This is a genomic window from Haloprofundus marisrubri (genome assembly GCF_001469955.1).
GTDB classification, from domain to species: Archaea; Halobacteriota; Halobacteria; order Halobacteriales; family Haloferacaceae; genus Haloprofundus; species Haloprofundus marisrubri.
On record NZ_LOPU01000030.1, the window covers coordinates 55,043 to 249,103 of the forward strand.

Genomic DNA, 194,061 nt, shown 5'->3' on the forward strand with positions numbered 1-194,061 from the left:
GGCTCGCCTCCTGGGCGTTTTCGACCGCACGCTGAACCGCATCCTCCAGCGTCTCTTCGACCTCCACGAGGTCGGTGTTCAGAATCTCCATGCCTTCCTCGGCGTTCGTGCCGGCGAGGCGGACGACGACCTTCTTCGGAATCTCGTCGAAGGATTCGAGCGCCTCGTTGATGCCTTTGGCCACCTCGTCGCCGCGGGTGATGCCGCCGAAGATGTTGAAGACGACGGCGTCGACGTTCTCGTCGGAGAACACCATGTCGAGCGCGTTCGTCACGCGTTCGGCTTTCGCGCCGCCGCCGATGTCGAGGAAGTTAGCGGGTTTGCCGCCGTAGTAGTCGACGAGGTCGAGCGTCGTCATGACGAGACCCGCGCCGTTGCCGATGATACCGACGTTACCGTCGAGGCGGACGTAGTCGAAGCCGTACTCACCGGCTTTCTGTTCGAGGTCGTCCTCGTACGTCTCGTCTTCCATCTCGGCGAGTTCCGGTTGTCGGAACAGCGCGTCGTCGTCGATGTTCATCACGGCGTCGGCGGCGACGACGTCGCCGTCGCTCGTAATCATCACCGGGTTGATTTCGATGTCGGAGGCGTCGCGTTCCTCGTAGAGGTCGTACAGCGTCGTCAGAATCGAGGAGACGCCGCGAGCGACCGACCGGTCGACGCCCGCATTGTAGACGGCTTTCCGGGCCTGATACGGGTGCAGACCGAACGCCGGGTCGATGTGTTCACGAGCGATGGCGTCGGGGTTCTCCTCGGCGACTTCCTCGATGTTGACGCCGCCCTCGGTGGAGACCATGGCCACGGGCTTGCCCTCGCCGCGGTCCATCGTGACACCGACGTACAGTTCGTTCGTGAAGTCGACGCCGGCCTCGACGAGCACCTGGTCGACCGTGTAGCCTTTCAGGTCCATCCCGAGGATGTCGTCGGCGTACTCTCGGGCCTCGTCGGCGTCTGAGGCGAGTTTGATGCCGCCGGCCTTGCCGCGGCCACCGACGTGCACCTGCGCCTTGATTGCGACCGGATAGCCGATCTCCTCGGCCGCCGACACTGCCTCGTCGACGCTCGCCGCGAGTTGAGAATCCGGAATCGGAATTCCGGCATCGGCGAAGATGTCCTTCGCCTGATACTCGTGAAGCTTCATGCGTACGTGTGAGGGTTCGACTGGCGCTTAAATCCCGTTCATTCGTGACACAGCGACGCGTGGTTGTTGTCAGTGTCGCGCGCTTTCCTCGGGTGAACGTTCCTCCACGGGTCGGGCGTCGAACGCTCTCGTTCCCCTTATCGAGTGTGTTGGGTCAACCTTCCGAAAGAAGACTCAATACGGATGAACGCGTATGGTATGTCGTCTCGTAGTGTCCGGTCACTCGCGCCCACGATACATCCACGCTACGGGGCGTCTCGGTTCGGCGAGACGCGGTGGTCCGGCGGTGTGGGACCACCGCGTCGGACTGAGTCTTTATTCGTTCTCGGTGAGAGCCACACCCATGTCAGTACTCGACCGTTTCGACCTCTCGGGACGGACCGCTATCGTCACCGGCGGCAACCGCGGTATCGGCCGCGAAATCGCCGACGCACTCGCGGAAGCGGGCGCGAACGTCGTCGTCGCCAATCGAAGTGAAGACTCCGGAGAGACTGCCGCCGAGGAACTCGCCGACGACTGGGATGTCGAGACGCTCGCCGTCCCCGTCGACGTGGCGGACGAAGCAGAAGTAGAGGCGATGGTCGACGCGACGGTCGACCGCTTCGGCGGCGTCGACGTGCTCGTCAACAACGCGGGCATCGTCGTCCACGAGGCCGCCGAGGAGATGACCGTCGACGAGTGGGACGCGGTGATGCAGGTCAACGTCCGCGGCGTCTTCCTCTGCTCGAAGTACGCCGGAATCGAGATGATGGAGTCAGGTGGGACGATTCTCAACGTCTCGTCGATGTCGGCGCGAATCGCCAACTACCCGCAGCGACAGGTCGCCTACAACGCCTCGAAGGGCGCAGTCGAATCGTTCAGTCGGCAACTGGCATCCGAGTGGGCCGAACACGACATCCGAGTCAACTGCCTCGCACCGGGCTACATTCGGACGGACAACACCGACCAAGCCGACGACGTGGACCCGAACATCGACGAGGTGTGGCGCTCGGAGATGCTGATGGACGAGATTCCCGGTCCCGAAGCGGTCGCACCCGCGGCGCTGTATCTCGCCAGCGACGCCTCGTCGTACGTGACGGGCGCGTCGCTCGTCGTCGACGGCGGCTACACGGTCAGATAGGTTAGATACGCTCAGGTAGCCGGACGCTACTTCTTTTCGTTCTCTTCGGCGTACAGCCGTACCAGACGGCACTCCGGGCAGACGTAGCCGTGAACCGACGGCGTCCGTTTGAGGCCGAGTTTGCCCAACAGCCCCTCGCGTGCGTGTTCGGTCCACAGTTTCAGGCGCTCCTGTTGCATCGTCGTCACGGGGTCCGCTCGCTCCATCGTCACGCCGCAGTCGGGACAGCGGTGCGTATCCGAGGACATACCGACCGTAGGAGTGCGCGGGCGAAAGGCGTTGGCGTCGCACGTATCGTCTCGGAGGCGTCGGCATCGAGACTCTCGGCTACACGTCGGCGTAAAATCGAACCAAGCCGCACTCCGGACAGAGCATCGCGTCGACGTATTTGCCTTTCAAATCGAGCGCACCGAGGATGCCGCCACCAGAGTCGATGCGGATGCCGTCACCACTGTAGCTGGTGTTGTGGTCGACGTTCTTCAACTGTACGTCGCAGTCGGGACAGCGGGGAGCCATGGCTCTGCGCACGTCGCCTCCTTTTATCGCTTTTGCGGACCACGAACGAACTATGCGCGCAGCCAGATTCCACGAACACGGTGGCCCCGAAGTACTGACCGTCGACGACGTCGATTCGCCGGAACCCGGCTATGGTGAAGTCGTCGTCGACGTTCGCGCCATCGGCGTCAACCCCGTAGACACCTACTTCCGCGAGGGTGCGTACCCCGTTCCCTCGCTGCCGTTCACGCCGGGGTCTGACCTCGCGGGCGTCGTCGACGCCGTCGGAGAGGGCGTCGACCGATTCGTACCCGGCGACCGCGTGTTCGGAACGGGACTCGGCAACGGAATGCACGGCACCTACGCCGAGGAAGTCGCCGCACCCGCGGAGTTTCTCGCAACCCTGCCGGAAGGGGCCTCCTTCGAAGACGGCGCGGCGCTGTCGCTCGTCGGTATGACCGCGTGGCAGGCACTCGTCGCGCACGCGAATCTGGAACCCGCCGAACTCGCTCTCGTCCACGGTGGCAACGGCGGCGTCGGCCACGTCGCCATCCAACTCGCGGAGACGATGGGTGCGCGGGTGCTGACGACGGCGAATCCGGAGTACCGCGACAGGCTGGAATCGCTCGGCGCGGAGACGGTGTTCGACTACGGTCGAAGCGACCTCACCGACGCCGTCCAGCAGGTGGGCGCGCCAGAGGTCATCGTCGACACGCGGATGGACGAGTACATGCAGTTCGACGCCGACGTCGCCGCGCAGGGCGCGCGCGTCGTCTGTCTCGGCAACTCGACGGAGCAGGCGGGACTGTCGGCCGTCGGCGCGGCCAAGAGCAAAGACGTGCGCTTCCAGTTCATGACGATGTACAACACGCCCGACAAGGCGGCGGTGTTGGCGCGTCTCGGTGATTTGCTCGCACGCGGTGAGGTCGTCCCGGAAGTCGAACGGACGTACAGTCTGGACGAGGCGGGCGAGGCCCAGCGCGCCGTGTTGGAGGACAGCTTCCTCGGAAAACTGGTCATCACGCCGTAGGTCCGAAGCGAACTTCCGGTCCTTGAGACCCCCGTAGAAAAGTCAGCCAAAAACACTTATAGAACAACCAACCGAAAACGCCGCATGGAGTTCACGGGTTACTGGCTCGTTTTCATGATGGTCATCTTTCTCGTCGGCTCCGTGTTCGCCAAAACTGCGAACCAACGGCGGACCCACTTTTTCGCCGGGGCGGCGTTGCTGGTGGCTCTGGTTCACAGTTTCGTCGCGGAGTTCGAGCCAATGGTGCTTCTCGTGCCGGTTTTCATGTTCGTCGCACTTTACTACGGATACAAAGCCGCGTTAGAGCGTGAGGCACCGAACTGGTACAGTTGGTATCAACGTCAGGACTGAACGACGACGTCGCTCGGTGGCAGCGAAACCCACAAAACAGATAACGAACCGACAGAACCGACCCCCATGCAACGCTGGGAGTACAAGACCCTCCGCATCGACAGCGGTTTCCCGATATTCTCGTCCGATACGAACCCCGAAGTCGAACTGAACGAACTCGGCGACGACGGCTGGGAACTCGTCGACACCATCATCGCCACCGGTTCCAGCGGCACAGAAACGAAGTCGCTCATCCTCAAGCGGCCGAAAGACAGTGCAGAGTAGTTTCGAGCCGACCACGCGTTCGAATCCGGTCGTCTCCGCATGAACCGTCGTCAGTTTCTAGGGTTCGGCGGTGCCGCCGCAGTCGCTTCGCTCTCGGGGTGTCTCGCCGACCCGGGGAGAGACGGTGGCGTTCTACAGGTGTATCCGACCCGAACGCCGCCGAACGCGACGGTGACGGAGGCATCGAGCGTCGAGAACCAGCCGATACGCCGAGGTTTGGACGAAGCAGACAGTACCGACAGCGTCGTCGACATGGACGTGGCAGCCGACGACTACGACGCCGTCGCCGAGGCGCTCTCGTCGCTGCCGTGGTACAGTCGCTCCGAGTACGACTCGTCGTATCTCTCCGGGGTCTACCTCCGCTACCGGGAGTCGACGTACGTCGCTGTTCTTCTGCCGTACTGCTCTGAGTCGCAACTGTGGGACACCAGCAGCGAACGTGGCGAGTACAGTTGGGGCGGTTGCACCACCGTCGACCCCTGACTCGGTCCGCACTGCGTGAACGCTGCGCCGCGATTTTATGCCCCTCGCGGCCGACCGTATCGTGTATGACAGTGAGCTTCGACTTCAGCGACAGAGTCGCCGTCGTCACCGGCGCGTCGGGTGCGCTCGGCAGTGCCATCGCGGAGGCGTTTCGAGATGCGGGTGCGACCGTCGCCGCCTGCGACGTGGTGGAACCGAGCAGCGACGACGCCCAACTCGACGCCGACGACGGCATCGAGTTCTACAAAGCCGACTTCACCGACGAGGCGGCCGTCTCCGAGACGATGGACCAAATCGCCGACGACCACGGCCGAATCGACTACCTCGCCAACATCGCCGGAACGTGGCGCGGCGGGTCGCCAATCGACGAGACAGAACTCGACACGTTCGACTTCCTCTTCGACGTGAATCTGAAGACGATGTTTCTCGCCTCCAAACACGCAATTCCCCACCTGAAGAACCAAGAGGGGTCAATCGTCTCCGTCTCCGCTCGGTCGTCGCTCGAAGGCGGCGAAGGCGACGGCATCTACCGAGCGTCGAAGGCGGGCGTCCGACTCCTGACCGAGACCATCGCCGAGGAGAACAAAGGGACGGTGCGAGCCAACGCCGTCATGCCGAGCGTCATCGACACACCGATGAACCGCGAGATGATGGAAGACGCCGACTTCGACAAATGGGTCAAGCCCGCCGAAATCGCACGAGTCGTCATGTTCCTCTGCTCTGATGGGGCCGAGGTGACGAGCGGTGCGGCCGTTCCTGTGTACGGCGAGGCCTGAGTCGAAAACTGGACGGATACGTTATTTTCTCCAGTATTGTACGAAACTAACCCAGTCCCGACTTCGATGTTCAGCTTTGGCCGACATTTGTCCATCTCGTACTCGCATCTCGCCCGGCTATCTCGTAAACCACTTCAATTCCGTTCCCAAATAGGGGACACATGAGTGAACGTGAAACATGGGCCACGAGGGCAGGATTCATCCTCGCGGCCGTCGGTAGCGCAGTGGGATTAGGAAACATCTGGCAGTTCCCGTTCAAAACAGCGGAGTTCGGTGGGGCGTCGTTCCTCATCGTCTACCTCATTGCTGCTGTAGCAATCGGACTGCCGGCGATTCTCGCGGAGTTCGTCATCGGTCGGCGCTCGAACCTCAACGCCATCAGCGCCTTCAAGAAGTTGGGGTATCCGGGATGGCGGTTCGTCGGCGTGTTAGGCCTCTTTACTGGGTTTTGGATTCTATCGTACTACAGCGTCGTCGGCGGGTGGGTGCTGCGGTACATCTACGGGAGTCTGACCGGTGCGTACTTCGCCGACTCCGCGGCGTACTTCGGTGAAGTGTCGATGGGACTGGGTGCGCTCGCACTGCACGCGGTGTTCATGACGCTCGTCGTCGGCATCGTCGCCGCCGGCATCGAAGACGGTATCGAGAAGGCGACCAAACTCATGGTTCCGAGTATCGTCGTCATCCTCATCGGACTCGCGGCGTGGGCGTTCACGCTCCCGAACGCGGGCGCGGGCTACGCGTACTTCCTCTCGCCGGACTGGAGCCAGTTCCAGCTTACCGTCGAGTTCACGCCGCTGCCGTCGTTCGGCGGTCCGCTCGCCGAAATCATTCCGTTCGCGGTCGGTCAGGCGTTCTTCTCGCTCTCGCTCGGGATGGGCGCGATGATTACGTACGCTTCCTACATCGACGGTGACGAGAGCCTCCTCGGTGACGGCGTCACCATCGTCACGCTCAACACGTTCGTCGGCGTGCTCGCTGGCCTCGTCGTGTTCCCACTGCTTTTCGCACAGAACGTCGACCCGGCGACGAGCGGTGCGGGCGCGGTGTTCGTCAGCATCGCCAGCGCCTTCGGCGACCTGCCCGCCGGGCAGATTCTCGGCGCGGTGTTCTTCATCGTCGTACTCATCGCGGCGCTATCGTCGGCTATCAGCCTGCTCGAAGTCGTCGTCTCCTACGTCATCGACAACTACGCGCTGAGTCGCCCGCAGGCGGCCGTCGCCCTCGGCACCCCTATCTTCCTGTTGGGTATCCCTTCGGCGATGAACACCGCGTGGCTGACGTGGTTCGACAACCTCGCGTACCAACTGCTGCTGCCGTTGTCGGTACTCAGCATCCTGCTGTTCGTCGGTTGGGTGTTCGCACGCAGCGCACTCGACGAGATCCGCCGCGGTGCGGCTATCGGGAAGGGAGCCAGTTCGGCGTGGCTGTGGGCGGTTCGCCTCGTCGTCCCCATCGGCGTCGTGCTCACGCTCCTGCTCGGTATCCAGACGCTGTTCGTCGGCGGCGCAATCGTCCCGCCGCTCTAAAAAAAACAACCAACAAACAGGTTACGAATCGTCACCGAATATGGCGATTCGGCGATAAATTTTCTCGGAATCGGCCGCAGTAGCGGCCATTAACCGTTATTGTACGTAGTTGAGAGTTCTTCGACTCGAAACGCACTTTAACCGTGTCGGGGCAATGCGAAGCAATGACACGAGACGGGCGGGCGGTACACACATGACACGAGAGACTTGGGGCACACGAGTCGGGTTCATCCTCGCCGCGGTCGGAAGCGCGGTCGGTCTGGGCAACATCTGGCGGTTCCCGTGGGTCGCCGCCGAACAGGGTGGGAGCGCCTTCCTCGCCGTCTATCTTCTCATCGTTCTCGCCATCGGCGTCCCCGGCCTGCTCGGCGAGTTCGTCATCGGCCGGCGCTCGAACCGAAACCCCGTCGGCGCGCTTCGCTCGCTGTCAGGGTCGAAAAACTGGGGTCGAATCGGTTTCTTCAGCGTTATCGCGTCCGTCGCACTGCTGTCGTTCTACAGCGTCGTCGGCGGGTGGATTCTCCGCTACTTCGTCGAGAGCGGCGCTGCTCTGCTCGGCGGCGGCGCGCCGTACTTCTCGAATCCCGGCGAGTACTTCGGCGCGGCCGCGTTCGGTCTCGACGCCGTGTTCTTCCACGTGCTGTTTCTCGCGCTCACCGCCGGTATCGTCCTCGCGGGCGTCCGCCGCGGTATCGAAGTCGGGACGACAGTGATGATGCCGGCAGTGTTCGTGCTGCTCGTCGCGCTGGCGGTGTGGGCGTCGACGCGCACCGGTGCCGCCGGCGGCTACGAGTTCTTCCTCCGCTTCGACGTGGCGACCGTCCGCGAGAACTTCTTCCAAGTACTCGGTCCCGCCGCTGGACAGGCGCTTTTCACCCTCTCTCTCGGTGCAGGGACGATGGTCACGTACGCCTCGTACCTCGGCGAAGACCGCTCGCTCCCCACGGACGCGACGACTATCGCCGTTCTCAACACGACCGTCGGTGTCCTCGCGGGCCTCGTCGTGTTCCCGCTTCTGTTCTCGCTCGGCATCGACCCCAGTTCGACGGGAACGGGTGAGGGTGCGCTGTTCGTCGGCCTCGCGGGTGCGTTCTCGCAACTGCCCGGCGGCATCGTCATCGCCACGGCGTTCTTCGGCGTCGTCACGCTGGCGGCGCTGTCGAGTTCCATCAGCATGCTCGAAATCCCCGTCTCGTATCTCGTCGACGAACACGGGATGGAGCGCCGTAGCGCCGTCGGCCTCCTGATGGTGCTCGTCACAGTGACCGGCACCGTCTGCGCGCTCCGACCCGGTATCTTCGGCTTCGTCGCCGGGACGCTCGTCGACATCCTGCTCACCGCCGGACTGGCGGTGTTCCTCGTCTTCGTCGGCTGGGTGATGGGCCGAGATGCCCTCGAAGAGTTCCGCGCCGGTAGCGGGCCGGTCGCCCGCGCGCTGGCGGACCCGTGGCGGGTCGCCGCCGGCGTCGTCATTCCGCTGTTCCTCGTGTTCACGCTCCTGACGACGTTCGGCGTCGACGCGCAGGTCGGCTTTTGGCCCACCGTCGCCATCGCGGCCGTCGTCGCCGCCGCCGTCATTCTCGGCGCGCGCGCCTCGCGGCGACTGCCGAAGGCGAACTAGTCGGGTCAGTCGTTCGGACACTCGGGCGCTCGGACGCTCGGGCGCTCCAGCACTGGAGTGCTCAGGCGCTGTTGATGAATCCGCCGTCGACGACGATGGATTCGGCGGTGACGTACGATGCGAGGTCGCTGGCGAGGAACGTCGTGATGCCGGCGACTTCTTTGGGTTGCCCGAACCGGCGGAGCGGAATCGTCTGTTTCAGTTGCTCGCCCTCTTCGGTGCCGACCATCGGCGAGTCCTTCGTCGTCATCGCCGTCTCGATGACGCCCGGATGGATGACGTTCACGCGAATATCGTCGGGTCCGAGTTCCGCCGCGAGTGCGTAAGTGAACAGTCGAACACCGCCTTTTGCCGCCGAGTACGGTGTGATACCACCGTAGCCGACGATACCGGCGACGCTCGACATGTTGACGATGCTGCCGCCTTCGCCGCGTTCGACCATCCGAAGCGCCGCCGCTTTCGACCCGTTGACGACGCCGTCCATGTTGATTCGCATGAGGTTTCGATACTCGTCCAAATCGAGGTCGACGAGTGGCGCTTGCGGACCGACGATACCCGCGTTGTTCACCATCACGTCGACGCCGCCGAACTCGTCCGCGGCCTCGACGGCGGCGACACAGTCGTCGTACTCTGAGACGTCGCACTCGACGAACGTCGCCTCGCCGCCGTACTCTGCGACGAGTTCGTGCGTCGGTGTCCCGCCCTCGCGTGGGTCTTCGCGGATGTCGGCGACGACGACCGACGCGCCGTGTTCGGCGAACTGTTCGGCGATTGCACGCCCGTTGCCGCTCGATGCACGGTAACTACTGCCGTCTTCCCGTTCAGGAGTGTCATTGCGGGAGAGTGAACGTCAAATGGTACCATAGCACTTGGTACATACGGGCTGATACGTCGCGTCGACGACAAGTACGACATCGAGGCGGTGTTCAGCGCCGAACCGGCCGCAAAGTAGGTCAAAATATCGACAGCTGTCGAACCATGTTTTGCCGTATTGCGGAAACCCTTTTGCACATCGAACGGACGTTCGTGACAATGCACGTTGGTGGTCCGGTATGACGATGGACGACCGTATCGACGAACTCCGCCAGAAACGCGACGAAGCGCGCAAGGGCGGCGGTGAACATCGAATCGAGTCCCAACACGACAAGGGGAAGATGACGGCGCGCGAGCGCATCGACTACTTCCTCGACGACGGGACGTTCCACGAGTTCGACCAGTTCCGCACCCACCGGACCCACAAGTTCGGGATGGAGGAGAAACAGCTGTACGGCGACGGCGTCGTCACGGGCTACGGCGAAGTCGACGGCCGTACCGTCTTCGTCTTCGCACACGACTTCACCGTCTTCGGCGGCTCGCTCGGCGAAGTGTTCGCCGAGAAAGTCTGCAAACTGATGGACCAAGCGATGGAAGTCGGCGCGCCCATCATCGGTCTCAACGACTCCGCGGGCGCGCGGATTCAGGAGGGTGTCACCTCGCTCGGCGGGTTCGCCGACATCTTCACGCGCAACCAGAAAGCCAGCGGCGTCGTCCCGCAGATTTCGTCCATTATGGGCCCCTGTGCGGGCGGCGCGGTGTACTCGCCCGCCATCACCGACTTCATCTTCATGGTGAAGGACACGAGTCACATGTTTATCACCGGCCCCGACGTCATCAAGACGGTCACCGGTGAGGAAGTGACGTTCGAGGAACTCGGCGGGGCCGTAACCCACTCGTCGACGTCCGGCGTCTCGCATTTCGCCGTGGACTCCGAGGAGGAGGCGCTCGACGAAATTGCCCGCCTGCTCTCGTATCTCCCGCAGAACAACGTCGAGGACCCGCCGCGCGTCGACCCGTGGGACGACCCCGAACGCGCCGACGAGGAACTGACGAACATCGTTCCCGACCAGCCTCGAAAGCCGTACGACATGCACGACGTCGTCGACCGCGTCTGCGACGAACAGTCGTTCTTCGAGGTCCACGAGGACTTTGCGAAGAACATCCTCGTCGGCTTCGCACGCCTCGACGGCCACTCGGTCGGCGTCGTCGCCAACCAACCCCGAGTGAACGCCGGGACGCTGGACATCCAAGCCTCCGAGAAAGGCGCGCGTTTCGTCCGCTTCTGCGACGCGTTCAACATCCCGATTCTGACGTTCGTCGACGTGCCGGGCTTCCTTCCCGGCACCGACCAAGAACACAACGGCATCATCCGCCACGGCGCGAAACTGCTGTACGCGTACTCCGAGGCGACGGTTCCGCTGCTCACCGTCATCACGCGCAAAGCCTACGGCGGCGCGTACGACGTGATGGCCTCGAAACATCTGGGCGCGGACGTCAACTACGCGTGGCCGACGGCCGAAATCGCCGTCATGGGGCCGCAGGGTGCAGTAAATATCCTCTACCGCGAGGAACTCGCCGAGGCCGACGACCCCGACGCCCGCCGCGACGAACTCATCGAGGAGTACCGCGAGGAGTTCGCCAACCCCTACACGGCGGCGGACCGCGGGTTCCTCGACGACGTCATCGAACCGACGGAGACGCGCGCGCGCCTCGTGGACGACTTGCACATGCTGAAGTCGAAACGCGAACAGACGCCGGACAAGAAACACGGGAACCTTCCGATATGAGCCTCGACGCCGACGCGACGGACGAGGACGCCGACGAGGCGTCGGCCGACGATGTCGACGGCACTGACGCTGGCGCGGATGGCAAGACGACGCGGGCGCGTCTCGATGATTCGACCGACCTCGTGATTCCCGCCGACGCCGACGCTGACGAGGCGGCGGCCATCGCGGCCGTCGTCGGCGCACACCTCCGCGACCAACAGGTGGCCGCGGCCGCGGCCGCCTCGGAGTCAGAGGAGACGTGGAACGGCGAGCGCTGGCGGTTCGCCGGGCGCGTCGCCGCGTTGCAGGGCCGGTCGGTTCGCGTCCCTGAGGGCGCACCCACGGACGCGTGGACTGCGGCCGGTCGGACCGACCGGTTCTGACCATCGGGTTCGGCTCCCTCTCGACGTCATACAACGGTAGACAAATTTCTGATATATACTCGTCTGATTATTCCTGTTCGGTGTCGTACAGCCGTCAGGTAGGTATACTGACCACTCTACGGAAGCGACAGTTCACCGAGCGCTTTTGGTCGTCGCCTCCGAGGTTCACACAGTATGGCAGACACAGACGTTCCGACCGAAGAGAAACCCTCCCGGAGCGACGGTGGTCGGCCAACGGCTTCGGCGGAGTCGGAGTCCTCACAGCCGACTGCGTTGACTCTCGGCGATTTGGTCGGAACGACCGAACAGGACCGAACTGGTCCGTCTTCGGCATGGCTGTTCCGTCACGGACTGTACATCGGGGCGATTCTCCTCATCGGCTTCGTCGTTCTCCCGGAACTGATGCTGTCGGTCGGGTCGGGATGGCCCGTCGGTATCGCGTGGGCGTTCGCCGAGTCGCTTCGCTACGGGGCAGTCATCCTCGCCGGCATGTACGCACTGAACGTCGCCGTCTCCGACGCCCTCGAACGATAACTGTCTCGCCGCCGGTTGCCTCTCTGCCCTTGTCTACCCGCTCGCTTCGCCTCTCGTAGAATCGTAGCCGACGAGGAGACTCGGGAGTACGACGCCAAATCCGAGTAGTACGGCGGTGTACGTCCACCCCGGCCAGTCGGTCAGCGACGTGAGCGCGAAATACGCCACCGTCGTCGGGACGACGCAGGCGAGGATAATCGCGTTCTCGCGGGAGACCATACCACGAACTCGGCCGACGACCGAAAGTAGCTGTCGCTCGCCCCCTAAAACGCCTCGGAAACGAAGAGCGGACGCCCGTTCAGACGACGGTCCAGTCGTCAAGGATGAGGCCGTCGACGCCGTTGGAAATCAACTGTTCGGCAGCTGTCGCGGTCGGAACGGTCCACGCGTTGACGGCGAATCCGGCGTCGTGTGCCGCCTCGATGTGACCGGGTTCGTCGAGACAGAGTCGGTACTCGGGGTGAAGAAACGAACAGCCGAGTTCCATCGCCGTCTCGACGTTTCGGTCCCACGATTCGGCGAACAGGAGTGCGGTGTCGAGGTCACCCACTGCGTCGAGTTCCGAGAGCGCCTCGGGCAGAAACGAGGAGACGAACACCTCGTTCGGAACGCGCTCGCAGTGGTCGACAATCTCCCCGGCCATCCCTCGATGTTTGAGTTCGACGTTCACCGCAGTGTCGTCGGGAACCGCAGTCAGGAGGTCCGAGAGGAGCGGAACCGTCACGTCGACGCTCGTGTGAGACTCGGCGCTGCGCTGTCGCTCGGGAGCGGCGGCGGTGTCGACGGTGTCCACGGGGTCGACGCCGCGGACGACGAGGTCACGCAGGTCGTCCCACGGCGTCTCGCGGACGCGACCTGACCCGTCTGTGAGGCGGCCGAGCGTCTCGTCGTGGAAGACGACGAGTTCGCCGCTCGCACACCGTTGGACGTCGATTTCGACGGCATCGACGTGCGGTGCGGCGCGTCGAACCGCCGCAACGGTGTTTTCGGGCGCGTGAGCGGGACACCCGCGGTGGCCGATGAGCTGCATAGCTTCCCGTTGGACCGAAGATACCTCAACTCGGCGGGTAGTGTCGTCAACCCATCCCTGTTCGAACGTTGACGATATCGAACCCGGACCGATAGAATGAGGTTCCACATACGAATAGGGAAAAGCAAGAAATGTTCAGTAAGGTTCTCGTCGCCAACCGTGGAGAAATCGCGGTGCGCGTGATGCGCGCCTGCAAAGAACTCGGCGTCCGGACCGTCGCCATCTACAGCGATGCCGACAAACACGGCGGACACGTCCGCTACGCCGACGAAGCGTACAACGTCGGCCCCGCGCGCGCCGCCGACTCCTATCTCGACCAAGAGGCTATCCTCGAAGCGGCCGAGAAAGCCGGCGCGGACGCGATTCACCCCGGCTACGGCTTCCTCGCGGAGAACGCGGAGTTCGCCCGCAACGTCGAAGAGAGCGAGTTCACGTGGGTCGGCCCGTCCGCGGACGCGATGGAGCGTCTCGGCGAGAAGACGAAAGCCCGCGCGCTGATGCAGGAAGCCGACGTCCCCGTCGTCCCCGGCACGACCGAACCCGTCGAGTCGCCGGACGAAGTGAAGGAAATCGCCGACGAGTACGGCTACCCGGTGGCCATCAAAGCCGAAGGTGGCGGCGGTGGCCGCGGCCTGAAAGTCGTCCAGAGCGAAGAAGAAGTCGAAGAACAGCTCGAAACTGCCCAGCGCGAGGGCGAGGCGTACTTCGACAACGCCTCCGTCTACGTCGAGAAGTATCTCGAAGCGCCGCGACACATCGAAGTCCAGATTCTCGCCGACCACCACGACAACGTCCGCCACCTCGGCGAGCGCGACTGCTCGCTGCAGCGCCGCCACCAGAAGGTTATCGAGGAGGCTCCCTCGCCGGCGCTGACCGACGACCTGCGAGAGCGCATCGGTGAGGCCGCCCGCCGCGGCGTCGCCGAGGCCAACTACACCAACGCCGGCACCGTGGAGTTCCTCGTCGAGGACGGCGAGTTCTTCTTCATGGAGGTCAACACCCGGATTCAGGTCGAACACACCGTTTCCGAGGAAGTGACGGGCCTCGACATCGTCAAGTGGCAACTGCGCGTCGCCGCCGGCGAGGAACTCGACTTCGAACAGGACGACGTCGAAATCGAGGGCCACGCCATCGAGTTCCGCATCAACGCCGAGAAATCCGCCCAAGAGTTCGCCCCCGCGACGGGCAAACTGAAGACGTACGACCCCGCCGGCGGCATCGGCGTCCGCATCGACGACGCGATGCGACAGGGCGACGAAATCGGCGGCGACTACGACTCGATGATTGCGAAACTCATCGTCGCCGCATCGGACAGAGAGGAGTGTCTCGTCCGCTCCGAGCGCGCGCTCGCCGAGTACGACATCGAGGGACTGGAGACCATCATCCCGTTCCACCGCCTGATGCTCACCGACGAGGCGTTCATCGACGGCGAGCACACGACGAAGTACCTCGACGAGGAACTCGACCGCGAGCGCATCGAACAGGCCGTCGAGAAGTGGGGGCCGACCGACGCCGGCGACGGCGACGACGACGAGGACGTCACCGAACGCGAGTTCACCGTCGAAGTCAACGGCAAGCGCTTCGAGGTGAACCTCGAAGAACGCGGTGCACCCGCCATCCCCGTCTCGGGCAACTCCAGTGGCAGTGGCAACAGCGCCCGTCGCCCGCCGAAGCCGAAAGACGACGGCGGCGACGACGAAGTCGTCATCGAAGGCGACGGCGAGACCGTCGCCGCCGAGATGCAGGGGACGATTCTCTCCGTCGACGTGGAGGAGGGCGACGAAGTCGCCTCGGGTGACGTGGTCTGCGTGCTCGAAGCGATGAAGATGGAAAACGACGTGACGACCCAGCGCGGCGGGACGGTCACGCAGGTGCTCGTCTCCGAAGGCGAGAGCGTCGACATGGGCGACGTGCTCATCGTCCTCGAATAGCGTCAGAATCGGTCAGCGAACTCTCTTCTCTCTCGTATTTTCGGTTGACTGGTCGACTGCTCGGGGAGGCGCTCGAAAAATCGGAGCGTCGCAGACGGGGTCCGACTCAGGGAGACGAACTACGTCTCAGACTCACGTCGTTTTCGGCGTCGACGTCGGGTCGTCGGCGTCGAGGCGAGATTCCTTCCGGTTGCGCAGCAGTCGCCGCGAACTCAGTATCACCGACTGAAGCAGCGCACCGGCCGCCGGTGCGGGGTCGTCCCACGCCGGGATGCTGTGTCTGTGGCGAGTGAGCGCGTTTCCGAACGACCCCAGCGAACTGATGGGGCGCTCCGAGAGGTTCTCGCCGAGCCATTTGAGGTCCTCGTAGAACAACCGCTGCATCCGCTCGCCGACCGGATACTCGCCGTCGTGCTGGGGCGTCTCGCCGCGCAGTTGCTGGTAGTGAAGCCACGGGAAGTCGACGCCGCAGGCGACGGCAAACGGCACCGACCCCCAGTACCGGCCGTTGACCTCGATGAGGTAGTACTCGCCGTCGTCGGTTTCCATGAACTCGACCATCGCCGGGCCGGTCCACTCCAGTGCCTCGATGACCTCCTCGGCGTACCGTTGCATCTTCTCGTCGCGCATCGACTCTAAGACGGCGGAGTTGCCACCTGACGAGGGGTACGTTCGAACGCGGCGCTCTTGGAACTGCGCGAGCACCTCTCCTTCGTCGGCGAGAACGACCGTCGCCGTCGTCTCGCCGGGGATGTACTCTTGGACGATGGGTTCGTGGCCTTTCAGGTGACTGTTGCGGCCGACGAGCACCTGGTACGTCGAGATGAGCGCCGCCTCCGTCTCGACGTAGTTCACGTCGTCGATGAGGTCCGTGTGCGCTTTTCCACCGTCGAGAACGGTTTTGCTGCGATACTTTACGACCGCCGGCAGCGACATCCCGCTGGCGAGGTCTACGACGTCGGTGTACTCTTTCTGCTGGCGAGTTTCGGGCGTCGGAACGTCGAGGTCGGCGGCGAGTTCGAAGAACGCCCCCTTGTCGTACACCTTGTCGAACGTCTCGGGGTCCTCGACGGCGACTTTCGTGCCGGTTGCCTCCAGTTCGGCTTTGTGGTGCGAACAGACGAGCGAACTCATGTCCGACACCGGCATCACGGCGAAGATGTCGTTGGCCGCGAGATACTCCCGAAGGTCGTCGACGAACCGTCGGTAGTCCGTCGATGGGTCCGGATACACGTATCTGTCGTCGGCGTACCGCGAGAACATGCCGAGGCCCGTCCGACTCGTGCCACCCACGGTCACGGGGACACCTTTCCGCCCCAAGGAACGAACGACGCGCAGCGCCGCCGGCCCGTCACCGTCCAACACCAGCACCCGCGGGGGGTCGGCCTCTCTCTCCGGTGCGGTCGGTTGTGACTCGGGGGGGTGCCGATTTGGCATGTGAAACAGAACGTCGTGCAAGGTGAAAAAGCCAGCATGAGCGATAGTTGACGTATAAATAAGGTTGTTGGCCGGATACAGTCGCTGGAACTGACTATATTTGAGTTTGAAAATCACACACCATTGTCAGCAATGCGAGACAGCCACAGCTGACGCGAGGGTCGCGGTCGAACACGTCGCAGTCCGAAAGGTGGCGGTCGGAGAAACCTCCATCTTGGGGAAAACGAGAACTGGCGTCGACGACTGACGGTCGACCGCCGCGTTCATGGCGACTGCCCACGGAGTCGCCGGCATGAGTGACACGCAGCGGGCGGTGCTCGCCGCCCTCTCGGAGGGTATCGTCTCCGGGCCGGTGCTCGCCGAGGAACTCGACATCTCCCGCGCGGCGGTGTGGAAGCAGATAGAAGCGCTGCGAGCGGACGGGTTCGTCGTCGAGAGTACGGATGCGGGGTACGAACTGGTCGACGTCCCGGAGTTCGGCGGCGCAGCGGTCTCGCTCGGACTCGACGCCCCCGTGACCGTCGAGTACCACGACGAACTCGGGAGTACGAACGACCGCGGCCGCGAACTCGCCGCCGAAGGCGCGGCGGACGTAGCGGTGCTGGCCGACGAGCAGGTCGGGAGTCGCGGTCGACTGAACCGCGAGTGGACAGCCCCGAGCGGGGGCGTCTGGCTCAGTCTCGTTCTTCGGCCCGAGCGACCGCCCGCCCACGTCCCGCTGTTCACGCTCGCGGCCGCGGTTGCGACGACCAAGGCGGCGCGGGAGGCAGGTGTGCCAGCCGAAATCAAGTGGCCGAACGACGTGCTGGTTCCGGTAGACGGTGACGAATCCAACGACGACACCCTCGGCCGCGGTGGTCGAAAGCTCGCCGGCATCCTCACCGAGATGGAAGGTGAAGCCGACCGTGTCTCGTGGCTGGTCGTCGGCATCGGCGTCAACGCCAACATCGACGCCGAGACGTTACCGGCAGGGGCGACGAGCATCCGCGAGGAGGCCGGCGACGTCGAACGTCGACTGTTCGTTCAGCGACTCGTCGAGGAGTTCTACGCGCTCCGCGACGACTCCGAGGCCGTGCTTCCGGCATGGCGCGAGTACAGCGCGACACTCGGCCGACGCGTCCGCGTCGAGACGCCCGGCGGCGTCGTCGAGGGTGAAGCCGTCGACGTCGTTCATCCGGGAGCGCTCGTCGTCGACACCGACGAGGGCGAGGTGACGGTCCACGCCGGCGACTGTGAGCATCTCCGCTCGGCGGAGTTCGACGGATAGCGAACTCGAATCGACCGATAGCCGAGTCGAATCGGTCGAGACCGATAGCGTCGCTCAGGCGGGTTGGCCGGGGGCTTCGTCGGCGACGTGGACGGTCAACACCGGCACGTTCGACCCGCGGACGACTTTCTCGGCGACGCTGCCGAGGAGCAGGCGGTCGATACCGCCGCGGCCGTGGGTGCCCATCACGATGAGGTCACAGCCTTCGCGTTCGGCGTAGCTGACGATTTCACGGCTCGGCGAACCGTCGACGACGGCGGCCTCGACGGAGACGCCTCGCTCGTCGGCAAGTCGGCGAACGTCCTCGAGGGCCGCTTCGGCGTCGCTGCGGAGCATCTCGTCGATGCCGTCCCACGAGGACTCCATGGGCAGGCCCGCGTAGCTCGCCGTGTTGACGACGTAGATGGCGTGAATCGTCGCGCCGTGTGCCTCCGCGAGGTCGAGGGCGTGACAGATAGCGCGTTCGACGCCCTCCGAGCCGTCGGTCGGAACGAGAATTCGGTCGTACATCCCCATGCGATATCGTACCAAGCTACTGTCGGAGGGTTAATAACTGTTCGCGCGACGAGCGTCGACGGCGAACGAGTAGAGAGAGTCGCCTTCTCAGAGAACGACGCGTTCGACGTCGGAGACGCCTGCGCGCCGGACGACGGCACGGACCGGGTCGCGCACGCCGGTGAGGTTGTCCGAGTCGCCGTCGAGAACGAGCAGTTTCGCGTCGCGGCCCTCCTCGACGAGTCCGCAGTTCAGGCCGGCGATGTCGGCCCCGTTGACCGTCGCCATGCGGAGCACTTCGGCGGCGGAGACGTCGGCGAGTTTGGCGGTGAACTCCATCTCGCGGAACATCGACGGACTGTTGAGCATCACGTTGTCGGTGCCGAGTGCCACCGTCGTCCGGTTGGCGAGTTCGCGGATGGGTGGGATACCAACCTTGGTGACGAGGTTCGAGCGCGGGCAGACCACGATGGGAACGTCCCGGTCGGCGACGCGTTCGAGGTGCAGCGGTTCGGGGTGGACCATGTGGACGAGAAAGTCCGGTTCGAGGTCCAGTGCGGGGTTGATGTCGTCGGGGTCGCGTTCGCCCGCGTGGATGCCGAACAGTTTTCCGGCCTCGCGGGTCGCGTTGCGGACGCTCCCGAACTCGCCGTCGCGGGCACCGCTGGCGCCGAAGCCGTCGGCAATCTCCATCGCATCGGCCGTCTCGCGGCCGAGAATGACCGGGTGCAGGTCGACGCTCGCCGCCGCGGCGCGAATCGCGTCGACGCCCTCGCGGCCGCCTTCGCGGAACTCGATGCAGGCGGCGGTCCCGCCCGACTGCATGTACTGCAGCGAGCGACGCATCGCCGCGATTTTTTCGGACTGACTTGTCTGTCGAAGGAGACGGTGTTTGAGGCCGTCCGGCGGCGCGACGAGTTCGTCGAGACTCAAGCCGCCGCCTGCTTCCTTGGCTATCGAGTCGCCGATGTGCGTGTGCGCGTTGACGAACGCGGGGACGATTATCGACGACGACTCCGTCGACGTCTCTTCGACCGCCTGTATCGTGCCGTCTTCGACGACGACTCGACCCTGTACGGGGTCGAACTCCCGGCCGACGAGGACGGTTCCCTCCAGTTCCATTATCTGAGGCGAGACGGTGCCACCGCTTGAAACCCTCGTTCCGACCCGGGGGCGTCGGCGGACGACTCGATTGCTCGTCCGGTACGCCGACGAACGCCGTACTCAGTCGAACTGGTCGAGCGTCGTCGCCTGTCCGGCGCGGACGTCGTTGACGAGTGCGCCGTCGATGTCGAGACCGAGTTCGTCGGCGGCGGCGCGGCCGACCGAATCCGCCACGTCTGCAGGCGCGTAGACGCCGAGACGCCACTGGTTCATCTGTGCGGTTCGAAGCGCGTTGACCAGCGGCGACTGCCGACCCAACTGTCGAATCTCGCCGTTGACGACGACGCGACTCGTCGACTCCCGCATCGACGGTTTCGCGGGCACGTCGACGACGACGTGTTCGGGTTCGACGCCGACGCTCGCGGCGACACGCTCTTCGACGTCTCGAATCTCGTCGTGGGGCGCATCCAGCACCGAGTCGGGTACGTCGGAGAGTTCCGCCCAGACGCCCCGTTTGTACAGGTCGCGGGCGTCGAGGCGGCGGGCGAACTCCGCGGTGTCGCCGATGTTTCGGAGTGCGACCAGCAGGTCGTGGTCGTCCATCCGTCGGAGTCGGCCGGCGGTGCAGTCGGTGTCGGCCAGCAGGTGTTCGGCCGCCCGGCGTAGCATCGCCTTCGAGATGCGCGCGACCGGGTGCTGGTAGACGGTTGGGTTCATCAGCGCACGTGCGACGAGCAGGCTCTCGGCCGTCTGGACGTTGCCCTCCGCGAGCACTAACTCGCCGTCGACGAACGTCAGTTCGCGGACGAGTCGCTCGTGGTCGATGGTGCCGTAGGGGACGCCGGTGTGGTGGGCGTCGCGGACGAGGTAGTCCATCCGGTCGACGTCCAGTTCTCCCGAGACGACCTGTCCGTACTTGCCCTCGCCGCGGACGAGTTCGGCGACGCGGGCGGGATCGAGGTCGTACTCGCGGAGTACGTCGCCGACGGTTCCCTCGGCGAGCAGTTCGTCAACGTCGTCGTGATATTTCCCGGTGTGACGGTGCGTCAACGCTTCGACGTTGTGGCTGAACGGGCCGTGACCCACGTCGTGGAGGAGGGCGGCGGCGCGGACGCGTTCGGCGTTGATACCTTCGACGCCGAGGTGGTCGAGCGCGCGGGAGGCGAGGTGGTAGACGCCGAGACTGTGCTCGAAGCGCGTGTGGTTCGCGGAGGGGTAGACGTACTGCACCGTCCCGAGTTGCTTGATGTGCCGGAGTCGTTGGACCTCCGGCGTGTCCAACAGCGCCGCGGCGACGCCGTCGACCTCGATGTGGTCGTGGACGCTGTCTTTGATAGTAATCATTGGTGCGCGCTTCGGCGTCACTACTTAAAAACCGTCGGAGGTTTCGCGGCGACGTCAGTCGCTGAGTTCGAGCACGTCGGCGGCGGCGTCTCTCACGTCGGCCGTCGACGCACCGGGGGCGTACACGCCGAGTCGCCACTGCGCGCGTTCGGTGTTTCTGAGCGCGCCGACGAGCTCGGAGGCTTCTTCGAGTCGTCGAATCGTCCCGTCGACGACGACGCGCGTCTCCGACTCCTTGAGTGTCGGTCGGCTGGGAACGTCGACGATGACTTCGCCGGCGTCGACGCCCGCCGCGTCAGCGATGTCGCGTTCGGCGGCGCGGACGTCCTCGTAGTCGAGGTCCGGAACCCACGCGGGAACCTCCCAGAGACTGGCCCAAGCGGCGCGTTTGTACAGGTCGCGGCGCTCGATTCGTCTGCCCAACTCGGGCACCGACTCGCAGAGCGCGACCAGCAGGTCGTGGTCGGCCATTCGCCGGAACTCCTCGATTTCGAGTGCCGTCTCGTCGAGCAGACGCTCGGAGGCGCGGTCCAACATCGCACCCGCGATGCGCGAGACGTGATGGCGATAGAGAACCCCGTTCATCAGACTTCGGGCGAGAAGCATGCTTTCGGCCGTCTGGACGTTTCCAGGGGCGAGAACGAGCCGTCCCTCGCGGAGGCGGAGCACGCGAACGAGGCGGCCGTGGTCGATGGTGCCGTAGGGGACGCCGGTGTGGTGGGCGTCGCGGACGAGGTAATCCATCCGGTCGACGTCGAGTTCGCCGGAGACGAGTTGGCCCAACTCGCCTTCGCCGCGGACCAGTCCGGCGACGCGTTCGAGGTCGAGACCCCGTTGTTCGAGTACGTCGCCGGCGACCGAGGAGGAAAGAAGGTCGCCGATTTCGTCGTGATGGTCGCCCGTCCGTCGCATGATGACCTCCTCGGTCTGGTGGCCGTAAGGGCCGTGGCCGATGTCGTGGAGAAGCGCCGCGGCGCGGACGTGGGCGGCCCGGTCGTCGTCGACGCCGAGGTGGTCGAGCGCGCGGGAGGCCAGATGGTAGACGCCGAGGCTGTGCTCGAAGCGCGTGTGGTTCGCGGAGGGGTAAACCAGTCGGACGGTGGAGAGCTGTTTGATGTGTCGGAGTCGTTGGAGTTCGGGCGTGTCGAGGAGGGCGCGGGCGACAGGGTCCACCGGGATGTAGTCGTGGACGCTGTCTTTGATGGCGTTCATGACCCCAGAGTTCGGAAGCGGGACACAAATAGCCGTCTCACTCGGCTGCCGAAGCGACTCTCCCGGTTGCCGAAACGACTCACTCGGTGTCGGGGGGTGGTCGCCGTGAAAGTCAGATACAAATCGCTGCTCTGTCAAGGTCGCACAAATGGTCACCTTTCTCGCCGGGGGAACGGGCACCCCCAAACTGCTCGACGGACTCGGAGGGTCGACTTTCGACCCTGCGGACGCGACTGTCGTCGGCAACACCGGCGACGACGTGGAACTCGGCGGCGTGCTCGTCTGCCCGGACCTCGACACCGTTCTGTTCGACGGGGGCGGCGTCCTCGACCGAAAGCGCTGGTGGGGTATCGACGGCGACACCGCCGAGACCCACGAGGAACTGCACCGTCTCGCCGACGCTGCCGGACTCGACGGCGGCCCGCGCTATCTCTCCGACGAAGCACAGGTCTCGGGACGTGAAATCGCCCGCTGGCGGCGTTTCTCAGGCGTCGCGGAGTTCATGGAACTCGGCGACAAGGACCGCGCGGTCCACGTGACGCGGACGAGTCTGCTGGACGAAGGCTACAGTCTCACCGAGGTCACCCGGATTCTGGCCGACGCGTTCGACCTCGACGTGACGCTGCTGCCGATGTCGGACGACCCCGTCGCCTCCATCGTCCACACCGAGGAGGGGTCGATGCACTTTCAGGAGTACTGGGTCGCGCGCCGCGCCGCTCTCGAAGTCCGCGACGTGGAGTTCCGCGGGGCCGACGAGGCCACCCCGACCGACGAAGTGCTCACGGCGCTCGACTCCCCAGTAGTCGTCGGACCCTCCAACCCGGTGACGAGCATCGGACCGATGCTCGCGGTTCCAGAGATTCAGGAGGCACTGGATTCGACGCCGGTCGTCGCTGTCTCGCCGTTCGTCGAAGACCGGGTGTTCTCCGGGCCGGCAGCGGAACTGATGCGCGGCGTCGGCTACGAGGCCAGCACCGCCGGCGTCGCCGACGCGTATCCCTTCGCCGACGCGTTCGTTCTGGACGAGGAGGACGGCACCGACCTCGACCGACCGGTCGTCCGAACCGACACGAGTCTTGATGGCTCCGACGACGCCGCACGCGTGATGAGTGCCGTCGAAGAGGCGCTGGAGGTCGTCTCGTGAGCGACTCCGAACAGAGTCCGAGCGCCGAGCGACCCCCACCGCGTCTCGTCGCGGCGAGTCTGAGCGGCGAATCCGACTCCGAGTGGGCGAAGGCGGCCGCACCCTACGTCGACGCCGCGATTCTCGGCGGTATCGCGCTCGACGACGGTTCACGGAAGGCGGCGCGCGAACTCGTCGCCCGGGGGCGCTCGGAGTTTCTGCCCGACGACCCGATAGCCTTCGTAGACGCCGAACTCGGGCGACTTGCCGACACGCCGCTCCGTGCTGGTGTCAACGTCCGCAGTACGACCGTCTCGCCAGTTCGAGCGGCGGCGACCGTCTGCGCCGACCACGACGCGATACTCGAACTCAACGCGCACTGCCGGCAGGACGAACTCCGTTCGGTGGGTTGCGGTGAGACGCTCTTGGCGGATACTGACCGTCTCCGCCGGTACGTCGCCGCCGCCGCTGCGACGGGTGCAACGGTCAGCGTAAAAGTTCGAACGGAAGTCGCTGATGTCGACCTCGTAGAGACGGCGCGGGCCGTCGTCGACGCGGGCGCGACGATGCTCCACATTGACGCGATGGACTCCGAGGCCGTCGTCGGCGACGTCGCCGCGGCGGTCGGTGACGACCTGTATCTCGTCGCCAACAACGGCGTCCGCGACGCCGACAGCGTCCGCGAGTATCTCGACTACGGCGCGGACGCGGTGAGCGTCGGCCGACCCAGCGACGACCCGCGAGTGTTGGAACGAGTCCGGACTGCCGTCGACGACTGCCTCGAAGTCGAAGCGGGAGAGGAGTCGGAGGTGATGGTATGACGCCCGCCGAAAACGCCCAACTCGCGCTGCTGTTGGAAGTTGCCGGCACGCCGAAACCGGGCAACGTCGACCGGAGGCGCGACTTGGACGACCTCCGGTTCGAGCATTTTCTCGCCGGGGCCGTTGGCTCCGGCGAGGGCCTTCGAATGGCCGCCGACGGGGTCTCGGTGGGCGCGGCGTTCGAGCGCGCCGTCGAAGGGATGAGCCAGCAGGAGGGTGGGAACACCCAGTTCGGCTGTCTACTGCTGCTCGTTCCGTTAGTGAAGGCAGCCGCCGAGAGCGACGGCGACCTGACGCCCGATGAGAGCGACGAGGGCCTGACGCCCGATGCGGTGACGCGAGTCGTCGAATCGACGACCGTCGCCGACGCTGCCGACTTCTACCGGTCGTTCGAACACGTCGACGTCGCGGTCGGCGAACCACCGACGGACGCGTCGGAACTGGACGTTCGCCGGGGTGCCGACGCGATTCCAGCGCTCGAATCCCGTGAACTGACGCTGTACGACGTGATGGAACTGAGCGCCGACCGCGACGGCAACGCCCGCGAGTGGACCAGCGGGTTCGGACGGACGTTCGCCGCCGCCGATGCGATATGTGACGACGACGGACCGGTTCCGGACCGCGCGGCGCGGGCGTTTCTCGACCTGCTCGCCGAGGAACCGGACACACTCGTCGCCACCCAGCACGGCGACGAAGTCGCCGCCGCGGTGTCGGAGTGGGCCGACGACGCCCGCGGCGACGAAGCGGCCGCAGAGCGACTCGCGGAGGCGCTCGTCGCCGAGGGCGTCAATCCGGGGACGACCGCCGACATCACGGCCGCGGCGCTGTTCGTCGCGCTCGAACGAGGGTTGCGCGTGTGAGTGACGGTGAGCGTGGCGACGGGAGCGACAGCGGGACCGACACCGAGTGGCCGGTCGAACTCCGCGGTGTCTCAGAGACAGTGGTGACGACGCTCGGCCCGAACGACCTGTGGAACGTCGCGGCGCTCGGGGTCCACGCGCCCGCTGATTCGGATTCACCTGCCACGGCAACGACGTGGGGAAACACCCGGACGCGACGAAATTTTCATCGACAGAGCGAGGGCGTCGTCCAGTTCGTCACCGACCCGCGGACGTTCGTTGACGCCGCGGTGACGATACGCGAGGAGAAAGAGCCGGTTCTCGACAGCGCCGACGCGTGGGTTCGAGTGGGGGCGACGTGCCTCGACAGCGAACCGCGAAACGGAACGACGGTCGAACACTGGGAACTGCACCCCGTCGAGGCGGAAGTCATCGAGACGGGCGTCCGAACCATCAACCGCGGGTTCTACGCTGTCGTCGACGCGACGGTTGCCGCGTCGCGGTTGGACGTGCCCGCCTACGACACCGAGACGCTCTTGGCTCGCCTCGACTACTTCGCAGAAACTGTCGAAAAGTGCGGCGGTGCGGCCGAACGGGAGGCGTTCGAGCGGTTGAGCGCCGAAACCGGGTGGCGCGAGCGACGCGACGGGTAACCGGCACCTCCGGGCGTGGGACGCACACACACGCCGGAGACGCGGAACGAATCGTTTTAGTGGGCTACGACGGAAGATTTCCGTATGGCTATCAAACCCAAGTACGTCAAGCAGATGGGAACGCTGCTGCTGGAGAAGTACCCGCAGGCGTTCAACACCGACTTCGAGACGAACAAGGAGAACGTCGAGAAACTGACCAACGTCGAGTCGAAAGGCGTCCGCAACCGCATCGCCGGCTACGTCACCCGCAAGAAGCAGTCGCAAGCGGCCGCCGCGTAAGCGCCCGTCTTTTGAGTTTAGATTCCGCGCGAGACGCTGAGCGATAGCTGTCTTCGGTGCGTCTATGGACAAATCAGTCGCTGGGTCTACTCGGTTATTGGTGTGAGAACGGTTCGACACCGAACGATACGAGAACCGCAGATGGCAGTGAATCGGCAAGCCTGCGGTGAGTCAGCAAACTTGCGGCGTATCAGCGAGTTCGTGCGCGTCGCATCGGTGTGAGTCGCCGACTCCGAATCAGATGGTGTACTCGGACTCTTTCAACTGCACGTAGCGGCCGTTGCGGAACTTGAACTTGCGTTTCTTGTACCCGCCCGCGAGGCGAGCGGCGTTGATACCGGTGCGTCTGCCCTGTTCGAGAATCTGCATGGCACCGTTACTACCCATCAGTTTCCGCGCCGTCTCGAACGCCCAGTCCCAGTCGTCGGGGCCGTAGTCGTGGACCATGTCGGCCATCGAAACGTTGCGGAGAATCTCGTCGTCTATCGCCTCTTTCCAGCGGTCGTTGTACGCCGAGAGGTCGCCGGCGGCGGCGAGTTCGCCCGCGATAGCGCCGGTACGGACGGCGACGTGGTCGCCGCCTTCGTGGAACGCCGAGGTCGCACCCATCGCGCCGCCGACGACGGCGATACCCGCGCCGACCGGCGAATCGATTGGTCGCGTCGAGGAGATGGAGTACGTCTCCGTGCCGCCGCGCTTGCCGCGGTCTTCGACCAGCGGGAACTCCGAGAGGTCGTACTCGTCGCCGTAGACGTGGTCGAGCAGGCGACGGACGTACTCTTTGCCCTGTGGAATGCGCTCGTCTTCCGGGCGGAGGAGCGCGTACTTCTCGCGATGTTTCACTTCCTCGATGTCCATCCCGATGGGCATCGTTAGACCGACGCGACAGACGTTGTCGTCGTTCGGGAACACCCACGGGTAGGCGGTGTGGCCGGGCATGTATCCCCACCAGAACGTGATAGCCGATTTGAGTTCCTCGAACAGTTCCTCGGGGAAGCGGCGGTACTCTTGGTAGGCGATGTGGTTCGAGCGTCGCGAGGAGAGGCGTTCGGACGCGTTCTCGCCCGCGGGAAGATACCGGTCGAGGACGCGGGTCGTCACGGTTCGCTGCGGGCCGTCGGCGAGAACGAGGAAGTCCGCACCGACGTTCTCGCCGTTCTTCAGTTCGACCACGTGTCGGGGGTCGTCGCCCGTCGCCGCGAGGTTCGTCTCGACGTTCTTTACCGACGCTTTCACGCGGTACTCCGCGCCCGCGTCTTCGGCACGCTGGCGCATCCAGTCGTCGAAGCGCGCGCGGTGGAACGTGTAACCGAACTCGTCGTACGAGGAGTCGATGCCCGTCTCTCGGAGGGTCAGCGACTCGTTCGGTCCGACGAACTCCGCGCGGTCGAGCGTCTGGAGGACGATTCCATCGGGCATCTCGTCGGGGTGGATACCCATGATATCCACCCAGTAGTCGAGAATGCCCGCGGCGTCCGTCGAGTCGGGACCGAGTCCCTCTCGGTCGGCCCGGGGGACGCCTTTCTCCATCACGACGGCCGTCGCTCCGGCGGAGGCGGCGGCGTGCGCCGCTGCCGTGCCGCCCGGACCGCCGCCGACGATGGCTACGTCTACGCGCTGCATACCACGTATCCGGCGGTACTCCGCCATTAAAGGTCCGGAACGTCCCGCACGCCGACTAGTCGCCCTCGGTGAGACGCACCGCTCGCAACGGGTCTTTACGGCGATTTCGCGCGGTATGGTAGTGTTGTGCCGTGGGGATGGACGTTGTCGTGGCTGGAGACGTTACGCCGTGGGCGTCGTCGACTCGTCACCGCAGGCATCGGGAGTCGCCATCGACCAGATACCGAGTCGTCCCTCGTGGTCGATTTTCACCAGAAGCCGATAACACGGCGCGTCGCCGAGGTCCGAAAGCGCGAACGTCTCCCAGTTCTCGGCGCCGTCGAGACGTGCGGAGATAACGTACGACCCGGGTGTCTCGCTCCACGACAAGTCCAGCGTCTCGCCGTCTGAGACGTTGTTCTCGACACCGTCGAGTTCGTGGGAGGTCCAGTGGACGAGTTCGCCGTCGCGTCGGACGATGAGGTCGATACTGTGTGCCTCGACGTGTGAGTTGCCGAGGTGGAGTTCGCTCAGTTGCGTCGACGCCTCGGACTCGCCGAGAACGCCGGCCCCGACGCACCCGCTGACGAGACCAGCGACACCGACCCCACACGCACCCAGAATCCGTCGCCGCGTCGTCTGCGACCGTGGCATACGAACCACCGAAACAGTCATCGGATAAATACATTCCGAGCGAATGATGAAAACCACTTGCGGCCGCCACCCGCGGGTTCGTCCCGTCGTTGTCGCACCCGAAGGAGGCCGTACCTGCCGATGGAGGTGTACTCATGGCGCTCCTCGGTAATCGGTAGCTATGACCGACCCGGACATCGTCGTGTTGCGACAGAAGATTCACGGCCTCTCTGCGGAAGCGTACGCCGAGACGCTCCGAGAGCACCTCCCCGAGTACGAGGTCGCACTGGCGAAAACGCCCGCCGAGGAACGAGAGTACCTCCGAACCGCGCGCGTCGCCACCGGCTTTTCGCTCAGTCCCGACGAACTGGACGCCGCGCCGAATCTCGAACTGTTCGCCTGCGTCTACGCCGGGACCGGGCATTTGGACCTCGACGCCTTCGAAGAACACGGCGTCGCCGTGACGAACGCGTCGGGAGTTCACGGTCCGAACATCGCCGAGTACACCCTCGGTGCGATTCTCTCGTTCGCCCGCGGGTTCGACACCGCGTGGCGACGCAAGGAGCGCACCGAATGGCGCTCGTACCAAGCCACCGAACTGCAGGGAAGCACGGTGACAGTCGTCGGCCTCGGAGCCATCGGCGAGGCCGTCGTCGACCGTTTGGAGCCGTTCGGCGTCGAGACGGCAGGAGTACGCTACTCGCCGGAGAAAGGCGGTCCGACCGACGAGGTGTACGGCTTCGACGAGATTCACGAGGCGCTCGCCGACAGCGACTACGTCGTCGTCGCCGCGCCGCTGACTGACACCACGGAGAAACTCGTCGACGCCGAGGCGTTCCGGACGCTGCCGCCGCACGCCGTACTCGTCAACGTCGGCCGCGGACCCATCGTCGACACCGACGCCCTCGTCTCGACGCTCCAGACGAACGGGCTTCGCGGGGCGGCACTGGACGTGACCGACCCCGAACCGCTCCCGCAGGAGCATCCGCTCTGGTCGTTCGACAACGTGCTCATCACGCCGCACAACGCGGGCCACACGCCGAAGTACTGGGAACGCCGTGCGGACATCGTGGCGCGAAACCTCGAACGCGCCGAGGAGACCGGCGAGTTCGAGAATCTGGAGAACCAAGCCTAGCGGATTCGACCGGCCGCCTGCGACCCAAAACAGAAACAGAAACCGTGCCGCCTGCTATTCGACTGCGTTCCGCAGCGTCCCGATACCCTCGTAGGTGATTTCGACCACGTCGCCCGGTTCGATGGTTCCGGGGTTCGCGGGACTGCCGAACGCGATGGCGTCGCCCGGTTGGAAGGTGAATCGCTTCGAGAGGTAGGAGACGATTTCGTAGGGGCCGAACAGCATCAGTTCGGTGTTCGCCTCTTGTCGTCTTTCGCCGCTCACGTCGGTGTGCATATCGAGGTTCCGCGGGTCCAACTCCGTCTCTATCCACGGGCCGAGCGGCCCGGAGCCGTCGAACGCCTTTCTCGCGGTTCGACCCTGCTGGTCGAGGGCGTCCACGTCGTTCATGATGGTGTAGCCGCGGACGTACTCGGGGACTTCCTCGGGCGAGATGTCGTGGCACTCCTCGTCGACGACGGCGACGAGTTCGCCCGCGTACGTGAGTTCCTCGGTGAACTCGGGGTACGGAATCGGTTGCTCGTGTGCGATTACGGAGGTCGACGGTTTGATGAAGAAGTCCGGTTCCTCGGGTCGCTCGTACTCCATCTGGTCGAGCGTCGCGGCGTAGTTTCGGCCGACGCAGTACAGCGCCGAGGGTTCGCACGGCGCGAGCAATGGGCCGTCTTCGCTGACGACGTACTCGCCGTCGTCAGTTAGGACAGTTCCGTCTCGGTACTCGCCCTCGCGCGGGCCGTCCGGGGTCTGGATGCGGGCGATTCGCATGGTTGTTCGTCTGGTTACGTCTCGAAAGGCGTACCGGAAACGGCGGAGACTGCGTTTCGGGGTGTTGCAGACGCGTCCGTATCGTCCGGTGGGTCCTGCAATCTCCGACTCTGGTCCACCCAACAACGTGTGGTGTCTGTTGGTATCCTTAGATTGCGACAGGAGTTGTGTGTTGCACACAGAGAACGGACTCAGCAAATCGTCCGTGTTCGTCTCACATCGCCGTTGGTGGGGTCACTCGTCACGAAGGTGTGTGGACGCCTCACGGTGACCTGCCCGTAACAGGAGGACGCCGAGAGCGACGAACCAGACGATCTGAGTGAGGCCGAAGATGCCACCGCCGATCTCACCGAGCGCGGGGATAGCCGACAGGATGCCTGCGGTCCCGACTAGGAGACCGAAGTAGTTCACCAGTCGGTGGAGTGCTCGCGTTCGTAACGCGGCGACGCTCACGAGCAACGTCCAGAGACCGCCGACGATTTCGTTACCGCCGCCCAGTCCGTCGATGACCGGGCTGACTGCCAGCCAGACTGTGGTCGCCTGCGCCGGGTCGGTACTGTAGAGGTCAACGACGACGCCCGTCGCGAGGTTGGCAATCATCCCGCTGGCGATGACAAGACCGGCCCAGATGAGCCCGAATGCGGTCGTCGCGCGCATCAGCATCGGTGCGTCGGTCTTGAGACGCTCATGGAGCGCCAACACGAGCGCCACCAAGACGGCACCGAAGACCACGTAGATGAGCAGATACATCGCGTACAGGCTGGTCTCGTTCGCGACGAACAGTTCGATCTGTTGGAGCGGTCCGGTGACGCTCGCGAAATCGAGAATCACGAGGAAGTACGCGATACCGGCCATGTAGATGGCCGCCTCGGTCAGTGCGGCGATGCCGCCGATCCGCAGATAGTTCCATCGCCCCGCCGTGGGCGACCGTTCGATACCCTCCACTGGTTGGCCCGTCGTTGCTGCCATATTCCTCGCCACAGTGACATTATCGGCAGAGAAGATAGCTGTGTCGAGTACGCCCCTCTCCACCGGTCAGACTGCCGACGCTCCGGAGGCGAATCAGATGCAACTGTCACCATACTTGACACACAGCGAGAGAACGCGTCAGCATCGAGAAGGCGCGACTGTGAAGCCGGCTACTTGACCGGATTGCGCCCGAGCAGCGTCGCAATCTTTGCGAGTACACTCAGGAGAGGTCGCTGAAGCCACCATGGGACTCCTGCGAAACGGACGTCCGCTCGGTAGTGAGAGAGGAGTGCTTTTGGTCGAGTTTTTACCGAGCGAGGGCGGCGTAGCCGCCCGAGCGCAGCGTAAAAGGTCGTGGTTTAGACCCAGCCTTCCTCGACCAACAACTCGCCGTTGAGTACGCTCGCGCCCGCCGCGCCGCGAATCGTGTTGTGTGCGAGGCAGTTGTATTTGATACCCGTGCTCGTCTCCTGAATGCCGCCGGCGGAGATAGCCATCCCATCGCCGTGCATCCGGTCGAGACGCGGTTGCGGCCGCGTCGGTTCCTCGAAGACGTGGATGAGCGGGTCCGGGGCGCTCGGGAGGTCGATACCGGGGAACTCGCGCATCGCGTCCGCGACGTCGTCGACGGAAGGGTCCTCCGCTAACTCTGCGAAGACGTTTTCGAGGTGGCCGTCGAGCGTCGGAATACGGTTACACGAGGCCGAAACGTCGGCGTCGTGCAGCGAGAGCTCCGCACCGTCGAACGAGCCGAGCAGTTTGCGGGACTCGCTCTCCATCTTCTCCTCTTCGCCGCCGATGTGCGGGATGGCGTTGTCGATAATCTCCATCGAGGTGACGCCGGAGTAGCCCGCGCCAGAAACGGCCTGTAGAGTAGAGACGTGGACGCGTTCGAGGCCGAACGCGTCGAGAGCGGCGAGCGTCGGCGTCATGGTGATAGTCGAGCAGTTGGGGTTCTTGATGAGCGCGCCGTCCCAGCCGCGTTCGTCGCGTTGAACCTCGATGAGGCCGAGGTGGTCGGCGTTGACCTCCGGGATGGTGAGCGGTACGTCGGGAGCCATTCGGTCGTTCGAGGAGTTAGAGGAGACGACGAAGCCGGCTTCGGCGAACGCCGGTTCGACGTCGGCGGCCGCAGAGGAGGGAAGCGAGGAGAAGACGAGGTCCAAGTCCTCGGGCACGTCGTCGACGGCGGTTCGTCGGACTTCCATTTCGGCGACATCGTCCGGGATGGGCGTGTCGACGCGCCATTTCGCGGCCTCTCGGTAGCTCTTGCCTGCGCTCTCGTCGCTCGCGGTGACCGCCGCGAGTTCGAACGTCGGGTGGTCGTCGAGAAGTTGGATGAATCGCTGTCCGACTGCGCCGGTGGCGCCGAGAATGCCAACGCGTACTGTCATTAGCGTGTGGGTGGGTGACACTCCCATAAGTGGGTTCGGATTCGGGCGCAATCTTGCGGAAATTCGTGAACATTGAGCGGTTTGACGGCTGTTTTGGCCGTTTGCCCACAAACCGTCGGCAGTGGCCCGCGTCGGCCGTGGGTCTCTCGCCGAAGCGGGTCGAAACCGGTATGAGGCCGGGTCGGGTAGTTCGACTGCGTGCCTTTAGTCCCCGCCCGAGTGTTCCCACTTCGGGAGCGATGACCGCGCGGCGAACCCGGGCACGTGACATCAGTGCAACCGTCGTCCGGCCCAAAGAGACGACTGCCTGGCACGAGGGTTTCCCGGCCGACGCGGCATGCCGCCACGGGATGAGGCCGGCCGTTAGTGTCCCGGGCAACATTCTACATTCACGAGAGACAACTCTGCGAGAGAGATACGGCCCGGAGCGTCAGTGTGAGGGACCACTCCGTCGAAATCCGCATCCGGCGGACAGCGTCACTACGCTTCAGTTAGGAACCGACGATACTACAGAAGCTCGTCTAATACACACCGAACCGGTCGGTCACAGCGTACAAACGCGGCGGAGACGAAACGTTTGTCCACAGTTTTCCCAATGGATTCACTGATGGTCAATTTATCCCGCCGCCCGTCGCTACAAATTCGCAAGCCTTATTCGTGGACGGCGATTGGGTTCAGAAGCAATGGCGAAAGGCGAAGTTGATTTCTTCAACGACACTGGCGGCTACGGTTTCATCTCGACTGACGACGCGGACGACGACGTGTTCTTCCACATGGAAGACGTTGGCGGCCCGGACCTCGAAGAGGGTCAGGAAGTCGAATTCGACATCGAGCAGGCCCCGAAAGGCCCGCGCGCGACGAACCTCACCCGTCTGTAAAACTGTTTAGTACGCCGCTTCTCGCGGCAAAACGACCCCACATTCTGTTATTTTTAATCCGTCAGTAGCGACGCGGCATCGCGTAGCAACACGACAGCAACCACCAAACGACGAGCGGTCGCTGCGTTCCGGACCAACGCCCTCCTACCTCACAGCCGACGGCCCGACTCGAATCGCTCGTCGACGAGATACACGTCGCCGTCTCGGCATTCGACTTCGATGGGGTCGAGCGACTGGCCGCGGCATGGCCCGCGCGTACAGAACCCGTCACCGCGGACGAACCGCGCGCCGTGTTCGTGACAGACGATGTGGTCGTCGGTTGTTCGCGCGCCGAACCCGGGGTCGAGGCGGACGTGTGGTTTGTGCGGACAGGAGTTCCGCCACGCGTACACGTCGTCGCCGCTGCGTTCGAGTATCCCCTCGGCGCCACGCTGGCCGTGTATCGCCTCGAATCGAAGCGTCCCTCGCTCGGGAACGTCGTCGACGGCGGCCAACAGGCGCGCGTCGTCGGTGTCGGGTTCGTCGTCCGGGTCATCTGTAGCAGTCGAGTTGTCGCTCTCGGGAGTGCTGGTGGCGTCGTCGGCGTCGCTCGCCAACCGGTCGTCGTCGACGCTGAATCTGAACGTCGCGTCGTCGACTTCGACTGACCCTTCGGTGTCGTAGATTCGAACCGTCTCCTCTCCGTCGTCCGTCTCGACTGTGACTCGGATAGCGTCGTCGTCCATCTATCGGTGCCCACGGGCGCGAGCAACGATAGCTTGTCGGCGGCACACCTCGGCGTCACCCTCGGCGCCGCGTCGTGACGAAACGTTCCGGCATGACCAGAGTCATTGCCGCACCGATTCTCTTCGACGGTATGTCAGCGGAACCCGTCTACGAGGTAGGAATCGTCGGCTGTGGGGTCATCGGCACCCGCCTCGCCGAGTCGTTTGCCGCCCACGAGCGGACGAACGTCTGGGGCGCGTGTGACCTCGTCGAGTCGAAAGTCGAGACGTTCGCAGACGAGTACGACTGCGCGTCGTTCACCGACCATCGAGCACTGGTCGAGAGCGACGCCGTCGACGTCGTCTACGTCGGCGTGCCGCCCGTGAACCACCTCGAAATCACGCGGTCGGCACTCGAAGCCGACACTCACGTCGTCTGTGAGAAACCCATCGCCGAAAACGCCGCCGAAGGCGAAAAGATGGTCGAACTCGCCACGTCGACGAATCGAACCACAGCTATCAACCTCCCGTTCCGCTACACACCGGGATTCGTCGAGATGCGAGAACGCGTCCAGAACGGCGATATCGGGACACCGAAGCGCATCTCACTCGACTTCAGGTTCCCGCAGTGGCCCCGCGAGTGGCAGGACGTTTCGTGGCTCGAAAGCAGAGAACAGGGCGGCCCACTCCGCGAAGTCGGGACCCACTTCCTGTTCGGCGTGCAGGAAATATTCGGCTCCATCGACCGACTCAGCGCCGACGTGACGTACACCGGCCCCGAAACGTACGAGGACTCTATCGTCGGCTACTTCGAGGCCGACGGCGTCCATGGGACGCTCGATTTGCTCTGCAATCACCAGCAGTCTGAGGAGAACTCGATTACGGTCGTCGGCTCAGAGTCGTCGCTCACGCTGACCGAGTGGTACAAACTCGTCGAGAACCGCGGTGAACCCGGCGACGAGGACGGGACGACGCTCAACGAGATGCGCGAACAGACGACGCTGACGCTCGTCGACGAGTTCGTCACCGCGCTCGACGGCGGCGACGGCGACCTTGTCTCGTTCGAGGAGGCCTATCGGGTCCAGCGAGCAGTCGACGCGGTGTTCGCGTCCGAAGGAACGATGCAGGACCTCAGCGCGGAGTAAACAGCCGCTACCGACACTGGAGGACGACGCCGTGACTGTCTGCGACGGTAGCCGCCGACGACGACGATGACGCAACAGCCATATCGACGCCTCACACTCGTGGAGGTGTGAACCGCGAACGCTTCGTCCGACTCTCGCTTCTAGCGTTCGGACTCATCCTCGTCAGCTTTGTCGTGATGGGGACGACCAGAATCTTTCTGCCGTACTCCGTCGCTCGAATGCTCGCAGCCCCCACGTTCTTCACCGCGTTCGCGCTCGTCGTCTACCTGTTCCTCCGAGCGACGCTCTCGTTTTTCGGTGTTGTCCCTATCGAGGAGTAGTGAGTCTCCGAGCGGAAAGCGGAGTTTGGCGTACAGGCGGCGTGGTTCCTCGCACGCGGGGGGTCGCCGCACACCCGCCTCGTTCCCCGCGCGGCAGTCGTCAGTTCACGGGAGAGGCTGGTCGCGTTCTCGCCGATAAACGTTCGTGAGAGGACTACCCTCACTATCGGAACGTCTTTTCCCGCCGCGGTCAAAGCGCGGCCATGGAAGTCAAGCGAATCGCGGACCTCGGCCCCGACGAACGCGACGCGCTGTTCGAGCGTGACGCCGGCGTCGACGCCGTCCGCAGCGACGTCCGTGACATCGTCGCCCGCGTACGCGAGGAAGGCGACGTGGCGCTCCGGGAGTTCTCCCGCGAGTTCGACGGCGTCGAAGTCGGCAACATCGACGTGACGGACCTCGCCGAACGAGCGTACGACGACATCGACGACGAGATGCGCGAGGCCATCGAGACGGCGGCTAAGAACGTCCGCGAGTTCCACGAGCGACAGGTTCCCGAGGACTGGCGCGACGATTTCTCGGGGAGAGAACTCGGCCGCCGGTTCCGCCCGCTCGAACGCGTCGGCGTCTACGTTCCCGGCGGCGCGGCCGCCTACCCGTCGAGCGCGCTGATGGGCATCATCCCGGCGAAAGTCGCGGGCGTCGAACACGTCGCCGTCGCCACGCCCCCGGCCGACGAAATCAACCCGGTGACGCTCGCGGCGATACACGCCGCCGGTGCGGACGTAGTGTACGCCGGCGGCGGCGCGCAAGCGATTTCGGCGCTCGCCTACGGTACCGAGACGGTCAACTCGGTTCAGAAAGTCGTCGGCCCCGGTAACAAGTGGGTGACTGCCGCGAAAGCCGAAGTCCGCGGCGACGTCGAAATCGACTTTCTCGCCGGCCCCAGCGAGGTGCTCGTCGTCGCCGACGAGACAGCAAGTCCACAATTCGTCGCCGCCGACCTCCTCGCACAGGCCGAACACGACGCGGAAGCGTCCGTCGTCGCCGTCACCGACGACGAAGCGACGGCGGAGGCAATCGTCGACGCGGTCGAATCCGGTATCGACGACCGAGAACGCAGCGACGTGATTCGGGAAGCGCTCGACAACGACGCGAGCGGTGTTCTGCTCGCGCGGTCGATGCCCGAAGCGGTGCTGTTCGCCGAGGAGTACGCCGCCGAACACCTCTCGATTCAGGCGCGCGACGACGAGGAACTCCTTGACCGCATCAGCAACGCCGGAAGCGTCTTCCTCGGGCCGTACACGCCCGTCGCCGCCGGTGACTACGCCTCGGGGACGAATCACGTGCTGCCGACGAACGGCGGTGCGAAACTCTATGGTGGCCTCTCGGTCGACACGTTCCTCCGGTCGACGACCGTCCAGCGACTCGACAGAGAGGGACTGGACGGCCTCTCGGAGACGATTACGACGCTCGCGGAAGCCGAGGGGTTGGAGGCGCACGCCGAGAGCGTCTGCGCCCGACTCGCTGACGAAAACGACGAGTGAAGCGACACACTCCCCGCAGCGCGAGAATTGTAAGGTTTGTAGAAATTGTAGAAATTGTAGAACGCGTGAAAACTATGGACAGTCGGCGAGTTCCAGATGCTCCGGGCGGTTTGGTCATCGGCCCCATCGTCTGATAGCCACCGAGACGACGACACGGAGCAGTTTTCGGTACGTGACAGGGTCGGATTTTGCGACAGTACGTTGCGCCTGTGCTACTTCGAGGTCGGAACTACACGGTTCTCTCCGATAGGCGATTATCTCCTCAGAACGCCTACAGGAGAACATGGACACGAAAGCGTCTCACCCCCAACCGTGGATGAAAGGTCCGCGTGACGGCGAACCGTACTGGTCGCTCGGAGGGCTCACGGTCCTCAGAGCGACCGACGAGAACACCGGCGGGTCCTTTTCGATGATAGAGGAGTGGATTCCCGCAGGGTCGTCGCCGCCGCGACATCTCCACCGCCACGACGACGAGATGTTTCACGTTCTCGACGGTGCCGTCACCTTCGAGGTCGGAGACGAGCAGTTCACCGCGACCGCCGGGTCGACGGTGTACGCTCCGCACGGGGTGGCACACACCTACTTCACCCACGAGGAGATTCACTGGCTGATGTTCGTCCACGAACCCGGTCTCGAACGACTGTGGGCCTCGGTCGGTCGTCCGGCGGAGTCGTGGGAGATTTCGGACGACTCCGAGGTGGACGAACAGATGGAACGCGTGTTCGAGCAACTCGACCGCTACGAAATCGAACTCGTCGGCGACCCGCTGACGCCGGAGGAGATTCGAACGTAGAATCGCCCCTGTGAAGCAGCGTCACAGTTAACACCCTCGGGACGATACGCTCAGCCATGAGTACCGAATCCGTCGACGGCGACGCAGAGACACCGGTGACGGTGACCGAGAGCGCGGCGTCGGAGGCGCTGTCGCTCCTCGAAGGAGAGGGTCTGGACACCGACGTGGCGGGCCTGCGACTGTTCGTCCAGCAAGGCGGCTGTGCGGGCCTGTCGTACGGAATGCGATTCGACGACGAACCCGAGTCCGACGACGCGGTGACCGAACACCACGGCCTGCGTATCTTCGTCGACCCGGCGAGTCGTCGCTACATCGGCGGCAGCGTCCTCGACTACGAGAGCGGTCTGCAGGCGGCCGGGTTCCACGTCGAGAACCCCAACGTCGTCTCCGAGTGCGGGTGTGGCGAAAGCTTCCGGACGTAACGCGGAGCAACGTAGTTAACTCCCGTCGCCTGTAGTCGAACGCATGGAACTCGAAGTCGCTACCACGCCCACGGACGACACCGTCTACGTCGACCGCAGCGAGGGCGCTCGCGGGTCGAAAGCGCCGTTTTTCACCACCTACGTCTCCGAGTCTCGCGACGTTCGTTGGGGCTATCTCTGTGGCAACTGCGAGACGTTCGACAACGCGATGGATACGATGGGTCGCATCGAGTGCAACGCCTGCGGCAACATCAAGAAACCCGACGAGTGGGACGCCGCCCACGAGTGAAGTCGCCGAACCGACAATGCGAGTCGTCACCGTAGACCGTTCTGTCAGTAATCAAGATTGTTTTCACTGACTGTGACAAGGTTTATCAAACAAGGGAGAGTAGCTTCGCTTACATGGCCCCTGTTACCATGCCACCAGTCGAGGCAGCCAAACGGATTTTCACCCGCCTCGGCTACACCGTATCCGGAGAGGGGACGGAGCTACGGGCCGAACATAAGTGGCGTACTGTGCACGTGACAGCCGTCGCGGACGACGACACGATGCGTCGTGTACTCGCCGACGGTGGACGCGACAACGGCACGCCGCTTCGTTGTTTCGTAACCTGGGACGAACACGCCGACTCGCTCTGCCAGCGACTCGAACGTACCGCCCGAACCTACGAGTGGGCGATTATCAGCGTCGCAGATGGCGAGACGAACGACTATCGCGTGATTCGAGAAGACGCTCAGGCCGTCGCCTGACGGGCGTCGGACCGTCGGGACGCACGGACTTTTTCCAGTTTCGCAGTTACTTTCGGGTTACTCAGCGACTCGTCTCACAGACGGATGATTGCGGACGGAGTCGTCGGTGTCTCCTGCTACGCGACTCCGAGTTCAGTCTCGGCGACCGGTTCGCCGTCGACTTCAGCGGCGAGATGAAGAAACTGTAGACGAGAGTCGGCGACGACGCCTGCAACGTGGAGTCTCTCGTCGGTTCTCGAACTCGGCTGCGATGGGCGCGTTAGCGACTCTCACGCCCGCACAGCTTATTTGTCCCGACGCGCAACCACCGGTATGTTCGTCGGGCACGCCCTCTTGGCGTTCGCTCTCGTCGCCGGAGCGGCCGCCGCCCGCGGCACCGACTCGACGCGCGCGTTCGCGCTGGGAGCGGTCGCCGCGGCGTTCGCCGCCGCCCCCGACGTCGACATGGCGTACGCGCTCGTCGGCGTCGTCGGTGCGCAGACCACCGACGCGCTGGCCGTCGCCTCGCAGTTCTGGCAGACCGGCAACCTCGTCCACCGAGCGATGACGCACTCGGTGGTCGTCGCGCCTGTCGTCGCCGTCGCGGCAGGACTGTGGGTTCGTGGCCGTCGCCTCGGCCGATGGCGAGAAATGGTCGCGGCGGCCGGACTGCTCGCGAGCGTCGTCGCCGTCTCCGGTGTCGTCTCCAGCGGTCTCGGAGCGACTATCATGCTCCTCTTTGCAATCGTGGTCGTCGCCGTCGCGGAGGCCACCGAGCGGTGGACCGACCTCGGTCCCACGGCCACGTTCTCGACGGCGCTCGTCGGCCTCGTCTCGCACCCCTTTGGCGACCTGTTTACGGGGTCGCCGCCGGTGATGTTCTACCCGTTCGAGTTCACAGTGTTTCCCGACCGCCTCGCGCTCAGCGGCGAATCGACGCTGAACCTGCTCGGCGCGTTCGGCCTCGAACTACTCACCATCTGGGTGGGCCTGCTCGTCGCGCTGTACCTCTCGGGGTACTCATTCCGTGACGCTATCGACGGCCGGGCGGCGCTCGGAGCGGCGTACGCGGTGAGCGTGCTTCTCATCCCCGCACCAACGCTCGAACTGTCGTACCCGTTCGTGTTCAGCATTCTCGCTGTCGGGATGGTCGGGGTGGCCCCTCGTGTCGAAATTCGCCGCCGCCGCGTCGAGTTGCCCGATAGAGTTGCTGCGCTCTGTACCGGTCTCGCCGCCGTCAGCGTCGCCGGGTTCGCGTACACGGTAGCGTATCTGGTCGCGTGAGCGCTCGCTTTCGGCCAGTCAGCGACGCTCGCTCGTAACCCGCCGACGTTCACAGTGGGAAACCTTTTGCTCGGAACAGAACGATAGGGAGGGTATGGACCGGTCGGGACTGAGCGATGTCGTCGAAAACGAGCGGACGAACGCCGCCATCGGGTGGTTCTTCGTCGCCGTCTTCGTCGCCGCCGGCGTCGGCGAATTGCTGACAGGCGAACTCGTGCAAGCGGGGTTCGTCCTCGCTACCGCCGGGTTGGCCGTCGTTCCGGCCGTCGCGTATCGAAACCCGCGTGCGATGCTTCCGTGGGAGGTGCTCGCGCTGGCGGTGCTTCCGGTGCTCGGCCAAGCGTTCGTCGGCGGACAGACTATCGACGGTGTGACGCTCAGCGGGCGCGTCGTCCGCTACTTCGCCGTCGCCGCCGTGGCACTCGTCGTCGCTGTCGAACTCGACGTGTTCACACCCGTCCGGATGAACTACTCCTTCGCCGTGTTGTTCGTCGCCGTCACGACGATGGCCGCCGCCGGCGTCTGGGCCGTCGTCCAGTGGCTCTCGGACCTCTATCTCGGCACCGAGTTCCTCCTCGGTCGGCCGGACGAAATCGCCCACACGGCGTTGATGTGGGACTTCGTCGCGGCGACGCTCGCGGGCGTCGGGGCCGGACTGCTGTTCGAGTTCTACTTCCGCCGGCGCGCACACGCCCGCGAACGACTCCCGGCGGCCGTCAGCGGCGGTGAGAGCCGATGAGAGTCCGCGAACAACTCGGTATCGGAGAACGCCGGCAGGCGCAAATCGCCCGCGCGATGCAGGTGTTTCTCATCGGGATGGTCGCCATCGGCGTCGAACGCGGCGACTGGGGCGTGGTCGTCAACGCCGGCGTCGCGCTCGGCGTGACGTATCTGCCGGCGCTTCTGGAGCGGGACTACCACATTCCGATGGACGCGGGGCTGACGCTGTGGGTGACGACGGCGGTCTTTCTCCACGCCATCGGCAGCGGCGGGCTTCCGGGCGTTGAGACCGGTCTCTACCGGCAGTTCTGGTGGTGGGACCACATGACGCACACGCTGTCGGCGTCCATCGTCGCGGCCGTCGGCTACACGGCCGCCCGCGCGTTCGACGTACACACCGACGCAGTCCAACTCCCGCCGCGATTCATGTTCGTGTTCATCCTCATGTTCACCGTCGCCTTCGGCGTCTTCTGGGAGGTACTGGAGTTCGCCATCGGCGAAGTCGCGGCGATGAGCGGCGGCGAACCGGTGCTGACCCAGTTCGGTCTCAGCGACACGCTCGTCGATATCATGTTCAACACGCTCGGCGGCGTCGTCGTCGCCGTCTGGGGGACCGCCCATCTCTCGGACGTCGTCGGCGCGGTTGCAGAACGGTTCGGGCGGGGACAGGTGGAGTCCGACTGAGCGGTCCACGCGGACGAAGCGAGGATTTGGCCGTCGATTCTCGTAACGTGTGACCGCCGTGTGCATTTTTACTGCCACGAACCGTACCCCTTCCTGCGATGGTATTCAAAAAAATCACGCTCATCGGACAGAGTGACGAGGGATTCGAGGCGGCCGTCGACGATGCCGTCGACCGCGCAGAGGAGACGCTGGAGAACGTCTACTGGGTCGAAGTCGACGAACTGATGGTCGAACTCGGCGAGGACGGCCGAACGTACCAGGCGGAGGCGACCGTCGCGTTCAAACTCGAATAGCCGAGTAAACCCGGAGGCTTCTTACCGCGGCCACCCCGACGCGGAGTGAATGCCGCGGTTGCTTCACTACTCCGATATCGAAAACGTCTACGACGACCCCGAGCGGGCGGGCCGTCTCGCAGGGCTGGTCTCCTCGCTCGGCGGACCGGACTCGCTGGTCGTCGGCAGCGGCGACAACACCTCCCCCGGCGTCCTCGCACTCGTCTCGAAGGGCAGGCAGGCGCTGGATTTCTTTCACGCCGTCGACAGCGACGTGGAGACGTTCGGCAACCACGACTTCGACTACGGTCCCGACGCGACTCGCCAGTTGGTCGCCGACGCTCCCCAGACGTGGGTAAGCGCGAACGTCCGCGACGAGAGCGGCGAGAGGTTCGGTCGCAACGAGGGAGTCACCCCGTGGACCGTCGAATCGGTCGCCGGCGACGATATCGGCTTCTTCGGCGTCACCGACCCGACGACGGACTCGCTGAACCCGATGGCCGCCGAACTCGGCTTCGACGACCCCTACGAGGCGGCCGAGCGTGCCGTCTCCGACCTCCGCGCCGAGGGTGTCGACTACGTTGTCGCCGTCTCGCATCTCGGCGCGGGCGACGACGAACTCGCCAAACGGGTCGACGTCGACGCGATTCTCGGCGGCCACGTCCACTCCAAGCGAGTCGAGTACGTCCACGACACGCTCCTGCTTCGACCCGGCGTCAACGGGTGGACCGTACTCGAACTGACGCTCGACGACGAGGGTGCGCGGGCCGAGCGTCACGAACTCGACGGGAACGACGGAGGCGATGGAGGTGACGGGAGTGACGAGGGCGACGCACCCAACGGGAGTGACGAGAGCGGCACACACGACGGAAGCGACACGGTGGTCGACGAGTCGCTGGTGGCGGCGCTCCGCAGTCGTCTCGCCGAGTCCGGCCTCGACAGCGTCGTCGGCGAGGCCCAGACCCCGATGCAGCGAACCGAAGACGTCGTCTTCGGCGGCGAGTGCGCCGTGGGCAACTTCGTCGCCGACGCGTACCGCTGGGCCGCCGACGCCGACGTGGGCCTCCAGAACAGCGGCGGTATCCGGAACGGCCCGGCGCTGTCGGGCGAGGTGACCGTCGCCGACCTGGTGAGCGTCGTCCCCTTCGCCGAACCCGTCGTCGTCGCGGAACTCACCGGCGAAGAACTGTTGACGGCGTTCCGGCAGGCCGCCGGCGGCGTCGTCGACTTCGGCGAACCGCACTGGTGGCACGGCCACGTCAGCGGCGCGACGGTCCGCTGGGACGACGAGAGACGGGAACTGCTCGCCGCACGGGTCGGCGGCGAACCGGTCGACACCGACCGACTGTATCGCGTGGCGACGGCAGAGTATCTGCTCCACAGCGACCACGAGTTCCCGGTCGTCTCCGAACGTCACCGCGCCGGCGAGTTCGGCATCCAACACGAGATTCTGGCCGAGTACGCCCGCGAGTTCGGCGTCGCCGCGAGCGTCGAGGGACGGATTCGGCGGCCGGCGGACGACTGAGCGGTCGGCCGTCGAGAGGCGTTGGCCGACGGCTTTCGCTCAGTTGCCGAGAAATTCAGGACAGACAATCTATCCGGTTCCGGATAGAAATATTCACACCCGCGAACGCTGACCATCCTACAATGACGTTGGTTGTCGTCCCGGTTCGGTACCCCCTGACCAGCCACTCCAAGGCGACGTTGCGCGAAGCGGTTCGCATCGCCGACGAACGAGACGCCGAGTTGACCGTCCTCCACGTGAACCTCTACCAGAACGGCGACAGCGTCACCCGCGCCGAACTCAAACGGGCCGCACAGGCCGAGTTCGGCCGCCTCCCGCGTGCGCGCTACGTTATCCGTCGCGGCTTCCTGGTCGAGGAGACCATTCTCGAAGAGGTCGCCGCCGAGGACGCCGACATCGTCGTCATCGGTTCGAAACAGGCGGGGCGCTGGCGGCGGATGCTCCGCAAATTTTTGGACGACCCGGACATCGAGGCGTACCTCCGCGAGAAACTCGAATGTACGGTCATCACCGTCCGCGCCGACGGCGAGACGAGTACGATAAACGGCTGAAGTCGAAGAGAACGGTCCCGGCGCGCCGGCGAGTTCGGTATCCAACGATTCAGATACCGAACGTCGCTCGCAGCATGTCGCGGGTACCGGGGCCGAGACCGACCGCCAGCGCCGCGATGAGAAGCAGCATGGCGTACTGCGGACTCTCCTCGAATATCTCCGGTTCGAAAATCCAGATGATGAACACCGCAGCGGCGAGTTTCACCAGCAGGAACGGCCACGCGTCGCCGGTCACCGCGAGTACGGACGCGGGCAGCACCGCGCCGGTGATGTCGACGATGCCCTGATTCACCGGGTGTTTCGGGACGAGGTTCGGCCCCGCGTTGAGCGCCGGCATCCAGTCGAGACCGACGACGTTGGCGACGCCGTCGAGGGCGTGGCCCCAGATGAGAAGCAGGCCGATGTAGACGGTGCCGGCGTTGAGTTCGGGTTTGTACGTCTCGACGAGCCACCACGTGATTGCCGTGGCAACGCAGGTCAGTACGAGCATCACCGTGATGACCTGCGGGTAGAACGTGACGTACTCCGTCGTCGCCGCGAGATAGCCGAGATACGCGAGCGTCACCGCGAGGACGACGCTGCCGACGACGGCCAGCGGCCGGTAGAACTCGTCGAACACGCCGTTGCGCGAGAGCGTAACCGTGACGACGACGGCGGCGAGCGTGATGAAGAAGACGGTGAAGTAGATGAACGGGCTGATGATGAGCGCGCTCCACGGGAACGGAATCGCGGGGTCGACGCCCGCGCGCATCGCTGCGATGCCCGCGTCTTCGACGACGCGGAGCGCCCCGCCGAACAGCATGAACGGGAACAGCGCGTAGAAGAACTTGCGACTCGTGCCGATGTTCAGACGGCGAAGGAGGAGGACGACACCGCCGAGCATGAGCAGGAGGGTAACGACGTAGCCAGCCTCCGAGACGAGCGTGTAGCCGGGGTAGGCGACGAAGCCCGTCGCGGCGTCGCAGGCGGCAGCGCTGTCGAGCAGTTGCGTCGTGCCGCCGGAGCGAACCGCACAGACCGCGCCTTCGCCGTCGGCGACGACCGGGCCCCAGAAGTAGTGCCAGAGGAAGCCGTCGTAGACGATGCGGGGAAAGAGGAGCGACCCACCAACGAGCGCGGTGAGGACCACGGCCATCGTTCCGAGCCACGTCCGTTCGGGGTCCGCCTCCACGCGTTCTGCGACCGTTGCCATATCACAACACCTGCAGGGGCAGATGTTGAGGGTTCCGGTCTCCGGCGTCGAAAGCGCAGTTCGCTGTCGGTCGGGGCCGATGCCGACGTGCGGACGTGGCCGTACGCACCGACCTCTCAGACGCTCAAAGCGGTAGTCCCGCCCGTTCGTACTCCGTCCCGAGGATGACCATCGTCTGCGACCGCGAGAAGCCATCCATCGCCGCGATGTGGTCGAACATCAGTTCGCGCAGGCCGTCGGTGTCGGGCGCAAACACCCGCAGCATCACGTCCCACTCGCCGGTCGTGAGATAGATTTCCTTGACCGCATCTATCGATTCGAGACGTTCCAGTGCTTCGGCCTCGTGGCCCTGTTCGACCCGGAGGCCGACCAGCGCCGACGTGCCGTAGCCCGCCGCCTTGGGGTCGACTTTGGCGTGGTAGCCCTCGATGACGCCGGCGTTCTCCATTCGGCCCACTCGGTCGTGGACCGTCGCACTCGACATATCGATTCGACGTGCGATTTCGCTGAACGGGGTGCGGGCGTCCTCCTGAAGAATGCGGAGAATCGCACGGTCCGTCTCGTCGAGTTCCATGCGCGCATCTTGCCGTCCGGAGACTTTTGCCTACCGAATGCCGCAAGCCGACAGGAATCGACCTTCGACAACTGGACCTTTCGGTCAGCCGTCCAGTTTTTCGATGCCGCGTGCCGCCGCCAGCACGTCGTCGTGGACCGCGCCGTTGGAGGCGACGAGACCCTTCGAGTCGTGTCGCCAGCGGTTGCCTTCTAAATCGGTGACGGTGCCGCCGGCGCGCCGAACCATGTAGACGCCGGCGACGGTGTCCCACGGGTTCGTCACGATGTTGGTGATGGTGCCCTCTAAGGAGCCGTCGGCGACCATCGCCAACACAGCCTGCGCACAGCCGAATCGGCGCATGTCGCCGAAGCGCTCGACGATTTCGCGGGTCGCCGCCGCGTACTCGTCGCGGTGGTCGAAGTCCCACCAGACGGTGGGGACGACCGTACTTTTCTCGGGGTCGGATTCGGCGCTGACGGTGACTTGGTGGCCGCTGCGATAGACGGCGTCGGCGTCGGCAACGTAGGTGTCGCCGAGTGCGGGAAGCGCGCTCGCGGCGGCGACGGGTTCGCCGTCGCGGACGGCGGCGACGGCCGTCGCCCAGATGCGGATGTTTCGGACGTAGTTGTTCGTCCCGTCGATGGGGTCGACGACCCACGCGTCGCCGTCGTCTGGGACGACTTTGAGCGCGTCCTCTTCCTCGCCGACGAGTTCGTCTTCGGGGAAGGCATCGGCGATGACGTCGGCGACGCGGGCCTGGGCGTCTTTGTCGGCCTGTGTGACCACGTCGGTTTTGCCGTCTTTCGTCTCTACGTCGATACCGCGTCGGAAGCGGTCGAACGCGACTGCCGCGCCCGCTTCGGCGGCGCGTCGAGCGACGGCCGCGCGGAGTGCCTCGTCTGCCATTGGTAGGTCGGCGGCCGACCACACCGAATAGGCGTCGGTTTCGGTCGCGTCTCGTCGGGGTCCGCGGTGTTCCGTCGGAGTCGATACTGTTTCGTCACGCTTCGGCGCTCGTTCGCTACTGTACTCTCCTTTCGCCCATTTTTTCGGCGTGGCCTGCGAAAGAACGACGATGACCGACCTCTCACCGGACGTACACGCGGTGTTGACGCAGTTGCTCGACGAGGCACGCGAACACGTCCGAGCAGGGGATTCGGAGACGGCCTACGAACTCGTCGAGACGGGTGAGACGGTGACGAAGAACAAGGTGCCGGCAGGGGAGTTGAAAGCGCGTCTGCTCCACGGGTGGGCGGAGTTGCCGTCGCTGGTCGAACACGACCCCGCGGTGGCGACGGAGTATCTCCAGTCGATGCAGCGGTTGCTCGACGAACAGTCGGGGTGATTGGGCGGCAGAACGCACAGCGCTTCGCGTCTCGGTGTATAAGAAAGCGAGAATCACAAATTGGACTCGGACGGGAGACGTTTTCAGCCGCCCTAACGGCCCATCCGACTTGCATCGGTTTCTCGAACGCCGTTTTCACGTCGTCCGTTACTTGACCTTCTTCTGGCCTCGTACGGCCAAATGCGGGCGGGGTCGGTTCTCCTGCGACGCGTTGACCTCGATTTCCTCTTACGGATTTCTTGGTGTTTACGTCTAACCACGTCCGGCGTTCGGATGTAGTCGTCCGGTGTGTCCTTGCGACCCTCGCATACTGTTGTATGCTACCGAACCACATGAATCTTTTCTCACGACCGTAGATACGTCGTCGACACGCCGACGAAACCGCACTGACCGGGTACGGACGTTCATGTACCGACCCCGCCTATCGACGCTCGATGGCCGATTATCCGCTGAAACAGCGGTTCGTTCTCGACACCTCGCTGTTTCTCTCCGACGAGATTCGGGAGGGCGACGAGACGATGGAGGACGCGCTCACACGACTGTTGGACACGCTGGCGCTGGCGAAACTTCGACTCAACATCTCCTGTTACATGCCGCCGTCGGTACACGACGAGTTGATGGTCGTCCTGCGAAACCGCGGCGTCGACGACGAGACGACGGCACAACTGAACACGTGGGTCATCCGCAAACATCCCTCGCGGTTCGAGGTGATGATTCCCGCCGAAGTCGTCTCGCGGTTCATGCACGAGATGAGTTCGCGCGTCGACGCCGGACTGCGCGTCGCCGAGGACGCCGTCCGAGACGCCGCCGAGGCAGGCGTCGCCGACGACGCTATCTCGAACCTCCGACAGGACTATCGGAAAACGCTCCGTCGCGGTGTCGTCGATTCGCAGGAGGATTTCGACCTACTGGTGCTCGCCCGCGAACTCGACGCCGGCGTCGTCACCGAAGATACGGGCATCGTCGACTGGGCGGAGGATTTCGGCCTGCGATATCTCCGCGGGCGCGACTTCCCGAACCTCCTCGACGCGTACCTCGACGCTAGCTTCGAGGCGTGAGACACCTCGAATCGCCGGTGTAGAGTAATTAACTCAGTTATGAAATAGAGTACTTTTATAGCCTTCGAGGTAGAACGCGTTCCCATGCGCCCAGAAACTGCCGCTCGACAACTCACGTACATCGCCGACACCCGCTACGACGAAGACAGTGCCAGCCACTGGGAAGAGTACGCGTACGCCGACGTGTTCGAGTACGTCTACGAGAACGGCGAGCGACAGCACATGACGGACCTAGTCGCCCGACTCGGCGACGAACTCCGCGACGGCTACCGGCCGACCTCCGAGGACGCACAGGTGTTCGCAGACAGCGTCATGACCGAGGGTGGACGGCCGCTGACCGACGGCGGAAAGAAGTAACTCGAAGGGATTGTTGGCGACGACGAGGCAGTAGCGTTCCCGCTTTTTCGGCTCTCGATGTTCCGCGTAGTGGCCTCGCCGTCGGTCAGGACTCGACGACAACGCGGCGGTGCAGTCGCTCGGAAACTGGTTCGATGAGAAGTTTTGCGAGGGAAGAACGCTCCGAGAGCGGTCTTCCCGCACTACGTCCGGTGGGACGGTAGTGCGAGGGGAGGGATTTGAACCCACGGACCTCTACAGGAGCGGATCTTGAGTCCGCCGCCGTTTCCGGGCTTGGCTACCCTCGCACGCAGTTTTCGGTGGAACCTCGGAATGCTAAAGCGTTCCGGAACGCCGAGATGTGGTCGCGTGGACGGCCGGGCGAGGTTAGCGTTTCTGCCGTGCGCTTTCGGGCGCTCCGCTGTGGAAGATGGTGGTGCCTCGTCAACCACGTGGAATGAGAACCGGAATCAATCTCCGGAATCGGTCTGTTCGTTGTAACTACCTACACTGACGACAGTTTCATAGCTACGCGTGATAACATACAACACATGGGTGAAGCAATCCACCGCGACGCGACCGTGGCGGGCGAGGCGATTCGGTACGCCCTCATAACGGACGCGTTCACCACCGAGGAGATTCTCTCCGTATCGAGTCCCTGCCCTCCGCGCGACGACGTGGTCCGAACCCTCCAAGAACTGGAACGACGTGGGTGGCTCGCACGCGACGAGGCCGACGACACGGTTTGGGTCGCCGGACCGCGAGCGCAGACGCTTCGCTGCGAGGAGATTCCGCTGTCTACCTCGCATCTCTGTGACCGCGGCGAAGCGTAGCCACTGACGGTCGACGCTGAACTGCGCTCGTCGCGGACTCCATCCTGATTTTCCACGAACCGACCGAGGGGCCGACCGTAGCCGAAACAGCTACTCGGCTGCGTAGAGCAACCACACGATATGACGACGGTCCCACGGGACGTACGCGAGCGAATCGAGGACGCACTCCGCGAACTCGAAGCCGACCACGACATCTCAATCGTGCTCGCCATCGCCCGCGGGAGCCACGCGTGGGGCCTCGACTCGCCCGAGAGTGACTACGACGTGGGCGTCGTCTACGCACCGCGTGACCTCCGAACGGGGTTTCACCTCACCGCGCCGCGCGACACCATCGAACGGTCGGTCGGGTCCGAAATCGAGATTTCGGGATGGAACGTCACGAAGTTCGCCGCACTCCTCTCGCAGTCGAACGACGGCGCTATCGACACGCTCCGGAGTCCGATTCGCTACCGCGAGCGGTTCGACGCCGACGCGCTCCGCGAGTACGTCGAATCGACGTTCGACCCGGTGAGCCTCTACTACTGCTATCGAGGTATCGCCAAGTCGAACTACCGGAAGTATCTCTCGTCGCACCTCGTCGACAACGAAAAACAGCTGTATCCAATCGTCGAGCGAACCGACGAGGCGTACGTCGTCGGCAGTCGCAAGAGCGACGGCGTGTTCTCGATTCCGCGTCACTTCGTCGACAGCGACGACCCGGCGCGGATACCAACCGAACACACAGACCACGTCGAACACGCCGAATCAGTGTCGACGAGCAAAGAAACGCAACCGTCACGCGAATTCGTCGAGCGCACCGTCCGGTCGACGAAGACCCGACAGACGGTGAAACGAAATCTCGCGGTGCTCATCGCGGTGATGAGCGCGCGGTATCTCCTCGCAACAGGAGAGAAGGGAGACCACGAACTCCCGTACGTCGATTTTCCGACGTTCCTCGCCGAGCAAGCACCGGCAGTGTTCGACGGCGAATGGCTCACGCTGGCCGAGGAGTTGGTCGAGCGAAAGCGTCGAGGAGACGATAGCGTCGTCGGGGACCGCATCGGCTACGAGCGGGCGACGCTTCCGGAGACAATCGACTACGAGGCGCACACGCGGCCCGGTCCCGAGAAGGCGGCGTTGGACGAGTTCGTCGACGAGATGCTGGCGGCCGCGACTGAGCCGTAGCGACTGCGGTCGGTATCGGTCGACGGCCGAACACGGCCACCGATGCAGTTACCCGTCTCGGCGCGGATTGCCCGACTATGGACGAGCACACCCGCGACCCGAGCGTGGCCCCGCCGCTCGGCGACCCGACCGGGTGGCGCGAGGACCGACAGTGGGAACACGCCACGCTCCGCCGCGCCGTCGAACACGGCGTCCGTCTGTTCAACGCCGGCGAGTTCCACGAGAGCCACGACTGCTTCGAAGACGAGTGGTACAACTACGGGAGCGGTACAACCGAGAGCGCCTTCCTGCACGGAATGGTGCAGGTCGCCGCAGGCACCTACAAACACTTCGACTTCGAGGACGACGCCGGGATGCGCTCGCTGTTTCGGACGGCGTTACAGTATCTCCGCGGCGTCCCCGACGACTTCTACGGCGTCGACCTCCCCGAAATCCGCGAGACGATGCAAACCGCGCTGGACGACCCCACGACCTTGGAGGGGTTCCGAATCAGCCTCGACGACCACCGACCGACCGCCTACGAAGCCGACTACGAATACGCCGAGCGACTGGACTGAGTCGCTCGGTTCGACGCCTCGACCGAGCGGATTCGGCTCGCTGTCGTTATCTCGGTGACAGCTCTTCGGCGATTTCTAAAGGGATATGACTGTCCGTCGCTTTGACCGTGTAAATGCAGGTGTACCAGTTAGGCGAGGGTACCCCAGAGGTCGCCGTCGTCGCCGGAATTCACGGCGACGAACCGTGCGGCCCCCGGGCAGTCGAACGACTCCTCGCTACGGAACCGACCGTCGAACGACCCGTCAAACTCGTCGTCGCCAACGAGGAAGCGCTCGAACGCGGCGTTCGCTACCTCGACGACGACCTGAATCGGGCGTTTCCGGGGTCGGCCGACGCCGAGAGCCACGAACGACGCCTCGCGTACGACCTCGTCAACGAACTCCGCGACTGTACCGTGCTGGCGCTACACTCCACGCAGTCGACGCCACGGCCGTTCGCCGTCGCCGATTCGGTCGACGCCGTCGCACGCGCGGTCTGTCCGCATCTTCCCGTCGAACTGCTCGTCGAAACCGCCGGATTCGCCGAGGGCCGACTCATCGACCACGCCCACACCATCGAAGTCGAGTGCGGTCTCCAAGGCAGCGACGAGGCCGCCGAGAACGCCTACGACCTGATTCGCGGGTTCCTCGCGGCGACGGGCGTGCTGCCTGCGCCGGAGAGTACCGACCGCCTCGACGCGGGACTGAGCGACGAAGTGTCCGTGTTCCGTCTCGCGGACAAGATACCGAAACCACCTGCCGACGAGTACGAGGTGTTCGCAACGAACTTCGAGTCCGTCTCGGCGGGTGACCGCTTCGCCGCCTACGACGGCGAGGACCTCGTCGCGGAAGTCGACTTCTACCCGGTGTTGCTCTCACCGTACGGCTACCCCGACCTGTTCGGCTACACCGCCGAGAGAGTCGGAACGCTCGACTGACTCGCCGGGCGAACGGTCCGGGGAGAGAGTTGAACGAATCTTCTGCTCGGTCGATTATAGAAATGTCGTTCAGCTAACTGTTATTCGGCTACGAACCGAAGGGAAACGCGAGAAGCGACAGTCCGGAGTCGTCCGGGTGGTCGGGTCGATTCGGCGGTTCGGAAGCCGGTTACAGAGAGCGACAGCACCGCCTAACGGTCTGCTGCTTACGACTTGCCGCCTACGACCCACCGAACACGAACGACGCCGAGGCTGTCGCTTCGGGAGCCCATCATGGCCATCACGTCCACACCACTCGTCGTCGCGTTCGTCGTCCTCGTCGTCCTCGCCACGTTCGGAGCCGTCGGTGAGCCTACGGTTTCGGTCGCCGCTTCGTTCGGAGTGCGGTCACCGGGCGGACCGACAGTTCTCGACGACTGTGCCGTTCTCACCGAACCGGGTGTGTACGTTCTCGGGAACGATATCGAGACGACACAGTACACGTGTCTGGAACTCCGGTCGAGTGATATCGTTCTCGACGGCGGCGGTCACACCGTCGGTCCGAGCGCGCACTCGCTCGCGTACGGCAAACACCTTGCGATGCCCACGCCGGCACAGTTCGGCGTCGGTGTCGCCGTCGGTTCGTCCGAACAACTCACAAACGTCACGGTCACAAACATTCGCCTCACGGGCCTCGACGTCGGCACACGTCTGCAGAACGTCGATGGCGCGACTATCAGTGACGTGAACGCCGTCGGCAACGCCCGCGGTATCGTCGTCGTCGCCGCCCACGATGTCGCGGTCCGGCAGTCGAGCGTCACCGGGAGCGAAACCGACGGTATCGTCGTCCGGGCGTCCTCGAACGTCTCGGTCGCGGAGACGACTGCGAACGAGAACGCGTTCGCCGGTGTCGTCGTCGCCGATAGCACCGACGTCACCGTCTCGGAGACGACGGTTCACTCGAACGGCGGCGACGGCGTGTTCGTCCGCGACGCGACGGGTGTCGTCGTTCGAGATTTGGCCGCCGTCGACAACGCCGTCGGCGTCCTGCTGTTCGACTCACCGGGGACGCTCGTCACAGAGAGCTACGTCGACCGGAGCGCGTTCGCAGGCGTCGGCGTCGTCCACTCGGATTCGGTGGTCGTCACCGACACGACGATTCGGAACACGACGGCGACGCTCGCACTGTTAGACGACCCCGCGGCGATTTGGCTCGTCGGGTCGAACGAGACGACGCTTCGAGAGGTCGTCGTCTCGGGGAATGAGAACTGGTCGCTGTACGCGAGAGACGGGTCGGAGAACGTCACCGCAGAGAGATTCGGAACCGAGGACGTGCAGTTCTCGTTCGTCGCCACTGACGTCGCCGTAGACATCCACGAGGAGAGTCGGGAGGGTTCAGAAAGTTCGACGAACGGCGAGGAATCGGACGGCGACGGAACGGAGACGAGAGACGACGACCAGACGGTCGACCCCGAGTCCTGCGACGTTCCATCCGACACCGGAGAACCGACCGTCTCGTCGGCGCTTTCGGTCGGGTTCGTCGGGGACGCGTCGGCGTTTCAACTCACGGAGAGCCGATGTGAGACGGGGGGCGAAGCGGTCGGTGATGAGGTGTCCGGAGGGTGAGTGCCACGTCGACGTACACAGCGGCTTCGTAGGCGCGTGCTACTCTTTCGGCTCCAACTCCACGAGCGTCAGCGACCGGTTGAGGTGACAGTAGTCGTGCGGCGGGTCGCCGACGATAGACTGGATGCGGTACTCCTCGTCGAAGGCTGCCCCGTCGGGTTCACAGAACTGGTGGCTCGGACACTCGGTGTGCGGGCACGGGCCCTGTAGACGGGCTTTGCTCCCGGCGTACGCACCCTTCGAGGGGACGTTCGCCGGGACGGCCGCCGGTTCGACTTCGACGGCGCGGACGCCCGCATCGTGGACGGCACACTCCAAGGTTTGAGTGTTCTCGCGGACGTCGACGACGCGGTAGCGTCTCCCCTCCGAGAGGTTCAGACACTGTTTTCGGTACGGACACCCCTCGCAGGCGGTTGACTCGCCGCCGTAGACGAACTCCCTGCCCGGTTCCGCTAGGCGGGTGCCGATGAGCGTGACGGTCGACATGAGCGGCCGTTTGACGGCCTCGGTGTTAAGCCTCGCGCACACGCTCGCTGACACACGTTTCGGGCGGCGTCAGTCAGTGTTGTCGCAGGCGGTGGCAGTCAGTGTCGTTGCAGGCGGCGTCAGTTACCGTCGTCGGTAGTGGTCTCGCTGCCGTCGTCGCGCCCGGTGAGTTCGTCGAGTTTCTCGAAGTACTCCTCGCGGGGCACTTGATACAGCGAACGGTAGTCGACCTCGCCGTCGTCGAACCGTCTCGCGGCGTCGACAGCGCCGTCGACGGCGGCCTCACGGGAGTCGTACGTGTTGGTCTCGCCTTCGATTTCGGGCTCCAACAACAGGGTCACGTGCCAGGTGTCGGTCTCGATTTGGGACGCGCCGGGGCGGCGTTTTCTGGACCCGTTGCTGACGAACACTGTGGGCATACAGGGCGCGGGAAACTGCTGGCTGTCGAAGACGTCCGGTCGGTACGCGAGAATCGCCCGGCCTTCGGGTTCGTCGTTCCAGACGGTCCATCCCTCGGGCAGTGCGTCGAAGCTCATACCCGGATTTGGACCGCCGGCCGGTTAAGCCGTCCCGTTCTCGCCGGTGGCCGTCGCCTCCGATGTTCGAATGCGACGGTGTCGACAGCACCGACAGCACCGACAGCGCCGACAGCGCCGACAGCGCCGACGGACTCACCTAGCGTCACGGGGCAGTTCGTGTGTTGTCACCGACAGCTCTGACTGCACTCTCGTCGCCCGAAATCACTCCTCGAAAGTGTGAGCGAGTACATAAATATCTCTCGTGATAGGTTTCGAGAACGACCCCCATCGCCGCTACGTCTGTCTATTTTACCGTTCCAATTCTGTGAACGAACTCGAATTTGGGAAAAGACTTATGTATGCTACTGACTCACACTCTAAATAGTCTCGGACAACTCCGAGGACAACGCAGCCAACCACCCTCCCCGCACCGCTCGCCGAACGAGAGCCGTTCTGTCGCTTGCAGTCGCCGATAACGTCGCCGTGTGCGAAGGTGGTGTGTCAACCAATGTCACGGACGAACGACCATCGGCAACGACTGCTCATCCCACGACGCCAGCAACGCGTCGAGGCATCGGCGAGTCGTCGACGAGGGTCGCCCGACGGGGCCGTCGTCCGGGGCAGACGCCCGTCCGCAGACTACACCAGACTCCGTCAGTGATACAATGAACGGTGAAATCGAAACCCTCGAAGACCTGAGCCAGCACTACCAGGACTCCGTGCCAGCGGACCTCCGTGAGGCGAACACGTTCGACTGGTATCTGCGCGAACTGCACGACGACCCGCGCATCGCCCGCAACGCCCACCAACGCGTTGCCGACATGTTCGACTACTACGGCACCGAGTACGACGAAGACGCCGGTGTCGTCGAGTACCTCATGGCCTCCGAAGACCCCCTCCACGAGGGCGAGAACATCTTCTACGGCCGTGAGGTCCACGAATCCATCCACGAGTTCGTCAACAAGGTGAAAAGCGGGGCCCGCGGACTCGGCCCGGAGAAGCGTATCAAACTCTTACTGGGGCCGGTTGGCTCCGGGAAGTCGCACTTCGACCTGATGGTCCGGCGCTACTTCGAGGACTACACGATGCGCGACGAGGGTCGAATGTACACCTTCCGGTGGACGAACCTCTGCGACGTCATCCGCGACCAAGACCCCGCAGACGACACCGTCCAGTCGCCGATGCACCAAGACCCGGTCGTGTTGCTTCCACAGGAGCAACGCGACAGAGTCATCGAACAACTGAACGAGAACCTCGACGCGCCGTACACCATCCGCAACGAGCAGTCGTTAGACCCCGCCAGCGAGTTCTACATGGACAAACTGCTGGCGGAGTACGACGACGACCTGCAGTCGGTGTTGGAGAACCACGTCGAGATTATCCGTCTCGTCGCCAGCGAGAACAAACGCCAGTGCATCGAGACGTTCGAGCCGAAAGACAAGAAGAATCAGGACGAGACGGAACTGACGGGCGACGTCAACTACTCGAAACTCGCCGTCTACGGCGAGTCCGACCCCCGCGCGTTCGACTACTCGGGGGCGTTCTGTAACGCCAACCGTGGCCTGTTCTCCGGCGAAGAGTTGCTCAAACTCCAGCGGGAGTTCCTCTACGACTTCCTGCACGCCAGTCAGGAACAGACCATCAAGCCGAAGAACAACCCTCGAATCGACATCGACCAGGTCATCGTCGGCCGAACGAACATGCCCGAGTACCGCGACAAGAAGGGCGACGAGAAGATGGAGGCGTTCAACGACCGGACGAAACGCATCGACTTCCCGTACGTCCTCGAGTACACCCAAGAGGCCGAAATCTACCGGAAGATGCTGCGGAACGCCGACGTGCCGCACATGCACATCGAACCGCACGCGATGGAGATGGCGGGCCTGTTCGGCGTGTTGACGCGCATCACCGAACCCGACGGCGAGCGCATCTCGCTGACGCAGAAAGCGAAAGCGTACAACGGCGAGATAGACGACGGCGACGACGTCGACGTGAAGAAACTCCGCGAGGAGGGCGAGTCGAAAGCCGACATCGCCGAAGGGATGGAAGGCGTCTCCGCACGGTTCATCGGCGACGAAATCGCCGAGGCCATCATGGACTCGACGCACCGCGGCCGCGACTACCTCAGTCCGCTCTCCATCTTCACGCACTTCGAGGAGAACTTGGAGAATCACGGCTCCATCCCCGAAGAGAACGTCGAACGCTACCTCCGCTACTTGGAGATGGTCCGCGACGAGTACAAAGAGCGCGCCATCGAGGACGTGCGCCACGCCCTCGCCTACGACCTCGACGAAATCCAGCGGCAAGGCGAGAAGTACATGGACCACGTGATGGCGTACATCGACGACGCCACCGTCCGCGACGAACTCACCGGCCGCGAGCAGGACCCTGACGAGAAGTTCCTCCGTTCGGTCGAAGAGAAACTGGAGATTCCGAACGACCGCAAAGACGACTTCCGTCAGGAAGTGTCGAACTGGGTCTCCCGGCGTGCCCGCGAGGGAACCTCGTTCAACCCGCAGGACAACGACCGACTCCGCCGTGCGCTGGAGCGCAAACTGTGGGAGGACAAGAAACACAACATCAACTTCTCCGCGTTGGTGTCGGCGAACGAACTCGACGACGACGAGCGCAACGCCTGGATAGACGCCCTCGAAGAACAGGGCTACTCCCGCGAAGGTGCCCGTGAAGTGCTCGAATTCGCCGGCGCGGAGGTGGCCAAAGCCGAACTTGAGACGTAAGCCCATGCGCGAAGATTACATCCGCGCCGCCGACGCCGAGTTGCGCGGCGCTTACGAGGAACCGATGAGCCTCGACGCGTACGTCGACGCCGCGTTCGAGTCACCCTCCATCGCCTCGCACGCCTCGAAATACCTGTTGGAGGCCATCGAGTCGATGGGAACGCGGACCGTCGTCGAAGAAGGCGAAGAGCGCCAGCGCTACCGCTTCTTCGACGACCCGCACAACGAGGGCGAACACGCCATTCTCGGTAATACCGAGGTGCTAAATGGGTTTGTCGCCGACCTCCGAACCATCGCCGCCGACCGCGGCAAGAGCGAGAAGATTCTCTGGTTCGACGGGCCGACGGCGACCGGCAAGTCGGAACTCAAACGGTGTCTCATCAACGGCCTTCGGGAGTACTCGAAGACTCCGGGCGGACGCCGCTACACCGTCGAGTGGAACATCTCGACGGCCTCCGACACCCGAGGACTGAGCTACGGCGGCGACGAGTCGACCGAAAACGAGGACAACTGGTACGAGAGTCCGGTGCAGGTCCACCCGCTGACGGTGTTCCCGCCGGACGTGCGCAAAGCGCTCCTCGTGGACCTCAACGCGTCGTCGGGCGACCACATCCCGACGGTCGTCGACGAGGAACTCGACCCGTTCTCGCGGGAGGCGTACTCGTATCTCGAAGAACAGTACCGCCGCAACGGCAAAACCGAGTTGTTCTCGGCGGTCGCGGACACGCGACACCTCCGGGTGAAAAACTACGTCGTCGACGTGGGCAAGGGGATTGGTGTACTGCACTCCGAAGACGACGGCAGCCCCAAGGAGCGACTCGTCGGCAGTTGGATGCCGGGGATGCTCCGCGAACTCGACTCGCGGGGCCGAAAGAACCCGCAGGCGTTCAGCTACGACGGCGTGCTCTCGCAGGGTAACGGTCTTCTTACCATCGTCGAGGACGCGACCCAACACTCCGACCTGCTGCAGAAACTGCTGAACGTCCCCGACGAGGGGCACGTGAAGTTGGACAAAGGAATCGGGATGGACCTCGACACGCAGTTGCTCATCATCTCCAATCCCGACTTAGGCGTCGAACTCGACAAGTTCGCCGACCGCAACGGCCGCGACCCGTTGAAGGCGCTCAAACGCCGCCTCGACAAACACGAGTTCCGCTATCTCACCAACTTGAGTCTGGAGACACAACTCGTCCACCGCGAACTCACGAACGAGACGGCGGTGTGGGAGGGCGCGGACTACGCCGAACTCGAAGCGCGCATCCGTCAACCGGTGTCGGTGTCGGTGCGCGACGAAGGCGGTGTCGTCGTCGAACGCGAACTCGCACCGCACGCCGTCGAGGCGGCGGCGCTGTACAGCGTCGTCACGCGTCTCGACGGCGAAGACCTGCCGTCGGGACTGACGCTCGTCGACAAGGCGTTGCTGTTCGACCGCGGTTACCTGCAGGAGGGCGACGAACGAGAGACTATCGACGACTTCGAGTTCGACCGCAACGGCGAGGAGGGCACGCACGGCATCCCCGTGACGTACACCCGCGACACCGTCGCCGACCTGCTGCAGACCGAAAGCGAGCGCGCACACGCCGACCTGCCCGTCGAACGCGTCGTCATGCCCGACGACGTACTCGACGCGATGGCCGACGGCCTGCGTTCTGCTCCAGTGTTTTCGCGCGGCGAGGCCGCCGAGTACGAGTCGCGACTCGCCGGCGTCAAGAGCTACATCTTCGACCAGCAGGAACGCGACGTGCTCGACGCCATCTTGGCCGAAAAGCACGTCGAACAGGAGACGGTCGCCGAGTACGTCGAACACGTCTACGCGTGGGCGGGCGACGAGGAGATAGAGACCGAACGCGGCCCCGTCGAAGCCGACGCGCTGCTGATGAAGCTGTTCGAGACCGAACATCTCGGCCGCTTCGACGACGCCGCGTACGCGGGGAACGAACCCTCGCCGCAGGTGGCACGGTTCCGCCGCGAGAAGGTCATCTCCGCGTTGAACCGCTACGCGTGGGAGAACCGCGACGAGGGCTTCGCGGTCCACAAAGTCGACTTCACCGAGATTCCGGTTATCCGCGCGGTGCTGGAACACCACGAGTGGAGCGACGTGAAACGGCTGTTCGAGGACTTCGACCCCCGCCAGTGGGAGGACCCACCGGCGAACACCGAGACGGCACGGCTGAAGGAAAAGACCATCGAGCGACTGACGAAGGCGGGTTACTCGCCGGCTAGCGCCGAGTTGACCAGCCGGAAAGTGATGCGAGAGGTGAGCTACAAATGGGACTGAGAGACGACCTCGAACGGTTCCGCGAAGTGGGCGAAGAACGAAGAGAGGACCTCGAAGAGTTCATCAGCTACGGTGACCTCGGCGGGTCGGGCGCGAACAACATCAACATCCCCATCAAAGTCGTGGACCTCCCGGAGTTCGCCTACGACCCCCGCGACAGAGGCGGCGTCGGTCAGGGTCAAGGCGGCACCCCCGACGTGGGCCAACCCGTCGGCCCGCCGCAACCCGGCGACGGAGACGAGGAGGGCGACCCCGGCGAAGAAGGGGCCGACCACGAGTACTACCAGATGGACCCCGAGGAGTTCGCCCAAGAACTCGACGAACAACTCGGACTGGACCTCGAACCCAAGGGCAAGGAAGTCATCGAAGAGATAGAGGGCGACTTCACCGACGTCACTCGCTCGGGCCCGAACAGCACGCTCGACTTCGAGCGCCTGTTCAAAGAGGGCCTGAAGCGCAAGCTCTCGATGGATTTCGACGAGGAGTACGTCAGAGAGGCGCTGCGAGTCGAGGGCAAAGACGCCCGAGACGTGTTCGAGTGGGCCAGAGAGAAAAACATCCTCGTCTCGTGGGCGTGGGTCGCAGACGCCTACGAAGACGTCCCCGAGTCCGAACGCGACAAGTGGTCGAGTTTCGAGGAGATGGACGAGAACGTCGAGCAGACGACCACGCTCCAGCGCATCCGCCGCGACGGTCTTCGGGAAGTGCCGTTCCGCCGCGAGGACGAGCGCTACCGCCACCCCGAGATAATCGAGAAGAAAGAGAAGAACGTCGTCGTGGTCAACATCCGCGACGTGTCGGGGTCGATGCGCGAGAAGAAGCGCGAACTCGTCGAGCGGACGTTTACCCCCTTAGACTGGTATCTGACGGGCAAGTACGACAACGCCGAGTTCGTCTACATCGCCCACGATGCCGAAGCGTGGCAGGTCGAACGCGAGGAGTTCTTCGGCATCCGCTCGGGCGGTGGCACCAAGATTTCTTCTGCATATGAACTCGCGGCGGCGATTCTCGAAGAGGAGTACCCGTGGCGCGAGTGGAACCGCTACGTGTTCGCCGCGGGCGACAGCGAGAACTCCTCGAACGACACGACCGAGAACGTCGTGCCGCTGATGGAAGAGATTCCGGCGAACCTGCACGCGTACGTCGAGACACAACCCGGCGGCAACGCCATCAACGCGACCCACGCCGAGGAGGTCGAACGGGCGCTCGGCGACACCGGCAACGTCGTCGTCGCGCGCGTCTCGCGCCCCGAGGACGTGGTAGACGCCATCTACGACATTCTGAGTACGGAGGACGACGACCAATGAGACCGAACAGACTGACAGCGAGAAAGGCCGCGAGCAAACTCGAAGAGCCGACGCGCGAAGCGGCGAAACTCGCGCGAAAGCTCGGCCTCGAACCGTACCCGGTGAACTACTGGGTCGTCAGCTACGACGAGATGAACGCGCTCATCGCTTACGGCGGGTTCCAAACCCGCTATCCGCACTGGCGCTGGGGGATGACGTACGACCGCCAGCAGAAACAAGACCAGTTCGGGATGGGCAAGGCGTTCGAAATCGTCAACAACGACAACCCGAGCCACGCGTTCCTGCAGGAGTCGAACACGCTGGCCGACCAGAAGGCGGTCATCACCCACGTCGAAGCCCACGCCGACTTCTTCGCCAACAACAGTTGGTTCGGACTGTTCGGCGGCGACCTCGACGCGGCGGCGATGCTCGAACGGCACTCCGAGGCCATCGCGGGCTACATGGAGGACCCCGAAATCGACCGCGCGGACATCGAGAAGTTCATCGACGCGGTGCTCTGCTTGGAAGACTGTATCGACCAGCACCGACCGTTCGCGGAGGCGACGGACCCCCGCGAGCGGACCGCACCCGAGGACCTCCGCGAGCGACTGGAGGGGATGAACATCTCCGACGAGGTTCGCAGACAGGTGTTCGACGAGGAGTGGTTGGACCGACTGGCAGAGGCCGAAGAGGCCGCCGCCGACCTCACCGACCCCCAGAAAGACGTCCTCGGCTACCTCCAGCAGCACGGGATGCAGTACGACGAAGAAGAAGGGAAAGCCAGCGAGTTGGAACCGTGGCAGCGCGACGTTCTCGACATGCTGCGGACGGAGGCGTACTACTTCGCCCCCCAGAAGATGACGAAGGTGATGAACGAGGGCTGGGCCGCCTACTGGGAGTCGTTGATGATGGGCGAGGAGCGCTTCGCCGGCGAGAACGAGTTCCTGCTGTACGCCGACCACCAAGCGAAGGTGCTCGGGTCGCCGGGGTTGAACCCGTACAAACTCGGCAAGGAACTCTGGGAGTACATCGAGAACACGACGAACCGCCGGGAAGTGGCCGACAGACTCCTGCGCGTCGAGGGCGTCTCGTGGCGCAACTTCCACGAAGTCGTCGACTTCGACGAGGTCCAAGAACTCCTGCAACCGCACCCGGCGCTCGATGGGATTCGCCCGGATACGCTGGACGAACTCGTCGCACTCGGCGACGACCCGCGCGTCGACGCCGACGCCCTCGACCGGGCGGTGTCGGAGTACGGCGACGAGGAACTCGATGCCGACGAACGAACTGTCGACGTCGACAAGTACCCGTGGAAGGTGTTGACCTACGAAGGCCTCGCCGAGCGACACTTCTCGCTCGTCAAGCCACAGAACAGAGGGTTCCTCGGGCGGATTCGGCGCTCGGAGCTCGAACAGCTCTCGCGGTACATGTTCGACGACGAGCAGTACGCGAGTGTAGCGGAAGCTATCGTGGACGTCGACTACACGACCGGGTGGGACCGGATGCGCGAGATTCGAGAGAGTCACAACGACGTGACGTTCCTCGACGCGTTCCTCACCCAGGAGTTCGTGACGAACAACCACTACTTCACCTACGAGTTCACCCGCGCCAGCGGCGACTTCCGGGTGACGAGCACCGACTACCAGGACGTCAAGAAGAAACTGCTGCTGCAGTTCACGAACTTCGGCAAGCCCACCGTCGCGGTGTACGACGGCAACTACGGCAACCGCAACGAACTGCTGTTGGGCCACCAGTACAACGGCATCATGCTCGACCTCGGGCAGGCCAAACAGGTTTTAGAGCGCGCGTACGACCTGTGGGGCCACCCGGTCAACCTAATGACCATCGTCAAGGAGTACGACGACCACGACGTGGAGGTGGCACGGCGGCGCAACCGCGAACCGACGCCCGTCGAGAACGGCATCCGCGTCCGATACGACGGCGAGACGTTCGAGCATCACGACCTCGAACCCGAACTCGAAGACAGAATCGCCGCCGGCGACATCGACTACGACACGAAGCCCGACGAGTGGCTCTCGTAGTCGGTGTCTCGGTGGTCTCACGGGCCGACGCGGCTGGTCGTGTTCTGCGCTACGGTATATTTCCCACCGAACAAGTACACAAAGAAATCCGATAGCTTCTTGTTATTTCAGGGGAGACGAATTGCTACCATGGGAGCAGCGCTCCGACAGCGACAGGGGGAGGGCGACCAAGCGGCGTCGCTCGCGGAGACAGATATCTACGACGTGCTGAAAAACGAACGCAGACAGCGCGTCGTCGAACGTCTCGCCGACTGCGCGGAGACGCAGTCGGTCAGAGCGCTCTCCGAACACATCGCGGCCATCGAGACGGACACCGAGACTCCCCCACGTAACGTCCGTCACAGCGTCTACGTCTCGCTCTGTCAGACGCACATCCCGAAACTCGACGACCTCGACATCGTCGACTACGACGCCGACGCGAAAGACGTCGCTCCCGGCCGCCACACCGCGACGGTCGCCGCGTATCTAACGGACACGCCGACCGACCGCGCCCGCCACGACGAGTACTATCTCGGGTTGGGCGTCGTCGGCTCGCTGCTCGTCGCCGCCGGCGTACTCGGTGCGCCCATACTCTCGACAGCGCCCGCCATCGTCGGACTGACGTTTCTGGCGTTGACGACGCTCGCGGCCGGCTTTTTCGTCGCCCGCGGCCGTCTCGGCGCGTTCGGTACACTGGGTAGCCTCTCGACACTTCGGCGGTGAAGCAGGCCCGTCTCTCAGTGTGGTCCAGCGACGCCGAACGCACAGTTTCATCACCTCTCGCGCCCGACGAACGACAACTGACGAAGCGCCGCTCCGCAGTATCCGGGGTCGACTCCCCTACCACACGATAACTCGCCGATGACACGAACGGAGACCGAGAACTCGCCGGCCGACGACCTCACCGAAGCCGACATCCACGACGTCCTTCGGAACGACCGGCGGCGCATGACGCTCGAACGACTCGCCGAAACCGGCGAGGAGACCGTTCGCTCGCTCTCCGAACACATCGGCGCGAGAGAGTCCGGCGAAGACCCGCCACCGCGCAACGTCAGACAGAGCGTCTACATCTCGTTGCACCAGACGCATCTGCCGAAACTCGACGACCTCGATATCGTCGACTACGACGACAGCGGCAAAACCGTCTCACTGGAAGGAAATGCCGATCAGGTACTCGCCTACATGCGGTTTTCCGGTACCAACGACGCCCAGACGCCGTCGTACGCGCTGGCTATCGGTGTCCTCGGTTTTCTGGTGGCCCTCGTCTGGATGCTCGTCCCCGGCGTCGCCGAAGCGGTCGCCGCCGTGGTGTGTGCGCTGCTCTTCGCGGTACTGACGGCGTACGAGGTGTGGGCGTACATGTCCTCGGACGACTGAACTGCGTCCGCGACACGTCTCCGTCGTCGCTGTCGGGTTCTCGCTCCGCTCCCGGCGAACACCCACTGTTCAGCCCGTAGAACCGACCCGCCGGCGAGTGAGCGTTGAAGTCGCTGGCGTCCTAACGACCCACATGACAGACGCGCGAGCGCTCGTCTGGTTCCGCCGGGACCTTCGAGTGCACGACAACGAGGCGCTGTCGAAAGCCGCCACCGCCGACTCGTTGCTGTCGGTGTACTGTGTCGACCCACGGGAGTACGGTCCCCGCGAGTACGGCGGCGCGGACTCGTTTCGCTTCGAGAAGACGGGTCCACATCGCACGCGGTTTCGACTCGACTCGCTCTCGGACCTTCGTGAGTCACTTCGAGAACGCGGCAGCGACTTGCTCGTCCGCCGTGGTCGACCCGAGACAGTGCTTCCGGACCTCGCCGAGACGCTCGGCGTCGACACCGTCTACTTTCACACGTGGCCGACGCCCGAGGAGATGACCGTCGAGGCGGCGGTCAAGTCGGCGCTTCGGGCGGCAGACGTCGACCTGCGGCGGTTCTGGGGTCACTCGCTGTACCACGTCAACGACCTACCGACGAGTTACCGCGAGATACCCGACACGTACACGCCGTTTCGCAAATCCGTCGAGTCCGACGCGTCGGTGCGGCCGACGTTCGAGACGCCGTCGTCGCTGCCGCCGTTGCCGGACGCCGTCAGTGAATCTGAGGCCGGAACGCTCCCGACGCCGTCGGAACTCGGTGTCGACGGCCCGCCGGACGACGAACGGGCCGTTCTCGACTTCGAGGGCGGCGAGACGGCGGGACTGCAGCGACTCGACGAGTACGTCTGGGAGCGCGACTGCCTGCGCGAGTACAAAGAGACGCGAAACGGGATGGTCGGCGCGGACTACTCCTCGAAGTTTTCGGCGTGGCTTAACGAGGGCTGTCTCTCCCCGCGACGGGTCCACGAGGAGGTAAAGCGCTACGAGGACGAACGCATCTCGAACGACTCGACGTACTGGCTACTGTTCGAACTGCTGTGGCGCGACTTCTTCCAGTTCCAACTGGCGAAACACGGCGGGCAGTTCTTCACACGGGAGGGTATCCGCGAACGCGACGACATCGAGTGGCGAGACGACGAGACGCAGTTCGAACGGTGGGCCGAAGGCGAGACGGGGATTCCGTTCGTCGACGCGAACATGCGGGAACTGAATCGGTCGGGGTACATGTCGAACCGCGGGCGACAGAACGCCGCGAGTTTCCTCGTGAACAATCTCCGACTGGACTGGCGTCGCGGGGCGGCGTACTTCGAGACGCAACTGGTCGACTACGACCCCTGTTCGAACTACGGCAACTGGGCGTACATCGCGGGCGTCGGCAACGACTCGCGGGACCGCTACTTCAACATCGTCAAGCAAGCGAAACAGTACGACGGCGACGCCGAGTACATCAAACGATGGCTGCCGGAACTGGAGTCGTTGCCACCGGCGAAGGCGCACGAACCGTGGACGCTCTCGGCGGACGAACAGCGGGAGTTCGGCGTCGAACTCGGTGTCGACTATCCGCAACCGATGGTGGAGTTGGAAGCGTCGTACGAGAAACTGCGGTGAGTAGGCGAACGCGAGTGCCGTTCAGCGCGTCCCGAGGAGTCGGCTCAGGATACCGTTTCGCTCGGAAGTCGGAGTGGAGGGTTCGACTCCGGCGGGTAACTCGGTCGCACCCAGTCGCGCCTGCCGCGTCTGGTAGGCGTGGACGCTCGCCGAGAGGAGGAGCGCAACGGCGATGCCCGCCGCGTACGTGAGGCCCGGTATCTGCACGAAAAACGGGAGACCGAGACCCGACGCTGCGAGCACGGCCAGTGAGACGCTCGCCAATCCGAGGTAGTACTGACTCCACGGCACGTCGTCGCGTTCGACGACTTCCAGATAGATGTCGAGGTCCGTCGCTCGGTCGGTCAGGGTTGCGACGCCTCGACCCTGCTCGTAGTCGATGATGTCGTAGGTGTCGAGTTTCGGCAGGTGCGTCTGGTGCAGCGAGGTGTAGACGCGCTTTCGCTGTTTGTACGTCAGTTCCTCGATTTCGCAGTCGTTCTCCCACGCGGCGACCTGTTCGGCCAACTCGCGGATGGTGGTCGGTTCACCGACTCGTTTGAGATGATGTAACACGTACCGCCGGCGGTGGTTCGAGAGTATCGAAAACGAGACGTCTCGCGACAGTCTCTCCTCGGTGTTCTGCCCGGATGCGTGCCCCATGTGTAGCTCTGTGTTAGCCATCGTACTCCCCCAACGGAAACTGTATTCGGGTTCGGTGTATTATTTGTTTGGTTGAATTTCTTGTATTTTGAACATTAGTACAAAACAGACGGTTCCGGAGAGAATCAGCGCCGTTGCTCGCCGTGAAGTGTTCGTGAGAAGTGCTCGGTAGGGGATTTGAACCCCTGTCCTCGGCTCGAAAGGCCAAGATGATTGGCCGGACTACACCAACCGAGCGACATACTCAACTGTCGCCCAGAGGAGTTTAAAGATTCCGTTACGCCGCGGGTGTGTGTGTTATTTCCCCTCGAACTCCGGTTCGCGGTCGCTGGAGAACGCCATCACACCCTCCATCAGGTCGTCGGTGGTGAACAGGATGCCGAACGCCTGTGCTTCGACCTCCAGACCGGCCTCGGTGTCCTCCCAGCCACGGTGCATCGCGCGCTTCGTGTAGCGCTGTGCGACTGGCGGCCCGCCAGCGAGCGACTGTGCGAGTTCCATCGCCTCGGCTTCGAGGTCACCGTTGTCGACGACGTCGTTGATGAAGCCGTAGTCGGCCATCGTTTCGGCGTCGTAGCGCTCGGCGGTGAAGATTATCTCCTTTGCGCGGCCGGTGCCGACGATGCGCTGGAGACGGACGGTGCCGCCCCATCCCGGCAGGAGGCCGAGGTTGTGTTCTGGTTGACCGAGTTCGGAGCGCTCGGTGGCGACGCGGAGGTCCGCACACGCGGCGAGTTCCATCCCGCCGCCGAGACAGAAGCCATCGATACCGACGACGACCGGCTTGTCGCAGTCTTCGAGTTTGCCGAACGTCTTCTGGCCTTTGCGCGAGAGTTCGACCGCCGGAATCGGGTCCGCACCGCCCGCGGCCATGCTCGTCACGTCCGCACCGGCGGAGAACGCGCGGTCACCAGCGCCGGTGAGAAGCAGCGCTCGGACCTCGTCGTCGTCGCTCAGCGCGTCGATGGCGTCGGAGAGGTCGTCCATCAGGTCGGCGCTGATGGTGTTGAGACGGTGCGGTCGGTCGAGAACGACGTGGGCGACGGCGCCCTCCATCTCGACGCGGACGTTGTCGAACTCCAAGGAACCCTCCTCGCCTTCGTCGCTGCCGTGGAAGCCGTCGTCCGATTCGGCGAGTTCGCGGAGCGTGTCGACGACTTCGTAGCGTTCTGCGCCCGTCTCCTCACGCAGTTCGTCGAGTGCCTCGACGAGCGTCGAAAGGCCGGCGTCGTCGGCCATCTTCGCGGGGCCGTCCGGGAAGCCGCCGCCGAGCATCACCGCGCGGTCGATGGCGTCGGCGTCGGCGACGTCGTTTTCGACGAGTGCGGCGACTTCGTTGGCCATCACGGCGAGCAGGCGGTGCTTCACGTCGTCTCGGGCCGCGTCCGTCGGGATGTCGACGCCGCCGTTGTCGTAGTCGTAGAAGCCTTTGCCCGTTTTCTTGCCGAGGTTCTCGTTTTCGACTTTCTCGGCGAGCAGTGGACACGGTTCGTAGGCGTCGCCGAGCACCTCGTGCATGTATTCGAGCACGTGGAATCCGACGTCGATACCGACCTGGTCTGCGAGTTCGAAGCTCCCCATCGGCAGGCCGATGTCGAACTTCGTCGTGCTGTCGACTTCCTCGACGGTTGCGGCGTCGTCGTGGACAATCCACGCCGCCTCGTTCATCAGGGGAACGAGAATGCGGTTGACGATGAAGCCCGGACTGTCCTTGCGGACGCGGACGGGCGTCTTGCCCATCGACTCGGCGAGGCCCTCGACGAGGTCCATCGTCTCGTCGGCGGTGTGTGCGCCGGAGATGACCTCGACCAGCGGCATTCTGACTGGGGGATTGAAGAAGTGCATCCCGCAGAACTGCTCGGGTCGCTCGGTCACTTCCGAGAGGTCCGTGATGGAGAGACTCGACGTGTTCGTCGCAAAGACGGTGTGGTCGGGGGCTTTCTCCTCTAATTCCCCGTACACCTCTTTCTTTATCTCCATCTTCTCGGGAACGGCCTCGACGACCACGTCGGCGTCGGCGACCGCTTCGCCGAGGTCGACGATAGGCGTGACGCGTTCGAGCGCCGCGTCGGCTTCCTCCTCGGTCATCTGGTCTTTCTCGGCCAGTTTGCCGAGACTCCATTCGATTTGGTCGTAGCCGTTCTGGACGAACTCCTCGTTGATGTCGCGCAGTACTACGTCGTAGCCGGCGAGCGCCGCGACCTCCGCGATGCCGTGGCCCATGTTCCCCGCACCGAGAACCGTGATACTGTTGACGTCATCCAGTTCCATGGCCGAATCCTCGGTTGCCGTCAGTTTCAACGTTTCCCTCGTGCGCGTGAACAACTCACTTTCGGTTTATTCGGATGGTTCGTGATGGACTCACGGCGCTCGTGACGGCCGTCTCCGCCGGGAGCGGAGGGTCTATGCGCGTGACGGCCGACAATCGGTCATGGCGGAGGAACACGACCACCTGCGCGAGACGGACCTCGCACCGCTGGTCGACGAGTACGGCGAACTGGAACTGACGCCCGCAGACGACCTCTTCGAGCGGTTCGTCGTCTCCATCGTCAATCAACTCATCTCGACGGAGGCCGCCCGGACGATTCGGGCGCGCCTGTTCGAACAGTTCGAGGTGACGCCCGACGCGATGCTCACCGCGGAGGCCGACGCGCTGCGGGAGGTCGGACTCTCGCCGCAGAAAGTCGAGTACGTCAAGAACGTCGCCGCGTGGTTCGAGGAGAACGACGTGACGCGCGAGCGATTCACGGAGATGAGCGACGCCGCAGTAACGCGCGAACTTACTGACATTCGCGGCGTCGGCGATTGGACCGCGAAGATGGTCCTGATGTTCGGCCTCGGGCGCGAGGACGTGTTCCCGGTCGAAGACTTGGCCGTCCGGCGAGGGATGGAAGACCTCTTCGGCGAGTTGACGCGCGCGGAGATGCGCACGCTCGCGGAGGCGTGGAGTCCCTACCGGTCGATTGCGACGCTGTACGTCTGGCAGCACTACGTCGACGGAAACTCGAACGTCGACGATATCGTCGCCTGAGTCCGCGGCGCTTCGGTCGGTGAGGCGGCGAGAAAACAGAGTATCAGGATACGCGAGCGGAGATGAGAGGTGAGAAAAGCGAAAAACGACGAGTGAGAGACCGTCCGACGGCGGGTTGCTGAGTCCGCCGGATTACTCCAACTTACTCCAGATACTCCTCTTCGCGTTCGTCGTCGTCTTTCGCGTCGACGTCGGCGCGGCGGCGAACGTCGACACGGTAGTGTTCGAGGATGTCGCGGCCCAGAAGCAGTGGGTAGTCCATGTGGCTGCGGTCCTCGACGCTCGCGGTCACCGTGTGCTGGTTACCGCCGATACCGATGACGAGGTCGACGACCGGGCGGGCCTTCCCGCGCTTCATGCTGCCGGATTTGACGCGCGTCATGCTCTTGATGGGGCCGGCCCCGATTTCGGCGGCCAGCGAGGTGTCGATGCTCGTTCGAGTCGCGCCCGTGTCGGATTTGGCGAGCGTCTGCGTCGACCCGCTGGTGCCGCTGACGACGACGTCTTCGATGTAGCCAATCATCGGTACCTCCTCGTTCTCCGGCGGTTCGATGCGCGGCATGCACGAGGGTCGGGAGTCGTCGAGCGTCGCCGACAGTTCGTTCACGCGGTCGTCCTCGACGTCGCCGCCGGCGCGTTCGATAGCCAGTTGCGCGATGTGCGGTGCGGGACTCTTGCCGGTCGCTTTGTACAGTCCTTTGAACCCGGCCGTCGGGTTCACTTCGAGAACGTACCAGCCGTCGTTACCCTCGACGAGGTCGACGCCCGCGTAGTCGAGGCCGATGACTTCCGCCGCGTAGAGGGCGGTTTCGGCGGCCTCCTCGGGCATCGTCTCGGTGGCGTTCTGGACGTCGCCGCCGAGGGCGACGTTCGTTCGCCAGTCGCCTTCCGGCGCGTAGCGGTGCATCGCGCCGACGATTTCCTCGCCGACGACGTAGACGCGCAGGTCGCGGTGTCGGTCGCTGTCGCGTTCGATGAGTTCCTGCAGGAACGCCTGACGGTTGCCGACTTTCGGGTTGACCGGTTCGGTGAGGTCGACTTTCCACGTCCCGCCGCCGTGAGTGCCGATAGCGGTTTTGTAGACGCCGACGTCGCCGAACTTCTGTCGGCCCTGATTCAGGCGGTCGTTCGAGAGCGCGAGCAGTGCGTCGGGAACCTGGATGTTCCAGTCGGCCAGCGTCGCCGCCGTGGCGAACTTGTGGATGGCCGTCAGCACCGCACCGGGTTCGTTCAGCATCGGCCGGACGCGGTTGAACGTCGTCGCCAAGCCGAGACCCTCGGCGGGTTCCTCGGTGTTCGACAGCAAAAGTCTGTTCGCGATGACGTCGACGCCCGGTTCGATGGACACTTCGCTGTCTTCGATGTTCATCGCGGTGTTCTCGCGGCGGAGCCACACCGGTTCGTGACCGAGTTCCTCGACGGCGTTCAAGATTGCCTTGGTCTCTTTGCTGTTGTGCAGCGAGAGAACCCCGACACGCACCGTCTCGTCGTCTGAAAGAGCCATGTGGACAGACGTACCGAACGCAGTTTCAAAGATATGCCGGTCTAGACGCCGTTGGCGTCGTCAGCGTAACAATTCCGATGCGGTGGCGTCACGTCTGCGCTACAGTACGTTATATACGACTCGGCGTCGGATTAGATGCGATTCTGTCGTCGGTGTTTATAGTCGCCCACCTCCGAGGGGTGTTCATGAGCGACGACTCGGCCTTCACCTACAACGGGGGGAGGGTCGACCCGGGCGAGACGCAGAATCTGCGGTATAGTGTGAGCGAGACGTATCTGGGCGACCCGGTTCGGATTCCCGTAACCATCATCAACGGCGAACGCGACGGACCCACCGTCTTTCTCTCGGCGGCGGCACACGGCGACGAACTGAACGGCATCGAAGTCGTTCGGACCGTCGCCCACGGGTGGGACCACACCGACCTCTGCGGGACGCTCGTCTGCATGCCCGTGTTGAACGTGCCGGGCTTTCTCGCCCAGCAGCGCTATCTCCCGATTCTCGACCGCGACCTGAACCGTTCGTTTCCGGGCTCCGAGAGTTCGACGAGCGCCAAGCGGATGGCCGACCAAATCTTCAGAAACTTCATCGAACCGTGCGACATCGGTCTCGACTTCCACACGTCGACGCGCGGACGGACGAACATGCTCCACGTCCGCGGGAATCTCGAAGACGACGGCGTTCGACGCGTCGCGTACGCGTTCGGGTCGAACGTCATCCTCGACGGCGAAGGGCCGGACGGGTCGCTTCGCGGCGAGGCGACGCGCGCGGGCGTGCCGACTATCACGTTGGAGATGGGCGAAGCCCACCGGTTCCAGCGTGACCTCATCGACGAAGCGCTCGCGGGCGTCGAGAGCGTCTTCGCGGAGTACGGCGTCCGCGAGACGAGCGCTGTCCGGTGGCCGGGCTGGCGGACCGTCATCACCGGTGACCGTGAGAAAACGTGGATTCGCGCCGACGCCGGCGGCATCGTCGATATGCACTACTCTCGGGGAGCGCTCGTCCACGAGGGCGACCGAATCTGTACCATCACGAACCCGTTCCTCGACGACAACATCGCCGTCGAAGCGCCCTTCACTGGCCTTCTCGTCGGCATCTTGGAGAACCCCGTCGTCTACCCGGGCAACCCCATCTGTCACCTCGTCGAACTGAGTACGTCAACGCGGCGGGTGCTCGAACGCGAGCAGTCGCCGGTAGCGGACGCCGAGACGTAATCCGTCGGTGAGAGAGCGAGTCGACACCGCGAAGTCGGCGTCTCACTCCCGTTTCATCGCCGTCTCCGGCGTCGGCCGGAGACGTTCTTGTGTTCGGGAACGAAAGCGGCAAAACAGGCGAGCGCTCCCGGTTCCACGCGCGGACACACGTAACTTCTATAGCACCCCGGTTCCCAGACTCACGGGAGTATGAGTCAATCGTACAATCGAGGCCTCGTGGAGGACTTCGGCCGTTGGCGGGAGTTCTCGGCTGGCATGTGGGCCTGGATTTTCCACAAGTTCACCGGATGGGTGCTGGTGGGCTACCTGTTCACCCACATCGCCGTCCTCTCGACGGCGCTGACCACTCCACAGGCGTACACCGATACCATCCAGATGCTGGAGATGCAGCCTATCGTGCGCATTCTCGAAGTGGGACTGCTCGCGGTGGCGGTGTTCCACATTCTCAACGGGCTTCGGCTACTGCTCGTGGACCTCGGCGTCGGACTGGAGGCACAGGACAAGAGTTTCTACGCGTCGCTGGTGCTGACGGGCGCAATCGTCGTCGCAAGCATCCCGACGTTCGTCGCGGGGGCGTTCTGAGATGGCGGAACGCTACTCCTCGTTCGAGCGTGGCGGCCGGCGGTGGCTGTGGCAGCGCATCACGGCGGCGTTCCTCGTCGTCGTGCTCGCGTTCCACTTCTTCCTGCTGCACTTCGTCAACCACGCCGACGAAGTGACGTTCGCGGCGAGTCAGGCACGGATGGAGACGCTGACGTACTTCTCGTTGATGATTCTGTTCCTCGTCACCGCGACGTTCCACGGCGTCAACGGGGTCTACAACGCGCTGGTCAACCAGGGGCTGGAAGGCACGAAACTGAGCGTCGTCAAGTGGACGCTCGTCGTCGCCAGCGCGGTTCTCATCATCCAAGGCGTTCGGACCGCTCTCGCGTGGTCCGGAGGTATCCCACTCTAACATGAGCACGCAAGTACCCGAAACCCAAGAGACCGAAGAATCGGAGGCGGAGACCGAGACGGAGTCGGTCCCTGTCGCACAACAGCGACGCCAACAGCGCAAAGCCGACCGCCGCGAACGCGTCGAAGAACGCGAACGCGAGCGAACCGAGGAGGAAGCCGCGAGCGACGAGAACCGCTACCACCTCAAGGTGTTCCGTTACGACCCCGAAGTCGAGGGGAAACAGGAACCGCGGTTCGACGAGTTCCACGTCCCGTATCACAAGGGGATGACCGTCCTCGACGCGCTCATGTACGCGCGGGACCACTTCGACTCCTCGCTGACGTTCCGACACTCGTGTCGACAGGCCATCTGTGGCTCCGACGCGATGTTCGTCAACGGCCGGCAGCGACTCTGCTGTAAGACGCAGCTATCGGACCTCGAAGAACCCGTACGCGTCGAACCCCTGCCGCATCAGGAAGTCGTCAAAGACCTGGTCGTCGACATGGAACATTTCTACGACCAGATGGAAGCGGTCGAACCGTTCTTCCAGACGAACGACCTGCCCGACGGCGAACTCGACGAGCAGCGACAGACGCGTGAGAACCGCGAGAAAGTGAAGATGTCGACGCGCTGCATCTGGTGTGGCGCGTGTATGTCGTCGTGTAACATCGCGGCGGGCGACAACGAGTATCTCGGCCCGGCGGCCATCAACAAAGCGTACCGCTTTGCGATGGACGAACGCGAAGGCTCGGACATGAAGGAGCACCGACTGCGCATTCTCGAACAGGAACACGGTGTCTGGCGCTGTCAGACGCAGTTCTCCTGTACCGAAGTGTGCCCGAAAGACATCCCGTTGACGGCCCATATCCAGGAACTCAAGCGAGAAGCCGTCAAGAACAACCTAAAGTTCTGGTAGTGAACCTCAAGTTCACCCAGTCCTAACAACGCTCAGAAACCAGATATGTACGAACACGACGTAATCGTGGTCGGCGCCGGCGGCGCCGGCCTGCGCGCCGCTATCGCGGCGCAGGAAGAGGGGGCGGACGTGGCTATCGTCTCGAAACTCCACCCCGTACGCAGTCACACCGGCGCGGCAGAAGGCGGCATCAACGCCGCGCTCCGCGAGGGCGACTCGTGGGAAGACCACGCGTACGACACGATGAAAGGGTCGGACTACCTCGGCGACGCCCCGGCCATCGAAACGCTCTGTCAGGACAGTCCGAAAGAGACCATCCAACTCGAACACTGGGGGATGGCCTTCTCCCGCGACGACGACGGCCGCGTCAGTCAGCGACCGTTCGGCGGCCTCTCGTTCCCGCGGACGACGTACGCGGGTGCGGAGACGGGTCACCAGTTGCTCCACACGATGTACGAGCAACTCGTCAAGCGTGGCATCAAGGTGTACGACGAGTGGTACGTACTCAACCTCGCCGTCTCCGACGAAGAAGTCCCAGAGGAACGTAGCTGTCACGGCATCGTCGCCTACGACATCCAGTCGGGCGAGGTGTCGGGCTTCCGCGCCCGCAACGGCGTCATCCTCGCAACGGGTGGCCCCGGACAGGTGTTCGACCACACCACCAACGCCGTCGCCAACACCGGCGACGGCGTGGCGATGGCCTACCGCGCGGGCGTCCCGATGGAGGACATGGAGTTCATCCAGTTCCACCCGACGACGCTGCCGTCGACGGGTGTGCTCATCACCGAGGGTGTCCGTGGCGAAGGCGGCATCCTCTACAACGAGAACGGCGAGCGCCTCATGTTCGAGTACGGCTACGCGAACAACGCCGGCGAACTCGCCTCCCGTGACGTGGTGTCGCGCGCGGAGTTGACCGAAATCAACGCCGGTCGCGGTATCGAAGACGAGTACGTCCACCTCGACATGCGCCACCTCGGCGAGGAGCGCATCATCGACCGCCTCGAAAACATCGTCCACCTCTCGGAGGACTTCGAGGGCGTCGACCCGCTCGAAGAGCCGATGCCGGTCAAACCCGGCCAGCACTACGCGATGGGCGGCGTCGAAACCGACGAGAACGGCGAGACGTGCATCACGGGCCTCTACGCCGCCGGCGAGTGTGCCTGCGCCTCCGTCCACGGCTCGAACCGTCTCGGCGGCAACGCGCTGCCGGAACTCATCGTCTTCGGGCGGCGCGCCGGCGCGCACGCCGCGGGCAAAGACCTCGGCACGGCCGAAATCACGACCGGCAAGCGCGGCGAGTGGGAAGCGGGCGAAGTCGACACCCCCGTCGCCCCCGGCGCGGTTCGCTCCCCGGACGACAGCGCCGTCGCCGACGGCGGCGAGCGCGCTGCCGACGGCGGAACGATGGCCGCGACGGGCGACGAAGTCGTCACCCGCGCCGTCGACGCCGAGAACCGCCGCATCGACCACCTGATGACCAAAGAAGACGGCGTCCAGCACGCCGAGATTCGTTCCGAGGTCCAGAAGTCGATGACGCGGCACGTCAACGTCTTCCGCGAGAAGGAAGGCCTGAAGCAGGCGCTGGTCGACCTCAGAGAGGCCCGCGAGCGCTACACCGACGTGTACGTCAACGACCCCTCGCGGACGTACAACACCGACCTCATCCAGACCATCGAGACGCGGAACATCCTCGACCTCGCGGAGGCCATCACGCTCGGCGCACTCGCGCGCGACGAGTTCCGTGGCGCACACTGGCGCAAAGAGCACCAAGAGCGCGACGACGAGAACTGGCTGAAGCACACGATGCTGTCGTGGAACGAGGGGTCGCCGGAACTGTGGTACAAGCCGGTCATCCTCGAAGGCGAAAACAAGACGTACGAACCGAAGATTCGGAGTTACTGAACGCTGCAGTTCCGTTTTTGACCCCGAACCGACCAACGGCTATTAGTTCTCTCCGGCAGTAGATGTGACCGGAAGGGTGGCTCAGTGGTAGAGCGACCGCCGTTCGGGTGCGCACGCATCCACGGTGGATTACTTAAGGCTTCGCGTGGTTCGACTCCCGCCCCTTCCACTCTCCGGATTCGTTCTCGACGGTCCGCGTTTCACTCTCGGACTCGGTTATCGACGACGAACGATGATGCACGTTTGCGGCAAGTCACGACGACAGTCGAAACCATACCACCTGAAAGGAACGCCTACCGACGCCACGAACGGTTACTCGAATCCAGATTAATCCTTCTAGACGGTCCGAAACCCCGATTTTCACCGTTTTCGAGTGTGTTTCGACGACTGTCGTAGAGGGATTTTATTATTGTCGAAGTCATGGAGTTGACCAAGATGATGTCGCAGTCGAGTCAACGAACGACCGTTCCCGATACACTCCGCTCACCGCGCGCGAAACTCGTCTACCTGTACCTCTCGACGCACGGAGACGCCAGCGTCGCCGAATTGCAGGAGAGCCTCGCCATGACGAAGCTCACGCTCTACAGCATCCTTCGGACGTTGCAGGGGGAGGGCCTCGTCGGCCGCGACGCCAGTTCCGACCGATACGCGCTCGCGTAGCGACTTACCACTCAGCGGTTTCTCGGAGCGCGGGCTTTTCTCACAGTCGCTCCATCTCTCACCATATCGTCACACCGGGGACAGACTCGCGGGTTCTCCACCTCGTCGGGGGTGAAAACGCGGGCGTACGCTCGGGTGACGAACGCCCCACAGTTCGTACATTCAGGCATATCGATACGTTTCGAGAGTAGTCATATATAAAATTTACCGGATTTAGAGCAACGCCAGTACGACGCCCAGGAAAATGAGTGCGAACAGGAGTATTACGACGCCGAGGAAGAACCGGTCTACACCGTCCATTGTACACGAGTTGACACGGATTGAACATAAACGTTCGCTGCCCGATGAACGTTTACAGGTCCCGGCCGAACCCGCGGACCGACGCTTCCACCGAGAGTAGAGCCGCCAGTATCAACAGACAGACGGCGGACACCAGTGCGAGCACGGAGACGTCGACGACGGAGACACCGAGACCCGCCTGTGCGAAGGGGTTCTCGCCGCCGACAGCGACGTAGCGTTCGACGGCCGAGACGCCGCCGAACCCGAGAAGCACGAACGCGTGCGTCATCGTCGTTGCGAACCCACCGGTGAAGAATCCGAGCAGCGAACAGACTGCTTCGGCGTTGAGCAACTCCCGTGCTTGTGTCTCGTTCATCGTCCGGCCGAGACGGAGTCGCCACAGGCCGACACCGGCGTGGCCGAGACCAGTCAGCGCGACGAGTGAGACGGCAACGAGACCGACGAAGGCGACTTTCGGCGTCGAGAAGCCGACACTGCCGGGGAGATACGCCCGCCGAAGCGCTCCCGGGAGGACTGCGAGCGCCGGATACAGCGCCGCCAGCGAGAACAGCAGGTAGCTCTGCCACGTGAGTTTCTGCGTCAGAGACTGCTGAAAGAGGCTGTGTCGCTCCGCTTGCAGTCGCTCGTAGGCGGACTCGCCCAAGAGCGCGTCGGCAATCGGATCCTCGACGGACACGGTGGTGGGTCTCCGCTCCCGGTATTTCAATCTAACGGCGGGAACTCCTCTCCTTCGGTCGATATCGTGTTTCAAACGGACGACAATTTTGCGTGTGTCGTGCGTACGTCTGACATAGTTATATATCCCCACACCCCACAGTTGTCATTGCGCAGTACAGTGCTGCACACCAATATGTCGTGGGCACACCGCGACACCTGACACACCTTCTCACCGCTCTCGTCCAGCGAGCGACGGTTCGAGACGCCAGCGCTACCTACGCGTTCTCCGACCATCGGAACAGTCGAAGCGTGTCGTTGCCCAGTCGTTCCGACGTCACTTCGGTGAGTCCGCGAGCGGCGAACGTCCGATTCCACGCGCGGTAGTACAGCGGAACCGCGTCGTCGACGTAGTTCACTTCGGGCGTCTCCGTCTCACCTCGTTGTGAGTTCGCGGACTCTTCGCTGGGGCCTTCGATTTCGACGGTCAGCAGGCGGTCGGCCGTGATGCGGGCGAGTTCGTCGAACACCCACTCGTTGTCCGGGTGGATGTGCTGGAGCGTCTCCATCGAGTAGACGACGTCGAAGGCGTCGTCGTCGAACTCTTGGACGGCGTTCTCGATGGTGTCGATGTAGAACGTGCCCGCCGCGGCGAGTTCAGGGTACGCCTGCCGCATCACGGTCATCGCCTCCTCGTTGACGTCGATGCCGTGGAGGTCCTCGTAGCCGTGGTCGTGCAGATGTACGAGGTGGCGACCCGAACTACAGCCGAGTTCCAGAATCGAGAGGTCCGACTCTGCTTCGGTGGTTCGCTCGATACACCGACGAATCGCCTCGCTGGTCTCGTCGGGCCCGTAGTGCGCGTAGTAGTCCGGCGAGAACTCGCCGGACCGCTCGGCCCACCGCTGACGGAGTTCGTCGGGGGTCATACCGGACGAAGAGCGGCCGTGGGGTTAAGCGTCCGGTTCGACGGCCGTCGCATGGAGAGAAGCGAGACACTATCGGAGTGAGTGCGAAAAATGTGGAGTCGGTCGAAAGTCGCTGCAGTGTGACTTCGGCGTTTACAGTCGAGTGACGTTCGTCGCGCGCGGGCCCTTCGGGGCCTGCTCGATGTCGAACTCCACTTCCTGTCCCTCTTCGAGGTCCGGACCGCCGACGTCTTCCATGTGGAAGAACACGTCTTCGTCCGCGTCTTCAGTCTCGATAAAGCCGTAGCCGCCGGTGTCGTTGAAAAAGTCAACCGTACCTTTCGCCATTGCATCTGAGATAACTCGCTACCCACTCATAACCCTTTTGAGCGATTGGCGAGCACGGCTCAGTGTTTCGGGGTGGTCGGAGACACTGTGGCGGGTCGAACACCGAAAGAACTGGCTTCGGCTCTGTTATCCACTGAGAACGCCGAGAGCGTGGAACAACCAGTCGAATAGCTGGAGAGAGACGACGAACATGAGTAGCATACTCGAAATCGAGACGACCACGGTGACGAGTCGGTGAGTTGGGTCTGAAAGGTCGCCGAATACGTGCCGCTTGAATGCGATTCCTACGATGCCACCAGTGGAGATGGTGAGTAGCGGGACGCTCCCGTATGCGATTATCAAGGGCCACGGGACGGGTGGGAACCCAGTGAGAATCCGAACGATGAGGGCCACACCTACGACGACGGCGATGAGAACGGCCCACCGTTTCACGAAATCGCTCAACGGACGGTCCGAGGGGTCGGTCATCAGACGAGTAACTCTTTGGAATTGTGTTAAGTGTGAGTAGAGATATCTCAGGTGCACGAGTGTACGACGCTGACGCCTTCCGAGTGTCTGGTGACTTTGAGACCGATGAGCGGAAGGTCGTCACAGTTCGCGGTGACGTACGAGATAATCTCTTTTTTGTCCCTGTGAACGGTCACGACGATAGCGAAACCGCGTGGCGGGTCTTCGATAGAACTGTTGACGGTTTCGTTGGCACCGAGAGTGAAGTTGCCATGTAATCGGGCAGACTCGGGCACTTCCACCTTCGTGAAAGTTCGATTGTCACCTGGACTGGAAGGACCTACACCTTCTCCAATGGGGTAGGTTCCTTGTCTACCGTCGCTAAGACGAAGTGTAATATTGGCAGGTAGATCCACCACATACACTTTGAAGAAGGTCTTATCATCCACAAGATTCTCCGCGACAAACTCTACTGGCACCTCTTGGTCTGCTGGTGCGTCGATGACCGAGTCGAGACATCCTGCACTGAGAACCAACAAGACGACGACGACCACCCCAACTTTCCTCATGGTGATAACAGACAGACAAGTTACTTGAAGATATCTAGCTGAATCAGATTGTCAATTCCTCGGAGGCCGAGTTTCTTATGTGCTCGACGAACACCCTCGTCGACCTCCATTCCCCGACCGCGGAAGTGTGCCATAGTGCGGCGAACGGGTTGTACGGCGACCACTCCAGGTGCCCGAATACGTCGATTCTCGCATCAGAGCGCTCAAACAGCATAATGTGCAGTCGCTTCGGGGCGGCGAACATCAGCGCGAATCGCCGAGCAACAGGGTTGTACTAGAGGTTATACACAAGCATACGTTCCACTAGCACCTTCTGGATCGTACTCCACCCTGAGCTGAGCCAACGCTAAGTCATCACAATTGGCCGTGACATAGGAGGCAATTTCTTCTTCGTTCTGATAGATAACAACTACAATTGCAAAGTTTCGCGGGAGTGAAGAAATTGAGGTTTCGTTTGAGTCACCCGGCTTCAACGAATCTCTTCCATGAAGACGGGCCGACTCTGGTAATTCAACAGTCTCATACACACGCCCATCTCCCGGGTCGTGGATACTGAGACCTTGACCGATAGAGGTGGTAACGCGTGAATCATTATCTCGACGAATAGAATACTCTGCTGGGAGTTCGACGACAGAGACCTCCATCACCTTCGTGTCGTCCATCGAATTGTTGAGTATCAGCGTCACCGGCCGCTCTTGGTGGGTGGGCCGGTCGATTGGTAGTGTAGTACAGCCTGCGGTTAGAATGAGTAGTCCTATTAGGAGAACAAAGATTCGTTTCATTCTGAAAGCTAACACGGGTTCACATAAGTACCTAATTAGACCGACATTTGTGGTTCGGCGCTGCGGAGGCTGAGGTATTGGACCCGCTGGTACGCAGGTAGGCTAAGGAAGTAACGTCAAACTGGAACCCGGACACAAATTAACAAGCCAGAAGCGGGATTTGAACCACGGTCGTTCCGCTCACTGCGCTCGCTTCACTCACTGATTCAAATTCCACCGTCTCGCGCACACGTCCTCGCTGTGCTCGGACGAGAAGAGCCAGGAGTGGGATTTGAACCCACGAAGTCTCGATTACAAGTCGAGTGCATGCACCGCCCATGCTCTCCTGGCGCGCCGACAGTTATCGGTCCGTCGGGTCGGTATTATCGTTTTCGACACGCTTCTCTAACTCGACGCGGTGGAGGCGGTAGCCTCTGCGCTCGTACAGTCTGCGAGCGGCGTCGTTGTCGGCCATCGCTTCGAGTCGGACCACGCCCGCGCCGGCGTCGGCGAGCGCACCCTCTGCGGCGTCGAGCAACGCCGTTCCGACGCCAGTGTTGCGATACTCCGGTTCGACGTAGACGTTCTGAATCGTGCCGCGGGGAACGTCCTGCTCGTAGCCGTCGGCCTCCGGTTCGAACATGACGAAGCCGACGATATCGGGGTCACGAGCGACTAACAGCCCGCCGGTGACGATGTGGCGCGTGATAGCGTCGTAAATTTGGCTGCGGTTCTCCTCGGCGTGGAGGTGTGAGCCGAACTCGCGCTGGCCGTCGGCGAGCGCCACCCACAACTCCGCGATACGCCCTGCCTCGGCCATCTCCGGCGGTTCTATCTGGATGTTCACGTGGGTTCGTCTCTGAGTCGACACGCTGACGTGACGCTGTTCGATTCGATGCTGTAATTTTCACCTTCGAGTACCATAGAGTTTTCTGCAATCGGCATCAGTGAGGGCGGTCCCGCGTCGGAATGAAGAAACACTTATAAGTGTTTCACGTCCGCACACATCATGGTGATAGTTAACAATGGGTATCGCTGAAACCTACTCCCGGAGTCGTCAGTTCGTCGACAGACGGCCGCTGACGCACTCACTCGCCGCTGCGGCTGGCGTCGGTCTCGTGCTGTATCTTCTGTGGGTACTCGTCTCGCAGTTGGTGACCGGACAGCTACAGATTCACGAACTCGGCGAACTGATGTGGGACGGACTGATGCGCGGCCTCGTCATCGGGCTGGCGGGCGTCGGTCTGTCGATGACGTACAGTATTCTGAACTTCGCCAACTTCTCGCACGGCGACTACATCTCCGCCGGCGCGTTCTCCGGGTGGGCGACGACGTACCTCATCGCGGGTCTCGGCCGGGCCGACATCGGGTCGCTGTTGCTCGTCGGTGCCGGCGGGTCGGTGTTCGGCGGCGCACTCGGCATCGGTATCTCGACGACGCCGCTGGCGGTGGTTCTCGGCGTCGTCGTCGCCGGCATCGGTGCGGTGGCACTGTCGCTGTTCGTCGACAGAACCGTGTTCAAACCGCTTCGCGGCGAGGACGGCATCACGCTGCTCATCGCCAGCATCGGCGTCGCGTTCGCGCTTCGGTACTTGATGCAGTTCGTCTTCGGGTCCGACGTCCGGGGAACCACGTCGCAACCGCCGGCGTACTCCTTCTACGTCGTCGACGGCTGGGTTCGCGTCAACTATCACGACATGACGCTGTTCGTCGTCGCCATCGGCCTGATGGTCGGCGTTCACCTGCTGTTGCAGCGGAGCAAACTCGGCAAAGCGATGCGGGCGATGTCGGACAACGGCGACCTCGCTCGAATCACCGGCATCCCGACCGAAGGCGTCGTTCGCTGGACGTGGATTATCGGCGGCGCGCTCACCGGTATCTCGGGGTACATCTTCGTACTCTGGAAAGGGACGCTCGCGTTCGACGACGGCTGGCTGCTCCTGTTGCTTATCTTCGCAGCGGTCATCCTCGGCGGCATCGGCTCCGTCTACGGCGCAATCGCCGGCGGCATCGTCATCGGCCTCACCGCGTCGATGGCGGTCATCTGGATTCCGTCGGCGTTCGCCCGCGCCGCCGCGTTCGCCGTGATGATTCTCATCCTCTTGGTGCGTCCGCAGGGTATCTTCGCCGGGAGGGCCACAGCATGAGCGCCAACAACGGAGGTGACGCCGGTCCGGCGAATAGCGGCCGCGTCAACGACGTAATAACCCGACTCCGCGAGGGCGACGCGGGATTGATTCTGCTCGTCCTCGGCGGCATCTACCTCGCGTACATCATCAGCGGCGTCATCCTCGGCTACCAACTCCGCGGCCAACTCAACTCGATAGCCGCGCTGACGTTCTATATCGGCGTCTTCGCGCTGTTGGCGCTGGCATTGAACCTCCACTGGGGGTACACGGGACTGTTCAATATCGGCGTCGTCGGCTTCATGGCCGTCGGCGTCTACGTGATGGCGCTCGTCTCGAAACCCGTCTACACGCCGGGTGGAGCGGCACAGGTCGGCGGCCTCGGACTCCCGTTGTGGGTCGGTGTGCTCGCCGGGATGCTCGCGGCGGCGCTGTTTGGCTTCATCGTCGCGTTACCGGCGTTACGATTGCGGGCGGACTATCTCGCCATCGTCACCATTGCGATGTCCGAAATCGTCCGCTTCTCGTTTCTCTCCAGCGAGTTCCAGCAGTTCACGCTGTTCGGCAATCAGGTCGGCTTCGGCGGCGGGTCGGGGCTCATCCTCGACTACACGCAACCGCTCGAAGCGTTCTTCCGGACGTTCGGCCTCTGGGACGCCTATCTGGGCTTCGTCACCGCGTTCGGGTCGTTCGGGCCGCTGAACCTCAACAATCCGAAACCCATCGTCGACAGCCTCATCTACGGCGGCGTGTTGCTGCTGTTCATCGGCGCGTACTACTGGCTGCTGAAGCGGACCGGCGAGTCGCCGTTCGGCCGCGTGCTGAAAGCGATTCGGGAGGACGAAGACGTGGCGAACGCTCTCGGCAAGAACACCAACCGGTTCAAAATCAAGTCGTTCATGCTCGGCTGTGCGCTCATGGGTCTGGCGGGCATCCTCTGGTTGGCCGTTCAGGGTGCGGTGACGCCGAACTTCTTCCGCCCGCGCATCACGTTCTTCGTCTGGATTGCGCTCATCATCGGCGGTGCGGGGTCGAACACCGGTAGCGTTCTCGGCGGCGCAATCTTCGCGGGCGTGCTGTATCAGGGGCCGCTCTACCTGAAAAACGTCTTGGAGGCGGTGCTGCCGCAGACGAACGCGCCGAACGGGTTCGGGCCGGCGGTCGCACCCATCTTCCAGTCGCTCGACCCGCTGCCGTTCGTCTGGTACACCCTCGACAGTATTCGGCAGCTTCAGTTGGTCATCATGGGTCTCGTACTCATCTGGCTGATGCACAACCGCCCCGAAGGCCTGTTGGGTCACCGCAAGGAGATTGCGGCCAGCATCGACCTCTCGCGGCCGACGCGACAGTCGTCGACTGCAGCGGCCGACGGGGGGTTCGTGAACGGAGTGAGCGAAACGAACGACAGTTCGGCGAACAGCGGAGGTCAGAGAGATGAGTGAATCCGAAGAGACGACCGGAGTCGACGACGCATCGCAGTCGGTCGACGGAGGCCGAACGGAAACGAGAGGAGAAACCGACGGGGTCGACGAGAGGGACGAAACCGGCGCGGAGCCGACGACAACCGACGCGCAGTCGCCGTCGACGCTCGACACCGACGCGACGGGGAGCGAGACGGGTGAGTACCCGCTTCGCGTCGAGAACCTTCGCAAGACGTTCGGCGGCATCGTCGCCGTCGACGACGCGAGTTTCGAGGTCGAACGAGGCACGCTCACGGGACTCATCGGTCCCAATGGAGCAGGTAAGTCGACGACGTTCAACCTCATCACGGGGATGCACACGCCCGACGAGGGCCGTGTGCTGTTCAACGGCGAGGACATCACGGGCCTACCCCCACACCGTGTCGCCGACAAGGGACTCGTCAGGACGTTCCAAATCGCCCGAGAGCTCTCGGAGATGACCGTCTTGGAGAACATGATGCTCGCGCCGAAACACCAGCGTGGTGAGGCGCTGTGGCGCTCGGTGACGCCAGGCGTCCGAGACGACGTCGTTCGGCAGGAAGAGGAACTGCTCGAACGGGCGTGGGAGATGCTCGATTTCTTCGAGATAGACCACCTCGCCGAGGAGTACGCCGGCAATCTCTCGGGCGGCCAGCGCAAACTGCTGGAGATGGCGCGCGCGCTCCTGACCGACCCGGACATGCTGCTGTTGGACGAACCGTTCGCGGGCGTCAACCCGTCGCTGGAACACCGACTACTCGAACACGTCCACGAACTGCGCGAACAGGGCTACACGTTCCTGTTGGTCGAACACGACATGGACCTCATCATGCAGAACTGCGAACACGTTATCGTCATGCACCAAGGCAAGGTGCTCACCGAAGGAACGCCGAGCGACATCAAACAGAACGAACAGGTCGTCGAAGCGTACCTCGGAGGCAACGTATGACGCTGCTTCGAGTGCGCGACCTCGACGCCGGATACGGCGACTTACAGATTCTCACCGACGTCGACTTGAACGTCGAAGACGAGGAGTACGTCACCATCGTGGGGCCAAATGGTGCAGGAAAGTCGACGGTGATGAAGTCCGTCTTCGGACTCACGACGCACATGGGCGGCACCGTTAGCTTCGACGACACCGACATCACGGGAGCCAATCCGGAGGACATCATCCGCCTCGGCCTCGGCTACGTGCCGCAGAACGACAACGTGTTCGGGACGCTCAGTGTGCAGGAGAACCTCGAAATGGGGGCGTACATCCTCGACGAAGTACCGAAAGATTCGCTCGACGCCGTCTACGAGCGGTTTCCCATTCTCGAAGAGCGCCGCGACCAGAAGGCGGGGACGATGAGCGGCGGTCAACAACAGATGCTGGCGATGGGTCGCGCGCTGATGCTCGACCCTGACCTGTTGCTCTTAGACGAACCGAGCGCCGGCCTCGCGCCCGACTTGGTCGACGAGATGTTCGACAAAATCGACGAGATAAACGAGGCGGGGACGGCCATCCTGATGGTCGAACAGAATGCGAAAGAAGCGCTGCGGCGCTGTGACCGCGGGTACGTCCTCGTCAACGGCCAGAACCGCTACATGGACACCGGACGCGCGTTGCTCGACGACCAAGAGGTCAGACAGGACTTCCTCGGCGGGTAGTCGCCTCTCTCGGCTGTTTTAGCTGTCTTGGCTTTCTCGACTCCCTTGTCTCTCGTCGCGCGTGCGGGCACGGCGACGACACTCCGAAACGACTTCCTTCGAGGCGTGAGCCTCACTACCCGATGCGAGAGAATCACCGTTCGATGCCCGAGCAACAGCAAGTCGCCGCGTTTCTCGACCAGTACGATATGCACGCCGACCCCGCCTACCAACTGCTGGACCTCACATCCGAAGTCGGCGAACTCGCCGCCGACGCGACGAAGTCCTCGCAGTGGGGTGCGTCACCCGAGGACCTCGACGTCGAGAGCGACGAACTCGGAGACGCGCTGTTTTCGCTTCTGACCGTCGCCGAGTCGCTCGACATCGACGCCGGCGACGCGCTACGCGAGTCGCTCGAAAAGTATCAGCAACGTATCGTCGACACTGGCAGCGCGTCGTCCGAATAAAAGCCGAGTTGGTGGGTGGTCGTCTAGCCGGATACCGGCTCAGTTGCCGCCCGACAGCGCCGTCTCGATGACCGAGGAGTACGACGCCTCGCCGATGTTGAACGACACCTGATTCGTCACCGTGCCGTCGAACTCGCTTTCGAACACCTCGGTGAAACGGTTCGACAGTTGCTGGCCGTAGTCGTTGTTGACGTACAGCGTTGCGACCGACCCGGCGTCGAGACGCTCGGAAGCGACCTGTGCCATTACGCGGCCCTGCAGGAAGTCCGACGGCGCGGTCCGGAAGATGAAGTCGTCGTCTTCGAGGTTCGACACCGACAGTGCCGTACTCGAGGGCGAACAGCCGACGACTTCGTTCGGAATGAACGCCTGCTGGGAGACGGGGACGTTGACGCCCGACGACGCCGACCCGCACACCGCGGGAACACCCGCGCTGACGAGCGAGTTCGCCGCCGAGACACCCGCGTCCGGCGAGGTCTGTGTGTCTTCGATTTGGGCGTTGACCGTGAGGTCCAAGTCCGAATCGTTGACCTGCATCGCCGGAATCTGCGCCGCCTGAATCATCGGCTGACCGACCGACGCGAGGTCACCCGTCTCCGGTAGGAGGATACCGACCGAGATTTCGCGGCCGAGGCCGCCGGAGGCACTGTCGGCCGAGGGTCCGGCCCCATCGGGGTTGTCACCCTCGAACGACTGTGTCTCGATAGCAGGGGTGTTCTGCGAACCCTGTCCTTCGAACTCCCAGATGGCGTACGCCGCGGAGGCGGGGTCGCCCTGTTCGTTGAAGTTCGTCGAACTCGACGCACCCTGGTAGTTGATGTCGTCGCCGTTGGCCGCCGCTTCGACGGCGGCGATGAAGTCCTGTGGGCCGAACTCCTCGCCGCCGGGGTTGGCGATGCGACGGAGCTGGTCACGAATCGCCGGGCCACTGTTCTCGCCGGCAGCAGCGTTGGCGAGGATGAGAAGCGCCACCGAGTCGTACGACTGCGAGGTGAACACGCTCGGTGCGGCGTTGTACTCGTCTTGGAACAACTGGGTGAACGCGTCCTGATTCGGACCGCCCGCCGCCGGCGCGGTGCCCGTGACGTTCGCCATGTCGTTGCCGACCTGACCGGGCATCGTCCCATCGCGCAACCCGTCGGGAACGAGAATCGACTCGCTTCCGTCGCTCGCGCTGTAGTAGTCGCGGAACAGTTGAATCCCACTCTCGGGGTAGCCGATGACGACGAGCGAATCCGGCCCGTCGCCGCCACCACCGCCACCGCCGCCGGTGCTGCCGTTGCCGCTTCCGTTGCCGCCGCCATTGCCACCGTTTCCGCCGTCGTCGCCGGGGCCCTGTACACAGCCGGCCAGACCGACCGCACCGGTCACACCGACCGCTTTCAGAAAGTTACGCCGTTGGATACCACGTGTCATGTTACCGCATGGGAAGGGGTAGTTTATAAAGTTACGCCTTCTGTGCTGACATGTGACGGGCAGTATCACACCGCAGTCTGGTGGTTCTTCGCGGGGACGAGCGTACTATCCGCGCGATTCACACTTCTCGGCAGTCCGAACAGACCAGTTGCCCGTTGACGTTCGAGAGCGTCCGGGCGAGCGACCCACAGATTTCGCAGATGCTCTGTGAGGAGTACGTCTCGGGGTCGATACCGCCGTTGGTCTCCGCGTTCGGGGGGCCGCCGCCGGGGTCACCGAACTCGGTGCTGTCGGCGGGCGTGCGCTCTTGGCCGTCCGCGCGCATCTCGTCTTGGGTCAGCGTCGCCGCCATCAGGACGTCGCGTTCGGTGAGTAGGCCCACGAGTTCGCCGTCGTCGACGACGAGTGCCCACGGCGTCGCTTCAGAGCGCATGTGGTCTTCGGCGACGACGAGTGCCATTTCGGACTCGACGATGGGTTCGGGGTCGGTCATCACCGCCGAGACGAGCGTCTCGTCGTCGTCGTCCAACACGACACCAAGCGCCGTCCGCGAGGAGACGACGCCGACGGGTTCGTTCCCCCTGAGGACGACGATGCAGTCGGCGTCCTCCTCGAACATCAACTCCGCGGCGGCGCGGACCGTGTCGGATTCGCTCACGCCGACGAACTCTCGTTCCATGGCATCGCGTACCGTGACATCCGTATTCATACTAGAGCGTAAGCCGGAATCGGGCTAAAAGCTACCTCCAGTAGAGTTAATCCGCTAGACGTGCTATCTCTCTGCTTCGTGGATTCGGGTGGCACGGCCCGCCTTCGCATCGAACGGCCGAAACAGTAGGTTCAAATCGCTCGGCGCATGCCTACCGAGTAATGACTATCCCCTCGTTCGTCATCGGCATCGCGGGCGGTACGGGGGCGGGAAAAACCACCGTCTCTCGACTCATAACCGAGAGCGTCGGCGAGTCGGTGACGCGTATCCCGCTCGACAACTACTACGAAGACCTCAGCCACCTCGACTTCGAGGAACGAACCGAGGTCAACTACGACCATCCCTCGGCGTTCGAGTGGGAACTGCTCCGCGAGCAACTGCGACTGCTCACCGAGGGCCAGTCCGTCGAGATGCCGCAGTACGACTTCGAAGAACACAACCGAAAGGACGAACGCATGACCGTCGAACCGACGGACGTCATCATCCTCGAAGGGATTCTGTCGCTGTACGACGAGGCGGTAAACGAGATGATGGACCTCCGTCTGTACGTCGAGACGGACGCCGACGTGCGGATTCTCCGCCGTATCGACCGCGACGTCGTCGAACGCGGCCGGAATTTGGAGGGCGTCATGGACCAGTATCTCTCGACGGTCAAGCCGATGCACGAGCAGTTCATCGAACCCTCGAAGAAACACGCCGACCTCATCATCCCCGAAGGTGCCAACAGCGTCGCTGTCAACCTGTTAGAGGAGAAAGTACGCGCGGAAGTCACCGGCGACGTCGCACGCGATTGGGAGCGAGAGACGTTCGACCGCGAGGTGTCGGATGCGGTGACGCTGAGCGAGTCCGAACCCTGAGTTTCGGGGTCAGGAACGACTGCGGGTGAAGTTCTCTGCGCCCTCGTAGAACCAGAGGTCGTTGGCGCGCATCGCGCGACCGACCGCTTTGTGGAAGTCGACGAAGTCGGAGAACTCCTCTTGGTCGACGTGTTCGAAGATGTCTCGGAGCGCAACGACGCGTTCGTAGTCGAGACGAATCGGGTCGTCGCCGTACTCGGAGACGAACTCGTCGCGGTTCAGCGGGAAATCCTCCTCTTCGTCGATTTTCTTGGCGATGACGGCGTGGCCGTACTTGCGACGTCCTTCGCTGCCCTGTTCGCCGTCGGGGTCGTGTGGCCAGTCCATACCCGGCAGTTGGTCGGTGGTCGCAAAACCGTTACCCTTCTCAGCCCACCGTCACCCCGTATGCGGATACGCGTCGAGTTCGACGAACGCCGTCGACCCGCAGGCGGCACACTCCGTCGGCGACTCGTACTGGTGTTCGCCGCTCTCGCTTCCCATGACGGTCCCGGCGTAGATGATGTGACAGTTCTCGCAGACGAACTCGTGTGGTCGTTCGGGTACGTGTGACATACGGTCTCGTCGTCGCCGAGAGAGTTGTAAGTTAGTTATGGTGTTCGTGAGTGTTCGCCCGAGAGAGCGAACGCAGTGGCGAGCGAAGACACCGCTCGTCGTTTGCTCGCATCAGAATGCGGTGGGACTGGGATTCGAACCCAGGAGGCCGAAGGCCACCTGCTTTCAAGGCAGGCGCAATAGTCCACTCTGCCATCCCACCAGCGTCCGTACTACCCGTGGCCGCCTCTAAGTCCTGTCGGTCCTCAACCGCGCACGACGCGCGGTTCGCCGTCCTCGACGACGACGCGGAGACCCATCTCCGCGACGAACTCGGCAGTGTGTTTCGGGACGATGCGGCCCGCTTCGCGGCGAGCGTGTAGTATCGGCAACACGGTGAGAAGGTCCTCGCCCGTCTCGACGGTCGGTTGCATCGGGAGAAAGTCGACGTCGAGTCCGGCGTCGTGACCGTGTGCTGCGAGCGTCTCGATTTCGGGGTGCGTGAACGCCTCGGAGAAATCAATCGTGTCGGTGAACGCCGTGTAGTAACTGCGCCCACCGGTCGACGGGCCGAGCACGACGGGCGTCGTACGGAGTTTCATCGCCGCCGAGTCGACGAGCGTTCGCGTCAACAGCGGTGCGTTCCCCCGCACGACGGCGACCGAGCGCACGTCTTCTGTGTCCAGTAGATGCGAGACGGTGTTGCCCGCGCGGGCGTCGAACGTCGACCCGACCTGTTTCTCGACGCGGACGTCCGAGAGGTCACCGAGCGTGTCGGCGGCGAGTGCGCGAACCGCCGCGGCCGACGGTTCGTCGGTGACGAACTCGTCGGGGAGTAGGTCGTCCGGGCGGTAGTTGACGAGTAGGTCGCCACCGGAGCGAGTGGCGGCGAGGAAGGCGTCTTTCAGCATCGCGGCGTAGAACTCCGCGGCCTCGGCCTCGGAGAGCGGGCTGGTCTCGGCGAGTTCCGGAAGCACGAGGCCGGGTCGTGGCGGGTCGGCCAGAACGGCGACGACGGTCATAGTCGGTTCTCGTCGCGGCGTCGTCTTGAACCCGCTGGTGTTCACTCGACGCTGCGTTGCCGTCGCTCACCGAAATCGAACCGAGAGAAGGGGTCCGTGGCTGCGCGCGCCCGTCGCAGCGCGGACCGTTATCGCTGTTGCGGAAGCTCGTACACGTTGACTTCGCCGGTACTGAAGACGACGACTTCGTACTCGTCGTAGGTGAATCCGACGTAACGCATCGGCGTCGCCTCGGGTGTCGCGTTACTCGACAGCACCGCTTCGGCGAAGCCGAGGTCGATGACGTTTCCAATCGGGGGCTGGAGTTGGAGTGGCTCGGTGTCTTTCGCCCGTGCGAGCGCCTTCGCAACGGCGAACGTCAGCGTGTCGGGGTCGTCCGGGTCGTACGTCGCGTTCGCAACTTCGGTCCGGCGTGCGGTGACGAACTCGTTCACCGACGCATCTGACTCCGCGAATTCGGAATCTGCAGTGCGTTCGGTGTTAGACGTCCGACTCGGCTCGTTTGGAGAGTCTCCCTTGGAGTTGCCCGGTCTATCCATGTCCGTCAGTTGGACCGGCATACCGAGTTAAAGAGTTTATGGATTATTTCCCGACAGCTTAGGTAACAATTTTACTAGTGAACGTCTTTTGCTGAACTGACAGGGTACGTTCGTTGATACTGACTAAATAGTATCAAAATAGATGAATGACTGGAAATACTCTTTGTTTAGACTCCCGATGCGTTTCGTATGGATATCCTCAAACAGTTCGCACGAGTCGTTGTCCCGGCCGTCGTGGTTTTGGGCCTCGGTGCGGCGCTCACGCTTCTCGCAACGGGCCTCTCGGCAGCGACTGTCGTCACGGTGGGTCTCGTCGCGGTTTTGGTCACGGTGATGGCTCGATTCGCAATCCGCCGTGCGAGGAGAACGGAGACGCCCTACTGGTAGCTTCCGCGTGATACACACCCACCGCGTCGGGACCTGCTGACCGTGGCGGGATCCACTGACCGTGGCGACAGTCAGCGACTGCGTCGACCCTTGGTCTGACGGTAGTCGCGGCCGAAGACGCTCTCAGTAATGTGTTCGACGAACGCCTCGGTCTGCTCGTCGGTCTGTCTGTCGAGTTTGACCATCGGCACGAGTTCGAAGCCCCGGCCCCGAATCGTCGTCGCGTGTTCGGCTTCGACGTCGAAACTCTCGACACGACGGGTGGTGTAGTCGAACGCCAGCGCTTCGAGCGCTCGTTGGCCGATTGGGACGATGATTTGGGGGTTTATCATCCGTATCTCGGCGTTGAGATACGGTTCGCAGGTTTCGATTTCCTCGTCAGTCGGGTCGCGTTCGGGGTGGCGACAGCGCGTGAGGTTCGTCACGAAGACGTTCTGGAGGTCGGGTTCGGTCTCTTCGGGCGACGACCGCGAGAAGCCGAGTTCGCCGAGAATATACTGGAGTCGCTCGCCCGCCGCGTCGCCGACGAACGGAATCCCGGCCTCGTCGGCCCCGGCGCTGGGCATCTCGCCGACGAAGAGGAACTCCGCGCCCACGTCGCCGTAGCCGTGGACGACGCTCTCGCGCGTGTCGCAGAGCGCCGGACAGTTCGTGCAGTTTTCGTCCATGCTGAAGGGGTTCTCCAGCGTATGCTGATGGGCGTCCACGGCGGGGGGTTGGTGAGGACGAGATAAAACGGTGCGGGAGTACGGAGAAGTCGTGACGACTACCGCCGCAACCCGCCCTGTTCTTTGATGTTCATGATGTGGCGGACGTTCAGATAGATTTCCTCGGGCGAGGTGTCGCCCGCGTCGTCGTAGAGGTCGCTCACGCGGTAGAGAATCGCCGACAACTGCCGACTCTCGGAACTGTCGCCGTAGACGTCCTCGGCAATCTCTCGAAGCACCCTGACGCGTTCTTCGTCGCCCGAGAACTCGGCTTCGGAGTTCGGAGCCATCTGCCAATCCGGTTCCTCCTCGTCCGTCTCCTCGTCGCCTGTTTCGCTCTGTGCGTCGGGGTCGACTGCTTCCTCGGTCATTTCTGCGAGCGGAGTTTCATCCGGTTGACGACGCCGACGTTGTTGGCGACGTTCTCGGTCAGCACACGGAAGGCGTCGGCCGTCCCGTTGTCCTCCTCCAACACGATGGGTTCGCCGCCGTCGCCGCCGGTTCTGACGGCCGGGTCGAGCGGAACGCCGCCGAGATACGGGAGGTCGGTTTCGTCTGCTAACGCTTTCCCGCCGCCGGAACCGAAAATGTCGTGGCTGTTACCGCAGTCGGGGCAGACGAAACTCGACATGTTCTCGACGACGCCGAGGACGTTCGTGTCGTGGGTGCCGAACATCCGCAGTCCCTTCCGGGCGTCGTCGAGTGCGACTTCCTGCGGAGTCGTGACGATGACCGCGCCGGTGAGTGGCAGCGTCTGGAGAATGGTCAGTTGCGTGTCGCCCGTTCCCGGCGGCAGGTCGAGCACGAGATAATCGAGTTCGCCCCATTCCACGTCTTCGACCAACTGTGTCAGAATCTTGTGGACCATCGGGCCGCGCCAGATGACGGGGTCGTCCTCGCCGACGAGAAACGCCATCGACATCAGCTTCATGCCGTACTTCTCGGGCGGGACGATGGTCTCTTCGGCAGTTGCCTGCGGGTGGTCGTCGGCGGCGACCATCCGCGGGACGTTGGGGCCGTACACGTCGGCGTCGAACAGGCCGACGCGCGCGCCCAGTTGCGACAGTCCGGCCGCAAGGTTGACCGCGACGGTCGATTTGCCGACGCCGCCTTTCCCGGAGGCGACGGCGATGACGTTCTTGACGCCCGGAAGAACCTGCTCGCTCTGTGAGAGCGACGAGGGCAGTTTGGCGGTGAGGTCGACTTCGAGACCGGCCTCCGAGAGCACTTCGCGGACGCGGGTCGCAATCTCCGTCTCGTTCGGCGCGTACGGCGCACCGAGTGCGAGCGAGACGCGGGCGACGCCGTCGTCGACGTCGACGGCGTTGACCAGACTGAGCGAGACGATATCCTCGCCGAGGTCGGGGTCTTCGACCTCCCGAAGGAGGTCTCGTACGTCGGCTTCGTTCATGCGCTCATCATGGGGTCGTCGGTCGAATAAGGGTTGTTACTCCGGAACGGTTCTGTCGACTCACCGCGTCGCAGTCGGCGTCGTCGTCGCCGTCGAGTCACGCTCTGCAGGCGAGTCGAGGTAACCGTTGTCGCGGAACCACGCCACCTCGTCGCGCAGTGTCTCGTCGAACGGGCGGAACGTCACGTCCAACTCACGAATCGCCTTCTGAGAGCTGAGTTCGACCTGCTCGTGAACGGTCCGGACCGCTGCACAGGTGATGAGCGGGTCGCGTCCGGTGACTCTTGCAGCGAGTTCGCTGGCGTAGCCGACCGCGAGACCCACGCGGTACGGCAGCACGCGTTTCGGGGCGCGAACGCCCGTCACCCGCTCTAACACCTCGGCGAACTCGCTGAGGTCGTAGTACCGCCCGCCGACGATGTAGCGCTCGCCGGACTCACCACGCTCTGCGGACCGAACCGTCGCCGACGCGACGTCGCGTACGTCGACGAACGAGAACCCGCCTTCGGGGAGCGTCGGAAGGTTTCCTTCGACGAAATCGACGACGACCTGTCCCATCGCCGTCGGCGCGGCGTCGCCGGGTCCCATCATCACGCCCGGAAGCACCATCACGACCGGGAGGTCGTGTGTGACGAGGAACCGTTCGATGGCTCGCTCCGCGAGTATCTTGCTGCGGAAGTAGTAGCTCTCGGTGTCGGTCGTCTCGCGGCGGGCGGACTCGTCGCTCGGCGACCCGTCCGCTTTCGGTCCGATAGTGCCGCTGGAACTGATGTAGACGACTCTGTCGACGCCCGCGTCGTCGGCGGCGGTCAGGAGGTCGACTGTCGCATCGACGTTGACCGCGCGGAGCTGTTCGGTGTGGTTCCGCTCGCCGACGCCGAAATACTCCCGGAAGTACGCCGCCGTGTGGAACACCGCGTCCTGTCCGCGGAGTTCGTCGGCGAAGCCGTCGACGTCGAGCATGTCCCCGACGACGATTCGGGCGTCGGTCTCTCCCAAAACTCGCTCGGCTTTCTCGTGCGAGCGCACGAGTGCGGTCACGTCGTGGCCGTCGCGTTCGAGTTCTCGAACGAGTGCGCTACCCAGTAACCCGGTGGACCCGGTGACGAATGCTTTCATCTGGACTCACATCCGAGGAGGGTACGCGCGGAGAGGAGATAGCCTCTCTCCGGGTGTCGACCACACTCTCACCGTCGACCACGTTCTCGCCGCCGGTCATCACCTCCGTCGTCCCTCGATGCGCTGACTGCCGACGAACCGACCATCGGCAACCAACCGGAGCTACCGGTTGAGACGAGCGTAACCGAATAGAGTTACGAACGGCGGGGTCAGTCCCACTCATTTAAGCACGTCCACACGAACTCTCACGATATATGTTGACGGACGACTTCGGCAGGGACGTCACCGGGGTCCGAATCTCGCTTACGGACCGGTGCAACTTCGACTGCGTCTACTGTCACAACGAAGGACTCGGCGATACGCGGGGGCCGATGGACCCGCAGGACGACGAGATGAGCGCCGACGACGTCGTTCGCTTCCTCGAAGTCGTCGAGGAGTTCGGCGTCCGGAAGGTGAAGTTCACCGGCGGCGAACCGATGCTCCGAGGGGACCTCGAAGAGATTCTCGAACGCACGCCCGACTCGATGGAGATGTCGCTGACGACGAACGGAACGTTCCTCCCCGGGCGCGCGGAGGACCTGAAAGCGGCGGGACTCGAACGCGTGAACGTCTCACAGGACGCGCTCGAACCACAGGCGTTCGCCGAGATTACGAAATCCGGCGCGTACGACCGCGTGATGGAAGGCGTGCAGGCGGCGTTGGACGCCGGTCTCGACCCGGTGAAACTGAACATGGTCGTCTTCGAGCACACCGCCGGCTACGTCGAAGGGATGGTCGACCACGTCGCCGAGAACGACGGTCTCCAGTTGCAACTCATCGAGTACATGCCCGAACTGACGGGCAAACCCGAGTGGAGCATCGATATCCAGCGCGTCCACGACTGGCTCGCCGACATCTCCGACCGCGTCGAACACCGCGAGATGCACGACCGGAAACGGTACTGGGTCGGCGGGGGGATGGTCGAAATCGTCGACCCCGTCGGCAACGAGAACTTCTGTGCGAACTGCCACCGCGTGCGCGTCACCCACGAAGGCTACCTGAAGGGCTGTCTGAACCGCAACGACGACCTACGTCCGATGGGCGACATGTCCAAAGACGAGATTCGAGAGACGTTCCGTGAAGTCGTCGAAAATCGCGTTCCGTACTACGGCGAGTATCTCGTCCGCGACGACCAAGACGAGTGGGTGCTCAACGAGAAGTACCTGCCAGCCTGAGAGAGTCGCTGGTTTTTACTCCCTCTCGCTGTGTCAGCGACAGCCAGCCGTTAATTTCCCAGTCTGTCGCGTAATTTCACTCTTATCGAACAGTCACTTCGACAGAAACGGCTAAGTTCTGTGTGTAGGATAGTACAACATCGTGAACCTCCCCACTGCATCGAAGGCGACAGCCGTCGCCGTAGCCCTCCTGATAAGCGCCGTCGCGGGACCGCTCGCGGCCGCGCCCGTCGCCGCCGACGGGACGTTCGTCTCCATCACCGTCGACACCTCGACGAACAGCCCCGTCCCCGAAAGCGAGTTCAGCGTCACGCCGACGCTTCGAAATGCCAACGACAGCGACGAAGCGTACGTCGTCGACAGCGTCGAGGTGCGAAAGACCACCGACCGCACGAGCAAGAAGTACGCCGAGCGCACCTCGCTGGGTCGTCTCGACCCCGGTGACACGCTGCGCCCGAACCTGAACATCACCCTGAACGAGACGGGCGCACAGACCGTCTACGTCCACGCGGAACTCCGCGGGTTCGACGGCGACACCCGCCGAATCGTCCACCCGCTCGACGTCACCGTCCAGCAGCCACATCCGCAGTTGGAAGTGAGCGTCGAGGAGGCCGTCGTCGGGGCCGAACGAGGGATGAACGTCACCGTCGCCAACGGTCTCAACGACAGCGTCCGGCAGGTCAGACTCTCGCTTGCGAGCGAGAACGTCGAGTTCCGTGAAGCCGACCGCGTCGCCGCGACGCTCGGCGCAGGCGAGACGCGAACGTTCTCCTTCGCCGCCACCGCAGAGGCCGGCGAGAAGCTTCCGATGCGCGCGGTGCTCACCTACACCGACCCCGACGGCGAACGCCGCCGCAGCATCGAGACGTTCGAGGCGGACTTCCGCCCGCCGGAGAACCCCGGTACCATCGACCTCACCGGTGTGAGCGTCGAATCCGATGGGTCGAACGACCGCGTCTCCATCTCGGGCAGCGCGGCCAACCTCGGTGGCGAACGCGTCGACAGCGTCGTCGTCAGCGTCGTCGGCGAGGAGAACGTCGCGCCCGCACAGCCACAACCCGAATACTTCGTCGGAACCGTCGAGTCGAGCGACTTCGTCTCCTTCGACCTCGACGCCCGCCTGACGAACAACCGGACCGAGATTCCGATACGGGTTCGCTACACCGTCGACGGCGTGACCCAAGAGACGGTGACGACGGTGAACTACGAACCGGAGACGACGAACGACGCCAACCGTCCGAACCAGAGCGGGTCGTCGCTCCCACTCGTCGGCGGCCTCGTCGTCGTGTTCGTCGTCGTCGGTGGTCTCGTTCTCTGGCGACGGGGGTAGTTCTCCGTGAGTTCGAATTCACCGACGGACGCGACAGATACGACGGATGCCGTGAAAACCGCGAGCGCGTCGAGCAAAGCGGCTGGTGCGGACGCCCGCGTCATCGACGGCACGAACGTGGTCAAAGAGTACCAGACGGGCGCGGAGACGGTTCGCGCGCTGAAGGGTCTCGACTTCCACATCGACCGCGGGGAGTTCGTCTCCATCGTCGGCCCCAGCGGGAGCGGGAAATCCACACTCCTGAACATTCTCGGTCTGCTCGACATCCCAACGTCGGGCACCGTGTTGGTCGACGGCAACGACGTGTCGGCGCTCTCGGAGACGGCCGCGACCCGACTCAGAAAGCGAGTTATCGGCTTCGTCTTCCAGAGCTTCTACCTCATCCCGACGCTCACCGCACGGGAGAACGTCGAAGTTCCACGCCTCTTGGACCGCAAACCAAAGGAGACGACGGCGCGCGCGACGGACCTCCTCGAACGGGTGGGCCTCGGCGACCGACTCGACCACTATCCGAACGAACTATCGGGCGGGCAGAAACAGCGCGTCGCCATCGCCCGGTCGCTCATCAACGACCCACAAATCGTGCTCGCCGACGAACCCACTGGCAACCTCGACAGAGAGACCGGCGACCAGATTCTCGACGAGTTCGACCGCATCACCGACGAGGGCGTCGCCGTCGTCACCGTCACCCACGACGACTACGTCAGCGAGTTCGCCGACCGGACTGTCGAACTGGTCGACGGGAGACTCTCCGATGTTTGACGCGCTGTGGCGACGGTTCCCTATCGTCCTCATGGCACGGCGGAACCTGACGCGGGCGCGGACCCGCTCGGCGCTCGCTATCGCCGCTATCGTCATCGGCGTCGTCGCCATCGCCACCTTGGGCATCGCGGGCGTCGCGTTCAAAGACGCCCAGTTCGAGACGCTCGGCTCTATCGGCAGCGACCTGCAGGTGTTTGCGGGCGAAGACAACGACGAGGGCTACCTCACCGACGCCGACATCCGCGAAATCGAACGGGCGACCAGCGGTGCGGACCTCGTCCCGTTGAAACAGCGAAACGCCGACCTCGCTGTCGGCCGGTCCGACGGGGGTGTAACCGTCTACGGCGTCGAAAATCCGAGGGAGTTGTACACCGTCCGCGACGGCTCGATTCCGGGTAACTGGCGACGCGGCGCACTCGTCGGCGCGACGCTGGCGGACCGTTACGGCCTCGAACCGGGGAACAAACTCGAACTCGACGGCGAGACCTATCGGGTTGCGGCCGTCCTCGAAGACGAGGGCCAAGCCGCAGTCGCGAGTCCGAACGAGGCGGTCGTCCTCCCGGCGACGGCGTTCGAGTCGGAGGGCTACGCACAGGTCGTCGTCCGGTCGGACAACGTCGACCAAGCCAACGAGTCGGCGATGGCGATTCGAGACGCGTTCAACGGCCGCGAACAGCAGATATCGGTGTTCGAGCGCGGCGAGGTCTCCGAGCAAATCGACCAAGCGTTCGCGCAGGTCAACCTGTTTCTGGTCGGCTTGGGCGCGATTTCGCTCGTCGTCGCCGGCGTGAGCATCGCCAACGTGATGCTGATGAGCGCTATCGAGCGCCGCGAGGAGATAGGCGTGCTTCGCGCCGTCGGCTACGAACGAAGCGACGTGCTCCGCATCATGCTCACCGAGGCGACGCTGCTCGGCGTCGTCGGGGCGTTCGTCGGCGTACTCGTCAGCCTCGGGTTGGGTCTGGTTATCAACAACGCGCTGCTGGGTGACCCGCTCGCGTTCACGACGGAAGGACTTCGATACGCCCTCTTGGGCTTCGTTTTCGGCGTCGCTGCGAGCGCACTCGGTGGACTGTACCCGGCGTGGAAGGCGTCGAGACAGCGGCCGGTCGAGGCGCTTCGCGGATAGCCCTCACGCGCCGTTCTCGGAATCGACACCCTCTCTACGACTGGAACCAACTCGCCCCGACGACCACGGACACTGCTTATTCTCTCTGCGGCCGTACGTCTCCCGTGAATCTCACAGTCTTCGGTGCGACCGGCAGAACCGGTCGCCCGCTGGTCGAACGAGCGCTCGACTCGGGACACCACGTGACCGCGTTCGTCCGCGACGTGGAGACATTCGACCTCGAACACGAGAATCTGCAGGTCGTCGAAGGCGACGTGACCGACGCCGAAGCCGTCTCGGAAGGTGTCGACGGTGCTGACGCCGTTTTCAGCGCTCTCGGACACACGAGTTCGTCCGGCGACGACGTGCTGACTGTCGGTGGACGGAACATCCTCGCGGCGATGGACGAACACGGCGTGGACCGCTTCGTGACGCTCGCGGGTGCAGCTGTCAGAACGAAGTCGGACCCCCCGTCGCTCGGCGCGCGAGCGATGGGGTCGGTGATGGGTCTCGTCGCCGGCGGCCTGCTCTCGGATGCACGTCAACACGTTCTCGACGTCCGCGACAGCGACCGACGCTGGACCGTTGTTCGCCCGCCACGTCTCACCGAGGGCGCCTACACTGGCGAGTACGACGTTGGATATCTGAAACTCGGGCCGCGGAACTCGGTGTCGCGTGCCGACGTAGCCGCGTTCATGCTTCGATGCGTTGAGAACGACGAATGGGTCGGCGAGATGCCGATGGTGAGTGGGTAGGTTACGTTTCGATGAGCGTCTGCAACGATTCTTCGGGGACTGCACCCTGAGCGGTTCGCTCCTGATACACGAACGAAGGAATCCCGGTCACGTCTTCGCGTTCGGACTCCGAGAGCGCGTCGGTGAGTTCGTGGTCGTACTCACCGTCGGAGAGCACCGACCGAACCGACGCCGGGTCGAGGCCGGCGGCGCCTGCGATATCGACGAGCGTCTCGTCGTCGCCGATATCCTCGCCGTCGCGCCACAGCGCCGAAAAGAGCCAGCCGTGGATGGTCTCGAATCGGTCCGGATGCTCCGTTTGCACGTAGAGGGAGAGTTTCTGTGCGTTTCGTGAGTCGACGCTGCGGTACGTCGGCGAGGAGAGGTTCATCTCCACGCCGTAGCGCCCGGCCAACTCCTCGACGGCGGACCACGGCGCCCCGAGCGACTCTTCGACTTCTATCTTCTGGTTCAAGATGCCGTCGGCGTCGCGATACGGTTCACGGAGGTCGAACGGTCGCCACTCGACGTCCACTTGCGGCAGTCCACGACTCTCACGGGAAGATTGGTAGTTAGAAAGAACTTCGGTGCCGAGATAACTGAACGGACAGACGTAATCGGCGTAGACGACGAGCGTCTCGGAGCGTCGCTCGTCGGGAGGACCTACACTGCTCTCGCTACCCTCTATGTCTCGCATACGAACACTGAGGCGGTACCGCCGTAAGTAGGCACGCCCCAAACAGCACCGAAACACCGGGAATCGAGGCGAACACTGGCCCTCGACGAACAGTCATCAGCTATCGAAGGAGTGAATCGCAGAGAGATATCACGCGCAGAACAACACACCACGCTTCGAGTGACCGAACGGTGAACGCGGTTGTTCTTCGACAACCGCCTCGTGAGCCGGCCCCGTAGAACGATGTGTCTCCGTCCAGTTCCATCGCTATGGGTGACCGAAACGACCCGAATAACACCGTTCTCGTCACCGGTGCGACCGGAACGGTTGGGACAACACTTACGGAGTTGCTCGCAGAGTACGGCCGCTCGGTCCGTATCGCCACGCGGACACCGGCGTCGGCGGCGGCGGACGAACCCGAATCAGTTCGGTTCGACTTCGAGAAACCCGAGACGTGGGGACGAGCGTTCGAGGGCGTCGACAGGCTGTTCTTGCTGCTGCCACCCGGCGGCGACGTCGCACGCGCGAGAGACGCCGTGGACGCGGCGATTCGTGTCGGCGTCGACCACGTCGTGTTTCTGTCGGTGCTCGGCGCGAACCGGAACCCGTTGTTGCCACACCGTCGCATCGAACGCCACCTCGAACAGAGCGACGCATCGTACACCTTCCTCCGCGCGAGTTTCTTCATGCAGAACCTCGCGGAGGTTCACGCCGTCGACGTACGCGAACACGACGAACTGTTCGTTCCGGCGGGCGAAGGTCGAACGAGTTTCGTCGACGCCCGCGACGTCGCCGCCGTCGCTGCCGCCGCCCTCACCGAACCCGGTCACGAAAATCAGAGATACGACCTCACGGGGAGGGAGGCGCTGACCTACGACGAGGCGGCGCAGGTGTTTTCGGAAACACTCGGCCGCAGAATCACCTATCCGAACCCGTCGCCGTTTCGGTTCGCACGGCGGACGTACGGCCGGGACGAACCGCTCGGGTTCGTCGTCGTGATGCTCGGTATCTACACCGTCGCCCGACTCGGGTTCTCGGGCCGTGTGACCGACGACGTCGAACGGGTGTTGGGCCGGTCGCCCACCTCGTTGGCCGAGTTCGTCGACGACTACCGCGAGGTGTGGGACTCCTCGGTCTCGTCGGCATCGTCGCCGGAGTCCGCGCCGGGCACGGGTTTGGGCGCGGAGACGGATGTAGGTGCGAATACGGATTCGGACTCGGATTCGGATACGGATACAAACACTCGCTAACGGCACGTGACACGGGGGTTACCGGGGGTTGATGCTCGTCGCACGCGAAGTGTTGGCATGGCAGACCGCTGTCCGTACCTCGACTACCGCCGGGAGGCGGGCGAGCAGACGTTCGATACGGCGCGACCGTACTGTACCGCTGCCGACGAGTTCGTCCAACCGATGCGCGCAGACATCTGCGCCGGCCGGTACGGACTCGACCACGCGACGGACTGTGAAATCTATCTCGCGCACGCGGACGACCGCGAGGGCGAGACCGGAGCGGAGTGAGCGAGAACGCATGAGCTACGACGACTACCTCGACGCCAAACCCGTCATCGTCACCGCGGCGCTCACTGGCGGCGTCCAAGGGAAAGAAGCACACCCGGACCTGCCGGAGACGCCCGACGAAATCGCCGCGGCGGCGGCCGCCTGCGAGAACGCGGGCGCAAGTATCCTCCACCTCCACGCCCGCCGCGACAGCGGCGAACGCGCCTTCTCGACCGAACGATTTCAGGAAGTCACTGAGAAAGTTCGGGAGGCCACAGAGAACGTCGTGATACAGCACTCGACCGGCGGGACGGGCGCACCGGACGCGTTGCGTGCAGAGCCTCTGAGGACTGACCCTGCCCCGGAGATGGCGTCGCTCGACATGGGGCCGCTGAACCGCTACGACCGCCTCACGAGCGAGAACACGCGCGCAACGGTGCGGATGCTCCACGAGGAGATGCGCGAGCGGGGAATCAAACCCGAGTTGGAGGTGTTCAACGACGGCCACCTCAACGAGTCGCTGGCTATCGTCGACGAACTCGACTCGCCGCCGTACTTCAACCTCATCTTCGGGTCAGGAACACTATCCGTGCCGCATCCGCGAAGCCTCCAGACGATGGTATCGCACCTTCCTGAGGGTGCTGAGTTCAACGTACTCGGCTTTGGCCGCCACCAGTTGCCGCTGACGACGATGAGCATCGTACTCGGTGGACACGTCCGCGTCGGCTTGGAGGACAACATCTACTACCGCAAGGGTGAGTTGGCCGAGAGCAACGCGCAGTTCGTCGAGCGAGCGGTCCGCATCGCCGACGAACTCAATAGACCAGTCGCGACGCCCGCGCAGGCGCGCGAGATTTTGGGACTTTGAGGACTCTGAAGTGACTGTCGAGCGGTTGGGGAGTCCCCACTAACTCACGCCGACAGATTCCGAGGCGTCGCTCACTGTTTTCTCCTCGAAACGAGGCGCGATAGCCCGGCACCCGAACTTCAGCACGAGACGGACTGTCAGAGCGTCTCACACGATATCCGGCTTTCGTGACGTTTAAGTACTGTCCACGGATTACTCCAATTGCAGTCACTGTAGGGGCGCGACGTCCCGAGTCCGAAACGGGCGAAGATACGACATGTTGCGGTAGCCAAGCGGCCCAAGGCGCTGGGTTGCTAACTCAGTGGCGTCATGCCTCCGGGGTTCGAATCCCCGCCGCAACGCTCACCCACTTTCCACCATGAGTGCAGAAGAACCACAGGACGGCTCGACCGAAGAGGAGGAGGACAACCTCCGATACTTCGTCCGCATCGGGCAGACGGACCTCGACGGGACGAAGACGGTCGAGCGGAGCCTGACAGACATGAACGGTATCGGCAAGCGCACCGCGCGCATCGTCGCCGAGAACGCGGGGGTCGACCGAACCGCGACGTTCGGTCGCCTCGAAGAGGAGGACATCGACGCCGTCGTTTCGGCCGTCGAGAACCTCGCAGACGAGGTTCCCCCGTGGCTCACCAACCGGCAGAACGATTTCTACACCGGTGAGACGACGCATCAAATCGGCAACGACCTACAGCAGAAACGCCGCCACGACATCAACCGGATGCAGATGATAAACTCCTACAAGGGTATCCGGCACCAGCGCGGTCAGAAGGTCCGCGGCCAGCGGACGAAGTCCACCGGCCGCACCGAGGGTACCATCGGCGTCAACGTCGAAGCCATCCGCGAGGAAGCGGAAGCAGAAGAAGGCGGTGACGACGAATGAGTACCGGCAAGAACACCAAGTCCTACGAGACGCCGAACCACCCGTATCAGGGTGAACGCATCGCCCGCGAGGGCGACCTGCTCGGCCGCTACGGACTGAAGACGAAAGAAGAACTGTGGCGCGCGCAGTCCGAACTGCGCTCGTTCCGCCGTGAGGCCCGACGCCTCCTCGGCGACGCACAGGGTGACATCGACGAGGCAGGCGAGGCAGGCGCGGACTTCCTGAACCGCCTCCGCCGACTCGGCATCCTGAACGACTCCGACGACATCAGCGAGATTCTCTCGCTGGACGTCACGGACCTGCTCGAACGTCGTCTCCAGACGGTCGCCTACCGCAAAGGCCTCGGCAACACGCCGAAGCAGGCGCGACAGTTCATCACCCACGGTCACGTGACCGTCGAGGGCGCACGGACCACCGTCCCCTCGAAGAAAGTCGAAGTCGACGAAGAGTCCACCGTGAGCTTCGAGGAGAACTCGCCGCTCGCGGACGAACTGCATCCTGAGCGCGCAGAGGGTCAAGAATGAGCGAAACCAGTGAAGAGACGTGGGGCATCGCCCACGTGTACGCATCGTTCAACAACACGCTCATCACCATCACCGACCAGACCGGTGCCGAGACCATCGCTAAATCCAGTGGTGGGACCGTGGTGAAGCAGAACCGTGACGAAGCGTCGCCGTACGCAGCCATGCAGATGGCCGAAGTCGTCGCCGAGGAAGTCAAGGCGGCAGGCATCGACGGCGTCCACGTCCGTGTTCGCGGCCCCGGCGGGAACCTCAACAAATCCCCCGGCCCCGGCGCACAGGCGACCATCCGAGCGCTCGCACGTGCCGGCCTCGAAATCGGCCGTATCGAAGACGTGACGCCGATTCCGCACGACGGCACTCGCGCGCCCAAAAACCGTAGGTTCTGAAAACAATGTCAGACGAGTTCGAGGTCGAGTTCATCGAACGCGAAGAACGGTCGGCGCGGTTCGTCGTCCGTGGGCTGACGCCCGCGATAGCCAACGGCATCCGCCGTGCGATGATCACCGACGTGCCGACGCTGTCTATCGACACCGTCCGGTTCGTCGAGAACTCGTCGGTGATGTTCGACGAGATGATCGGCCTACGACTGGGCCTCGTGCCGCTGACGACGCCCCTCGACGACTTCGAGGTCGGCGACGACGTGACGCTTGCGCTCGACGTCGAAGGACCGGCGACGGCGTACTCCGGCGACATCGAGACCAGCGACGAACTGGTCCAGCCCGCCGACGAGAACATCCCCATCATCGAACTGAAAGAGGGCCAGCGCCTCGAGTTCGAGGCAGACGCGGTTCTCGAAACCGGCAAATCCCACGCCAAACATCAAGGCGGCGTGGCAGTCGGCTACCGACACCTGCAGAAGGTCGAGGTCGTCGGCGACGCCGGTGAGTTCGACGAGGAAGAACCGAACATCCTCCGGGGCGTCGTCGAGACGGAGGAGGGCGAACTCGTCGCCACCGACGAGTTCGGCAACGACCTCACGAACCGCTACCCCGGCAAGGAAGTCGAGGTAACGGACGTCCCCGGCGCGTTCGTCTTCCACGTGGAGACGGACGGCTCGTTCACCGCCGACGAACTGCTGCTGCGCGCCATCGACTCCATCGACGCACGCGCGGCGGAACTCGAAGACGCAGTCGCAGTTTAAGCAATTAGTACAGATGACCCCCTCAACCATGCACCGACGTTCGCTTCGGCCGCTTCGACGACGCCACTGCTCCGGTGGCGTCCCGGAGGCCCGACGAGCGACGGTGCTGTCGGCCGACGCGGCGACGACGCGAGCGTCGTCGGCGTGCCGGACCGAAAGTGGTTTGAAGGGGCGGAGAGAACAGCAAATCGCGTGCAGGGATAGCCAAGTTTGGCCAACGGCGCAGCGTTCAGGGCGCTGTCTCATAGGAGTCCGCAGGTTCAAATCCTGCTCCCTGCACTCCCCTTCTCAGGAGGTTACTTCATCATGAGTAGCAAGACGAATCCGAGACTCACGAGTCTCATCGCCGAGCTAAAGGCGGTTTCACGAGACGCAGACGCCGCAGTATGGCGTGACGTCGCAGACCGCCTCGAAAAGCCACGGCGCACCCACGCGGAGGTCAACCTCGGCCGCATCGAGCGGTACGCGCAGGAAGACGAAACCGTAGTCGTCCCCGGCAAGGTGCTGGGGAGTGGTGTGCTGCAGAAAAACGTCACTGTCGCAGCCGTCGATTTCTCGGGCACTGCCCGCAAGAAAATCGAACAGGTTGGTGACGTGCTGACGCTCGAACAGGTCGCAGAACAGAACCCCGAAGGGTCCAACGTCCGGGTGATTCGATGAGCTACGCTGAATTCGAAGCCGACGTTATCGTGGACGCACGCGACTGCATCATGGGTCGCGTCGCCAGCGAAGTGGCCCAACGCGCGCTCGACGGCGAGCGCGTCGCGGTCATCAACGCCGAACGCGCGGTCATCACCGGCCGCGACGAGGACGTGATGGGCGTCTACCGGAAGCGCACGGAGGTCGGCTCCGACCGCGGTCCGTACTACCCGAAGCGCCCCGACCGCATCTTCAAGCGCGCCATCCGCGGCATGGTCCCGTACAAGACCCCGCACGGCCGCGAGGCGTTCGAGAACGTCCGCGTCTACGTCGACAACCCGTACGACGAAGACGGCGAAGTGCTCGACGGCACGTCGCTGGACCGACTCTCGAACATCAAGTTCATCTCCCTCGGAGAAATCTCCGAAAAACTGGGTGCTAACGTCACATGGTAACTAACACGAGCGGTAAGAAGAAGACGGCCGTCGCCCGCGCCACCGTGCGTGAGGGCGAGGGTCGCGTACGTATCAACTCCCGACCCGTCGAACTGGTCGACCCGGAGATTGCACGCCTGAAGATGATGGAGCCGTTCCGCATCGCCGGCGACGAACTCCGCGACGACGTCGACATCGACGTGCGCGTCAGCGGCGGCGGTTTCAGCGGGCAGGCAGACGCCACCCGCACCGCCATCGCCCGTGGGCTGGTGCAGTACTTCAACGACGCCGAACTCCGCGACGCGTACATGGAGTTCGACCGGTCGCTGCTGGTCAACGACGTTCGCCAGTCCGAGTCCAAGAAGTGGGGCGGGCCCGGCGCTCGCGCTCGCTACCAGAAGTCCTACCGCTGAGGTGACCCAACCATGATGATACCCGTCCGGTGTTTCACGTGCGGCAACGTCGTCGCCGAACACTGGGAAGAGTTCAAAGCACGCGCCCGCGAGGGTGACGAAGACCCCGCCGAAGTTCTCGACGAACTCGGCGTCGAGCGGGCGTGCTGCCGACGGATGATGGTTTCGCACAAAGACCTCGTCGACGTGGTGGCTCCGTACCAATGATACAACAGTACAATCGGTACGAGAAGGCGCGCATCCTCGGCGCACGAGCGCTGCAGATAAGCTACGGTGCGCCGGTACTCGTCGAATCGAAGCAGACCGAACCGATACTCATCGCCGCAGAGGAGTACGACGCCGGTGTGCTCCCGTTCACCGTCCGCCGGGGGGAGACGTAGATGACGCTCGTCACCGACGTCCGACTCCGCCGCATTCTCGACTCGCGGGGCAACCCGACCGTCGAAGCCGACGTACTCACGGAGTCCGGCGGCTTCGGCCGCGCGGCCGCTCCGAGCGGCGCGTCGACCGGTGAGTTCGAGGCCATCGAACTGCCGCCGAGCGAGTCCATCGCGGCGACGCGCGAACGCGCGCTCCCGCGACTCATCGGCGAAGTCCACGCAGGCAACCAACGCGAAGTCGACAACGCACTTCGCGCCGCCGACGGTACCGAGAACTTCTCGGAAATCGGCGCCAACAGCGCCGTCGCCATCTCGATGGCGGCCGCGAAAGCCGGTGCCGACGTGCTCGGCGCCCCGCTGTACCAGCATCTCGGCGGCGCGTTCCGCGGTGGGGATTTCCCCACGCCGCTCGGGAACGTCGTCGGCGGCGGCGAACACGCCGCGAAGGCGACGCACATTCAGGAGTTCCTCTCCGCGCCTGTCGGCGCACCGAGCATCGACGAGGCTGTCTTCGCCAACGCTGCGGTTCACGCGCGTGTCGCCGAGATTCTCGACGACCGTGACATCGCCGCCGCAAAAGGCGACGAAGGTGCGTGGGCACCTGCCGTCGACGACAGCGAGGCGTTCGAAATCGTCGACGAAGCCGTCTCCGACGTCGAAGACGACCTCGGCTTCGAGATTCGCGCCGGCCTCGACGTGGCCGCCGCGGAGCTGTACGACGAGGACGACGACGTCTACCGCTACGGCGACAAGGAACGCTCGACCGACGAGCAGATAGACTACATCGCCGACCTCGTCGACGAGTACGACCTCGTTTACGTCGAGGACCCCCTCGACGAGAACGACTACGACGGGTTCGCCGAGCTCACCGACCGAGTCGGCGACCGGACGCTCATCTGCGGTGACGACCTGTTCGTCACCAACGTCGAGCGGCTACAGACGGGTATCGACGAAGGCGCGGCCAACAGCATCCTCATCAAACCCAACCAGATTGGGACGCTGTCGGACGCCTTCGACGCCATCGAACTGGCGACCCAGCACGGTTACGACTCCGTTATCTCCCATCGCTCGGGTGAGACGGAGGACACCACCATCGCACACCTCGCCGTGGCGACGGCCGCCCCGTTCATCAAGACGGGTGCGGTCGGCGGCGAGCGAACTGCCAAACTCAACGAACTCATCCGCATCGCGGACGACGCAGTATGACCGAAAACGACAACGAAGCACTCGAAACCGCCGAGGAGGAGATCGACTCGGAACCGACCGGCGAAGCCGGTGCGGAGCCAGAAGTCGACCCCGAAATCGAGGCGGACGACGACCTGCCCGCCGAGGACGCCGACGAGGCGACCGAGGCCGAAGAAACCGACGACAGTCCGATGTTCGACGAGGACGTCATGCCCGACGACGAGGCAGACCTCCTCATCCCCGTGGAGGACTACCTCCAGGCTGGTGTCCACATCGGGACCCAGCAGAAGACCAAAGACATGGAGCGGTTCATCCACCGCGTCCGTGACGACGGTCTGTACGTCCTCGACGTGAGCCAGACGGACAAACGTATTCGCACGGCCGCGGACTTCCTCGGCAACTACGACCCCGAGCAGGTGCTCGTCACCTCCTCGCGTCAGTACGGTCGGTTCCCAGCCGAGAAGTTCGCCGACGCCATCGGTGCACGCGCCCGCACGGGTCGCTTCATCCCCGGCACGCTCACCAACCCGGACTACCGCGGCTACATCGAACCGGACGTCGTCGTCGTCACCGACCCTATCGGTGACGCGCAGGCCGTCAAGGAGGCCATCACGGTCGGCATCCCGGTCATTGCGATGTGTGACTCGAACAACCAGCTGTCGAACGTCGACCTCGTCATCCCGACGAACAACAAAGGTCGCCGCGCGCTGTCGGTCGTCTACTGGCTGCTCGCCAACGAGACGCTCGACCGCCGTGGCACCGACACCGTCTACGCCCTCGAAGACTTCGAGGAAGGCATCTAACGGCCCGCTTTCGCCGAAACGACTTCACTTCATTTTCCGACGCGTTACACCGAAAGCGGCGGCACTCTGACAGCGAGAGCGTCCGGACCCACACGTCCACGCGGCGAACTCGCAATCGACTCGCCGACTGATGGAAACTCAGTCGACGACGCCGACGGTTCCGTCGAGACGCGGCGCGTCGAACCACGCCACCTGCGAGTCGCCCCAGTTCTCGAGGTCGGCCAGCGCGTACGTCGCCATCGTCTCCTCGATATCTTCGGCACCGAGCAGATACGCACAGGGTCCCGGACCGAGTTCGGCCAGTCGGCTCGAAAGCGACGACGTTTCGCTACTCGGTTCCGCGAAGTAGACGGGCTGACCGGGGACGCGTGCGAGACTCCACCCATCGGGGCCACCGTCGACCGACTCCGCGGACGGAAATCGGTAGAGACGCCGGAACGACTCGCTCGCCTCGTCGGTGTCGTGGACGGCCAAGACGACGGCCGCGACGCCGGTCAGCGGCCCGTCGGCGACGCTCGGCGTCGGCGCCACTCGTCTGGACTTCGGTGTTCGGTCGGCGATAGCGAAGGGCAGCAGTTGTCGCGTCTGCTCGTCACCGGTGAACAGCATGTCCCACTCGACGAGTTTCCCGTCGTCGCGCTCACGGCTCGCGGTTTTCGGACCGTCGACCGACGCGCCAGCGTCGACGAGCCGTTTGGCTTCCGTTTTCGGGTTCTCCACCTCGATACACCACGCCGTCGGCCCGGCGTCGGCGGCGATATACTCGGGCCAGAAACCCGCTTTTTCAGCACTGGTTCCGGGCGTCGTCGAGATGAGTTCGAGATACGAGTCGTCGTCGAAACCGAGCACCGACATGTGGGTCGTGCCGGTGCCGTGGACGCCGCCGTACTCCGGTGTGAGACCGACCGAATCGAACGTCTCGACGAGCGAGTCGAGGTCGGTGCCGGCGAACGGGACGTGGTCGAGCGTCAGTGACATACCACCGTCTGCGCGGCGGACTCGCAAATACGTTCCCGCGTGAGCAGGTCGACGGTGTGAGCGATGTCACTTACGGTCGCCTGCCAACGGTTGCTCGGGAGAGAACGGCGAGTACGCGGTGGTTACCGGCGCGGTAGCGGCCGTATACTCATACTCCGCAGTTCGTATTGAACGAACGACATGCGACGGCAACTCCTCGCTTGTGGACTTGCTCTCCTCTTGGTGCTGGCTGGCTGTACCGGTCAGTCGCCGACACTCGGAGACGACCCAACGACGACAGACGCAACCGCCGACCCGGCGACGACCGAAAACGCTCTCGCACTCGACGAAGTCGACTACCCCGCTGGCTTCGCCGCCGATGGAGTGACGAACGCGACGCTCGCGTTCGAGACCCACCGTGCGGCAGTGCAAGCCGACACGTCCCGCGAGACGTTCGTCTCGTCGACAGACAGCGAAAACACGTCGATGAGCGTCGAGAGTACGACAATCTCGAACGATAGCGCCACGCACACCACGATGGACGTGCAGGTCGACGACGGGGCCAGCGAAACGGACGTAGACAGCACGTTCGTCACAAGCGGGAATCAGAGCATCGAGACGTGGGAGCGCGGCCGGACGTTCGCCTACCGAACGAGCGCCGACGGCGAACAGTCGTTCGGCGTGACGCAGGGCGAGACGTTCGAGACGAATCTGGTGAAACTCACGACGACGCTCGTGAGTGACGTCCGCCTCGACACGTATCTCGACGCTGGGACGTACGAAGCGACTGAAGCGTACCGTGAAGGCGACCGGACGTACGTCGTCTACGAGGCGACCGAACTGAGTGAGACGGGAGCAGCGGCCGCTGCGAACGCCTCGGCGCTGAACGCGAGCGTCGACTCGTACGACGGCCGACTCGTCGTCGACGACCGAGGCGTCGTCCACGAGATGCGCGTCACCGTCACGCGAACCGTCGGTGAAACACAGTCCGAAGCGCGTATCCGGTACGAAGCGCAGGTCGGCGATGACGCCCCGTCGACGACGGCTCCGACGTGGCTCGACGAGGTGCCGGACGTACACGCCACCGTCGACGACGACGGCCAGTACGTCGCTATCGACCACGCCGGCGGCGACTCACTGCCCGCCGGCACGACGGTGACCGCGTTCGGGTCGGGGTTCTACGCCACGTCGTTGACTGAGTCGTTCGACCCCGACGAGACACTGTATCTCTGGGTCGGAAGCGAAGACGGCGAACCGACGATGCAGGCGACGCTCGACGCGCCGCCCGAAGACGTCGCCAAACCGATAGTGGCCCCGGACGGAAACGTCTCCATCCGCGCGAACGGCGGCAGCGTTTCCGTCGAACTGCTTCCAACGCCTGCCGGGGACAGCGGCGCTGACGCTGCGAGTGGTGATGCCGACGGAAGCGACGGCGACGGTGACGGTGGCGACGGTGACGACGCCTGACCCGATTCGCATATCCTTAAGCGGACCCTCTCTCTCTGTTCGCGCATGACTGTTTCGAGCGCCCCGGGCAAGGTGTATCTCTTCGGGGAGCACGCCGTCGTCTACGGCGAACCCGCCGTGCCCTGCGCCGTCGAGCGCCGGGCGACCGTCAGCGTCGAACCGCGCGAGGACGACCACATCCGGGTCGAGGCGCGGGATTTGAGCCTCGACGGCTTCACCGTCGAGTACGCCGGGTCGACCGGTGACCATCCGGACGTGAACGTTCCGACGCCGCTCGTCGAAGCCGCGATAGGGTACATCGACGCCGCCGTCGAGCAGGCACTGGACGCCGCCGGCGAAAGCGACGTCGGGTTCGACATCACCGTCGAGAGCGACATCCCCCTCGGGGCCGGACTCGGCTCCTCCGCGGCCGTCGTCGTCGCCGGCATCGACGCGGCGACGCGGGCGCTCGGCGTCGAACTCGACGCCGAGGAGATAGCCGACCGAGCCTATCGTGCGGAGTACGCCGTACAGGACGGCCAAGCCTCGCGTGCGGACACGTTCTGTTCGACGATGGGCGGGGCGGTCCGCGTCGAAGGCGACGACTGCCGGACGCTCGATACGCCGAACCTCCCGTTCGTCGTCGGCTTCGACGGCGGCGCAGGCGACACCGGCGCACTCGTCGCCGGCGTCCGCGACCTTCGTGAGCGCTACGGGTTCGCAGCCGACACCGTCGACACCATCGGCGACATCGTCCGCGAAGGGGAAGAACTCCTCTCGGAGGCCGACCCAGAGAGCGACCCCGACGAGTCGTTGCTCGTCGAACTCGGCAACCTGATGAACTTCAACCACGGGCTGTTGGAGGCGCTCGGGGTCTCCTCGCGGTCGCTCGACAACATGGTGTGGGCGGCCCGAACCGCCGGCGCACACGGCGCGAAACTGACCGGCGCGGGCGGTGGCGGTTGTATCGTCGCGCTCGACCCCACACCCGAAACACAGACGGGCCTCCGTTTCACGCCCGGTTGTGAGGACGTGTTCCGCGCGGAGTTGGCCACCGAAGGCGTCCGCGCCGAAGCCGAACACGACGATGCATCCACCGGGGAGACGGCCGAATGACGGTCGTTCTGAAACTCGGTGGGAGCGTCGTCACCGACAAAGACACGCCCGAGACCGTCGACGACGACGCGATCGACGCCGCCGTCGACGCCATTTCCGAATCGGGTGTCGAGAATCTCGTCGTCGTCCACGGCGGGGGAAGTTTCGGCCACCACCACGCCGCCAACTACGGGGTCAGCACGACCGAAGGAACCGACGACGCGGCGGGTGCACTCGCCATCCACGCGGCGATGAAGCGACTGAACGACGCCGTCGTCTCCAGACTTCAGTCACGCGACGTGCCGGCGCTGCCGGTCCATCCGTTGTCGGTCGCGGCGCGGCGAGACGCCGAAGGCGACGAGGTCGGCGAAACTGACGGGGCAGGCGCGTCGCTCTCGCTCCCGCTGGAGTCGACGAAGACGCTGCTCGGCGAGGGGTTCGTTCCGGTTCTCCACGGCGACGTCGTCGCGCACGCGGGCCGCGGCGTCACCGTCGTCTCCGGCGACGAACTCGTCGTCAGACTCGCCGCCGACCTTGACGCCGACCGGGTCGGCCTCTGTTCGACAGTGCCGGGCGTCTACGACGAAAACGAGACCGTCGTCGACGAGATTCGCTCGTTCGCGGACGTCGAATCGGCGCTCGGCGAGAGCGAATCGACGGACGTCACTGGAGGCATGGCCGCCAAAGTCCGAGCGCTGTTGGCGATGGACGCCCCGGCGCACGTGTTCGGCCCCGACGGTATCGGACCATTCTTAGCAGGAGCGTCGCCGGGGACGAAAATCGACGGTCGGTGAGCAAGGAACCAACCAGCCACGACACTGGCTGCGGCGCTACAGGCGGGTACAGGTGGAAAAAGCAGGGTTTCGAGCGAACGTCCCTACACGTCTTCGTTCAGGCTTCGAGTCCGAGTTTCACCAACTCCTCGTCGGTGTGTTCCTCGCGGAGTTCGTCTTCGTCGTGTTCGTCGAGCAACTCGCGGCGCTCGCTCTCTGTGAGTTCGTCGATGGTTGTGTAGTGGTGGCACATAGCACGAGGGGATTGGTCGCTGACGGGTAAGTGGGTTTCGTGCATCGGGCGGCGTGACACTCGTCGTCGAAAATCAGTCCGAGCGCGAATCGACCGGTTCGCCACGCTCTCGGTGTCGGGCAAGCGCCGCCACGATGCTGTCGGATTTCACCAGCAGGAACGCGACGAAAACACCGAAAAAGCCCACGACCGTCGTCTCGGCGAGCGACTCTTGGAGGACGAAGAAGCCGAACAGCGCCGCGAACGGTGGAATCGCGTACTCCAGCAACCCGGCTTGAATCGGGCCGATGCGGTCGAGCAGGCGGAAGTACGCGAAGAAACCCGCCGCACCGGGAATCAGCGCGAGGTAGACGAGCCATCCGAGCGCGTCGGTCGACGCCGAGGAGAGCGCGGCCGGAGTCAGCGACTCGCCCGGGAGCGCCAGCGTCGCAAGCGCGAGCAGTAGTGCGCCGACGAGAAGCGTCCACGCCTGCAACGAGACAGGCGAGAGCGTCGCGTCGTCCTCGCGGGTGAGGACGGCTCCGAGCACCCACGCGAGCGCGGAGGCGAGCACCAGTCCCGCGCCGACGCTCGCCGACAGGTCGGTGGGGTCTAACTGCGCCATGAGGACGACGCTCAGAAAGCCGACGAGGATGCCGACCGCACCCGTCACCGAGAGGCTGTCGTCGTGGTTCGAGAGGCGGGTGAAGATGGGGGTTGCGACCGGAACCAGTCCGAGCAGCGTCGCCGCGAGAGCCGCGGAGACGTACTGCTGGCCGGCGAACAGCAGCGCGTGGTGCAGGCCGATGTTGAACGCGCCACCGGCGAGAATTGGCAGCCAGTCGCCACGGCCGCTCGGTATCCAGCGTTTCCGGGCGGCGAAGACGACGGCGAACAGCGCGAGCGCCGCCAACGAGAAGCGGAGTGCGGCGAGCGTCACCGGCGGGAACGAGTCGAGCGCCGCCTTCGTGGCGACGAACGCCGTCCCCCAGACGGCCGCGATTCCGACGAACAACGCGGCGTCGCTTCGACTCACTGCCTGAGCTATCGTGGGCCGCTACTCAGGGGTTTCGAATCGAAGTCCGTCGCGGGCGAGTCGCACCTCGCCGTCGAAGTGGGCTTCGACGCTGTCGAGCATCTCGCGGTGTTTGCCTTCGGTGTGCGGGTAGAGGTGCGTCAGGTAGAGTCGGTCGACGTCGCATCCCGAGAGCGCCTCACCGAGTTGCGTCGGCGTCGGGTGGTTCGACACGTCGATTTCGTCGGGAAACGAGCAGTCGTGTGCGAGAACGGCGGAGCCGTCGGCGAAGTTGGCGAGGCCCTCGAACGCCTCCGAGTCGCCGGAGAAGGTGAACGCGTCGCCGAAGCGGTAGGCGAGACACGGCATGGAGTGACGCGTCTCGTAGGCTTCGACGGCGTAGCCGGCGACCTCGAACGGTTCGTTCGCGGTCACCTCACGGACACTCAGTTCGACTCTGTCCTGTAGATAGTCGTGAATCGACAGCAGGTCGTCGAGAAGCGATTTCGTCCCGGTGGGACCGACGACTTCGAGGTGGTCCTCTCCGGCCAGCCAGCGCGCCTTCAGCAGCGCGAGGAGGTCCGAGACGTGGTCGAGGTGGTGGTGGGTGAGAAGGACGCTGGCGACGCCCTCGTAGCCCACGTCGGTCTGGCTGAGGCGGTGGAGGACACCCGAACCGCAGTCGACAAGTAGTGGGCGTCTGTCGTCGTTTTCGTCGGTTTCACTGTCTTGGTCGTGTCCGTCGCCCCCGCTGCTCGGTTCGAGTAGGAGGCCGGTCTGGACGCGGTCGGGCAGCGGCATCGCGCTGCCGGTTCCGAGAAACGTGACGTGCATACAGGGAGAATCGGCGGGCGACGGGTTGGTAGTTTTGGTGACTGTAGTCGGGTCGTCGTCGGTAGTCGTTCGGCGCGTCGGTAGTTGTTGGTCACCACCGAACGGTGGGTCGACCCAAAATCCGACCGACGGCAGTATCGTCCAGCACAACCGACTTACCCGCTCGGTACGCAGAGAAATCAATGAGTGGCCGGGAGTTGCTGGCGGCGTCGGACGTCGATTTCGACCCGGAGACGGCGACCATCGAAGACGAGTCCGTTCTCGACTTGCTGGAACCGTCGGTTCGAGAGTGGTGGGTCGACGAGTTCGGCGCGTACGTCCCCGGCAACGGCGGCTTCTTCACCCCGCCACAGCGCGAGGCGGTGCCGTTCATCCACGAGCGAAAGAACGCGCTCATCTGCGCGCCGACGGGGTCGGGCAAGACGCTCGCCTCTTTCACCGCCATCATCAACGAACTGTTCCGCCGCGACAGGGAACTGACCGACGGGTTGGAGAACTCGGTGTACTGTCTGTACGTCTCGCCGCTGAAGTCGCTCGCCAACGACATCCACCGGAATCTGGCACTCCCGCTCGACGGCATCTCCGAGCGAATGGCCGACCGGGGCGTCGACACCGAGATTCGCCACGCCATCCGCCACGGCGACACCGAGTCGTCCGAGCGACAGAAGATGTTGGAGGAGACGCCACACATCCTCAACACCACGCCGGAGACGCTGGCGATTCTTCTGAACTCGCCGAAGTTCAAGCAGAAATTAGAGACTGTGGAGTACGTCGTCGTCGACGAGATTCACAGTCTCGCCGAGAACAAACGGGGAACCCATCTGTCCGTCTCCCTCGAACGCTTGGAGACGATGACCGAGTCGTCGCCGACGCGAATCGGCTGTTCGGCCACCGTCGAACCGCTGTCGACGATGGCGGAGTATCTCGTCGGCGAGGAAGACGGCGAGACCCGCGAGTACGAACTCGTCGACACGCGGTTCGTCCGCGAGTTCGACATCCGACTGGAGTGTCCGACCGACGACCTCATCGACACGCCGCGACAGGTGGTCCAAGAGCGTTTCTACGACCGCCTGCACGAACTCGTCGCCTCGCACACGAACACGCTCGTCTTCACGAACACCCGGTCGGGTGCCGAGCGGGTGTTACAGAACCTCCGGGAAACCTTCCCCGAGACGTTCGACGAGTCGAACTCCGGGTGTCACCACGGGTCGCTCTCGAAGGAGCGCCGCCACGAGATAGAGCGGCAGTTGAAAGCCGGCGAGTTGGACGTGGTGACGACGTCGACCAGCCTCGAACTCGGCATCGACATGCCGCACATCGACCTCGTCGTGCAGGTCGGGTCGCCGAAATCCGTCGCCTCGCTTCTGCAGCGAATCGGCCGCGCGGGACACAGACTCGGCGAGACAGTACAGGGCCGTGTGGTCGCCTTGGACCGCGACGAACTCGTCGAATGTGCGGTGATGCTCAAAAAAGCAGAGGAGGGATTCGTCGACCGTGTGTTCGTTCCCGAGAACGCCTACGACGTGGCGAGTCAGCAGGTGTACGGGATGGCGATAAACGGCGTCAAACGCGAAACGGACGTGAAAGCGACGCTCCGCCGAGCCTACCCCTATCGGGACTTCTCCGACGAGGAGTGGGAACGGCTGCTGGCGTATCTCACCGCCGACTACGAGGGCTTAGAGGAGAAGAACGTCTACGCGAAGATTTGGCGCGACACCAACGACGCTCCCGACGGCGAGTACCACTACGACGAGTTCGACGTGGGCGAACCGCTCGTCGGCAAGCGCGGGCGGTTGGCGCGCGTCATCTACATGACCAACATCGGCACCATCCCCGACTCCTTTACCTGCGACGTGTACGTCCGCGGAAGCAACGAATGGGTCGGCAATCTCGACGAGAACTACCTCGACACGCTCGAAAAGGGTGACGTGTTCGTTCTCGGCGGGTCGAACTTCGAGTTCAGCTACCGTCGCGGGTCGAAAGTGTACGTCGACCCCACGTCGTCGCGGCCGACGGTCCCCTCGTGGTTCTCCGAACGCCTCCCGCTGTCGTACGACCTCGGCCGCGAGATTCTCGACTTTCAGGGCGAACTGCTCGACCGACTGGCGAGCGGCGGTCGACCCGGCGTTCGGACGTGGCTCCGCGAGTTCCCGATGGACGAAAACAGCGTTCGCGCCGTCGCGCGGATGTTCGACGAACAGGTCCGCTACGCCGGGTCGGAGACGGTCAGCACGGAGTCACAACTGGCCGTCGAGGAAGTGTTGGACCGAGACGAGTACCGCCGCAACTTCTACGTCCACTCCAACTATGGTCGCAAGTTCAACGACGGCCTCTCGCGGTTGGTCGCCGCTCGCTGCGCTCGGCGCTCGAACACGAACGTCAAAGTCGCCGTCGCCGACAACGGGTTCACTATCTCGATGCCGCTGAACAGGAAGGTCGACGTCGCGGACGTGCTTCGGTCGTTAGAACCCGGAAACGTCCGCGAGGAACTTCGCCGTGCGCTCACCGGAACCGACCTCCTCAAGCGATACTTCCGCATCAACGCGACGCGGTCGTTGATGATTCTGAAGCGATACAAGGGCTACGAGAAGACCGCCGCCCAACAGCAGGTGTCCTCGGAGATGCTCTTGTCGTTCGCCCGCGACCTCGACGAGTTCGCGGTGATGGAGGAGACGTATCGGGAGATAATCGAGGACAAACTCAACGTCGCAGGGATAGTCGAGGTGCTAGGTGGGGTGCAGGAAGGCGACGTGACGGTCACCCACCGCGAACTGTACTCGCCGTCGCCGCGGGCGTTCGGTCTGGCGACGCTGATGGCGAGCGACGTGGTGCTGGCCGACGACGAGTCGGCGGTGCTCAAGGAGTTCCACGCCCGCGTTCTCGACGAACTCGGTGAGGACGACGCGGCCGACGCGCTCTGGTCTGACGTGACGAGTACGGACGACTGAGACCGGTTCGCCGGAAAGAAAAGTAAAGTATCAGAGACGACGCACCGACGCGCCGTCGTTAGACGTCGTACTGCGGAATCGCCGCGTAGCGGTCGTACAGCAGGCCGAGCACGTAGCCGTACGCCCAGTGGGCGACGAGCGTGATGACGAGATACCCCGCCAGCGCCGTCCCGGTCTGTTGGGTGTAGAAGGCGATGATGAAACCCGTCCAGACGATGGTGGCGTACGTGACGCCGCGGCGGGCGAGCGTCGACCCCGGCAGGAACACCGCCAGCGAGACGAAAAGCAGCGGCAGCGACGTCATCCCACCGGCGATGAAGATGAACGACCCGATGGCGAAGCTATCGCCGAGCATGACGATTTCCGCCAACCCCGCGAACGCCGACGGACTGAGCACGCCGAGTAGAATCCCGACGACCAGTATCGGCGTCATCGCTATCATCCCGCCTAACCCGGCCCCGGCGGCGACGGTGACCATGTCGAGGCTCAGCCCAGCCTCTTGGTCGGACGTCTCCTGGGTTACGCCGGTGTCTGACATCGTCGGATTGTTCGGACCGTTCGACATAGGTCGGTAGTAGGATGCGCGAAGCAAAAGCGTTCTCGCGGTTTCAAACGAAACTGAGTGTCAGTTTCGGCGATAGCCGTCGGCTCACCGCGCCCAGTCGAGCATCCGGGTGTAGAACGCATCCGACTCCAGTGCCGTCGCGTCGCCGACGAGAACGAGCGATTTTTTCGCCCGTGTCAGCGCGACGTTCACACGCCGATAATCCTCGAACAGCGGGCCGTCCAACTCGCCGGTAGCGACGAAGGAGACGACGATGACCTCCTTGCTCGACCCCTGAAACCGGTCGACAGTGTCGACGGTCACGTCGAGGCGTCTCGTGAGTTCGGCGACCTGTGCGCGAAACGGCGCGATGACGCCGATGTCCTCGGAAGCGACGCCCGCCGCCTCGAAGGAGGCGACTACCTCCGCGACTCGGTCGGCTTCGATGGGGTTGGCGTTGCCCTCCCGTCGGCCACCGGGGTCGACGAAAGAGACGCCGCCGCGGAGTTCTTTCGGTAACTTCGACTCGTCGACGCCCGACAGGTGGGAGAGTCGCTGGGCGGCCACCTCGCCCGTCGCCGGGCGGAGTTGGCCGTCGTAGAACTCAGTAGAGGAGAACGCTTGAATCCGCTGGGCCATCCGGTACTGGCGGTCCAGCATCACCGACGCTTCGGGGTAAGCGTCGATGAGGCGCTCGAACAGGGATTTCTGGAGGTCGTTTTCGGCCCGAACGACGGGAGGTAGCTGCTCGTGGTCGCCGACGAGAACGAACCGCTCGGCGAGGTTCAGTGCCGCCAGCGTTCCGGGTTCGGTCAGTTGCGACGCCTCGTCGACGAGGGCGACGTCGAACGCCTGTTCGCGGAGGATACGCGAGCCACAGGAGGCCGTCGTCGCGGCGACGACACTCGCACCAGTGAGTTCCGCCGCGCGGTCGTTCGGGTCGCCGTCGCGGACGAGACGGAGGTCCTGCATGTCGTCGCGGACGCCGTTTTCGGTTCCTACTCTCGCAATATCTTCGAACCCTTGGTCGCGCAGCGCTTCGAGCGCGTTGTCGACGGCGCGGTTCGTAAACGCCGTGAGGAGGACCGTGTCGCCTTGTTCGACCAGCGCACGAATCGTCCGCGCGATGGTGTACGTTTTTCCAGTGCCGGGTGGTCCGTGAACGAGCGCACAGTCTTCGGCGTTGACTGCCAGATTGACCGCCGCGTTCTGTGCCTCGTTGTTGTCGATATAGGTCGTGTTCTCGTCTCGGAACTCTGGCTCTCGGCGGCCGAACAGCACGTCTTTTCGCTCTTCGTCGCCCTTCAGTAGCGCGTCGTGCAACGCGGTGAGCATCCGGTCGACGGAGAGGTCCGAGGGGTAGACGTCGAGTCGGCAGAGGTCGACCGGTTCGTCGGTGGTGACGACGACTTCCTCGCCCAACGTCTGGATGCGACAGAGTTCGGCGTGGCCCGACACCGGGTTGCCATCCGATGCGAGCGCAACGTCGCCCTCGCGGAGTTTCGAGACGGCGTCGTCGGTTTTCTTCGCGCGGAGTTCCCAGCGCCCGCCCGGGAGTTCGTCTCGACTCAGCGGTTCGAGGCCGATAACCGCTCTGTCGTCGTCGGCCCGCTCTTCGGCCGTTTGTTCCCACAGTTTTCGGTACTCGGTGTGCGTTTCGCGGCGTTCTGCTTCGATTGCAGCGTAAAAACGCTCGAAGTACGCTAGTTCGTCGTCGGGGAGCGCGTTGCCGATTTGGCCGGCTTTCGAGCGCTGATTCAGGCGGCCGGAGACGACCATGCAAGTGTCCTGTTCAAAACAGTACTGACATTTCGCGTCGGCTTCGAACCCCGTCGGCACGTCGCCGTGGTACTCCATCGCCGCGATTTCGTTGCGGGTGCGGACGACGAAATCGAGGAGGCCCTTGCCGATGGAGAAGTCCTTGGCGGGCGAGAGGTCGCCCGTCTCCTCCGAGCGGTCGAGTGCCGTGTTCTTCGTGTAGAGGAGCGTCCCGGTATCGACGGGGACGCCGCGTTCTTCGAGCAGGAGCGCATAACACGCCGCCTGAATCTTGTCTTGGAATCGGGGGTCCCGCCGGAGGTTCTTGCCCGTTTTGAGTTCGACGGGCGACCCGCGACGAAGCGCGTCGGCGCGACCTTTCACGCCGAAGGTGGGGCTGATGAGCGTGTATTCGGAGCGCCACTCGTCTTCGTCGGTGAGCGTTCCCTGTGCCAACCAGCCTTCGATGGCGGCGGCGTTTCGTCGGACTTCGTCTTCGACTTCCGTGCGCTCGCGACCGAGCAACCCGAGTTGGAGGCCCGCTTCACCGACTCGGTCCGAGATAGCCTCGTCGAGGTCACAGCCGCGAAGCAGGTCGCCGAACACCTCGTGGACGATAGTCCCCTTGACGACGGGGTAGTTGAGCGGAATCCCCGAGAGTTTGTTCAGGTAGTACATTCGCGGGCACTGCACCCACGAGCGGATGTCGGTCACGTTGACGAGGAAACCGGGTTCGAGGACGACGTAGGAGTCCGACCCGGTCGTGTAGCTCACTTCGCCCTGAAACTCGTTGGGTTCGGCCTCCGTCAGCAGGAGTTCCATCCCCTCGTCGGCGTGGTCGGCGGTGTGGGTCCACTTGCCCCACAGCGTCACCGTCACCGACTCGTCGCCCTCCAGCAACTGCTCGGCGTTCTCGCCGGTCGGTCGAACCGAGATATCGGCGACGTTGCGTTCGCCGTACTTCGTCTCGACCGTTCGGGGACCGTCGACGGCGACGATTTGACCGCGTACGTTCACTACGAGGCTCTGTGCCCCGAGTCTGAAAAACACTGTCGGTCAGAGAGAACGACGAAGATGGCGGCACGTCGGCGGGCCGACGCAAACCGGAGTAGCGAAGGAGACGGCGTCCCGAGTACGTGTATGAGTGACGGCTATGAGTGATGTACCGCGCACCGACGAGGAAGCGGCGTCGGCAGAAACGCCGGAGACGACCGAGAAGACCGAATCGACGGCCGCCGAAGCAACGGACGAGAACAACAGCGATTCGACGTTCGGTCGCACGTGGCGACTGCTCCTGCTGGCGATGCTCGGATTCGTCTTTGCGACGACGGTGTTGCAGTTTCAGGTCGAAGGGGTGAGCGCGCTCCCCGAAATCTTCGTGAGCCTCTACGTCGTCACCGTCGTCGGGTACGGCGTCGTCACCGACTCGATGGACACCCGTCGGTTCCGCATCGCACTGTACGCCGGAGCCGTCGCGTGGGGCGGAGTCCGACTGGCCAACGGCGACACCAGTCTCGTCACCTACGCGCTTCTCGGCTTCGGGGCGTTCCTTCTGACGCGGGAACTGACGTTCACCGACACCTGAGCGCACCGAACTGTCCGACCGACAGACTCATTCGGACTGCACGCCAACGCGGCCCATGCGTGTCAGAGCGTGGCAAGACATCCTCGACGAGGTGACCGGCGACAGCACCGACGCCGACGACTGGCGAGCGGTCGCCGGCCATCGCCGCGAGGGCGTCGGCGAGGACCTCGTGCTCGGCCACCCGACCCGCGGCGTCTACTTTCTGAAGACGTACGCGAAGAACCCCTACGAACTCCGCGGCGTCGGCACACAGGTCGCTCGCCGCGTCGACGACGGTCTCGAACCGTTGTTGCCCAATCGTGAACACACCGGCCGCTTCGCGGTCCAGAACCCACCCGGAGACGAGAAACAGGCGAAGACGATGGCAAAGCGCGTCCAAGAGGCGGTTCGAGTCCACGGCGAGACGCCGACGACTCCGGACGACTTCTTCACCGACCTGATGGAGGCGCTCGACAGTCCTGCCTTCGGCCCCATGGAGTTCGACCCCGAACAGCGACCCGACTCCCTCGACGGTCTCGCCGACGAGTTCGAGGAAGCCGAACGCCTGCTCGACGCCGAACTCGACGACCTCGTCGACGAAGACGAAGTCGGTCGCGGCTTCCAGTGAGCGGTGACCGGGGGCGGTAAACAGCGTTAAGGCGACGCCGTGCACTCTCCCGGACATGAACGTCTGCGACGCGGCATCCACAACCGGCGGTTTCGGGGGCGAACGCGACTGATGGTCGGTCCCAGTCTCTCCGACGACGAGCGAGATGCCGCCTCGCTCCGTCTGAAGCTGTTTTTCGTCGTCCTCGTCGGCGCGTCCGGCGGTCTCATCTCCTTACAGGTCGACCCGACGCCCGTCGAACTCGCGCTCTCGGTTCTGGGTGGACTGCTCCTCGGGTGGGTGTTGCTCGTGTTTCTCGTCCGGTCGTTCAGAGAAGACCCGCGGAGATAATCTCTCAATGCATCGTCAAAATCTGAACGACATGCGGACCAGTCAGATGAACAGCTACCGAAGATTTAGACAGACAATCTGTGATGACACGAAATCGGTGGTACCAACGCAATTCCACCGTCAGTTATCAATATTCGTGTGAATTTTATCTCTATATGGACCCGGTTGAAAGAGCTAAAGCACTTGCCGGAGGTATTGGATTACTCACGGCTGGCCTCATGCTCTTTCCTTGTGTTGTGAGGCTTGGAGAGACTGATTTCGATATGCAAGCGTGTGCCCTCCCTGTTATTCCACAACTCGCAGTTCCCAACATCCGTTTGGTGCTGGTTCTGGCTTTGCTTTTCAGCGCGGTTGCTGTGGTGTCTTGGATAGACGACGGGAAGTTCTGAATGCCACTTGTACTGCAACACTTTCTTTGGAAGAGTTAGCACCTCCAGTTGGAGTCGTCCAACTGTGACGTGCAGTCTGGCGTTTTAGTGACGATTACCCTGTGACCTCGAACGACGCGCCGTCGTCGCCGACGAACACCCGGTACTCTCCTGTTTCGACGACGTGACCCTCACCGGGTTTGTAGAAGCCGAACTCCTCGGTCGGAATCGACACCGTCACTGATTCGGATTCGCCGGGGGCGACCGACACCTGTTCGAAGCCGACCAGCCAGCGCTCGGGGCGGACCCGCGAACTCACCGCTTGGTGACCGTACACCTGCACGGTCTCGGTACCCGGCCTATCGCCGGTGTTCGAGACGGTTACCGTCACGTCGACCCGCTCGTTTTCGTTCACACTGACCTCGTCGCCGTCGACGGTGAGGTCGTCGTACTCGAACGTCGTGTAACTCAGTCCGTGGCCGAACTCGTACAGCGGCGCGTACGACGACGGGTGTTCGTCGTCGCCGATTGGTCGCGGATGGGCGAGGTGGTCGTGGTGCTGGGGGAGGTCGCCCGCCGACCGCGGAACCGAGATGGGGAGTCGTCCCCGCGGGTCGTTCTCGCCGAACAGCGTTTCGGCGACGGCGCGGCCACCTTCGGTGCCGGGGTAGTACGCCATCAAGAGAGCCGACGCGTTGCGGTCCAGCCAATTGACGGCGAGTGGCCGGCCGGTGACGAGGACGCCGACGATGGGTGTCCCCGTTTCGTGGATGCGGCGGGCGAGTTCGCGCTGGGCCTCTGACAACCTGAGTTCCGAGCGCGTGGGCCACTCACCGGTCTCGACGCCCGCCTGTTCGGCCGGGCCGAACTCGTGGAGATACCAGCCTTCGCCGAGTGCCAGTACGGCTACGTCAGCTTCTGCGGCTTTCTCGACGGCGGCGTTCACGTCGAGCGTCTCGTTGAGCGTCGCACCCTGTTCGTAGCTGATGGTCGCGTCGGTGTCGTCGCCGTCGGCGTGAGTCCGAAGCGCCTCCAGAATCGTCTCACCGGCGGCATCGTCGGCGTCGAGGACACTCCACCCGCCGAGTTGGTGGACAATGTCGTCGGCGTTCGGCCCGCCCACAAAGATATTCTCGTCGCCCGACAGCGGGAGGACACCGTCGTTTTTGAGCAAGGTCATGCTGGCACGAGCGGCCTCACGAGCAACCTCGCGGTGGTCGTCGGTGCCGACCGACTCGCTCGCCGCGTCGGCATCGACGTAGGGGTCTTCGAAGAGACCGAGTTCGAACTTTCGTTCGAGCACGCGGCGGACGCTCACGTCGAGCGTCTCCTCGTCGAGTTCGCCGCTTTCGACCACGTCAACGAGATGCTCGGCGTGTTCGACGCTGCCGACGGAGGCCACGTCGAGGCCGGCGACGTGCGCCTGTCGGACGGCGTCGCGCTGGTCTCTTGCTGTTTTGTGGTCGTCTGCGAGTTGCCGGACGCCGTTCCAGTCGGAGACGACGTGGCCGTCGAAACCCAACTCCTCGCGGAGCAGGTCGACGAGAACGCGTCGAGAGCTATGAGATGGCTCGCCGTTGACCGAGTTGTAACTCGGCATCACGGAGTCGACGTCCGCCGCGAGCGCATCCTCGAACGGCCGGACGAACGTGTTTCGGAGTTTGTACTCGGAGACGTCGACGGGCGAGGCGTCCTCGCCGCGTTCGGGTTCGCTGTAGGCGGGGAAATGTTTCGCCGTGGCGAGAACGGGGTCGTCCCCCTTCTGATAGCCGCGGATTTTCGCCGCGGCCATCGCCGCACAGAGCAGCGGACTCTCGCCGAACGTCTCGAAGGTGCGACCCCATCGGGGTTCGCGCGCCACGTCGCAGGTCGGCGAGTAGTTCTGCTGTGCGCCGGTCCGCCGCATCTCTCTCGCCGTGATTTCCGCGCCGTCTTCGATTAGCTGGGAGTCCCACGTCGCCGCCGCGCCGAGGCCGTTCGGGAAGACGGTCGTCTCCGCGACGTAGGCGTGGCCGTGGACGGCGTCGGCGTTCAACAGCAGCGGAATTCCGAGTCGTGTCTCCTCGCGGGCGACGCGCTGGAGGTCGTTGGCGATGGTGGCGACGTCTTCGGGCTTCGTCGCCAGCGGCGCAGCCCAGCCGAACGGCGTCGCACTCCCCAAGTAGTGGTCGCGGACCGCGTCGGCGACGTTCTCGAACGTCTGTTCGGCGCGGAGGTGACCGCCCCACGTCCCCACGAGTTGGCCGGTTTTCTCCTCGACGGTCATCCGGTCGAGGAGGTCCGAGACACGTTCGGCGGTAGCGAGGTCCGGTCGGCGATACGGCGGCGTCTCGTCGTCACTCATGGATGACAGTACTGGAGAGAGTGTGAAGAACGTTCAGGCGACGGTGATTCGAGACCGACCCCTGAGATGGCGAACGGTCGCTACGCGTCGACGCGTGCCAGCCACAGACCGGGGTCGTCGAGTTCATCTTCCGTCGGGAGGTTGTCCGGTTGCTCCCAGACTTTGCTCGCGGCGGCGACGCCGCGGACCTCGGCGACGGACTCGAAGAAGCGCGCGCCACGTTCGTACTGGCGGCGTTTGAGGCCCAGTCCGAGAAGACGGCGAGCGAGTTGCGCGAGCGGTCCGCCGCCGCGACGACGCGCGTCGAGTTTTCGGCGGAGGTCCTCGTAGTCGTCGTCGAACGCGCGGTCCATCAGCAGTTCCGCGTAGCCTTCGACGGCCGTCATCGCCGTGTCGAGTTCGCGGAACGCGTCGCGGTCGATGCTGCCCTCGGTGAGCGCGTCGACGCCGCGTTCCATCCGTGATTCGAGGTGACCCGAGAGCCACGGAGCCGCGCCGAACTCGGCGGCGTGCGAGACTTCGTGAAACGCAATCCAGCGGCGGAAGCGCGGGTAGTCGACGTTCAACTGGTCGGCGACTCGCCGGATGTTGGGGTGGACGAAGTAGAGGCCGTGGTCGTCGTCGCCCTCGGCCAAGAGCAGCGGGTCGTACTGCCCGAGGACGTTGCTGCCGAGAAACGAGAGCATGAACGCCATCGTCCCGGTGTTGACGGTGCGGGCGACGCCGGGAAAGATGCCGTCGGCGCGGTCTTCGAGCGGCCGCATCACGCGCTCGAAGGTGCGGATGTTGGCGTCTATCCAGTGGTGGCGGTTCTGGACTTCGATGGCGTCGGGAAGTTCGAACTCGACGTCGCCGACGGTTCGGAGACGGGTGCGAGCGTCGCGCACGTCGGCGGCGTACCCCGCCCGTTCTTCGGGTGAAAGGTCGAGGCTACCGGGGTCGGTGGCGGCCTTGGCCGCGTCGCCGACGGCGTCCCAGTCGATGACGCCGGTTCCGGACGCGCCCGCGACCGCACGGACGCTACGGTAGAGATTCATACAGCTACTCTGTGGGCACGGCAGAAAACGCTTCGTGTGAGGCGGGTGGGTGGTGCTGCCGCGATTGGGACCCTCGCGGCGGTGACTCCCGCGTTACGCCTCGTCGCTGAGTTCGTCCAGTTCTTCGAGTTCGTCGAACCCGGCGTCGCCGCCCATCAGGCTCTTTGCGACGGCTGCGATGACGACGACCAACACGAGCGCGAGCAGGAGTTTGCCGCCGTTGCCGCCGTTGCCGCCGTCGCTGTCGCTTTCCTCCTCGTCTGTCTCGGCGTCGTACTCGTCGTCGATGCTCTCGACGTCCTCGTCTCGGGCTTTGCGCTCGCGGTTCTCCACGTCGGCGGACGTCTCTATCTGGTCGACGCCGGTGTCGTCGCTGTCGTCCTCGCTGCTGGCGTCGCTTTCGCTCTCACTGGCAGTGGTCCCGCCGTCGCTCGTCGCGCGTTTCGAACCGCGTTTGCCGAGCAGTTTCGAGACTTTCCCCTTCGTCTCGACTGCCTTGGGTTGGTCGTCGGTGTCGCCGTCGGCGTCTTCTTTCTCGCCGGCGAACATCGGGGCGGTGTTCGTCGGGCTGAAACTGAAGCCGTCGTGCAGGTGAACCTCGAACAGTGTGAAGTCTGCCATGACTGTGGATAGTCCGACGAGGACGAACTTAGACGTTGTGGCGGCGTGTGCACGCTATGCGACCTGTACGTCCGGAACGTCGTCAGCGAAGCGAGCGCAGACATCGTCGCATTCATGCTCGACGTGTGTGATCGACGACCATGGACGCCTCCCAGCGAGAGTTTCTCGACGACCTGCTGACGACCCCGAGCCCCTCCGGCTACGAGACGCGCGGCCAGCGCGTCTGGGTCGACTACGTGCGCGAGTTCGCCGACGACGTTCGGACCGACGCCTACGGCAACGCCGTGGCAGTCCACGACGGCTCCGGCGACGGCCCCGAACTCGCCTTCGCGGGCCACGCCGACGAAATCGGCTACATCGTCCGCCGCATCGACGACGACGGCTTCGTCCGCATCGGCAGTATCGGCGGCGCGGACCGGACCGTCTCGAAGGGCCAGCACGTGACGATTCACGCCGACGAACCCGTTGCGGGCGTCGTCGGCCAGACGGCGATTCACCTGCGCGAGGACGACGACGAGTTCGAGAATATCGAAGAGCAACACGTCGACGTCGGCGCGGCGAGCAGAGACGAGGCGGAGTCGCTCGTCGAAGTCGGCGACCCGGTCACCGTCTCCTCCACACTCGAAGACCTCTACGGTACGCGCGTCGCCGCCCGCGGGATGGACAACCGCGTCGGCACGTGGTGTGCCGCCGAAGGGCTTCGACTCGCAGTCGAGGCAGACGTCGATGCCACTGTCTACGCCGTCAGCACCGTCCAAGAGGAGGTCGGTCTACGTGGTGCGCGGATGGTTGGTTTCGACCTCGCGCCGGACGCCGTCGTCGCCGTCGACGTGGGCCACGCCACCGACTCGCCGGACGTGAAGAGCGAGCACAGAAACGGCGTTTCGCTCGGCGGCGGCCCGGTCGTCTCCCGCGGCAGTACGAACCACCCGGTTCTCGTCGACTTCGCACGACGGACGGCCGAGGAGGCCGACATCGAAGTGCAGTTGGAGGCAACGGGGAGTGCGACCGGCACCGACGCCGACGCGTTCTTCACCCAACGCGGCGGGGTGCCGTCGCTGAACGTCAGCGTCCCGAACCGCTACATGCACACGCCGGTCGAAGTCGTCGACACCGACGACTTGGAGGATATCGCGGCGCTGTTCGGCGCGATGGCCGAACGCGTGGGCGACGTGGAGTCGTTCAGCGTCGACATCTGAAGCGGATGGTTCGTTTCTCACAGAAAACTTATTACACAAATCGATAATTGGCAGACGTTACGCACCTCGGTGCTGACAGTCGGCCCTCCACACGTCGGCACCTTCTTCGGGGACGGTTCGGTGAGTCGGGCGTCTCCTCAGAGGAAATGATTTTACAGAATCCACTAATGTAAACTCGTTTAATATTTGTATTCTCGCCAGTCTACTCCCGAGAGAATGACCGAGACGAAGGACACAGATGAGTGGGGTGAGGCTTGGGCACTTATATATACTCTTGGGCTACCCACTGCCCTCCTCATGCTATATCGGACTTTCTTCACGGATAGGGGCGGTCAATCACTGGTTGAAGCCATCGGAACACTATCGTTAGAGGGAACAATCTGGCTTGGGTTGGTGATACTTGGAACACAGATTTATCGTATCCTCCTCACGCCACTTGTAGTAGGTATAATACCAGTCAATTCCGAGGAACAGGCAAGAGGGTTTGTTACAGGAGTTATCCTTTATCTTGTTGGAATATTCATGCTAAGTGATATTGAATGGCAACTGTTCGTGCTAACACTAAGTTTCACCATTGCCTTTTTAGTTCAGATAAGGAATGAGTCTGGGATTTCAAAAATCCTACCAATCACATACGCGGTTTTCTTTGGGATTATCACGCTCGCCGTGCCGATTGTTACCCTTCTCTGAAGGGTGTTACAGAATCTCAGTGCTGAGCATCAAAGACAATCGTTAAAAGTCGTCGCAGAAATACTCCGAACATGGCTGGAACTATCGAAGTGCTCGTCCCCGGCGGGCAGGCCAACCCCGGACCGCCGCTCGGCCCGGAACTCGGCCCGACGCCGGTGGACGTGCAGGCCGTCGTACAGGAAATCAACGAACAGACCGACGCGTTCGACGGCATGGAAGTCCCCGTCACCGTCGAGTACGAGGACGACGGCTCGTTCGAAATCTCCGTCGGTGTGCCGCCGACGACGGCGCTCATCAAAGACGAGGCAGGCTTCGACTCCGGCAGCGGTACGCCGCAGTCCGAGTTCGTCGCCGACCTCTCCGTCGAGCAGGTCAAGAAGATTGCCGAGCAGAAGAGCACGGACCTTCTGGCCTACGACGTGAAGAACGCCGCCAAGGAAGTCGGCGGCACCTGCGTCACCCTCGGTGTCACCATCGAAGGCGAGAACGCCCGCACGTTCAAGCAGCGCGTCGACTCCGGCGAGTACGACGACGTGCTCGCTGAAGAACAGACCGCGTAGACGGCGTAGTTCCACTTCACGCCCTTTTCACGGAGCTAAAGAAACAGCAACAGCGTCGCGTAGCCCGCCGCACCGACGGCGAACGCGGCGAAGTCGCTTTGCTGCTGGTCGGGAAGTTCCTCTTTGACGACGTTGAGCACGACGGCCCCCGCGAGAAACGCAAACAGCAGCGCGAGGTCCACCTCGGAGATGGCGAGTAGTTCGCCGAGCGTCCACCCGCCGACCACCGCGGCCGCGAGGACCCACCGACCGTAGCGGTGGTACGGCCGTTCGTGGAGGCGACGAAAGCCGGCGTCGGTGACGAGGAAGTGAAACCCCATCGCCAGAAAATAAAACAGCAGATTCCACAGACCGGTGTCGATTCGGTGAACCAGCAGGTAGCCGATGACGACGTTGTAGAGGGTGAACGAGGCCAGATGTACCTTGAACACCCAGTCACCGTCGTCGCTTTTGTCGTCTTCCTCGCCTTCGTCGACCTCCTCGTCTGTTGTTTCGCCGTCGGTGTCGCTGGAGTCCTGTTGTCGGCGCTCTCCGAGGCGTTCGAGACCGTAGAACGTGGCGAACCCGCCGAGTGCGACCAGATAGGCGTGATGTTCGAGAAACGGGAGCAGCGCGAGACGCGACCCACTGAGCGTCTCCTGTTCGGCGCTCAGTTCGGGAAGAATGTGGATGAAGACGTACGCGAGCGACGCGCCGCCAGCGAGCGAAATCCAGACGCGCCGCGGAACGACCAGCGTCGCTCTGAGTCGCTCGGCTTCGAGGTGGACTGCGGCGAGCGCGACGGCGAGTACGAGCGTCCACGGCGACGAGAACATCGAGCCAAAGAGAGGGGTTCGAGCCGAAAAGGCGCGATGCTTGTTTTTCGAAGTGACGCGCAGGATGGCGCTACGCGGACCCACCCGTCGCCAGTCCGGCGAGCGCCTGCGCAATCTGGTCGAGCGTCTCCGCCTGTCCGGTGATGCCGTGACGGGTTGCGAGGTAGTTCGGCCGGTTGTAGCCGACGTGGACCGCGCCGACGGCGTCCTCCCAGACGAGCAGTTTCTGCGGGAGGTCGATACCGACGGTTTGGGCCTCCTGCATGAGTCCCGTTCCGACCGCCGGGTTCCCGAAGACGAGAAGCGTCGTCGGCCGGAGGTCGAGCCCTTCGTCGGCGGCGCTCTGGGCGTGGTCGACGGTTGTCACGAGCGTGAACGGCCCCTCGTCGATGGCGGCCGTCAGCCGTTCGACGGTCGCCTCGAACTCGTCGTCGCTCTCGACGGTTTCGAGGCCGGGGACGACGCGTTCACCTCGGAGGACGGCGGTGAGGCTGTGGTCGCCACTCTCGAACGTCCCGGTGTCGGAATCGAGGAGAACGCCGTCCGACAGCGAGAGCGCGAATCCGGCGTCTGAGAGTTCGTAGACGACGAGCGACAGCGTTTGGACGCAGTCGTCGCCAACCGAGAACGTCACCGACACCGTGCCGTCGGACTCGATGCGGATTGGGTCGCTGTCGACGCAGTCGGCGACCCGCGAGTCGAGCGACGGGCCGTCGCCGTCGGCGAGAACCGGACGGTTCGTCGTCCCGACGACGTACTTGACGACTCGGCGCTGGATGCCAATCGTTCCGGACGCGCCTTCCGACTGCGGCGGCGGCCCGGCGACGAGGGCGGCGACGTACCGACTCGTCGACGACGCCTCTCCGCTACCGCCGTTGACCGTCTGCGCACTGGTCGTCGTTCCGGTCGCCGCGAGGCCGGCTATCGCTGCGCCCCCACCGAGCAGTCGAAGGTAGTTTCGACGGTCGGTTCCAGAGTCGGCGGTCTGTCCGGCGTGGTCGGCGTCAGCGGCTCTGTGGGGGTGCTCGTTCGTCGACGTGTCGTCACTCGTCATCGTACTGAATTGCACGGAAAACACGAACATAAGTTCTGGCCGCAGAGTCTCCGAAACACCGGCATTCGTTACTTTCCGTAGTACAGTGTGTTCTGACTGATAGTAACGTGGAAAACATCGACGGAACGTCGACTCGTCGTGGCCCCGTTCGGGCCGCACAGACGGCTCTAAACCGCCGCTATCGACTGCGAACGCCTCACATGCGTCGGCTTTCGCTTCGACGCTTTTAAGTCCGCCATGACCCACCTTCCGATGAGACAGGCAGACGCCTGTTTCACTGACCCGTAGGAGCAATTCCTGCGTACTACGGAGGTGAATAATGGCAGACGACTCTATCGTACAAGCGGTCTCTCGCGCGCTCGACGAGGCACCGGCTCGCAACTTCAGCGAGACGGTCGACCTTGCCGTGAACCTGCGCGACTTAGACCTCAACGACCCATCGAATCGTGTCGACGAGAGTATCGTCCTTCCGTCCGGAACCGGCCAGGATACCCAGATTGTGGTGTTCGCCACGGGAGAGACGGCACTCCGCGCCGAGGACGTCGCAGACGACGTCCTCGACGGAAACGACCTCGAAGAGCTCGGTGACGACTCCGACGCCGCCAAGGACTTGGCGGACGAGACGGACTTCTTCGTCGCCGAAGCCAACATGATGCAGGACATCGGTCGCTACCTCGGTACCGTACTCGGTCCCCGAGGGAAGATGCCGACGCCGCTGCAGCCCGACGACGACGTTGTCGAGGTCGTCAACCGAATGAAGAACACGGTCCAGCTTCGAAGCCGTGACCGACGCACGTTCCACACGCGCGTCGGCGCAGACTCCATGTCCGCCGACGAAATCGCGGACAACATCGACGTTATCGTGCGTCGTCTCGAAGCCGACCTCGAAAAAGGCCCGCTGAACATCGACAGCATCTACGTGAAGACCACTATGGGCCCATCCGTGGAGGTGGCCGGATGAGCGAGAGCGAATCCGTCCGCAAAACGGAGACCATCCCACAGTGGAAGCAAGACGAAGTCGACGAACTCGTCGACTTCGTCGAGAACTTCGCGTCCGTCGGTGTCGTCGGCGTCACCGGCATTCCCAGCCGCCAGCTACAGAACATGCGGCGGGAACTGCACGGTAGCGCCACCGTGCGGATGAGCCGCAACACGCTGCTCGTCCGCGCGCTCGAAGAAGTCGACAGCGGCTACGAGGACCTCGTCGACCACATCGACGGACAGGTCGCGCTCGTCGGCACGAACGACAACCCGTTCGGGCTGTACAAACAGCTCGAAGCGTCGAAGACGCCCGCACCCATCAACGCGGGCGAAATCGCGCCCAACGACATCGTCATCCCCGAGGGTGACACCGGTGTCGACCCGGGTCCGTTCGTCGGCGAACTCCAGCAGGTGGGCGCGCAAGCGCGCATCATGGACGGCTCCATCAAGGTGACCGAGGACTCCACCGTCCTCGAAGCCGGTGAAGAGGTCAGCGTCGACCTCGCAAACGTCCTGAGCGAACTCGGCATCGAGCCGAAGGAAGTGGGTCTGGACCTGCGTGCCGTCTACTCCGAGGGCACGCTGTTCGACCCCGAGGACCTCGACATCGACGTCGACGAGTACCGCGCGGACATTCAGTCCGCCGTCTCGGCGGCGACGAACCTCTCGGTCAACGCCGTCTTCCCGACGACGCAGACCGCGCCGACGCTCATCGCCAAGGCGACGGGCGAGGCGAAGGCGCTCGGTCTCGCCGCCGCCATCGAGGACCCGGAGTTCATGCCGGACCTCGTTGCGAAAGCGGACGCACAGCTCCGCGCGCTCGCGGCGCAAATCGACGACGAAGAGGCGCTCCCGGAGGAGCTTCGTGGCGTGCAAGCGCCCGCAGCACCCGCCGAGGAGTCCGAGGAATCGACTGACGAAGAAGACGCAGACGCCGAACAGGCGGCCGAGGAAGACGCTGACGCTGACGACGACGATGACGACGAAGACAGCGGCGACGCGCTCGGCGCGATGTTCGGATAATCAACACTAACGGAGAACACAACAATGGAATACGTTTACGCAGCTCTCATCCTGAACGAAACGGGCGAAGAAATCAACGAGGACAACGTCACCGCGGTGCTCGAAGCCGCTGGCGTCGACGTCGAGGAATCCCGCGTCAAGGCGCTCGTCGCCGCGCTGGAGGACGTCGACATCGAAGAGGCCATCGAGACGGCCGCCGCGGCACCCGCCGCAGCGCCCGCCGGTGGCTCCGCCGACAGCGAAGAACTCGACACCGTCGACGAGGACGAGGCCGACGAAGCAGAGGCCGAAGCCGAAGACGACGACGAGGAAGACGACGGCGACTCCGGCGAAGGTCTCGGCAACCTGTTCGGCTAATCCGGGCACGTCAGCCGACTCCGCCGCCTCGTTTCGACGACTACATCCCGCGTTTTTTTGCGAACTCGCCCGGCGAGCGGTGGCGCTGTCTGGTGTCAGTCCCGACGCTGCGGGCACACCGATTGGTCGACGCGACCGTTTAAACGCGAAGACGCACCCAACTCGTCGAGATGGACTCGCTCGCGTTCGAACTCCCGCTTTCGGTTCGCCCGACGTTCGCGCTCGCGCCGACGACGGAGTTGCTGCTTTTCGTCGCCTGCGGCGTCTCTCTCGGAACCATCAGTGGACTCGTGCCGGGCGTCCACGCGAACAACTTCGCACTCTTGCTCGCCGCAGTCGGCCCGACGTTGCCCGGGTCGCAGACCGCCGTCGGAGCGGCGATACTCGCCGCGGGCGTCGTCCACACCTTTCTCGACGTAGTGCCGGCGCTCGCACTGGGTGTTCCCGACGCGGCGATGGCGGCGACGGCGCTTCCGGGCCATCGACTCGTCGTCGCCGGGCGGGGTCGGGAAGCACTCAGGCTGTCGGCGCTCGGGAGTCTGTTGGCCGTCGCGCTCGCGGTGCCGCTCGCGCTGCCGGTGACGTGGCTGATGACCGACGCGTATCCGCTTCTACGACAGTATCTCCCACTCGTCCTCGTAGCTGTCGTACTCCTGTTGCTTGCCACCGAGGGGACGCGGCGTGCTGCGTTGGCAGGGGCGTTCTGTTTCGCGCTGGCGACGCTGCTCGGCGTATCGACGCTCGATTTGGACCCCGACGCACCGCTGGCACTCGGTGGGATGCTCGCACCGCTGTTCTCGGGGTTGTTCGGCGCGCCGGTGCTGTTGGACGCGTTCGACGGGGCGGGTGTCCCGCCGCAGGACGACGCGACGCTCGCGCTCTCCGGTCGGGAAATCGGGTGGACTGCCGGGGCCGGCTCTGTCGCTGGCGCGTTCGTCGGCTACTTACCGGGCGTCTCCGCAGCCGTGGCGTCGGTGCTCTCGCTCCCGCTGGTTCCGGATATCGACGGCGAAGGCGCACGCGAGTTCCTCGTCGCATCGAGCGGCGCCAACACGTCGAACACCGTCTTCGCTCTGTTCGCACTCGTCACACTCGGGACGCCGCGGACCGGCGTGATGGTGGCGCTCGAAAACGGTGGTGGCGGTGCTGGTTCCGGCGCGTTGCCCGCGTTGTTGACGACGACAGTCGTCGCCGCGCTCGCCGGGTTCGTCCTCGTCGTTGTCGTCGGCGACAGCTATCTGCGGGTCGTCGGGCGAGCGAACTACGCCGTCGTCTCCACGGCGATACTCGTTCTTCTGGTCGTGCTCTCGTGGCTGTTCGCCGGCGTCGTCGGTGTCGGGGTGTTTCTCGTCGCGTCGGTCGTCGGCCTCGTTCCGGTTCGGTTGCGGACGCGGCGCGTTCATCTGATGGGCGTACTCGTCGGCCCGTTGATTCTGGGAGTCTGAGTCGCATACACACGGCCGCTTGCGGCGTCTCGTCCGCGGCGAGACGGGAGTGAAAGACAACGATTAAAAGTCGTCGCCGGGTTTGTCTGAGTATGAGCCAATCGGAACAGCGACAGGAGCGCCAGTGTGTCTCCTGTGGCATCAACATCGCTGGGATGAGCGCGGCGTCGTTCAAGTGCCCGGACTGCGGACTGACCATCTACCGATGCGCGAAGTGCCGCAAACAGAGCAACCTCTACGAGTGTCCGGACTGCGGATTCATGGGGCCGTAAACAATGGGGAAAGTCGCAGCCAAGATGAAGGTCATGCCGCAGAGCCCCGAAATCGACCTCGACGAACTGCAGGAACGTCTCGAAGAGTCGCTCCCCGAGGGCGGTAAAATCAACGGCTTCGAGCGCGACGAAGTCGCTTTCGGTCTCGTCGCCCTTCTGCCGACGGTCATCGTCCCCGACGACGCCGGTGGCACGGAAGCCATCGAGGAAGCGTTCACCAACGTCGACGGCGTCGAGAGCGTCGCCGTCGAGAACGTCGGTCGCATCTAACGCACCTTCTCAACGGGGTCCTCGCGCCGCTTCGCAGCACTCGACCCCCGCAAAAAATCTGTCTTCACGAACGAAGTGAGTGAAGTCTGCGGAAGTCTCCGACTTCCGTGACGCGACAAACGCGAAGCGTTTGTCAGTGGCTCGTCAGAGCTGAACTCTGACGGTGCATCAAAAAGGCCGCTCGCTCGACCTGACGGCCTCGATCGCGGCACGACCGCTTGTCTGTCGACCGCTACCACAACCAGCGACCGCACCGCGACGAACGTTTATCAGCGAAGACGAGACCAGACGGCCCATGCGTTGACGAATCGTCGCGGAGCCGGTCCAGGCGGGTGTACGGTGCGCCGCTTCGCGAGTCGTGAGAACCGTTGTGCCGTCTGTTCGCCAACTGATGTTCGTCTCTCGTCGAGCCGAAAGGTGGTCGTAAGCCGAGGTCGTTCGGCATCGATACGCGACCGAAGCGACCGCTGAGCGATTACGCCGTTCGGACCGTGTTGCGTTCGCCGTACTCCTTCAACGCGACTCCGGCGAGAACTCCCGCACCCGCTCCGAGACCGATGCCGAAAATCAGCGCTTGTCCCGAGAACGCCGGGAACAACGCTGCCAGCGCGAGTCCCAACAGCGACCCGAGCAGCAGTCCAACGACGAAACCGAAGCCGAACATCTCGGCTTTGACGCTCGAATCCCACGTGGCGTGGCGGTTCTCCAGTTCCACCTGTGCCGATTCCGACGGTAACTCGGCGTCCGAGGTCAGCGAGTCCGTGAGTGATGTGGCTTCTTGTACCATGTGAGTCGGTACGTCACCAGTGGTATAAGATATCACGGCACACGCAAACGCTCGAGAGATACTGAATACTGCGAACGTCGTCGTCGACGTCCGCGTGCCGGTTCGACGAGATTACTCCAGAGCTGCGTCGAACGCCTGCTGGAGGTCAGCCTTCTGGTCGTCGACGTGTTCGATGCCGACGCTGACGCGGATGAGGCTGTCGGTGAGACCGGCAGCGACGCGTTCCTCGCGTGGAATCGCGGCGTGTGTCATCGGCGCTGGCTGTTCGATGAGGCTCTCGACGCCACCGAGACTCTCGGCGAGTGTGAACACCTCAGTGTTCGAGACGACGGCGCTCGCCTCTTCTAGCGTCCCGTCGAACTCGAAGCTGAGCATTCCGCCGAAGTCGTCCATCTGCGCGGCGGCAACGTCGTGTTGCGGATGCGAGTCGAGTCCGGGGTAGTACACCCGGTCGACGGCCTCGTGGTCGTCGAGCCACTGTGCGAGTTCACGGGCGTTGTCGCAGTGGCGGTCCATCCGGACGGGAAGCGTCTTCGTCCCGCGGAGGACGAGGAAGCAGTCGAACGGACTCGGCGTCGCGCCGACGCTGTTCTGGTAGAACCCGAACTGTTCGTCGAGGTCCTCGTCGTCAGTGACGAGCGCACCGCCGACCACGTCGGAGTGGCCGCCAAGATACTTCGTCAGCGAGTGGCTGACGATATCCGCGCCGTGTTCGAGCGGGCGCTGGAGGTACGGCGTCGCGAAGGTGTTGTCGACCGCACAGAGCGCGTCGTTGTCGTGCGCGATGTCGGCGAGCGCCGCGATATCGTTGACGCGCATGAGCGGATTCGTCGGCGTCTCCACCCACAGCAAGGCAGTTTCCGGGCGCATCGCGTCGGCGACGGCGTCGTGGTCGGTGGTGTCGACGAAGTCGAACTCGATATCGTACTTCTCGTACACCTGCGTGAAGATGCGGTGCGTCCCGCCGTAGACGTCGTCGCCGGTGACGACGTGGTCACCGGATTCGAGCAGATTCAGGACGGTGTTTATCGAACCCATCCCAGAAGAGAAGCATCGGCCGTACGACCCGCCTTCGAGGCTGGCGAGGTTCTCTTCGAGCGCGGTCCGCGTCGGGTTACCCGTGCGGGAGTACTCGTAGCCGCGGTGGTCGCCCGGCGCGTCCTGTTCGTACGTGGAGTTCGCGTAGATGGGCGTCATCAACGCTCCCGTCTCCTCTTCGGGTTCCTGTCCGGCGTGGATTGCGCGCGTTTCGATTCGTGGGTCCGAACTGTCGTCCATACGGTGTTGTGACTGTAGGGGCGTGTTACTCTTACTCTTCCGCGGCGCGGGAACGTGTCTTTTATAATCCGACCGTGAGTAACCCACTCCACGACCATGCCGAGTTCGAACGGTCCACTCAAGGGCAGCACGAGAGGCAAACTAACCAACCACCCGCGAGAGCGCGGTACCTCCCCGCCACAGCGCGCGATTCAGGAGTTCGAGGAGGGACAGAAAGTCCACCTCAACATCGACCCGAGCGTCCGTAAAGGTCGCTTCCACCCGCGCTTCAACGGCCACACCGGCGAGGTCCTCGGTAAACAGGGCCGCGCGTTCAAGGTCGAAATCAACGACGGCGGGAAGGCGAAGACGGTCATCACCCGTCCGGCGCATCTCCGCGCGCAGAAGTAGATGACGATATTCAAAGAGAAGCTCGACGAGGAGTACCTCACCATCTCCGAGGTAAAGCCGCTGCTCCAGGATGTCGAAGCGGAACGGGCGGCCGACGAGGAGCGTGAGCTCCGCTACGAGTTGGCGCGCTCCATCGAGCACGTCAATCGTTTTGCGGTCCTCGACCCCGAGGAGTCGCGTGAACTCGTCGACGAGCTACTCGAACTGGAGAAAGTCGACGAACAGACCGCGTTCAAAATCGCCGACCTTCTCCCGCAGGACCGCAACGAACTCCGCGCTCTCTACGCGCAGCAACGGTACGCGCTCTCCGGTGACGAACTCGACGCGATTCTCGACGTCGTCGCCAAGTACGCGTAACCCGGCCTATTTTTAAATAGCCCGTCGCCGTACACGTTCGTTATGTCTGGTTCCGAACGCGGTGACGACGAGGCCGAGAGTCAACCGCAGTACGCCGTCGTCCTCGACTACCTCCCGTACGGGCGGTCGGACGACGACCGCCCGCGGTACCAGAAACAACCGATAGCGTACGCCCTCGGCGAGGAACGGTTCCGACTCGTCGAACTCACCTTCGACGACGAGGCCGACGTCGGCATCGGCGACCGAGTCGCCATCGAACCCAACTCGGCGCGCGAACACATCCAACGTATCCGCGACGTCGAGTACGACGACCTCTCGAACAGTGCGGTCAACGAACTGGAGTACGTCGTCGCCGACATCATCGACGCCGACGAGGAGCGCTTCGTCTCGTTTTACAGCGACGCCCAACCCATCACGATTCGGCTCCACCAGTTGGACCTCCTGCCCGGCATCGGCAAGACGCTTCGAAACAACATCCTCGAACAGCGCAAACGACAGCCGTTCGAGAGCTTCGAGGACCTCCACGACCGCGTCTCGGGACTTCACCGACCGAAAGAGGTGCTCGCCGAGCGTATCATCGAGGAACTCCGCGACGACGACCTGAAGTACAAAGCGTTCGTCCGCCGTGACTGAGGGGCGGGTTCGCGCGCGATTTCGACGATGCGACTGGTTTCGGATGCCGACATCGAACTGAACCGGGAACGGGAAGTTTACCCACGTCCGGCGTGAAATCCGCGCTATGACTGGGTCGGACGGAGAGTCTCACAGTTCACAGCGACGCAACCCGGACGCCCTGATTCGACGAGCGGGCGTCCGCGGCGACCCCGACCACGACCAACACTTTCTGGTCGACGACCGCGTGCTCGACCGTATTCCCGACTATCTTCCCGAGGGGACCGACACGGGCCACATTCTCGAGGTTGGCGGCGGACCCGGCGCGCTGACCGACCGACTGTTGGCCGTCGCCGACCGCGTCACCGTCGTCGAACGCGACCCGACGTTCGCGGCGTTTCTCGAACGCGAATTCCACGAGGAAGTCGAAGCGGGCAAGTTGACCGTGGTCGAAGGCGATGCGCTCGACGTCGAGTTGCCGGAGTTCACTGCCTGCGTGGCGAACCTTCCCTACGGCGTGTCGAGCGAGATTACGTTTCGGCTGTTGCCGAAAAAACGGCCGATGGTGCTGATGTTCCAAAAGGAGTTCGCCGACCGGATGGTCGCCGACCCCGAGACCGCCGAGTACGGTCGTCTCTCGGTGAGCACCCAACACTACGCCGACGCGGAGTTGGTCGAACCCGTGCCGCCGACAGCGTTTTCACCCGCACCGGCCGTCGACAGCGCTATCGTCCGACTGACGCCGCGTGACCCCGATTACGATGTCGACGACGAGGCGTTCTTTCTCGACTTCGTGAAGGCCATCTTCACCCAGCGTCGCAAGACCGTCAGAAACGGTATCCGGAACACGGCGCACATCTCGGGGCTGGCCGACCCCGACGCCGTCGTCGACGCCGCTCCCGAAGAACTGCTGCGAAAGCGCGCCGGGAAGGTGACGCCGAAGGAGTTCGCCGAACTCGCGGCACTCGCCGCCGACTACAGAGGGGGTGGCGATGGATAGCGCCACGCTCCTGCAGACGGACGGGTGGCAGGGGTTGATTCCGTGGCTGGCGAACGCCGAACCGTACCCGGAAGCGCAGATACTCATCACCCTCGTCATCACCGTTGCGCTGTTGGCGTTCAGACGCCGAGCACACGAGTGGGCGGACAGTCAGGGGTGGAACGTCTCCGAACTAGTCGTCTCCGGCGTCGTCGCACTCGTCTCGACTATCGGTGTCGTCGTCCTCATCGGGACGTGGGGGCTGACGAATCAGTTGACCGGGGCGTACAAAAATCTCAATCTCAGTACCCAACTGCCGAAACTCGCGCTCGCGTTCATCCTCATCGGCGCGGCGTACGCGCTCACGGGATTCGTTGGCCGACTCATCCAGCGACTTGCCGGAACCAGCGACATCACCGAACACCAGCGTGAGATACTGTTTCGGCTGACGCAGGTCGGTATCTACTCGCTCGTCGGTCTGGTCGTCATCGGCCTCCTCACCAACGATATCGGCAACCTGCTCGTCGGTGCTGGCTTTCTCGGTATCGTCGTCGGTATGGCGGCGCGGCAGACGCTCGGGTCCGTCCTCGCCGGGTTCGTGTTGATGTTCTCGCGGCCCTTCGAAATCGGTGACTGGGTCGAAATCGGCGAGAGCGAGGGCATCGTCACCGACATCTCCATCGTCACGACTCGCCTCCAGACGTTCGACGGCGAGTACGTGATGATACCGAACGACGACGTGAGCGCGAAACCTATCGTCAACCGGACCCGGAAGGGTCGCCTCCGCGTCGAAGTCGACGTGGGTGTCGACTACGACGTCGATGCCGAATACGCCGCCGACGTCGCGTTGGACGCGCTCGACGAACTCGACGAGATACTGTCGGTACCCTCTCCACAGGTCGTCCTCAAGGAGTTCGGCGACTCCGGAATCATCCTCGGCGTCCGCGTCTGGATAGACAACCCCAGCGCACGCCGGAAGTGGCGCGCTCGGACGGCGGTCATCTCGACGGTGAAATCCGCCTACGAAGCGGAGGATATCAACATCCCGTTCCCGGTGCGCGAACTCATGAGTCGGGGGTCGTCCGGCGGCTTCGAACTCGCGGGCGAGTCGCGGTCGGTGCAGGCGAACGCCAGCACCGACGGCGGCGAGAGTGGCCGAAACGGGAGCGGTCGAGGTGGGAGCGAATGAGCGACGAAAAAAACCGAAAAGAGACGACGACCCGTGACTCGCTGGCCGAGCGCCGCGGGGTCGAAACGCACGTCTACCAACCGGCGGAGGATTCGGGCCTCTTGGCGAAGGCAGCGGTCGAGCATGCCCACGGACGGACGCTCGAAGTCGGCACCGGGTCGGGGTGGGTCGCCGCGAAAGTCGCCGCCGAAACCGACGCGGACGTGGTCGCCTCCGACCTGAATCCGCACGCCTGTGAGCAAGCGAAAGCGCGAGCGGACGAGTTGCAGGCAGAAAGAAAAGACGGCTTCGACGTGGTCCGCGCGGACCTCTTTTCACCTTTCGTCGACGGCGCGTTCGATACGGTACTTTTCAATCCGCCCTACCTCCCGACGGACCCCGACAACGAGTGGAGCGACTGGATGGAAGTCGCGCTCTCCGGCGGTGAGTCGGGCCGGGAACTCATCGACCCGTTCGTCGACGACGTGGGACGAGTGCTCGCCGACGGCGGGCAAGCGTTACTCCTCGTGAGCAGTCTTTCGGGCTACGACGAGGTGGTCGAACGGGCCGAAGACCAAGGATTTGACGTCGACGTCGTCGCCGAGGAGTCGTACCCGTTCGAGACGCTGTCGATTCTACGACTTCGCCTCTGAGATAACTCACAAACATTTTCTCCATTAGCAAATATTAAGCCTCGGCATTTCTTAGCCACGGGTGATGACCGAACTCGTAGCCACGACGCCGGGGCTGTATCCGCTGCCCGACTGGGCGAAACAGCGGCTCTCGGAGTTGAAAGGCCACCAGAAAGGCGACCTCGTCAGCGGCGACGAGGGACCCGAAATCGTCGACGCGTACGACCAAGCGCGCGAAGAAGTCGTCGCCGACCAGCAGGGCGCGGGCCTCGACCGAATCGTCGAAGGACAGCTCCGCTGGGACGACAACCTCGCGCACCCGCTGACCGTCCACGACAACGTCGAGACGGGAGGAATCGTCCGCTACTACGACAACAACAACTTCTACCGCGACCCCGAAGTCGTCGGCGAACTCGATTTCTCCGGCGACGTCGCTGCGGAGTTGGAGACGGCGAGTGACCTGCTCGCCGCCGGCGACTCGCTGCAAGCCGTCCTGCCGGGACCGTACTCGTTGGCCGACCTCGCATCGGACGAGCACTACAGCGACGAAGCGGAGTTCCTCGATGCAGTGGGTGAGTTCCTCGCCGGTGAAGTCGAGGCGTTCCCCGAACACGAGACGCTGTTCCTGCTCGAACCGTCGCTCGTCGAGAACGCGCCGGACGACGACCTCGACGCGCGAGCGAGCGAGGCTATCGACGCCGTCGCCGACGCCACCGACGCAAACGTGGTCGTCCACAGCTACTGGGGTGCGCTGGAGGAGAAAGTGTACGCCCACCTGATGGACGCCGACGTGGACGCCATCGGCTTCGACGTGGTGGCGGGCGACCGCTCGCAGACGCTGTACAACATCAATGAATATGGGACGAAAGACAGCGTGGCGCTCGGCCTCGTCGACGGGCAGAACACGCTCGTCGAATCGCCCGAGACGATTCGGGACCGCATCGAGTGGGTCCAAGAGCAGATTCCCGCACAGGAGTTCGACACGGTCTACGCGACGAGCAACACCGAGTTGTTCTACCTGCCGGTGAACAAGTATCAGGAGAAGCTCGCTGCCTTGGCCGAGGGTGTCGCCCTCGCTCGCGGCGAGGAGACGGAGGTGCAAGCATGAGCCGAAACGCCGACAACAGAGCGCAGTTCGTCCCCGAGAATCACGAGAACGACCACTTCCTCCTGACGACGGTCGTGGGAAGCTATCCGAAACCGAAGTGGCTCAACCGCGCGAAAGACCTGTCAGAGGATGAAGACGCGCGCTTCGACGCCGACAACCTCGAAGAGGCGTACGACGACGCCTCGGAGGTCATCACCCACGAACACGAACGCACCGGCCTCGACACCGTCGTCGACGGCGAGATGCGCCGAAACGAGATGGTCGAGTTCTTCGCGCACCGTATCGACGGCTACGAGTTCAACGGTCCCGTGAAGGTGTGGGGTCACAACTACTTCGACAAACCGAGTGTCGCCGACGAAGTCGAGTACGACGAACCGTGGCTGGTCGACGAGTTCGAGTTCACCCGCGACGTCGCGTCTCGCCCCGTCAAGGTACCCATCACGGGGCCGTACACGCTGGCGAACTGGTCGTTCAACGAGGCGTACGACAGCGAGGAAGAACTCGCCTACGACCTCGCAGACCTCGTGAATCTCGAAATCGAGAAACTCGTCGAAGCAGGCGCTCGCTACGTCCAAATCGACGAACCCGCGCTGGCGACGACGCCCGACGACCACGCCATCGTCGGCGAGTGTCTCGAACGCATCGCCGACGGCATCCCCGAGGAGGTCCGCATCGGCCTGCACGTCTGCTACGGCGACTACTCGCGTATCTACCCCGAACTCAACGAGTTCCCCATCGACGAGTTCGACGTCGAACTCTGCAACGGCGGCTACGAGCAGATAGACGTGTTCACCGAACCCGACTTCGAACCGGACCTCGCACTCGGCGTCGTCGACGCCCACACCGCCGAAGTAGAACCAGTCGAGGAGATAAAAGAGAACATCAAACAGGGGCTGAAAGTCGTCCCGCCGGAGAAACTCACCATCTCGCCCGATTGTGGACTGAAACTCCTCCCACGAGAAATCGCGTACGGAAAGATGGAGAACATGGTGACGGCCGCCCGCGAAGTCGAGAAAGAACTCGACGCGGGCGAAATCGACCTCGACGCGCCGGTTCCGACGGCCGACTGAGCGGTTGACTGAAAAATCGACTGAGCGAACGAGACGATTCAGGCGTCAACCATCACGTCGGTCGCTTTCACGATAGCGTCGACGGAGTCGCCCTCTGAAAGGTCCAACCGTTCTGCGGAGTTCGCGGTGATAACCGCCGTCACCGTCTCTCCGTCGCGCAGTTCCACTTGGACTTCCGCTGTGTTCTCGCCGATTTCGAGAGACTCGACCGTGCCCGAGAGTCGGTTGCGTGCGCTGAGTGTCATGCAAAGAGGGTGCCACGAGCAATGGCAAAAACGTTCGTCAGCGTCGGTCGAGGTCGGCCCTCACTCGGGTTTCGTCGCCAGCAGCGAGAACGTCAATGGCACGTCGGGGGCGTCGTCGCCGCTCTCGAATCGCCACCAGCCGTCGTCACCTTCGACCATCGACGGACACTGCTGGTAACAGGCTTTCTCGAACTCGTGGAGGAACTCAATCCGGAGCCCAACGTCAGAGAGTGCGGTGACGACCTCGCCGAGTCCGTGTGTCCACTCCTCGACGGATTCGACTGCCGTCTCGATGTCACCGTCGGCGTACGACCCGTCGTCGACGGGGACCGACAGCGCGCCGTCGCTGTGATACGGCCACGCGAGCGTCCCGACGTAGTCGGCTGGGTCGCCGTCGATATCAGTCGGTTCGCCGGCCTCGGTCCGAACGACGGTGCCGAACATCGCACCGAACGGGTGTATCTCGGCGATGTAGAAGCGACCGCCCGGTTTCAGATGCCGGTCGATAACGTCGGCCCAGCCGTCGAGGTCCGGCAGCCACGCGAGGACCCCGTAGGAAGTAAAGACGGTGTCGAATCGCTCACCCAAATCGAGGTCGTACACGTCGCTCTCGACGAATTGGGCGTCGAGTTCGTCGATACCGACCTCGTCGCGGAGTTCGCGGGCGGTTTCGATTGCCGTCTCCGAGAAGTCGACGCCGGTCACTTCCGCGCCTTCGCGCGCCCACGAGAGCGTGTCGAGACCGAAGTGACACTGGAGGTGAAGCAGACGCTCGCCGACAACGCCGCCGAGTTCCCCGCGTTCGAGGTCGAAAAGCGTCGATTGGCCGTCGAGGAACCCCTGTACGTCGTAAAAATCGGTGGTTGGATGATGTGCTGCCAACTCGTCCCAGTAGTCGCGGTTGGCGGTGAGCGAATCGTCCATGCGGAGTCGGCGGCCGGTCGTCCGAAGAGCGTGTCGGTCCCTCGTCGGCGAAGCTACCGATTCACTCTCGTTGTCGCTGCTGTTGCTGCTGTCGTTGCTGTTGTCTCTGCCGAGCGACGACCCACCGGACGCCTTCGCGGACGACGGCCCGAGCGTCGAACGTCGGCGACGCCGGATGCCAGTCGACGACCCACCGACCGTCGGTCGCTCGATGGACTGGCACTTCGGTTCCGAGCAGTTCCGAGAGGTCGTCCGCCGGAACGTCGTAGCGTCGAAGGACGGTTTCGAGTTGCGAGCGTCCGTCGAGTCGTTCCGGGAGTGGGAACCACTCGCTGACGAGCGGGCGCTCGGGCGTCGGGATGGCGACGTCGACCCGGACGCCGTCGGTGGGGGGTCTGGCGTACGCCGCGGGACTGCGTCCGGGTCGGCGGCGCTCCGGTTCGACGGCCCGAACGACGCCGCTGTCGACGTGGCGTTCGAGCGCGAGCGATTCGAGGTGACGCTCCACGTCGCCGAGACTCCGGTCGTCGGGGACGACCGTCGCCGTTCTCGCGGTGAGCGCACTTGCAACCCGCGCCAACAGCAGTGCGCCTGTCAGCATGACGAACGCGTAGCCGACGAGGACGACGGTGAGCAGTATCACGAAGAGGACGAACAGTTGGGAGATGTCGACCATGGATAACCTTCCGGCGGTAGCGTGGTGCTGCCGCTGTTCAGGCTGAGAGAAGATGGCCGTGCGCATATCGCTTTGCGCGCGGCGATTGAACTCTCTCGGCGTCGGGAGACTCAGAGAGTCCGACGAGAGGCGAGTCGACTCGGAGAACAGCAGTCGCTCGACGGGAGAGAAAACGAGAGAAAACGCGGAGATTAGTGGTCTTCGTCTTCGTAGAGCCACTGTTCGTCGACGCGCTCGTAGTCGAGCAGTTCGTCGTCGTCGAAGAACAGGCTGATTTCGCGCTCGTTTGCGCCTTCGTCCTCGTGGTCCGAGCCGTGGATGACGTTGCGGCCGAGGTCGAGGCCGAAGTCACCGCGGATGGTGCCCGGTGCGGAGTCGGCGGGGTCGGTCTCGCCCATCATGCGGCGGACCTGTCGGGTCGCGTCCGCGCCCTCCCAGACCATCGCAAAGACGGGTCCGGAGGTGATGAAGTCGACGAGACCGTCGAAGAACGGCTTGCCCTCGTGCTCGCCGTAGTGTTCGTGGGCGAGGTCCTCGTCGATCTGCATGAACTTCCCACCGACGAGTTTGAGGCCGCGTTCCTCGAATCGGGAGACGATGTCCCCGATGAGGCCGCGCTGGACGCCGTCGGGCTTGACCATCACGAACGTGCGCTCGTCGTGGTGGCTCATTCGTCGGAGCCTCGCGTGGGTGCGCCGCCGGCTTCGGTCCACTCTAGGTCGCGCGATTCACGGCCGAGGTCGGCGTTCTTCTCGCACTTCGAAGAGCAGTAGTGGATGACGGTGCCGTCGGTGCGGACGAACATCGTGCCCGTGCCGGGTTCGATGTCGGCGCCGCAGTAGTCGCAGTCTCGGTTCTGTGGCATTGGCTTACTGACCTCCGATGGAGTCCGCGTCGCGCTGGGTCTCGCGGAGTTGGAGCACGTCGCCCTCTCGGACGGGACCCAACACGTTACGCGTGATGATGCGGCCCTGGTTCGAGCCTTCGCGGATGCGGCATTTGACCTGCATGGCCTCGCCGTGCATCCCGGTCTTGCCAACGATCTCGATAACCTCGGCGGAGGTCGAGTCGTTGGTACTCTCTTCTGCGCTCATGGTGGCTTACTGCAGGTCCTCGACCTTCGAGGCGATGTCTTCGACATCGTCTTCGGCCTCGCCGGCGTCGACGATGGCGGCAGCGGCGCTGCCGACTTCGAGACCGGCCGCGTGGCCGATGTCGTCCTGCGTCTCGACGAAGATGTACGCGATGCCCTTCTCATCTGCGAGTTCGGGCAGGTGCATGACGATCTCCTCGGGGGAGACGTCTTCGGCGACGTAGACGAGGTCGGCGTTGCCGCGCTCGATGGCTTTGGTTGTCTCGTTGGTACCTTTCTTGACCGTTCCGGTGTCTCGGGCAACCTCGAGCGCTTCGAGAGCGCGCTCTGCGAGGTCGGCCGGGACTTCATAATCGACGTAAACTGGCATTGGTTGTTCACCTCCCTGTTCGTAGGCTCGCGCCCCACACCAGATGGTCGGTCCCTGATGGCGTGGAGCTTCATCAACCTCGAACAGGTTGTACACATCTGTAACGTAGCACCCCATAAAAGCGCTTTCAAAGCGTACAGGGCGTGGTACGCCTGCGCATGGCGATTTTCAGCATCGAGAGAGCAAAGCAGTTGACACGAGTTCGGAGGTGGGGGTTCGGTTCGTTTAGGAGTCCGGATTCGTCGACTCGGTGATTCCGCAGTAGAGCCACCGAGGAACTGCCCCGAGAACTGAATACTCAGTAATACGAACCAAAACACGATGAGTCAGTCCGAGCAGCGCGAGGGAGGAGTTCTCAGCGGCCTCCTCGAACGGAAGGCGCTCAAATACTGGATAGCGACCTGTGGACTGTATGCGCTCGTCAATCTTTTCGACCCACTACTCGAACATCTACCGACCGATTACACCGATGTCGGCGTCGGGTCGTTCGAGGGGTTCTTTCTCACCGGTGTGTTGCTCGTCGTCTGCTGGTTTCTCTCGAAACGAAAGCGTGAGATTCTGGTCGGTCTGTGGCTCGCCGGTCACGGTGTCTGGTGGTTGATACCCAACAGTCCTCCCAGCGATGTCGGAGTCAAAACGATAGTTGCGACGGCGTACCCCGTCGGGATGGCGTGTATTCCGCTCGTTCTCGGCGTTGCACTCTTGACCGGTTCGCATCGAGGGCACGACCGGATATGGTTCGGAGCCATCGCCGCTTCGTTCGGCCTCGCAGTGCTTGGACTACTCGGCGTCATGTTGTTCGCCACATTCTGACTCACCGCCCACCGCCCAGACGAAATCACCATTACCCGCAAGCGACCAGTACGGACGATGGACGTGGCCGCCCTCGCCGACCGCCTCCGCACCGAGGCCGAGCGTGCGAACGAACGTCGACTGCTCGTACTCGCCGGCGACCGAGACGCCGGCATCGACGCCGCTTACACCGCTCTCGACGCGGCCGAAGTCGCCGACGACGACGTGACCATCGTCAGCTCCCGCGAGGGATTCAGATTCGAGCGCCACGCGCCGAACCACGCGGGAAATCTCCTCGGTCGAACTCGGGGGGCAGTGGTCTTCGACGCCCACGAGAAGTTCTCACCGAACGCACTGGGCCAAGTCGTCGGTGCCGTCGACGGCGGTGGTCTCTTGGTTCTTCTCACCCCGCCGCTGTCGGCGTGGCCAGAGCGCCGTGAGTGGTTCGACGACCACCTCGCCGTGCCGCCGTTCGACCTCGACGACGTGGGGACGCGATTCCGAGGACGACTCGTCGAGACGCTCCGCGAGCATCCGGGCGTTGCAATCGTCGATGTCGATTCGGAGACAATCGACCGCGACGGTCTCACCGACCCGTGGCCTGCGCGGCCGCACGACCCGCCGAAGGCTCCCGAAAACGCCGCGTTCTCCGAGGTCGTCTACGACGCCTGTCTCACCGCCGACCAAGCCGACGCCGTCGGCGCACTGGAAGCGCTCCGCAACCCCGGTCACGCCGTCGTCGTCGAAGCCGACAGGGGGAGAGGGAAATCCAGCGCCGCGGGCATCGCCGCCGGTGCGCTCGCCGCTGAGGGAAAGCACGTACTCGTCACCGCACCGGCGTTTCGGAGCGCCCGTGAAGTGTTCGTCCGCGCTGCCGCCGTGGTCGATTCGATGGGCTATCGGGCCGACAACGGGGAAGACGAGCGCCGAATCGAGACGACGGCCGGAGGACGAGTACAGTTCGCTTCACCCGTCGCCGCCGTCGACGAACTCGGAGCGGGAGGAGAGGTAGACGACCACGGCGGCGACGACGGAGACGACGGCGACCGCGACCGCGACAGCCCCGACGTGGTACTCGTCGACGAAGCAGCAGCGCTCCCGGTTCGTCTGCTCTCGGAGTTTCTCTCCGCGCCCGCCGTCGGCTTCTTCACGACCGTTCGCGGCTACGAGGGCGCAGGCCGCGGTTTCTCGGTTCGGTTCCGCGACCGACTCGGCGAGAGCGAGTTCGAGGTGACGGACGTGACGCTTTCGGAGCCGATTCGGTATGCACCGGGTGACCCGCTCGAAATCTGGGCGTTTCGGGCGCTGTTGCTCGATGCCCGCCCGCCGGTCGACCAACTCGTCGCGGACGCGACCCTCGACTCTGTCGAGTACCGTGCGTTCACCCCGGAAGACCTGCTGGCCGACGAACATCTGCTTCGAGAAGTGTTCGGCCTGCTCGTGCTCGCACACTACCGAACTGAGCCGAACGACCTCGCGCGGTTGCTCGACGCGCCGAACCTCTCCGTTCGAGTGTTGCTCCACGACGGCCGCGTCGTCTCCGTCGCGCTTCTGGCCCGCGAGGGTGGCCTTCCGGAGTCGACGCGCCGGAAGATGTACGACGGCCAGCGCGTCGCGGGTAACATGATTCCCGACGTGCTGACGAGTCAGCTCAGAGACGAAGAGGCAGCAGAACCGGTCGGCTATCGAGTGCTCCGCATCGCAACGCACCACGCGGTTCGGTCGCGGGGTCTCGGTTCTCGACTGCTTTCGGCGACGAAAGAGGAGTTCCGCGGCGAAGTAGATTGGCTCGGGGTCGGCTACGGGGCGACGCCGGAACTGCTCTCGTTTTGGCGCGAGAACGGCTACCGGACGGTCCACCTCTCGACGACGCGCAACGACACGAGCGGCGAGTACTCGGCGGTCATGCTGAACCCGCTCTCGGATTCGGGACGAGAACTCGCCGAACGACACTCCCGATGGTTCCGAGAGAGAGCGATTGGGGTGCTCTCGGACCCGCTTCGGGATGCAGACCCGGACGTGGTTCGGGCGACACTCGCAGCGACCGACGCTCCGGTCAACCCGTCGCTCTCGGACCACGAGTGGCGCGTCGTCGTCGGAGCCTCGTACGGACCCGGTCTCTACGTCGCGGCCCCCGGAGCGTTTCGGCGGCTTGCACTGGCCTACTTCGTCGGCGGCGACGGTGATGACGGCGACAGCGCCCAAAGCGACGACAGCACCGACGGGAGCGAGACGCAACTCTCCGTTCGCGAGGAGCGACTCCTCGTCCGGAAGGTGCTACAGGCCCAGTTGTGGGAGAACGTTGCAGCGGAACTCGACTACGTTTCGACGGGGCAGTGTATGCGGGCGCTCGGAACGGCGTTTCGGCCCCTCGTCGACCACTACGGCGGCGACAACGACACCGTCGTCGAGGAGCGAGCGCGGTTCTCCGACGAGTTCTGAGCGGTACGCCGAAGAGGGCCGCCGGCGTACGGACCGTATGGTCGAACCTCTCGGATGGCTGGCGCTCGCGCTGTTGGTCCTCGGCGTCGTCGGCAGCGTCGCACCGTTGCTGCCGGGCGCGCTCACGTCGCTCGCCGGCGTCTACCTCTACTGGTGGTCGACGGACTTCGGCGAACCCGGACTTCTCGCAGTTCTTGGACTCACGGCCGTCGGACTCACGGCAGTCGTCCTCGACTACTTCGCCGGACCCATCGCCGCCAAGTACGGCGGCGCGTCGACGCGGACGACGCTCGTCGCGGCCGCTGTCGGGTTTCTGGCGTTTTTCGTCGCCGGGCCGCCGGGCATCATCCTCGGCGTCGCCGGGACGGTGTTCGCACTGGAGTTCTACCGCAATCAGGACGCGAACGCGAGTTTCAAGACGGCGCTGTTTGCGACTATCGGCGTACTGGCGTCTGCGGCCGTACAGGTCGTATTGACGTCGCTGATGCTCGTCGCGTTCGTTCTCGTGGTGTTTCTGTAAGCCGTCATCGCCCAGACCGTCGTCTCGACAGGACGAACGTTCAAATACGAAGACGAAACCAACGGCCCGTGTGAGCTAACCCTCGCTCCGGGTCGTCTCGCGGGTGTGCGACACAGCGTCCCGGTGTTGTCGAAAGAGAAGCCGGTCGTGTCGCCTGTTCGCTCTCTTTCCCCTCAGTCGTGGCTGAAGTACGTCACCGCTTCGTCGTCGTCCTGTGAGTCCACGCGGACGAAGCCGACGCGTTCGAACTGCACCGCGTCGTCGACGGTGGCGTCGCCGAAGTCGGGTTCGGCACGACCCGCCACGTCGCCCTCGGTCGTTCGCATGGTCACAGAGACGTTCTCCTCGGCCGGTGCCCAGTGAATCACGTCGACGCCTTCGTTGCGGACGACGTCGATGTCGTCGCCGACGTACTCCAGGGCGTCGTCCTCGTAACGGACACAGCCGTAGCCTTTCAGCCAGACTCGCTCGCCGCTCTGGGGAACGTCCGAAGGTTCGACGAGCACTGCGTCACCAGCAGGGATGGTTCGGTTTCCGCGCTCTTCGTGGTCGGGGTGAATCGGCGGGTGGCCCGCGTCGGGTCCACCCGAGAGCGGGAGTTCAACGCCGTCGCGGACGAGGAAGTAGCGCGGGGCATCGTCGTCGATTAACTCTCGGTTGTTCGCGTAGACGGTGCTCATCGCCAAGTCGACGTTGCTGGTGGAGGTGCCGAGACCGACCATCGACTCGACGATGGCCTCGCCGCGGATACCGCGCCGACGGAGGCTCTTGATAGTCGGCGCGCGCGGGTCGTCCCAGCCGTCGAGTTCGCCCTCGGCGATGAGTTGCTTGATAGTCGACGTGGACATCTTCACGCCGTACTCGTCTATCTGGACGTGGCCCCAGTGGACGACTTCGGGGTACTCCCAGTCGAAGTAGTCGTAGACGAACTGCTGGCGTTTCGCCGAGTCCTGCAGGTCGATGCCGCGGATGATGTGCGTGACGCCTGTGAGGTGGTCGTCGATGCCCGACTGGAAGTCGAGCATCGGCCAGAGGCGGTACTTCTCGGCCTCCTCGCGCGGGTGTGGCGTGTCGATAACGCGGAACGCGACGAAATCGCGGAGCGCCGGGTTCTTGTGTTCGATGTCGGTTTTGACGCGGAGCACCATCTCACCCGACGAGTACTCGCCGTCGACGAGCGCCTCGAACTCCGTCATCGTCGTCTCGGGGTCTTTGTCTCGGTGTGGACACGGCTCGCCCGAGTTCTTCAGTTCCGAGAACGCCTCACCCGTACACGAACAGGTGTACGCGCCACCGTTCTCGATGAGTTCGCGGGCGTGGTCGTAGTAGATGTCGAGACGGTCCGACGCTCGAAGTACGTCGTCCGGTTCGAAGCCGAGATAGTCGATGTCGTCTAAGATGGCGTCGTAGGCGTCCAAATCGGGGCGCTTGGTCTCGGGGTCGGTGTCGTCGAAGCGGACGATGAACGACCCGTCGTACATCTCCTTGTACGTCCCGATGACCGCGGGCATCCGCGCGTGGCCGATGTGCCACGGCCCGTTGGGGTTCGGCGCGGCGCGCATCCGAACTTCGTCGTAGTTGTCCACATTTGGGAGGTCCGAGAGTACCTGCTCGTCCTCTTCGTCTTCGCTGTCGAGTTCGTCGAGCAGGTCGGGGGCGAGTTCGCCGAGTCGCTCGCGTCGCTCGCCGTGGTCCATCGCGTTCACGTCGGCGACGACGCCGCCGACGACACCCGGAATCTCGCCACCGTGCGGGCGGAACTCAGGGTTCTCGCCCATGAGCGGCCCCATCACCGCGCCCACGTCGGCGTCGCTCTCGTACTTCACCGCGTTGAACAGCGCGTGCTTTTCGGCTTCCGTCTGCACGCGAGTTCGAAGGTCCTCGTCCATTACCCGCGGGTTTCGTCCGCCCGGTAAAAACAGCCGTGGATTGCGCGCACCACAGTCGACAGACATTGGATAGATGACGAGACAGTCATCTCCAGCAACAAACCTATAAGCTCCCCGTGGAGATGCTCCGCTGTGAACGCTCGGGCGTGGCTCACTCTCGACGGGACGCCGGTCACCGAGCGACGCTTCTACTGGGTCTGGTTCGCTGCAGCGACCGGGTACGGCGTCGGCGACGTCGTCACTACTGTCGCCATCGTCGCCTTCGCCTCCGGCGTCGTCGAAGGCAATCCCGTGATGGCGTCGGCGGTGGAGACGTTCGGCCTTGCCGGGTTGGTCGGGCTCAAACTCGCCGTGTTCGGTCTCTGTCTCGCTATCAGTCAGTACGCAGCACGACTGGGTGAGCCACTGTTTCCGTACGTACTCCCCGGTCTGTTGTCACTCGTCGGCGTGGGACTGACGGGGTACAACATCTGGTTGCTGTCGCTGTTCGGGTAGTCAAAAGAAAGAAGAAAAGTGGCGTCTCAGTAACCGCGCGTGATGAGGTAGTCGGCGATATCTTCGAGGAGGCCGCGTGCCTCGTTGTCCGGCAGCACTTCGAGCCGTTCTTTGCTCTCTCTGACGAGTTCTTCGGCCATCTCGCGGGCGTACTTGATGCTGCCGACGTGTTCGAGTTCCGAAACGGCCGCGTCGATGTCGGACTCGGTCACGTCGTCGAGCGACGCCGTATCGACGAGACCCGCGATGTCTACGTCGTGTTGGCGTGCGTGGAGCGTGATGAGCGTCTCTTTCTCCTCGACGAGGTCCGACCCTCGCTGTTTGCCCAGTTCCTCGGAGGGGACCGTGAGGTCCAACACGTCGTCCTGTATCTGGAACGCACAGCCGGCGTCGATGCCGTACTGGTAGAGCGCGTCGACGACGTCGTCGTCCGCACCCATCAGCACCGCGGGCGTCGCCGCGGCGGCACCGTACAGCACGGCCGTCTTGAACTCTATCATCTCCAGATACTCCTCCGGGAGGATGTCGCTACGGTGCTCGAAGGAGACGTCGAGGGCCTGTCCCTCACAGATTCGGGTACAGGTCGTTGCGAGCAGTCTGGTCGCTTCGAGGCCTCGTTCGGGCTTTGCGCCCGTGTTCGTCATGAGTTCGAACGCTTTCGAGTAGAGCGTATCCCCGGCCAGGATAGCCGTCTCGGTGTCGTACGCCTCGTGGACGGCGGGTACGCCGCGCCGAAGGTCGTCGTCGTCCATAATGTCGTCGTGGATAAGCGTGAACGACTGGATGACTTCGAGACCGACGGCGGCGGACATCAGGTCGACACTACCTTCGTCGAGTGCCGGGAACGCGCGGTACTCCGTCGATAGTGGTTCTACGTCCGCGAGGGCTTCGGCGGCGAGCAGCGCGACGGCGGGCCGAAGGCGCTTGCCACCTGCTTCCAACAGGTAGCGAGTGGCTTCGTAGAGGCGCTGTGGTTCGGCCATGGGCACCTCCTCGTCGATGGCCTCGTTGACGAGTTCGCGTCGCTCGCCGACGGCGGCCAGTACCCGCTCTTCTGTCGCGTTCGATGACATCACTGGACCAGCTGAATCATGTTCCCGTTGCTCGTCACGTGCACGTCTCGGCCGAGTGTGTACCCTTCCGAGTCACAGAGGCTGACGTACGGTGCGAGCCCTTTGAGGTTCTGGTGGGCCGGGATGACGTGCTGGGGTTGGAGCGCGTCGAGCATCGCGTAGTGGCCTTCCTCACGGAGGTGGCCGGAGACGTGGATGTCGTCGTAGATGCGCGCACCCTGCATCTTCAGGAGTTTCTCGGACTGGTAGCGCTGACCTTCGTTGGTCGGTTCCGGGATGACGCGCGCCGAGAAGATGACCTTGTCACCGTTGTCGATTTCGTACGGCGTCTCGCCGCGGCCCATTCGAGTGAGCATCGCGCGGGGTTCGCCTTGGTGGCCCGTGACGATTGGCAGGAAGTTCTCCTTGCCCTCCTTCATGATGCGCTTGAACGTGCGGTCGACCGACTTGCGATGACCGTACATACCGAGGTCGTCCGGGAAGTCGACGAAGTTCAGGCGTTCCGCAGTCCCGGAGTACTTTTCCATCGAGCGGCCCAGAAGAACCGGCTGACGGCCGATGTCCTTGGCGAACTCGACGAGACTCGTGACACGAGCGATGTGGCTGGAGAACGTCGTGGCGACGATGCCGCCGTCGTAGTCCTCGACGGAGGTCATCACGTCTTTGAGGTGGCGGCGAGCGACGGACTCGGACGGGGTTCGACCCTTCCGGCCGGCGTTCGTACAGTCCTCGATGTAGGCGAGGACGCCGTTGCCCTCGCGGCCGATTTCGCGGAAGCGCTTCATGTCGATGGGGTCGCCGATGACCGGCGTGTGGTCCATCCGCTTGTCGAGGCCGTAGACGATTGCGCCCTCGGGCGTGTGGATGACCGGGTTGATGGCGTCGATGATGGAGTGAGTAACGTTGACGAACTCCAGTTCGACCTGCCCCGAGTCGCCGATGGACATCGTCTCACCGGCGCTCATCTTCACGAGGTCGTTGTTGACGTTGAACTTGTTCTCGCCTTGGACCTGCTGTTTCACCAGTTCGATGGTGAACGGACTGGCGACGATGGGCGCGTCGTAGCGGTGTGCCAGTTTCGAGATTGCGCCGATGTGGTCGAGGTGGCCGTGCGTCGGCACGATGGCCTGCACGTCACCTTCGAGGTCGCTCATGACGCGGTCGTCCGGGATGGCCCCCATGTCGATGAGGTCCAGGCTGTGCATCTTCTCGGTCTCGACGTTGTCGTGGATGAGAACCTGCGAGAGGTTCAGACCCATGTCGAAGACGACGACGTCGCTACCGGCGCGGACGGCAGTCATCTGCCGACCGACTTCTTCGTAGCCGCCGATGGTTGCGATTTCGATTTCCATGGTTTATCAGAGCATTGAAATGCCACGTCGTGTGGCTGCGGTTGCTCACGCAAATCCGAGGGCGTCAGGGGGCCACCGGCCCCGGCGTCTTGCAGCGCGTCGGTCGCTGGTCCCCGCGTGTGGACGCCTCGTCGGTCGAGTCGCGCACGGCACCGCCGCGCGCCGCGTCCACACTTACCCGCGGGCTGTTGGTAGTGAGGCCTACACACCGGGGTATTAAAAACTACGTGGGTTAGCCGGCCGGTTCCCAATCCGGGCGAACGGCGCTGAATCGGCCCGCAGACACGGCGTGTGTGGCGTTTACTCATGTGACGACGACACTCGTCTCGGCCACAACGACAACGCCTTTATCGCCCCCCTCGCAACGATGGTGACGCAATGAACCGTCGAACACGAGAGTATCTGCGAGGCCGCTTCGGCGACTACTACCGGAGCGCGGACCTCACGCTGCCGCCCGCGGCCGACCGACGCGAGTGGGGTCACATCCCCTGGACCGCCGGCGGGACGACGATGGTCCGCCACCAGTCGCTGCTCGACGTCGGCGACCTCGGCGGCTTTCTCGCCCGCGAGTCCCCCCGCCACGTCTACTTCTCGGCGGCGCGCTACGCCGACCCCGGTGCCAACGAGATGGACGACAAGGGCTGGCAGGGTGCGGACCTCGTGTTCGACCTCGACGCCGACCACCTCCCGGGCGTCGACCCCGACGCCGCGAGTTACGCCGAGATGCTCGCGGAGTGTAAAGACGCTCTTCTGCGCTTGCTGACGTTTCTCGAAGACGACTTCTCCTTTTCGGAGATGGAAATCGTCTTCTCGGGTGGGCGCGGCTACCACGTCCACGTCCGCGACGAGTCGGTGCGAGAACTCGACAGCGAGGCGCGCCGCGAAATCGTCGACTACGTCCGCGCCATCGACCTCGACGCCGACGGCCTCGTCACGACGCGCAGCGAACGCGGGACGACCCGGCGCGTCCTTCGGACAGAAGGCGGGTGGGGCAAGCGAACCCACGAAGCGTTGCTCTCGTTCGTCGAGGAACTCGAAGCGATGGACGACGAGGACGCCCAAGAACGACTACAGGAGTTCGACGGCATCGGCGAGGGCCGCGCGAAGACGATTCTGGGCGCACTCCAGCGGAACCCCGACGCGATTCGACAGGGGAACGTCGAGGCCGGTGGTCCGGGTCTGCGACTGCTCGTCGACACCGTCGCGCAGGGAGTCGTCGCCGAGCAAACGGCCCCAATCGACGAACCGGTGACGACGGACGTTCGCCGTCTCATCCGTCTGCCGGGAAGCATTCACGGCGGGTCGTCGCTGGTCGTGACGCGCCTCGAACGCGACGATGTCGACGACTTCGAACCGCTCCGGGATGCGGTTCCCGAACGCTTCACCGGACGCGACATCACAGTCGAACTGGACGAACCGGCGGCCGTCGAACTGGGCGGGGAAACGACTAAGCTATCAGCGGGAGAGAATGCAGTAGAAGAGAGCGTCGGCGTGTTTCTGATGACGCGCGGGGCGGCGGAGAAAGCCAGAGAATGACCTCCAGAGAATGAAATTAGACGAACTCAGAACGGTCCAGTCGAAAGAGCGCCGAAAGGACAGCCTCCAGCAGCTCCGCGACAGCTTCTACGCCGACGTCGCCGACTACATCGCCGACCTGAAAGCCGAACGGAAACGCGTCGCCGACGCGGCCAACGACCCTTTCTCCTCTCCCGAGGTCGGCCGCCTTACGGACGAGATAGAGACGGCCGAGGAAGTCGTCGAAGCGGTGTACGAACGCCGCGTCGGCAAGGTCGTCAAACTCGCCAGTTTCGCCGCCGCCGACATGCCCGTCGACGAAGACGGCTTCACGAACGAGGAGCGAGCGCTGTTCGAGGACCTCGTCGCCCGAATCGACCGCAACAAGTCGACCGTTCTCGACATCCTCTCGGGCAGACGCGCCCCCGAGCGGAGTGACGAGAAATCGGGAACCGCCGACGCCGGTCCGGCCGCCACCGACCCCAGTCCCGTCGCCGACGCGACGCCGGACGTGGTTTCGGAGGCCCGCGAGTCGCCGTCGAACTCCGTGGAACCATCGAAGCAAGCCGGAAGCGGGCCGACAGACCCCTCGTCGGGGACGAACGACGGCGTTCTCGCCGACGCGATGGGCGGCGAGTCGGCCGACGAGGCGGCTGGCGCTTCGGACTCCGGCGCATCGCCATCGCCGACGGCAGATACGGAGTCACAGCCGATTCCGCCGGATACCCCGGACCCCGATGCGGGGAGCGACTCGCCGTCGGACGAACCGGCGAGTACCAGCGCAGACGGCGACGCGAGCGCGGACACAGGTACGACCGTGGACGTCGAACGCACGACGGTCCGCATCACCCAAGACGTCGGCTCTATCTTCGGCGTCGACGAACGCGAGTACGAACTGGCCGCCGAGGACGTGGTGACGCTGCCGACGACGAACGCCGAACCGCTGTTGGCCCGCGATGCCGCCGAACGGTTGGAGTAAGCGACTCGAAGCCACTCGAAGCCACAAACGGTTTTTACACACGCTGCGAGATGCGACCATGCTCTCAGTCGGCGACGACGCCCCCGACTTCGAACTGCCCGACCAGCACGGCGAGACGGTCTCGCTCTCGGACTTCTCGGGTGACCGGGTCGTGCTCTACTTCTACCCGCGGGCGGACACCCCCGGATGCACCACCGAAGCCTGCGGCTTTCGGGACAGTATCGACGCGTTCGAGAAGCGGGATGTCCACGTTCTCGGCGTCAGCGACGACCCGGTGAGCGACCTCAAATCGTTCGCCGACGAGTACGACCTCCCGTTCAGACTGCTCTCCGACGAATCGGGTGAGGTCGCCGCCGCCTACGACTCCTACGGCGAGAAGAACATGTTCGGCAACACCTTCGACGGCGTCTTCCGCAACACGTACGTCGTCGGTCCGGACGGCACTATCGAACGCGCCTACGAGGGCGTCTCGCCGGAAGGTCACGCCGAAGCGATTCTCGACGATATCGACGCGTAGCGGTCCCGATTCCGGATCACGCGCGTTTTCGACGCTCAGCGAAACGCCCCGATAATGGCTCGAGCGCCCGCTCTGACGTTCGAGAACTCCGCGGCCAACGTCTCGTACTTCACGAGCGCAAAGCCGAGGAAAACGAGCAGGAAGCCGCCGACGGTCATCGCCGTAATCTCCTCTTCCAACAGCGACCAGCCCAGAAGCGTCGCCACCACGGGGACGACGTAGGCGACGAGGTTCGCCTGAAACGGCCCCTGTCGGTCGAGAATATCGAAGTAGATAGAGTACGCCAGCGCGCTGGCGAACACGCCGAGAAACAGCAAGGCGAGACCTGTCTGTGCGGAGAACGAAACCGAGGGAATCCCTTCGGCGGCGAGACTGCTCGCGTGGATGACGACGGCACCGAACGCCATCGACCACCCGGTGACCGCGACACTCGGCAGTCGGGCATCGGCGCGGCGGACGAGAACGCTACCGAGCGAGACGGCGACGGCGGCGCAGAAGACGATAGCGACGCCGATTGCGTCGTTCGAAAGGTCGCCGGTGAGCAGCGCCCGGTCGGGACCGGCGACGACGACGACGCCGACGAGGCCCAGAAGCACGCCGACGTAGCCGCGGACGTCGAGGCCGACACTACCGACGAGAAGCGCCGCGAACGCCGTCGTCAGAATCGGGTTGAGGCTGTAGACGATGGAGGCGATACTCCCCGTCGTCTGCGTCTGCCCGACGAACAGCAAGGTGTTGTTGGCGGCGACGATGAGCAACCCGCTGGCGACGATAGCGCCGACGTCGCCGCGCGTTCGTGGGAGCGGGTCGTCGAGACGGAGTGCGACGTACCCGAGTAGCAGCACTGCGGCGACGTCGAACCGAAGCGCCGCGAACAACACGGGCGGGAGGTCCTCCAGTCCGACCTCGATGGCGACGAACGACCCGCCCCACAGCGACGATAGGAGAAAGAACAGCCCAACGTCTCGATATCTGGACACACCGACCCGTCAGCGACCGAGGGAAAAGAGGCTGTCCGTCCGGGCGGGGGTCGCCGGTTTCGAGCGCTCTTCGAAGAGAAACTGTTTAATGCGGAGACCGGTTCCGTTCGGGTCGGACCCGTCGTCGCTCGCCGCGTCGTGACCCCGGGTCGGTCTGCCCGCGTGGGCAAACCAGTTCGGGGCGTATCGCCGACTCACCCCGGCGCGGAGCAGTGTCAACGAGCGCGACCCCACGAAATCGAGAGTGGCATCACTCTCGGGACACACCTCGTTTCCGGTGAAATGAACTATCGTTATGTTTTCGATTCATACAGTGGCGGGGCGGTGACGCAGTCGAAGAAGAGACCGGTGAGTCGGGTCCCGTAGTCGACGAACGTCGACTACTGGAACGTCCGGCTCATCTCGTCGCCGTCGCGTTCGATATCGGCGGTGCCGAAGCGCTGTTCGATTTCGGCGTAGCGCTGGCGCGTCTCGTCGGTGACGCTCGGACCGACCTGGTCGAGCGCGTCCTCGAAGTGTTCCATCGTGATGCGGACGTTGCCGACGGAGTCGTCGACTTCCTCCGGTTTGACCGAGCGAATGAACTCGCGGCTGGCGGCCATCGCCGCTTCGCGGGCGAGCGCTTCGAGGTCGGCACCGACGTAGCCGTCGGTGCGGCGCGCGATTCTGTCGAGGTCCACGTCGTCGGCCAGCGGTTTGTGCTGGGTGTGGACCTCCAGAATCGCCCGACGAGCCTCCTCGTCGGGAACAGGCACGTGAACGTGGCGGTCCAGACGACCCGGGCGCAGCAGCGCCGAATCGATGAGGTCCGGCCGGTTCGTCGTGGCGATGACGACCACGTCTTCGAGCGCTTCGAGGCCGTCCAACTCGGTGAGGAGTTGCGAGACGACGCGCTCGGAGACACCCGAGTCGCCGCTGTTGCGGCCGCGTTCGGTGGCGATGGCGTCGATTTCGTCGAAGAACACCACGGTAGGGGCGTTCTCTCTGGCCTTACTGAACACTTCGCGGACGCCTTTCTCGGACTCGCCGACGAACTTGTTCAGTAGTTCCGGCCCCTTCACCGAGATGAAGTTCGACTCGGACTCGTTGGCGACGGCCTTTGCGAGGAGCGTCTTCCCCGTGCCCGGCGGACCGTAGAGCAGGACGCCTTTCGCGGCGGCCATATCCATCTCCCGGAACACCTCGGGGTATTCGAGCGGCCACTGGATGGTTTCGCGGAGGCGCTCTTTGGTGTCTTCGAGGCCGCCGACGTCCTCCCACGTCACGTCGGGGACTTCGACGAACACCTCGCGGAGCGCCGAGGGTTCGATACCCTTCAGCGCCTCGCGGAAGTCGTTCTCGGTCACCTGCAGCGACTGGAGGACGTCCGCGTCTATCTCCTCGGCGTCGAGGTCCAACTCGGGACGGATGCGCCGCAGTGCGGTCATCGCCGACTCCTTGGCCAGCGATTCGAGGTCTGCGCCGACGAAGCCGTGGGTGTTGTCGGCGTACACGTCGAGTTCGACGTTGTCGGCCAGCGGCATGTTCCGCGTGTGGACCTGCAGAATCTCCTTGCGGCCGTCGCGGTCCGGAACGCCGATTTCGATTTCGCGGTCGAAGCGCCCGCCGCGGCGAAGCGCCGGGTCGATGGCGTCGACGCGGTTGGTCGCGCCGATGACGACGACCTGTCCGCGCTCTTCGAGACCGTCCATCAGCGAGAGCAGTTGCGCCACCACGCGGCGCTCCACGTCGCCACCCGCCTCCTCGCGTTTGGCGGCGATGGAGTCGAGTTCGTCCATGAATATGATGGCCGGCGCGTCTTCGGTGGCCTCCTCGAACACGTCGCGAAGTTGCTCTTCACTTTCGCCGTAGTACTTCGACATAATCTCCGGGCCGGAGATAGTGTGGAACTCGGCGTCGATTTCGTTGGCGACGGCCTTGGCGATGAGCGTCTTACCGGTGCCCGGTGGACCGTGCAGCAGCACGCCCTTCGGCGGTTCGATGCCGAGACGCTTGAACAGTTCCGGGTGTCGCATCGGCAGTTCGATCATCTCTCGAACCTGTTCGAGTTCGCCTTCGAGTCCGCCGATGTCCTCGTACGTCACGTCGGGGCCGGAGCCGGAGCCGCCGGCCGCGCCCTCACGAATCTGTTCGGCGGGCTTCTCGCTAATCTCGACGGTGGTCGAGTCGTTGATGACGACCGTTCCCGACGGCTGTGTCGACGCGATTTTCAGCGGGACGGCCTGGCTCTGATTCGACATGAAGCCGAATCCCAAGGGGAGGCGAACCGTCTGACCTTTCGTGACGGGTTGGCCGCCGAGTTCGCGGCGGATGAGCGCGTCGATGTTCCCGCGGATGCCGAGTCGCTGTGGGAGCGCGACAGTGACCCGTTTGGCGGGTTTCACGTCGGCTTTCTCGACGGTCACGCGGTCGTCGATGCCGACGTTCGCCTGCTGGCGGAGTCGGCCGTCGATTCGGATGACGCCCGAACCGCGGTCTTCGGGGTAGCCGGGCCAGACGCGGGCGATGGCCGCGCTCTCGCGGCCCTCGATGCGGATGAAGTCGCCGCCTTCGAGGCCCATATCCTCGGCGACCTGCTTGTCGATTGCCGCGAGGCCGCGACCGGCGTCTTTCTGTTTCAGGGGTTTGACTGTGAGCTTCATTTTGCGACCGTGATAGTCAGTACACCGTTGTTCGTCTCAACTGTTGCGTCCGCGCCGGGTAACTCGAACTCGAATTCGGTTTCGGACATCTGGTCGCCGTGGTCGACGACCACGATGGCCGTCGTCCCCACGACATCTACGTCCACGGCGTCGTCGGCGACGCCGAGTTCTGCAGCGATGACCCAACTGTCGTCGTACTCGTAGCGGCGGATGAACCGCTCACCGCCGGCTGATTGTTGAACACTCATTGGGTGATCCCTAACCCCAAGTTAGGTATCTGAGTATTTAAATCTTTCATCGACGAATCGCCGTACGTCGGTTGGTTCGTCCGGATAGGATGGATTTGTGGTTCACACGAGAGTTCGGTCGGTGAGTCACTCCGAGCGAAACGGTCGCATCCGACCGCTCACCGCACGGATGCGTTTATCACGAGTGCCACGAAAGCACATCACATGAAGAGATGCTCACACCACGGACGCGAGACGGCGTACCGCGTCTCCGGCGACGCCGACGGGTCCGACAGTGCAGGGTTGTTGTGCATTCACGGCAGCGGCGGGTCACACGGCGTCTGGAAATCACAGTTCCGAATGAAAGACGAACGCCCCGTCGCAGCACTCGACCTGAGCGGTCACGGCGAGAGCGACGACGCCGACGCCGACGCCGGATACGAAGCGCTGTCGGTGTACAGCGCCGACGTCGTCGCCGTCGCCGAGGAGACCGACTGTCGCGTACTCGTCGGCAACTCGCTGGGCGGCGCGGTGGCAATGCTCACGCAACTCGAACGCGAAACAGAGGTAGACGCACTCGTACTCACCGGCACGGGCGCGAAACTGACCGTCCTCGACGACCTGCTCGTGTGGCTCGAAGAGGATTTCGACCGTGCGGTCGAGTTCCTCCACGACGACGACCGCCTGTTTCACGACCCCGACGAGCGCTATCTCGAACTCTCGCAGGAAGCGATGCGCGAGGCCGGGTCGGAAGTCACTCACCGCGACTTCCTGAGTTGCCACCGCTTCGACGTCCGGGACCGCCTCTCCGAAATCGACGTGCCGACGCTCGCCGTCGTCGGCGAGCACGACCAACTGACGCCGGCGTGGTACCACGAGTTCCTCGCCGAAGAGATAGCGGACGCCGAGATGGTGACCATCGACGACGCTGCACACTTGACGATGTTGGAGCAACCTGAAGCGTTCAACGACGCGGTGTCGGCGTTCTTAGAGGAGCGAGGACTGTAGGGACGCGAGTCATCGACTTCCGTCCCACTCTGCGCCGAGTGCTCCAAATACGACGATGATGAGTCCGGCGACTGCGACGAACACGTTGAAGAAGAGTCCAGTCACGAAAATTAGCGTCCCGAATACGACATGGACGACTAGCTGTCCGCGGTCGGTGTCTCTCAACTACTGTACCCGTTCAGAGACGGGCAAGAGGATGAGTGTGCCAAGGACGAATAGACCGGCTCCGTAGAGCGAAAATTGACCCGGCGACGTGACCCACTTGTAAACGACAACCGTAGTACCGACCACGATGTGAAGCACACCCCACGCCAGGTGGTAGAAAGACTGGCGATTCATTCGGCTGTCGAGTCAGCTCGACTCAATCATCGATAAGTATGGACATACGACAGTATCTCGATACAACAACGATACGACGACCCGGAGAGACCACAGTACGCCGCGGTAGCCGAACTGACCCGACGTACCGCGAGCGACCGTAGGGAGCGAGCGGCCTTTTTGGTCCAGATTTTTGCGCCGAGCGGGTCGCGCAGAGCGCGACCCCGAGGCGGAAAAAGGTGGGTTAGTACAGCGAATCGAGGTCTTCTTCGACGTGGCTGTGTTCCTCGGCCGGGAACTCGCCGTTTTCGACCGCCTCGCGGTACGACGAAATCGCCGACTCCATCTCGCTGCGCACGTCGCCGAACTGGGTGGCAAACGGCGGCGTGTAGTCGCTCATCCCGAGCACGTCGTCGACGACGAGCACTTGGCCGTCGCAGTCCGACCCCGCGCCGATGCCGATGGTCGGAATCTCCAGTTCCTCGGTGACGCGGGCGGCGAGGTTCGCGGGAACGTGTTCGAGAACGAGCGAGAACGCGCCGGCGTCCTCGTGGGCGTGGGCGAGTTCGAGAATCTCCTCGGCGGCGTCGGGAGTGGTTCCCTGCCGGGCGTAGCCGACCGATTTCACCTGCTGTGGGGTGAGACCGAGATGTGCCATCACGGGAATACCCAACTGCGCGAGTCGTTCGGTGAGTTCGACGGTGTGCGGACCGCTCTCCAGTTTCACCGCGTCGGCGTCGGCTTCTTTGAGCATCCGACCGCAGTTTTCGATGCTCTCGGCGTCGTCGACGCCGAAGGAGAGAAACGGCATGTCGGCGACGACCAGCGCGTCGTCGGTCGCACGCGCGACCGCGCCCGTTCGACTCGCTATCTCGTCGACGGTGACGGGGAGCGTCGAGTCGTAGCCGAGCGCCGTGTTGCCCACGCTGTCGCCGATTAGCAGGATGTCGATACCGGCCTCGTCGGCGACGGCGGCCGTCGGCGCGTCGTACGCCGTGAGCATCGTAATCGTCTCCTCGCCCGCCATCGCGCGGATGTCCCGAACGGTTGGCATACCCGCCGTTGGCGCCCCCGAGGCTAAATACGTACGCCTATCGGCGGAGCTGTCAGTGAAAGCAGAAAAACGAGACCACGAAAGCGTGCGACGAACCGGCACACATTAAGGCGCTCGCGCGAACCTCCGGTCGTGCAACCCGTCGAGCGCTCGAACCCCGAAGGCGTCGACTTCGGGTGGGTGATGCAGGTGACGTTCGTCACGACGATTCTCGTCGGCGCGCCCATCGTCGCCGCGTTGTCGACGACGGTGACGCTGCCGACGTGGGAGTCGCGCGTCTCCTTCGCCGTCCGCGTCGGCGCGATTATCTGGATTCTCGTCGCCCTCGGCGCGTACACCTACGCCCGGCGGACCGACGCGGGCGATGGTGGCTCAGGAAAAGACGACTCCGAAGACGAGGTGTCGGGGGAAACCGTCGGGGCCGCCGAAGCGGCCGAAGCCGCCGAGATGGGTGAAGAGACAGAGACGGCCGAGACGGCCGAGCAACCGAACGACCAAGCAACCGATTGACAAAGCGCCGAGTGACCGGCCGACTCAGACGCCCGAGGGGCCGCCGTCGACGTAGCGGAACGCGACGCCCGCACGGTCGGCCGTCTTTTCGTCTCGCGCCGAGTCGCCGACGAACAGCGCACCTTCGGGGTCGACACCGAGTTCTCGAAGCACCGTCAGCAACGGTTCGGGGTCCGGCTTTCTCGTCGCCACCGAGTCGCGGCCGACGACGCTGTCGACGTAACCGGTGAGTTCGTGGACATCGAGCGCGATTCGACAGGCGTCCTCGCAGTTGAGCGAGCAGACGCCGACGGGGGCGGCGTGGTCGGCGACGCCGTCGGCGAGTGTGAGTCGCGTCGAACTACGCGCGCCCTCGCGTTCGTGGTCGGCGATGACCGCCTCGATTTCCGGGCGCATCCCCTCTTGGTCGGCCAAATCGAGCATCGCCCAGAGGTCCATCCCCGCGGCGTCGACGCCGGCGTCGGCAAAGCGTGCTTCCGCGTCGCTCGCCGCTTGGTTCCAGTCGACGAGCAGGTCGACGAGCGTCCCGTCGAGGTCGTAGACGACGGCGTCGTACGTCTCGAAGGCTATCGTATCGTCCGCCAGCAGTCGGCTCAGGGTGTCTGCGGTCACTGTCTTTGGGTGTGGTCGCTATCGAAAAGACGACTTCGGTCGTCGAAATGCGGACTCTCGATGTACCGACTCGCAGCATCGGGTCGTGCTGTCGGTACTGTTAACTTATCATACAAGAACTATGAGGTGATGGCTCCGTTTCGTTCCCTCCTCACCGACCTGACCGACGAGCGGTTCCGAGTCGCCATCGGACTCGGTGTCGCATCGATTCCGTTCACGATTTGGGCGAACTGGTACGCCGTTTCGAACGGAGTTCTTCGCGGTAGTGACGTTAGCTTCCTGTTCGTCGCGTGCGTGATTTCGGGGTATTTCTACCGGTCACGAGAGGTGAACAGTGCCCGTGCAGGTGAGATTGCCGGACTCTCGGGAGGAGTCCCGGTTCTCATTTGGCAGAGCGCAACGTTCATCATCGCTCTCAGTAGCTACCCGCCGTTCGTAGACGCCATCGGGAACGCTACGTTGGTGACCGCGCTCTCGGTTGCGGTCGGTCTTGTCACGGTTCCCATTCTGGCCGCGGTACTGCTTCTGGTCGGGTGGGTCGGCGGCCGCGTTGGTCAGTGGCTCAACGGCCAAGTCGGGTCGGTCCGGTCGGTCGAATCGAACGGCTGAGTTGGCGTTCGTCACTCATCGCGCCTCTGTTACCGACGCCACTCCGCTCGAAGTAGTCCATACAAATCTAATCTACAAGACGCTTGTTCGATAGTCTTCGAACGGATTCGTCGGGTTCCGCAAGTTCTCACTTCTTAGCCGTCGAGAACGCCGCGAGCGATAATCTCCTTCTGAATCTCGCTCGTTCCCTCGTAGATGGTCGTAATCTTCGAGTCGCGGTAGAGACGCTCCACGTCGAACTCGGTGACGTAGCCGTAGCCGCCGTGAATCTGGACCGCCTCGTTGGAGACGTCGACGGCCGCCTCGCTGGCGTGGTATTTCGCCATCGCCGCCGAGACGCGGTTGTCCTCGCCGGCGTCTTCCTGTCTCGCCGCCTCGCGGACCATCAGGCGGGATGCGTGGACCTGCGTCGCCATGTCGGCGAACTTGTGGCGGATGGACTGGATGGAGGAGATGGGTTTGTCGAACTGCTCGCGTTCGTGGGCGTACTCGCGGGCCTCGTCGAGCGCCGACTGCGCGAGTCCCACTGCTTGAGACGCGATTCCGACGCGGCCGCCGGTGAGGATGGTGAACGCCGCCGAGAGTCCTTTGCCTTCCTCGGTGAGGCGGTTCTCCGCGGGGATGCGCACGTCGTCGAATTTGAGACCCGTCGTGTCGCTGGCGCGGAGGCCGAGTTTCTTCTCTTTCTGTCCGACTTCGATGCCGGCGTCTTTGGGCACCAGAAACTGCGTCACCGACGAGGGGTCGTCGGGGTCGGTCTTGGCGAAGAGGATGCAGACTTCGCCGCGCTGACCGTTCGTAATCCACTGCTTGTCGCCGTTGACGACGTACTCGTCGCCGTCTCGAATCGCGGTGGTCTCCATCTGTGCGGGGTTCGACCCCGCCTGCGGTTCCGAGAGCGCGAACATCCCTACAGGGCGACCGTGCGCCATATCGGGAAGCCAGCGCTCTTTCTGCTCGTCGGTGCCGAAGGCGGCGATGCACTCGGTGGCGAGACAGTGCACCGACAGCGCCGTCGCCACGGCGAGTTGACCGTAGGCGACCTCCTCGTTGACGATGCTGTAGGTCGTCCGGTCGGCGTCGAACCCGCCGTACTCTTCGGGGACGGTGAGGCCGGTCAGGTCCAACTCGGCCAGTCCGTCCCACACCTCCTCGGGGAACGTCTCGGTCTCGTCGGCCGACCGCGCAGTGGGTCGAATCTCCTCGACGGCGAACTCCCGAACGACGTCGCGGATGGCTCGCTGCTCGCCCGTGAGCGACGAGTCCGCCTGGGTGGTTGCCATACGCGAGGGTTCGGTTCCGGATGGAAAAAGATGACTGACTCGCGGTTCGACCCCGTCAGAGACTACCCGTCGGACTGAGCGCCACGTCGCCATATCGCCGTGCCACGTGTCGCTGAGACATCACGCCTCGTCCGACGACGTGACGCCCGACTCACCCGCGCCGTTTTTCGCTTCCGTCTCGGTTTCACGGACCTCCCCGTGGAGATGACACGCTGCGGCGTGTCCGAGGTCCGTCGGTCTGAGCGACGGGTTCTCTCGGATACAGACCGTCGGAAACGCGTCTTCGAGTATTTCGGAGGCGTGGTCGGCGTCGCCCGAGGAGACGGCGTCGACAGCGGTCGACAGCGCAGACGAGCGCTCGTCGTCGTCCAGGGTCGGGAGGTCGTAGGCCGCCCGAATTGCTGTCGTCGCCGACGGTGGTGGCGATGGCGACGACGCGTCGCTCGCAGCGTCGGCATCAGCCGAGGCGTCGATGCCACCTGAGGTATCGGTATCAACCGAGACGTCGACCTCGACGGCCGAAACGAGCGCCTCCGGGTCGACCTGCCCGGCGTCGACCGCCGCACGAAAGGCGACGATTCGTTGCCACTCTCTCTGCTGGAGGTCCGCATCGGGTGGTTGGATAACGGCTGGACACCGTGGGTGAAAGCGGCACCCGTCGGGGAACTCGGCGGGGTCCGGAACGTCGCCGTGCAGGTCGAACGGTCGTGGTTCCGCCCGCGGGTCCGGCGTCGGCACCGCGGCGACGAGCGCCCTCGTGTACGGATGTTGCGGGCGCTCGAACACCGATTCGACCGGTCCCCGTTCGACGATTTCGCCCGCGTACATCACGGCGACGCGGTCACAGAGTTCGCGGACGACGCCCATATCGTGCGAGATGACGAGCAACGAGAGTTCGAACGTCGAGACGAGTCGGCGAAGGAGGGCGATGATTTCGGCTTGCACGCTCACGTCGAGCGCCGACACGGGTTCGTCGGCGACGACGAGGTCCGGGTCGAGAACGAGCGCCCGCGCCAACGCCGCCCGCTGTTTCTGCCCGCCGGAGAGTTCGTGCGGGTACCGGTCGGCCATCGACGCCTGCAGGCCGGTCCGTTCGAGCGTGTCCTCGACGACCGCCCGACGGGTCGACGCGTCGGTCATTCCGTGAATTTCGAGCGGTTCCGCGACCGACTCGCCGATTGTGAGACGCGGGTCGAAACTCGACGTCGGGTTCTGCAACACCAACTGTGCGCGACGGCGGAACCGTCGACGCCGTTGGCGGTCGAACTCACCCACCTCGTCGCCGTCGAACGCGACGGTTCCGCCGGTCGGTTCGTCGAGATGCAAAAGCGACCGCGCGGCCGTCGACTTCCCGCATCCGGACTCACCGATGAGACCGAGCGTCTCGCCGCGTCGCAACTCGAAGTCGACGCCGTCGACGGCGCGGACGCGACCGACCTCCCGTCGGAGCAGGCCCTCCGTGATGGGGTAGTGCTTCTCCAAGCCGCGAACGGTGAGCAACGGGACGTGATCGTTCTCGTTCCCGCCGGTCCGGTTCTCACGGGTCTGGTTCTCACCGGCCTCTCTCCCGATTCGCTCGTCCCGTCGTGTGTCGTCGTTCATCGTCTCTCCCTCCGGCCGTCACTCGCCTCGTCGCTCGTCTCTCCGTCTGCCACCGATTTCGTTCCGTTGCTGGTTTCGCCGTTCTCTCTCGCACTCTCGCGGACGACAGACGCGTCGTGGTCGTCGTCGTAGAACACGCAGGACGCCGACTGTGTCCGTCCCCTCGCATCGTACAGCGGCGGTTGCTCACCGGACTTGCACTCCGCTCTGGCGTGCGGACAGCGCGGGTGGAACCGACAGCCTGCGGGCGGGTCGCGGAGGTCCGGAAGCGACCCGCCGATGGGTTCTAGCGGGCCGCCGCGACCGGGGAGACATCGCAACAGCGCCTGCGTGTACGGATGGGCCGGTCGCTCGAAGATGTTCTCGACCGGGCCTCGCTCCATCACTTTCCCGGCGTACATGACGACGACGCGGTCGGCGATTTCGGCGACGACGCCGAGGTCGTGGGTGACGAACAGCAAGCCCATGTCGCGTTCGGCCTGCAACTCCGCGAGCAGTCGGAGGATACGAGTCTCGATGGTCACGTCGAGCGCCGTCGTCGGTTCGTCGGCGACGAGCAGGTCGGGGTCCGACGCCAGCGCGATTGCGATGACGACGCGCTGGCGCATCCCCCCGGAGAACTCGTGGGGGTAGTCGTCGAGTCGGGCCGCCGCGTTCGGGATGCCGACCCGGTCGAGTAGCGAGCGTGCCCGGGCGCGGGCGGCCTCGTCGGAGATTTCTCGGTGATACTGAACGGCTTCGGCGACCTGCTCGCCGACGGAGTACACCGGGTCGAGCGCGTTCTGCGGGTTCTGAAAGACGTGCGCGATTCGGTCGCCGCGGATGCGACGGAGCGCCGACGGCGACAGTTCCGTGAGGTCTGACCCCTCGAACTCGACGCTACCGTCGGCTATCTCACCCGACTCGGGAACCAATCGGGTGAGCGACTCGCAGGTGACGGTTTTGCCGCTGCCGGACTCGCCGACGAGACAGACCGTCTCGCCGCGTCCGACCTCGAAGCTCACGTCGTCGACGGCGACGAGCGGGCCGTCGGGCGTCGAGAACTCGGTCCGGAGGTTCGAAACCGAGAGCAGCGGGTCGTCGCTCACGTGCCCTCACCCCCTCTCGGGTCGAGCACGTCGCGCAACGCGTCGCCGACGACGTTGAACGCGACGACGGTCAGAAACAGCACGACGACGGGTGGCGCGACGACCCACCAGTACTGCGGGAACCCGCGGAGACCGAGTGCGATGAGGTTGCCCCACGTCCGCGCGCCACCGGGGACGAAGCCGAGATACGACAGCGTCGCCTCGACGACGAGCAGCGTGGGAATCTGCAGCGTCACGGCCGTCAACACGGTGTTCGAGACGTTCGGGACGAGGTGACGCGTCACGACGCGGAGGTGGCCGCTCCCGACGCTGCGCGCGGCGAGGACGTACTCTTCTTCGGTCCGCTGGAGCGCCTCGCTGCGGACGAGACGCGCCACGCCGCCCCAGTTGAACAGGCCGAAGACGAGGATGAACAGGAACAGCGACCCGCCGTAGAAGTACTGCGCGACGAGGAAGACGAAGAACGCCGGTATCACCTGCTGGATATCGACGTAGCGCATCAGCAGTTCGTCGACCCACCCGCCGAAGTACGCCGCGAGCGTTCCGACGGCCGTCGCGAGCGGCACTAACAGCATCGACGTGATGAGCGCGATTTGAAGTGCGATGTTCGTCCCGTCGACGAGCCACAACAGCACGTCGTCGCCGCTGGCGGTCGTTCCGAGCGGATGCAGCGTCGTTCCGTAGCACTGCCCGTCGGTGACGCTGCCGGCACAGAAGGGGAGTTCGTACTGGTCGACGCCGACGCCGACCGGTGGTTGGGAGATTGGGACGTACGCCCGCGGGTCGGGGTTGACGCCGAGGTTGAGCCAGTCGGCCAGCGTCGGCCCCGCGAGGCCGACGAACACGAAGAAGGCGAGATAGCCGAACGCGACGACGGCGAGTCGACTTCGCGTGAGTCGACGCCAGTACAGTCGCGTGAGTCGTGGATTGCTCACGAGCGGTGCGACTACGAAGAAGCCGGCGAACACCAGCGAGAGCGCGAACAGCCACTCGATGTCGGTCGCGTCCCACGGAAAGACGTAGGGGACCCACGTCGGCAGCGAGGCGATGTTGATGTGGTAGACGTACGTGACGAGCAGTGCGGCGAGGGCGACGAGCAAAGCAACTGTCTTCCCACGGAGCGCGAACCGACTGCGCTCGTGGTCATCCCAGTCGACGCGTTCGAACTCGGGGCGGTCGGTGTCCGTGCCCGTGCCCGTATCCGTGCTCATCGGCTCATCGGCCCCTCGTCGATGGTCTGATATCTCCGCCCGACGCCGAAGTTGTGGAGGTGCCGGTGCCACCGGCACGCTTCGGCCGTCTCCGGGCGCCGAGTCTCATTCACACCTGAGGAGGCTGTCAGATGCACAAAAGTGTACGGATAGCTGAAACGTGGCTCTCACTCATGCCAACGCTTATTCAGGTTCGCTGAGCCAGCTACTGAACGTATGACGACCGGCCGGTACCTGCTCAGACGCACGGCGTGGACGCTGTTCGTCGCCTATCTGATTCTCTCGGCGACCTTTTTCGTCTTCGCGTTCACGCCCGACCCGAACCAGCAGGGGCCGCAGTTCGGGATGTCCCGCGAGGAAGCCGAGGAGTTCAAATCGCAGTACGCCGCGGCGCACAACTACGACGAACCGCTCGCCGACCGGTACGTGGAGTGGATGACCGCGTACGCGACGCTGGAGTTCGGCTACTCGTACGTCCGCGACCGGCCGGTGTCGGCGGTGCTCGGCGAGTCGATTCCCGTCACGCTCGCGTATCTCGTTCCGGCGCTCCTCTTCTCGCTCGTCGGCGGCGTTCTCCTCGGACTGCTCGCGGCGATGTTCCGGGGTGGGCCGCTCGATTGGGTCGTCTCCGGGGGAGCGTACGTCGGGATGGGGGTCCCGGCGTTCGTCGCGGCCGTGCTGGTGACGCTTCTCGCCGGTGAGTACGCCGGAGTCGCGTCGATAATTCAGTGGTCCGCCGAGCGTTCCGCGTTGAGCGCGGCGAACCTCCCTGCGCTCGTCGTGCCGGCCGTCGTCGTCGCGCTCAACCTCTCGGCGGTGATGGTTCGGTACGCGCGTGCGGAGTCGCTCGAATATCTGCCCGCGGAGTTCGTCAAGACGCTCCGAGCCAACGGTGCGCGGACCCGCGACGTCGCCCGTCACGTGCTGAAGAACGCTTCGGTGCCGCTGTTCTCGGTGGCGGTGAGCGAACTGCTCACGGTGTTGTTCGTCAGCGTCATCGTCGTCGAAGTCGTCTTCGGGATTCCCGGTTTCGGCCGTCTCGCGTTCGTCGCCATCGAAGAGCGCGACATCGGCGTCATCCTCGCCACGACGTTCGTCCCGGTGGCCGTCGGTCTCGGCGGCAACCTGTTGCAGGACATCGTCTACGCGGTTCTCGACCCGCGTATCGAGACGGAGTGAGGCGCGCGTTCGAGCGGCCGAGAAACTACGACTCCCGAAGCGCTTCGACGACTTCGTCGGGTGCGGCCGACAGTCCACCGCCCTGTGCGAACGTCGGACTGCCGCCCCCGCCGCCGCCGAACTCGTCGGTGATTTCGCTCACTGTTTCGCCCGCATTCACGTCGCCGTCGGTGGCGACGACGACGAACGTCGACCCCTGCTCGCCCGCGACGGCGATGGCGTCGGTTCCGTCGCCGACGCGCGACTGCAGTTCGTCGCCCACCTCGTTCGGGCCGACGCCGGAGACGACGCCGACGCGCCACGTCGCGCCGTTGCGTTCGACCGTCGGCAAGGAGTCGAGGTCGGCGGCGAGCATCGCCGTCTTCGCCTCGCGCAACTCGCCGGCCAGTTCCTCTTTGTCACTTTGGAGTTTGGCGACGAACTCAGGGAGTTCTGTCACGCTCGTGCCGACTTCGCGGGCGGTGTCGAGGGCGGCGCGTTTGACGGCCGCGCGACGTTCGACGGCCTGGGGACCGACGGCGAACTCGACTCGGGTCAGACCCTCGCCGGGGTTCGACCGACCGAGGAGTTCGACCGGGCCGATTTCGCGCGTGTTCGAGACGTGCGTGCCGCCGCAGGCGGCGACGTCCCACGGTTCGTCGGTTCGCTCGTTGTTTCCGCCACTGTCGTCGCTCGCGCCGCCGTTTTCGCGCGTCGCCGTGCCGACGGTGACGACGCGAATCGAGTCGGCGTCGGCCATCACGCCCTCCTCGGTTTTGGTGTTGAACGCGATGTTCGGGTCGTCGAGCGCGTCCTCCAAGGACCGCTGCTCCCACGTCACCGGCCGCGACTCCCAGACGACGCGGTTGACTCGGCGTTCGAGTTCGACGAGCGTCTGGTCGTCGATGTCGGTCGTCGTGGTGAAGTCGACGCGCACCTTCTCGGGGCTGATGTCGAATCCGCCGTAGCCGAGTTCCGAGAGCAGGCCGCGGCCCGCGCCGTAGAGGACGTGACTCGCGGTGTGCGCTCGCATGCAGTAGGTTCGAAACTCGTCGTCGATTCGACCCCTGACGGTGTCACCGACGCCGAAAGCGGGGGGTTCGTCGAGTAGGTGGGCGGCCTCGTCACCTCGGCTCTGTACGTCGACGACGCGGACACCGTCGAGCGTACCTCGGTCGGCCGGTTGGCCGCCGCTCTCGGCGTAGAAGTACGTCTCCGAGAGCGTCACCTCGCGGCCGTCGACGGCGTCGACAGTCGTCTCGAACGTCCGAACGTCTGGGTGAGCGGATGCGAACGTGGCAGGCATAGCCGTGCTAAGACGACACGCGGACAAAAAGCTACAGTTAGGGGCTACTCGTCGACTAAGTCGATGCCGAGTCTGTCCTCCAGTTTTCGGACGACCGACCCGCCGACGCCCGCCTGCGTCGCCCGCCCGTCCTCGACGGCAACGAGGTCACGCTCGTTCACCTCCAGTTCGGCCGCGAGGTCACCCGTCGTCAGACCGGCGTCCTCGCGGGCCTCGGTGACTCGGCCGCCGTAGTCGCCGACGAGATACGGGAGACGGTCACGCTCGTAGTTGGTTCCCTCCTCCTCCCAGTGTTTCGAGTCGCCCTTGCCGGCGTCGTACATCTTCGCTGCCCGCTGGGCGGCGCGTTTCTTTCGGCTTGGTTCGCTCTGGTCGCGGCCGCCCGACTGCTCGCGGCGTTTGCGCTCTTTGTTCCGGTTCTCGCCGTGGCTGGCGCAGTCCGGACACACCATCAACGTCGCGCCGGCGACGTTCTCCTCTCGGAGTCTCGAACTCTCGGTCCCGCAGAGTTCGCAACTGCCGCCGTCGCCGCCGCCACCGCCGCTTCCGGTGGAGTACTTGGGCATACCCGCCATACTTGCTCTGCCGATTTAAACCCGTGCCTGATGCTGATTCGGCAGTCGGAGTCGGTCAGGTTCAATCGAATCAGAGTTGGTCGGGAGCAGTCGAAGTCAGCGATGCCGAGCGTGGTCGAAATCAGTTCTCTCGAAATCAATCAAGTAGAGTGTGGTCGAAATCGATGAAGTCGGTTCGATTTTGGCCGGGGGTCGCTCAGTCGGCCGTCTGGGTGACGGGGTCGCTCGGCGTCTGTGATTCGGCGTCGACGGACTCGGTGGCGTCCTCGACCGGCGCGTTCTCGACCAGCACGTTCTCGGCGGTGGCTGGCTCCGCGACCGGTTTCTCGGCCGGCGTGGACTCCTCGGACCCCGACGACGGAATCAGTCCGGGGACGCCTCCCTGACGGGTGACGGTTCGAATCACCGTCTTCGGGTACTTGACCGCGGCTTTCGCGCTCTCGGCGGCGAGGTCCCACGCGATTCGGTGTGCCATCCCTCGGCGGGTGTGCGACCAGCGGCCGGGATGTGCCAGCACGTAGATGTGCGGGTGACCACCGGCTTCGAGCATCTCGGCGACGCCGTCCGTCGAGTGGAGCGTTCCCCAGCCGTCAACTTCGACGTTCCAGTCCCGACCAGTGTCGGAGATGTATCGTAGGTCGTCGGTGCTGTTTCGGCCGGTGTCGATGGAGTACGCTCCCTCGCCCATGAGACCGTACGATTCGAGCGACGGGCCGTCTTCCCACATCGACGCGTTGTGCTGTGGCGAGAGCGGACTCCCGTGTGCGCAGACGGTGTCGACGGGGACGAACGCGCGGAACGCTTCGAGGTTCTCCGCGAAGCGCTCGTGGGCAGCGTCCACGTCGCCGCGGGTCTTCGAGAGGTCCTCGTAGTGGTAACCGACTTCGTGACCCATGTCGACGAGTCGTCTCGCCTCCGGACCGTCGAAGGTGTACGTCCGGAAGTAGTGCGTCGCCGAGATACCGCGGACCGCTTCGGCGTTCGCCATCGCATACGACAGTTCCGCTCGTCGGTCCACGTCGTGGCGCATGATGACGAACCGCTCGGGTAACTCGTTCTCGTCGGTCAGGAGGTAGTCGCGGACGGTCAGGAACTCGTAGCCGCCGGCCAGTGCGGCGTCGAGGAGTCGTTCGTACTGCCGTATCGAAAAGTCGACGTACTGCACGGTCAGACCCCCATCGCTCGGCGCTCGGCCGAGATATCACGTTCGGTACTTGCCAATTCAGTCATACACGGAGACGTACTCTTCGCCGATACATTGTTATTAACTAACATCCACGTTCGTGAGCGAGACCGACCGACGACCGAAAACGCCGAGAGGAACTGAGAGACGGGTAGATAGCCGATAACCTAGCTAATTCGCTCGGATTCGTGACTGTCTCGGCGTGTGGACCGTTCCCAAACAATCCTGCAAATTTTGCTGTCAGTGGCAGCCTACCGGACCGAAGGAACAGCCCTCAGGCGCGAACAGCGAGATGACTGTGTGTGGTTGGAACTGTGAGAACAGCGTTGCCGCTCTTCGGGTGTAGTTTCCGAAAGGATTGTGCGTGGGTGCTTGTCCCTTTGAGGGGTTAGCACCTGCATCGTACTCGGCGGCTACGCCGCCTCGTTTTCGGCGGAACTTTGTTCCGCCCTTGCGATGCGTGGGACCGGATTTGAACCGGCGGACCTCTACAGGACAGCGCCCTCAACGCTGCGCCGTTGGCCTGGCTTGGCTACCCACGCTCGCGGGTGTCTTACTGCACTCCTTCGTTTCGCACGGTTCGTTAAAAGCCCTTCCTTTCGACGGCGGCGTGTCGGGTGTTCGCAGTGTGGCGGTTTTCACGCCGATACGTCGTCGGGTGCGACGGGCCGACGCTTCGTCGGCGCTCCCGAAACGAGCCACAGACTGAGCGCGACGGACGATAAACAGAGCAACGGTTTTGATGCCCGAACACACAGTTCGAGCATGGAACTCCGTGTCAGAGACCACGTCCCGGCGACGACGGCTATCCTGACGCTCGTGTCGCTCGGACTGGTCTTCGGCGCGGCACTCGGAGCGATACCCGACGTGCTGCTCCCGACGGCCCCGCAACCGCTGTACGACGCTATTCCGCACGTCAACGCCGTCATCAGCACCGTCGCCATCGGGACGATTATCGCCGGTGTTCGCGCCATCCGCCGCGGCGACGTCGATAGACATCGAACGCTGATGCTCACCACCGTCGTGCTGTTTGCGACGTTTCTCGTCCTCTACCTCTACAAGGTCATCTCGCAAGGAACCCAGGAGTTTCCCGGCCCCGCCGTGGTCGACCAGTGGGTGTACCTACCGACGCTTGCGATTCACATCCTCCTCGCCATCGTCTGTATCCCGCTTCTGTACTACGTCCTGCTCCTCGCGCTGACCCGGCCAGTCTCACAGATTTACGGAACGAGACACAAGCAAATCGGGCGTGTCGCAGCGGCGTTGTGGCTCATCTCGTTCGTGTTGGGCAACGTGGTGTATCTGCTCCTGTACGTCGTCTACTGAGCGAGACGTCGAACCTCAGTCGTCGGCGGGCGCTTCCGCGCCGATAGCGGGCCGCGTCACGTCGCGGTCGGTCGTCTCGCCGTCGATATCGTACGGATACTCGCCGGTGACACAGCCGAGACAGAGGTCCGCCTGTGATTTCTGGAGACAGTCGGCGATGGAGTCGATAGAGAGGTAGCCGAGACTATCCGCGCCGATTTCGTCTCTGACCTCGGCGACGGAGCGGTCGGCGGCGATGAGTTCCTCGCGCGTGTGCATGTCGATGCCCATGTAGCAGGGTGCGACGATAGGCGGCGCACCGATACGCATGTGGACTTCCTCGGCCCCGGCGTCGCGCAGCAGTTGGACCAGTTGCGTGGAGGTGGTGCCGCGGACGATGCTGTCGTCGATGAGCGTCACCGTCTTCCCCTCCACGGTACTTCGAATCGGGTTGAGTTTCAGCCGAACCGCGCGTTCGCGTTCGTCCTGTGTCGGCATGATGAACGTTCGCCCGACGTAGCGGTTCTTCATCAGCCCCTCGGCGAACTCCACGCCGTCGTCGTCTTCTGCCCGTTGTTCGCCGTCAGCGGTCGTCTCGCCGGCCGCCTCGGCGTACCCCGTCGCAAACGCACGACCCGAGTCGGGAACCGGCATCACGACGTCCGTCTCGACGCCGCTTTCCTCCCAGAGCGCCCGGCCGAGGTTCCGTCTGACCTCGTAGACGAGCGTTCCGTCGATGACCGAGTCGGGCCGCGAGAAGTAGACGTGTTCGAAGAAACAGTGCGCGGCGTTCTCCTTATCGACGAGTTGATACGAGTCGAAGCCGCTGCCGTCGTTTTCGAGGACGACGAGTTCGCCCGGTCGCACGTCGCGGACGAGTTCGCCGTCGAGGGTGTCGATGGCCGCCGATTCGGAGGCGATAACGTAGCCGTCGTCGAGTTTGCCGATACAGAGCGGGCGATTGCCTTCGGGGTCTCGGACCCCGAGGACGGTGTCGTCGTGGCTGATGGTGAGCGCGTACGACCCGTGGATGCGCTCCATCGTCCGCTTGACCGCGCGAACGAGGTCGGCTTCGAGGAGGTTCCGCGCGAGGTCGTGGGCGATGACTTCGGTGTCGCCGTTGGAGGTGAACGCGTGGCCGAGGTCTTCGAGTTCCGAGCGAATCTCGTCGGCGTTGACGAGGTTGCCGTTGTGGGCGAGGCCCAGCGACCCGGATTTGAACGAGACGGCGAACGGCTGTGCACAGCAACTGTTGACGCCACCGGCCGTGGGGTAGCGAACGTGGCCGATGCCCGCAGTGCCGCGCAGCGTCGACAGCGAGTCCTCGTCGAACACGTCGCCGACGAGTCCCATCTCGACGTGGCTGTGTTGCTGAAAGCCGTCGTGGGTGACGATACCCGCCGACTCCTGACCGCGGTGCTGGAGTGCGTACAGCGAGTAGTACAGCGGCCGTGCGGCCTCGCGTTCGCCGAGGGAGACGCCGACGACGCCGCACTTTTCGTTGAGCCCGTCACCGACTCGACGGATGTCCCGCCCCTGTTGCATAGGAGGAAGTCAGATGTCCACGCGTAAAAACACCCGTGGTTGTGCTGTATTTCGACTGCTATTCAATACAGATATACACAATCGTGGATATTGCGGGGGACTCAGCCGTTTCGGCGACAGCTCTTCACGACCTTCGGTACGGCGTCTTTCGATTAGCGGCGTCGCTGACGGGTGTCGTCAGCGGAGCGTTCGTCGGAGACACCGCCGGAGCGGTCGGCAGTATCGATAGCCGTCGCTTCGGGGTGTAGCTGAGAGAGAAAGAACGTCGCAGGAAGCGGGGGATTACTCGCCCGCTTTCGACTGCCACGCGTAGTCACGACGTTTCGCCGACTTGCCGAAGCCGCACGACGAGCAAACCTTCTTCTTCACGTGGTAGGATTTCTCGCCGCAGCGACGACATTTGACGTGCGTCGTCTTGTTCTTCTTGCCCTGACTCGGGGTTCCTGCTCCCGTCATGTTGTTATCGTGACCACGTTATCGCCGCGTATAATCGTTGTGTCTTCGACTTCCTCCACGTCGAGGCTGCCGGAGACGTCGTCGTCGAGACTCTCTTCGAGTACGACGTTCATGTGCTGGTCGTAGCCCGCGAGCGTGCCGAAGTACGAGGTGCCGTCCTTCAGCTGCACGGTGACCGACTCGTTCAGAGATGCCTCGAGTACGTCGAGGGGTCGTCCGCTCATACCCTGTACGCCACCGGTTCGACTATTAAAAATACCGGATACAGCGCCGAAATCGTGGTATGGTGGGGCGAACACACGCTCTCGTATGGGGGTTCGGCGACCGATTAGCCGTCTGTCGACCGACTGCTCTCCGCTGAACCGAACAACTGGTCGAAGACGACGGCCTGCGCGCGCCGGAGATGGTTGTGGAACGTCTGTTTGGTGATGCCCATCTCTTCGGCTACCTCCGCCCCCGTCGCGCGACGAGGTGCTTCGAAGTACCCGTGTCTGTGTGCCAGTGTGAGTGCAGTGAGTTGTCTGTCGGTCAGTTTGTCGGTGACCACTGCATGAGACAGTCGGGAAGACGGTACCAGTCGGTCGGCAGCGAGTTCCATATCCGGATACAGCGACTGCACTTCCTCGGCGACTGCCTCCGTCTCGACTGTCGCCGGGAGTTCGCCGACGGTCACGAGCGCGCCATCGCGCAGTGTGATTCGCTTGGTTCGACCGCCGAACTCGTCGAAAATCGCCGAAATCGAGTCACTTTCCGTATGCGTCTCGACGTATATCGACCCGTCCGACCGTCGCAAGAGGGACGTCTCGATGACCGTCGGGAACTGTTCGAGAATCCGTTGATACGTCCGTGGGTCCATCCCAACGACGGTCGAATACTGCAGGAGCGTTCCGTCCGGAAGTTGCTCGGGCGCGTCGATACTGAAACTGACGTCCTCCGGTGAGTCGACGGCGGCGAGAAACGGCTGTGCTAACGCCTCCGACCGAAACACCAGTTCTCTCGTCTCCGTGGCGAGGACGTCACCGAGTGCGGCCCCGTCGGTATCCGCCAGCGAGAAGGGCCGAACAGCGGTTTCCTCATCAACCTGCGACTCGTCGAAGCGGACCATCTCTATCGGGGTTCAGCCGCTGTTTGGTTTAGATGTTACGCCCACCCACCCTCTGTGAGAGGTCCTCGGCCAAGATAACGTGGCTGGCGCGTTATGTGTAGACGAGAGACAGACTGGTAAGTCTAGATGGATATACCGTTATACAACGTAGTAAGGGCCGGAGGAAGCATACATTGGATTCATGGCCCGAAACGAAGCTCACACTCGATAAGTCCCTGGTCGTCCTGTCGAACAAGTGGCGGCGGCGACTGCTGCTCAAGGTCCTCAAAGACAACCCGCGGGACGAACGCGAGTTCGCAAGCGACGCGGCGAACTCCTCGGAGACGCAGGAACTCGACGCGTTACGAACGCAACTGCGGCACGTCCACCTTCCACTGCTCGAAGAGGAGGGACTGATAAACTGGAATCGAGACGACGGAACCATCACTCGGGGCGAGAATTTCGAGGAGATACGCCCGTTGTTGGAACTGATGCGGGAACACAGCGACGAACTGCCGAACGGGTGGCTTTGACCCGACTGTCGCACGCTTTTTTACCGGCGGACGAACTCCGAGAGTTTCTCGCGCAGACCGCCGTCCTCACCGAGTCGGAGGTAGTACGCGTTGCCGCCGTCCTCGTAGTAGTTGTCGATACGGCGGGTTATCTCGAAGCCGATGTGTTCGTAGAAGTCGAGTGCCTCGACGTTCGTCGTCCGCGCGTGGCAGGTGACCGTTCGGTGTTCGTCGGCGACGGTGGCGACGAGACGCTCGCCGTAGCCCTCGCCGCGAACCTCGGGAGCGACGGCCAAGAAGAGGATGTAGCCGTCGCGCCGCGTCGAGACGAAGCCGACGAGTCGTTCGTCCTCGTAGAACAGATGCGTCTTCGAGCGTCGATACGCGTCCATGAAGAAGCCGCGCCGCTGCTTCAGCACCCCTTCCTTCTTGCGGATACGCTCTTTCAGCGCCCAGGCGTCCTCGCCGTACTGGGACTGGCCCGGGTTGTCGACGCGCTGTTCGACGTTGACGCTCACTACCACACCGTAGTATAGAGGTAGTTATAAGTCCACCGTCCCGACCGACCTTCGTTATAAAGTGACAGTGATTCGAGGGTGTCATTTACCTGCAGAAGTAATTTATGTAGCACAGCGGTATTGGAAGCGGTATGGACGAGTCACGGCCGCGTGTCGACCAGCGCGTTCGCCGGACGGTACGTGAGCGCCTGCGAGACGCCGTTATCTCGGGCGTCGCCGTCGTTATCCCCCTCGTCATCACGTTCGTCGTGTTCATGGTGGCGCTCAACGCCATCTCGGAGTACCTCGACGTGCTCTCGGATTATCTGGTGCAGTTACCGTGGGCGGCGAGCGTCCCGACGGCCAGACACGTCGACCGGGAGTTGGCTATCGAACTGCTCACGCCCGCCGTGCTCGTCGCTATCGTCCTCCTCGTCGGGTTCGTCGTCGAAGGGTCGAAGTACGGTGAACGCGCCGTCGACTACTTCGACGCCGTCTTGGGGGCCGTCCCCGGGGTCGGCGCAGTGTACGAAAGTTTCAGACAGATGAGCGACGTCGTCCTCGAAAGCGACGTCCAGAACTTCCGTGAGGTAAAACTCGTCGAGTTCCCCGCCGACGGCGCGTACACGCTCGGATTCGTCACGACGGAGACGCCGCCGTCGCTCACCGACGCCATCGACCACGACGAGATGCTGACGATGTTTCTCCCGTTGGCCCCGAATCCGGTGATGGGCGGCCACCTCGTCCACCTGCCGACCTCGAAGGTTCACGACGTGGAGATGACCGTCGAGGAAGGCGTCCGCGCTATCGTGACCAGCGGCGTCGCCATCGGACCGGCCTCCGAAACCGACGTCGGCCTCTCGGAGAGTCAGTTGCGGAGTCTGTCGGCGATAGAAGCCAGCGCCGAACCGGAGTCGTCGAACTCGTCGCAGTCGTCGAACTCGTCGAACTCGTCGCAGTCGTCGAACGACAACGTTGAGGGAGACGGCGACGCCGGCGGGAACAGCGGCGGTAAAGCGACCAGCGACGGAGACGCCGCCGAAAACGACGGAAAGACGGTCGTCACGAGCGAGGACAGCGAGTAATACGTCGGCGGTCGAGTTCGACGTATGGGCTACGAACTCCGTGAACACACCGCCGACGTGGCCGTGGCCGCTGACGGGCCGACGCTCGGCGTCGTGTTCGCGTCGGTCGCCGACGGCCTCGCGGCGGCGATGGCCGACACAGTCCCCGACGACGGCGAACGCTTTTCGCTCACAGTCCGCGCCGAGAGTCGGGAGGCGGCGCTGTTCGACTACTTGGACGAACTCATCTACGAACGCGACGTACGGGAAGTTCTCCCCGTCGACAACCGCGTGACCGTCTCCCGCGGCAGCGACGGTGACAGCAACGACGACAGTGAGAGCGACGAGAACGGTGCGAGCGACAAAAAGGGTGAGGAGTGGGTCGTCGACGCCGACGCTCGCGGCGTTCCGCTCGGTGGACTCCGCGCGCGCGAGGTGAAAGCGGTCACCTACTCCGAGATGCGACTCGAAGAGACGGCCGACGGCTGGCGCGCGTACGTCGTCTTCGACGTGTGACCCCGAGTGGACTAGTTTTCTGACTCGGACGCGCTGGATTCGAGGGTCGATGCTCGAAACCATCACGGACGTTCGTCCCGATTTTCGTCGAAAACGAGTACGCACGTAGGGTTTAGAAGCGCTCGATTCGGAGTTTCATATATGAGACGCCGCACACTCCGAGCGGTGTTCGCAACCGTGGTGATGCTCGCTACGTCCGGCGTGGCGAGCGCACACGTGAAGTACGTCGTCGACGGCGGCGGCGCGGGCAACGTCGTCCGCCTTCTGGCGACAGTCGCATCCGACCCGTTGAGCGTGTTCCTGCTCGTCGGAACCGGGCTGGCCGTCGTCGTCGCCGCCGCGGGCTATCTCAGGTATCGACCCGCCGGCGACGACGTTCGCGCGTTCCGCGCGGTGATGAACGACTATCGTAACCTCGTGCCGTGGCTGCTACGCTTGAGCGTCGGCCTTCCGCTGGTCGGCGCGGGTTTCGCCGGCTACTTCTTCACGCCGCTGGTTCCCGCGCCGACCCGACTGTTCGGCGTCGCTATCGGGTTCCTCCTGCTGTTCGGGCTAGCGACGCGTCTGGCCGCCGCCGTCGGACTGCTCGGCTATCTCGTCGGGTTGGCGTTCCGGCCCGAACTGCTGCTGGCGTTCGAGTACGTACCGGCGTTCCTCGCCATTCTCCTGCTCGGTGGCGGGCGACCGAGTGCCGACCAACTCATCGCACGCATGGCCGACGACGACCGGACGCTGTACTCGCGCGTCGACCCCTTCTATCGCCGCGTCGCGGTCCCGTTCGAGCGCCGCATCGCGCCGTACCGGCCGTTCGTCCCGACGATTCTCCGGGTCGGCATGGGCCTGTCGTTCATCTACCTCGGGGTGACCCAGAAGCTGATGAACCCCGTCGGAGCACTCGCCGTCGTCGAGAAGTACAATCTGACGAGTGTCGTTCCGGTGCTCCCGGAACTGTGGGTCGTCGGCGCGGGACTCGCGGAGGCCGTCGTGGGCCTCGCGCTGCTATTCGGGGCATTTACTCGCGCCTCCTCGCTCGTCGCGTTCGGCCTCTTCACGACGACGCTGTTCGGCCTCCCGGACGACCCGGTGTTGGCGCACATCTCGCTGTTCGGCCTCGTCTCGGCGCTGCTCGTCACGGGCGGCGGCCCGTTCTCGTTCGACGCGTGGGTCGCCCGAGAGACGCGTTCGGAACGCGGTGTCACCGCGGACTGAGGTGAAAACAGGTCCGTCGGCCGAACTGTCGGCGGAGTCGACGCGAGCCAACGTATTCACTGTCGCCCGTGCTACCAACACACATGACTACCCGCGAGTTCGACGGTGTCCGCCTCGAACGTGTTCGAGAGTACGTCTGGGAGATTCCGCGGGAGGGCGAGATGCGGGTGCCCGCGCGTGTCCTCGCCAGCGAAGCCCTGCTCGAACAGATTGGCGACGACAGAACGCTGCAGCAACTGAAGAACGCGACACAGCTACCGGGAATGACGAAGCACGCGCTCTGCATGCCCGACGGACACCAAGGCTACGGCTTCCCGGTCGGTGGCGTGGGAGCGACGGATACCGAACACGGCTGTATCTCGCCGGGAGCCGTGGGTTACGACATCAACTGCGGCGTCAGGATGATGCGGACGAACCTCTCGTACGACGACCTGCAAGGGAAGGAGGAAGAACTCGTCGACGAACTGTTCCGGGCGATTCCCTCCGGCCTCGGCGGCGGTGGGGTCGTCGAATCGGGCCTCGATACGGTGAAATCGGTACTCGAACGCGGCGTCGACTGGGCGCTCGAAGCGGGCTACGCCGTCGAAGACGACCTGCTGCACTGCGAGGACGAAGGGCGACGACCCGACGCCGACGCCGATGCAGTGTCGGAGAAAGCGAAGAACCGAGGCAAAAAGCAGTTGGGAAGTCTCGGCTCCGGCAATCACTTTCTGGAAGTCCAGCGCGTCACCGACGTGTTTCGGAGCGACGTTGCCGACGCGTACGGCCTCGCCGAGGACCAAATCGTCGTACTCATCCACTGCGGGAGCCGCGGCCTCGGCCACCAAGTGTGCAACGACTACCTCCGGAAGATAGAGAAACGACACGGCGACCTACTCGCGCAACTGCCCGACCGGGAACTGGCCGCTGCGCCCGCGGGGAGCGAACTGGCTGAATCGTACTACAGGGCGATGTGCGCCGCCATCAACTTCGCGTGGGTCAACCGACAGCTGGTGATGCACCGGACCCGCGAGGTGTTCGAACGCGTCTTCGGCCGCGACTGGGAGGCGATGGAGATGCACCTGCTGTACGACGTCGCGCACAACATCGCCAAAAAGGAAGTTCACGACGTCGACGGCGACGAACGGGAACTGTACGTCCACCGAAAAGGTGCGACCCGAGCGTTTCCGGCGGGTCATCCCGAAGTACCGAAGGCGTACCGCGATGTGGGCCAGCCCGTCATCATTCCCGGAAGCATGGGCGCGGGAAGCTACGTACTCCGCGGCGGTGAGGAGTCGCTGTCGCTGTCGTTCGGGTCGACCGCTCACGGCGCAGGTCGGGTAATGAGCCGAACCCGCGCGAAAAAGGAGTACTGGGGCGAGACGGTCCAGTCGGAACTGCGCGACCAGAACAGAATCTACGTCAAGGCGCAAAGCGGTGCGACCGTCGCCGAGGAAGCGCCCGGCGTCTACAAGGACGTAGACGAGGTCGTTCGCGTCTCCGACGCACTCGGCATCGGAGACAAAGTCGCGCGAACCTATCCAGTCTGCAACATCAAAGGGTAGTCGTCGGATTCGATACGTGGTCGCCGTCCGTTCGCTCAGTCGTACCGAGCGGGTTCCGGCGAGTTCTCGTGCGACGGGATACTGACGCGCGAGTTCAGTCGTTCGAGATTCGAACAGATGCGACTGTAATCTCGGGAGGGAGCGTTAGTCATAGCGAATCACCGCCACGCGTCGACGGCGACGCACGCGGTCGTACTCATCGAGAGCCACGCGTCGTCGCGGGCGATGTCGGCGACGACGAGCGACTCCTCTCCGTCTACCTCGTCGAGCGCTGACGTCACTTCCGTGTCGGACGACTCGAAAGTACGGTCGCTCGCAGCTCCACTTCCGTCGCGTGGAGGGCGTCGGGTGTCCCGACGTTTCGGGTTTCGGGAATCCATCGTACTCCTATAGAATGGTTCCGGTGGCATACCACCACTGCCAAATAGATTAGGTAGTCGCGTCAGACAGTTTAAGACCAGAAGCCACCCGGACCCGACGGTCCGGAGGGGCTACGCGGCCCCGTTCGGCCGTCTCCGCCGATATCGACGAACTCCGAGGGGCGTCGAGGGTCGAGTTCCTCGCCGTCGGCGTATTTGACGTAGCTGAGGTAGAACGCGCGGCCACACCCGATTTGGCTGTCTTCGTCCGACTCGTCACTCGCTGCGTCGCCGGAGTCAGCACCGCCGCCGCCATCATCCGCACCGCTCGCCTCGCCCGGAATCCATCCTTTCGGTTTGAACGTCACGGAGGGGGCGTCGCTGTCGCCACAGACGAGTTCGACGCCGTCGGCGTCCTCGTACGCCTCTTCGGGCGTTGCGTACTCCCAGCCTTCGAGCGGGTACGGCGTGACCGCCTTGTCGGCGAGATACTCGTCGCGTTCGAGTTCGACGAGCGTCTCGCAGTGTGGGCAGTAGTAGGTGACGGTGAAACTCATCACTGGCGGTAGGGACTGCGGACACTTGGGTTTCGCGGCAGGTCGGCAGTACCCGGACCGACCGTGTCTCCCGGAAACTCTTTGCACCGAGGCGGAGACGTTCGGGTATGATAGACGAGACGGTCGAGGAAATTCGGGAGATGCAGACCCACAGTTCCTCCGTCGTCGCCGTCAAGGCAACGCGGGCGCTCTCGGAGCTACTCGACAGGGAGTTCGTCACCCTCGAAGAGTACGAGCGTGACCTCGAACGGAACGCGGGAGCGCTCCGACGGGCGAACCCCTCACACGCCTCGCTGTACAACGCGATGCGCGAGGTGACAGAGAGCGTCGTCGGCGAAACCGACACGGTCGACGAAGCGAAAACGCAGACGAGAGAGACGATAGAGCGCGTCGTCGAGGACGTCGAGCGTGGCAAGCGCCGCGCCGCCGAAACGGCCGCCGAGACCTTCGAAGACGGCGAGACGTTCCTCACGCACGACTACTCCTCGACGGTGTTGGAAGCCGTCGAGAGCGCCGTCCGCGACGGTCTCGAACTCACCGCCTACGCGACGGAGGCGCGCCCGCGCTATCTCGGTCGGAAGACGGCGCGAACGCTCGCTACGATGGACCGCGTCGACGCCCACCTCATCGTCGACGGCGCGTCGGGCTACGTGCTGGAAAACTGTGACCGCGTTCTCATCGGAATGGACTGCATCGTCGACGACGTGCTGTACAACCGCGTCGGCACCTTCCCGATGGTCGCCGCCGCCAACCAGGTCGGCGTCCCCGTCACCATCGTCGGTTCCGGCGCGAAGATTATCGAGGACGGCTTCCGGTTCGAAAACGAGTTCCGCTCGCCCGCCGAGGTGATGCTCGAACCCGCCGAGGGCTTTAGCATCGACAACCCCGCCTACGACGCGACGCCGATGTCGCTCATCGACGAAGTCATCACCGACGAGCAGACGCGGGAGTACTGAAGTCGAAATCGGCGCTCGGCAGTTCAGTCCAGCGCGACCCGCTCGCCGCTCAAAAACGCCTCGCGTCTGCGCTTGACCAGTTAGTCGAGCGCGATTCGCTCGCCGTTTTGGTCACTCCGTTCGATAGCGTCGAGCACCTGCTGGACTTCGTAGGCGTCCTCGAACGAGGGGTGGAACTCGCTGCCCGAATCCGCCGCCGAGAGGAACTCGTAGTTCTCGTGGACGAACGTGTGTTCCCAGCCGAGAACGTGGCCCGGCGGCCACCAGTTTTCCACGTAGGGGTCGTCTTCGTCGGTGACGAGGATGGTCTCGTAGCCGCGGTTGCCTTCTCGCAGCAACTTGAGTTCGTTGATGCGTTCGAGCGAGAATTCGAGACTGCCTTTCGACCCGTGGATGCGAATCGTGTGGTCGTTCTTGTGGCCGGTGGCGACGCGGGAGGCCTCGAACGTCCCCATCGCGCCGTTTTCGAACGCGGCTTCGGCGGTGTAGGCGTCGTCGACGGTGACGGGGCGCATCTCGTCTTCGCCGGGGACCGGGCGCTCCTCGACGAACGTTCGGAGACTTCCGCTCACCTCGGCGATGTCGCCGGCCTGCTCGCCGACGAGGAAGCGCGCGAGGTCGACGGTGTGTGCGCCGAGGTCACCGAGCGCACCGCTGCCGGCGAGGTCCTTGTCCATCCGCCACGCCCAAGGCGCGTCGGGGTCTGCGAGCCAGTCCTGCATGTAGCGGCCGTCGACGTGGCGAATCTCGCCAATCACGCCGTCGTCGATGAGGTTTTTTGCATATTGGATGGCCGGAATGAACCGGTAGTTGAACGCACAACCGGCGACGCCCGACGCGTCGGCGGCGGCGTCGCGCATCCGTTCGGCTTCCTCCAGCGTCGGTGCGAGCGGTTTCTCACAGAAAACGTGTGTCCCGGCTTCGAGCGCCGCGATGGAGGGGTCGGCGTGGAGATGGTTCGGGCCGAGGTTGTAGAACACGTCCACCTCGTCGACGACGTCCTTCCAGTCGGTGGCGGTGTGCTCGAAGCCGAAGCGGTCGGCGGCGTCCGCCAGCGCCTCCTCGTCGCGGCCGACGAGGGTGTGACGAACCACGTCGGGCGCGTCCGGGAAGAACATCGGAAGACGCGCCAGCGCGTTCGAGTGTGCCTGTCCCATGAACCGATAGCCGAGCATACCGACTGTCAGAGCCATGTGGCCACTTCACGCGGCGGTGGCTTAGGGTTTCATGTCCGTCAGTTACTTGCGAAGGTGGGTCAATCTCCGCGCATGAGCAAGCAGTCCTCCACCGACGCTCCCGACGACGCAGAACCCCCGCACCGCGAGCAGATTCGCGTGGTCGCTCTCGGCGCGGTCCGCCGCGACGACGAACTACTCGTCTTCGAAGACGAATCCGAGGAAGTCGGCACCTACTACCGACCGCTCGGTGGCGGCGTCGAGTTCGGTGAGCACAGCGTCGACGCGCTTCGCCGCGAGTTCCGCGAGGAGTTGGAAGTCGAACTGACGAAAGTCCACGAACTCGGCACGTTCGAGGACGCGTTCAGGATGAACGGCGAGGAGTACCACGAGGTCCACCGCGTCTACGGCGCGGAGTTCGTCCAGCAGTGGCCGTATCAGATGGACTCGTTCACCGCTCAAGAACCGGAAACCGGCGAGGAACTCGACTGCCTGTGGAAACCACTGACCGATTTCACCGACGGGGAAGAAACGCTGTTTCCGGAGAAGCTACCGGACGTGCTGTAGAGGGAGGAAAAAGTCGCCGTCGACTACTCCGCCCAGTACGCCTCGCCGGGCGTCGTCTCGAACACCGACCGTTGGAGCAGTTCGACCGCTTTTTCGAGGCCCTCACGCGACGACGTGAGCGAGTCCTCGTGTTCGATGGAGAGTGCGCCGTCGTAGCCGACCATCCGCAGCGTCGACACCACGTCCTTCCAGTGTTCCTCGCCGTGGCCGTAGCCGACGGTGCGGAACAGCCACGAGCGGTCCGGTTCCTCGGTGTACGAAGTCGTATCGAGAACGCCTTTGATTCGAGAGCGGTCCTCGTAGACGCGGGTGTCCTTCGCGTGGACGTGGTGAATCGCTCCGGCCTCGCCGAGATACCGAATCGCGGCGAGAACGTCGATATCCTGCCAGTACAGGTGTGAGGGGTCGAAGTTCGCGCCGACGTACTGGTTCGTCGCCTCGCGCAGACGCAGCATCCCCGTCGGTTCGTAGACGAGCATGTTCGGGTGCATCTCGATGGCGAGTTGGACTTCGTGGTCGGCGGCATGGTTCGCCAATCCCGACCAGTAGTCGGTGGCGACGTCCCACTGGTACTCGTGGGCGTCGGCATGTTCGGTCGGCCACGGCGCGGTTATCCAGTTAGGCACGTCGTCGTCCGGCCCACCGGCCGGAAGCCCGGAGAAGCAGGTAACGGCGTCGACGTCGAGATGGTCGGCGAGTTCGACCGCCTCCCGGAGTTCGGTGTCGGCCTCGTCGGCCGTCTCCTCGTCCGGGTGGAGGGGATTGTTGTGTGTCGCCAACGCGCTGATGTACATGTCGTGGCTGTCGACGAGTTCGAGGAGTTCCTCGCGGGCGCTCTCGTCGTCGAGCAGTTCCTGTCTATCGACGTGGTCGTCGCCGGGGAAGCCACCGACGCCGAGTTCGACCGCCGAGACGCCGATAGAATCGAGATAGTCGAGCGCTTCTTCGAGCGACTGGCCGCCTAAGGGGACAGTGAGTACTCCGATGTCCATGCCTGGTGCTACATTCAGCGCGTCGATAAAACTTCAGGAGGGTGCAACGGGCAGCGAGTGCCGGAGCCGGTCGTACCCTCCGAGGCAGGCGAGGTAGTACGCGATGGTAGGAACGACCAGTGCGGAGAGGAGGATTGCCGGAAGCGAGAACACGACGTTCGTAACTGCGGCTACGTCGCCGAAGGTCGTCAGCAGCACGCTTCGCCAGATAGCGAGTAGTATCGAGAGGACGAACCACGCGCCGACGAACCGGCCGACGTTCGCCAGTGACTGCGACCCGCGGCCGAACTGGACCGACAGGTAGCCAACCACCGGAAGCGCCACTCCGAGCGACAGCATCGAGGCGAGTCCCGTCGGGTCCGGTGAAGCGATAGTTGAGGCGGAGGCCCCGGCGACGAACAGACCGACGAAGCACGCGGTGGTCCGACCGAGCGCACGAATCATACGTCAAACTATCCAACAGTCGATAAATATCTTTCTGCCAACTACTCATCGGAGTACAAAAGACGGACACGCCGTGTACGGCCGTCTCCGAGTCAGGGAATCGACTCAGTCGAGTTCGGGCGTCGCTTCGGATTCGGCGTCGAGACGAATCGCCTTCCCTTCGGCCGAGGAGCGGTAGATGGCGTCGATGACGCGCTGAACCGCCAGTCCCTGTTCGACGGTGTTGCGCTCGGGTTTCTCGCCGGAGGCGACGGCGTCGAGGAACAGGCGCTGTTCGGATTTGTGGGTGTCGTTGGCCTGCGTCTGCACGTCTGTGTCGCGCAGATGGTCGGTTCCGTTCTTGCCCGTCTCGTACAGCGTCAGTTCGTGGCTCGCACGGTCGAAGCGCGCGCCGGCGTCCGACCCGCGGATGACGAACTCGTCGTTCGTCGGTCGGTTCGTCGCCCACGCGACTTCAAGCGAGATGGTCTGTCCGTCCGCCGAGCGGATGAAGGCGCTCGCGGAGTCGTCGACGTCGAACCCTTCCGGACCGATGTCCTCGCCCCACATCTCGACGAACGCGTAGTCGTCTTGGTTGCCGAACTGCGAGCGCGTGACGCCCGACACTTCGACGATTTCGGGGAAATCGAGGAAGTAGAGCGCGAGGTCGATAGCGTGGACGCCGATGTCGATGAGCGCGCCACCGCCGGCGATGTCTTTCGAGGTGAACCACGACCCGCGGCCGGGAATGCCACGTCGACGGACGTAGTTGGCCTCGACGTGCTGCATCTCGCCGAACTCGCCGTCGCGCTGGTAACTTTTGATAACCTCGACGGGGTTCGCAAAGCGGTTGTTGAAGCCGACCATGCAGAGCGCGTCGGACGCCTCGGCGGCGGCAGCGATACGCTCGGCGCTCTCCAAGTTGTGCGCGAGCGGTTTCTCCAACAGTACGTCGATACCGGCGTCGAGCGCCGCGACGGCGTACTCCTCGTGGAAGCGGTTCGGCGTCGTCACGATGACGGCGTCGACGTCGTCGAAGAACTCGTGTTTGTCGTCGTACGCTTCGACGCCGTACTTTTCGGCGAAGCGTCGTCGGGCGTCGGCTTGGATGTCCATGCCGCCGACGAGCGTCGCGCCCAAATCCGTCAACCGGTCGGCGTGGTAGTGGCCGATGTTACCGAGGCCAACTACCCCGACCCGTACTGGCGTGTCCGAAGTCATTCTCTACTCCTCGTTTACTACAACACGTGTTAAGCGTCACGTTCCATGTGTTGTCAGTACAACTGACGCTCGCGTTCCTCCCGCTCTTCGTCCTGTTGCTTCTGCTCTTTGATGCGCCGTCTGCCGCGCAGGAACTGTCGCCCTTTGGGGATGATGATGTTCTTCAGGTCCAAGACGAACGACACGATGCCGTACGCCCAGAAGAAGAACAGAAGGGTCACCATCCCGATGTACAACAGTCCGAGTTCGTTGACCATCTGTGGCTGGTGTCGCTGTCAGTTCGTGTTCAGTCGTCGCTCTCTGCGCCGGTTTCGGTGACGTTCTCCGCGCTGGTCAACTGAACCAGTCCGTGCTGGAGCGCCTCACCCGACGCGGTGTCGAACAGGTGAATCTTGCTCCGGTCGAGCACGACGTCGAACTCCTGGTCTTCGGTGATGTCGCTGTCGGGGTCGACGCTCATCAGCAGTTGGTTCTGTTGGGCGGACTCGATGTCCATCCCGGTTCCCTCCTCGTCCAGCAGCAGGTAGACGAAGATTTCGTCACCCATCGGTTCGAGCACGTCAGTTATCGTCTCGACGGTCATCGACTGGTGTGCAACCGACCCCGACTCGCTGGCGGGGTAGACGTCCTCCGGTCGGACGCCGAGGGTGATTTCCTGACCGACTTCGACACCCATCTGCGCGGGGTCGAACTCGATTTGGACGCCGGTATGATGTTCGAAGCCCTGCTGGGTGACCGTCCCGTCGAGGAAGTTCATCGACGGCGACCCGATGAAGCCGGCGACGAACAGGTTCTGCGGTTCGTTGTAGCAGGTCAGCGGCGGGT

215 protein-coding genes, 8 tRNA genes and 2 pseudogenes (1 of these 225 running past the window's edge) are annotated in these 194,061 nt (G+C 63.9%); 128 read left to right on the forward strand and 97 right to left on the reverse strand.

What is annotated here, in order from left to right:
* Nucleotides 1-1,141 carry the 5' portion of an ADP-forming succinate--CoA ligase subunit beta gene (sucC, locus tag AUR64_RS15045; RefSeq protein ID WP_058582792.1) on the reverse strand. It extends 5 nt beyond the left edge of the window, so only the first 1,141 of its 1,146 coding nucleotides appear in the window; its start codon is at nt 1,139-1,141; the stop codon falls past the left edge of the window.
* Nucleotides 1,142-1,484: 343 nt separating this feature from the next.
* Between sucC and AUR64_RS15050 the strand changes: the two genes are divergently transcribed.
* A complete protein-coding gene (locus AUR64_RS15050; protein ID WP_058582793.1) occupies nt 1,485-2,261 on the forward strand; it encodes an SDR family NAD(P)-dependent oxidoreductase in 777 nt (258 codons plus the stop codon).
* 26 nt (nt 2,262-2,287) lie between these two features.
* On the opposite strand, the gene AUR64_RS15055 is transcribed toward AUR64_RS15050, so the two are convergent.
* Nucleotides 2,288-2,509 carry a hypothetical protein gene (locus AUR64_RS15055; RefSeq protein ID WP_058582794.1) on the reverse strand — a complete coding sequence of 74 codons (222 nt, stop codon included), beginning with the start codon at nt 2,507-2,509 and terminating at the stop codon, nt 2,288-2,290.
* A gap of 79 nt (nt 2,510-2,588) precedes the next feature.
* Nucleotides 2,589-2,777, reverse strand: a complete 189-nt coding sequence (locus tag AUR64_RS15060) for a hypothetical protein (RefSeq protein ID WP_058582795.1) — start codon at nt 2,775-2,777, stop codon at nt 2,589-2,591.
* 52 nt (nt 2,778-2,829) lie between these two features.
* Here AUR64_RS15060 and AUR64_RS15065 point away from each other — a divergent pair, with 52 nt between their 5' ends.
* The 7 genes from AUR64_RS15065 (at nt 2,830) to AUR64_RS15095 (ending at nt 8,810) form a co-directional block, all read left to right on the forward strand.
* Entirely contained in the window at nt 2,830-3,786 is a 957-nt protein-coding gene (locus AUR64_RS15065; protein WP_058582796.1) for an NADPH:quinone reductase, read from the forward strand.
* Between the two features lie 84 nt (nt 3,787-3,870).
* The gene (locus AUR64_RS15070; RefSeq protein WP_058582797.1) at nt 3,871-4,137 is read left to right on the forward strand and encodes a hypothetical protein; all 267 of its coding nucleotides are present in this window, start codon (nt 3,871-3,873) and stop codon (nt 4,135-4,137) included.
* A gap of 66 nt (nt 4,138-4,203) precedes the next feature.
* On the forward strand, nt 4,204-4,401 hold the full coding sequence (locus AUR64_RS15075) for a DUF4177 domain-containing protein (RefSeq protein ID WP_058582798.1): 198 nt from the start codon (nt 4,204-4,206) through the stop codon (nt 4,399-4,401).
* 39 nt (nt 4,402-4,440) lie between these two features.
* On the forward strand, nt 4,441-4,884 hold the full coding sequence (locus tag AUR64_RS15080; protein WP_058582799.1) for a twin-arginine translocation signal domain-containing protein: 444 nt from the start codon (nt 4,441-4,443) through the stop codon (nt 4,882-4,884).
* Nucleotides 4,885-4,949: 65 nt separating this feature from the next.
* Nucleotides 4,950-5,660, forward strand: a complete 711-nt coding sequence (locus tag AUR64_RS15085) for an SDR family oxidoreductase (protein WP_058582800.1) — start codon at nt 4,950-4,952, stop codon at nt 5,658-5,660.
* A gap of 161 nt (nt 5,661-5,821) precedes the next feature.
* Complete coding sequence (locus AUR64_RS15090) at nt 5,822-7,189, forward strand: sodium-dependent transporter (protein WP_058582801.1); 1,368 nt, start codon at nt 5,822-5,824, stop codon at nt 7,187-7,189.
* Nucleotides 7,190-7,382: 193 nt separating this feature from the next.
* Nucleotides 7,383-8,810, forward strand: a complete 1,428-nt coding sequence (locus AUR64_RS15095; RefSeq protein ID WP_058582802.1) for a sodium-dependent transporter — start codon at nt 7,383-7,385, stop codon at nt 8,808-8,810.
* Nucleotides 8,811-8,871: 61 nt separating this feature from the next.
* Here the strand turns inward: AUR64_RS15095 and AUR64_RS15100 are convergent.
* Nucleotides 8,872-9,644, reverse strand: a pseudogene (locus AUR64_RS15100) (SDR family oxidoreductase).
* Nucleotides 9,645-9,868: 224 nt separating this feature from the next.
* Here AUR64_RS15100 and AUR64_RS15105 point away from each other — a divergent pair.
* From AUR64_RS15105 to AUR64_RS15115, 3 genes are all read left to right on the forward strand, one after another.
* Nucleotides 9,869-11,413: an acyl-CoA carboxylase subunit beta gene (locus AUR64_RS15105; protein ID WP_058582998.1), complete on the forward strand. Its 1,545-nt coding sequence runs from the start codon at nt 9,869-9,871 to the stop codon at nt 11,411-11,413.
* A complete protein-coding gene (locus tag AUR64_RS15110) occupies nt 11,410-11,775 on the forward strand; it encodes a hypothetical protein (protein WP_058582803.1) in 366 nt (121 codons plus the stop codon). The genes AUR64_RS15105 and AUR64_RS15110 overlap by 4 nt, the downstream gene beginning before the upstream one ends.
* A 174-nt stretch (nt 11,776-11,949) precedes the next feature.
* Nucleotides 11,950-12,309 (forward strand): hypothetical protein, encoded by a 360-nt coding sequence (locus AUR64_RS15115; protein WP_058582804.1) that lies wholly within the window; start codon nt 11,950-11,952, stop codon nt 12,307-12,309.
* A gap of 33 nt (nt 12,310-12,342) precedes the next feature.
* Here the strand turns inward: AUR64_RS15115 and AUR64_RS15120 are convergent, their stop codons facing one another.
* Together AUR64_RS15120 and AUR64_RS15125 are read right to left on the reverse strand one after the other, a co-directional pair.
* Nucleotides 12,343-12,528: a hypothetical protein gene (locus tag AUR64_RS15120; RefSeq protein WP_058582805.1), complete on the reverse strand. Its 186-nt coding sequence runs from the start codon at nt 12,526-12,528 to the stop codon at nt 12,343-12,345.
* 79 nt (nt 12,529-12,607) lie between these two features.
* On the reverse strand, nt 12,608-13,339 hold the full coding sequence (locus AUR64_RS15125) for a glycerophosphodiester phosphodiesterase (protein WP_058582806.1): 732 nt from the start codon (nt 13,337-13,339) through the stop codon (nt 12,608-12,610).
* A 131-nt stretch (nt 13,340-13,470) separates the two neighbouring features.
* Here AUR64_RS15125 and pccA point away from each other — a divergent pair, with 131 nt between their 5' ends.
* Nucleotides 13,471-15,270 (forward strand): propionyl-CoA carboxylase biotin carboxylase/biotin-carboxyl carrier subunit, encoded by a 1,800-nt coding sequence (gene pccA, locus AUR64_RS15130; RefSeq protein ID WP_058582807.1) that lies wholly within the window; start codon nt 13,471-13,473, stop codon nt 15,268-15,270.
* A gap of 132 nt (nt 15,271-15,402) precedes the next feature.
* On the opposite strand, the gene AUR64_RS15135 is transcribed toward pccA, so the two are convergent.
* Nucleotides 15,403-16,707 carry a carboxylate--amine ligase gene (locus tag AUR64_RS15135; RefSeq protein WP_058582808.1) on the reverse strand — a complete coding sequence of 435 codons (1,305 nt, stop codon included), beginning with the start codon at nt 16,705-16,707 and terminating at the stop codon, nt 15,403-15,405.
* 292 nt (nt 16,708-16,999) lie between these two features.
* Between AUR64_RS15135 and AUR64_RS15140 the strand changes: the two genes are divergently transcribed.
* The gene (locus AUR64_RS15140; RefSeq protein WP_058582999.1) at nt 17,000-17,974 is read left to right on the forward strand and encodes a biotin--[acetyl-CoA-carboxylase] ligase; all 975 of its coding nucleotides are present in this window, start codon (nt 17,000-17,002) and stop codon (nt 17,972-17,974) included.
* 54 nt (nt 17,975-18,028) lie between these two features.
* Here the strand turns inward: AUR64_RS15140 and AUR64_RS15145 are convergent, their stop codons facing one another.
* From AUR64_RS15145 to AUR64_RS15160, 4 genes are all read right to left on the reverse strand, one after another.
* Nucleotides 18,029-18,490 carry a universal stress protein gene (locus AUR64_RS15145; RefSeq protein WP_205628411.1) on the reverse strand — a complete coding sequence of 154 codons (462 nt, stop codon included), beginning with the start codon at nt 18,488-18,490 and terminating at the stop codon, nt 18,029-18,031.
* Between the two features lie 87 nt (nt 18,491-18,577).
* The gene (locus AUR64_RS15150; RefSeq protein WP_058582809.1) at nt 18,578-19,591 is read right to left on the reverse strand and encodes an amidohydrolase family protein; all 1,014 of its coding nucleotides are present in this window, start codon (nt 19,589-19,591) and stop codon (nt 18,578-18,580) included.
* Nucleotides 19,592-19,693: 102 nt separating this feature from the next.
* Nucleotides 19,694-20,917 carry an HD domain-containing protein gene (locus AUR64_RS15155; protein ID WP_058582810.1) on the reverse strand — a complete coding sequence of 408 codons (1,224 nt, stop codon included), beginning with the start codon at nt 20,915-20,917 and terminating at the stop codon, nt 19,694-19,696.
* 54 nt (nt 20,918-20,971) lie between these two features.
* Nucleotides 20,972-22,129, reverse strand: coding sequence for an HD domain-containing protein (locus AUR64_RS15160; RefSeq protein WP_058582811.1), 1,158 nt, complete (start codon nt 22,127-22,129; stop codon nt 20,972-20,974).
* A gap of 148 nt (nt 22,130-22,277) precedes the next feature.
* Here AUR64_RS15160 and cofD point away from each other — a divergent pair, with 148 nt between their 5' ends.
* From cofD to AUR64_RS15185, 5 genes are all read left to right on the forward strand, one after another.
* Nucleotides 22,278-23,273, forward strand: a complete 996-nt coding sequence (gene cofD, locus AUR64_RS15165; protein ID WP_058582812.1) for a 2-phospho-L-lactate transferase — start codon at nt 22,278-22,280, stop codon at nt 23,271-23,273.
* The gene (locus tag AUR64_RS15170; RefSeq protein WP_058582813.1) at nt 23,270-24,073 is read left to right on the forward strand and encodes a tRNA-dihydrouridine synthase; all 804 of its coding nucleotides are present in this window, start codon (nt 23,270-23,272) and stop codon (nt 24,071-24,073) included. Before cofD ends, AUR64_RS15170 begins: the two co-directional genes overlap by 4 nt.
* Nucleotides 24,070-24,933, forward strand: coding sequence for a triphosphoribosyl-dephospho-CoA synthase (locus AUR64_RS15175; protein WP_058582814.1), 864 nt, complete (start codon nt 24,070-24,072; stop codon nt 24,931-24,933). Before AUR64_RS15170 ends, AUR64_RS15175 begins: the two co-directional genes overlap by 4 nt.
* Nucleotides 24,930-25,565 carry a DUF447 domain-containing protein gene (locus tag AUR64_RS15180; RefSeq protein ID WP_058582815.1) on the forward strand — a complete coding sequence of 212 codons (636 nt, stop codon included), beginning with the start codon at nt 24,930-24,932 and terminating at the stop codon, nt 25,563-25,565. Before AUR64_RS15175 ends, AUR64_RS15180 begins: the two co-directional genes overlap by 4 nt.
* Before the next feature lie 84 nt (nt 25,566-25,649).
* The gene (locus AUR64_RS15185) at nt 25,650-25,844 is read left to right on the forward strand and encodes a 30S ribosomal protein S17e (RefSeq protein ID WP_058582816.1); all 195 of its coding nucleotides are present in this window, start codon (nt 25,650-25,652) and stop codon (nt 25,842-25,844) included.
* 237 nt (nt 25,845-26,081) lie between these two features.
* Here the strand turns inward: AUR64_RS15185 and AUR64_RS15190 are convergent, their stop codons facing one another.
* Nucleotides 26,082-27,467: an NAD(P)/FAD-dependent oxidoreductase gene (locus AUR64_RS15190; protein WP_058582817.1), complete on the reverse strand. Its 1,386-nt coding sequence runs from the start codon at nt 27,465-27,467 to the stop codon at nt 26,082-26,084.
* Nucleotides 27,468-27,629: 162 nt separating this feature from the next.
* Entirely contained in the window at nt 27,630-28,100 is a 471-nt protein-coding gene (locus AUR64_RS15195) for a hypothetical protein (protein WP_058582818.1), read from the reverse strand.
* Between the two features lie 160 nt (nt 28,101-28,260).
* On the opposite strand from AUR64_RS15195, the gene AUR64_RS15200 reads away from it, so the two are divergent.
* Complete coding sequence (locus tag AUR64_RS15200) at nt 28,261-29,214, forward strand: D-2-hydroxyacid dehydrogenase (RefSeq protein ID WP_058582819.1); 954 nt, start codon at nt 28,261-28,263, stop codon at nt 29,212-29,214.
* A 54-nt stretch (nt 29,215-29,268) separates the two neighbouring features.
* Here AUR64_RS15200 and AUR64_RS15205 read toward each other — a convergent pair whose 3' ends face one another.
* The 3 genes from AUR64_RS15205 to asd form a co-directional block, all read right to left on the reverse strand.
* On the reverse strand, nt 29,269-29,979 hold the full coding sequence (locus tag AUR64_RS15205) for a fumarylacetoacetate hydrolase family protein (protein WP_058582820.1): 711 nt from the start codon (nt 29,977-29,979) through the stop codon (nt 29,269-29,271).
* A gap of 234 nt (nt 29,980-30,213) precedes the next feature.
* Nucleotides 30,214-30,948, reverse strand: coding sequence for a DUF4386 family protein (locus AUR64_RS15210; protein ID WP_058582821.1), 735 nt, complete (start codon nt 30,946-30,948; stop codon nt 30,214-30,216).
* Nucleotides 30,949-31,307: 359 nt separating this feature from the next.
* Nucleotides 31,308-32,342, reverse strand: a complete 1,035-nt coding sequence (gene asd / locus AUR64_RS15215; protein WP_058582822.1) for an aspartate-semialdehyde dehydrogenase — start codon at nt 32,340-32,342, stop codon at nt 31,308-31,310.
* Between the two features lie 683 nt (nt 32,343-33,025).
* Here asd and AUR64_RS15220 point away from each other — a divergent pair.
* Nucleotides 33,026-33,220 carry a cold-shock protein gene (locus AUR64_RS15220; protein WP_058582823.1) on the forward strand — a complete coding sequence of 65 codons (195 nt, stop codon included), beginning with the start codon at nt 33,026-33,028 and terminating at the stop codon, nt 33,218-33,220.
* Nucleotides 33,221-33,369: 149 nt separating this feature from the next.
* On the opposite strand, the gene AUR64_RS15225 is transcribed toward AUR64_RS15220, so the two are convergent.
* Nucleotides 33,370-33,945, reverse strand: a complete 576-nt coding sequence (locus AUR64_RS15225) for a Rieske (2Fe-2S) protein (protein ID WP_058582824.1) — start codon at nt 33,943-33,945, stop codon at nt 33,370-33,372.
* 131 nt (nt 33,946-34,076) lie between these two features.
* Between AUR64_RS15225 and AUR64_RS15230 the strand changes: the two genes are divergently transcribed.
* From AUR64_RS15230 to AUR64_RS15290, 13 genes are all read left to right on the forward strand, one after another.
* Nucleotides 34,077-35,069: a Gfo/Idh/MocA family protein gene (locus AUR64_RS15230; protein ID WP_058583001.1), complete on the forward strand. Its 993-nt coding sequence runs from the start codon at nt 34,077-34,079 to the stop codon at nt 35,067-35,069.
* A 107-nt stretch (nt 35,070-35,176) separates the two neighbouring features.
* Complete coding sequence (locus AUR64_RS15235) at nt 35,177-35,389, forward strand: hypothetical protein (protein WP_058582825.1); 213 nt, start codon at nt 35,177-35,179, stop codon at nt 35,387-35,389.
* A 203-nt stretch (nt 35,390-35,592) separates the two neighbouring features.
* Complete coding sequence (hisD, locus tag AUR64_RS15240) at nt 35,593-36,876, forward strand: histidinol dehydrogenase (RefSeq protein ID WP_058582826.1); 1,284 nt, start codon at nt 35,593-35,595, stop codon at nt 36,874-36,876.
* A 283-nt stretch (nt 36,877-37,159) separates the two neighbouring features.
* On the forward strand, nt 37,160-37,669 hold the full coding sequence (locus tag AUR64_RS15245) for a cupin domain-containing protein (RefSeq protein WP_058582827.1): 510 nt from the start codon (nt 37,160-37,162) through the stop codon (nt 37,667-37,669).
* A gap of 56 nt (nt 37,670-37,725) precedes the next feature.
* Nucleotides 37,726-38,091, forward strand: coding sequence for a HesB/IscA family protein (locus AUR64_RS15250; RefSeq protein WP_058582828.1), 366 nt, complete (start codon nt 37,726-37,728; stop codon nt 38,089-38,091).
* Between the two features lie 43 nt (nt 38,092-38,134).
* On the forward strand, nt 38,135-38,380 hold the full coding sequence (locus AUR64_RS15255) for a DUF5816 domain-containing protein (protein ID WP_058582829.1): 246 nt from the start codon (nt 38,135-38,137) through the stop codon (nt 38,378-38,380).
* 113 nt (nt 38,381-38,493) lie between these two features.
* A complete protein-coding gene (locus tag AUR64_RS15260; protein ID WP_058582830.1) occupies nt 38,494-38,841 on the forward strand; it encodes a DUF7116 family protein in 348 nt (115 codons plus the stop codon).
* Nucleotides 38,842-39,153: 312 nt separating this feature from the next.
* Nucleotides 39,154-40,104, forward strand: a complete 951-nt coding sequence (locus AUR64_RS15265) for a metal-dependent hydrolase (RefSeq protein WP_058582831.1) — start codon at nt 39,154-39,156, stop codon at nt 40,102-40,104.
* Between the two features lie 94 nt (nt 40,105-40,198).
* Nucleotides 40,199-40,843, forward strand: a complete 645-nt coding sequence (locus tag AUR64_RS15270; protein WP_058582832.1) for a hypothetical protein — start codon at nt 40,199-40,201, stop codon at nt 40,841-40,843.
* On the forward strand, nt 40,840-41,508 hold the full coding sequence (locus AUR64_RS15275) for a hypothetical protein (protein ID WP_058582833.1): 669 nt from the start codon (nt 40,840-40,842) through the stop codon (nt 41,506-41,508). Before AUR64_RS15270 ends, AUR64_RS15275 begins: the two co-directional genes overlap by 4 nt.
* 98 nt (nt 41,509-41,606) lie before the next feature.
* Nucleotides 41,607-41,801: a dodecin gene (locus AUR64_RS15280; protein ID WP_058582834.1), complete on the forward strand. Its 195-nt coding sequence runs from the start codon at nt 41,607-41,609 to the stop codon at nt 41,799-41,801.
* Nucleotides 41,802-41,850: 49 nt separating this feature from the next.
* The gene (locus tag AUR64_RS15285) at nt 41,851-43,305 is read left to right on the forward strand and encodes a bifunctional metallophosphatase/5'-nucleotidase (protein ID WP_058582835.1); all 1,455 of its coding nucleotides are present in this window, start codon (nt 41,851-41,853) and stop codon (nt 43,303-43,305) included.
* Nucleotides 43,306-43,427: 122 nt separating this feature from the next.
* On the forward strand, nt 43,428-43,856 hold the full coding sequence (locus AUR64_RS15290; protein ID WP_058582836.1) for a universal stress protein: 429 nt from the start codon (nt 43,428-43,430) through the stop codon (nt 43,854-43,856).
* A 49-nt stretch (nt 43,857-43,905) separates the two neighbouring features.
* Here AUR64_RS15290 and AUR64_RS15295 read toward each other — a convergent pair whose 3' ends face one another.
* The 3 genes from AUR64_RS15295 to AUR64_RS15305 all read right to left on the reverse strand — a co-directional run bounded on the left by AUR64_RS15295 (nt 43,906) and on the right by AUR64_RS15305 (nt 46,510).
* On the reverse strand, nt 43,906-45,048 hold the full coding sequence (locus tag AUR64_RS15295; protein ID WP_058582837.1) for a DUF63 family protein: 1,143 nt from the start codon (nt 45,046-45,048) through the stop codon (nt 43,906-43,908).
* A gap of 124 nt (nt 45,049-45,172) precedes the next feature.
* Complete coding sequence (locus AUR64_RS15300; RefSeq protein ID WP_058582838.1) at nt 45,173-45,622, reverse strand: Lrp/AsnC family transcriptional regulator; 450 nt, start codon at nt 45,620-45,622, stop codon at nt 45,173-45,175.
* An 84-nt stretch (nt 45,623-45,706) separates the two neighbouring features.
* Nucleotides 45,707-46,510, reverse strand: a complete 804-nt coding sequence (locus tag AUR64_RS15305; RefSeq protein WP_058582839.1) for an inositol monophosphatase family protein — start codon at nt 46,508-46,510, stop codon at nt 45,707-45,709.
* 169 nt (nt 46,511-46,679) lie between these two features.
* Between AUR64_RS15305 and AUR64_RS15310 the strand changes: the two genes are divergently transcribed.
* From AUR64_RS15310 to AUR64_RS15320, 3 genes are all read left to right on the forward strand, one after another.
* A complete protein-coding gene (locus AUR64_RS15310) occupies nt 46,680-46,949 on the forward strand; it encodes a hypothetical protein (RefSeq protein ID WP_058582840.1) in 270 nt (89 codons plus the stop codon).
* A gap of 434 nt (nt 46,950-47,383) precedes the next feature.
* Nucleotides 47,384-48,007: an RNA ligase partner protein gene (locus tag AUR64_RS15315; RefSeq protein ID WP_058582841.1), complete on the forward strand. Its 624-nt coding sequence runs from the start codon at nt 47,384-47,386 to the stop codon at nt 48,005-48,007.
* 84 nt (nt 48,008-48,091) lie between these two features.
* A complete protein-coding gene (locus tag AUR64_RS15320; RefSeq protein ID WP_058582842.1) occupies nt 48,092-48,364 on the forward strand; it encodes a hypothetical protein in 273 nt (90 codons plus the stop codon).
* Between the two features lie 203 nt (nt 48,365-48,567).
* Here AUR64_RS15320 and AUR64_RS15325 read toward each other — a convergent pair.
* Nucleotides 48,568-48,651, reverse strand: a tRNA-Leu gene (locus tag AUR64_RS15325).
* A 243-nt stretch (nt 48,652-48,894) separates the two neighbouring features.
* Here AUR64_RS15325 and AUR64_RS15330 point away from each other — a divergent pair.
* The 5 genes from AUR64_RS15330 (at nt 48,895) to AUR64_RS15350 (ending at nt 53,419) form a co-directional block, all read left to right on the forward strand.
* Complete coding sequence (locus AUR64_RS15330) at nt 48,895-49,176, forward strand: hypothetical protein (RefSeq protein ID WP_058582843.1); 282 nt, start codon at nt 48,895-48,897, stop codon at nt 49,174-49,176.
* Nucleotides 49,177-49,296: 120 nt separating this feature from the next.
* Nucleotides 49,297-50,340 carry a nucleotidyltransferase domain-containing protein gene (locus tag AUR64_RS15335; protein ID WP_058582844.1) on the forward strand — a complete coding sequence of 348 codons (1,044 nt, stop codon included), beginning with the start codon at nt 49,297-49,299 and terminating at the stop codon, nt 50,338-50,340.
* A 77-nt stretch (nt 50,341-50,417) separates the two neighbouring features.
* The gene (locus AUR64_RS15340; RefSeq protein WP_058582845.1) at nt 50,418-50,897 is read left to right on the forward strand and encodes a DUF309 domain-containing protein; all 480 of its coding nucleotides are present in this window, start codon (nt 50,418-50,420) and stop codon (nt 50,895-50,897) included.
* A gap of 113 nt (nt 50,898-51,010) precedes the next feature.
* Nucleotides 51,011-51,814: a succinylglutamate desuccinylase/aspartoacylase domain-containing protein gene (locus AUR64_RS15345; RefSeq protein WP_058582846.1), complete on the forward strand. Its 804-nt coding sequence runs from the start codon at nt 51,011-51,013 to the stop codon at nt 51,812-51,814.
* A gap of 273 nt (nt 51,815-52,087) precedes the next feature.
* On the forward strand, nt 52,088-53,419 hold the full coding sequence (locus tag AUR64_RS15350; RefSeq protein WP_058582847.1) for a right-handed parallel beta-helix repeat-containing protein: 1,332 nt from the start codon (nt 52,088-52,090) through the stop codon (nt 53,417-53,419).
* 39 nt (nt 53,420-53,458) lie between these two features.
* Here the strand turns inward: AUR64_RS15350 and AUR64_RS15355 are convergent, their stop codons facing one another.
* Nucleotides 53,459-53,905 carry a UPF0179 family protein gene (locus AUR64_RS15355; RefSeq protein WP_058582848.1) on the reverse strand — a complete coding sequence of 149 codons (447 nt, stop codon included), beginning with the start codon at nt 53,903-53,905 and terminating at the stop codon, nt 53,459-53,461.
* A gap of 119 nt (nt 53,906-54,024) precedes the next feature.
* Entirely contained in the window at nt 54,025-54,441 is a 417-nt protein-coding gene (locus tag AUR64_RS15360) for a DUF5820 family protein (RefSeq protein ID WP_058582849.1), read from the reverse strand.
* Nucleotides 54,442-55,088: 647 nt separating this feature from the next.
* Here AUR64_RS15360 and AUR64_RS15365 point away from each other — a divergent pair.
* The 7 genes from AUR64_RS15365 (at nt 55,089) to AUR64_RS15395 (ending at nt 65,720) form a co-directional block, all read left to right on the forward strand.
* Entirely contained in the window at nt 55,089-57,161 is a 2,073-nt protein-coding gene (locus AUR64_RS15365; protein WP_058582850.1) for a PrkA family serine protein kinase, read from the forward strand.
* A 4-nt stretch (nt 57,162-57,165) separates the two neighbouring features.
* Nucleotides 57,166-59,439, forward strand: a complete 2,274-nt coding sequence (locus AUR64_RS15370; RefSeq protein WP_058582851.1) for a PrkA family serine protein kinase — start codon at nt 57,166-57,168, stop codon at nt 59,437-59,439.
* Nucleotides 59,430-60,746: a YeaH/YhbH family protein gene (locus tag AUR64_RS15375; protein ID WP_058582852.1), complete on the forward strand. Its 1,317-nt coding sequence runs from the start codon at nt 59,430-59,432 to the stop codon at nt 60,744-60,746. Before AUR64_RS15370 ends, AUR64_RS15375 begins: the two co-directional genes overlap by 10 nt.
* Nucleotides 60,743-62,767 carry a SpoVR family protein gene (locus AUR64_RS15380; protein WP_058582853.1) on the forward strand — a complete coding sequence of 675 codons (2,025 nt, stop codon included), beginning with the start codon at nt 60,743-60,745 and terminating at the stop codon, nt 62,765-62,767. Before AUR64_RS15375 ends, AUR64_RS15380 begins: the two co-directional genes overlap by 4 nt.
* A 129-nt stretch (nt 62,768-62,896) precedes the next feature.
* Entirely contained in the window at nt 62,897-63,469 is a 573-nt protein-coding gene (locus tag AUR64_RS15385) for a DUF7344 domain-containing protein (protein ID WP_058582854.1), read from the forward strand.
* A 138-nt stretch (nt 63,470-63,607) separates the two neighbouring features.
* Nucleotides 63,608-64,123, forward strand: coding sequence for a DUF7344 domain-containing protein (locus AUR64_RS15390; RefSeq protein ID WP_058582855.1), 516 nt, complete (start codon nt 63,608-63,610; stop codon nt 64,121-64,123).
* Between the two features lie 133 nt (nt 64,124-64,256).
* On the forward strand, nt 64,257-65,720 hold the full coding sequence (locus AUR64_RS15395; protein ID WP_058582856.1) for a DASH family cryptochrome: 1,464 nt from the start codon (nt 64,257-64,259) through the stop codon (nt 65,718-65,720).
* 21 nt (nt 65,721-65,741) lie between these two features.
* On the opposite strand, the gene AUR64_RS15400 is transcribed toward AUR64_RS15395, so the two are convergent.
* From AUR64_RS15400 to AUR64_RS15410, 3 genes are all read right to left on the reverse strand, one after another.
* Nucleotides 65,742-66,383, reverse strand: a complete 642-nt coding sequence (locus AUR64_RS15400; protein ID WP_205628412.1) for a DUF7344 domain-containing protein — start codon at nt 66,381-66,383, stop codon at nt 65,742-65,744.
* A 141-nt stretch (nt 66,384-66,524) separates the two neighbouring features.
* Nucleotides 66,525-66,599, reverse strand: a tRNA-Glu gene (locus AUR64_RS15405).
* A gap of 60 nt (nt 66,600-66,659) precedes the next feature.
* On the reverse strand, nt 66,660-68,633 hold the full coding sequence (locus AUR64_RS15410; RefSeq protein ID WP_058582858.1) for a 3-hydroxyacyl-CoA dehydrogenase/enoyl-CoA hydratase family protein: 1,974 nt from the start codon (nt 68,631-68,633) through the stop codon (nt 66,660-66,662).
* A gap of 160 nt (nt 68,634-68,793) precedes the next feature.
* On the opposite strand from AUR64_RS15410, the gene AUR64_RS15415 reads away from it, so the two are divergent.
* Nucleotides 68,794-69,393: a DNA-3-methyladenine glycosylase family protein gene (locus tag AUR64_RS15415; protein WP_058582859.1), complete on the forward strand. Its 600-nt coding sequence runs from the start codon at nt 68,794-68,796 to the stop codon at nt 69,391-69,393.
* Between the two features lie 142 nt (nt 69,394-69,535).
* Here AUR64_RS15415 and AUR64_RS15420 read toward each other — a convergent pair whose 3' ends face one another.
* Nucleotides 69,536-70,897 (reverse strand): putative ATP-dependent zinc protease, encoded by a 1,362-nt coding sequence (locus AUR64_RS15420; protein ID WP_058582860.1) that lies wholly within the window; start codon nt 70,895-70,897, stop codon nt 69,536-69,538.
* 185 nt (nt 70,898-71,082) lie between these two features.
* Here AUR64_RS15420 and AUR64_RS15425 point away from each other — a divergent pair, with 185 nt between their 5' ends.
* The 7 genes from AUR64_RS15425 to AUR64_RS15455 all read left to right on the forward strand — a co-directional run bounded on the left by AUR64_RS15425 (nt 71,083) and on the right by AUR64_RS15455 (nt 76,523).
* Nucleotides 71,083-72,108, forward strand: a complete 1,026-nt coding sequence (locus tag AUR64_RS15425) for a succinylglutamate desuccinylase/aspartoacylase family protein (protein WP_058582861.1) — start codon at nt 71,083-71,085, stop codon at nt 72,106-72,108.
* Nucleotides 72,109-72,297: 189 nt separating this feature from the next.
* Nucleotides 72,298-72,690, forward strand: a complete 393-nt coding sequence (gene sdhC / locus AUR64_RS15430; protein WP_058582862.1) for a succinate dehydrogenase, cytochrome b556 subunit — start codon at nt 72,298-72,300, stop codon at nt 72,688-72,690.
* 1 nt (nt 72,691) lies between these two features.
* Nucleotides 72,692-73,063, forward strand: a complete 372-nt coding sequence (locus AUR64_RS15435) for a succinate dehydrogenase hydrophobic membrane anchor subunit (RefSeq protein WP_058582863.1) — start codon at nt 72,692-72,694, stop codon at nt 73,061-73,063.
* 1 nt (nt 73,064) lies between these two features.
* Nucleotides 73,065-73,961, forward strand: coding sequence for a succinate dehydrogenase/fumarate reductase iron-sulfur subunit (locus AUR64_RS15440; RefSeq protein ID WP_058582864.1), 897 nt, complete (start codon nt 73,065-73,067; stop codon nt 73,959-73,961).
* A 45-nt stretch (nt 73,962-74,006) separates the two neighbouring features.
* Complete coding sequence (locus AUR64_RS15445) at nt 74,007-75,863, forward strand: FAD-binding protein (RefSeq protein WP_058582865.1); 1,857 nt, start codon at nt 74,007-74,009, stop codon at nt 75,861-75,863.
* 70 nt (nt 75,864-75,933) lie between these two features.
* A tRNA-OTHER gene (locus tag AUR64_RS15450) sits at nt 75,934-76,032 on the forward strand.
* Nucleotides 76,033-76,283: 251 nt separating this feature from the next.
* Nucleotides 76,284-76,523 (forward strand): TrmB family transcriptional regulator, encoded by a 240-nt coding sequence (locus tag AUR64_RS15455; protein ID WP_240479623.1) that lies wholly within the window; start codon nt 76,284-76,286, stop codon nt 76,521-76,523.
* 11 nt (nt 76,524-76,534) lie between these two features.
* Here AUR64_RS15455 and AUR64_RS21435 read toward each other — a convergent pair whose 3' ends face one another.
* The 9 genes from AUR64_RS21435 to AUR64_RS15495 all read right to left on the reverse strand — a co-directional run bounded on the left by AUR64_RS21435 (nt 76,535) and on the right by AUR64_RS15495 (nt 81,351).
* Nucleotides 76,535-76,693, reverse strand: coding sequence for a DUF7563 family protein (locus tag AUR64_RS21435; protein ID WP_449271950.1), 159 nt, complete (start codon nt 76,691-76,693; stop codon nt 76,535-76,537).
* A gap of 182 nt (nt 76,694-76,875) precedes the next feature.
* Nucleotides 76,876-77,499 carry a hypothetical protein gene (locus AUR64_RS15460; protein WP_058582866.1) on the reverse strand — a complete coding sequence of 208 codons (624 nt, stop codon included), beginning with the start codon at nt 77,497-77,499 and terminating at the stop codon, nt 76,876-76,878.
* 256 nt (nt 77,500-77,755) lie between these two features.
* Nucleotides 77,756-78,406 (reverse strand): class I SAM-dependent methyltransferase, encoded by a 651-nt coding sequence (locus AUR64_RS15465; protein ID WP_058582867.1) that lies wholly within the window; start codon nt 78,404-78,406, stop codon nt 77,756-77,758.
* Between the two features lie 132 nt (nt 78,407-78,538).
* Nucleotides 78,539-78,733, reverse strand: coding sequence for a cold-shock protein (locus tag AUR64_RS15470; RefSeq protein ID WP_058582868.1), 195 nt, complete (start codon nt 78,731-78,733; stop codon nt 78,539-78,541).
* Between the two features lie 126 nt (nt 78,734-78,859).
* Nucleotides 78,860-79,201 (reverse strand): hypothetical protein, encoded by a 342-nt coding sequence (locus tag AUR64_RS15475; RefSeq protein WP_058582869.1) that lies wholly within the window; start codon nt 79,199-79,201, stop codon nt 78,860-78,862.
* A gap of 47 nt (nt 79,202-79,248) precedes the next feature.
* Nucleotides 79,249-79,749, reverse strand: coding sequence for a hypothetical protein (locus AUR64_RS20595; RefSeq protein WP_155120629.1), 501 nt, complete (start codon nt 79,747-79,749; stop codon nt 79,249-79,251).
* A gap of 281 nt (nt 79,750-80,030) precedes the next feature.
* Nucleotides 80,031-80,531: a hypothetical protein gene (locus tag AUR64_RS20600; RefSeq protein WP_155120630.1), complete on the reverse strand. Its 501-nt coding sequence runs from the start codon at nt 80,529-80,531 to the stop codon at nt 80,031-80,033.
* 256 nt (nt 80,532-80,787) lie between these two features.
* Nucleotides 80,788-80,861 (reverse strand) — tRNA-Thr (locus AUR64_RS15490).
* A 10-nt stretch (nt 80,862-80,871) separates the two neighbouring features.
* On the reverse strand, nt 80,872-81,351 hold the full coding sequence (locus AUR64_RS15495; protein ID WP_058583003.1) for a GNAT family N-acetyltransferase: 480 nt from the start codon (nt 81,349-81,351) through the stop codon (nt 80,872-80,874).
* Nucleotides 81,352-81,535: 184 nt separating this feature from the next.
* Here AUR64_RS15495 and AUR64_RS15500 point away from each other — a divergent pair, with 184 nt between their 5' ends.
* The 5 genes from AUR64_RS15500 to AUR64_RS15520 all read left to right on the forward strand — a co-directional run bounded on the left by AUR64_RS15500 (nt 81,536) and on the right by AUR64_RS15520 (nt 86,171).
* Nucleotides 81,536-82,657 carry a branched-chain amino acid ABC transporter permease gene (locus AUR64_RS15500; protein WP_058582872.1) on the forward strand — a complete coding sequence of 374 codons (1,122 nt, stop codon included), beginning with the start codon at nt 81,536-81,538 and terminating at the stop codon, nt 82,655-82,657.
* Entirely contained in the window at nt 82,654-84,078 is a 1,425-nt protein-coding gene (locus tag AUR64_RS15505) for a branched-chain amino acid ABC transporter permease (protein ID WP_058582873.1), read from the forward strand. Before AUR64_RS15500 ends, AUR64_RS15505 begins: the two co-directional genes overlap by 4 nt.
* Nucleotides 84,071-85,024, forward strand: a complete 954-nt coding sequence (locus AUR64_RS15510; RefSeq protein ID WP_058582874.1) for an ABC transporter ATP-binding protein — start codon at nt 84,071-84,073, stop codon at nt 85,022-85,024. The genes AUR64_RS15505 and AUR64_RS15510 overlap by 8 nt, the downstream gene beginning before the upstream one ends.
* The gene (locus AUR64_RS15515; protein ID WP_058582875.1) at nt 85,021-85,725 is read left to right on the forward strand and encodes an ABC transporter ATP-binding protein; all 705 of its coding nucleotides are present in this window, start codon (nt 85,021-85,023) and stop codon (nt 85,723-85,725) included. The genes AUR64_RS15510 and AUR64_RS15515 overlap by 4 nt, the downstream gene beginning before the upstream one ends.
* Before the next feature lie 143 nt (nt 85,726-85,868).
* Nucleotides 85,869-86,171 (forward strand): MazG nucleotide pyrophosphohydrolase domain-containing protein, encoded by a 303-nt coding sequence (locus AUR64_RS15520; protein WP_058583004.1) that lies wholly within the window; start codon nt 85,869-85,871, stop codon nt 86,169-86,171.
* 39 nt (nt 86,172-86,210) lie between these two features.
* On the opposite strand, the gene AUR64_RS15525 is transcribed toward AUR64_RS15520, so the two are convergent.
* Both AUR64_RS15525 and AUR64_RS15530 read right to left on the reverse strand, forming a co-directional pair.
* On the reverse strand, nt 86,211-87,587 hold the full coding sequence (locus AUR64_RS15525; RefSeq protein WP_058582876.1) for an ABC transporter substrate-binding protein: 1,377 nt from the start codon (nt 87,585-87,587) through the stop codon (nt 86,211-86,213).
* A gap of 118 nt (nt 87,588-87,705) precedes the next feature.
* Nucleotides 87,706-88,296 carry a CBS domain-containing protein gene (locus AUR64_RS15530; protein WP_071391302.1) on the reverse strand — a complete coding sequence of 197 codons (591 nt, stop codon included), beginning with the start codon at nt 88,294-88,296 and terminating at the stop codon, nt 87,706-87,708.
* A gap of 161 nt (nt 88,297-88,457) precedes the next feature.
* On the opposite strand from AUR64_RS15530, the gene udk reads away from it, so the two are divergent.
* Nucleotides 88,458-89,153: a uridine kinase gene (gene udk, locus AUR64_RS15535; protein WP_058582878.1), complete on the forward strand. Its 696-nt coding sequence runs from the start codon at nt 88,458-88,460 to the stop codon at nt 89,151-89,153.
* 9 nt (nt 89,154-89,162) lie between these two features.
* Here udk and AUR64_RS15540 read toward each other — a convergent pair whose 3' ends face one another.
* The 5 genes from AUR64_RS15540 to AUR64_RS15555 all read right to left on the reverse strand — a co-directional run bounded on the left by AUR64_RS15540 (nt 89,163) and on the right by AUR64_RS15555 (nt 91,143).
* A complete protein-coding gene (locus AUR64_RS15540) occupies nt 89,163-89,480 on the reverse strand; it encodes a DUF5785 family protein (protein ID WP_058582879.1) in 318 nt (105 codons plus the stop codon).
* A gap of 51 nt (nt 89,481-89,531) precedes the next feature.
* Nucleotides 89,532-89,708, reverse strand: a complete 177-nt coding sequence (locus AUR64_RS20965) for a hypothetical protein (protein ID WP_169794671.1) — start codon at nt 89,706-89,708, stop codon at nt 89,532-89,534.
* A gap of 119 nt (nt 89,709-89,827) precedes the next feature.
* Nucleotides 89,828-89,910, reverse strand: a tRNA-Ser gene (locus tag AUR64_RS15545).
* Between the two features lie 43 nt (nt 89,911-89,953).
* Nucleotides 89,954-90,709 carry a DUF2064 domain-containing protein gene (locus tag AUR64_RS15550; protein ID WP_058583005.1) on the reverse strand — a complete coding sequence of 252 codons (756 nt, stop codon included), beginning with the start codon at nt 90,707-90,709 and terminating at the stop codon, nt 89,954-89,956.
* Nucleotides 90,710-90,837: 128 nt separating this feature from the next.
* Entirely contained in the window at nt 90,838-91,143 is a 306-nt protein-coding gene (locus AUR64_RS15555; RefSeq protein ID WP_058582880.1) for a HalOD1 output domain-containing protein, read from the reverse strand.
* A gap of 294 nt (nt 91,144-91,437) precedes the next feature.
* Here AUR64_RS15555 and AUR64_RS15560 point away from each other — a divergent pair, with 294 nt between their 5' ends.
* Entirely contained in the window at nt 91,438-91,635 is a 198-nt protein-coding gene (locus tag AUR64_RS15560) for a hypothetical protein (RefSeq protein ID WP_058582881.1), read from the forward strand.
* A gap of 71 nt (nt 91,636-91,706) precedes the next feature.
* On the opposite strand, the gene AUR64_RS15565 is transcribed toward AUR64_RS15560, so the two are convergent.
* The 4 genes from AUR64_RS15565 to AUR64_RS15580 form a co-directional block, all read right to left on the reverse strand.
* A complete protein-coding gene (locus AUR64_RS15565; RefSeq protein WP_058582882.1) occupies nt 91,707-92,342 on the reverse strand; it encodes a uracil-DNA glycosylase in 636 nt (211 codons plus the stop codon).
* 59 nt (nt 92,343-92,401) lie between these two features.
* Nucleotides 92,402-92,632: a hypothetical protein gene (locus AUR64_RS15570; protein WP_394326104.1), complete on the reverse strand. Its 231-nt coding sequence runs from the start codon at nt 92,630-92,632 to the stop codon at nt 92,402-92,404.
* Nucleotides 92,633-92,709: 77 nt separating this feature from the next.
* Nucleotides 92,710-93,753 (reverse strand): Mrp/NBP35 family ATP-binding protein, encoded by a 1,044-nt coding sequence (locus AUR64_RS15575; protein ID WP_058582884.1) that lies wholly within the window; start codon nt 93,751-93,753, stop codon nt 92,710-92,712.
* Nucleotides 93,754-93,813: 60 nt separating this feature from the next.
* On the reverse strand, nt 93,814-94,872 hold the full coding sequence (locus AUR64_RS15580) for an SDR family oxidoreductase (protein ID WP_058582885.1): 1,059 nt from the start codon (nt 94,870-94,872) through the stop codon (nt 93,814-93,816).
* Between the two features lie 254 nt (nt 94,873-95,126).
* On the opposite strand from AUR64_RS15580, the gene moaA reads away from it, so the two are divergent.
* From moaA to AUR64_RS15605, 5 genes are all read left to right on the forward strand, one after another.
* Nucleotides 95,127-96,086, forward strand: a complete 960-nt coding sequence (moaA, locus tag AUR64_RS15585) for a GTP 3',8-cyclase MoaA (RefSeq protein ID WP_058582886.1) — start codon at nt 95,127-95,129, stop codon at nt 96,084-96,086.
* Between the two features lie 142 nt (nt 96,087-96,228).
* Entirely contained in the window at nt 96,229-97,416 is a 1,188-nt protein-coding gene (locus tag AUR64_RS15590) for a hypothetical protein (protein WP_058582887.1), read from the forward strand.
* A 51-nt stretch (nt 97,417-97,467) separates the two neighbouring features.
* Nucleotides 97,468-98,178 carry an ABC transporter ATP-binding protein gene (locus AUR64_RS15595; protein WP_058583006.1) on the forward strand — a complete coding sequence of 237 codons (711 nt, stop codon included), beginning with the start codon at nt 97,468-97,470 and terminating at the stop codon, nt 98,176-98,178.
* Nucleotides 98,171-99,307 carry an ABC transporter permease gene (locus AUR64_RS15600; RefSeq protein ID WP_058582888.1) on the forward strand — a complete coding sequence of 379 codons (1,137 nt, stop codon included), beginning with the start codon at nt 98,171-98,173 and terminating at the stop codon, nt 99,305-99,307. Before AUR64_RS15595 ends, AUR64_RS15600 begins: the two co-directional genes overlap by 8 nt.
* A 104-nt stretch (nt 99,308-99,411) precedes the next feature.
* On the forward strand, nt 99,412-100,041 hold the full coding sequence (locus AUR64_RS15605) for an NAD(P)-dependent oxidoreductase (protein ID WP_058582889.1): 630 nt from the start codon (nt 99,412-99,414) through the stop codon (nt 100,039-100,041).
* A gap of 1 nt (nt 100,042) precedes the next feature.
* Here AUR64_RS15605 and AUR64_RS15610 read toward each other — a convergent pair whose 3' ends face one another.
* The gene (locus tag AUR64_RS15610) at nt 100,043-100,717 is read right to left on the reverse strand and encodes a DsbA family oxidoreductase (protein WP_058582890.1); all 675 of its coding nucleotides are present in this window, start codon (nt 100,715-100,717) and stop codon (nt 100,043-100,045) included.
* A 248-nt stretch (nt 100,718-100,965) separates the two neighbouring features.
* Between AUR64_RS15610 and AUR64_RS15615 the strand changes: the two genes are divergently transcribed.
* From AUR64_RS15615 to rpsB, 16 genes are all read left to right on the forward strand, one after another.
* Nucleotides 100,966-101,946 (forward strand): NmrA family NAD(P)-binding protein, encoded by a 981-nt coding sequence (locus AUR64_RS15615; RefSeq protein ID WP_071391303.1) that lies wholly within the window; start codon nt 100,966-100,968, stop codon nt 101,944-101,946.
* Between the two features lie 57 nt (nt 101,947-102,003).
* Nucleotides 102,004-102,216: a hypothetical protein gene (locus AUR64_RS15620; protein ID WP_058582891.1), complete on the forward strand. Its 213-nt coding sequence runs from the start codon at nt 102,004-102,006 to the stop codon at nt 102,214-102,216.
* A 10-nt stretch (nt 102,217-102,226) separates the two neighbouring features.
* On the forward strand, nt 102,227-103,063 hold the full coding sequence (locus tag AUR64_RS15625; RefSeq protein ID WP_058582892.1) for a BKACE family enzyme: 837 nt from the start codon (nt 102,227-102,229) through the stop codon (nt 103,061-103,063).
* Between the two features lie 258 nt (nt 103,064-103,321).
* A tRNA-Ser gene (locus AUR64_RS15630) sits at nt 103,322-103,404 on the forward strand.
* Between the two features lie 17 nt (nt 103,405-103,421).
* A complete protein-coding gene (locus tag AUR64_RS15635) occupies nt 103,422-103,946 on the forward strand; it encodes a 30S ribosomal protein S13 (protein WP_058582893.1) in 525 nt (174 codons plus the stop codon).
* Nucleotides 103,943-104,470, forward strand: a complete 528-nt coding sequence (locus AUR64_RS15640; protein ID WP_058582894.1) for a 30S ribosomal protein S4 — start codon at nt 103,943-103,945, stop codon at nt 104,468-104,470. The genes AUR64_RS15635 and AUR64_RS15640 overlap by 4 nt, the downstream gene beginning before the upstream one ends.
* Complete coding sequence (locus AUR64_RS15645) at nt 104,467-104,856, forward strand: 30S ribosomal protein S11 (RefSeq protein ID WP_058582895.1); 390 nt, start codon at nt 104,467-104,469, stop codon at nt 104,854-104,856. The genes AUR64_RS15640 and AUR64_RS15645 overlap by 4 nt, the downstream gene beginning before the upstream one ends.
* A gap of 5 nt (nt 104,857-104,861) precedes the next feature.
* The gene (locus AUR64_RS15650) at nt 104,862-105,611 is read left to right on the forward strand and encodes a DNA-directed RNA polymerase subunit D (protein ID WP_058582896.1); all 750 of its coding nucleotides are present in this window, start codon (nt 104,862-104,864) and stop codon (nt 105,609-105,611) included.
* Between the two features lie 194 nt (nt 105,612-105,805).
* Nucleotides 105,806-105,890, forward strand: a tRNA-Leu gene (locus AUR64_RS15655).
* 27 nt (nt 105,891-105,917) lie between these two features.
* Nucleotides 105,918-106,271: a 50S ribosomal protein L18e gene (locus AUR64_RS15660; RefSeq protein ID WP_058582897.1), complete on the forward strand. Its 354-nt coding sequence runs from the start codon at nt 105,918-105,920 to the stop codon at nt 106,269-106,271.
* On the forward strand, nt 106,268-106,705 hold the full coding sequence (locus tag AUR64_RS15665) for a 50S ribosomal protein L13 (RefSeq protein ID WP_058582898.1): 438 nt from the start codon (nt 106,268-106,270) through the stop codon (nt 106,703-106,705). Before AUR64_RS15660 ends, AUR64_RS15665 begins: the two co-directional genes overlap by 4 nt.
* Nucleotides 106,699-107,097: a 30S ribosomal protein S9 gene (locus AUR64_RS15670; protein ID WP_058582899.1), complete on the forward strand. Its 399-nt coding sequence runs from the start codon at nt 106,699-106,701 to the stop codon at nt 107,095-107,097. The genes AUR64_RS15665 and AUR64_RS15670 overlap by 7 nt, the downstream gene beginning before the upstream one ends.
* A 12-nt stretch (nt 107,098-107,109) precedes the next feature.
* The gene (locus AUR64_RS15675; RefSeq protein WP_058582900.1) at nt 107,110-107,304 is read left to right on the forward strand and encodes a DNA-directed RNA polymerase subunit N; all 195 of its coding nucleotides are present in this window, start codon (nt 107,110-107,112) and stop codon (nt 107,302-107,304) included.
* Nucleotides 107,301-107,477, forward strand: a complete 177-nt coding sequence (locus AUR64_RS15680) for a DNA-directed RNA polymerase subunit K (protein ID WP_058582901.1) — start codon at nt 107,301-107,303, stop codon at nt 107,475-107,477. Before AUR64_RS15675 ends, AUR64_RS15680 begins: the two co-directional genes overlap by 4 nt.
* Nucleotides 107,478-108,683: a phosphopyruvate hydratase gene (gene eno / locus AUR64_RS15685; protein WP_058582902.1), complete on the forward strand. Its 1,206-nt coding sequence runs from the start codon at nt 107,478-107,480 to the stop codon at nt 108,681-108,683.
* Nucleotides 108,680-109,465 carry a 30S ribosomal protein S2 gene (rpsB, locus tag AUR64_RS15690; RefSeq protein WP_058582903.1) on the forward strand — a complete coding sequence of 262 codons (786 nt, stop codon included), beginning with the start codon at nt 108,680-108,682 and terminating at the stop codon, nt 109,463-109,465. Before eno ends, rpsB begins: the two co-directional genes overlap by 4 nt.
* 138 nt (nt 109,466-109,603) lie before the next feature.
* Here rpsB and AUR64_RS15695 read toward each other — a convergent pair whose 3' ends face one another.
* Nucleotides 109,604-110,443: a VOC family protein gene (locus AUR64_RS15695; protein WP_058582904.1), complete on the reverse strand. Its 840-nt coding sequence runs from the start codon at nt 110,441-110,443 to the stop codon at nt 109,604-109,606.
* A gap of 180 nt (nt 110,444-110,623) precedes the next feature.
* Between AUR64_RS15695 and AUR64_RS15700 the strand changes: the two genes are divergently transcribed.
* Genes AUR64_RS15700 through AUR64_RS15710 form a run of 3 tightly spaced genes read left to right on the forward strand, consistent with a single transcriptional unit; the run spans nt 110,624 to nt 113,757 of the window.
* A complete protein-coding gene (locus AUR64_RS15700; RefSeq protein ID WP_155120631.1) occupies nt 110,624-111,889 on the forward strand; it encodes a hypothetical protein in 1,266 nt (421 codons plus the stop codon).
* A gap of 45 nt (nt 111,890-111,934) precedes the next feature.
* Entirely contained in the window at nt 111,935-112,984 is a 1,050-nt protein-coding gene (mvk, locus tag AUR64_RS15705; RefSeq protein ID WP_058582906.1) for a mevalonate kinase, read from the forward strand.
* On the forward strand, nt 112,981-113,757 hold the full coding sequence (locus tag AUR64_RS15710) for an isopentenyl phosphate kinase (RefSeq protein ID WP_058582907.1): 777 nt from the start codon (nt 112,981-112,983) through the stop codon (nt 113,755-113,757). Before mvk ends, AUR64_RS15710 begins: the two co-directional genes overlap by 4 nt.
* Before the next feature lie 97 nt (nt 113,758-113,854).
* Here the strand turns inward: AUR64_RS15710 and AUR64_RS21275 are convergent, their stop codons facing one another.
* From AUR64_RS21275 to AUR64_RS15725, 3 genes are all read right to left on the reverse strand, one after another.
* Nucleotides 113,855-113,989: a hypothetical protein gene (locus AUR64_RS21275; protein ID WP_276203543.1), complete on the reverse strand. Its 135-nt coding sequence runs from the start codon at nt 113,987-113,989 to the stop codon at nt 113,855-113,857.
* A 73-nt stretch (nt 113,990-114,062) separates the two neighbouring features.
* Complete coding sequence (locus tag AUR64_RS15720) at nt 114,063-115,004, reverse strand: DMT family transporter (protein WP_058582909.1); 942 nt, start codon at nt 115,002-115,004, stop codon at nt 114,063-114,065.
* 21 nt (nt 115,005-115,025) lie between these two features.
* Nucleotides 115,026-115,817, reverse strand: coding sequence for an MBL fold metallo-hydrolase (locus tag AUR64_RS15725; RefSeq protein ID WP_058582910.1), 792 nt, complete (start codon nt 115,815-115,817; stop codon nt 115,026-115,028).
* A 182-nt stretch (nt 115,818-115,999) separates the two neighbouring features.
* Here AUR64_RS15725 and AUR64_RS15730 point away from each other — a divergent pair, with 182 nt between their 5' ends.
* Nucleotides 116,000-118,765, forward strand: a complete 2,766-nt coding sequence (locus AUR64_RS15730; RefSeq protein ID WP_058582911.1) for an ATP-dependent helicase — start codon at nt 116,000-116,002, stop codon at nt 118,763-118,765.
* Between the two features lie 58 nt (nt 118,766-118,823).
* Here AUR64_RS15730 and AUR64_RS15735 read toward each other — a convergent pair whose 3' ends face one another.
* Nucleotides 118,824-119,330 carry a DUF6789 family protein gene (locus AUR64_RS15735; RefSeq protein WP_058582912.1) on the reverse strand — a complete coding sequence of 169 codons (507 nt, stop codon included), beginning with the start codon at nt 119,328-119,330 and terminating at the stop codon, nt 118,824-118,826.
* A gap of 84 nt (nt 119,331-119,414) precedes the next feature.
* Complete coding sequence (locus AUR64_RS15740; RefSeq protein ID WP_058582913.1) at nt 119,415-122,084, reverse strand: AAA domain-containing protein; 2,670 nt, start codon at nt 122,082-122,084, stop codon at nt 119,415-119,417.
* Between the two features lie 136 nt (nt 122,085-122,220).
* Here AUR64_RS15740 and AUR64_RS15745 point away from each other — a divergent pair, with 136 nt between their 5' ends.
* The 4 genes from AUR64_RS15745 to AUR64_RS15760 all read left to right on the forward strand — a co-directional run bounded on the left by AUR64_RS15745 (nt 122,221) and on the right by AUR64_RS15760 (nt 123,978).
* On the forward strand, nt 122,221-122,652 hold the full coding sequence (locus tag AUR64_RS15745; RefSeq protein WP_058582914.1) for a hypothetical protein: 432 nt from the start codon (nt 122,221-122,223) through the stop codon (nt 122,650-122,652).
* Nucleotides 122,653-122,707: 55 nt separating this feature from the next.
* Nucleotides 122,708-123,259 (forward strand): hypothetical protein, encoded by a 552-nt coding sequence (locus AUR64_RS15750; protein WP_058582915.1) that lies wholly within the window; start codon nt 122,708-122,710, stop codon nt 123,257-123,259.
* A 111-nt stretch (nt 123,260-123,370) separates the two neighbouring features.
* Nucleotides 123,371-123,589, forward strand: coding sequence for a hypothetical protein (locus AUR64_RS15755; RefSeq protein WP_058582916.1), 219 nt, complete (start codon nt 123,371-123,373; stop codon nt 123,587-123,589).
* Between the two features lie 155 nt (nt 123,590-123,744).
* Nucleotides 123,745-123,978, forward strand: coding sequence for a hypothetical protein (locus AUR64_RS15760; RefSeq protein ID WP_058582917.1), 234 nt, complete (start codon nt 123,745-123,747; stop codon nt 123,976-123,978).
* Between the two features lie 94 nt (nt 123,979-124,072).
* Here the strand turns inward: AUR64_RS15760 and AUR64_RS15765 are convergent, their stop codons facing one another.
* The 3 genes from AUR64_RS15765 to AUR64_RS15775 form a co-directional block, all read right to left on the reverse strand.
* Nucleotides 124,073-126,301, reverse strand: a complete 2,229-nt coding sequence (locus tag AUR64_RS15765; RefSeq protein WP_058582918.1) for a glycoside hydrolase family 3 N-terminal domain-containing protein — start codon at nt 126,299-126,301, stop codon at nt 124,073-124,075.
* 80 nt (nt 126,302-126,381) lie between these two features.
* On the reverse strand, nt 126,382-127,338 hold the full coding sequence (locus tag AUR64_RS15770; protein ID WP_058582919.1) for a zinc-dependent metalloprotease: 957 nt from the start codon (nt 127,336-127,338) through the stop codon (nt 126,382-126,384).
* Between the two features lie 93 nt (nt 127,339-127,431).
* Nucleotides 127,432-127,959 (reverse strand): hypothetical protein, encoded by a 528-nt coding sequence (locus AUR64_RS15775; RefSeq protein ID WP_058582920.1) that lies wholly within the window; start codon nt 127,957-127,959, stop codon nt 127,432-127,434.
* A gap of 140 nt (nt 127,960-128,099) precedes the next feature.
* On the opposite strand from AUR64_RS15775, the gene AUR64_RS15780 reads away from it, so the two are divergent.
* From AUR64_RS15780 to AUR64_RS15790, 3 genes are all read left to right on the forward strand, one after another.
* Nucleotides 128,100-129,158 carry a M20/M25/M40 family metallo-hydrolase gene (locus tag AUR64_RS15780; protein ID WP_058582921.1) on the forward strand — a complete coding sequence of 353 codons (1,059 nt, stop codon included), beginning with the start codon at nt 128,100-128,102 and terminating at the stop codon, nt 129,156-129,158.
* A gap of 216 nt (nt 129,159-129,374) precedes the next feature.
* A complete protein-coding gene (locus AUR64_RS15785) occupies nt 129,375-129,848 on the forward strand; it encodes a hypothetical protein (protein ID WP_058582922.1) in 474 nt (157 codons plus the stop codon).
* A gap of 71 nt (nt 129,849-129,919) precedes the next feature.
* Nucleotides 129,920-130,408 carry a 50S ribosomal protein L11 gene (locus AUR64_RS15790; protein ID WP_058582923.1) on the forward strand — a complete coding sequence of 163 codons (489 nt, stop codon included), beginning with the start codon at nt 129,920-129,922 and terminating at the stop codon, nt 130,406-130,408.
* Between the two features lie 35 nt (nt 130,409-130,443).
* On the opposite strand, the gene AUR64_RS15795 is transcribed toward AUR64_RS15790, so the two are convergent.
* Nucleotides 130,444-131,223: a hypothetical protein gene (locus AUR64_RS15795; RefSeq protein WP_058582924.1), complete on the reverse strand. Its 780-nt coding sequence runs from the start codon at nt 131,221-131,223 to the stop codon at nt 130,444-130,446.
* Nucleotides 131,224-131,293: 70 nt separating this feature from the next.
* On the reverse strand, nt 131,294-132,277 hold the full coding sequence (locus AUR64_RS15800; protein WP_162265546.1) for a DUF302 domain-containing protein: 984 nt from the start codon (nt 132,275-132,277) through the stop codon (nt 131,294-131,296).
* Between the two features lie 319 nt (nt 132,278-132,596).
* Here AUR64_RS15800 and AUR64_RS15805 point away from each other — a divergent pair, with 319 nt between their 5' ends.
* The 6 genes from AUR64_RS15805 to AUR64_RS15830 all read left to right on the forward strand — a co-directional run bounded on the left by AUR64_RS15805 (nt 132,597) and on the right by AUR64_RS15830 (nt 136,625).
* Nucleotides 132,597-133,238, forward strand: coding sequence for a 50S ribosomal protein L1 (locus AUR64_RS15805; RefSeq protein WP_058582926.1), 642 nt, complete (start codon nt 132,597-132,599; stop codon nt 133,236-133,238).
* A complete protein-coding gene (locus tag AUR64_RS15810) occupies nt 133,235-134,281 on the forward strand; it encodes a 50S ribosomal protein L10 (protein WP_058582927.1) in 1,047 nt (348 codons plus the stop codon). The genes AUR64_RS15805 and AUR64_RS15810 overlap by 4 nt, the downstream gene beginning before the upstream one ends.
* 24 nt (nt 134,282-134,305) lie before the next feature.
* Nucleotides 134,306-134,638 (forward strand): 50S ribosomal protein P1, encoded by a 333-nt coding sequence (gene rpl12p / locus AUR64_RS15815; protein WP_058582928.1) that lies wholly within the window; start codon nt 134,306-134,308, stop codon nt 134,636-134,638.
* 170 nt (nt 134,639-134,808) lie between these two features.
* Complete coding sequence (locus tag AUR64_RS15820; protein ID WP_058582929.1) at nt 134,809-136,083, forward strand: tripartite tricarboxylate transporter permease; 1,275 nt, start codon at nt 134,809-134,811, stop codon at nt 136,081-136,083.
* A gap of 92 nt (nt 136,084-136,175) precedes the next feature.
* On the forward strand, nt 136,176-136,355 hold the full coding sequence (locus AUR64_RS15825; RefSeq protein ID WP_058582930.1) for an HVO_2753 family zinc finger protein: 180 nt from the start codon (nt 136,176-136,178) through the stop codon (nt 136,353-136,355).
* Between the two features lie 3 nt (nt 136,356-136,358).
* The gene (locus tag AUR64_RS15830; protein ID WP_058582931.1) at nt 136,359-136,625 is read left to right on the forward strand and encodes an elongation factor 1-beta; all 267 of its coding nucleotides are present in this window, start codon (nt 136,359-136,361) and stop codon (nt 136,623-136,625) included.
* Nucleotides 136,626-137,100: 475 nt separating this feature from the next.
* Here the strand turns inward: AUR64_RS15830 and AUR64_RS15835 are convergent, their stop codons facing one another.
* Nucleotides 137,101-137,412 carry a hypothetical protein gene (locus tag AUR64_RS15835; protein ID WP_058582932.1) on the reverse strand — a complete coding sequence of 104 codons (312 nt, stop codon included), beginning with the start codon at nt 137,410-137,412 and terminating at the stop codon, nt 137,101-137,103.
* A gap of 111 nt (nt 137,413-137,523) precedes the next feature.
* Complete coding sequence (locus AUR64_RS15840; RefSeq protein ID WP_058582933.1) at nt 137,524-138,690, reverse strand: cystathionine gamma-synthase; 1,167 nt, start codon at nt 138,688-138,690, stop codon at nt 137,524-137,526.
* Nucleotides 138,691-138,786: 96 nt separating this feature from the next.
* Between AUR64_RS15840 and AUR64_RS15845 the strand changes: the two genes are divergently transcribed.
* The 8 genes from AUR64_RS15845 (at nt 138,787) to AUR64_RS15880 (ending at nt 145,006) form a co-directional block, all read left to right on the forward strand.
* Nucleotides 138,787-139,080, forward strand: a complete 294-nt coding sequence (locus AUR64_RS15845) for a 50S ribosomal protein L21e (protein ID WP_058582934.1) — start codon at nt 138,787-138,789, stop codon at nt 139,078-139,080.
* Nucleotides 139,081-139,437: an RNA polymerase Rpb4 family protein gene (locus AUR64_RS15850; protein WP_058582935.1), complete on the forward strand. Its 357-nt coding sequence runs from the start codon at nt 139,081-139,083 to the stop codon at nt 139,435-139,437.
* A 42-nt stretch (nt 139,438-139,479) separates the two neighbouring features.
* Nucleotides 139,480-140,070 (forward strand): DUF655 domain-containing protein, encoded by a 591-nt coding sequence (locus tag AUR64_RS15855; RefSeq protein ID WP_058582936.1) that lies wholly within the window; start codon nt 139,480-139,482, stop codon nt 140,068-140,070.
* Nucleotides 140,071-140,176: 106 nt separating this feature from the next.
* On the forward strand, nt 140,177-141,049 hold the full coding sequence (locus tag AUR64_RS15860) for a 16S ribosomal RNA methyltransferase A (protein WP_058582937.1): 873 nt from the start codon (nt 140,177-140,179) through the stop codon (nt 141,047-141,049).
* Nucleotides 141,042-142,217, forward strand: coding sequence for a mechanosensitive ion channel family protein (locus AUR64_RS15865; RefSeq protein WP_058582938.1), 1,176 nt, complete (start codon nt 141,042-141,044; stop codon nt 142,215-142,217). Before AUR64_RS15860 ends, AUR64_RS15865 begins: the two co-directional genes overlap by 8 nt.
* Nucleotides 142,214-142,849: a HemK2/MTQ2 family protein methyltransferase gene (locus AUR64_RS15870; RefSeq protein WP_058582939.1), complete on the forward strand. Its 636-nt coding sequence runs from the start codon at nt 142,214-142,216 to the stop codon at nt 142,847-142,849. Before AUR64_RS15865 ends, AUR64_RS15870 begins: the two co-directional genes overlap by 4 nt.
* Before the next feature lie 64 nt (nt 142,850-142,913).
* Nucleotides 142,914-143,936, forward strand: a complete 1,023-nt coding sequence (locus tag AUR64_RS15875) for a 5-methyltetrahydropteroyltriglutamate--homocysteine methyltransferase (protein WP_058582940.1) — start codon at nt 142,914-142,916, stop codon at nt 143,934-143,936.
* Complete coding sequence (locus tag AUR64_RS15880; RefSeq protein ID WP_058582941.1) at nt 143,933-145,006, forward strand: methionine synthase; 1,074 nt, start codon at nt 143,933-143,935, stop codon at nt 145,004-145,006. Before AUR64_RS15875 ends, AUR64_RS15880 begins: the two co-directional genes overlap by 4 nt.
* Before the next feature lie 38 nt (nt 145,007-145,044).
* Here the strand turns inward: AUR64_RS15880 and AUR64_RS15885 are convergent, their stop codons facing one another.
* From AUR64_RS15885 to rpl7ae, 7 genes are all read right to left on the reverse strand, one after another.
* A complete protein-coding gene (locus AUR64_RS15885; RefSeq protein WP_058582942.1) occupies nt 145,045-145,251 on the reverse strand; it encodes a TOBE domain-containing protein in 207 nt (68 codons plus the stop codon).
* 60 nt (nt 145,252-145,311) lie between these two features.
* Nucleotides 145,312-146,175 carry a class I SAM-dependent methyltransferase gene (locus AUR64_RS15890; protein WP_058582943.1) on the reverse strand — a complete coding sequence of 288 codons (864 nt, stop codon included), beginning with the start codon at nt 146,173-146,175 and terminating at the stop codon, nt 145,312-145,314.
* Between the two features lie 61 nt (nt 146,176-146,236).
* Nucleotides 146,237-146,851, reverse strand: a complete 615-nt coding sequence (locus AUR64_RS15895; RefSeq protein ID WP_058582944.1) for a hypothetical protein — start codon at nt 146,849-146,851, stop codon at nt 146,237-146,239.
* 191 nt (nt 146,852-147,042) lie between these two features.
* Nucleotides 147,043-147,522, reverse strand: a complete 480-nt coding sequence (gene ndk, locus AUR64_RS15900; RefSeq protein ID WP_058582945.1) for a nucleoside-diphosphate kinase — start codon at nt 147,520-147,522, stop codon at nt 147,043-147,045.
* Complete coding sequence (locus AUR64_RS15905) at nt 147,519-147,716, reverse strand: 50S ribosomal protein L24e (RefSeq protein ID WP_058582946.1); 198 nt, start codon at nt 147,714-147,716, stop codon at nt 147,519-147,521. The genes ndk and AUR64_RS15905 overlap by 4 nt, the downstream gene beginning before the upstream one ends.
* Nucleotides 147,717-147,720: 4 nt before the next feature.
* Nucleotides 147,721-147,945: a 30S ribosomal protein S28e gene (locus tag AUR64_RS15910; protein ID WP_058582947.1), complete on the reverse strand. Its 225-nt coding sequence runs from the start codon at nt 147,943-147,945 to the stop codon at nt 147,721-147,723.
* A 6-nt stretch (nt 147,946-147,951) separates the two neighbouring features.
* The gene (gene rpl7ae, locus AUR64_RS15915; protein ID WP_058582948.1) at nt 147,952-148,314 is read right to left on the reverse strand and encodes a 50S ribosomal protein L7Ae; all 363 of its coding nucleotides are present in this window, start codon (nt 148,312-148,314) and stop codon (nt 147,952-147,954) included.
* 321 nt (nt 148,315-148,635) lie between these two features.
* On the opposite strand from rpl7ae, the gene AUR64_RS15920 reads away from it, so the two are divergent.
* The 3 genes from AUR64_RS15920 to AUR64_RS15930 are packed head-to-tail and all read left to right on the forward strand — an operon-like array spanning nt 148,636 to nt 152,068.
* Entirely contained in the window at nt 148,636-149,127 is a 492-nt protein-coding gene (locus AUR64_RS15920; protein ID WP_058582949.1) for a hypothetical protein, read from the forward strand.
* A gap of 57 nt (nt 149,128-149,184) precedes the next feature.
* Nucleotides 149,185-151,548, forward strand: a complete 2,364-nt coding sequence (gene tmcA / locus AUR64_RS15925) for a tRNA(Met) cytidine acetyltransferase TmcA (RefSeq protein ID WP_058582950.1) — start codon at nt 149,185-149,187, stop codon at nt 151,546-151,548.
* A 37-nt stretch (nt 151,549-151,585) separates the two neighbouring features.
* Nucleotides 151,586-152,068 carry a DUF456 domain-containing protein gene (locus tag AUR64_RS15930; protein ID WP_058582951.1) on the forward strand — a complete coding sequence of 161 codons (483 nt, stop codon included), beginning with the start codon at nt 151,586-151,588 and terminating at the stop codon, nt 152,066-152,068.
* A gap of 173 nt (nt 152,069-152,241) precedes the next feature.
* Here AUR64_RS15930 and AUR64_RS15935 read toward each other — a convergent pair whose 3' ends face one another.
* Entirely contained in the window at nt 152,242-153,957 is a 1,716-nt protein-coding gene (locus tag AUR64_RS15935; RefSeq protein WP_058582952.1) for a glutamate--tRNA ligase, read from the reverse strand.
* Between the two features lie 132 nt (nt 153,958-154,089).
* On the opposite strand from AUR64_RS15935, the gene AUR64_RS15940 reads away from it, so the two are divergent.
* The gene (locus AUR64_RS15940) at nt 154,090-154,452 is read left to right on the forward strand and encodes a DUF5658 family protein (RefSeq protein WP_058582953.1); all 363 of its coding nucleotides are present in this window, start codon (nt 154,090-154,092) and stop codon (nt 154,450-154,452) included.
* Nucleotides 154,453-154,478: 26 nt separating this feature from the next.
* Here the strand turns inward: AUR64_RS15940 and idsA3 are convergent, their stop codons facing one another.
* Both idsA3 and AUR64_RS15950 read right to left on the reverse strand, forming a co-directional pair.
* Nucleotides 154,479-155,525 (reverse strand): geranylfarnesyl diphosphate synthase, encoded by a 1,047-nt coding sequence (gene idsA3, locus AUR64_RS15945; RefSeq protein WP_058582954.1) that lies wholly within the window; start codon nt 155,523-155,525, stop codon nt 154,479-154,481.
* A complete protein-coding gene (locus tag AUR64_RS15950; protein ID WP_058582955.1) occupies nt 155,525-156,877 on the reverse strand; it encodes a ribonuclease J in 1,353 nt (450 codons plus the stop codon). The genes idsA3 and AUR64_RS15950 overlap by 1 nt, the downstream gene beginning before the upstream one ends.
* A gap of 378 nt (nt 156,878-157,255) precedes the next feature.
* Between AUR64_RS15950 and priS the strand changes: the two genes are divergently transcribed.
* From priS to bcp, 3 genes are read left to right on the forward strand one after another with little or no spacing between them, the layout of a single operon-like run.
* On the forward strand, nt 157,256-158,413 hold the full coding sequence (gene priS, locus AUR64_RS15955; protein ID WP_058582956.1) for a DNA primase small subunit PriS: 1,158 nt from the start codon (nt 157,256-157,258) through the stop codon (nt 158,411-158,413).
* A gap of 10 nt (nt 158,414-158,423) precedes the next feature.
* Entirely contained in the window at nt 158,424-159,371 is a 948-nt protein-coding gene (locus tag AUR64_RS15960) for a DNA replication complex subunit Gins51 (RefSeq protein ID WP_058582957.1), read from the forward strand.
* Nucleotides 159,372-159,429: 58 nt separating this feature from the next.
* Complete coding sequence (gene bcp, locus AUR64_RS15965) at nt 159,430-159,888, forward strand: thioredoxin-dependent thiol peroxidase (RefSeq protein WP_058582958.1); 459 nt, start codon at nt 159,430-159,432, stop codon at nt 159,886-159,888.
* 35 nt (nt 159,889-159,923) lie between these two features.
* Here the strand turns inward: bcp and AUR64_RS15970 are convergent, their stop codons facing one another.
* The 3 genes from AUR64_RS15970 to AUR64_RS15985 all read right to left on the reverse strand — a co-directional run bounded on the left by AUR64_RS15970 (nt 159,924) and on the right by AUR64_RS15985 (nt 163,758).
* A complete protein-coding gene (locus tag AUR64_RS15970; RefSeq protein WP_058582959.1) occupies nt 159,924-160,868 on the reverse strand; it encodes a DMT family transporter in 945 nt (314 codons plus the stop codon).
* A gap of 380 nt (nt 160,869-161,248) precedes the next feature.
* A complete protein-coding gene (locus tag AUR64_RS15980) occupies nt 161,249-163,510 on the reverse strand; it encodes a CDC48 family AAA ATPase (protein ID WP_058582961.1) in 2,262 nt (753 codons plus the stop codon).
* Nucleotides 163,507-163,758, reverse strand: a complete 252-nt coding sequence (locus tag AUR64_RS15985; RefSeq protein WP_058582962.1) for a DUF7127 family protein — start codon at nt 163,756-163,758, stop codon at nt 163,507-163,509. Before AUR64_RS15985 ends, AUR64_RS15980 begins: the two co-directional genes overlap by 4 nt.
* 204 nt (nt 163,759-163,962) lie before the next feature.
* On the opposite strand from AUR64_RS15985, the gene AUR64_RS15990 reads away from it, so the two are divergent.
* A complete protein-coding gene (locus AUR64_RS15990; protein ID WP_058582963.1) occupies nt 163,963-164,745 on the forward strand; it encodes an alpha/beta fold hydrolase in 783 nt (260 codons plus the stop codon).
* Between the two features lie 562 nt (nt 164,746-165,307).
* On the opposite strand, the gene panB is transcribed toward AUR64_RS15990, so the two are convergent.
* A complete protein-coding gene (gene panB / locus AUR64_RS15995; RefSeq protein ID WP_058582964.1) occupies nt 165,308-166,117 on the reverse strand; it encodes a 3-methyl-2-oxobutanoate hydroxymethyltransferase in 810 nt (269 codons plus the stop codon).
* A gap of 132 nt (nt 166,118-166,249) precedes the next feature.
* On the opposite strand from panB, the gene AUR64_RS16000 reads away from it, so the two are divergent.
* A complete protein-coding gene (locus AUR64_RS16000; RefSeq protein ID WP_058582965.1) occupies nt 166,250-166,627 on the forward strand; it encodes a DUF5822 domain-containing protein in 378 nt (125 codons plus the stop codon).
* A gap of 24 nt (nt 166,628-166,651) precedes the next feature.
* Here AUR64_RS16000 and AUR64_RS16005 read toward each other — a convergent pair whose 3' ends face one another.
* Complete coding sequence (locus AUR64_RS16005; protein ID WP_240479625.1) at nt 166,652-167,239, reverse strand: HAD family hydrolase; 588 nt, start codon at nt 167,237-167,239, stop codon at nt 166,652-166,654.
* Between the two features lie 129 nt (nt 167,240-167,368).
* Between AUR64_RS16005 and AUR64_RS16010 the strand changes: the two genes are divergently transcribed.
* Nucleotides 167,369-167,848: a DUF5518 domain-containing protein gene (locus tag AUR64_RS16010; RefSeq protein WP_058582966.1), complete on the forward strand. Its 480-nt coding sequence runs from the start codon at nt 167,369-167,371 to the stop codon at nt 167,846-167,848.
* A 134-nt stretch (nt 167,849-167,982) separates the two neighbouring features.
* On the opposite strand, the gene AUR64_RS16015 is transcribed toward AUR64_RS16010, so the two are convergent.
* From AUR64_RS16015 to AUR64_RS16030, 4 genes are all read right to left on the reverse strand, one after another.
* Nucleotides 167,983-169,131 carry an acyl-CoA dehydrogenase family protein gene (locus AUR64_RS16015; RefSeq protein ID WP_058582967.1) on the reverse strand — a complete coding sequence of 383 codons (1,149 nt, stop codon included), beginning with the start codon at nt 169,129-169,131 and terminating at the stop codon, nt 167,983-167,985.
* A gap of 120 nt (nt 169,132-169,251) precedes the next feature.
* A complete protein-coding gene (locus tag AUR64_RS16020) occupies nt 169,252-170,733 on the reverse strand; it encodes an ABC transporter ATP-binding protein (protein ID WP_082230824.1) in 1,482 nt (493 codons plus the stop codon).
* Nucleotides 170,730-171,821, reverse strand: coding sequence for an ABC transporter ATP-binding protein (locus AUR64_RS16025; protein ID WP_058582968.1), 1,092 nt, complete (start codon nt 171,819-171,821; stop codon nt 170,730-170,732). Before AUR64_RS16025 ends, AUR64_RS16020 begins: the two co-directional genes overlap by 4 nt.
* The gene (locus AUR64_RS16030; RefSeq protein WP_058582969.1) at nt 171,818-173,032 is read right to left on the reverse strand and encodes an ABC transporter permease; all 1,215 of its coding nucleotides are present in this window, start codon (nt 173,030-173,032) and stop codon (nt 171,818-171,820) included. The genes AUR64_RS16025 and AUR64_RS16030 overlap by 4 nt, the downstream gene beginning before the upstream one ends.
* A 216-nt stretch (nt 173,033-173,248) precedes the next feature.
* Here AUR64_RS16030 and AUR64_RS16035 point away from each other — a divergent pair, with 216 nt between their 5' ends.
* Nucleotides 173,249-174,211 (forward strand): ABC transporter permease, encoded by a 963-nt coding sequence (locus AUR64_RS16035; protein ID WP_058582970.1) that lies wholly within the window; start codon nt 173,249-173,251, stop codon nt 174,209-174,211.
* Nucleotides 174,212-174,236: 25 nt separating this feature from the next.
* Here the strand turns inward: AUR64_RS16035 and AUR64_RS16040 are convergent, their stop codons facing one another.
* The 4 genes from AUR64_RS16040 to AUR64_RS16055 all read right to left on the reverse strand — a co-directional run bounded on the left by AUR64_RS16040 (nt 174,237) and on the right by AUR64_RS16055 (nt 177,796).
* Nucleotides 174,237-175,496, reverse strand: coding sequence for an alanine--tRNA ligase-related protein (locus tag AUR64_RS16040; protein ID WP_058582971.1), 1,260 nt, complete (start codon nt 175,494-175,496; stop codon nt 174,237-174,239).
* Between the two features lie 44 nt (nt 175,497-175,540).
* Nucleotides 175,541-176,062, reverse strand: a complete 522-nt coding sequence (locus AUR64_RS16045) for a helix-turn-helix domain-containing protein (RefSeq protein WP_058582972.1) — start codon at nt 176,060-176,062, stop codon at nt 175,541-175,543.
* A 205-nt stretch (nt 176,063-176,267) separates the two neighbouring features.
* Entirely contained in the window at nt 176,268-177,236 is a 969-nt protein-coding gene (locus tag AUR64_RS16050) for a hypothetical protein (RefSeq protein ID WP_058582973.1), read from the reverse strand.
* A 475-nt stretch (nt 177,237-177,711) separates the two neighbouring features.
* Nucleotides 177,712-177,796: transfer RNA gene (locus tag AUR64_RS16055), tRNA-Leu, on the reverse strand.
* Nucleotides 177,797-178,019: 223 nt separating this feature from the next.
* Here AUR64_RS16055 and AUR64_RS16060 point away from each other — a divergent pair.
* Nucleotides 178,020-178,580, forward strand: coding sequence for a DUF420 domain-containing protein (locus AUR64_RS16060; RefSeq protein WP_058582974.1), 561 nt, complete (start codon nt 178,020-178,022; stop codon nt 178,578-178,580).
* A gap of 15 nt (nt 178,581-178,595) precedes the next feature.
* Here the strand turns inward: AUR64_RS16060 and purF are convergent, their stop codons facing one another.
* The 4 genes from purF to AUR64_RS16085 all read right to left on the reverse strand — a co-directional run bounded on the left by purF (nt 178,596) and on the right by AUR64_RS16085 (nt 181,665).
* A complete protein-coding gene (gene purF, locus AUR64_RS16065; protein ID WP_058582975.1) occupies nt 178,596-180,104 on the reverse strand; it encodes an amidophosphoribosyltransferase in 1,509 nt (502 codons plus the stop codon).
* Nucleotides 180,105-180,386: 282 nt separating this feature from the next.
* The gene (locus AUR64_RS16075; RefSeq protein WP_058582977.1) at nt 180,387-180,560 is read right to left on the reverse strand and encodes a 50S ribosomal protein L37e; all 174 of its coding nucleotides are present in this window, start codon (nt 180,558-180,560) and stop codon (nt 180,387-180,389) included.
* The gene (locus tag AUR64_RS16080; RefSeq protein ID WP_058582978.1) at nt 180,557-180,784 is read right to left on the reverse strand and encodes an LSM domain-containing protein; all 228 of its coding nucleotides are present in this window, start codon (nt 180,782-180,784) and stop codon (nt 180,557-180,559) included. Before AUR64_RS16080 ends, AUR64_RS16075 begins: the two co-directional genes overlap by 4 nt.
* A 104-nt stretch (nt 180,785-180,888) precedes the next feature.
* On the reverse strand, nt 180,889-181,665 hold the full coding sequence (locus tag AUR64_RS16085; RefSeq protein ID WP_058582979.1) for a helix-turn-helix domain-containing protein: 777 nt from the start codon (nt 181,663-181,665) through the stop codon (nt 180,889-180,891).
* Nucleotides 181,666-181,838: 173 nt separating this feature from the next.
* On the opposite strand from AUR64_RS16085, the gene AUR64_RS16090 reads away from it, so the two are divergent.
* Entirely contained in the window at nt 181,839-182,177 is a 339-nt protein-coding gene (locus AUR64_RS16090; RefSeq protein WP_058582980.1) for a DUF7344 domain-containing protein, read from the forward strand.
* A 20-nt stretch (nt 182,178-182,197) separates the two neighbouring features.
* On the opposite strand, the gene AUR64_RS16095 is transcribed toward AUR64_RS16090, so the two are convergent.
* Nucleotides 182,198-182,674 carry a GNAT family N-acetyltransferase gene (locus tag AUR64_RS16095; protein ID WP_058582981.1) on the reverse strand — a complete coding sequence of 159 codons (477 nt, stop codon included), beginning with the start codon at nt 182,672-182,674 and terminating at the stop codon, nt 182,198-182,200.
* A 131-nt stretch (nt 182,675-182,805) separates the two neighbouring features.
* Between AUR64_RS16095 and AUR64_RS16100 the strand changes: the two genes are divergently transcribed.
* From AUR64_RS16100 to AUR64_RS16115, 4 genes are all read left to right on the forward strand, one after another.
* Nucleotides 182,806-183,738, forward strand: a complete 933-nt coding sequence (locus AUR64_RS16100; RefSeq protein ID WP_058582982.1) for a DUF502 domain-containing protein — start codon at nt 182,806-182,808, stop codon at nt 183,736-183,738.
* 24 nt (nt 183,739-183,762) lie between these two features.
* Nucleotides 183,763-184,233, forward strand: coding sequence for an archease (locus tag AUR64_RS16105; RefSeq protein WP_058582983.1), 471 nt, complete (start codon nt 183,763-183,765; stop codon nt 184,231-184,233).
* Between the two features lie 141 nt (nt 184,234-184,374).
* On the forward strand, nt 184,375-185,442 hold the full coding sequence (locus AUR64_RS16110) for a DoxX family protein (protein WP_058582984.1): 1,068 nt from the start codon (nt 184,375-184,377) through the stop codon (nt 185,440-185,442).
* An 83-nt stretch (nt 185,443-185,525) separates the two neighbouring features.
* On the forward strand, nt 185,526-186,986 hold the full coding sequence (locus tag AUR64_RS16115; RefSeq protein ID WP_058582985.1) for an RtcB family protein: 1,461 nt from the start codon (nt 185,526-185,528) through the stop codon (nt 186,984-186,986).
* Nucleotides 186,987-187,144: 158 nt separating this feature from the next.
* On the opposite strand, the gene AUR64_RS21440 is transcribed toward AUR64_RS16115, so the two are convergent.
* Nucleotides 187,145-187,396, reverse strand: a complete 252-nt coding sequence (locus AUR64_RS21440) for a DUF7556 family protein (protein ID WP_449271951.1) — start codon at nt 187,394-187,396, stop codon at nt 187,145-187,147.
* A gap of 41 nt (nt 187,397-187,437) precedes the next feature.
* Entirely contained in the window at nt 187,438-187,902 is a 465-nt protein-coding gene (locus AUR64_RS16125; protein WP_058582987.1) for a hypothetical protein, read from the reverse strand.
* A 107-nt stretch (nt 187,903-188,009) separates the two neighbouring features.
* Here AUR64_RS16125 and AUR64_RS16130 point away from each other — a divergent pair, with 107 nt between their 5' ends.
* Nucleotides 188,010-188,858 (forward strand): translation initiation factor eIF-2B, encoded by an 849-nt coding sequence (locus AUR64_RS16130; protein ID WP_058582988.1) that lies wholly within the window; start codon nt 188,010-188,012, stop codon nt 188,856-188,858.
* An 80-nt stretch (nt 188,859-188,938) separates the two neighbouring features.
* Here AUR64_RS16130 and AUR64_RS16135 read toward each other — a convergent pair whose 3' ends face one another.
* A complete protein-coding gene (locus tag AUR64_RS16135) occupies nt 188,939-190,051 on the reverse strand; it encodes a Gfo/Idh/MocA family protein (RefSeq protein WP_058582989.1) in 1,113 nt (370 codons plus the stop codon).
* A gap of 75 nt (nt 190,052-190,126) precedes the next feature.
* Between AUR64_RS16135 and AUR64_RS16140 the strand changes: the two genes are divergently transcribed.
* On the forward strand, nt 190,127-190,600 hold the full coding sequence (locus AUR64_RS16140; protein WP_058582990.1) for an NUDIX hydrolase: 474 nt from the start codon (nt 190,127-190,129) through the stop codon (nt 190,598-190,600).
* 23 nt (nt 190,601-190,623) lie between these two features.
* Here AUR64_RS16140 and AUR64_RS16145 read toward each other — a convergent pair whose 3' ends face one another.
* From AUR64_RS16145 to AUR64_RS20765, 5 genes and pseudogenes are all read right to left on the reverse strand, one after another.
* Complete coding sequence (locus tag AUR64_RS16145; RefSeq protein ID WP_058582991.1) at nt 190,624-191,592, reverse strand: sugar phosphate isomerase/epimerase family protein; 969 nt, start codon at nt 191,590-191,592, stop codon at nt 190,624-190,626.
* A gap of 33 nt (nt 191,593-191,625) precedes the next feature.
* Entirely contained in the window at nt 191,626-192,036 is a 411-nt protein-coding gene (locus AUR64_RS16150; RefSeq protein WP_058582992.1) for a hypothetical protein, read from the reverse strand.
* A gap of 105 nt (nt 192,037-192,141) precedes the next feature.
* Nucleotides 192,142-193,236, reverse strand: coding sequence for a Gfo/Idh/MocA family protein (locus tag AUR64_RS16155; RefSeq protein WP_058582993.1), 1,095 nt, complete (start codon nt 193,234-193,236; stop codon nt 192,142-192,144).
* Between the two features lie 53 nt (nt 193,237-193,289).
* Nucleotides 193,290-193,493, reverse strand: coding sequence for a hypothetical protein (locus AUR64_RS16160; protein ID WP_058582994.1), 204 nt, complete (start codon nt 193,491-193,493; stop codon nt 193,290-193,292).
* A gap of 29 nt (nt 193,494-193,522) precedes the next feature.
* A pseudogene (locus tag AUR64_RS20765) lies at nt 193,523-194,061 on the reverse strand (ABC transporter ATP-binding protein); the annotation flags it as partial.

What these genes read in the sequence shown, in the direction of transcription:
- AUR64_RS15150 (WP_058582809.1), bottom strand. Translation starts at nt 19,591, where the DNA reads ATGGAACTGGAGGGAACCGTCCTCGTCGGCCGGGAGTTCGACCCCGTA.
- AUR64_RS15330 (WP_058582843.1), top strand. Translation starts at nt 48,895, where the DNA reads ATGGGTGAAGCAATCCACCGCGACGCGACCGTGGCGGGCGAGGCGATT.
- AUR64_RS16030 (WP_058582969.1), bottom strand. Translation starts at nt 173,032, where the DNA reads ATGAGCACGGATACGGGCACGGGCACGGACACCGACCGCCCCGAGTTC.
- AUR64_RS15075 (WP_058582798.1), top strand. Translation starts at nt 4,204, where the DNA reads ATGCAACGCTGGGAGTACAAGACCCTCCGCATCGACAGCGGTTTCCCG.
- AUR64_RS16145 (WP_058582991.1), bottom strand. Translation starts at nt 191,592, where the DNA reads ATGGACATCGGAGTACTCACTGTCCCCTTAGGCGGCCAGTCGCTCGAA.
- AUR64_RS15850 (WP_058582935.1), top strand. Translation starts at nt 139,081, where the DNA reads ATGACGATATTCAAAGAGAAGCTCGACGAGGAGTACCTCACCATCTCC.
- AUR64_RS15050 (WP_058582793.1), top strand. Translation starts at nt 1,485, where the DNA reads ATGTCAGTACTCGACCGTTTCGACCTCTCGGGACGGACCGCTATCGTC.
- AUR64_RS15290 (WP_058582836.1), top strand. Translation starts at nt 43,428, where the DNA reads ATGACGTTGGTTGTCGTCCCGGTTCGGTACCCCCTGACCAGCCACTCC.
- AUR64_RS15695 (WP_058582904.1), bottom strand. Translation starts at nt 110,443, where the DNA reads ATGTCACTGACGCTCGACCACGTCCCGTTCGCCGGCACCGACCTCGAC.
- AUR64_RS15205 (WP_058582820.1), bottom strand. Translation starts at nt 29,979, where the DNA reads ATGCGAATCGCCCGCATCCAGACCCCGGACGGCCCGCGCGAGGGCGAG.
- asd (WP_058582822.1), bottom strand. Translation starts at nt 32,342, where the DNA reads ATGACAGTACGCGTTGGCATTCTCGGCGCCACCGGCGCAGTCGGACAG.
- AUR64_RS15355 (WP_058582848.1), bottom strand. Translation starts at nt 53,905, where the DNA reads ATGTCGACCGTCACGCTCATCGGCACCCGCCTAGCGGAACCGGGCAGG.
- AUR64_RS15860 (WP_058582937.1), top strand. Translation starts at nt 140,177, where the DNA reads ATGACTGGGTCGGACGGAGAGTCTCACAGTTCACAGCGACGCAACCCG.
- AUR64_RS15635 (WP_058582893.1), top strand. Translation starts at nt 103,422, where the DNA reads ATGAGTGCAGAAGAACCACAGGACGGCTCGACCGAAGAGGAGGAGGAC.
- AUR64_RS15880 (WP_058582941.1), top strand. Translation starts at nt 143,933, where the DNA reads ATGAGCCGAAACGCCGACAACAGAGCGCAGTTCGTCCCCGAGAATCAC.
- AUR64_RS15110 (WP_058582803.1), top strand. Translation starts at nt 11,410, where the DNA reads ATGAGCCTCGACGCCGACGCGACGGACGAGGACGCCGACGAGGCGTCG.
- AUR64_RS15295 (WP_058582837.1), bottom strand. Translation starts at nt 45,048, where the DNA reads ATGGCAACGGTCGCAGAACGCGTGGAGGCGGACCCCGAACGGACGTGG.
- AUR64_RS16080 (WP_058582978.1), bottom strand. Translation starts at nt 180,784, where the DNA reads ATGAGCGGACGACCCCTCGACGTACTCGAGGCATCTCTGAACGAGTCG.
- AUR64_RS15360 (WP_058582849.1), bottom strand. Translation starts at nt 54,441, where the DNA reads ATGAGCTTCGACGCACTGCCCGAGGGATGGACCGTCTGGAACGACGAA.
- AUR64_RS15125 (WP_058582806.1), bottom strand. Translation starts at nt 13,339, where the DNA reads ATGCAGCTCATCGGCCACCGCGGGTGTCCCGCTCACGCGCCCGAAAAC.
- AUR64_RS15580 (WP_058582885.1), bottom strand. Translation starts at nt 94,872, where the DNA reads ATGAAAGCATTCGTCACCGGGTCCACCGGGTTACTGGGTAGCGCACTC.
- AUR64_RS15055 (WP_058582794.1), bottom strand. Translation starts at nt 2,509, where the DNA reads ATGTCCTCGGATACGCACCGCTGTCCCGACTGCGGCGTGACGATGGAG.
- AUR64_RS16135 (WP_058582989.1), bottom strand. Translation starts at nt 190,051, where the DNA reads ATGGCTCTGACAGTCGGTATGCTCGGCTATCGGTTCATGGGACAGGCA.
- ndk (WP_058582945.1), bottom strand. Translation starts at nt 147,522, where the DNA reads ATGAGCCACCACGACGAGCGCACGTTCGTGATGGTCAAGCCCGACGGC.
- AUR64_RS15350 (WP_058582847.1), top strand. Translation starts at nt 52,088, where the DNA reads ATGGCCATCACGTCCACACCACTCGTCGTCGCGTTCGTCGTCCTCGTC.
- AUR64_RS15255 (WP_058582829.1), top strand. Translation starts at nt 38,135, where the DNA reads ATGGAACTCGAAGTCGCTACCACGCCCACGGACGACACCGTCTACGTC.
- AUR64_RS15790 (WP_058582923.1), top strand. Translation starts at nt 129,920, where the DNA reads ATGGCTGGAACTATCGAAGTGCTCGTCCCCGGCGGGCAGGCCAACCCC.
- AUR64_RS15300 (WP_058582838.1), bottom strand. Translation starts at nt 45,622, where the DNA reads ATGGAACTCGACGAGACGGACCGTGCGATTCTCCGCATTCTTCAGGAG.
- tmcA (WP_058582950.1), top strand. Translation starts at nt 149,185, where the DNA reads ATGGACGTGGCCGCCCTCGCCGACCGCCTCCGCACCGAGGCCGAGCGT.
- AUR64_RS15445 (WP_058582865.1), top strand. Translation starts at nt 74,007, where the DNA reads ATGTACGAACACGACGTAATCGTGGTCGGCGCCGGCGGCGCCGGCCTG.
- sdhC (WP_058582862.1), top strand. Translation starts at nt 72,298, where the DNA reads ATGAGTCAATCGTACAATCGAGGCCTCGTGGAGGACTTCGGCCGTTGG.
- AUR64_RS15920 (WP_058582949.1), top strand. Translation starts at nt 148,636, where the DNA reads ATGAGTCAGTCCGAGCAGCGCGAGGGAGGAGTTCTCAGCGGCCTCCTC.
- AUR64_RS15145 (WP_205628411.1), bottom strand. Translation starts at nt 18,490, where the DNA reads ATGGGGATGTACGACCGAATTCTCGTTCCGACCGACGGCTCGGAGGGC.
- AUR64_RS20965 (WP_169794671.1), bottom strand. Translation starts at nt 89,708, where the DNA reads ATGTCACACGTACCCGAACGACCACACGAGTTCGTCTGCGAGAACTGT.
- AUR64_RS15870 (WP_058582939.1), top strand. Translation starts at nt 142,214, where the DNA reads ATGAGCGACGAAAAAAACCGAAAAGAGACGACGACCCGTGACTCGCTG.
- AUR64_RS15510 (WP_058582874.1), top strand. Translation starts at nt 84,071, where the DNA reads ATGAGTGAATCCGAAGAGACGACCGGAGTCGACGACGCATCGCAGTCG.
- AUR64_RS15650 (WP_058582896.1), top strand. Translation starts at nt 104,862, where the DNA reads ATGTCAGACGAGTTCGAGGTCGAGTTCATCGAACGCGAAGAACGGTCG.
- AUR64_RS15560 (WP_058582881.1), top strand. Translation starts at nt 91,438, where the DNA reads ATGGATATCCTCAAACAGTTCGCACGAGTCGTTGTCCCGGCCGTCGTG.
- AUR64_RS15500 (WP_058582872.1), top strand. Translation starts at nt 81,536, where the DNA reads ATGGGTATCGCTGAAACCTACTCCCGGAGTCGTCAGTTCGTCGACAGA.
- AUR64_RS15885 (WP_058582942.1), bottom strand. Translation starts at nt 145,251, where the DNA reads ATGACACTCAGCGCACGCAACCGACTCTCGGGCACGGTCGAGTCTCTC.
- AUR64_RS15395 (WP_058582856.1), top strand. Translation starts at nt 64,257, where the DNA reads ATGACAGACGCGCGAGCGCTCGTCTGGTTCCGCCGGGACCTTCGAGTG.
- AUR64_RS15570 (WP_394326104.1), bottom strand. Translation starts at nt 92,632, where the DNA reads ATGGCTCCGAACTCCGAAGCCGAGTTCTCGGGCGACGAAGAACGCGTC.
- mvk (WP_058582906.1), top strand. Translation starts at nt 111,935, where the DNA reads ATGACTGTTTCGAGCGCCCCGGGCAAGGTGTATCTCTTCGGGGAGCAC.
- AUR64_RS15610 (WP_058582890.1), bottom strand. Translation starts at nt 100,717, where the DNA reads ATGCGAGACATAGAGGGTAGCGAGAGCAGTGTAGGTCCTCCCGACGAG.
- AUR64_RS15310 (WP_058582840.1), top strand. Translation starts at nt 46,680, where the DNA reads ATGACCGACCTCTCACCGGACGTACACGCGGTGTTGACGCAGTTGCTC.
- AUR64_RS15950 (WP_058582955.1), bottom strand. Translation starts at nt 156,877, where the DNA reads ATGGAAATCGAAATCGCAACCATCGGCGGCTACGAAGAAGTCGGTCGG.
- AUR64_RS15825 (WP_058582930.1), top strand. Translation starts at nt 136,176, where the DNA reads ATGAGCCAATCGGAACAGCGACAGGAGCGCCAGTGTGTCTCCTGTGGC.
- AUR64_RS15105 (WP_058582998.1), top strand. Translation starts at nt 9,869, where the DNA reads ATGGACGACCGTATCGACGAACTCCGCCAGAAACGCGACGAAGCGCGC.
- AUR64_RS15835 (WP_058582932.1), bottom strand. Translation starts at nt 137,412, where the DNA reads ATGGTACAAGAAGCCACATCACTCACGGACTCGCTGACCTCGGACGCC.
- AUR64_RS15840 (WP_058582933.1), bottom strand. Translation starts at nt 138,690, where the DNA reads ATGGACGACAGTTCGGACCCACGAATCGAAACGCGCGCAATCCACGCC.
- AUR64_RS15070 (WP_058582797.1), top strand. Translation starts at nt 3,871, where the DNA reads ATGGAGTTCACGGGTTACTGGCTCGTTTTCATGATGGTCATCTTTCTC.
- AUR64_RS15385 (WP_058582854.1), top strand. Translation starts at nt 62,897, where the DNA reads ATGGGAGCAGCGCTCCGACAGCGACAGGGGGAGGGCGACCAAGCGGCG.
- AUR64_RS15755 (WP_058582916.1), top strand. Translation starts at nt 123,371, where the DNA reads ATGGTCGGTCCCAGTCTCTCCGACGACGAGCGAGATGCCGCCTCGCTC.
- AUR64_RS15275 (WP_058582833.1), top strand. Translation starts at nt 40,840, where the DNA reads ATGAGAGTCCGCGAACAACTCGGTATCGGAGAACGCCGGCAGGCGCAA.
- bcp (WP_058582958.1), top strand. Translation starts at nt 159,430, where the DNA reads ATGCTCTCAGTCGGCGACGACGCCCCCGACTTCGAACTGCCCGACCAG.
- AUR64_RS15540 (WP_058582879.1), bottom strand. Translation starts at nt 89,480, where the DNA reads ATGGACTGGCCACACGACCCCGACGGCGAACAGGGCAGCGAAGGACGT.
- AUR64_RS15470 (WP_058582868.1), bottom strand. Translation starts at nt 78,733, where the DNA reads ATGGCGAAAGGTACGGTTGACTTTTTCAACGACACCGGCGGCTACGGC.
- AUR64_RS15315 (WP_058582841.1), top strand. Translation starts at nt 47,384, where the DNA reads ATGGCCGATTATCCGCTGAAACAGCGGTTCGTTCTCGACACCTCGCTG.
- AUR64_RS15340 (WP_058582845.1), top strand. Translation starts at nt 50,418, where the DNA reads ATGGACGAGCACACCCGCGACCCGAGCGTGGCCCCGCCGCTCGGCGAC.
- AUR64_RS15875 (WP_058582940.1), top strand. Translation starts at nt 142,914, where the DNA reads ATGACCGAACTCGTAGCCACGACGCCGGGGCTGTATCCGCTGCCCGAC.
- AUR64_RS15060 (WP_058582795.1), bottom strand. Translation starts at nt 2,777, where the DNA reads ATGGCTCCCCGCTGTCCCGACTGCGACGTACAGTTGAAGAACGTCGAC.
- AUR64_RS15270 (WP_058582832.1), top strand. Translation starts at nt 40,199, where the DNA reads ATGGACCGGTCGGGACTGAGCGATGTCGTCGAAAACGAGCGGACGAAC.
- AUR64_RS15065 (WP_058582796.1), top strand. Translation starts at nt 2,830, where the DNA reads ATGCGCGCAGCCAGATTCCACGAACACGGTGGCCCCGAAGTACTGACC.
- AUR64_RS15670 (WP_058582899.1), top strand. Translation starts at nt 106,699, where the DNA reads ATGGTAACTAACACGAGCGGTAAGAAGAAGACGGCCGTCGCCCGCGCC.
- AUR64_RS15930 (WP_058582951.1), top strand. Translation starts at nt 151,586, where the DNA reads ATGGTCGAACCTCTCGGATGGCTGGCGCTCGCGCTGTTGGTCCTCGGC.
- AUR64_RS15400 (WP_205628412.1), bottom strand. Translation starts at nt 66,383, where the DNA reads ATGGCTAACACAGAGCTACACATGGGGCACGCATCCGGGCAGAACACC.
- AUR64_RS15085 (WP_058582800.1), top strand. Translation starts at nt 4,950, where the DNA reads ATGACAGTGAGCTTCGACTTCAGCGACAGAGTCGCCGTCGTCACCGGC.
- AUR64_RS15615 (WP_071391303.1), top strand. Translation starts at nt 100,966, where the DNA reads ATGGGTGACCGAAACGACCCGAATAACACCGTTCTCGTCACCGGTGCG.
- AUR64_RS15195 (WP_058582818.1), bottom strand. Translation starts at nt 28,100, where the DNA reads ATGCCACGGTCGCAGACGACGCGGCGACGGATTCTGGGTGCGTGTGGG.
- AUR64_RS15435 (WP_058582863.1), top strand. Translation starts at nt 72,692, where the DNA reads ATGGCGGAACGCTACTCCTCGTTCGAGCGTGGCGGCCGGCGGTGGCTG.
- AUR64_RS15895 (WP_058582944.1), bottom strand. Translation starts at nt 146,851, where the DNA reads ATGGTCGACATCTCCCAACTGTTCGTCCTCTTCGTGATACTGCTCACC.
- AUR64_RS20600 (WP_155120630.1), bottom strand. Translation starts at nt 80,531, where the DNA reads ATGAAACGAATCTTTGTTCTCCTAATAGGACTACTCATTCTAACCGCA.
- moaA (WP_058582886.1), top strand. Translation starts at nt 95,127, where the DNA reads ATGTTGACGGACGACTTCGGCAGGGACGTCACCGGGGTCCGAATCTCG.
- AUR64_RS15375 (WP_058582852.1), top strand. Translation starts at nt 59,430, where the DNA reads ATGGGACTGAGAGACGACCTCGAACGGTTCCGCGAAGTGGGCGAAGAA.
- AUR64_RS16010 (WP_058582966.1), top strand. Translation starts at nt 167,369, where the DNA reads ATGGCTCCGTTTCGTTCCCTCCTCACCGACCTGACCGACGAGCGGTTC.
- AUR64_RS16105 (WP_058582983.1), top strand. Translation starts at nt 183,763, where the DNA reads ATGGGCTACGAACTCCGTGAACACACCGCCGACGTGGCCGTGGCCGCT.
- AUR64_RS15620 (WP_058582891.1), top strand. Translation starts at nt 102,004, where the DNA reads ATGGCAGACCGCTGTCCGTACCTCGACTACCGCCGGGAGGCGGGCGAG.
- AUR64_RS15415 (WP_058582859.1), top strand. Translation starts at nt 68,794, where the DNA reads ATGGCGGAGGAACACGACCACCTGCGCGAGACGGACCTCGCACCGCTG.
- AUR64_RS15845 (WP_058582934.1), top strand. Translation starts at nt 138,787, where the DNA reads ATGCCGAGTTCGAACGGTCCACTCAAGGGCAGCACGAGAGGCAAACTA.
- AUR64_RS16130 (WP_058582988.1), top strand. Translation starts at nt 188,010, where the DNA reads ATGATAGACGAGACGGTCGAGGAAATTCGGGAGATGCAGACCCACAGT.
- AUR64_RS15810 (WP_058582927.1), top strand. Translation starts at nt 133,235, where the DNA reads ATGAGCGAGAGCGAATCCGTCCGCAAAACGGAGACCATCCCACAGTGG.
- AUR64_RS15910 (WP_058582947.1), bottom strand. Translation starts at nt 147,945, where the DNA reads ATGAGCGCAGAAGAGAGTACCAACGACTCGACCTCCGCCGAGGTTATC.
- AUR64_RS15250 (WP_058582828.1), top strand. Translation starts at nt 37,726, where the DNA reads ATGAGTACCGAATCCGTCGACGGCGACGCAGAGACACCGGTGACGGTG.
- AUR64_RS15140 (WP_058582999.1), top strand. Translation starts at nt 17,000, where the DNA reads ATGAGTGACACGCAGCGGGCGGTGCTCGCCGCCCTCTCGGAGGGTATC.
- AUR64_RS15230 (WP_058583001.1), top strand. Translation starts at nt 34,077, where the DNA reads ATGTCAGCGGAACCCGTCTACGAGGTAGGAATCGTCGGCTGTGGGGTC.
- AUR64_RS15210 (WP_058582821.1), bottom strand. Translation starts at nt 30,948, where the DNA reads ATGGCAGCAACGACGGGCCAACCAGTGGAGGGTATCGAACGGTCGCCC.
- AUR64_RS15730 (WP_058582911.1), top strand. Translation starts at nt 116,000, where the DNA reads ATGAGTGGCCGGGAGTTGCTGGCGGCGTCGGACGTCGATTTCGACCCG.
- AUR64_RS16110 (WP_058582984.1), top strand. Translation starts at nt 184,375, where the DNA reads ATGAGACGCCGCACACTCCGAGCGGTGTTCGCAACCGTGGTGATGCTC.
- AUR64_RS15305 (WP_058582839.1), bottom strand. Translation starts at nt 46,510, where the DNA reads ATGGCAGACGAGGCACTCCGCGCGGCCGTCGCTCGACGCGCCGCCGAA.
- AUR64_RS15220 (WP_058582823.1), top strand. Translation starts at nt 33,026, where the DNA reads ATGGCGAAAGGCGAAGTTGATTTCTTCAACGACACTGGCGGCTACGGT.
- AUR64_RS15830 (WP_058582931.1), top strand. Translation starts at nt 136,359, where the DNA reads ATGGGGAAAGTCGCAGCCAAGATGAAGGTCATGCCGCAGAGCCCCGAA.
- AUR64_RS15765 (WP_058582918.1), bottom strand. Translation starts at nt 126,301, where the DNA reads ATGAGTGACGACGAGACGCCGCCGTATCGCCGACCGGACCTCGCTACC.
- AUR64_RS15525 (WP_058582876.1), bottom strand. Translation starts at nt 87,587, where the DNA reads ATGACACGTGGTATCCAACGGCGTAACTTTCTGAAAGCGGTCGGTGTG.
- AUR64_RS15135 (WP_058582808.1), bottom strand. Translation starts at nt 16,707, where the DNA reads ATGCCAAATCGGCACCCCCCCGAGTCACAACCGACCGCACCGGAGAGA.
- AUR64_RS16140 (WP_058582990.1), top strand. Translation starts at nt 190,127, where the DNA reads ATGAGCAAGCAGTCCTCCACCGACGCTCCCGACGACGCAGAACCCCCG.
- AUR64_RS15865 (WP_058582938.1), top strand. Translation starts at nt 141,042, where the DNA reads ATGGATAGCGCCACGCTCCTGCAGACGGACGGGTGGCAGGGGTTGATT.
- priS (WP_058582956.1), top strand. Translation starts at nt 157,256, where the DNA reads ATGAACCGTCGAACACGAGAGTATCTGCGAGGCCGCTTCGGCGACTAC.
- rpl7ae (WP_058582948.1), bottom strand. Translation starts at nt 148,314, where the DNA reads ATGCCAGTTTACGTCGATTATGAAGTCCCGGCCGACCTCGCAGAGCGC.
- AUR64_RS15980 (WP_058582961.1), bottom strand. Translation starts at nt 163,510, where the DNA reads ATGAAGCTCACAGTCAAACCCCTGAAACAGAAAGACGCCGGTCGCGGC.
- AUR64_RS15750 (WP_058582915.1), top strand. Translation starts at nt 122,708, where the DNA reads ATGCGTGTCAGAGCGTGGCAAGACATCCTCGACGAGGTGACCGGCGAC.
- AUR64_RS15080 (WP_058582799.1), top strand. Translation starts at nt 4,441, where the DNA reads ATGAACCGTCGTCAGTTTCTAGGGTTCGGCGGTGCCGCCGCAGTCGCT.
- AUR64_RS15520 (WP_058583004.1), top strand. Translation starts at nt 85,869, where the DNA reads ATGCCCGAGCAACAGCAAGTCGCCGCGTTTCTCGACCAGTACGATATG.
- AUR64_RS15760 (WP_058582917.1), top strand. Translation starts at nt 123,745, where the DNA reads ATGGACCCGGTTGAAAGAGCTAAAGCACTTGCCGGAGGTATTGGATTA.
- AUR64_RS15805 (WP_058582926.1), top strand. Translation starts at nt 132,597, where the DNA reads ATGGCAGACGACTCTATCGTACAAGCGGTCTCTCGCGCGCTCGACGAG.
- AUR64_RS15345 (WP_058582846.1), top strand. Translation starts at nt 51,011, where the DNA reads ATGCAGGTGTACCAGTTAGGCGAGGGTACCCCAGAGGTCGCCGTCGTC.
- AUR64_RS16085 (WP_058582979.1), bottom strand. Translation starts at nt 181,665, where the DNA reads ATGGTCCGCTTCGACGAGTCGCAGGTTGATGAGGAAACCGCTGTTCGG.
- AUR64_RS15700 (WP_155120631.1), top strand. Translation starts at nt 110,624, where the DNA reads ATGCGACGGCAACTCCTCGCTTGTGGACTTGCTCTCCTCTTGGTGCTG.
- AUR64_RS15420 (WP_058582860.1), bottom strand. Translation starts at nt 70,897, where the DNA reads ATGGCTCTTTCAGACGACGAGACGGTGCGTGTCGGGGTTCTCTCGCTG.
- AUR64_RS15335 (WP_058582844.1), top strand. Translation starts at nt 49,297, where the DNA reads ATGACGACGGTCCCACGGGACGTACGCGAGCGAATCGAGGACGCACTC.
- eno (WP_058582902.1), top strand. Translation starts at nt 107,478, where the DNA reads ATGACGCTCGTCACCGACGTCCGACTCCGCCGCATTCTCGACTCGCGG.
- AUR64_RS16100 (WP_058582982.1), top strand. Translation starts at nt 182,806, where the DNA reads ATGGACGAGTCACGGCCGCGTGTCGACCAGCGCGTTCGCCGGACGGTA.
- AUR64_RS20595 (WP_155120629.1), bottom strand. Translation starts at nt 79,749, where the DNA reads ATGAGGAAAGTTGGGGTGGTCGTCGTCGTCTTGTTGGTTCTCAGTGCA.
- AUR64_RS15465 (WP_058582867.1), bottom strand. Translation starts at nt 78,406, where the DNA reads ATGACCCCCGACGAACTCCGTCAGCGGTGGGCCGAGCGGTCCGGCGAG.
- AUR64_RS15190 (WP_058582817.1), bottom strand. Translation starts at nt 27,467, where the DNA reads ATGCAGCGCGTAGACGTAGCCATCGTCGGCGGCGGTCCGGGCGGCACG.
- AUR64_RS15365 (WP_058582850.1), top strand. Translation starts at nt 55,089, where the DNA reads ATGAACGGTGAAATCGAAACCCTCGAAGACCTGAGCCAGCACTACCAG.
- AUR64_RS15640 (WP_058582894.1), top strand. Translation starts at nt 103,943, where the DNA reads ATGAGTACCGGCAAGAACACCAAGTCCTACGAGACGCCGAACCACCCG.
- hisD (WP_058582826.1), top strand. Translation starts at nt 35,593, where the DNA reads ATGGAAGTCAAGCGAATCGCGGACCTCGGCCCCGACGAACGCGACGCG.
- AUR64_RS15675 (WP_058582900.1), top strand. Translation starts at nt 107,110, where the DNA reads ATGATGATACCCGTCCGGTGTTTCACGTGCGGCAACGTCGTCGCCGAA.
- cofD (WP_058582812.1), top strand. Translation starts at nt 22,278, where the DNA reads ATGGTCACCTTTCTCGCCGGGGGAACGGGCACCCCCAAACTGCTCGAC.
- AUR64_RS15390 (WP_058582855.1), top strand. Translation starts at nt 63,608, where the DNA reads ATGACACGAACGGAGACCGAGAACTCGCCGGCCGACGACCTCACCGAA.
- AUR64_RS15200 (WP_058582819.1), top strand. Translation starts at nt 28,261, where the DNA reads ATGACCGACCCGGACATCGTCGTGTTGCGACAGAAGATTCACGGCCTC.
- AUR64_RS15425 (WP_058582861.1), top strand. Translation starts at nt 71,083, where the DNA reads ATGAGCGACGACTCGGCCTTCACCTACAACGGGGGGAGGGTCGACCCG.
- AUR64_RS15155 (WP_058582810.1), bottom strand. Translation starts at nt 20,917, where the DNA reads ATGATTACTATCAAAGACAGCGTCCACGACCACATCGAGGTCGACGGC.
- AUR64_RS16150 (WP_058582992.1), bottom strand. Translation starts at nt 192,036, where the DNA reads ATGATTCGTGCGCTCGGTCGGACCACCGCGTGCTTCGTCGGTCTGTTC.
- AUR64_RS15380 (WP_058582853.1), top strand. Translation starts at nt 60,743, where the DNA reads ATGAGACCGAACAGACTGACAGCGAGAAAGGCCGCGAGCAAACTCGAA.
- AUR64_RS15800 (WP_162265546.1), bottom strand. Translation starts at nt 132,277, where the DNA reads ATGACGAGTGACGACACGTCGACGAACGAGCACCCCCACAGAGCCGCT.
- AUR64_RS15550 (WP_058583005.1), bottom strand. Translation starts at nt 90,709, where the DNA reads ATGACCGTCGTCGCCGTTCTGGCCGACCCGCCACGACCCGGCCTCGTG.
- AUR64_RS15095 (WP_058582802.1), top strand. Translation starts at nt 7,383, where the DNA reads ATGACACGAGAGACTTGGGGCACACGAGTCGGGTTCATCCTCGCCGCG.
- AUR64_RS21435 (WP_449271950.1), bottom strand. Translation starts at nt 76,693, where the DNA reads ATGCCTGAATGTACGAACTGTGGGGCGTTCGTCACCCGAGCGTACGCC.
- AUR64_RS15960 (WP_058582957.1), top strand. Translation starts at nt 158,424, where the DNA reads ATGAAATTAGACGAACTCAGAACGGTCCAGTCGAAAGAGCGCCGAAAG.
- AUR64_RS16015 (WP_058582967.1), bottom strand. Translation starts at nt 169,131, where the DNA reads ATGGCAACCACCCAGGCGGACTCGTCGCTCACGGGCGAGCAGCGAGCC.
- AUR64_RS16035 (WP_058582970.1), top strand. Translation starts at nt 173,249, where the DNA reads ATGACGACCGGCCGGTACCTGCTCAGACGCACGGCGTGGACGCTGTTC.
- AUR64_RS16125 (WP_058582987.1), bottom strand. Translation starts at nt 187,902, where the DNA reads ATGAGTTTCACCGTCACCTACTACTGCCCACACTGCGAGACGCTCGTC.
- AUR64_RS16045 (WP_058582972.1), bottom strand. Translation starts at nt 176,062, where the DNA reads ATGCCCAAGTACTCCACCGGAAGCGGCGGTGGCGGCGGCGACGGCGGC.
- purF (WP_058582975.1), bottom strand. Translation starts at nt 180,104, where the DNA reads ATGCAACAGGGGCGGGACATCCGTCGAGTCGGTGACGGGCTCAACGAA.
- idsA3 (WP_058582954.1), bottom strand. Translation starts at nt 155,525, where the DNA reads ATGTCATCGAACGCGACAGAAGAGCGGGTACTGGCCGCCGTCGGCGAG.
- AUR64_RS15780 (WP_058582921.1), top strand. Translation starts at nt 128,100, where the DNA reads ATGGACGCCTCCCAGCGAGAGTTTCTCGACGACCTGCTGACGACCCCG.
- AUR64_RS16155 (WP_058582993.1), bottom strand. Translation starts at nt 193,236, where the DNA reads ATGACTTCGGACACGCCAGTACGGGTCGGGGTAGTTGGCCTCGGTAAC.
- AUR64_RS15795 (WP_058582924.1), bottom strand. Translation starts at nt 131,223, where the DNA reads ATGTTCTCGTCGCCGTGGACGCTCGTACTCGCCGTCGCGCTCGCCGCA.
- AUR64_RS15935 (WP_058582952.1), bottom strand. Translation starts at nt 153,957, where the DNA reads ATGGACGAGGACCTTCGAACTCGCGTGCAGACGGAAGCCGAAAAGCAC.
- AUR64_RS15175 (WP_058582814.1), top strand. Translation starts at nt 24,070, where the DNA reads ATGACGCCCGCCGAAAACGCCCAACTCGCGCTGCTGTTGGAAGTTGCC.
- AUR64_RS15090 (WP_058582801.1), top strand. Translation starts at nt 5,822, where the DNA reads ATGAGTGAACGTGAAACATGGGCCACGAGGGCAGGATTCATCCTCGCG.
- AUR64_RS15185 (WP_058582816.1), top strand. Translation starts at nt 25,650, where the DNA reads ATGGCTATCAAACCCAAGTACGTCAAGCAGATGGGAACGCTGCTGCTG.
- AUR64_RS15680 (WP_058582901.1), top strand. Translation starts at nt 107,301, where the DNA reads ATGATACAACAGTACAATCGGTACGAGAAGGCGCGCATCCTCGGCGCA.
- AUR64_RS16020 (WP_082230824.1), bottom strand. Translation starts at nt 170,733, where the DNA reads ATGAACGACGACACACGACGGGACGAGCGAATCGGGAGAGAGGCCGGT.
- AUR64_RS15285 (WP_058582835.1), top strand. Translation starts at nt 41,851, where the DNA reads ATGCCGCGGTTGCTTCACTACTCCGATATCGAAAACGTCTACGACGAC.
- AUR64_RS15645 (WP_058582895.1), top strand. Translation starts at nt 104,467, where the DNA reads ATGAGCGAAACCAGTGAAGAGACGTGGGGCATCGCCCACGTGTACGCA.
- AUR64_RS15905 (WP_058582946.1), bottom strand. Translation starts at nt 147,716, where the DNA reads ATGCCACAGAACCGAGACTGCGACTACTGCGGCGCCGACATCGAACCC.
- AUR64_RS21275 (WP_276203543.1), bottom strand. Translation starts at nt 113,989, where the DNA reads ATGTGCCACCACTACACAACCATCGACGAACTCACAGAGAGCGAGCGC.
- AUR64_RS15890 (WP_058582943.1), bottom strand. Translation starts at nt 146,175, where the DNA reads ATGGACGATTCGCTCACCGCCAACCGCGACTACTGGGACGAGTTGGCA.
- AUR64_RS15985 (WP_058582962.1), bottom strand. Translation starts at nt 163,758, where the DNA reads ATGAGTGTTCAACAATCAGCCGGCGGTGAGCGGTTCATCCGCCGCTAC.
- AUR64_RS15820 (WP_058582929.1), top strand. Translation starts at nt 134,809, where the DNA reads ATGGACTCGCTCGCGTTCGAACTCCCGCTTTCGGTTCGCCCGACGTTC.
- AUR64_RS15990 (WP_058582963.1), top strand. Translation starts at nt 163,963, where the DNA reads ATGAAGAGATGCTCACACCACGGACGCGAGACGGCGTACCGCGTCTCC.
- AUR64_RS15260 (WP_058582830.1), top strand. Translation starts at nt 38,494, where the DNA reads ATGGCCCCTGTTACCATGCCACCAGTCGAGGCAGCCAAACGGATTTTC.
- AUR64_RS16160 (WP_058582994.1), bottom strand. Translation starts at nt 193,493, where the DNA reads ATGGTCAACGAACTCGGACTGTTGTACATCGGGATGGTGACCCTTCTG.
- AUR64_RS21440 (WP_449271951.1), bottom strand. Translation starts at nt 187,396, where the DNA reads ATGCCACCGGAACCATTCTATAGGAGTACGATGGATTCCCGAAACCCG.
- udk (WP_058582878.1), top strand. Translation starts at nt 88,458, where the DNA reads ATGACTATCCCCTCGTTCGTCATCGGCATCGCGGGCGGTACGGGGGCG.
- AUR64_RS15775 (WP_058582920.1), bottom strand. Translation starts at nt 127,959, where the DNA reads ATGGCAGACTTCACACTGTTCGAGGTTCACCTGCACGACGGCTTCAGT.
- AUR64_RS15530 (WP_071391302.1), bottom strand. Translation starts at nt 88,296, where the DNA reads ATGAATACGGATGTCACGGTACGCGATGCCATGGAACGAGAGTTCGTC.
- AUR64_RS15245 (WP_058582827.1), top strand. Translation starts at nt 37,160, where the DNA reads ATGGACACGAAAGCGTCTCACCCCCAACCGTGGATGAAAGGTCCGCGT.
- AUR64_RS15115 (WP_058582804.1), top strand. Translation starts at nt 11,950, where the DNA reads ATGGCAGACACAGACGTTCCGACCGAAGAGAAACCCTCCCGGAGCGAC.
- AUR64_RS15160 (WP_058582811.1), bottom strand. Translation starts at nt 22,129, where the DNA reads ATGAACGCCATCAAAGACAGCGTCCACGACTACATCCCGGTGGACCCT.
- AUR64_RS15710 (WP_058582907.1), top strand. Translation starts at nt 112,981, where the DNA reads ATGACGGTCGTTCTGAAACTCGGTGGGAGCGTCGTCACCGACAAAGAC.
- AUR64_RS15735 (WP_058582912.1), bottom strand. Translation starts at nt 119,330, where the DNA reads ATGTCGAACGGTCCGAACAATCCGACGATGTCAGACACCGGCGTAACC.
- pccA (WP_058582807.1), top strand. Translation starts at nt 13,471, where the DNA reads ATGTTCAGTAAGGTTCTCGTCGCCAACCGTGGAGAAATCGCGGTGCGC.
- rpl12p (WP_058582928.1), top strand. Translation starts at nt 134,306, where the DNA reads ATGGAATACGTTTACGCAGCTCTCATCCTGAACGAAACGGGCGAAGAA.
- AUR64_RS16060 (WP_058582974.1), top strand. Translation starts at nt 178,020, where the DNA reads ATGGAACTCCGTGTCAGAGACCACGTCCCGGCGACGACGGCTATCCTG.
- AUR64_RS15440 (WP_058582864.1), top strand. Translation starts at nt 73,065, where the DNA reads ATGAGCACGCAAGTACCCGAAACCCAAGAGACCGAAGAATCGGAGGCG.
- AUR64_RS15665 (WP_058582898.1), top strand. Translation starts at nt 106,268, where the DNA reads ATGAGCTACGCTGAATTCGAAGCCGACGTTATCGTGGACGCACGCGAC.
- AUR64_RS15660 (WP_058582897.1), top strand. Translation starts at nt 105,918, where the DNA reads ATGAGTAGCAAGACGAATCCGAGACTCACGAGTCTCATCGCCGAGCTA.
- AUR64_RS15120 (WP_058582805.1), bottom strand. Translation starts at nt 12,528, where the DNA reads ATGGTCTCCCGCGAGAACGCGATTATCCTCGCCTGCGTCGTCCCGACG.
- AUR64_RS15505 (WP_058582873.1), top strand. Translation starts at nt 82,654, where the DNA reads ATGAGCGCCAACAACGGAGGTGACGCCGGTCCGGCGAATAGCGGCCGC.
- AUR64_RS15515 (WP_058582875.1), top strand. Translation starts at nt 85,021, where the DNA reads ATGACGCTGCTTCGAGTGCGCGACCTCGACGCCGGATACGGCGACTTA.
- AUR64_RS15320 (WP_058582842.1), top strand. Translation starts at nt 48,092, where the DNA reads ATGCGCCCAGAAACTGCCGCTCGACAACTCACGTACATCGCCGACACC.
- AUR64_RS15745 (WP_058582914.1), top strand. Translation starts at nt 122,221, where the DNA reads ATGAGTGATGTACCGCGCACCGACGAGGAAGCGGCGTCGGCAGAAACG.
- AUR64_RS15855 (WP_058582936.1), top strand. Translation starts at nt 139,480, where the DNA reads ATGTCTGGTTCCGAACGCGGTGACGACGAGGCCGAGAGTCAACCGCAG.
- AUR64_RS15280 (WP_058582834.1), top strand. Translation starts at nt 41,607, where the DNA reads ATGGTATTCAAAAAAATCACGCTCATCGGACAGAGTGACGAGGGATTC.
- AUR64_RS15600 (WP_058582888.1), top strand. Translation starts at nt 98,171, where the DNA reads ATGTTTGACGCGCTGTGGCGACGGTTCCCTATCGTCCTCATGGCACGG.
- AUR64_RS15770 (WP_058582919.1), bottom strand. Translation starts at nt 127,338, where the DNA reads ATGAATCTCTACCGTAGCGTCCGTGCGGTCGCGGGCGCGTCCGGAACC.
- AUR64_RS15455 (WP_240479623.1), top strand. Translation starts at nt 76,284, where the DNA reads ATGGAGTTGACCAAGATGATGTCGCAGTCGAGTCAACGAACGACCGTT.
- AUR64_RS16115 (WP_058582985.1), top strand. Translation starts at nt 185,526, where the DNA reads ATGACTACCCGCGAGTTCGACGGTGTCCGCCTCGAACGTGTTCGAGAG.
- AUR64_RS15475 (WP_058582869.1), bottom strand. Translation starts at nt 79,201, where the DNA reads ATGACCGACCCCTCGGACCGTCCGTTGAGCGATTTCGTGAAACGGTGG.
- AUR64_RS15410 (WP_058582858.1), bottom strand. Translation starts at nt 68,633, where the DNA reads ATGGAACTGGATGACGTCAACAGTATCACGGTTCTCGGTGCGGGGAAC.
- rpsB (WP_058582903.1), top strand. Translation starts at nt 108,680, where the DNA reads ATGACCGAAAACGACAACGAAGCACTCGAAACCGCCGAGGAGGAGATC.
- AUR64_RS15370 (WP_058582851.1), top strand. Translation starts at nt 57,166, where the DNA reads ATGCGCGAAGATTACATCCGCGCCGCCGACGCCGAGTTGCGCGGCGCT.
- AUR64_RS15225 (WP_058582824.1), bottom strand. Translation starts at nt 33,945, where the DNA reads ATGGACGACGACGCTATCCGAGTCACAGTCGAGACGGACGACGGAGAG.
- AUR64_RS15575 (WP_058582884.1), bottom strand. Translation starts at nt 93,753, where the DNA reads ATGAACGAAGCCGACGTACGAGACCTCCTTCGGGAGGTCGAAGACCCC.
- AUR64_RS16075 (WP_058582977.1), bottom strand. Translation starts at nt 180,560, where the DNA reads ATGACGGGAGCAGGAACCCCGAGTCAGGGCAAGAAGAACAAGACGACG.
- AUR64_RS15265 (WP_058582831.1), top strand. Translation starts at nt 39,154, where the DNA reads ATGTTCGTCGGGCACGCCCTCTTGGCGTTCGCTCTCGTCGCCGGAGCG.
- AUR64_RS16040 (WP_058582971.1), bottom strand. Translation starts at nt 175,496, where the DNA reads ATGCCTGCCACGTTCGCATCCGCTCACCCAGACGTTCGGACGTTCGAG.
- AUR64_RS15625 (WP_058582892.1), top strand. Translation starts at nt 102,227, where the DNA reads ATGAGCTACGACGACTACCTCGACGCCAAACCCGTCATCGTCACCGCG.
- AUR64_RS15785 (WP_058582922.1), top strand. Translation starts at nt 129,375, where the DNA reads ATGACCGAGACGAAGGACACAGATGAGTGGGGTGAGGCTTGGGCACTT.
- AUR64_RS15725 (WP_058582910.1), bottom strand. Translation starts at nt 115,817, where the DNA reads ATGCACGTCACGTTTCTCGGAACCGGCAGCGCGATGCCGCTGCCCGAC.
- panB (WP_058582964.1), bottom strand. Translation starts at nt 166,117, where the DNA reads ATGCCAACCGTTCGGGACATCCGCGCGATGGCGGGCGAGGAGACGATT.